We start from the raw sequence: 213,463 nt of genomic DNA on the forward strand, positions 1-213,463 counted from the left end.
GGCGGCGGCATCAGCCAGCTGGAGAACATCACCGGCGAACTGGACAAGGCCTTCAAGGGCCGCACCGACGCCATCCGCGACCTGCTGCCGCAACTCAACACCCTCATCGGCACTCTCGATGGTCAGACCAAGGACATCATCGACGCCATGAGCGGCTTGGACCGCTTCTCGGGAATCCTTGCGCAACAGAAGGATCGGCTGGCCAACGCCATCGACAACATCCACCCGGCACTGACCGTGCTGGCGGACAAGCGTGAGAACATCACCAAGACGCTCACCGCCCTGGGCGGGCTGAGCGACGCGGTCGACAAGATCATTCAAAACGGCGGCGACAACCTGAAGGCCAACCTGGCCAATATCTGGCCCGCGCTGGAACAGATCGCCAACACCGGAAACAACCTGACCTCCGCGCTCAGCATGCTGCTCACCTTCCCGTTCCCCATGCACTACATGGACGGCGCGATCAAGGGTGACTACCTCAATGTGAAGATCACCTTCGATCTCACCAGCGCGCGACTGGCCAAGAACTTCCTCACCGACACCCCGTTCGGACCGCGATACGCGGGCGTCGAGGGCGCGCTCGGCCAGGTCGGCGGCACTCCCGGCGCCCCGGTCGATCCGAAGAACGCCCCGTTCCAGCCGCACCCCGACACGCCCGCGCCGATGCCCAGCATCCCCGGACTGCCACCGATCCCGGGCCTGCCCGCCATCCCGGGCATCACTGTGCCGCAAGGGAAATAACGATGAAACTGACTCGCTTCGTTAAGGTCCAGCTCGTCATCTTCTCGGTGCTCACCGTCATCGGCATCACCGTGATGGGCGGCTACTACGTAGGGCTGCCGGCCATGTTCGGCATCGGCCGCTACGACGTGACCGTTCGCCTGACCGCCACCGGCGGACTCTACGAACACGCCAATGTGGCCTACCGCGGCACCAATGTGGGCAAGGTGACCGAAGTCCGGCTCACCCCGGCCGGCGTCGACGCCAAACTGTCCATCGAGAGCGGCTACAAGATCCCGTCCGACGTGGACGCCTGGATCAAGAGTGTGTCCGCGATCGGTGAGCAGTACGTGGACCTGGTCCCCGCCGACAATCCCAAGGGCGGCAACCTGTCCGACGGATCGGTCATCCCCGCCGATCGCACCAAACTGCCGCAGGACGTCGGCAGCCTGCTCGACCAGAGCGACAAGCTGCTGAACAGCATCGCCGACACCAAACTGCAGCAGGTCATCGACGACGCCTTCACCGCCTTCAACGGTGCCGGACCCGATCTGCAGCGCTTCATCGACTCCGCCACCCTGCTCGTGCAATCGGCCAAGGACAACACCGACGCCACCAAGGATCTGATCGAGAAGATCGGCCCGCTGCTCGACACCCAGGTGCAATCCGACGACGCCATCCGGACCTGGACCAAGGACCTGGCCGCGGTCACCGACCAACTGCGCGAACATGATCCGGCGCTGCGCAATGTCATCCGCAAGACGCCCGGCACCGCCGACACCGCGACCCAGCTCTTCCAGAGCCTCGAGCCCACCCTGCCGCTGCTCGCTCGCAATCTGGCCAGCGTCGGGCAGGTCGGCTACATCTACAACCCCGGCATCGAGCAGCTGCTCGTGGTGTTCCCACCGCTCATCGCCGGACTGCTGACCGCCGCCACCGGCGGACCCCTGGAATACGGCGCCAAGGTGGACTTCATGGTCAGCCTCAACGATCCGCAGGGCTGCACCACCGGCTTCCTGGCCCCGGATCAGCGGCGCTCGCCCGCGCTGCTGGACCATCCGGATACCCAGAAGGGGCTGTACTGCAAGGTCTCCCAGAACTCGCCCCTCTCGGTCCGCGGCCTGCGCAACACGCCGTGCATGGAGGTGCCCGGCAAACGCGCCCCCACCCCCGAATTGTGCCGCGACCCCGAGGGATACGTGCCCGAGGGCGACAACCCGCCGTTCGGCGCACCGAACCCGGTGGACAAGAACGGCAACCTGACCGGCGGCGCCGCACCGAGCTCGGACACCACGCCACCCGGCGCGGCGAATACCGCCCAGCCGGCGTCCGTCCAGACGCAACCGTACGATCCGCGTAATGGCGAGTTCCTCGACTCGGACGGGCGCACGTATCGTCAGGCGAACATCGGGCCCGACGGTTCCGGAGTGATTCCGGCGAATTTGACGGCAATGGTTCAGGAGCAGGTGAAATGAGCGAATCAAGTGTGGTGAGCAACCGGACACGACGGCGGGCAGTGCGCTCGGAAGGCCCCCCGCCGGAGGAGCAGGACGCCGCTACACAGGCGTTCGTCACCACCGTGCCCGTACCCGAGGGCCGGTCGACGACCGGTCAGGCGGCGGCAACCGAATCCGCCACCGTGCACCTCGACAAGGCGCAGGATTCGCCCAACCCACAGCCGCCGGTCGCCGATGCGAAGCCCGCCGAGGACGGCGCCGAGGCCACCGCGGCATCCGGCTCGGCCCCCGAATCCGAAGCGCCCGCAGTCGCTTCGGCCGACCGGGGCAGTCTGTGGATGCGGGTGGTGGCGATCGCCGCGCTGGTCCTCGCGGTCGCCGTCGTCGGCGGCACCGTGTGGGCCGTCCACGAACGCGACACCATTTCCGCACAGGACACCCTGCGCGGTGAATACATGCAGGCCGCACGCCAGGCGATGCTCAACATCACCAATATCAGCGCGGACACCGCCAGCGATGACATCAACCGGGTGCTCCAGGTGACCTCGGGCGACCTGAACAAGGAATACAACGACCGCAAGAACGACTACATGGGCATCGTGCAGAAGGCCCAGGTCCGGGCCAAGGGCGAGGTCATCGAGTCCGCGGTGCAGACCATGGACGACCACTCCGCCATCGTGCTCGTCGCGGTCAAGCAGACCCTCACCAACGCCGGCGCCGACGGACCGCAGGAACGCCAGTACCGGTTCAAGGTGTCCCTCGCCCGCGACGCCAAGGGCATCACCGCGACCGGAATGGAGATGACGGTATGAGCAACAAGAGAACCCGTGATCTCGTCTTCATGATCGTGTCCCTGGCGGTGCTGGTCACCGGCCTCGGCATCGGCGGCTGGCAGGGTTACGACTGGTGGCAGGACAGCCACCTCGACCAGGACCGCGACCAATCGGTCACCGTCGCCAAGCGCACCGTCGAAGGCATGTTCGGCTACAACTTCCGCACCATGGACACCGAAATGCCCAAGGTCTGCCAGGACATGACCTCGGACTTCAAGTCCGACTGGATGAAGGTCATGACCACCGTCCTCGAACCCGCCGCCAAGGACAAGGAACTCGTCGTCCAGGCCACCGCGGTCGAAACCGGCGTCATCAAGGCCGACCCGGACCACGTCCAGGTGATGGTCTTCCTGAACCAGAAGAGCACCGGCAAGGACCCGGCCAAGGGCACCTACGACGCCAGCCGCCTGCGCGTGAAGCTGGACAAGCAGGGCAGCCGCTGGCTGGTCTCCGACGTCAACCCGGTCTGACCGGCACTCCCCGAAACAGCGAGAGGGGAGCGATGAACGAGAAACAGCCTTGGACGGCAAGCGATATGCCGGACCTGCACGGCCGGACCGCCGTCGTCACCGGAGCCAATGCCGGGCTCGGCCTGGAGACCGCGCGGCGGCTGGCCGAGCGCGGGGCGGCGGTGGTGTTCGCATGCCGCAATCCCGAAAAGGGCGCCGCGGCGGTGGCGTTCGTGCGGGAGCAGGCGCCCGGGGCCGAATTGAGTACTGTGCGGCTGGATTTGACGGTGCAGGAATCGGTGCGGGCCGCCGCAGCCGAGTTGCATGATCGGGTCGACCGGGTCGATCTGCTCGTCAACAATGCGGGCACGCTGACCCGGACCCGGAGCGAGACCGTGGACGGGTTCGAAACCACCATCGCCACCAATCATCTCGGGCCGTTCGCATTCACGGGGCTGCTGCTGGATCTGCTGACGGCCTCGCCCGAGGGGCGGGTCGTCACCGTGAGCAGCGGGACCGCCGGATATCGCAGCACCACCTTCGACATCGACGATCTGGACTATCGGCGGCGGCCGTACAAACCCATGCGGGTGTACGGACAGTCGAAGCTGGCGAATCTGCTGTTCACACTCGAATTGCAGCGGCGGCTCAACGGCACGGACGCGCGACTGCTCGCCGTGGCTGCGCGGCCCGGTGTTGCCGATTCCGATTTCAGTCAGAACTTCGGGCCGGTGCGCGCGTTCCTGTCAGGGGCTGCGCCGCACTGGATTTCGCGGCTGTTCATGCAGAGCACCGAAATGGGGGCGCTGCCGACCTTGCGCGCCGCCACCGACCCGGCCGTGCGCGGCGGGGAATACTTCGGGCCCACCGGTCACGCCAAGGGGTACCCCGTGCTGGCGGAACCCGTTGCGCGAGCACAGGATCCGGAGGCCGCGGCGCGGTTGTGGGAGGAGTCGGAGCGGCTCACCGGCGTGCGTTATCGGTTCGGGCCGGGCGGTGCATAAAGGGGTGTAGACGCGAAATCGCCGGGACGGCAAGCTGTCCCGGCGAGTTCATGGCTATCGATTGCTCAGCGGTGCATCTCCGGATCGACATCGTCGTCGGTGAGGAGTGCGCTGCCGGCGACCCGGTCGGTGGCCAGGGCGTCCAGGAAGGCGCGTGCCCAGCGGTCCACGTCGTGGGTGAGGACCTGGCGGCGGAGGGACCGCATGCGGCGACGGCGGGTGTCCCGGTCGTCGTCGATGGCGCCGATCAGGGCGTCCTTGACCGAATCCAGGTCGTGCGGGTTGCAGAGGTACGCCTGACGCAACTCGGCTGCCGCACCGGTGAATTCGCTGAGCACCAAGGCGCCGTTGAGACTGCCCTGGCAGGCCACGTACTCCTTGGCCACCAGGTTCATGCCGTCCCGCAGCGGGGTCACCACCATGACGTCGGCGGCGACGAAGAAGGCGATCAGTTCCTCGCGGGGGATGGGGCGATGCAGGTAGTGCACCACGGGATAGCCGACCCGGGCGTACTCGCCGTTGATCCGGCCCACCTGACGCTCGATATCGCCGCGCATCTGGATGTACGAATCCACGCGTTCGCGACTGGGTGTCGCGAGCTGCACCACGACCGTCTCCTCGGGATTCAGCCTGCCCTCGTGCAACAGCTCCTCGAGTGCGGCCAGCCGGATGTCGATGCCCTTGGTGTAGTCGAGGCGGTCGACGCCCAGCAGGATGTTCTTCGGATTGCCCAGTTCCGCACGGATTTTCGCGGCCCGTTCACGGACCGAGCGGCGCCGCGAATACTCGTCCATCTCCGTCGAGGTGATGGAGATCGGGAACGCGCCCACCCGTACGGTGCGGAAACCCACTTGCACCACACCGAGTTTCGAGCGCACGCCCACATTGCCGCGGGAAGTCGGCTGCCCGGCAAGCCTTCTCGCCAGGTACAGGAAGTTCTGTGCGCCGCCGGGCAGGTGGAAGCCGATCAGATCGGCGCCCAGCAGACCTTCGACGATCTCTGTCCGCCAAGGCATCTGCATGAACAGTTCCACCGGCGGGAACGGAATGTGCAGGAAGAACCCGATGGTCAGATCGGGGCGGAGCATGCGCAGCATCTTCGGCACCAGTTGCAGTTGGTAATCCTGCACCCAGACCGTCGCGCCCTCCGCCGCCACCTTCGCGGTGTATTCGGCGAAACGACGATTCACCTGCACATACGCCTGCCACCACTGCCGGTCGTAGACCGGGCGCACGATCACATCGTGATAGAGCGGCCACAGGGTGGCGTTCGAGAAACCCTCGTAGTAGTCGGCCACTTCGTCGGCCGACAAGGGCACCGGATGCAGTTCCAGACCGTCCTCGACGATCGGATCCAGATCCACATCCGGCACGCCGGCCCAGCCGACCCACGCGCCCTTGTTATTGCGCAGCACCGGCTCCAGCGCGGTCACCAGACCGCCGGGGCTGCGCTTCCAGCGCGTGCTGCCATCGGGCAGTTTTTCCAGGTCGACCGGGAGCCGGTTCGCGACGACAACGAATCCGGAGCCGGAATTGTCCGGGGTCACCGGTCATTCGCCTCGCGTATTGGGCCCGATACCCAGCATCGACAGCAGCATGCGGCATTCGTCGGCATCGGTGGCGTATGCGGCCACGACGCGCTGGGCCTGGCGAGCGGTTTCGTCGGCGAGCGGTTCCAGATCGTCGTCCGCGATGTCATTGGCGCTACTCTTCGCGGCCATCATCCATATCCTCTCGAGGGAAGTCTGCTCAGGTGCGATCCATGGTATCTGCCCGTATTACCTGCACCGTCCGCTCGGTGTGCAACGAGCCTCAACCGCAATGGTGCAGAAACGCATGGACCCCGGGAACCTATACGGTTGATGGGGCGCGTGGCGCCCCCTGACAAGTGCCCGGAACGTATTTCCTGATGAAGGAGTCGAAGAGTATGCCGTTGGCGACGGTGAACGGAATCTCGCTGAACTACCAGGTCAAGGGAGACCGGACCAAGGGCACCGACACCAAGGGGTCCGCGCCGCTGGTCGTCATGATCATGGGCACCGGCAGCCCCGGCCGCGTCTGGGAGCTACATCAGGTGCCCGCCCTGATCGCCGCCGGATATCGGGTCTGCACCTTCGACAATCGGGGCATCGCACCGACTTTCGAAGCCCCGGACGGTATGACCATCGACGATCTGGTCCGCGATACCGCGGCCCTCATCGAATTCCTCGGCGAGGGGCCCGCATTGGTGGTCGGCCAGTCGATGGGCTCCCGCGTCGCACAGGAACTCGCCCTGGCCCGGCCCGATCTGGTCCGCAAGGCGGTCTTCATGGCGGGGCACGCCCGCCTCGATCAGTTCCAGAAGACGCTGTCGCTGGGCGAGCACGAATTCGACGCCTCGGGCGTGAAGTTGCCGGCCAAGTACGAGGCCGCGCTCACCGCGGTGATGAACCTGTCGCCGGCCACGCTGGCCGACACGAATGCCGCCCGTGACTGGCTGGACCTGTTCGAATTCACCGGCGGCCCGGTCACTCCCGGCGTGCGCGCACAGCGCCGCATGGATCATGACTTCGATCGCACCGCGGCCTACCGGGGCATCACCGTGCCCTGCCTGTCGATGGGATTCGCCGACGACCGGATGATTCCGCCCTACCTGTCGCGTGAGGTCGCCGAGCTGATCCCGGGCGCCCGCTACCAGGAGGTCCCGGACGCCGGGCACTTCGGCTACCTGGAACAGCCGGAGGCGGTCAACAAGATCCTGCTGGAATTCTTCGCGGTCTGACCCCGGGTTCCGGCCGATTACCCCGCTCGGCCCGCGCCGAGCGCAGGTCGGCTGCGGAGCAACCCGGAGACCTGCGACAATCGATGACCTAGCGCTAGAGGCACGGTAACCGCCCAGTCGTAACGCCTGCCTTGCTAGGGTCGAATCAACGTCGGGGGCTCGTTCCTACGCGCCGGTACATTCACCGGGCGTACGGACGATCCGTCGAAGTTCCCGTACACAGCGCCAGTATCCAGTGAGGTGAAATGAGCACCAATCCCTTCGACGACGAAGACGGCCGGTTCTTCGTTCTGGTCAACGACGAGGAGCAGCATTCGCTGTGGCCCGCCTTCGCCGAGGTCCCGGCGGGTTGGCGAGTCGTTTTCGGCGAGGACAGCCGCGCCGCGTGCGTCGAGTACGTCGAGAAGAACTGGACGGATATGCGTCCGAAGAGCCTGCGCGACGCCATGGCCGCCGATGATGCCGCCCGTCAGGCGGCGCAGTCCTAACCCGCGGTCGTCTCGATACTGCGCAGGAACGGTTTCCGGGTACGGCCGGGCGGCGAATGCCGCGCGGCCGCACTTCGGAGAGGCGGTCCTGAGCATCGAATGACCGGGTCACGTCGGCTTTTCCGCGCAGCCGACCTACCCGGTTATGATGAGCACCGTTTTCCGCCTCCTTAGCTCAGTGGTAGAGCACTCGCCTTGTAAGCGAAAGGTCGTCAGTTCAATCCTGACAGGGGGCTCGGTTCCGGACGCCGGTCGAACAATCGACCGGCGTCCGTGGCATATTTCGGGCCGAACGGTCTCTCAGGTGATCTCAGGTGCGCAGAGGTGCTTCCCAGGAAACTCCCAGGGAAGGTACAGCGACTTCCCTGTCCCAGGCCGCACTATGGGTCCATGACAGGTGTGCCCGTATCGCGAGAAGCCGAGGCCAGGATTCTGGTCGTCGATGACGAGCCGATGATCGTAGAGCTGTTGTCGGTAAGTCTGCGGTACCAGGGGTTCGAGGTCGCTGCGGCATCCAGCGGCACCGAAGGCCTGGACAAAGCGCGAACCTTCCGGCCAGACGCACTCATCGTCGACGTGATGATGCCCGGCATGGACGGTTTCGGACTGCTGCGCCGGCTACGCGCGGACGGGATCGACGCGCCCGTGCTGTTCCTCACCGCGCGCGACGACGTCGACGACAAGATCACCGGCCTCACCCTCGGGGCCGACGACTATGTCACCAAGCCCTTCAGCCTCGAGGAAGTGGTGGCCCGCCTGCGGGTCATCCTGCGCCGGGCCGGGCGCTCCGCACCCGAGACCAAATCCTCCCGGCTGCGCTTCGCCGACATCGAACTGGACGACGACACCCACGAGGTGTGGAAGGCCGGCGAGCCGGTCGCCTTGTCGCCCACCGAATTCACGCTGCTGCGCTACTTCCTCGTCAATGCGGGCACCGTGCTCAGCAAGCCGCGGATCCTGGATCACGTGTGGCGCTACGACTTCGGCGGTGAGGTCGGCGTCGTCGAAACCTATGTCTCCTATCTGCGCAAGAAGGTCGACACCGGGCCGGACCGATTGATACACACCCTGCGTGGAGTCGGGTATGTCATGCGGGAACCGCGCGGCAAGTCGGCGGCGACGTGAATGCGGCGGAGGCAGCACATACCCTCCGCCGGCGAGTTTCGGATCGGCTTGCGGCCGTACCACTTCGAACCACCCTGGTCCTAGCGCTCGTATCCCTCGTCGGATGCGGGCTGCTGGTGTCCGGTATCGCGGTCACCTCGCTGATGAGGAATGTTCTGGTCGAGCGCATCGACCGGCAGCTCTACGACGCCGCGCACAGCTGGGCCGCACCCGGCGCGCAACGACCCGAACCCCTGCCCTCGCTGCGCGGGCGGGAACGACCGCCGCACCTGTACTGGGTGCGCGTGCAGGACCCGTCCGGCGCGGACAAGCTGAGCCTGGACGCCGGATCGCAGAAGCCCGACGTCCCCGACAACCTCGGAACCCGGCCCACCACCATCGGATCCGTCAACGCGCCCGATGAGGAATGGCGGGTTCTCAAGACCACCAACGAGTTCGGCACCAGTGTCGTCGCGCTGCGCATGGACGAAACCAATGCGCTGCTCGACAAGCTGATCGTGCTGCAGCTGGTGATCGGCGCGCTCGTACTGTCCGCGCTCGCGGGCGTCGCGCGGGTGGTGATCCGGCGCAGTCTGCGGCCGCTGCGGGAGGTCGAGCGCACCGCCGCGGCCATCGCCGGCGGCGATCTGCATCAGCGAGTTCCCGTGCGCGGCACCGATACCGAGGTCGATCACCTCTCGCAGTCGCTGAACACCATGCTCACCCAGATCCAGCAGGCGTTCGCGGCCACCGAGGCCTCCGAGGAGGCCGCGCGGCGTTCCGAGACCAAGATGCGGCGGTTCATCGCGGACGCCAGTCACGAGCTACGCACCCCGCTGACCTCCATCAAGGGCTTCTCGGAGTTGTACCGGCAGGGCGCGATCACCGATCCGGACATGCTCATGGACCGCATCGGACGCGAATCCAAGCGGATGGGACTGCTGGTCGAGGATCTGCTCATGCTGGCCCGCCTGGACGCGCAACGGCCGGTGGAGATGCGGCCGGTGGATCTGCTCATGCTGGCCAGCGATGCCGTGCACAGTGCGCGCGCCCTCGCCACCGCGCAGCAGCCGGACGAGCCCGCCCGCTCCATCGACCTGGAAATCCGTTCCGGGACGGGCACTCTGGAGGTGCTCGGCGACGAGGCGCGACTGCGGCAGATTCTCGCCAACCTGCTCAATAACGCGCTCATGCACACGCCGCCCGACGCGGCGGTGAAGGTGCTGCTCACGCCGGGCGAGCACGATGTGCTCATGGAGGTCGCCGATACCGGGCCCGGCCTGGATCCCGAACAGGCCGAGCGGGTTTTCGAACGCTTCTATCGGACCGACAGTTCACGCAGCCGGGAGAGCGGCGGCACCGGACTGGGATTGTCGATCGTGCAGGCGCTGGTCGACGCGCACGACGGCACGGTCACCGTGGCCAGCGTGCCCGGCGAGGGCACCGTGTTCGCGGTGCGCCTGCCCCGCGAACCCTCCTGACGACACGTCCCAGACAACTGTGTCCCGCACCCCGAGACGGGTGCGGGACACGGGTACCTCCGGGATCAGGCCGGGACGTTCGCGCCGTGACCCAGATCGCGCAGCGCCTGCTTGATCTTCTCCTGCGCCTCGTCGAGGGACTCCTTGCTCGGTTCCGGGTCGGCCCCGGTGATATCGAAATCGCCCAGTTCGAAGGCCGGGAACACGTGCAGGTGCAGATGCGGCACCTCCAGACCGGCGACCAGCAGGCCCACGCGCGGCGCATCCCAGGCGGCCCGCAGCGCCTTACCGATGGTCTGGGCGACGCCGGTCATCCGCGCGAACGTCGCCGGGTCCACGTCCTGCCACTGGTCGATCTCCTTGCGCGGCACCACCAGCGTGTGCCCCTGCGTCACCGGGGCGATGGTGAGGAACCCGACGAATTCATCGTCCTCCCAGACGAACCGGCCCGGCAGCTGACCTTCGATGATTGCGGAGAAAACAGAAGCCATGCCCCGGACATTACGCGTGGGAAGCCACCCTCGCGCGGACGCACATCAGACCGCCACCAAATCACCGGCGCCATCCCTCTAAGCTGTCTGCCGTGCGCGTACTCGTCATCGGCTCTGGTGCCCGTGAACATGCCCTCGTCCTGGCGCTGCGCCGGGACCCGGCGGTGACCGCGGTGACCGCGGCGCCCGGTAATGCCGGGATCGCCCAGCACGCGACCGTCCGGCAGGTCGACCCGTCGTCGGGCGACGAGGTGGTGGCGCTGGCCCGGGAGCTGAAGGCCGATCTCGTGGTGATCGGGCCCGAGGTGCCGCTGGTGCTCGGCGTCGCCGATGCGGTGCGGGCGGCCGGGATTCCGGCGTTCGGGCCGTCGGCGGCCGCGGCCCGCATCGAAGGGTCGAAGGCGTTCGCCAAGGACGTGATGAACGCGGCCGGCGTGCGCACCGCGCACAGCGAGATCGTCGATCATCCGGGTGAGCTGGATGCCGCGCTGGATCGCTTCGGGCCGACCTGGGTGGTGAAGGACGACGGGCTGGCCGCGGGCAAGGGCGTCGTCGTGACCGCAGACCGGTCGGTCGCCCGCGAGCACGGTGCGGAACTGCTCGAGCAGGGCCACCCGGTGCTGCTCGAATCCTTCCTGGACGGACCCGAGGTCTCCCTGTTCTGCCTCGTCGACGGCGAGACCGTGGTGCCGCTGCTGCCCGCCCAGGACCACAAGCGCGTCGGCGACGGCGACACCGGGCCCAATACCGGCGGCATGGGCGCGTACACGCCGCTGCCGTGGCTGCCGGCGGAGACCCTCGACGCCATTGTCGAGGATGTGGTGAAACCCGTTGCGGCCGAAATGGTTCGCCGCGGCGTGCCGTTCTCCGGCCTGCTCTACGCGGGCCTCGCGGTCGGCCAGGCCGGGCCCGCCGTCATCGAATTCAACTGCCGCTTCGGCGATCCCGAGACCCAGGCCGTGCTCGCCATGCTGGACTCGCCGCTCGGTGAACTCCTGAACGCCACCGCCACCGGCACCCTGGACCAGGTGGCCGCGCCGCGCTGGAAGGACGGCTCGGCCGTCACCGTCGTGCTCGCCGCCGAGAACTACCCGGGCCGCCCGCGCACCGGCGATGTCATCAACGGCGCCGAATCGAGTGGCGCCGGAACCGAATCCGAGATCCTGCACGCCGGCACCACCCAGCGCGCGGACGGCGCCCTCGTCTCCGCGGGCGGCCGGGTGCTCGCCATTGTCGGCCAGGGCGCGGATCTCGACGAGGCCCGCAAGAACGCGTACGCCCGCATCGCCGGGGTCAAGCTGCCGGGTGGCCATTACCGCACCGATATCGCGCTCGCCGCCACCGAGGGCCGCATCAGCATCCCCACCCCGGTCTGAGCCCCATTACGTACGAGAGTCGTTTCAGCCGACCACGATTCCGCGCTGGGCCAGCCAGGGTTGCGGATCGACGTGCTGACCGTTGACGAGGATCTCGAAGTGCAGGTGCGGTCCGGTCGAATCGCCGCGATTGCCGATCCGGGCGATCTGCAGACCGGCGGGCACCCGTTCGCCCACCGAGACCGAGAAGTCGTACATGTGGCCGTAGACGGAGATGGTGCCGTCATCGTGGCGGATGCGGACCCAGAGGCCGAAGCCCTGGGCGGGACCCGCGTCGATGACCGTGCCGGCGGCGACCGCGTAGATGGGTGAGCCGATCGGCGCGGCAATGTCGATGCCCCAGTGGAAGGTTCCCCAGCGCATGCCGTAGCCGGAGCTGAACACGCCGCGGGCGGGCAGGACGAAACCGCCTACGCCGGGGATCACGAAGCCGGGCGGGAGCGCGGTATCGGGGGCGGCCGGCGCGTTCATCCACGGCTGCGGCTGACCCGCCACCGCGGCGGCGGCCTCGGCCTTGGCGCGATCGAGGGTGGCGCGGGCCGCGTCCTCGACCACGGCCTGCTCGCGCAGGTGCTCACCATTGTTGATGGCGTCCAGATACCGCTTCGACGTCTCGGGCGAGGCCTGGATCTGTAGCGGGTACTGCACCGGAACGCGGAGTGCCACACCGGCTTCCACCGGCGCGTCGGTCGGGATGAGCGCGAGGGCGCTGTCCGCGCCCGCGAACACCAGCACCAGCACCAGGCCGCCGATCAGCACGCGATGCCGGATGGACCAGGCCCGCACGATCGGCCACTGTCGTTTCGCCTCGGCGCGCCCGCGGGCGGGTAGCCCCTTGACCTCGGCCCAGGACCGCGGCCGTAGCTCCCAGGTCTGCCGTGCCCGTTCCCGCGCCACTCCGGCCTGCTCCCGCAGGAAGGCCGTCGTCACGCGGGCGGCCTGTGCGAGTTCCCGGCGTGCCCGGGAGGGTTCGTCGTGCGTCCGCAGGTGGGAGAGCACGCCCGGGGTGTATCGGCTCACGCCGACGTGGAACGACTTTCTGGTCTCGGGCGGGTCGTCGCCGGTCTCCCGGCGCGCCTCGTCGGTGGTCGGTCCCCCCTGCACTGAACCCTCCTCAGGCATTCCGGCGGCCATCGCGGGGTAAGTCTCGACAGGCATTGCGGGGCAAACGGGGGAGCGGGTGCTCTACCGTCTGTCGAGTGCGTATCGAATCTCGCCGGTCGGCCATTCCACCTTTTTACGTGATGGACGTCTGGAAAGCAGCAGCTGAACGGGCCCGAACTCACGGGGATGTGCTCGTGCTGGCCGCGGGCCAGCCGTCGACTCCGGCGCCGCGGGCGGTGCTGCGGGCCACCAAGGCCGCCATGGACAGCGAATTGCTCGGCTACACCGAGACTTTCGGGATTCTGCCGCTGCGGGAGGCCATCGCCGAGCATCACCGGAGCACCTACGGGGTGCGGGTGGATGCGGATGATGTGGTGGTGACGACCGGTTCGTCCGGCGCGTTCACGCTGATCTTCCTGGCCGCTTTCGATGCCGGGGACACCGTGGTGGTGGCGCGGCCGGGGTATCCGGCGTACCGGAATACCCTCGCGGCGCTGGGTTGTGGCGTGGTGGAGCTGGATTGCGGGCCGGAAACCCGGTTCCAGCCGACCGTGGCCATGCTGGAGGCGCTACCCGAGCCGCCCGCGGGCCTGATCGTGGCGAGTCCGGCCAATCCGACCGGGACCATGATCGCGCCGGGCGAGCTGGCCGCGCTGGCGCGCTGGTGCGATGCGCACGGCACGCTGCTGATCTCCGATGAGATCTACCACGGCATCGTTTACGACGACACCGAACCGACTTCCTCGGCGTGGGAGACCTCGCGGGACTCGGTCGTCATCGGGTCGGTGTCGAAATACTTCTCCATGACCGGCTGGCGGCTGGGCTGGATGCTGGTGCCGGAGCATCTGCGGCCCGCATTGCAGCGGCTGGCATCGAACATGACGGTCTGTCCGCCGGCTATTTCCCAGTACGCGGCCGTGCATGCGTTCGGCGCGGAGGCGAAGGAAGAACTGGACGGCCATGTACGCCGGTATGCGGAGAATCGGCAGCTGTTGTTGTCGAGGCTGCCGAAGTTGAGCATCACCGATCTTGCCCCGGCCGATGGTGCGTTCTACGCGTACGCGGATATCGCGCACCTGACCGATGATTCGATGCGCTGGTGCACCGAGGTGCTGGACGCGACGGGTGTGGCGCTGGCGCCGGGCATCGACTTCGACACCGTCAACGGGCTGCACACGGTTCGCTTCTCGTTCGCGGGGTCGAGTGCCGACATCGAGCAGGCACTCGACCGGTTGGAACGCTATTTGGCCTGATACGTCAGGGTTTTCCGGTCTCGCCCACCGGATCGCGCCCATGGGGTACAAAGGCATTGATTGCGTTTCTGCACGGCTTCCCCGCATGCCCATCCGAAGTGGAATCACCACAGATCGCACAGATTCGGCCCTGATGACTTGATGATGACTGGCACGATTGCACCGTGACCACTGCGACGACACCGAAAGGCGAACGGCGTCGCCAAGCGCTGGTTTCGGCCGCCGCCGAGTTGCTGCTCGAAGGTGGCTTCGAAGCGGTTCGGCATCGCTCGGTGGCGACCCGCGCGGAATTACCGCTCGCGTCGACCACCTACTACTTCGCGTCGCTCGAGGATTTGATCGCCCGGGCGGTCGAGTTCTCCGGCAATGCCGAATTGGATGCCATGCGCCGCCGGGTCGGTGAGGTGACTCACCGCCGGCGGGGCACCGACGCGACCGTCGATCTGGTCCTCGATCTGCTGGTCGGTCCCGAGCCGCAGGACGGGGATTCGCGCGGTCAGCTCATTGCCCGCTATGAGCGGTCGGTGGCGTCGGCGCGGCATCCCGAGCTACGGGATGTGCAGATCCGACTACGCGCCCAGCTCGATGAGCTGCTCGCCGACGTGCTGCGCCGGTCCGACCGGGTGGTCCGGCCCGAGCAGTTGCGGCGGCTGGTCGCCGTCGTCGACGGGGCCGTCGTGACCGCGCTCAGCGAGTTCGATCCGCAGCCCCGCCGCATGGCCAGGGGGGCGCTGCTGGAGGTCATCGACATCGTCGCGCCACCGGCGTAAGAGGGTGGGCATACCGCCGGTAAACTCGCTTGACGTGAGCTTTGTGCCGAACGTCCTCGCCACCCGTTATGCCAGCCCCGAGTTGGTGCACCTGTGGTCGCCCGAGAACAAGATCGTGCTCGAGCGGCGGCTGTGGCTGGAGGTGCTGCGCGCTCAGTCGGAGCTGGGGGTGGAGGTTCCGGCCGGGGCGATCGCCGATTACGAGCGGGTGATCGATCAGGTCGACCTGAAGTCGATCGCGGAGCGGGAGCGGGTGACGCGCCACGATGTGAAGGCGCGCATCGAGGAGTTCAATGCGCTTGCGGGGCATGAGCAGGTGCACAAGGGCATGACCTCGCGCGATCTCACCGAGAACGTCGAGCAGCTGCAGATCCGGCTGTCGCTGGAGCACGTGTACGGCCACGGGGTGGCGATCGCGGCGCGGCTGACCGAGCGCGCGGCGCAGTATCAGACCTTGGTGATGGCGGGCCGTTCGCACAATGTGGCGGCGCAGGCCACCACGCTGGGTAAGCGATTCGCTTCGGCCGCAGACGAATTGCTCATTGCGCTGACCCGGTTGCGGGAGCTGATCGACCGTTATCCGTTGCGCGGCATCAAGGGTCCGATGGGCACCGCGCAGGACATGCTGGATCTGCTGGGCGGTGACGCGGGCAAGCTGGCGCAGCTGGAGCAGAAGGTGGCGCGGCACTTGGGTTTCGCGAACGTCTTCACCAGCGTCGGTCAGATCTATCCGCGGTCGCTGGATCACGATGTGCTGTCGGCGCTGGTGCAGGTGGGCGCCGGGCCGTCGTCCTTCGCGCACACGATTCGCCTGATGGCGGGCCACGAGCTGGTGACCGAGGGCTTCCAGCCGGGTCAGGTCGGTTCGTCGGCCATGCCGCACAAGATGAACACCCGTTCGTGCGAGCGCGTGAACGGCCTGCAGGTGGTGCTGCGCGGCTACGGGTCGATGGCCGCCGAGCTGGCGGGCGCGCAGTGGAACGAGGGCGACGTCTTCTGTTCCGTGGTGCGCCGGGTGGCCTTGCCGGACGCGTTCTTCGCCATCGACGGCATGATGGAGACCTTCCTGACAGTGCTGGCCGAATTCGGCGCCTACCCCGCCGTGGTGGATCGCGAACTCAACCGTTACCTGCCGTTCCTGGCCACCACCCGCATCCTGATGGCCGCGGTCCGCGCCGGTGTCGGCCGCGAGACCGCGCACGAGGTCATCAAGGAGCACGCGGTGGCGGTGGCCCTGGCCATGCGTGAGCAGGGCCGCGAGCCCGATCTGCTGGACCGGCTGGCCGGCGATGACCGGATGCCGCTGGATCGTGCGGCCCTCGACGCGGCCCTGGCCGATCGTTCCGCCTTCATCGGCGCGGCCGAGGCGCAGACCGCCGAGGTGATCGCGCAGGTCCAGAAGCTGGTGGACGCCAACCCCGAAGCGGCCCGCTACACCCCGTCGCCGATCCTCTAGGCGACTGGAGCGGCTCTCCAGGCGATGAGAGTGAATCATTTCGCCCCGGCTTCTGAACGGAGCCGGGGGCGAAATGCGGTGTGGGGCAGGCGAGAGCCGTTGCCGCGCCGGAGGCGGCGCGGTGACGGGGCTGTGATGGGCGGGTCCTATGCTCGCCGGATGAATCCGTACACCATCTTTTCGGACATCGTTGCCGGTCGGGCGCCTTCGAGCAAGGTGTTCGAGGACGAGGAGGTGCTGGCGTTCATGGATATTCGGCCGGTGACGCCGGGGCATGTGCTGGTGATTCCGAAGGTTCCGGCGCGGAGTCTGGCGGAGTTGGATCCGGCGTTGGGGGGCAAGCTGTTTCGGGTGGGGCAGCAGGTGGCGGCGGCGCTGCGGGCGTCGGAGGTGGGGTGTGACGGGGTGAATTTCTTTCTGGCCGATGGGGTGACGGCGGGGCAGGAGGTGTTTCATGTGCACCTGCACGTGATTCCGCGCACGCCGGGGGACGGTTTCGGATTGCGGGCGCGGCCGACCACGCCGCCGCGGGCGGACCTGGATTACCTGGCGGGTTCCATTCGCGGTATGTTCCCCGGAATCGTCGGCGAGTAATAGCGTATTGGCATTACCATAAGCGAACCGTGCGGTTTGCCAGCGACACGCCATACGGGGATTCGACCGCTTCACGGCTGTTGCTCGAGTTACTTTTGAAAGTGATCGTGGTGGGCTGATGGAGGTGGGGATATGCGTAGAAGAGTCGTTGCCGCAGCGATTTTGGCAATCGCGGCAGGTTTGCTGAGTCCGGTTATCGCTACCCCGGCAACCGCCCGGGCGGCACAGGTGGTCCGCGTCGACGAGCTGAGCGCGACCCGCTCGGCGATCTTCGTCGACTCGCCCGCCATGGGCCGCACCATTCAGGTGCAGGTGCTGCATCCACCGGGCGGCGGTTCCCGCCCCACCTACTACCTGCTCGACGGCCTGGACCCGGGTGCGACCCAGAGCACCTGGACCAATGCCACCGACGCCGAGCCGTTCTTCCAGGGCAAGGACGTGAACGTGGTGCTGCCCATGGGCGGCCAGGCCAGCTACTACACCGACTGGGCCGCCGATGATCCGCGCTTCGGCCGCTATCAGTGGGAAACCTTTCTGACACAAGAGCTTCCGCCGCTGATCGACGCGAACTTCTCCGGTAACGGGGTGAACGCCATCGGTGGGCTGTCGATGGGCGGGATCGCGGCTTTCGTTCTCGCGGTGCGGCATCCGGACATGTATCGCGCGGTCGCCGGCTACAGCGCGTGCCCGGATCTCACGATCGCGGAGGGCGCCGTCCTGTTCTCGATCGCGAATCGCGGTGGCAATCCGCTGAACATGTGGGGCGGGCCCACGAGTCCCGAATGGGCGGCGCACAATCCGGCCATGCTGACCGAGGCCCTGCGCGGTAAGACGCTGTTCCTGTCCACCGGCACCGGTATTCCCGGTCCGCACGAGCTGGAGATCAAACCGCAGCTGCCGGAGAACATCTTCTTCGGCGGTCCCATCGAGTTCGGTGTGGATGCCTGTGTCACGTCGTTCGAGCAGCGGCTGCGGTCGCTGAACATTCCGGCGCGGGTGGAGCACAATCCGGTCGGCACACATTCGTGGTCGTACTGGCAGGACACACTGCACGATTCGTGGCCGACCATCGGTCCCGCGATCGGCGCGTGAGCGGGCGCGGGTGAATCAGGCGCCGGGACGGTTGAATTCACCGTCCTTGGCGCCGGCCACGAAGGCCTGCCATTCGCCGGGCGTGAAGATCAGTACGGGCCCTTCGGGATTGCGTGAGTCACGCAGTCCGATATTGCCGCTGGAGAGGAAGGCGATCTCGACGCCGTCCGTGCGGTCGTCGCTGCGCCGCCAGACGGCGTCGGCGTCGATCTCGCGGTTCTTTGCTTCCACTAGCGGCCTCCCCGGGGATTTATGACAGCGAGTACTGGTCAGTGATGCGGATCGCACTCATAATGCCAGGGTTTGTGCGGGGTCCGGATCGGATATTCCATTCTGTGTCAGCGGAAGGAGGTCTGGTGCGCACGCCATGGTCGTCCCAGCAGCGGGCAGCTCCCATCTCCGATACATGCTCGGAGGTCCCGGCGCACTTCAATCGGGAACTCGCGAACAGTATCTTGCGGATTCACAGCAGCTGTCCGACTGATCAGTGTCCACGCCGGAAGGCAGCGGTGTTCTATCTCTACGAGCATCATCCACGGATGAACGCGTCGCGTACGCGGCGTGCTCGGTAAGGCAGTCAGCGCTCGGTAGCGAGGGTCAGCGTCCGGTTCGCCGCGCGCTGTCCTTCCCCCGACATGCCCGCGAGCATACCCAGCAGGAACGGGTCCCGTGGCGCTACTAACGTGGAGCCATGGCTTTGGACAGTGGTAGCGCGACCTCACAATCCGGCGCAGTGGTGACGGCGCCGATCGCCAAGCGGGTGCCGACGGAGCGCGTGCACCACGGGGATGTCTTCACCGATGAGTACGAGTGGCTGCGGGACAAGGAGAATCCCGAGGTCATCGCGTATCTGGAGGCGGAGAACGCGTATACGGACGCGCAGACCGCGAAGCTGGCGCCGCTGCGGGAGAAGATCTTCGAGGAGATCAAGGGCCGCATCCGGGAAACCGACCTGTCGCTGCCCACGCGCAGGGGTGAGTTCTGGTACTACTCGCGCTCGTTCGAGGGTAAGCAGCACGGCGTGCACTGCCGCTGCCCGATCACCGATCCCAGCGACTGGAACCCGCCGACGCTGGCGCCCGATGTCGAGATCCCGGGGGAGGAAGTGCTGCTGGACGAGAACGAACTGGCCGAGGGTAACGATTTCTTCGCCCTGGGCGCGTTCTCCATCAGCCGTGCGGGGGATCTGCTGGCCTACTCGGTCGATACGTCCGGCGAGGAGCGGTTCACGCTGCGGATCAAGGACCTGCGCACCGGTGAGCTGCTGAGCGATGAGATCGCCGGGATCTTCTACGGCGCCACCTGGTCACCGGACGGCACGCACCTCTTCTATCAGACGGTGGACGATGCCTGGCGGGCCGACAAGGTGTGGCGGCACCGGGTGGGTACCGGCCGGGATGCCGACGTGCTGGTTTTCCACGAGGAGGACGAGGCGTTCTCGGTCGGCGTCGGCATTACCCACTCGAAGAAGTACCTGGTCATCGGGAGCAGTTCCAAGATCACCAGTGAGGACTGGATCCTGGAGGCGGACAATCCGGAGGGCGAGTTCCGGGTGCTGATGCCGCGCCGCGAGGGCGTCGAGTATTCGGCCGAGCACGCGGTCATCGGCGGCGCGGACAAGCTGCTCATCCTGCACAACGATGTGGTGGACGGGGAGAAGGCCGTGAACTTCGTCCTCGCCGTGGCCCCGCTGTCCGATCCGGCCGATATGACCCTGCTCATCCCGCATCGCGACGATGTGCGGCTCGAGGGCATCGATTCCTTCGCAGACAAGCTGGTGCTGAGCTACCGTCAGGATGCGACGCCGCGAATCGCCTTGTGGCCGTTGACCTCCGAGGGTCTGGGTGAGCTGACGGACATCGACTTCGGCCTGACGTTGTTCTCCGCCGGGCTGGGCGCCAACCCGGAGTGGGACCCGCCGATGCTGCGGGTGGCGGTCACCTCCTTCATCACGCCCGCGCAGGTGTTCGACTATGTTCCCGGGACGGGTGAGCTGATCCTGCGCAAGGAGCAGGAGGTGGTGGGCGGCTACAACGCCGAGGACTATGTGCAGCAACGAGATTGGGCGGTCGCGGCGGACGGGACCCGGGTTCCGATCTCGCTGGTGATGCGCAAGGACGCGCCGGCGGGTCCGAAACCCTTGCTGCTGAACGGGTACGGCTCCTACGAGTCGCCCATCGACCCGTACTTTTCGCTGGCGCGGCTCTCGCTGATGGATCGTGGCATGGTTGTCGCGTTCGCGCATGTCCGCGGTGGTGGCGAGCTGGGGCGGCTCTGGTACGAGAACGGGAAGCTGCTCACCAAGAAGAACACGTTCACCGATTTCGTCTCGGTGGCAAGGCATCTGGCGGATACCGGGGTGACGGCGGCCGGCCGCATCGTGGCCGACGGCGGCAGCGCGGGCGGTCTGCTGATGGGCGCGGTGGCGAACCTGGCGCCGGAGATGTTCGCGGGCATTCTGACCAATGTGCCGTTCGTGGACCCGCTGACCTCCATCCTGGATCCGTCGCTGCCGCTCACCATCACCGAATGGGACGAGTGGGGTAATCCCTTGGCGGACAAGGAAGTCTACGAGTACATGAAGTCGTACGCGCCCTACGAGAACGTGGCGGCCAAGGACTATCCGGCCATCCTCGCCATTACGGGCCTGAACGACACTCGCGTCATGTACGTGGAGCCGGCGAAGTGGGTCGCGAAGCTGCGCGCCACCAAGACCGGTGACTCGCAGCTGCTGCTGAAGATCGATATGACCTCCGGCCACGGCGGCGTCAGCGGCCGCTACGAGAAGATCAAGGAGACGGCCTTCGAGTTCGCCTGGGTGCTCGACACGGTCGGTCTCGCCGACGCGTAGCGCCGAGTCGCCGGGCGGCCGCGCTCACTTACCGGACGCCCGGCGCCGTTTGCGTAGTTCCTCGGTCGGGACGATCGGGGTCGCGGTGTGTGTGAAGCCGCCGGATTCCTCGCGGGTGAGCGAGGAGCTCGGCGGGTGCTTGTCGAGCAGTTTCAGTACCCGTTTCATGTCGTCGAGCAGCAGGTCCGCCATATCGTGGCTGAAGCCGTGCCGGACCAGGACGCGCATGATGGTTTCGTCCTGCCGATCGCTCGGCAGCGGGTAGGCGGCGACGAGCCAGCCGCGGGTGCGGAGTTTCTCGGAGAGGTCGTAGAGGTTGAAGGTCTGTCCGTCCTTCAGCTTCCAGGACACGGCGGCGATGCCCTTGCGTGGGTCGCCGTCGTGGATGAGGTCGAAGAGCCCGAGCCGGTGCAGCCCGTTGGCCAGGTGCAGGGCGACGGAGTAGGTCGCGCCCTGGGCGCGCGCGTAGCCGACGTGGCCGAGCCGGATGAACTCGTAGTAGGAGGTCACCACCTGCCCGCCGGGGCGGGAGAAGTTGAGGTTGAAGGTGGCCATATTGCCGCCGAGGTAGTCGACGTTGAAGATGAGTTCTTCGGGCAGATCCTCGGCGCTGCGCCAGATGGCCCATCCGGCGCCGAGTGGCGCGAGGCCGGTCTTGTGTCCCGAGGCGTTGATGGACTTGACCCGGGGCAGCCGGAAGTCCCAATTGATATCGGGCGCGGTGAACGGCGCGAGGAAGCCGCCGCTGGCCGCGTCGACGTGGATGGGGATGTCCAGCCCGGTCTTCGCCTGCAGCTCGTCGAGGGCCTGACTGATGGCCTCGACGTCCTCGAAGAGCCCGGTGAAGGTCTGCCCGAAGGTCGGCACCACCATGATGGTGTTCTCGTCGCAGTAGTTCGTGAGGTCGTCCGGGTGCATGGTGAGACGGTCACCGCGCAAAGGGATCTGGCGGATCTCGACATCGAAGTAGCGAGCGAACTTCTCCCAGCACACCTGTACGGGTCCGCACACGAAGTTGGGAATGCCGGTGCCGCCCTTCTTGCGCCAGCGGAACTTGGCGGCGAGTCCGCCGAGCATGGCGGCCTCGCTGGAGCCGGTGGTGGAGGTGCCCAGCGTGGTGGCGGGGTCGGGGGCGTGCCACAGGTCGGCGAGCATGCGTACACAGCGCCGCTCGAGTTCGGCGGTCTGCGGGTATTCGTCCTTGTCGACGATGTTCTTGTCGATGGATTCGCTCATCAGACGGCGGGCCTGGTCGTCGATCCAGGTGGTGCAGAAGGTGGCGAGGTTCATCCGGGAGACGCCGTCGAGCAGCAGTTCGTCGTGAACGATCTGGTAGGCGACCTGCGGGGGAATCTCGGGTTTGGGGAATCCGGCCTTGGGTGCGCCCGCTTCCAGCGGGTGCATCGCGAACAGGTCATCGGATTCCGAGCTGCCGGTCATACGGCCTCCAGTCGTTTCAGAGCATGGTTCACCCTGAATTCAACTCCAGTCCCGGAACTATTGAAACCGCCTGGGTAAGCGATCGTTTCGTAACCAAGATAGTGTTGCTGAACGGTTACTATTCGCGCTGGGTGCTTTTGATTCACCTGTATGGGTGCGGTGCTTGTGTGTTGCTGGAGTTCTGGAAAGGACTGCGATGACCGGCACGGTGACCAAGGCAGCCACGGCCGCCAACTACATGTCCTGGGTGACGCTGGCGCTCATGACCACCAGTTCGGTGGCCAGCCTGCGCGCCGCGCCGACCATGGCCGTCTACGGCCTGGCCTGCGTGTTCCTGTACCTGTTGCCCGCGTTGCTGTTCCTGCTGCCGACCGCGTTCGTGGCGGCGGAGCTGGCGTCCGGGTGGGCCGGCGGGGTGTACAAGTGGGTGGGCGAGGGCATCTCGCAGCCGATGGGGTTCCTGGCGGTGTGGTGCCAGTTCGCCATGACGATCTTCTACTACCCGAGCCTGCTGGCCTATGTGGCAAGCACTTTCGCGTACATTATCGATCCGGCGCTGGCGGCGAACGGCGTGTACGTGGCGATCGTGATCATCACCATCTATTGGGCGGCGGTGTATGTGTCCTCGCAGGGGACCAAAACCGTTGCGGGACTGTCGAGTATGGGACTGATCATCGGGACGCTGATTCCCGGTGCGCTGCTGGTGATCCTGGGCTTCGTCTTTCTCGCGCAGGGCAATCCGTCCGCCGCGCCGATGGATTTCGACCATCTCTTCCCGGCCTGGACCGGGCTGGCCAGCCTGGTGCTGATCGTCAACAACTTCCTGTCCTATGCGGGCATGGAGATGAACGCGGTACACGTGTCCTCGCTGAAGGATCCGGGTAAGGAGTACCCGAAGGCCATGGCCATGGCGGTGGGCCTGGTGCTGGTGATCTTCATCGTGCCGGCCGTGATCATCAGCTGGGTGGTGCCGTCGCAGAATTTGAGCCTGACCGCCGGCGTCATGCAGGCGTTCGACGGGTTCTTCAACCATTTCGAGATCGGGTTCCTGACCCCGGTGCTGGGCGTCATGCTGGTGGCGGCGGCGCTGGGCGGCATGCTCACCTGGCTGGCCGGGCCGTCCAAGGGATTGCTGCTCATCGGGCGGCAGGAAGGCTACCTGCCGCCGATCCTCACCCGCTTGAACAAGCATGGCGTGCAACAGAACATGCTCGTCGCACAGGGTGTGGTGACCACATTGCTGGCGCTGCTGTACGCCTTCATCCCGAATGTCTCCAGCGCGTACTGGATTCTGTCGGTGATCACCACGCAGGTGTACCTGATCATGTACGTGCTCATGTTCATTGCCGCGATCCGGTTGCGCCGGGATCAGCCCGGCCATCCGCGCGGATACAAGGCGCCCGGGTTGATCGCGCTGTGCGCGCTCGGCACGGTGTCCTCGATCGCGGCCTTCCTGATCGGATTCGTGCCGCCCTCGCAGTACGGCAGCGGCAATGCGCTCGGCTATGTGGTGCTCATCGGGCTCGGCATGGGCATTGTCGGGCTGGTGATTCCGTACCTGTTCCTGCGCTTCCGTAAACCCGGATGGAAGACCGCGACGCCGGAGGAGGCACTGGCATGACCGATCTCGGCAATGCCCCCGTCGAAGCCCGCCGCCTCGTGTACGTGTCGGTGTCCGTGGTGCTGGTGGCCATCGCGGTCGCGGGCGTCATCATCTTCAACCAGCATCGGGTGAACGACACCGCCTTGCGCCGTGCGCAGGTGCTGCAGACCCGGCTGAGTGCGGCGGGGCTGGCCTCCCCGGATCCGCGGGTGATCGCCGATTCCCTCGGCGAGGACGGGGGACTGGTGTGCCAGAACCCGTCGTCGCCGCTGATCAAGGCCCGTTACGAGGCCTCGATCACCAATGGCGCCAGCGGTCCCGGTACGCGCCCGATCATTGCCGACAAGGACGTCTTCACCGCCACCGCGCTCGCCATCGAGGTCTATTGTCCGGACCGGCTTGCGTCGTACCTGGAGGAAACCGGCACCCTGAAGAAGGGGGACACGGTGAAATCGGATACGCACCAATGAGACAGGAGACCCGATGACCACAACCACAGGGACACAGGACGATGCACGCACCGCCGCGCTGCGGTCCGCCGTCCGCGACCTCATGCCGCGTGCGAAAAGTGATCTCACCGAACTGGTTTCGTACAAGTCCGTGTACGACCCGCGCCAGTTCCCGATCGAGGAGTGTCACCAGGCGGCGCAGTGGGTGGCCGACGCCTTCATCGCCGAAGGACTCACCGACGCCGCCCTGCACGAGACCCCCGACGGCAGTATGGCCGTCATCGCGCATCACCCGGCCCCGCCCGGCGCGCCGACCATCTTGCTCTACTGCCACTACGACGTGCAGCCGCCGCTCGGCGACGACGCCTGGCACACCCCGGTCTGGGAGCTGACCGAGAAGAACGGCCGCTGGTACGGCCGCGGCAGCGCCGACTGCAAGGGCAATATCGTCACCCACCTGACCGCGCTGCGGGCCCTGCGCCAGGTGCACGGGGACAATCTGCCGGTCGGCCTGGTGCTGGTCGCCGAGGGTTCGGAGGAGCAGGGCACGGGCGGCCTGGAGGAGTTCGTCCCGAAGAACGTGGACCTGCTGCGCGCCGACACCCTCCTCATCTGCGACTGCGGCAATTTCGCGGTCGGCGTGCCCACCTTCACGCAGACCCTGCGCGGCAATGTGAACGTGCTCGTCACGGTCGAAACCCTCAGTGGCCCGTTGCATTCGGGCATGTTCGGCGGCGCGGCCCCGGACGCCCTGGCGGCCATGATCCAGCTGCTGTCCACCCTGCGCGACGAGCACGGCAACACCACCGTGGACGGCCTGCGCAACGACCAGGTGTGGGACGGCCACGAATACCCGGCCGACCAGTTCCGCACCGATGCGAGCGCCCTCGACGGCGTGGACCTGCTCGGCAGCGGCAAGGTCGCCGACATGCTGTGGGCGCGACCGGCCTTGACCGTGCTCGGTATGGACGTCCCGGCGGTGGTCGGCTCCTCGGCGGCCATCCAGCCCAGGACCCGCGCCCGCCTCAACCTCCGGATCCCGCCGGGCATCAAGCCCGATGACGCCCTGAAATCCCTTACCTCCCACCTGGAATCGCATACCCCCTGGCACGCGAAGGTGACCATCGAGACCGAGGCCACGGGTTCCCCCTTCGTCGGCAGCACCGACGGTCCTGCCCGCCGGGCCATGGAGGACGCTTTCGCCGCCGCCTACGGCCGCCCCGCCACCACCGAGGGCCAGGGTGGCTCCATCCCCCTTTGCAACGTTTTCGCGGACACCTATCCGGACGCGGAGATCATGCTCATGGGCGTCGAGGAACCGAAATGCCTGATCCACGCACCCAACGAGAGTGTCGACCCCACTGAAATCGAGCACATGGCACTGGCCGAGGCATTGTTCCTGGCCTCGTACCGGAACGCTTGATCCGGTGGCAATTAGGTAGCAAACTCAACGATCGATGGAGTGACCGCACGATCCCTGCGACCAGCTAGGAGACGCTCGTGTCCGTCTTTCTGTATCGGTGGGGCAGATTCGCGTACCGGCGCAAGTGGATCGTGCTGCCCGTCTGGCTGCTGCTCTTCGTGCTGCTGGGCGGGCTCGGGGCCAAGCTCAAAGAGCCGATGAGCAATGACTTCACGATTCCGAACCTGCCGTCGCAGCGGGCCACCGACATTCTGGACAAGCATTTCCCGGGCATGTCGCAGGGATTCGAGCCGGGTGCGGTCACCGGCATCTATGTGATCGGGGCGCCCGCGGGCACGAAGCTCACCGCTCCGGGTAATCAGCAGGCCATCCAGTCGCTGGTGGACGATCTGGGGCAGCTGGGCATCGTCGATCACAGCAAGCCGCTGACGAATCCGGTCGCCGCGGCACAGTCCATGGGCTGCCTCGACGGTGACCGCACCGCCAGTGCGTTCATCTCCAAATGCAGTAACGCACCGCTGAACGTGCTCAACGGTCAGGATCCGGATTCGGTTGCGGTGCTGAATGTTCCGTTCACCATCAAGAACTTCGCGGACGTCACCGCCGATGATCGCAAGGCCGCCTACGACGCCGGGGACTCGGCGCGCAATGCCGGGCTGACCGTGGAGATGTCGGGCACCCTGGCCATGGAGCAGCAGCAGCCCAGCGGTAAGTCCGAAATGATCGGCATGGCCTTCGCTTTCGTGGTCATGGTGATCTCGTTCGGGGCCATCGTGGCGGCGTTCGTGCCGATCGTCACCGCCGTGGTGGGGCTCGGCGCGGCGACCTCGCTGATCTTCCTGGGCACCTCGATCATCGACGTGCCGAGCTTCACCACCTTCCTGGCCTCCATGATCGGCATCGCGCTGTCCATCGACTACGCGCTGTTCATCGTGTCCAGGTTCAAACATGAACTGGCGGTACAGGAGTCACCCGAGGAAGCCGCGGGCGTGGCCTTGGGCACCGCGGGCTCGGCGGTGGTGTTCGCGGGCCTGACCGTCATCATCGCGCTGGTCGGGCTGGCCATCGTCGGGGTGCGGTTCCTGACCTTCATGGGCCTGGGTGGCGCGGTGGCGGCCGGATTCGCGGTGCTGGTGGCGTTGACCCTGATGCCGGCGCTGCTGGGCGCGCTGGGGCGGTTCCTGTTCAAACCGAAACTGCCCGGTATCGCCCAGCACGATCCGGAGGACGACACCCAGGTCACCAATGGCATGCGGGTCGGCCGGCTGATCGGGCGCGTGCCCGTGGTGGCGCTCATCCTGAGCGTGCTGGTGCTGGGCCTGCTTGCGCTGCCCGCCACCAAGATTCAGCTGGGCCTGCCCGGCGAGGACAGCATGCCCAAGACCAGTACCATCCGGAAGGCGTACGACCTGCGCACCGAGGGCTTCGGCGCGGGCAGCAACGGCGTGCTGCAGATCGCCGTCGACCTCTCGAAGGTCGCGCCCGACCAGCGGCAGGCGGCGCTCACCGCACTGCACGACAAGCTCGCCTCCTACTCGGACATGAACTACGTGACCGACCCGGTGCTCAGTCCCGACGGGCAGGGCGCGCAATTCCAGGGCGTGCCCAGGACCGGGCCCAACGATCAGGACACCAAGAACCTGGTGAGCCGGGCCCGCGACGCCGAGGCGCAACTCCAGGCGCAATACGGCATGCAATACGGAATCACCGGCACCACAGCCATTTACGCGGATATCGACCACGTGCTGCTGAGCAAGATTCTGCCGTACCTGGCCATTGTGGCGGGCGCGGCGTTCCTGCTGCTGATCGCCGTATTCCGTTCCGTGCTGGTGCCTTTGACGGCCGCGCTCGGCTTCCTGCTGTCCATGGCCGCCACGTTCGGCGCGACGGTGCTGATATTCCAGGACGGCAAATTCGGCATCATCTCCGAGCCGCGGCCCATCATCAGTTTCATGCCGATCATGTTGATCGGCTTGGTATTCGGTCTGGCCATGGACTACCAGGTGTTCCTGGTGACCCGCATGCGCGAGGAATTCGTGCACGGCAAACCGCCCACCGAGGCCATGGTCTCCGGCTACCACCACGGCGCGCGGGTGGTCACCTCGGCGGCCATCATCATGATCTTCGTTTTCGGCTCCTTCATGCTGGAACCGGATGTCACCGCCAAGTCCATGGGTTTCGCGCTGGCCGCGGGCGTGCTGCTGGACGCCTTCCTGGTGCGCATGGTGCTGATTCCGTCGCTGCTGGTGCTGATGGGCAAGTGGGCGTGGTGGATTCCGAACTGGCTCAGCAGGATCGTGCCCGATATCGACGTGGAGGGCGCGCGCCTGCGGGAGATCCAGCAGCGGGCGGCGGCGGTGCGTGAGGAGGAACCGTCCGGCGTGCACTGAGGCACGCGGTGCGCCGTGCCGCGGCAACCGCTACGCTGCCCGGCCATGACCGATCATGCCCGGGCAGCAGCGGCGCTGCTCCGCGACAGCGGCCAGTTCAAGTGGTACGTGATTCCGCTCCTGCTGGTCGTCATCTACGTCTACGCGACCGAGGTGGAACGCCGGAACTGGAATGTGTTCTTCGCCGGCCTGGCGTTGTGGGGCATGGACTGGTTCAACGAGATCTGGAATTCGCTGGTCTTCCACGCCACCGGGCGCGCGCCGGTGTGGGGCACCAGCGGCCCGACGGCCTATCAGATCCTGATCGGGCTGAATATCGAGATCTGTTTCATGTTCGCCATCATGGGAGTGGCGGCGGCGAAAATGCTGCCGCCCAGGGAAACTCGAATTCTCGGATTGCCCAACCGGCCCGTGCTGATCGCCGTGAATTCGGCCGCCGCGGTCGGGGTGGAGGTGCTGCTGAACAAGGCAGGCGTACTCACCTGGGACTGGTCCTGGTGGCACGCCGGTGTCCCGTACCTGATCTGGCTGCTCGGCTATGTGCCGTTCTTCATCGCCTGTTTCTGGGTGTACGACCTGCCGTCGGTGCGGTCGAAAGCCCTTGCCGTGGGCGCGATCCTGGGAATCGACGCCCTCGGCCTGATCGTCTTCGGCGCGCTCGGCTGGTTGTGAACGCTCAGAATTCCGCGTGGTCCTCGGGCTCGATGACGCGGAATTCCGTTTCCACGGGCGACATTTCATTGAGCCGGCCGAAATAGATGCCCTGCGCCTCGGGCACGATGATCCCGTAGTGGATGGGGAAGGCGAAACGCGGGTTCACCGCGCGCAGGTAGTCCACCGTCTCGTGGATCTTCATCCACGGCGCGACGGCCGGAATCGCGAGGACGCCGACGGGGGTCGACGGCACCCACAGGGAATCGCCCGGGTGCACGAGCTGCGAGGGGTCGTCGGGGGTGCCGAGCTGGAAGACGGTGTTGTCGATGACCGGGATCTCCGGGTGGATGACCGCGTGCCGGCCACCGCCGCCGGTGATCTGCACGTTGCCGACCTTCAGTACCTCGCCCGCGTGCACGGCCTCCCACGGTTCGCCGCGCATCAGGGCCGTCTGCGGATCCGACAGCAGCCGGGCCTGCGGATTCGCGTCGATGAGCGCCTCGATGCGGTTCGGGCAGATGTGATCGGGATGCTGATGCGTCACCGCGATGGCGTCGAGCCCGGTGATGCCCTCGAAACCGTGGGAGAAATTACCCGGATCGAACAGGATCCTGGTGCCGTCCTTCTCCACGAGAATGCATGAGTGTCCGAAATGGGCTATGCGCATATGGCTACGGTAGTCCGGGAGGGGTGTGGCACGCGCCACGAACGGCCCGACCCGGCAGCGGGTCCGCGGGCCGGTCCAACTACTCTGATCTGCGAAACCCCCGCTCGGTACGTACGTAAGTCCGGGCGCCGCCCCACCAGTTGAGGAGCAACGCGTGGCACGTGTCGTGGTCGAGGTGATGCCGAAGGCCGAAATCCTGGATCCGCAGGGTCAAGCCATTGTCGGCGCGCTGGGGCGCCTGGGACACCCGGGAATCTCGGATGTGCGGCAGGGCAAGCGATTCGAGCTCGACGTCGACGACAGCGTGAGCGACGCCGACCTCGCGCAGATCGCCGAATCGCTGCTGGCCAATATCGTGATCGAGGAATGGAAGGTCGTCCGGCTGTGACCGCGCGCATCGGAGTCATCACCTTCCCGGGCACCCTCGACGATGTCGATGCCGCCCGCGCGGTGCGGCTGTCCGGCGCCGAGGCGGTCGCACTCTGGCACGCCGATCACGACCTGAAGCAGGTCGACGCGGTCGTGGTGCCCGGTGGCTTCTCCTACGGCGACTACCTGCGGGCCGGCGCCATCGCCAGCATGGCGCCCGTCATGACCGAGGTCATCCGGGCCGCCGAGCAGGGCCTGCCGATCCTGGGTATCTGCAACGGCTTCCAGATCCTGTGCGAGGCCGGGCTGCTGCCGGGCGCGCTCACCCGCAACGAGGGGCTGCACTTCGTCTGCCGCGATCAGTGGCTGACCGTCGAGCAGACCGACACCGCGTGGACCTCCCGCTACGAGCCGGGCGCGCAGATCCTCGTCCCGGTCAAGAACGCCGAGGGTCGCTTCCAGGCTTCGCAGGAAGTGCTCGACGAGCTCGAGGGCGAGAACCGTGTGGTCTTCCGCTACACCGGCGGCAACCCCAACGGCTCGCAGCGCGATATCGCGGGCATCACCTCGGCCAACCGCCGGGTGGTCGGCCTGATGCCGCATCCCGAGCACGCCACCGAGGCGCTCACCGGACCGAGCGACGACGGACTGGGACTGTTCCTGTCCGTGCTGGATTCGCTGGTTTCGGCTTGACTATGGGGGCTCCGGGGGCATAGCCCCCGCCTGCTTCCCGAATCAGCAGATTCGGTCGAGCACCTCGAACTTCACCCCGTCGGCGCGTGCGATGTAACCGGGTAACACCACCTGGTGACCATCGAAACCCACGCTGCCCGACGGGGTTTCGAGTTTCTGGCCGTCCGATACCGCGGCGTGGAAGCTCTTGACCTCCATCGATCCCGCGGCCTGGGCCATGGCTCGTAGCGTGTGCACGGCCTCGTACTCGGTATTGCTGAAGTTGGTCAGCGCGGGGGCGAACTCGCCGTGCATCTTGCGGTAGCGATCGAGGCGGTCGTGTCCTTCTGCGCCCTCCACAAAGAAACTGGACGGTACATACAAATTGCGGTTGGCCGGCGCTCCGCCCGCGAGCAGAACATTGTCGTCGACCGCGGGGCTGATCCGGAGCTGTTTGTAATCCCGTCCGATTTGGGCGAATTTTTTATTGAAACGCGCAACATCGGCCCCCACGAGAAGAACGATCACGCCGTCCACGTGATCCAGCCGAGGGTCCGCCAGAAAATCCTCGAAATCGGTACTTCCGAGTGGAACAAATTGCTCTAAAGGGACAAAACGGTCAAGTTGGGCAGCGCCTCGCTCACCCAGTTCCGCGCGCACCGCATCGGCTGTACGCCGCGGCCACACATAGTCGTTGCCGATGATCGCCCACCGCCGCGCCCCCAATTCTCTTCGCAGCCAGCGCAAGGCGGGCAGAATCTGATGCGCCGGATCGGAACCGACCATGAACAGCCCCGGCGGCGGATCCTGCACGCCCTCATTGTCCGTCGCGAACAGGTACGGAACCCGCCCCGAGGTCACCTGCGCCACCGCGCCGCGCACCCGCGAGGTGTGCCAGCCGGTGATCGCGTGCACCATGCCGGTGGCCAGCAGCGCCGAAACCTCCAGCGCCACTTCGCCGGGTTCCCGGCCGCCGTCGATGTGGGTCGCGCGCAATTCGCGCCCGAGAATTCCTGTCCCACTGTTGATTTCTTCCACTGCCAGAGAAATGGCCGCCTCACAGGAAGGGGCGAAGATACCTCCCGGTCCCTGCTGCGGGACTATGTTCAGGATCTCTATACAGTTTTCGGGATTCCCGCCGAACGGGGACATCGGTTACCCTTCCCCTCGATCGATCGATTTTTTTTGTGAACGGGCGGGAAAATATGGCGACAATTCTAGGTGGTGTTTCCACCTTGCATGGAGCGCTGCGAGCGGCCGAACGTAGTTGGCTTCGTCACCTGGACGCCGCACTGTGCGCCAGGAGACTGACCGCTGACCAGTGGTCCATGCTCACGAATCTATCGGCGGATACGGGCATCACCATGAGCGAATTGGCCGCGCGTTCCCAGCTTGCTCCTTCCTCGGCCACCCGGCACGCCGACCATCTCGCCGAGCGCGGCCTGATCTTCCGCGTCGCCGCCTCCGACGACCGCCGCCGAATTCTCATCGGCCTCAGCCGCCGCGGCGTGGAACTCGTGGAAGAGGTCCGCGCCGAAGAGGTTCGCGCCGAAGCCGAACTCCGCCGCCGCCTGGGCGGCGACGACTACCTGGAACTCGTCCGCCTCCTGGAACGCGTTACCGAAGCGCCCCAACCCGACTGAAACGGTCACCCCTGATCAGGGGAAACTGAACCGGACATGCTTAGGATTCAAGGCATGCCAGTTGCCGAGACGACCGCGACCGCTGCCGGACTGTGTGAATTCATCGACGCGTCCCCGTCCCCGTTCCATGTGTGCCGGACGGTGGCCGCGGAACTGGATGATCACGGCTTCACCAGGCTCTCCGAATCAGCGCCGTGGCCGTCGAGCAGCGCCGGACGTTATTACGTGGTGCGCGGCGGCTCGCTGGTCGCCTGGGCGGACGGCGGGCCCGGTGCGCCAACCGGATTCCGCACCGGGCAGGCCACCCCCTTCCGGGTGGTCGGCGCCCACACCGACAGTCCCAATCTGCGGGTGAAGCAGCATCCCGATATGGCCGTGGCCGGCTGGCAGATGGTCGGGCTGGAGCCTTACGGCGGCGCCTGGCTGAACTCGTGGCTGGACCGCGATCTCGGCATCTCCGGCCGCATCTCGGTGCGTGACGGAAACGTGCTGCGCGAGCGGCTGATTCGCATCGACGAACCGATCCTGCGGGTGCCGCAGCTGGCCATCCACCTGTCCGAGGACCGCCGCGGCGTCACCCTGGACCCGCAGCGGCATGTGAACGCGGTGTGGGGGATCGGCGGGGAGCCGCGTTCGTTCCTGGCCTTCCTCGCGGAACGGTCCGGCATCGAACCGAGCGCCGTGCTCGGCTGGGAGCTCATGACCCACGATCTGGTGCCGTCCAAGCTGATCGGCCGCGACCTGGATCTGGTGAGCGCGCCCCGCCTCGACAATCAGGGCACCTGTTATTCGGGCCTGCGCGCCTTCCTGGCAGCCGTCAACGAGCCCGGCGCGGCCGTACCCGTTTTCGCCATGTTCGATCACGAGGAGGTCGGCTCGCAGTCCGACCGCGGCGCCCAATCCGAATTGCTCCCCACGGTTCTGGAGCGCATCGTCCTCACCCGCGGCGGCGGTCGCGCCGAATACCTGGCCGCCCTGGCCGGTTCGGTCTGTGCCTCCGGCGATATGGCCCACGCCACCCACCCGAACTACCCCGACCGCCACGAGCCGATGCACCGCATCGAGGTGAACGGCGGCCCGGTGCTGAAGGTCAACCAGAATCTGCGCTACGCGACGGACGCAACCGGCGCAGGCGCTTTCGCGCTCGCCTGCGCGCAGGCGGATGTTCCGTTGCAGCGCTACGTCCACCGCGCCGATCTGCCCTGTGGTTCCACCATCGGCCCGATGACCGCGGCCCGCACCGGCATGCCGACGGTCGACGTGGGCGCCGCGCAGCTGGCCATGCACTCGGCCCGCGAAATGATGGGCGCCGCAGACATTCCCGCCTACGCGGCGGCGCTCGCGGCCTTCCTCACGCCCGAACCGGCCAGGTAAGAAGACCGAAAGAAGGGGTTGGGGCTGCTCGGCCCCAACCCCTTCTCTTCGTTCCGAAAGCGCCCTACGCCTCGAGGGCGGCAGCCTTCTTCGCGTCCGGGATCGGACGGTAGGTCAGCACCGCCACGATGAAGATCACCAGCGTGAACACCACGTAGCTGCTGCCGATGATCTGTTCCCACCAGGCCCAGCGGAGTTCGCGATCCCCATCGTGCGGCAGCAGCCACTGCGGGCCGATGGCGAACATGGCGATGGCCAGTCCGGTCGCCCCGAGGAACAGCGGGCTGCGATGCCCGCGGGCAATGGCGTCGGCGGCCACGATCAGGGCCGGCGCGATCCACACCCAGTGGTGCGACCAGGAGACCGGCGAAATCAGCAGCACCGTAGCCGCATTCACCATCAGCGCCGCCACGTTCGCGCCGACCGAGAACAGCCGGTTCATCCACACCGCGGCCAGCGCGATGGCCAGCGCGGACAGCAGCACCCAGATCATGGTCGCCGCCGAATCCGAGACACCCAGGCGGAAGGCGAAACCCTTAAGCGACTGATTGCCCGCGAAATACGGCGGCCCGATACGCCCGGTATCGGACAGCGTGTGGAACCAGTACTGCACCGAATCATGCGGGAACAGAATGAATCCCACGCCGATCGCGCCGATGCTGCCCAGGATCAGCCCGGCCGCACCCTTCCAATCCCGGCGCAGCACGAAGTAGAGCAGATACCCGGCGGGCGTCAGCTTCACCGAGACCGCGATGCCGATGAGCACGCCGCGCGGCCAGAAGGGCTTGCGCACCAGGCAATCCAGGGCGATCGCCGCCATCAGCACCATATTGATCTGCCCGAACCCGTAGGTCTGGCGGATCGGTTCGGCCAGCTGCAGCACACCCACGCCACCCAGCACCAGGGACAGCCGCACCAGCCGGTCCATGGACGGCCGCAGCCGATCCAGCACCACCCAGAGCGTGATGCCCAGCGAGGCGACCGACGTCGCGAGCACCGCCCATTCGGCCACCGGCAACGACATGATGGCCAGCGGCGCGAAGAACAGGGCGGCCAACGGCGGATACGTGAACGGCAGCCCGAGCCCGTACACCGGCGGCATGGGCCCGTACAGGTCCTTGTTGTCCAGCCACGCCCGCGCGCCGTTCCGATACACCTGTAGATCGATGTATCCGTGCCAGAACTTGGCGGCATAACTGATCCAGGCGGATACCGCGAACAGGACCACCGCTACCAACAGCAGTTGGACCTGTCGCCGAGACAGCCCTCTTGGCATGGTCACGGGCTTCTCACGCTTCTCGGTCGGATCCGCGACCCCGGATCGATCGTTCACCGGGACAGACTAGCTGTTCCGCCTCTCCGTGACTTCAGCGCACAGCAGAGAGCCGTCGGCGGTCGGCAACGCGGCATGCGATCGGGTGCCGAACCGATTTCGGGGGTGCCCGGTGAGTTACCCCGATCCTCGCGAAATCAGTTGTCGCCTCGGCATCGGTGTGCTGCCGCACACAGTCGCAGGTCGGCGAAGCGGCAGATCCGGGGGCAATTAGACTCGCCTCGTATCTCGCCGACATCCAGCAACGCGGGCATTCGCTTCCGACCTGCCCGGCCGAAAGGACTCTGGTATTCCCGTGACCAGCCACGTCGATACCGTCAGCAACGCCGCGGCCACCCCGGACAGCGCGCAGCCCTACAAGGAGCTCGGCCTCAAAGACGACGAGTACGCCCGCATCAAGGAGATCCTGGGCCGCCGGCCCACGGATGCCGAGCTGGCCATGTACTCGGTGATGTGGTCGGAGCACTGCTCCTACAAGTCGTCGAAGGTGCACCTGCGCTACTTCGGTGAGACCACCACCGAGGAGATGCGCAAGTCGATGCTCGCGGGCATCGGCGAGAACGCGGGCGTGGTGGATATCGGCGACGGCTGGGCGGTCACCTTCAAGGTGGAATCGCACAATCACCCCTCGTATGTGGAGCCGTATCAGGGTGCGGCCACCGGTGTCGGCGGCATCGTGCGCGACATCATGGCCATGGGCGCCCGCCCGATCGCGGTCATGGATCAGTTGCGGTTCGGCGCGGCCGAGCACCCGGACACCCGGCGTGTGGTCGACGGCGTGGTGCGCGGCGTCGGCGGGTACGGCAACTCGCTGGGCCTGCCGAATGTCGGCGGCGAGACCGTGTTCGACCCGTCCTACCAAGGCAATCCGCTGGTGAACGCGCTGTGCGCGGGCGTCATGCGGGTGGAGGACCTGCACCTGGCGTTCGCGTCCGGCGAGGGCAACAAGATCATTCTGTTCGGCGCGCGCACCGGCCTCGACGGCATCGGCGGCGTCTCCGTGCTCGCCTCGGACACCTTCTCCGGTGACGAATCCGGCACCGGCCGCAAGAAGCTCCCCAGCGTCCAGGTGGGCGACCCGTTCGCCGAGAAGGTGCTCATCGAGTGCTGTCTCGAGCTGTACCACGCCGACCTCGTGGTGGGCATCCAGGACCTCGGCGGTGCCGGACTCTCCTGCGCCACTTCCGAACTCGCCGCGGCCGGCGACGGCGGCATGCACATCGACCTGGACCAGGTGCCGCTGCGCGCCGCCAATATGACGCCCGCCGAGATCCTTTCGAGCGAGTCGCAGGAACGCATGTGCGCGGTCGTCACCCCCGAGAACGTGGACGCCTTCATGGCCGTCTGCCAGAAGTGGGATGTCACCGCCACCGTCATCGGCGAGGTCACCGACGGCGAGCGCCTCATCATCACCTGGCACGGCGAGACCGTGGTGGACGTGCCGCCGCGCACCGTCGCCCACCAGGGTCCCGTGTACGAGCGCCCGGTCGAGCGGCCCGCGGATCAGGATGCGCTGAACGCGGATTCGGCCGCCCGCCTGAACCGCCCGCAGACCGCCGACGAACTGCGCGCCACCCTGCTGAAGCTGCTCGCCAGCCCGCAGCTGTGCTCGCGCAAGTGGATCACCGAGCAGTACGACCGCTACGTGCGCGGCAATACCGTGCTCGCCGAGCATGCCGACGCGGGCCTCATCCGCATCGACGAGCAGACCGGCCGCGGCATCGCGCTCGCCACCGACGCCTCCGGCCGCTACACCAAGCTGGATCCGTACACCGGTGCGCAGCTCGCGCTCGCCGAAGCCTTCCGCAACGTGGCCGTCACCGGCGCCACCCCGAAGGCCGTCACCAACTGCCTGAACTTCGGTTCGCCGGAGGATCCGGGCGTCATGTGGCAGTTCCAGCAGGCCGTGCGCGGTCTCGCGGACGGCTGTGTGGCACTGGGCATTCCGGTCACCGGAGGCAATGTGTCCTTCTACAACCAGACCGGTCAGACCGCCATCCTGCCCACCCCGGTGGTCGGCGTGCTCGGCGTCATCGACGATGTGCACCGCCGCATCCCGACCGGACTGGGCACCGAGCCGGGCGAATCGCTCATCCTGCTCGGCGACACCCGCGACGAATTCGACGGCTCCATCTGGGCGCAGGTCGAGCACGATCACCTCGGCGGCCTGCCCCCGAAGGTGGATCTGGCTCGCGAGCAGCTGCTTTCGGACGTCCTCACCTCGGGTTCGCGCGACGGCATGATCTCCGCCGCGCACGACCTCTCCGAGGGCGGCCTCATCCAGACCGTCGTGGAGGCCGCGCTGGCCGGCGAAACCGGTTGCCGCCTCGTCGTTCCCGAGGGCGCCGACCCGTTCGTCACCCTCTTCTCCGAATCCGCCGGCCGCGTCCTGGTGGCCGTGCCGCGCTCGGAGGAGACCCGCTTCACCAAGATGTGCGAGGCCCGGCAGCTGCCGTGGGCGCGCATCGGCGTGGTCGACGAGGGCTCCGACTCGCTCGAGGTGCAGGGCCAGTTCACCATCACCCTGGACGAACTCCGCGCCGCCCACGAAGGCACCCTCCCCGCCCTGTTCGGCAACTCGGACCACTGAGGCCCGGCCCTCGAAGCCGAAAAGGAAGGCCCCCGCCGCCGATAGCAGCGGGGGCCTTCCCTCGAGTCGAGTCATGCTTTGAACGGATCGTGCTCGGCGATCAGCTTTTCCAGGCGGGCCTCGTCGATGCGGTGATTCACCCGCGACGACTCGTGCTGGTCCCGAATCACTTTCGCGAGGGTGAAGCAGCTGCTCACCAGGAACAGCATGCTCATCAAGAGGAAGCCGCGCTGCCACATGTCGAGCGGCAGCCGCACGATGCCGAAACAGATTGCCGCGAAACTGATTCCGAATGCGATCATGGCCTGCACCAGAAAAGCCGTGGTGCTCTTGGTCTCTGTGCTGGGAGTGCTCATGGCAGCTGATTCTGGCGGCCGGCACGGCCGGTGAACCGGGTACTATTACTCGAGCAGTGCGCGTAGATATAGCGCGACACGCCGGGCAATGGCGTCTTTCACGCGGGGCGCTGCCCCGTGTTCCGGTTGCCGCCCTCCATACTTGACGGGTGCTGGACCCCGCCCATGCCCTGACACGGCTGCGTTTACGCGGCCGGGTCTTCTTCCGGCATGGCTGGGGCAGGCGGATCGCCGTGCTCGCGCGGCGGGTCGAGGACATCATCGACCTCAATCACACCGGGCTCGTGGTGGCGACCGTGTTCTTCGCCTGGTCCGTCACACCGTCGCTGGTGCCGCGCGACTGGCTGTTCCAAGGTCTGATCTCCGGGCTCAATGCGGCCGTCGGCTACGGCGTGGGCTGTGTACTGCAGTGGTTGTTCCGCATGTGGATTCGGCCGCGCATCAAGCTGGAGACACCGCCCGAATGGGTGCGGTACGCGGTGAAGGTCGCCGTGGTCGTGCTGTGCGCGCTGGCGGCCGCCTACATGCTGGTCATGTCCGCGGACTGGCAGCGGGAGATCACCGGGCTGATGGGCATGGAAGGCACCACGCGTGCCGCCTATCTGCGCACGGGGGCACTGAGTTTCGCGGTCGGCGCGCTGGTGGTGGCCGTGTACCGGACCGTGCGGGAACTGGTGCGGTTCATCGCCCGGCTGCTCAGCCGGTGGGTGCGGGTGCCGCCCGCGTTCGCGCCGGCGCTCGGTGCGCTGGTGCTGACCGTGCTGGTGGTGACGGTCTTCAACGGCGTCGCGACGCGCGCCTTCTTCGCGGTCGCCAACTCCGCGTTCAGCGTCCGCAATGACAAGGTCACCCAGTACGCGGTGCAGCCGGCGAGACCCGAACGTTCCGGCAGCCCGGCCTCACTCGCGAAATGGGACACGCTCGGGTCCGAGGGGCGCTGGTTCGTCTCGCACGGCCCCGACCCCATGCTGATCAGCGCCGTCACGGGAAAGCCTGCACTGGAACCGATCCGGGTGTACGTCGGCCTGCAGTCGGCGAGCAAGGACACCACCGAGGAGGACCTGGCGGTCGCGGAACTGGAGCGCACCAAGGCCTTCGACCGCAAGGTGCTGGTGCTGGTCACCACCACCGGCACCGGCTGGGTGAACTCCATGAGCGCCGCCGCACTGGAGTACATGTACGGCGGCGACACCGCCATCGTGGCCTCGCAGTACTCGTATCTGCCCAGTGTGCTGTCCTTTCTCGCGGACCGGCAGAAGGTGGCGGAGAACGGGCGCAAGATGTTCGACGCCGTGTACGAGCACTGGTCGCGACTGCCGGCCGATCATCGGCCGAAACTGCTGGTGTACGGCGAGAGTCTCGGGTCGCAGGGCTCCGAGGCCGCCTTCGACGGGCTGGCCGACCTGCGCTCCAAGGTGGACGGCGCGCTGTGGGTGGGCCCGCCCAACTCGAATCGCCTGTGGCGGCAGTTCGTCGAACGCCGCGATCCCGGCACCCGCGAGGTGGATCCCATCTATGCCGACGGCCTGGTGGTCCGATTCGCCCGCACCGCAGCCGATCTGGAGAAACCCTCCCCGGACTGGCGCAAACCCCGCATCGCCTACCTCATGCATCCGTCCGACCCCATCATCTGGTGGTCGCCGGATCTCATCACCTCGCAACCGGATTGGCTCGGCGAACCCCGCGGCGCCGACGTCTCCCCGCAGATGCGCTGGTGGCCCTTCGTCACCTTCTGGCAGGTGGCCGCCGACCTCACCAATGCCCAGGGCGTCTCCGACGGTCACGGCCACAACTACGGCTCCCTGGTGCTGGACGGCTGGGCCGCCATCGCCGCGCCCCCCGACTTCACCCCCGAACTCCGCGAAAAGATCCGCGTGCAAATCGAACTCGCCGAGTACTACGAGCGAGCGGTCAAATAACGATGCCCGGGCTGTCCCGCACCGTGCAAGCGGCTGCCGCCGCGGCTTTGCCATTGCTGTGGGCCAACCGCGTCCTGCCTGCCCTGCGTCTCGATATCCGTGGCCGCTCCGCCGCCAACATCACCTTCGCCACGGCCTACGCCGCCGTCTTCCACGGCACCCCGAATTGGCGCTCCGTCCAAGGCTTCCGAGTCGGTCTGCTGACGGCCGCCGTGGTGACCGCCGGCTACGCGTCGGCCCTGACCGTCCCGGCCACCCGCCGCCACTTCGCCGACCTGGCCGACCGCGGCCCGGATGTCTCGACGGCCGAATGGGCGGCCCTGCACATCCCGGTGGGCACCGTCTACAGCGAGGAGCTCATCTACCGAGCCACCCTCACCCCTTTGCTGGAGGATGCCCTCGGCCGCCCCGGAACCTGGCTCGGCGCACTGTCTTTCGGCTTGACCCACATCCAGCCCGCCCGCGCTGCCGGTGATCCCGTCCCCGGCACCGTGGCCGTCACCACTGCCGCGGGCTATCTCTTCGACCGCCTCCGCTGCCACACGGGCAGTGCCACCGCCCCGGCCCTGCTGCACCTGGCCCTCAATGCGGGCGGCGCGCTCACGCCGAGACTGGCCCGCCGCCTCACCGGCGAGCGGACAGCCGCAGAATGACCGTCGCGATCAGCGCCGGCACGTGCGCGTAGAGCAGCACATCGAGCAGTAGTCCCCACGGCGGCACCGAAACATTGCGCACGGCCGCATCATTGCCGGTCGGGATCATTGCCGGTCGGGTGAGAAGCGTTCGGCGTCGGTGGGCGGCGGTAACCTCACGATATGGCGCGACGAGGTGCGGTGGATCCGGCGGCGATGCGGGCGGCGGTGGACGCGGTGGGGGAGTGGTTGCGGGACGAGTCCGCGCCCGCGCCCTCGCGTACCGAGCTCGCCGCCGCGGTGCGCGGGACCGCGCGGGCGCTCGCCGCGGATGCGCCGGGGGCCTCGGTGGAGGTGCGGGTGCCGCCGTTCGTGGCGGTGCAGTGCATCGAGGGACCCCGGCATACGCGGGGGACGCCGCCCAATGTGGTCGAAACCGATGCCCGGACTTGGCTGTTGCTCGCGACCGGGCTGCTCACCTTCGACGAGGCACTGGCCGCTGCGCGGCTGACGGCCTCGGGGACACGGGCGCCCGAGGTCGCGCACTGGCTACCGGTCGCGCAGCTATGACTCCTCAGGGCTCCGGTGGCGGCCCGATCCCGGAGCAGGCCCGGATTCCTGAGGCAGCGTGGATTCCTTGGTAGGCCCGGTTTTCTGGGTCGGCGCGGATTCCTGAGCCGGCCCGGGTTCCTCGGGCGGCGTGGATTCCTGACCTGCTGCGGACTGCTGGTCCGGGGTGGCCGGAACGGTTGCCCTGGCTTGGATGGGCTTGCGTTCCAGGCCTTTCCGGTCGTAGAAGCGGGTGATGAAGAGGCCGAAGACCAGGCCGACGGCCAGACCGAGCACGGACATCCAGATGCCGCGGGAGAGGCCCGCCTGGGCGCTGCCGTCGAAGTAGAGGATGGAGCGGGTGCCGAGGAAGACCTGGTGCATGGGCTCGAACTTGGCGAGCCAGCCGAAGTACTTGGGGGTGGCCTCGATGGGGACGGTGCCGCCGGAGGAGGGGAGGCCGAGGATCACGAAGAAGATGAGGTTCACGATCAAGCCCGCCGTGCCGACGGCGGCCAGCACCGCGGTGCAGGTGACGCCGACCGCGGTCATCACGAGGACGCTGTAGAGAAAGAGGAGTAGCGGACGGTCGATCGGCATGCCGAGGCCGGCGCCGATGCCTTCCAAGGCGGCCGAGGCGCAGACGGCCAGGGCCACCACCGCCGACCACTTGATCATCAGCGTCTTGAAGCGGGAGATCGACGCGCGCGGGTAGTGCACGTACCAGGGACCCCACTCGGTGGGCAGGAAGCCCAGCGCCGAATCGATCAGCTGGTGGATGATCATCGCCCCGACCATGCCGATCAGCAGCAGCATGAGGCTGTAGAAGAAGGCCGTGAGTCCTTCGCCCGATCCGCCGGGCAGCGGCTGGAATTCGCTCACCACGATATCGAGGGGTTGCGCCAGCACCAGCCGGGTGGCGGCCGAGAGTTCGGTGGGCGGCGCGCCCGGCGGCGGTGTGAGCTGTGCCTTCACCGTGTCCGTGAGCTGCTGTCCCACTTGCGCATTGACCTGGGTGAGAGCTTCGTCACCGAACTTCGTCACGATGGCGGTGGCGAACGCGCCGGTGCGCGGATTGGTCTGCAGGGTGATGACCGGCTTGCTGATATTGCCGGGCACGACGCTGCCGACCCCGAGAATGCCGAGCCGTTTGGAGAAGTCGCTCGGAATGATGATGGTGGCGTACACCTGCGCGGACTGCATCTGCAACTGGGACTCGTTGATGCCGAGCACCCGCAGATCGATCTTGTCCGACGGCACGGCTTTCTGGAGCCCCGCCGAGACCTGATCGCCGAAGTTCACATGCTTGGCCGGTTGCCCCGGCTGGGAGAGGTCGTCACCCACATCCTGGTTGACCAGCGCGATCGGGAAGTTGTGCAGATTCTTCTCCGGATCGACCACGTAGTCGAGGTACATGACGCCGAGCAGCGAGCCCAGCAAGGTCATGACGATTACCGGAAAAGCCCACCTGACGAGGCTCAGATGCCGGCGTGGAGTCGATTCCGTAGTGTCCGTGGTCGCCACGGTCGAACGCTAACAGCAAACGGTCTGCCAACAGGCATATCCCAACGGTGGGTTGCGTCGTGGTTACCCGTAGACTGGGCTGCGCCCCCCGCCCGCCGAACAGGGAGCAAACGGTGACTCTCCCCTCCGCCGCCACCACCCCCGACCACGACGAGAACGAACCGCGCGAAGAGTGCGGCGTGTTCGGTGTCTGGGCGCCGGGCGAGGATGTGGCCAAGCTCACGTATTACGGACTCTACGCATTGCAGCATCGCGGGCAGGAGGCGGCGGGTATCGCGGTCGCCGATGGCTCCCAGGTGCTGGTTTTCAAGGATCTGGGGCTGGTGTCCCAGGTCTTCGACGAACAGACCCTGGCCGCCATGCCGGGCCATGTCGCCGTCGGCCACTGTCGTTACTCCACCACGGGTTCCACGACCTGGGAGAACGCGCAGCCGATCTTCCGCACCACCGCGGTGGGTACCGGACTCGCGCTGGGACACAACGGAAATCTGGTCAATACCGCCGAACTATCCACGCGGGCACGCGATCTCGGACTGGTGACCGGGCGGCTCGCCGGGTCCATGGCCGCCACCTCCGATTCGGATGTGATCACCGCGCTGCTCGCGCACGCCGCCGCCGACAAGAGCATCGAGCAGGCCGCCATGGAGCTGCTGCCCACGCTGCGCGGCGCCTTCTGCCTCACCTTCATGGACGAGCACACGCTCTATGCCGCGCGGGATCCGCACGGCGTGCGCCCGCTCTGCCTGGGCCGGTTGGATCGCGGCTGGGTGGTTGCCAGCGAGACCGCGGCCCTCGACATCGTGGGCGCCTCCTTCGTCCGTGAGATCGAGCCGGGCGAACTGCTGGCCATCGACGCGGACGGTGTCCGGTCGTTGCGTTTCGCCAGCCCGGAACCCAAGGGCTGCGTCTTCGAATACGTCTACCTGGCCCGGCCCGACTCCACCATCTCCGGCCGTTCGGTGCACGCCACCCGGGTGGACATCGGCCGGCGGCTGGCCGCCGAGCATCCTGTCGAGGGTGACCTGGTCATTCCGGTGCCGGAGTCCGGTACCCCCGCGGCCGTCGGTTACGCGCAGGGTTCGGGTGTCCCGTACGGGCAGGGCCTGATGAAGAACGCCTATGTGGGCCGTACCTTCATCCAGCCCAGCCAGACCATCCGCCAGCTCGGAATCCGGTTGAAGCTCAACCCGCTCCGCGAGGTCATCCGTGGTAAGCGGCTCATCGTGGTGGACGATTCCATCGTGCGTGGCAATACCCAGCGTGCCCTGATCCGCATGCTGCGGGAGGCGGGCGCCCTGGAGATCCACGTCCGGATCGCTTCCCCGGCGGTCAAGTGGCCGTGCTTCTACGGCATCGACTTCGCCTCGCGCGCAGAGCTGATCGCCAATGGCGCGGGCCCCGAAGGCATCGACTCCGGCAGTCTCGAGGACATGGTGGAGGGCGTGCGCCGTTCCATCGGCGCGGACACCCTCGGCTATATCTCCTTGGAGGGCATGGTCGCCGCCACCGAGCAGCCGCGGTCGCGGCTGTGCTGTGCCTGCTTCGACGGCAAGTACCCGATCGCCCTCCCGCAGGAGGCGGCCATCGGCAAGAACCTGTTGGAAGGCATGCTCTCCGGTGCGACGGAGACGGCGCTGCTGGCCGACAACGCGAATGCGAGCGCACTGAGCCGCCCGTAGCGGGTGGAAAAATTTCAGAGCAACAGGACATAGCGCCCCGCCGACCGGAAGGTCGGCGGGGCGCAATCGTTGTACGACCGAAAAATTTCGGTCGCTATAGACCGAAAAGTAATTTGTTTGTTCGGAAAGGCAACATACCGGTTATAACCGGTCGATACTGTGCCCAGCCAGAAGATGTCCACTGCAGCGCGGCGGGACCGTAACCCGGTTTGCCGCGCCGGGTTTCGAGAGCAGGGCTATGCATGCGCGTTAAAGATGTTGCGGCAGTGGGATGTGCGGGGCTCGCAGTCCTCGCCATCGCCGGCTGCGGAGCGGGCCGGACCGGAGGCGGAAGCGGAGGAGCGGGCCTGGTCGTGGGCACCACCGACAAGGTCACCTCACTCGACCCGGCCAAGGCCTACGACAACGGGTCCCTGCTGGCCGAGACCCAGGTCTACCAGTTCCTGCTGAATTTCCCGCCGGGACAGGCGACCCCGCAGCCGGACGCTGCCGACAAGTGCGGGTACAGCGCGCCCACCGTCTACACCTGCACCCTCAAGCCCGGTCTGAAGTTCGCCAACGGCGACCCGCTCACCGCGAAGAGCGTGAAGTTCTCCTTCGACCGGATGGTGAAGATCAACGACCCGCAGGGGCCCGCGGCCCTGCTGGCCAATCTCGACCACACCGACGCACCGGACGACAAGACCGTCGACTTCACGTTGAAGAAGGCCAACGACCAGACCTTCGCGGCCATTCTGCCCACCCAGGCCTCGGCCATCGTGGACGAGAAGGTGTTCCCCGCCGACGCCATCCTCGACGACGACGCCATCGTGAAGGCCAAACCCTTCTCGGGCCCGTACACGATCAGCAGCTACGACAAGAACAAACTGGTCGAATACCAGTCGAACCCCGGCTACAACGGCCTGTTCGGCAAGCCGCAGAACGACGCCGTCACCGTCAAGTACTACGGCGAGGCCGCCAACCTGAAACTGGATGTGCAGCAGGGCAATATCGATGTCGCCTGGCACACCCTGGCGCCCACCGATATCGACTCCCTCCGCGGCAGCGACAAGGTGACGGTGCATCAGTCGCCCGGCGGCGATACCCGCTACCTGGTGTTCAACCTGAACACCATGCCCGGCGGCAATCCCGCGCAGAAGCTGGCGGTCCGCAAGGCCGTCGCCGTCTCCGTGGACCGCGACGCGCTGGCCAAGGACGTCTGGAAGGGCACCTGGACCCCGCTGTACTCGCCGGTGCCGCAAGGCCTCCCGGGCGCGACCCAGCCCTTCAAGGACATCTACGGCGCCAAGCCGGACAAGGCCGCCGCCACCAAACTCCTCGCCGACGCCGGCGTCACCGCACCCGTCGAACTGAACATCCAATACAACACCGACCACTACGGCCAGACCAGCTCCGAGGAGTACGCGGCCATCAAGAGCCAGCTGGAGGCCACCGGCCTGTTCAAGGTGAATCTGCAATCCACCGAATGGGTTTCGTACCAGAAGGCGCGCTCCACCGACGGCTACCCGGTCTTCCAGTTCGGCTGGTTCCCGGACTACCCGGACGCCGACGACTACCTCACTCCGTTCTTCGGGCCGGACAACTTCCTGCGCAACCACTTCAGCGATCCCAAGATCACCGCCGAACTGCAGGCCGAGGTGACCGAACCCGATCCGGCCAAACGCGCCGCGGTGCTCGCCACGCTGCAGCACGACCTGATGGCCGACTACCTGCCCACGGTCCCGCTGCTGACCGGCAATCAGATTGCCGTCGCCGGAAAGAACGTGCAGGGCGTCGACAAGACGCTCGATCCGTCCTCCAAGTTCCGGTTCGGCGTACTGAGCAAGTGAGCCTCCGCTCCGTCCAGCAAAGCTGTGCGGCCCCGCTCTTCATGAGGGGGAGCGGGGCCCACCCCTTCACAGAGATGAGCAGCATGACATCGACTTCGACCAGCCGGGCGACACTGTTCGCCGCGGTCGGCATGGCAGGCATCGCCGCCCTGGCCCTCACGGGCTGCGGTGCGGGACGTACCTCGGGTGGCAATACCGGTACCGGGATAGTGGTCGGCACCACCGACCGGGTCTTCTCCCTCGACCCCGCCCTCGCCTACGACAATGGCTCCCTGCAGGCCGAGACGCAGATCTACCAGACCCTGCTGAACTTCCCCGCGGGCAAGACGGATCCGGAACCGGATGCCGCCCAGCACTGCGCGTTCACCGCGCCCACCGTCTACACCTGCAGTCTCAAGCCCGGCCTGAAATTCGCCAACGGGCATCCGCTCAGCGCGCAGAGCGTGAAGTTCTCCTTCGACCGCATGCTGAAGATCAACGACCCCAACGGTCCCGCCTCGCTGCTCGGCAACCTGGCGCACACCGACGTCGTCGACCCCGATACGGTGGCGTTCACGCTGAAGGTCGCCAACGACCAGACCTTCCCGTCGGTCCTGCCCACCCAGGCCGGAATCATCGTGGACGAGAAGAGCTTCCCGCCCGACAAGATCCTCGAGGACGACGCCGTCGTCAAGACCGGGTCCTTCTCCGGGCCGTACACCATTACCAGCTACGACAAGAACAAGCTGGCCGAATTCAAGGCCAACCCGGACTACAACGGCCTGTTCGGCAAGGCCAAGACCGACACCGTCTCCGTCAAGTACTACGCCGGCGGCGACAACCTGAAACTCGATGTGCAGCAGGGCAATATCGATATCGCCTACCGCACCCTCAGCCCCACCGACATCGACTCGCTCCGCGGCGACAACCGGGTCACCGTGCACGAGGGCACCGGCGGCGAACTCCGCTACATCGTGTTCAACCTGAACACCATGCCCGGCGCGAACCCGGCGCAGAAACTGGCCGTGCGCAAGGCCGTCGCCAGCAGCGTCGACCGGGACGCGCTCGCCAAGGGAATCTACAAGGGCACCTACAGCCCCGCCTACTCGTCGGTCGTGCCCGGCCTCGCCGGCGCCACCGAACCGTACAAGGACATCTACGGCGACAAGCCGAACAAGCAGGAAGCGGCCAAGTTCCTGTCCGATGCCGGGATCGCCGCACCCGTCACCCTGAACCTGCAATACAACTCGGACCACTACGGCGGCTCCAGCTCCGAGGAGTACGCGGCCATCAAGAACCAGCTGGAAGCCACCGGCCTGTTCAAGGTGAATCTGCAATCCACCGAATGGGTTTCGTACCAGGACGAACGGGTGAAGGACAGCTACCCGCTCTACCAGTTCGGCTGGTTCCCGGACTTCCCCGACGCCGACGACTACCTCACCCCGTTCTTCGCGCCGAACAACACGCTGCAGAACCACTTCCAGGAACCGTCGATCAACGCACTGCTGACCGCCGAGACCACCGAATCGGATCCGGCGAAGCGCGCCGACATTCTGAAGCAGGTGCAGTTCAAGCTGGCCGATGACTACCTGCCCATGCTGCCGCTGCTCGCGGGCCGCAATATCGCGGTGGCCGCCAAGAACATCCAGGGCGTCGACGAGACCCTCGACCCCAGCTTCAAGTTCCGCTTCGGAGGGCTGACCAAGTGACAGCCATCGACGAACAGGGCGACCCGGCCACGCCGGCTCTACCCGCACCCGGCGACGCGGGCCCACCCGCGCGAAAACGACTACGCGGCGGCAACTCCCGCTACAGCGCACTACTGCGCTACCTGGGCGTGCGGGCGCTGCTCATCATCCCCACCACCTGGATCCTCGTCACCATCGTCTTCTTCCTCATGCGGGTGATCGGTGACCCCATCACCGCCGCCGTCGGCGGCCGGCTCAGCCCCGAGGAGATCCAGCGCCGCAAGGAAGCCGCCGGACTCACCCGGCCCATCCTCAGCCAGTACTGGGACTACCTGTCCGGGCTGCTGCACGGCGATTTCGGCCACTCCCAGGACAATCGGGCCATCAGCGAGGTCATCACCACCTACGGCGCGGCCACCCTGGAACTCGTGTTCTGGTCGCTCATCGTGGCCTTCGCGGTCGGCGTGCCACTCGGCAGATACGCCGCCACCAAACGGGATTCGGCCGCCGACGTCGGCCTGCGGCTCTTCGCCATCCTGGTGTACGCGGCGCCCGTGTTCTTCGTCGGCCTGCTGCTGAAACTGGTGTTCGCGGTGCAACTGGGCTGGCTGCCGGTCGCCGGGCGCGCCAGCACCAATGTGGAACTGGAACTGCAGCACGTCTCGCCCAAGACCAACGTCATGATCATCGACGCGATTCTCTACGGTGATCCCGGCAATATCGTCGACGTCCTGAAACACGCTGTGCTGCCGGCCATCGCGCTCGGGCTGCTCACCGCCGGCGTGTTCCTGCGGCTGGTGCGCATCAACCTCATCCAGACCCTGCGCTCCGGATACGTGGACGCCGCCCGCGCCCGCGGACTCTCCGAACGCGTCGTCACCCGGCGGCACGCCTTCCGCAATGCGCTCATCCCCGTGGTCACCGTCATGGGCATGCAGATCGCCATGATGCTGGGCGGCGCCGTGCTCACCGAGACCACCTTCGAATGGAAGGGCTTGGGCTATCAGCTCGCCCAGTACCTGCAGGCGCGCGACTTCGTGGCCGTCCAGGGCATCGTGGCCTTCATCGCGATCGTGGTCGCGGTCATGAGCTTCCTGGTGGACCTGATCGTCGCACTCATCGACCCGAGGGTGAGGTTCTGATGACCGCCATCGAACTCGAAACGGCCGTCCCGGCCCCCGTCCCGCCGCAACGATCCGGGCTGCGCATCCCCGGCCTCGCACTGGTGCGCATGACCTCCGGACTGCAGCGGTTCACGCTGCTGCTCGGCTTCGCACTGGTCGTGCTGTTCATCGTCATCGCGGTGTTCGCGCCGCTCATCGCGCCCTACGGATTCGCGCAGAGCTCCTCCGGCGGCGTGGATTTCGTACGGCAGCAGGCGCCCTCGGCGGCGCACTGGTTCGGCACCTCGGTGCGCGGTGAGGACGTGTTCTCCCGCGTCATCTTCGGGGCGCGCACCGCGCTGTCGGTCATCGCGGTGTCACTGGTGCTGTCCATCATCGTCGGCGTACCGCTCGGCCTGGTGTCCGGTTACCTCGGCGGCTGGGTGGACCGAATCCTGGTGCTGTTCATGGACGCCATGTACGCGTTCCCGTCACTGCTGCTCGCCATCGTGGTGTCGATCGTGGTGTCCGGCGGGCAGTCCAGCAGCTTCGGCGGCATCCTCTCCGCCGCCATCGCCATCACGGTGATCTTCGTGCCGCAGTACTTCCGGGTGGTACGCAATGCCACCATCGCAGTCAAACAGGAACCGTACGTGGACGCCGCCCGCGTCACCGGGGCCTCCACCGCGCGAATCCTGTTCCGGCACATCCTCGCCAACGTCACCCAGTCCCTGCCGGTGCTGGTGACGCTGAACGGTGCGGAAGCCATCCTCACCCTCGCCGGACTCGGGTTCCTCGGCTTCGGCATCGAACCCACCCAGGCCGCCGAATGGGGCTTCGACCTCAACAAGGCCCTGTCCGATGTCTCCAACGGCATCTGGTGGACCGGTGTCTTCCCCGGCCTCGCCATCGTCTTCGTGGTGCTGGGTATGACCCTCGTGGGCGAGAGCCTCAACGAAGTGCTCAACCCACTGCTCCGCACCCGCCGCGCCGCGAAGGAGGCCGCCGATGTCTGATCCAGTCCTGTCCTACGACGCCCTCACCGTCACCTTCGCCACCGACCACGGCTCCGTGGCCGCCGTGAAAAATGTTTCCTACCAGGTGCTTCCAGGGGAAGTGCTGGCCGTCGTCGGCGAATCCGGCTCCGGCAAATCGGTCAGCTCCCGCGCCGCCATGGGACTACTGCCACCCACCGCCAGCGTGCGCGGCACCGTCACCCTCGGCGTCAAAGCCGTCACCAAGATGAGCGAGAAGGAACTCACCGCGCTGCGCGGCGGAGCCATTTCGATGGTGTTCCAGGAACCCGGCGCGGCCCTCGACCCGCTGTTCACCGTCGGCTTCCAGATCGGCGAGGCACTGCGCGCGCACACGCGCATGCACCGGAAGGCCGCGCGCGCCAAGGCCATCGAACTCCTGCGGGCCGTCGGACTGCCCGATCCGGAAGCCCGCGTCGACTACTACCCGCACCAGCTCTCCGGCGGGCAGAAACAACGCGTGGTCATCGCCATCGCCATCGCCTGCGAACCGAAGGTGATCATCGCCGACGAACCCACCACCGCCCTCGACGTCACCGTGCAGGCCGAAATCCTGGAACTGCTGCGCGATATGCGCGACCGCACCGGGGCGGCCATCGTCCTCATCACCCACAATATGGGCGTCGTCGCCGACCTCGCCGACCGCGTCGTGGTCATGCGCGACGGCTGCGTCGTCGAAACAGCCACGGTGGATGATCTTTTCGCCGATCCGCAACACGAGTACACCAAGGCGCTCCTGGCGGCGGTGCCGAAACTGCACGTCGCCGACGAGGATTCGGAATCCAGCGTGGCGGGCGCGGCCCTCACCGAGGTGAGAACCACGGTGCGCGAGCCGATTCCCGACGATGCCCCCATCGTGCTCGAGGTGACCGATCTGGTGGTCGAATTCCCCGGACCGCTCGGCCGCGGCCCCTTCCGCGCCGTCGACGACGTCACCCTCACCCTGCGGCGCGGCGAAACCCTCGGCCTCGTCGGCGAATCCGGCTCCGGCAAATCCACCATCGGCCGCTGTGTGGCCGCGCTGCAGCGACCCACCTCCGGTGGCGTGCGCGTCCTCGGCACCGATATCGCCGGACTGTCCGAACGCAAACTGCGGCCGCTGCGCCGCCGCTTCGGCTTCGTCTTCCAGGACCCCGCCACCTCCCTCAACCCGCGCCTCACCATCGGCGACTGCGTCGCCGAACCACTCCTGGTGCACGGCGCGGCCAAGGGCGCGGCCCTGCGCGAACGAGTCCGGCGCCTGCTCGACGACGTCCAACTCCCCGCCGGCGCGGAAGGCCGCTATCCACACGAACTGTCCGGCGGCCAGCGCCAGCGCGTCAGCCTGGCCCGTGCCCTCGTCCTCGAACCCGACCTACTCGTCGCCGACGAACCGACCAGCGCCCTCGACGTCTCCGTCCAGGCCAAGGTCCTCGAACTCTTCGCCGGCCTGCAACGCGAATACGGCTGGGCCTGCCTCTTCATCACCCACGACCTCGCCGTCGTGGACCAGCTCGCCGACCGCATCGTGGTGCTGCGCCACGGCGCCGTCGTCGAACAGGGCAGCAACGACGAGATCCTGCGACAGCCCCGCGAGGACTACACGCGTCGCCTGGTCGCGGCCGTGCCCGTCCCCGACCCAGCCGTCCAACGCCGCCGTCGATCGGGTACCCGACAGCTGATTTCGTAGCGTGGTGGGTAACTCGTCGGGTACGTCCGAAATGGTTGTTGTGCGGAACCGCCGGTCGCATGCCCGACGGTTGACGGCTCTCGGCCGGGCGCTGAAGGTCCGGGGAGGCGGTACAGCCGGGACTGCTACCGTGAGCAGGCAACTGTCCACCCCGAATCGGCTTGGAGTTCTCCCCCGACATGACTGAACAGACACCCAGCAGCGCCGGTGCCTCCTACGCGGCGGCCGGTGTGGATATCGAGGCCGGAGATCGGGCGGTCGAACTGTTCGCTCCCCTGGCCAAGAAGGCCAGCCGGCCCGAGGTGCAGGGTGGTCTGGGAGGTTTCGCCGGACTGTTCGCGTTGAAGGGCGGCTACAAGGAGCCACTGCTCGCCGCCTCCACCGACGGCGTCGGCACCAAGATCGCGGTCGCCCAGGCCATGGACAAGCACGACACGGTCGGCCTCGACCTGGTCGCCATGGTCGTCGACGACCTCGTGGTCTGCGGCGCCGAACCGCTGTTCCTGCAGGACTACATCGCCGTCGGCAAGGTCGTCCCCGAACGCGTCGCGCAGATCGTCGCCGGCATCGCCGAGGGCTGCGTGCTCGCCGGTTGCGCCCTGCTCGGCGGCGAGACCGCCGAACACCCGGGCCTGATGGGCAATGACGACTACGACATCTCCGCCACCGGCGTGGGCGTCGTGGAAGCCGATGCCGTGCTCGGCCCGGACCGGGTCCGGCCCGGCGACGTGGTCATCGCCATGGGCGCGTCCGGCCTGCACTCCAACGGCTACTCGCTGGCCCGCCGCGTCCTGCTGGACATCGACCGCATGTCGCTCACCGGGCATGTCGAGGAGTTCGGCCGCAGCCTCGGCGAGGAGCTGCTCGAGCCCACCAAGATCTACGCCAAGGACTGCCTGGCCCTGGTCGCCGAGACCGATGTGCGCACCTTCGCCCACGTCACCGGCGGCGGCCTCGCCGGCAACCTGGCCCGCGTGCTGCCCGCCGGACTGGTCGCCGAACTCGACCGCGGCACCTGGAACCCGGCCCCGGTCTTCAAGATGATCGCCCAGCGCGGCCGCGTCGAACGCGCCGAGATGGAGAAGACCTTCAATATGGGCGTCGGCATGGTCGCCGTCGTGGCCCCCGAGGACGCCGACCGCGCCCTCGCCGTCCTCACCGCCCGCCACATCAACTGCTGGACCCTCGGCACGGTGAAGAAGGCCAAGGACGTCGAGGCCGCCCGCGCGGTGCTCGTGGGCGACCACCCGCGCTTCTGAGCGACACGTAGAGAAAAGGCCCCGATCACTCCGACGAGTGATCGGGGCCTACTCATATGCGGGGTGAGTGGAACTCCCTACGGCCACGGCCACGTGCCGGCGTGCCGCGACTCCGACCCGAGTCTGCGTGCCCTGCCGCCGCGCGATAGCCACGGCTGGTGATGGGCTCCCGTGACGGGGCGCCGCGGCCTCGGCTCACGACGAAGTGTTCACTGCCTCAGCCGGTCCGGCGCGTGCGCGCGGCAGCGTCGTATCGGCGAAAGAGCTTCGGCCCCGGGCGTTCTCAGGCGTACCGGGGCCGTGCTGTATGTCGGGAATGCCGTATCTCATTGCTGCCCGGGCGAATTGGGCCCGGACATGAGAAACGCGCCGACGTCCCGGCCTCGGGGAGGCGGGACGTCAACGTATCAGCAAGCCTTCTGTGCTACCGCGTCGGCGCAAATCGACGTGCGAAAGGGGAGGCCAGTCACGGCCTCCCCCTTTGCACGTCGATTATCCGAATCAGCGGCGCCAGTCGTCGTATTTGTCCTCATCGTCCCAGCGCGACGGAGTTTCGTCCGTGTCGTGCTCGTCGGACAGGACACTGCCTTGCGGCGTGTCGGGACCACTCGACAGCTCACGCTGAAGGCTGGAGAAGTCGGTTGATGGCGAGCTGTACTTGAGCTCGCGTGCAACCTTGGTCTGCTTTGCCTTAGCCCGGCCACGGCCCATGGCTGACCCCCTCGCGTCACTGCGGGGCGGCCTGGGGTGTGTTGGCGGCCCCGTTCGAATTAATACTCTTCCTGACAGACACTTTAGCGTGTGTCAGGCGGTCGCGCTTCCAGGAGTGGGGGAGAAAGCGCCGAACTACTCCCGGCCGGTCATCGGACCGTCCGGAGCAGCGGGTTTCGCGGCCGCGTCAGAGCACCCCGGGGATAGCCCGGACGATGCCCACCCGGACCCCGCCGCCCAGTACCGCCGGCGCCGCGAGCGCACCGTGCTCCTCGGTCCAGTCGATGCCCATACGCTGCAGAATGGCCAGCGTCAGCGGCAACCGGGCCCGGTCCGCGCCATCGTCGATCTTGTACGCGAAGGCCGAACCGTCCGGCAGCGCACCCGCGTGCACGCCGTCCGCGCCGATCTTGCACACCAATCCCGGAGTAGCCGTCATCACGCGGAAGTCCGGCCCGTCCGTGCCGGAAATCACTCGCGGATGGGCGCGGATGGCATCCGCCACCCGGCGTTCCGGACTGCCCGCCGCCGCCGTCGCCAGCGTCGCGTAGGCCCGCGCCAGATTCACCAGCGACACCGGGACGATGGGCAGACCGCAGCCGTCGATACCCAGATCCGACTCCGGCTCGCCGGTGACGTCGACGATGGTGTCGATCACGGCCCGCTGCAACGGATGCCCGGCATCCAGGTAGCCGCGGGTGGGCCAGCCGTTCACCCGGCAGGTGGCGAGCATGGCGGCATGCTTGCCCGAACAGTTCATGAAGATGCGGCGGGCGGCCTTCCCGCGCTCCCGGCCGGCCAGCGCCTGCGCCCGCGCCGCTTCGTCGAACGGCAGATCCGGCGGGCACTCCAGCTCGTCCTCGGTGAAACCGAAACGATCCAGCAGCCGCTGCACCAGCTCCACATGATCCGGCTCACCGAAATGCGAGGCCGTCGAGATGGCCAGCTCGGCCTCGTCGACCGGCTCGAAACCATTGCGCAGCAAGGTCAGTGCCTGCATGGGCTTATTGGTCGACCGCGGGAAGATCGGGCCGTGCACCGCGCCCACCTCCACCAGCGGCTCACCGTCGGGGCGCAACACCACCGCGGACCCGCGATGCACACACTCCCGGAACCCGGACCGGACCACCTCCACCAGATCCACGCTCATGCTCTGTCCTCTCGCGCATGAGCGGAGCCCTGCGTGGTTACGCTCCGCTCCCGCCTCCGGGCTCGACCGCTCATGCGCGCACTCCGTTCCGCTTGCGGTGCCGTTCGATCTGCATGCGCACATCATCGGAGATGGTCGGCTCCTCCGCGAGCAGGCGATCCAGGCGGGCCTGATCGGTGCCGGAGAACAGGTCCCGGACCGTGATGCCGTGCGCGGGCGTGTGCACCACCCGGACCTCGTCACCCGCGCCGATCGCGCCCTCGGTCAGCACCCGCAGATAGGCGCCCGTATCCCTTTGCAGCGTGAAGCGTTTCACCCACTGCCGCTCCTGCGACCACCACTGGAACGTGGCGCACGGGACGCGCGGCGCGGACACCTCCAGCAGCGTGTCGCCGATCGCCCAGTGCGCGCCGATCACGGCATCGCTCACCGCGAGACCGTCGATGCGCAGATTCTCGCCGAACCAGCCGGCGGGCAGCGGCCGCTCCAGCTCCGCGCTCCAGCGGTGGGCATCCGCGTCGGAATAGGCGTAGACGGCCTGGTGGACGCCGCCGTGATGCTCGGTATCGCAGACGTGATCACCCGCCAGACCCAGACTGCCGACCGGAACCCGGTGCGGCACCGGCCTTTTGTCGATGGCCGTCCGGCCCACCTTGCTGGACTTGGCGGGCACCTCCAGCTCGGCGTGCAACACGCACACGGCGAGGACCTTGCCTGTGCTCTGCGCAGTGCCGGTAGCCGTCGGCTGCGCAGTGGTGTTCATCGGCCGCGGAGCTTTTCGACGGCGAGCCGGCCGGCCTGCGGCTCGTCATGGGCGGGAACGGAATCCGGGTCGATGGCGGCGGCGGTGGGACCCGCCTCCAGCTTCGTGTCGACCGGGACATTGCGTTTGACCAAGGCCAGGGCGATGGGGCCGAACTCGAAATGATCCACCACCGTGCCGAGTACGCCTACCGCGCGCCCGGCCGCGGTCACCGCGTCACCGGGGGCGGGGCGGTCGTCGGCGGAGCCATCCAGGTGCAGCAGCACCAGATGCCGCGGCGGTTTACCGAGATTGTGGACGCGGGCCACGGTCTCCTGACCGCGGTAGCAGCCCTTGTTCAGGTGCACCGCACCATGTTCGGCGGGACCGCCGATCCAGTTCACCTCGTGCGGGATGGTCCGGTCGTCGGTATCGAGGCCGAGGCGCGGGCGCAGGTCCGCCACGCGCAGCGCCTCGAAGGCCCACATGCCCGCGGCCGCGGCGCCGGCGTCCCGCAGTTTCGCCCACCAGTCGCCCAGTCGATCACGCGGGACCAGCAGGTCGAAGGAATTCGCGGTGGGCCAGGGCATGCGGCGCAGGAAGCCGCCGCCCGGCAGCGCGACGGCCCGGTAGGTGTCGGGAAGAGCTGCGATATCGAGGGTTTCGAGCAGCGTCTCGGCCTCGGGGCCGAGCAGGCTCAGCAGCGCATGGTCATTCGCGTCGACCGGCTTCGCGTCGGCCCAGAAGACCATTTTCTGCAGGAAACTCAGCAGCTCCGGGCCGCGCTGGGCCTCGGTGTCGATCCAGACGGTGCCGTCCAGATCGGTGAGCACGAAGTGGTTCAGTACGCGGCCGTTGAGATCCAGGTCCAGATTCTCGGCGGAATCGCCGTCCCGCAGATCGGCGACGGCCTGACTGGAGATGGTGTGCAACCAGCTCAGTCGTTCCTTGCCGGTGATCGAGAGGACGAACCGGTGCGAGCGATCCACCACCGCGACCCGCTGGACCGCGGCGCGTTGTTCACCGAAGGGATCCCCGTAATGCCACGCGACCGCGGCGTCGGGAGACTCCGGCAGACCCGCGACCGCCCCTGGAACCTGCAGAATCGGACTGGCTGCAACCGAGGAGGACACACCCCCCACCCTATACAGTCCGGGCGCGGCGCCTCGGCTGCCCTTACGGGATCAGTCCATTTGTGTGTGCACCGCAACAGTTGCCTGCCGTACCGCAACAGTTGCCTGTCTCGCGGGGTTGGCGGGTTCTGCCGCCCGGTATCCCTGCCCCGGGCGTTGATCTGTCATAGGCTCGACCGCATGGTGGAACGAGTTCTGGTGACCCTCGACGGCGCGATCCAGGATCCGGACACGCCGATGTTGTATGCGGACGAGATCGGCGTGCTGCGCGGCGACGGCATTTTCGAGACGGTACTGCTGCGGGAGGGCACGGCCTGTTCACTGGAGCTGCATCTCGCGCGACTACGACGTTCCGCCGAGGCTCTCGAACTGCCGTCACCGGACCTCGACGCTTGGCGGCTCGCGGTCTGGACGGCCGCCGAGGAATGGGGGAGCGAGCGGGAGGGGATGCTGCGCATGATCCTCACCCGCGGTCGTGACAGCGATCACGATCCGAGCAGCGAATCCACCGCAAACAAGACCGGGAGCCTGGCCGGCGCCCAACCTTCCGTCACCGCTTACGTTTTGGTGGTCCCGGTGCAGGAGCGTGTGAAAAAGGCGCGTACCGAGGGCATTTCGGTGATCACGCTGTCCCGCGGCGTCTCCATCGATCTCGCGCAGGCCGCGCCCTGGCAGCTGCTGGGCGCCAAAACCCTGTCCTACGCGATGAATATGTCCGCCCTGCGGTTCGCGCGGCGGATGGGCGCCGACGACGTGATCTTCACCAGCACCGAGCATCGCGTGCTGGAGGGCCCGCGCTCGACCGTCGTCGTGCAACGCGACAATGAACTGATCACGCCGCCCGCCCGCAATGGCGTACTGCCCGGCACCACGCAGCGCGCACTGTTCGCGGTGGCCGAGAAGGCGGGCTGGGACTGCAAGTACGAGCCGCTGTTCACCGCGGATCTGATTACCGCCGAGGCCGTCTGGATGCTGTCCAGCGTGACCCTCGCGGCCCGCGTCAACTCCCTGGACGGATTGCGAATGTCCGCGCCCGACAAGGCCGCCGAGATCATCGAGCTGGTGGATCGCGGAATCGCGCTGCCCGGCAGCCTTTCCGACTGGTAGTCCGGCTTCGGTGCGGGTTGCATGACCTGTACCACGTTTCTCACCGCGTGATCAGGGCGAAACGCGGTTCGGCTATCACAGTCCAGCAAATTTCCGGCACGTGTGGTGTGGCACATGTTGATCTGATGTCCGGTAAGCGTAATCTCAGGTACTACGTCATGTCGTAGATCGGCTGGGAGGTCGGATGAGCGTCGTCGATGTCGCGCGCTGGCAGTTCGGAATAACCACCGTCTATCACTTCATCTTCGTGCCACTCACGATCGGCCTCGCGCCGCTCGTCGCGGGCATGCAGACCGCCTGGGTGATCACGGGTAAGGAACACTGGCTCCGGCTCACAAAATTCTTCGGCAAGCTGTTCCTCATCAACTTCGCCCTCGGCGTCGCCACCGGCATCGTGCAGGAATTCCAGTTCGGCATGACCTGGAGCGAATACTCCCGCTTCGTCGGCGACGTCTTCGGCGCACCCCTCGCCATGGAAGCGCTGGTCGCCTTCTTCATGGAATCCACCTTCCTCGGACTGTGGATCTTCGGCTGGACGCGACTGCCGAAAAAGGTGCACCTGGCGACGATCTGGCTGGTAGCCATCGGCGTCAACGCCTCCGCCTACTTCATCGTCGCCGCCAACTCCTTCATGCAGCACCCGGTCGGCGCCGAATACAACCCGGTCACCGGGCGCGCCGAACTCACCAGCATCTGGAAGGTCATCACCAACCCCACCACCCTCGCGGCCTTCCCGCACGTGGTGGCCGGCGCCTTCCTCACCTCCGGCACCTTCGTCGCCGGCGTGGCCGGCTGGTGGATGGTGCGCAAGGCCCGCAAGGGCGAGGCCGCCGGTATCGAGGAAGCCCGCACCATGTGGCGGCCCAGTGCGCGCATGGGCCTGTGGGTCGTCGTCGTCGCCTGCCTCGCCATGTTCATCACCGGCGACTTCCAGGGCAAGCTCATGTTCAAGCAGCAGCCCATGAAGATGGCCTCGGCGGAATCGCTGTGCCACACCGAAACCGACCCGGACTTCTCCGTCCTCACCGTCGGCACCCACAACAACTGCGACAGCGTCAACCACCTCATCAAGGTGCCGTACGTGCTGCCCTTCCTCGCCGAGAGCAAGTTCGACGGCGTCACCCTGCAAGGCGTCAAGGACCTGCAACTCAGCTACAACGAGAAGTACGGCGTCGGCGACTACCGGCCCAACCTCTTCGTCACCTACTGGTCCTTCCGCGCCATGATCACCTGGATGGCCGGCTCGATCCTGCTGGCACTGGCCGGATTCTGGCTCACCCGCCGCGGCCGCGTCCCGGATCAGAAGTGGTTCGGCTGGCTTTCGCTGCTCGCCATCGCAACCCCGTTCCTGGGCAACAGCTCCGGCTGGGTGTTCACCGAAATGGGCCGCCAGCCCTGGGTGGTCGCCCCCAACCCGACCGGGGACCAGCACATTCGAATGACGGTGCAGCAGGGCGTCTCCGGCGTCTCGGCCGGCACCGTGCTCACCTCGCTGATCGTGTTCACGCTGCTCTACGGTGCGCTCGCGGTCGCCTGGTTCTATCTCATGCGGCGCTACGTCATCGAGGGACCCGAACCGGCCAAGGCGGATTCGCCCACCCCGAAGATGACGGGTGACGACGCCGTCGACAAACTTTCCTTCGCCTACTAGGAGCCGGGGATGAGCCTGCCTGAATTCTGGTTTCTCCTGATCGCGGTCCTGTTCACCGGATACTTCGTCCTCGAGGGCTTCGACTTCGGCGTCGGCATGCTGATGCCGATCATCGGCCGCGGCTCCGAAGTCAAGAAACGCGTGGTACTCAACACCATCGGACCCGTATGGGACGGCAACGAAGTGTGGCTGCTCACCGCCGGTGGCGCCATGTTCGCGGCCTTCCCCGAGTGGTACGCCAGCCTGTTCTCCGGGTTCTACCTGGCGTTGCTGCTCATCCTGGTCGGACTGATCGTGCGCGCCTGCGCCATCGAATGGCGCGGCAAGATCCACGACGACCGGTGGCGGCGCTGGTGCGATATCGGCATCGGGCTCGGCTCCTGGATCCCGGCCATCGCCTGGGGCCTCGCCTTCGGCAATATCGTGCACGGTGTCAAGCTCAACGCGCACAAGCAGATCGAAGGCAACCTGTTCGACCTGCTGAACCCGTACTCGCTGCTGGCCGCGCTCACCACGCTGCTGCTGTTCCTGCTGCACGGCGCCGTGTTCATCTCGCTCAAGACCGGCAACGAGGTCCGCGACGACGCCCAGCGCCTCGTCCGGATCCTGTTCGCGCCCACCGCGATCGTGGTCGCCGCCTTCGGGCTCTGGACCCAGCTCGCGCACGGCAAGGGCTGGACCTGGATTCCGCTGGTACTGGCCGTCATCGGGCTCGTCCTCGCCGGACTCGCCGCCACCCAGGGGCGCGACGGCTGGGCCTTCACCGGCACCGCGCTCACCATCGCCGCCGCGACGGTACTGCTGTTCGGATCGCTGTTCCCGAATGTGCTGCCCTCGACCATCGACTCGGCCTTCAACCTCACCGTCGACGGCCGCGGCGGCACCGTCTCCGCCTCCTCCACGCACTACACGCTCGTCGTGATGAGCTGGGTCGCGGTGGCCATGGTGCCGATCGTCCTGATCTACCAGGCCTGGACGTACTGGGTGTTCCGCAAACGGCTCACCGTCGAACAGATCCCGCCCTCCATCGGGCTGTCGCTGACGGACACCGCGAGCAAGTGACATCCACCCGCAAGTGAACTCCTGAGCGCGCCGGTTCCGTACTCCAGGAACCGGCGCGCTCGCTCGTAGGGCAGGAGACAGCACAATGGCCCGACCCGTGGACCCCCGACTGTGGCGGCACGCCCGATCCGCGCGCCGATACCTCACGCTCAGCGTCGGACTGTCACTGGTGATCACCGGCGGTATCGTGACCGCCGCACTCAGCCTCGCCCGGGTACTCGCGGGCGTCATCACCGATCCGGCGCGGCGCGAGATCGGGTCGTGGACAGCCGAACTGGTGATCTTCACCGCCGCCGTCGGCTGCCGCGTCGCCGCCACCTGGTGGCAGTCCCGGCTCGCGCACCGCGCCGGCGCGCAGGTCGTCGCCGAACTGGAGACCGCCGTCCTCGACGCCGGAGCCCACCTGCCGCCCCGCGAATTGGAAAGCCGCCGCACCGAACTCGCCGTGGTGGTCGGCTCCGGGCTCAGCGGGCTGCGCGGCTACCTCGCTGGATACCTGCCCGCGCTGCTGCTGTCCTGCCTGGTGCCGCCCATCGTGCTCGCCGTCATCGCCGCACACGACTGGGTGTCCGGGGCCATCATCCTGGTCACGCTGCCGCTCATCCCCGCCTTCATGATCCTCATCGGACTGCTCACCCAGGGCCGCGCCGCCGACACCCTCACCGCCACCACCCGCCTGTCCGACCAGCTCCTCGACCTCTTCGCCGGCATGCCCACCCTGCGCGCCCTCGGCCGCGAAACCGGCAGCCCCGCCGCCGATTCCCGCCACACCATGGCGCAGCGCGTCCGCACCCTCGGCGACGACCTGCACCGCCGCACCATGTCGGCCCTGCGCCTGGCCTTCCTGTCCTCGATGGTCCTCGAACTACTCGCCACCCTCTGCGTGGCCCTCGTCGCCGTCTCCATCGGCATGCGCCTCGTCTTCGGCCACATGGGTCTCTACGGCGCCATACTCGCCCTGATCCTGGCACCCGAGGTCTACCTCCCCATTCGCGCCGTCGGCGAACGCTTCCACGCCGCCCAGGACGGAATGGCCGCCGCCGAAAAGGCTTTCGCCGTCCTCGACCCCGCCACCGGCGCCGCGGAGCCCGGAACGGTCGCCGAGCGCCGCCCGCGGCTCACCCCGAACTTCCACGGCAGCATCGAGATCCGGGATCTCTCCGTCGCTGCCCGCGACGGCTTCGCGCCCCACGCACTGTCGGCCGTCCTCCGGCCCGGAGCGGTCACCGTTCTCGCCGGCCCCAATGGCAGCGGCAAATCGACCGCCGTACAGGCGATCCTCGGCCTGCTCACCCCCGACGCGGGCGAAGTCCTCGCGGACGGTGTCCCGGTCCCGGACCTGGACCCCGATCACTGGTGGGCCCACCTGGCCTGGCTACCGCAACGCCCGGTCCTCGTGCCCGGCACCCTCCGCGCCAATCTCGAACTCCTCGGCCCGCCCTCCGGCCCCGAAGCCATCGCGGCAGCCTGCGCCGCAACGGGTTTCGACGCCGTCCTGGCCGAACTGCCGGACGGCTGGAACACCCTGGTCGGCACCGGCGGCATCGGCCTGTCCCTCGGCCAGCGCCAGCGCCTGGCCCTCACCCGCACCCTCGCCGCCGACCGCGCCGTACTCCTCCTCGACGAACCCACCGCCCACCTCGACCCCGACTCCGAAGCCCGCGTCCTCACCGCTTTGGTCGCCCGCGCTCGAGACGGTGCCACCGTCGTCCTCGTAGGCCACCGTCCGTCCGTGCTGGCCGCAGCCGACTGTGTCGTACCGGTTCGAAACGACTCGCCGTCAGCGCCTGTGAAAACTGTGGATATCTCCGAAACAACACAATTCGAGGTGGCCGTCCGATGAAGAGCGTGTTCACGGACTTCCGGCGGACCCGGGAACTGCTGGAGCTGTCGCGGGCGCGCATGGCGCTGTCCGTCGGGTGGGGGACGCTCGCGCTCGGGAGCGGGCTGGGGCTGGCGGCCTTGGCGGCCTGGCTGATCGCTCGGGCTTGGCAGATGCCGCCGGTGCTGGATCTGAGTGTGGCGGTGGTGACCGTTCGGGCGCTGGGGATTTCGCGGGGTTTGTGCCGGTATTTGGAGCGGCTGGCCACACACGATGTCGCGTTGCGGTCCATGAGCACCGTGCGGACCACCACTTATCGGACCTTGGCGGCGGCGGATATCTGGCGGCCGCGACGCGGAATGGGCGGCGCGGCAGCAGCATCCGCGGCGACGCTGGGCGGTGGCGTGGCGGGTGCGGCAGGGCCATCGGACAGCTCGGAGCGGGAAGGGGATCCGACCCAGCTGAGGCGGGGCGAGCTGCTCGGACGGGTCATGGCGGATATCGACGATCTGGGCGCCGTGGTGGTGCGGGCGTTCGTGCCTGTCGCCGTGGCGTTTCTGCTGGCGGTGTTCGCGGTGGGGCTGATGGCGGCCATCTCGGTGCCGGCGGCCCTGATTCTGGCGGGGGCGCTGGCTGTTTCGGGGATCATCGCGCCTTTGCTGTCGGCGCGGGCCGCGCGGGAGGCGGAGGTGGCGGTGCGGGCCGATCGCACCGAGTTCACCGCGGAGGCGTTGACGGTGCTGGACCATGCGCCCGAATTGCGGGTTGCTGGAAGGCTTTCCGAGGCGGTGGCCACGGCTACGCGGGCCGGGCGGCGTGCGGTGGCGGCCGAGGATCGGGCCGCGTCGCGTAGTGCGTGGTCGGCGGCCGTGTTGCCGCTGTCGATCGGGGCCAGCGTGCTGGGGGCGTTGCTCATCGGAATCGTGTTGTACGGCAGCGGGAGCGGGGTGCCGACCGGTGGTTTCCAGACGGTGGCGCCGGGCGGGATCACGCCCATGGCGTTCACGGTGCTGGTGTTGCTTCCGCTGTCGGCGTTCGAGGCGGTGGCCGTGCTGCCCGCGGCCGCGCAGGCGCTCACCACCGGGCGGGCGGCGCTGCATCGGCTCGAGCGGCTCGAGCAGGCCGAATCCGGGGATGTGGCAATGGATCTGCCCGAGCTGCCGGAGGCGCGGCGGATCGCGGTCGTCGGGCCCAGCGGGGCGGGGAAGACGACGCTGCTGATGTCCTGGGCCGGGTTGTTCGGCACTCCCCGTCCGGGCGTCACGTTCTTCGCCGAGGACGCGCACGTGTTCGGCACCACCGTGCTCGAGAACCTGCGCGTGGCGCGTGGCGACATCACCGAGCAGGAGGCCGACAGCGCCCTGCGTGCCGTCGGGGCCGGGGAGTGGCTGGATTCGCTGCCCGACGGCCTCGACACCGACCTGATCGGTGGTGCGGCCGCGGTCTCGGGTGGGCAGCGGCGTCGCATCCTGCTGGCGCGTGCCCTGCTCTCGCCGGCCCGTGTCCTGCTGCTCGACGAACCCACCGAGCATCTGGAGGCCGAGGCCGGATCGGAGCTGCTCCGGCGCCTGCTGGACGAGTCCAGTGGCCTCGTCGACCCGGATCGCACGGTGGTCGTGGTGACCCACCAGCTGCCCCCGAACCACAAGGCGGATCTTGTTATTCCCGTAAAAGCCGCCTGACCTGTGCGTTCACTTTCCGGAAAATACGTTGCCGCCTTTGTCTCATCCGACTAGTTTCGTCAGTACACAGGAAGGAGGTGGTTCGAGAATGATTTCTAGGACGCGTGAGGTGGCTGCCAGCTAGGCGCCTACCGCTGCAAACGGATCACCGTGTGCGCGAGCGCATAGCGAATCCAAGGCAGTCACCCGGCCCCCGAGTCCCGGTCAGTCCGACCGGACCTGCGTGAAAAGTTGCATCTTCCGCGGGTATGGCTCGGGGGCCGTACCCTTTTTCGGATACAAGACGAAAAGCCCTGCCTCGGCCGGATCATCCGGTGGGGCAGGGCTTTTCGCGTAAGTCTTCAGCCGATGTAGCGCTGCAGGCGGGCCGACAGGCGCGGCTCGAGGGCGCCGTCGGGGGCGATGCGCTCCTCGACGTAACCCAGATCACCGCCCTCGACAATGCCGTACAGCCGCTTCGCGCCGCCGACCACGATGCCGGACTGGCTGCGGATCACCACATCGGTGGCCAGCTCCCAGGACGACTGGGTCAGGGCCTGACCGTAGAACAGCTCCACGATGCCGGTGGAATGCGTGAGCAGCAGCTCCAGCACCTCGTCGTCACCGTCGATGCCGACCCGCCAGAAACCGCTCTCGCGCAGATCGGGGCCACCGTAGCCGCCCTTGGCGTCGAGCTTCCAGGACCGCGACTCCCAGGCCAGATAGTCGCCGCCGTCATGGGAGACGATGATCTGCTGACCGAACCGGTAGTCACCGGTATCGGGATCATTGCCCTCGCCCTCACCGCGCCACACGCCGACCAGCGGCAGCAGCGCGAGCATGGAGGAACTCAGATCCGGGCCGAGCCGCAGATTCGCGGTGTCCTCGGGCAGCGGTAGATCGGGGAGCGCCGGAATGTTCCGCAGGCCGGTGGCCTTGGCGCGCTCGGCCGCCTCGGCGACCGCCTGGTCACCGCTCCGTCTCGTGCCGTCGTCGGAACGCACGGTCGGCGTCGTGGGCGCCGTGCCGTTGGCTACTCCGTTGTCGGCGTTCTCCTGGGCCTGTTCGCTCACGACTCGGTGAACAGGCGGTAGAGGACGTACAGACCGAACCAGGCGATCAGCACGGAGACGAGAACCAGCAGAATCTCGAAGGTAAGCACCACGTCTGGAAGTCTAATAGCACTCGGACCAGGACGTGAAAACGGCCCCGGGAATTCGAATCCCGAGGCCGTTTTACGGTTTTCGCCTTACTTGGCGACGGTGACATCCACGCTGTGGATGCCGGCGCCGTCCGGCTTCACCTCGGCCGAACCGTTGCCGGAGGCCGACAGCGCGCGAATGGTCCACGCACCCGGCGCCGCGAAGAAGCGGAAGTCACCGGTGCCGGAGGCCACGACCTCGGCGGTGAAATCGCCATTGCCGTCGAGCAGGCGCACGAACGCGCCACCGACGGTCTGGCCGTCAGCGGTCTTCACCTGACCGGTGATGACCGTCTCCTTCTCGACATCGACACCGGCCGGAATGGCCTGACCCTGGGTAGGTGCTGCACACATAGGTAATTACGCTCCCAACTCGATCGGTGCACCGACGAGGGAGCCGTACTCGGTCCAGCTCCCGTCGTAGTTCTTGACGTTCTCGTGGCCCAGCAGCTCCTGCAGCACGAACCAGGTGTGCGAGGAACGCTCGCCGATGCGGCAGTAGGCGATGGTCAGCTTGTCGCCGTCCAGGCCGGCATCCTTGTAGATCTCGGTCAGCTCGGCATCGCTCTTGAAGGTGCCGTCCTCGTTCGCGGCCTTCGACCACGGCACGTTGATGGCGGTCGGGATGTGACCCGGACGCTGCGACTGCTCCTGCGGCAGGTGCGCGGGCGCCAGGATCTTGCCGGAGAACTCGTCGGGGGAACGCACGTCGACCAGGTTCTTGGTGCCGATGGCGTTGATGACCTCATCGCGGAACGCACGGATCGAGAGATCCTGCTCGGAGGCCTTGTACGCGGTCGCCGGGCGCACCTTGACGTCCTTGACCAGCGGGCGGCCGTCCAGCTCCCACTTCTTGCGGCCACCGTCGAGCAGCTTCACGTCCTGGTGGCCGTACAGCTTGAAGTACCAGTACGCGTACGCGGCGAACCAGTTGTTGTTGCCGCCGTACAGCACCACCGTGTCGTCGTTGCCGATACCGCGCGCCGACAGCAGATCCGAGAACTGCTCACGGTTCACGAAATCGCGACGGACCTGATCCTGCAGGTCCTTCTTCCAGTCGAGACGCACGGCGCCCTCGATGTGCCCCAGATCGTAGGCCGAGGTGTCCTCGTCGACCTCTACGAGGACGACGCCCGGGGTGTTGAGGTTCTCTTCGACCCAGTCTGCGGAGACCAGGACATCGGAGCGAGCCATGTTGTTCCTTTCGGTGGTGATGCCGGGAGAAGGCGTGTGAGGTTGGTTGAGTTGAGCTGTCAGACAGAAGGATTCGGGGCCGCGGACCGGAAGCGCGCGACGAGCGGATAGATCTTGCAGCCCAGGCAGATACCGAAGGCCGCATTCAGGAAGGCCGCGAACAAGGCGAAACCGGTGAAGATCGTGCCGGCCACGGTGAGACCGCTCACGAACCCGAGCAGGCCGAGCACCGCGAACACCAGGCCGACCAGCTGCGCGAAACGCAGCGGCGCAACGGGTTCCAGCTCCGCCGGCGGGCCGAGCCGCGGCGCGACCAGCGTCCGGTAGATGCGGCCGTACGGGCTGCGGCCCGGACCCTGCCCGGCGCCGAGCGCGAAGACCACGGCCTGCACGGCCAGCAGCACGGCGGCCACGGGGACGGAGAAGACGGAGATGATCAGGACGAGAGCCAGGACGCCGGTGGTGATCCAGGCCGCGAAACGCGGGCCACGGACATCCACCTGACCGGCGGGCGGTGTGTTCGGATTCGGGTTCGACATGTGAGTGCTCCTGCGCTGAAAGGACTATGGGTCGAATCGCCGGAGGATCACACGATCACTCGACGGCGGGGACACATCCGGTCGGCGTCAGAAGGAAGACGAAAGAGCCGACCGGCTAGATGCACAGGCAGCAACAACCACCGAGCCGGCACAGGTCTACCGTGCGGCGTCGGGTGAGCATCAGCTCGCGGTTGGAATGCACGAGAGGGAGTTTACCCAATTTTCGGGGGAAATTGGACCCGGGGTTCGTAATGCTGGTCACTCGTCCGTGCCGGGCGCCGTCAACGGGGCCACTGACCTGCGCAGATCCGCCACCTTCGGCACGCCCGCAATACGGAAGTGTTCCAATCCTCGAGAATCCAATACGAAAGTGGTCGGCAGCGAGAGCACGTTCAGCTCCCTGGACAGCTCCGGATTCGCGTCGATGTCGACCTCGAGATCCAGGGGCGGCGCGGGCGCGTCACCCAGTTCCGTCACCACGCTCGCGACCACCCGGCGCACCGCCGCGCACGGACCGCACCAATCCGCGGAGAAATGCAGCACGGTCGGCCGCCCGTCGAGCACCCCGGCCGCGGCCAGCAGCGCCGCGCGCCGCGATTCCGGTTGTGGCGCCGTGCTTTTCGCGGCCCGCACCCGGCCTTCGTTGCGGCGCACCAGGACTCCGATCCCCAGCGTGGCCGCCAGGGCTATCGCGAGTACCAGCAGCGCGGTCACGGCTGCTGTAACCGATCCAGGTCGACGGTGACGTTCTGCCCCTTGCCCTCCACCACGATCTGGCCGGCGCTGGCCTCCACGGTGGCGGGCCGGATGCCGAACGGCAGATCCTTGGTGTCGATGGTCTTGGTGAAACGGGCCAGCACCGCGGCCTTGTCGGCCTCGGGCACCATCGCGGCGGGGGAAGCCTCCGAACCGCGGTAGATATCGGTGGCGGTGATGCGCACCTGATCGCCGTCCAGCCGCAGATCCGCCAGCACGTTCACCAACCGGCCGCCGGTCGTGCCCGGCAGCGCCGGAGTATCGGTCTCGGAGCTCATCGGGACGGTGCCCTGCAGAATGATCGCGCCCGTGGTGGTCACGCCCGAACCGCCGGAACCGCCGGAGCCATCGGACTTGTCGGGAGCGGGCGGGCCGAACACCTGCAGGTCCGGGATCTTGAACAGCCGGCCCAGTTCGACCGGTTCGATGCGCATGCGCGCCTGCACGGCGTCGACCGGGACATCGTGCACATTGCCGTCCGCGAGATTGCGGAACGACAGGTGCACGCCCTTCAGATTGGCTTCCACGCTGATCTCGCCCGGGATATCGGGCCGCATGGCGCGGGCGCGGATGTCGACGTTCTTATAGGTGTCGTCGTAAGCCTGTGCCACGAACGGGAATCCGTGGAAGGTCACCTCGGGGTCGGCGCTGAGGTTCGAGCCGTCGCGCAGCAGCCGCGACACGCGGTACTCCGAATAGGCCGCCATACCGAAGTCGAGCACGACCGCGAGACCGGCCACCACCAGCAGCCCGATGACCATCCTGCGGAACACGAGCCCGCCGCGCGGCCCGCTGGCCCACGACTTCCGCCGGGCGGTGGGCGCCGCGCCCGCGCCGCCGCGGACCGGCGGTTGCGTGCGTGGTCGGGTTTCGGGCGTCCCCGGTGCGTTACCCATAGGGGCACGATATCTGTCCTCGCCTCCGGGAACGATCGGACGGCCGTCCTCGGCCGGGTCCTCGGCGCGGTGACAGCGCGGGTATCGGGCCGGTCGCGGGCGGGTGAAGGACAGATTAAGCGGAACCGGACCAGACCAATCGGTTGCGACGGACGGCCGGAATACGTGGCAGTCGGCCGGGACACGCTAATGTAGGCAGCGATTACCTGTGATGACCTGCATGAGGTAGTGGCCGACAGTGCGGTAGCCACACACATGCCAGATGGGATGGAGGGCCCCCATGGAGCTGCTCCTGCTGACCTCCGACCCCAACCCCGAGTCGGTGCTGCCATCGCTCTCGCTGCTGCCGCACCACGTGCGGCCCGCACCGACGGAGGTGGCGTCGCTGCTCGAGGCCGGGTCCGCCGATGTGGCGCTGGTCGATGCCCGCACCGATCTGGCCGCCGCGCGCGGACTGTGCCGTTTGCTGGGAAGCACCGGATCGTCGGTGCCGGTGGTGGCCGTGCTCACCGAAGGCGGTCTGGTTGCCGTGAACGCGGATTGGGGTCTGGACGACATCTTGTTGCCCGGCACCGGTCCGGCCGAACTCGATGCCCGGTTGCGCCTGCTGGTGGCGCGCAACGGCGGTGTCGCGAGTCCGGAGAACACCGGCAAGATCACCCTGGGCGAGCTGGTGATCGACGAGGGCACCTACACCGCGCGATTGCGCGGCCGCCCGCTCGACCTCACCTACAAGGAATTCGAGCTGCTGAAATATCTTGCGCAGCATGCCGGCCGGGTCTTCACCCGGGCGCAGCTGCTGCAGGAGGTGTGGGGCTACGACTTCTTCGGTGGCACCCGCACGGTCGACGTGCACGTGCGGCGCCTGCGCGCCAAGCTGGGCACCGAGTACGAATCGCTCATCGGCACGGTTCGCAATGTCGGCTACAAGGCGGTGCGCCCGGCGCGCTCGTCGAAGGGCGATGCGGTGACCTTTCCCGATTCCGAGGGCGGCGCCGACGATTCCGAATTGACGACGGCGAACGGCACGATCTGATGGCTTCCTGCACCGACCGGCTGCCCAGCGAGACCGCCGCGGAGGTGCGGGAGCTGCTGGAGCGGGCCACCACGGCCGACGGTGTGGCGCCGGTTTCCGAACAAGCGGTGTTATCCCTGACCGCGGTGACGCCGGCGCGTCATCTGGTGGACATCCGGGACGGCCGGGTGGCCGGATACGCGAATCTGACGCCCGCGCACGGTGAGCACCCGGCCATGGCCGAGGTCGCGGTGGATCCGCCGGCCCGTGGGCAGGGTATCGGCGCTGGTCTGGTGGCTGCGGCCTTGTCGGCGGGCGGGCCCGGTGCGCGGGTGTGGGCGCATGGTGATCTGCCGCCGGCGCGGGCCGTCGCGGCCCGTCTCGGACTGTCCGTTTCGCGCGAATTATGGCAAATGCGGCGGGGTCTGGCTAATCAAGAGCTACCAGAACTGCGGGTTCCCGGCGATCTCGAGCTGCGCACCTACGCGGGCCCCTCGGACGACGCCGAGCTACTCCGCGTGAACAATGCGGCCTTCGCCTGGCATCCGGAACAGGGCGGCTGGACCGAGCGCGATATCGCGACCCGCCGCACCGAATCCTGGTTCGACCCGAAAGGTCTCTTCATCGCCGTCGATCCGGCCGATCCGGCCCGCATCCTCGGCTTTCACTGGACCAAGGTGCATTACGACGAAGACCCGAACATCGGAGAGGTCTACGTGGTCGGCATCGATCCGGCCGCGCAGGGCCGCGGCCTCGGCCGGCTACTGACCCTCGCCGGTCTGCACTACTTGCGCGAACGCGGTCTGGGCGAGGTGCTGCTCTACACCGAAGGCGACAATACGGCCGCCGTGCACACCTACACGAGGCTCGGTTTCACCCGTTTTCACCTCGATGTGGCGTACTCCGCGGCCTCGTAAATGCCGCCCCGCTACAGTGCGGCAAATGTCACACAAGATGCGCCCCAATCGGGGCGGTGTGTTCATCCCCCGTTCACCTGCCCAGGTCCAACTGTCAACCGAGCGCACCTACTTTGCAAGAGGGCCGCATACCGCTGCCTGGTGCGCTAGTTCGCAGCGAACAGCCGCCACATGACGCCCGTCCGACCGTTGAGGGGTTGGACGCGCGGACCGTGATTCCCGTGGAGGAATAGGTGAATCTCAAGCGCAGCAGCGCCCTGATCGGTGTGCTTGCCGCAACCGGCGCCCTGACTCTGTCCGCCTGTGGCAGTGACAACAACAGCTCGTCCGGCAGCACGTCGGCGATGAACATCGCCTGCGGTGGCAAGAGCGCGCTGAAGTCCAGTGGCTCGACCGCCCAGAAGAACGCGATGGACCGCTTCATCGCCGCCTACGAAGCCAACTGCAGCAATGCCAAGCTCGACTACACCGCTTCGGGCTCCGGCGCCGGTGTGAACGAATTCCTCGGCAAGCAGACCGATTTCGCGGGTTCCGACTCCGCGCTGGACCCGAAGAAGGGTGAGCCGGACAAGGCCGCCGCCCGCTGCGGCAGCCCGGCCTGGAACCTGCCGGCCGTCTTCGGCCCGATCGCCGTCGTCTACAACCTGCCCGGCATCACCGACCTGGTGCTGGACCCGCCGACCATGGCGAAGATCTTCGACGGTGAGATCACCACCTGGAACGACCCGGCCATCAAGGCGCTGAACGCCGCCGATGCCGACAAGCTGCCGTCGGACAAGATCGGCGTGATCTTCCGTTCCGACGAGTCGGGCACCACCGACAACTTCCAGCAGTACCTGACCTCGGCCGCCGGCTGGACCAAGGGCGCGGGCAAGGTCTTCAACGGTGGCGTCGGTGAGGGCGCCAAGGGCTCCGACGGCACCTCGGGCGCCATCGCCCAGCAGAAGTACTCGATCACCTACACCGAGTGGTCCTTCGCCAAGGCGCAGAACCTGTCGATCGCGCAGGTGCTGACCTCCGCGACCTCGAACGACCCCAAGCCGGTCGCGCTGACCCCGGAGACCGCCGCCAAGTCCATCGACTCGGTGAAGGTCAAGGGCCAGGGCAACGACCTGGTGCTGGACAACACCTCGATGTACAAGCCCACCGTCGGTGGCGCGTACCCGATCATGCTGGCCACCTACGAGATCGTGTGCTCGAAGTACAGCGACAGCGACACCGCCACCGCGGTCAAGGCGTTCCTGACCTCCGCGGTCGGCAACGGTCAGAACGGTCTCGCCGACGCCGGCTACGTGCCGCTGCCGGACGCCTTCAAGACCAAGCTGACCACCGCGATCAGCGCCATCAACTGATCGCCTGATCGAAGAACCACGATGACCGTGCACGACGAAATTCACTCCGGCGCTCTGTCCGTCTCAGCGGGACAGCCGGAGGACCGTGCCCAACAGCCGGGGGATACTGCGCTCATGCCGACCGAACCCAGTACCACCCCGGCGAAGGGCCGAGCACCGAAGAAGTACGGCGCGGAGTTCGCATTCCGTTCGGCGGCCACGGCCGCCGGCGGGATCATCGTCGCCGCCATCGCGCTGATCGCGCTCTTCCTGCTGATCCAGGCGTGGCCGTCGGTGATGGCGAACAAGGCGAACTTCTTCACCAGCGCCGAGTTCAACACCAACGATTCGACGAATCTGCGGTTCGGTATCCGGGACCTGTTCATGGTCACGGTGCTGAGTTCGCTGTTCGCGTTGGCGATCGCGGTGCCGATCGGGGTGGGTATCGCGTTGTTCCTGACGCAGTATTCGCCGAAGGTGCTGAAGCGTCCGTTCTCGACCATCGTGGATCTGCTGGCGGCGGTGCCGTCGATCGTGTTCGGTCTGTGGGGTGTGCTGGTGCTGGCTCCGAAACTGGAGCCGGTGCAGACGTTCCTGAACGGTCACCTGGGTTGGTTCTTCCTGTTCGCCGACGGTGATGTCACCATCGCCGGCGGCGGCACCATCTTCACCGCGGGTGTGGTGCTCGCGGTGATGATCCTGCCGATCATCACCTCGGTGAGCCGTGAGGTGTTCGGTCTGACGCCGCGTTCGCACATCGAGGCGGCGCAGGCGCTGGGCGCCACCAAGTGGGAGGTGGTGCGGCTGACCGTGCTGCCGTTCGGCCGTTCGGGTGTGATCGCCGGTTCCATGCTGGGCCTGGGTCGCGCGCTCGGTGAGACGATCGCGGTCCTGATCGTGCTGCGCACCTCGGCGACCTCCGGCAAGTGGTCGCTGTTCGACGGTGGTTACACCTTCGCCTCCAAGATCGCTTCCGCCGCTTCGGAATTCAGCTCGAAGCTGCCGACCGGCGCCTACATCGCGGCCGGCTTCGTGTTGTTCGCGCTGACCTTCGTGGTCAACGCCCTGGCTCGGCTCGCGGCCGGTGGGAAGGTGAACGGATGACCGCCACACTCGACAAGCCGATCAAGGCTCCGACCTTCCGGCACGTCAGCCCCGGCCGTCGGATCAAGAACAATCTCGCCACCGGCGTGGTGTGGGCGTGCTTCGGCATCGCGCTGGTGCCGCTGCTGTGGGTGCTCGTCATCGTCATCGAAAAGGGCTGGCACGCGGTCGTTACCGCGGACTGGTGGCAGAAGTCCCAGAAGGGGATCCTGCCGGAGCAGACCTCGGGCGGTGTCTACCACGCCATCTACGGCACCATCGTGCAGTCGGGCGTGGCCGCCGTGATCGCGGTGCCGCTGGGCATTCTGGCCGCCATCTATCTGGTCGAGTACGGGCGTGGCTGGCTGGCCAAGACCACCACGTTCATGGTGGACATCCTGGCCGGTGTGCCGTCGATCGTCGCGGCCCTGTTCATCTTCGCGGCCTGGATCGCGACGCTGGGCTTCCCGCAGAGCGCCTTCGCGGTCTCGCTGGCGCTGGTGCTGTTGATGTTGCCGGTGGTGGTGCGTTCCACCGAGGAGATGCTGAAGCTGGTCCCCGACGAATTGCGGGAGGCCTCCTACGCACTCGGTATCCCGAAGTGGAAAACCATTGTGCGGATCGTGGTTCCGACCGCGGCGCCCGGCATGATCAGCGGCATGCTGCTGGCCGTGGCCCGTGTCATGGGTGAGACCGCGCCGGTGCTGGTGCTGGTGGGCTACTCCAAGTCGATCAATACCGACATCTTCAACGGCAATATGGCTTCGCTGCCGCTGCTGATGTACCAGGAGCTGGCGAACCCGACCGCGGCCGGCCGGGAACGCGTGTGGGGTGCGGCGCTGACGCTGATCCTGATCATCGCGGCGCTGTACGCGCTCGCCGCGGTGGCCAACAAGCTGCTCACGCGGAACCGATAGGACGGAAAGACTGATGGCCAAGCGAATTGACGTCAAAGACCTCAATATCTACTACGCAAAGTTCCATGCGGTCGCCAACGTGTCGCTGACCGTGCTGCCGCGCAGTGTGACGGCGTTCATCGGTCCGTCGGGCTGCGGTAAGTCCACCGTGCTGCGCGCACTCAACCGCATGCACGAGGTGACCCCGGAGGCCCGCGTCGAGGGCGCGGTGCTGCTGGACGGCGAGGACATCTACGGCGCCCAGGTCGATCCGGTCGGCGTGCGCCGCACCATCGGCATGGTGTTCCAGCGCCCGAACCCGTTCCCCACCATGTCGATTCGCGACAATGTGGTGGCCGGGCTGCGGCTGCAGGGCATTCGCAACAAGAAGCAGCTCGACGAGGTGGCCGAGCAGTCGCTGCGCGGCGCCAACCTCTGGAACGAGGTCAAGGACCGCCTCGACAAGCCGGGCGGTGGCCTGTCCGGTGGTCAGCAGCAGCGTCTGTGTATTGCCCGCGCCATCGCGGTGTCGCCGGACGTGCTGCTCATGGACGAGCCGTGTTCCGCGCTGGACCCCATCTCCACGCTCGCGATCGAGGATCTGATCACCGAGCTGAAGAAGGAGTACACGATCGTCATCGTCACCCACAACATGCAACAGGCCGCGCGCGTGAGTGACCAGACGGCCTTCTTCAACCTGGAGGCCCAGGGCAAGCCGGGCAAGCTCATCGAGATCGACGAGACGGAGAAGATCTTCTCCAACCCGGGCCAGAAGCAGACCGAGGACTACATCTCGGGCCGCTTCGGCTAGACCGTCACGACCGGACCGCGGCGAGCATGCGGTCCTTTCCGGAGAGAATATGGGCTTCCATCCGGCGGCCCGTCTCTTCGGCATTACCTACCGTCAGGTACTCCAGAATCCCCGCATGCTGGGAATTCGAGGTGTGCCTGGCGTTTTCGGTTTCCAGGCCGTGCCGGCGGAACAGGTGTAGTTCCTTCGAGACGTCGTTGTAGAGATCCAGCAGCCGCGGATTGCCGGACAGCGCAACGAGATCGCGGTGCAGGTCCACGTTCCCGGGGTAGTAGTCGTCGACCTGCGGCACCGCCCGGTCGAGCCGGGAAACCTTGGTGTGCAAGGTTTCCAGGATCTCGGGTGTGACGCCGCGTTCCGCCGCGAGCCGGCCCGCGAGTCCGAACAGGGATGCCCGGATGTCGTAGAGCCGGGCGGCCTCGTCCACCGAGATCTGGCGTACGAACATGCCCCGGTTGGTGCGGAATTCGACGAGGCGGCTGAATTCCAGCTGCCGCAGGGCTTCTCGCACGGGTCCGCGGCTGGTGCCGAGTTGGGTGGCGAGCGCGGATTCGTTGATCCGGTCGCCGGCTACCAGCGTGCCGTTGATGATCATCTGCTCGAGTTCTCCGGCGATCAGGCCGAGCAGCGAGCTCGCCTGTCGTTCGGCCACTCGCTGCTGTAGCGCGTTGATCGCGTGGATGTGCTCACTCATAGCGTCCGCATCCTCGCACGGCCGATTGTCAATTGCAAATCGTTGACAGTTGACGATTCACGCGCCCACACTCGGTCCATGCGAATCAAGGACATCCGGGCCAGCGTGCACACCACCTCGATCGATGTACCGCTGCTGGAGCACAAGGTGCGCGGCTACGGCCGGGAAGAGCAGCGGGAGTTCGTCTTCTGCGAAGTGGAGACCGACGAGGGTCTGACCGGCGTCGCCCTCACCGGGCACTTCCTCTCCCATGCCGTGGTGGTGGCGCTCGAGAAACACTTCCTGCCTGCCGTGGTGGACATGGACCCGCGCGAAACCGAGGCCATCCACCAGAAGGTCTGGCGCACACTGAATCCGCGCACCATGACCGGCGTCGTCTCCAGCGCCCTGTCCCTGCTCGACATCGCGCTGTGGGATATCCAGGGCAAGGCGGCGGGCCGCTCGGTCGCCAGCCTGCTGGGCGGCGCCCGCACCCGGGTGCCGGTCTACGTGACCTTCGGCTTCCCGCAGTACGACCGCGAAACCCTGGCCGCCGCCGCGAGACTGCAACTGGATCAGGGCGTTTCGGCGCTCAAACTGGTGGTGGCCGTGGACGAGGGCGGCTGGCGGGAGGACGCGGCCCGAATCCGCGCCGTGCGCAGCGAGATCGGCGACGACATCGACCTCATGATCGACGCCAACTATCTCTTCACCCCGCCCGAGGCCAAATTCCTGTGCGGCGCCGTGGAAGACGTGAACCTCACCTGGTTCGAGGAGCCACTGCACCAGAACGATGCCCGCGCGCTGGCGGATCTGCGGGCGCACACCAGGATTCCGATCGCCGCCGGCCAGATGGAGGGGCATCGCTGGCGGTTGCGGGAGCTGGTCGAGAAGCAGGCCGTGGACATCCTGCAGCCGAATGTCTGTTACTGCGGCGGCTTCACCGAGGCGCGCAAGGCCGCGCATCTGGCGCAGATCTACAACCTGCCGCTCGCGCACGGCGGCGGCTGGCCGCTGTTCAACCTGCACACCCTGGCCGGGCTCATGAACGGCTGGATCCTGGAATGGCATCTGGGGATGGTGCAGGTCGGCGAACTGCTCTTCCCGGACGCGCCGAAACCGGTGAACGGGATGATCACGGTGCCGGACAAGCCGGGCCTGGGTCTCACCGTGGACCGGGATGCGTTGCGCTCGACCCTCGTACCGGCCAAGTGAAACCGGGTGAGTCGGATGAGCAGTATCACCGTGGATACGCCGGCGGACGCCGCGGCCCCCCGGCCGCGCTGGCGCCGGGTGCTCGGCAACACCACCTTCCAGGTATTGATCGCGGCCGTGGTGGCCGCCGTGTTCGGGATCGTCACGCCGGGCGCGGCGGCCGGAATGCAGCCGATCGCCAATGCTTTCATCGATCTGATCCAGATGCTCATCGCGCCGATCGTGTTCCTGGTGACCGTGACCGGGATCGTCGCGACGGGCGGTATGAAGGCGGTGGGCCGGATCGCGGGGCGGGCCCTGCTGTACTTCGAGGTGGTCACCACCCTGGGCATGTTGCTGGGCCTGCTCGCGGTGAATCTGCTGCATCCGGGTTCCGGAGTGTCGGCGCCGAAGCATGCGCCGGGTGAGATCGGCGCCTATGTGAAGGGTGCTGACGCGAACAACTCGTTCACGTCGTTCCTCGCGGATGTGGTGCCGGACAATGCGGTCGGCGCGTTCGTGACCGGGCACATCATTCAGGTGCTGATCTTCGCGGTGCTGTTCGCGGTGGCGCTGCTGCGGCTGCCGGATACGGTCTCGCAGCCGATCGTGGCGGGCTGCGGCAAGCTGTCCGAGGTGTTCTTCCGGATGATCCGGATGATCATGCTGCTCGCGCCGGTCGGCACCTTCGGCGCGGTGGCGGCCACGGTCGGCAGGTACGGGCCGGAGACGCTGACCGCCTTGATGAAACTGGTGGCGGTCTCCACGCTGGCACTGCTGGTCTTTGTGGTGGTGGTGCTGGGCACGGTGGCCCGGCTGGCCGGATTCTCCCTGTGGCGCTTGATCTTCACGCTCCGCAAGGAGCTGCTGGTGGTGCTGGGCACGTCCTCCTCGGAGGCGGTGCTGCCGCAGTTGATGGAGCGGCTGGAGCAAGCCGGGTGCCGGCGCAGTGTGGTGGGCCTGGTGGTGCCGACCGGGTTCTCGTTCAATCTCGACGGTGTCGCGGTGGTGGTGCCGATCTGTGTGGTGTTCATCGCGCAGGTGTACGGCGTGCCACTGGGTTTCGGGAATCAGCTGGGGTTGTTCCTGGCGTTCCTGGTGCTGTCCAAGGGCACCGCGGGGATCAGTGGTTCGGCCTTCATCACGCTCGCCAATACGGTGGCCGCCACCGCGCTGGTGCCGATCGCGGGGCTGGCGCTGGTGTTGTCGGTGGACCGATTTCTTTCTCTCGTCCGGGCTTTGACGAATGTGCTCGGCAATGCGGTGGCCACCGTGGTCGTCGCGCGCTGGGAGCCGGGCGGGCTGGATCCCGAGCCCGCGCTCGCCGCTCTCGGATATCGCCCGAAAACTGTTCAAGGAGTATAGATATGCCTCGTATTGTCGCCATTCACGAAGGTGTGGTGCCGATCAGTTCGTCGATGAGCAATGCGTTCATCGATTTCAGTGCCATGGATTGTTCTATCGTCGCGGTGGAGTCCGATGTCATTCGCGACGGAAAGCCGGTGGTGGGTTACGGATTCAATTCGAATGGCCGATACAGCGCGGGGGAGATTCTGCGCCGCCGGGTCATTCCGCGGCTGATGCATGCCGCGCCCGAAGAATTGCTGACCGCGGACGGTGCGTTCATCGATCCCGCGAAAGCGTGGAATCTGATGACCCGCAATGAGAAACCCGGCGGGCACGGGGAACGCTCGGTCGCGGTGGGCGTCGTGGATATGGCGTTGTTCGATCTGAATGCCAAGCTGGCCGGATTGCCGCTGTACCGCTGGCTGGTGCGGCACTACGGTCTCGGTGAACCGGATTCGGAGGTGTTCGTCTACGCGGCGGGCGGCTATTACGCGCCGGGTAAGGATTTGCCGCAGCTGCAGGACGAGATGCGCGGTTTCCTCGCGCAGGGCTACGACGTGGTGAAGATGAAGATCGGCGGCGCGCCGCTGGCCGATGACATCAAACGGATCGAAGCGGTGCTGGAGGTGCTGGGCGGCGACGGTGCGCGGCTGGCCGTGGACGCCAATGGCCGTTTCGATCTGGCCACCGCGCTGGAGTACGGCCGGGCGCTGGAGCCGTACGGGCTGTTCTGGTACGAGGAACCGGGTGATCCGCTGGATTACGCCCTGCACGCCACGCTGTCGGAGCAGTATTCGGGGCCGCTGGCCACCGGTGAGAATCTGTTCTCGCTGCAGGATGCGCGGAATCTGATCCGCTACGGCGGGATGCGGCCGGACCGGGATTACCTGCAGTTCGATCCGGTGCTCGGGTACGGCCTGGTGGAGTATTTCCGCATTCAGGAGATGCTGCGTGCGCACGGCTGGTCGTCGCGGCGGTGTATTCCGCACGGCGGGCATCAGTTCTCGCTGCATATCGCCGCGGCGCTGCGGCTGGGTGGCAACGAGTCGTATCCGGGGGAGTTCCAGCCGACCGGCGGTTTCGCCGATGACGCGGTGATCCGGCACAGCCGGCTGCAGTTGACGGAGTCGCCGGGTATCGGGTTCGAGGACAAGGCCTCGCTCTACCGCGTGTTCCGCGACCTGCACTGACCTGCGTCGAGTGTGTCCTGCGTCATACGACCACAGCATGATTGTGTGACACCGTCAGTTACAGATAGCCTGACCTTCACTGGGTAAACCGATCGGTTTAGTAGGGAGGTGTCGGATGACGGTGTCAACGGCGATCCGGGGATCCGGACAGACGGTGGCGACGCTGTCGCAACGCGGGAAGATGGCGGCCCTGGTCGCCATCTGCCTCGCGGAACTGCTTGTGGTACTGGACAACACACTCGTCAACGTCGCACTGCCGTCCATGGCGGTGCAGCTGGAAGCCGATATGAGCGGCCTGCAGTGGATCGTGGACGCGTTCACCCTGGCGTTCTCCGGCCTGTTGCTCGCCATGGGACACCTCGGCGACCGCTACGGGCGGCGGCTCTTCATGATCATCGGCCTCACCGGCGTCGCCGTCATGTCCGCGGCCGGCGCACTGTCCTCCGGACTCGGCCAGGTCATCGCCGCCCGCGCCGGCATGGGCGTGTTCGCGGCCGTCGTCTTCCCGGCCACGCTGGCCCTCATCACCAATATCTTCACCAAACCGCGGGAACGCGCCGCCGCCATCGCACTCTGGACCGCCATGGCCGGCATCGCCATCGCCATCGGGCCGACCATCGGCGGCTGGCTGCTGGAGTACTTCTCCTGGCATTCGGTGTTCTGGATCAATGTCCCGGTGGCCGTCGTGGCCGTCGCCGCGGTCCTGATCACCGTGCCGGAATCCCGTGCGGACCACGTGGATCGGCTCGACCGTATCGGCATCGTGCTCTCCCTGGCGGGCGTCACCACGCTGGTGTGGAGCATTATCGAAGCCCCCAAGCACGGGTGGCTGTCCACGGAAAGCCTCGCCGGATACGTGCTTTCGATAGTGCTGCTGTCGGTGTTCGTGGCCTGGGAACTGCGGGTGCGCACCCCGGTGCTGAACATGAACCTGTTCCGCATCCGGCGCTTCGCACTGCCCTCGCTGGCGATCACCGTCTCCTACTTCAGCGCCTTCGGCTTCCTGTTCCTGATCACCCAGTACTTCCAGGGTGTGAAGGAGCTGAGCCCGCTCCAATTCGGGCTGCACTCACTGCCTTTCGCGGTGGCGGTCGGCTTCTTCGCACCCCTCGCGACCATGGCGGCGCAGCGGCTCGGCACCACGGCCATGGTGGTGTCCGGCCTGCTCATCCTGGCCGTCGCCATGTTCATCGCCGGGCAGGTGAAGGTCGACACCCCGTACGTGGGACCGGTGGTGATCTCGATGATCCTGATGGGTCTGGGCTTCGCCGTGGTGCAGGGACCGGCCACCGAATCCATCATGGGCTCAGTGCCGTTGGAAGAGGCCGGCGCAGGTTCCGCGGTGAACGACACCACCCGCGAGGTCGGCGGCGCGCTCGGGGTCGCGGTGCTCGGATCCATCATGACCTCGGTCTACTCGCATCGGATCGCGAGCCGGATCGGGAGCATTCCTGAGGCGATCATGACCGCGAAACAGAAGGATCTGGCGAGCAATACGCCGATCAGCGTGATTCAGATCGTCAAGGCGCCGGTCAATCCGTTCCTGGCCTCGGCGAAGGCGGATCTGATCCACGCGATGAAGGTTGCGGCGCTACAGGGTTCACAATCCGCGTCGTTCGTCGCGGTCGGCGCGCTGGTCGTCTGCGCCCTGATCGTCGCGGTCGCCCTGCCCTGGCGGCCGGAGGGCGGACAGTCGATGCTGCTCGCCTGGCGCGAAAAGGAACCCGCCGCAGCGGATTCCGAGGGCTGATACGACCAGGCGCCCGCACCGTGCCGTGCGGGCGCCTGGTCTTGCGCCTGATGGGGTTTCAGGGGTTTACCCCTGAGTGGGCGCCGGAGAGATCAGATCGACTCTTTTTCCGAGTCCGGGTCGGGGGGCAGGACGCCCGTGACCAGGAAGACCACGCGGCGGCCGATCTCGACGGCGTGGTCGGCGAAGCGCTCGTAGTAGCGGCCCAGCAGCGCCACGTCGACGGCCGCGGCCACGCCGAACTGCCAGTCGCGGTCCATGATCAGCGTGAACAGGTGCTTGCGCAGGTCGTCCATCGCCTCGTCGTCATCGGTGAGCTTGGCGGCCCGCTCGGGGTCCCGGGTCTCCAGGACTTCCTTGGCGGTGGCGCCCATCTTGACGGCGACCCGGCCCATTTCGGCGAGGTAGCTGTTGACCGCTTCCGGCACGGCGTGATTCGGGAACCGGCGGCGCGTCATCTTCGCGACGTGCAGGGCGAGCACGCCCATCCGGTTCACGTCGGCGACGATCTGGATGGCGCTGACCACCTGCCGCAGATCGCCGGCGACGGGGGCCTGCAGGGCCAGCAGCGCGAAGGCCTTCTCCTCGGCCAGCTGAATCATCTCGGCAATGCGGTCGTATTCGGTGATCACCTGCTCCGCGAGCTCGAGATCGGCGTCGAGCAGCGACTGGGTCGCCCGCTCCATCGCCGATCCGGCGAGCCCGGCCATGCCGCCGAGCAGATCGGCGAGTTCGGCCATTTGTTCGTTGTAGATGACACGCATGAGTCAAGACATTAGCGACAGCCGCTGACCAAGTCACCAACGGTGGGTGAACCATCGGTGCCGGTCGGTCCCGGTGTCGTCGCCGCAGTTCCGCCCGGGTGCGGCGGCACCCTACTTACACAGGTCGTCTGCCGCGTTGACGTGTTCCAGATCGGCCGGCAAGGTGACCGGAGCCGCACTCGGACCACCCGCGTCCATCGGCGTGTCGGGCAGTTGCCGACCGAACGCGGTGGGCGCCTGCACGGTGCCCGCGAAGTCGGTGCCGGCGACCACTTCGATAATGCTGCCCAGCCCACTCGCCGGTTCCAGCACCGCGCCCGGCACCGCGCTCGCCACGGTGCCCGCCTCGGCCTCGTGACCGCTCGAGTAGCGGACCTTCGTGCGGGGCGAGGTGCCGTCGGTGTAGTTGCCGGTGCTGTAGATCTGGAAACCCTGATTGGACAGTTTGGTGGCGGTGGTGGCCGCGACCCCGGCCTGCCCCGAGCCGTTGGAGACCTGCACCGACACCGTGCTCGGGTCGACGGCCACGGGTTTCGGCTGCTCCGTGGGAGTTTCGGTGGTGGCGGTGGTCGCGGTCTGCGTCTCGCCGGGCAGCGGCTGATCGTCGATGACGGCCCGGAAGATGGCCTTGATATCGGATTCGCGCGGAATCTCATTGCCGTACGAGGTGGTTCCGGCGGTCGGCGTGGTCAGGAAGGTGATATTGCCGGCCTGCATCTTCTGCAGCGAACGACCCAGTGTCAGCAGGTCTTTCGTATTCACATTGTCCATGAACGAGTGCTGCGCGAAGGCGTCGATGAACCCGTTCAGCTTGCCCGGATCGAGCAGCACCTTGTTGGACAGCGCACCGCGCAGCAGTGACGACAGGAAGCGCTGCTGCCGGTTGATGCGGTCGTAGTCGCTGCGTTCCTCACCGTAGACATGGCGTGCGCGAACGTAATTCAGCGCGGTGCCACCATCCACCACCTGCTTGCCCGGATCGGTGAGGACGGTGCCGAGGATCTCGTCGACGAGCGGTTTGCTGCTGCACACCTCGACACCGCCGACCACGTTCACCATGGATTCGAAGCCGGCGAAATCGATGCCGATGAAATGGTTGATCTTCAGGCCGGAGAGCTTGGTGATCACCTTGGTCAGGCATTTGGGCCCGCCGAGGGCGTACGTTGCGTTCAGCTTGTCGCCGATGGCGGCCGGGTAGTTCGCGCCGGTGTAGGCGGCCTTCTCGTTGTCCCAGCCCTCACAGACCGGGCGGGACACGTCGAGGTCGCGGGGGAAGGAGACGGCGACCACGCGCGCCCGGCTGGCCGGAATATTGACCAGCATGACGGTGTCGGATCGGGCGCCCTCGGCATCGTCGGTGGTGCCCGCGCCCAGGCTGCCGTTCACGCCGGCGCGGGTGTCGGTGCCGACGAGCAGGAAGTTCTCGTCACCGTTCTGGCCGTCGGCGTCGACCACGTCGGTGGAGTTGTCGTCGAGCGCGGAGACCTGCTGGAAGTTGCTGTCCTTCGCGCGCAGGTAACTCCAGCCGCCGCCGGTGATGAGCAGCGCGACCACCGCGAAAACCACCAGCGCACTGCGCCCGGCCAGCTGGATCCGGCGATTCCGCTTGCGCCGGTTGAGCATCGGCTTGGTGAGCGGCAGGCCACCGACCGGCGACGGCAGCGCGGTGGTCGGGTAGTCGGCGGGTGAGCCGACCCGGCGCGTCAGCAGGAACTTCCCGCGGGTCGCGGGTAGCGCGGCGGCGACGGCTTCGGTCACCGTCGGCGCCACCTCGATCGGAGCCGGGGTGCTTGCCTGCCCGCCGGTTACCGCCGGTAGTTCGCCGCTGACCACCGGTAGTTCTTCGGTGACGGGATCGGCGGGCGATCCGGTGGCCCGTACTCCGGCCCCGCCTTCGGCTGCCCGAAATGTACTGGAGTGCACCGTTTTCGGTGTATTGTCCTGTTCCGCAGCGTTTTCCGCGATCTCCGCTCGCGGAATACCTCCCGCCCCGGACGGCATCGCGGGCACCGGCCGATACAACGGCGCACTACCCACCGTGGGCCGATCCACAGGGCCACCGGAGTTTTCGAGGGCAGGCGGCTCGGCCGGGGCCTGAGCATCCTCGTCCGCGGGGAAGCGCTCCCAGGGGGCGCGACCACCGGGGCGCGGCGTCCGCCCATACCGATCGTCACCCACCAAAGAACCTCTCTTCGCTCTAGATGCCGCCGTCATGATAACGATTTCGCCACGACGAACCACTCGGGCAACCGTCCACCGCAGGTAGTGCAGAGAGAAGTGTGCCAGGGCGACCCCGTCCCACCGCGGAACCTACGGTCACAATCGGCGGCGAGGCCGGGCGCCGGTTACCCGCCGCTGTGCATGACATCGGCGGCCGCGGGGACGGTGTCGTCCTCCGGGTCGTCGAGCCAGCCGTCGGGGAGGGCGACCTTGGCCTGGGGGGAGCCCTGGCGGCCGCGGGGGCCGAGGGCGTCGGTGGGGAAGGGGATCTCGGGGTCGAGCTGGGCCACCAGGTCGGCGATCTGGTCGAGGCCGGTGACAGTGGCGAATTGGCGGCGGAGGGCCGAGCCGACCGGGAAGCCCATGAGGTACCAGGCCATGTGCTTGCGGATATCGCGCATGGCCTTGTCGGCGCCGTCGTGTTCGACGAGCAGGGCGGCGTGCCGGTGCAGGATCTCGCCGACCTTGCCGAGGGTGGGGCCGGCGGGAATGGGCTCGCCGCGCAGGGCCGCGGAGAGTTCGGCGAAGAGCCAGGGGCGGCCGAGGCAGCCGCGGCCCACAACGACTCCGTCGCAACCGGTTTCGGCGATCATGCGGAGGGCGTCGTCGGCACTGAAGATATCGCCGTTGCCGAGCACCGGAATGCTGGTGACGGCTTCCTTCAGACGGGCGATGGCGGTCCAGTCGGCCTGGCCGGAGTACAGCTGCTCCGCGGTGCGCGCGTGCAGTGAGACCGCGGCGGCGCCCTCGGCCTCGGCGATGCGGCCGGTGTCCAGGTAGGTGTGGTGCTCGTCGTCGATGCCGATGCGGAACTTGAAGGTGACCGGGACCTCGCCGGCCGCCGCCACCATCTCGCGCACGATATTGGCGAACAGCCGCCGCTTGTACGGCAGCGCGGACCCGCCGCCGAGCCGGGTGACCTTCCGGACCGGGCAGCCCAGGTTCATGTCGATGTGGTCGGCCCAGCCCTCGCCGACGATGATGCGCACGGCCTCGCCCAGCGTCTTCGGGTCGACGCCGTACAGCTGCATGGACCGCGGTGACTCGTCGGGCCCGAAGGACATCATGTGCAGCGTCTTCTCATTGCGCTCGACCACCGCCCGCGCGGTGATCATCTCGCATACGTAAATCGAGGTGCTGCTGCCGAATTCGCGGCACAGCCGCCGGAAGGCGACATTGGTGATGCCGGCCATCGGAGCCAGCACGACCGCCGGGTCGACCGGGTACGGGCCGATCCGCAGGGCGGTCTTGGGGGCTTCGAGCGACGTCGTCACGTCGTCCAGTGTCTCATCCGCGCGGAAGTGCCCTGTCCCACATGCCCGCCGGTATGGCCCCGCTCACAGACCGCGTCGTTCACAGGATGCGCAACCCGCGCCACCGCATGAACCAGACCGCGAGGACCGTGCCGATCGCCCAGACGGTCAGCCCGACGCCGAGATGGATCAGCGCCCGGAAGTCGGCCGGCATGCTCCGGCCCAGGTGGTAGCCGAGAATGCCGCGCTGCTGGCCGTCGATGGGGGCGACGAAGTAGTAGAGCGCATAGGGCAGTCCGAGGTGGGTGACCCAGGGGAGCGTCGTCCGCCACTGCCGGCGTTCCTGCCAGCGCCGCATGAGCGATCGGGGCTGCACGGCGAGCAGCGCCGACACCAGATTGCCCACGCCCAGCCAGGCCAGGATCGGCAGCGCGACATCGGGCACCGTGATGGCGATGGCGTGCAGCGAATGCCTGGTCGTCGCCGCGGTGATGATCGCCGTGGCCGCCAGCGTCGGCACACCCACGATCACCAGCAGGGACAGATTCTTGACCAGCAGGATCCGCCACATCGGCAGCCCCTCGCCCAGGCTCAGCCGTACCCGCGCGGTATCGACGCCGAGCACATTGGTGGTGGTGACGTCGGCCAGCACGAAGGTCGCGAAGTAGACGCCGATGATGACCACCCACCCGTGCTTGTGCAGGGTGAGCGGTGAGATCAGCAGATACAGCCCGGAGAGCACCACATTGAAGGCGATGCCCTCCAGCCAGAGCGCGGGTGGCGTGAACGACCAGCGCACCTCGCCCGCGACCTGCCGCCACAGCCGCTGCTGCAGCGGGATCGGCCGCGGCGCGAGCGGGGCGCGCTCGTGCTGGAGCTGCGTGAGCGCGCGGTCGCGAACAGCGATGATGGTGCCACGCATGGGTTCACTCCAACGAGTCGACAAAGGCGCCTATCCGGGCCGCCACCACGTCGGGTACCCGCCGCGGCAGATGGTGACCGCCGCCCTCGACCAATTCGAGTCGCGCTTCGGGTAATCCGTCGCGCAGGGCGTAGGCCGTGGAAATCGGCACGACTTTATCGGCCGGATCGGCCAGGATCAATGCCGGGACGCGAATCTGCGCGAGTTTGTCTGTCCAGCTGCCGAGTTCGTGCAGCAGCGCCCGCTGTTCGACGAGGAAGCTGCGCCAGACCGGTCCGTGCTCGTGGTGCACGCCGGCCAGCAACTGCCAGTACTCCGGCGCGGTGCGGGTTTCGGATCGGTTGTGGTCCAGGCCCTTCCGTGCCAGCCAGGGCAGCAGTGACCAGGCGGTCAGGGACAGTGCGGGCCCGGCGACGGGCAGGGCCAGCAGTTCGTCCAGCGGGTTCAGGCAGTGCGGCCCGACACTGGCCACCAGGACCAGGCCGCGGACGCGTTCCGGGGCGAGGGCCGCGGCGGCGAGTGCGACGCCGCCGCCGTACGAGTGCCCGGCCAGCACCGCGCGCTCGATGCCCGCCCGGTCGAGGGAGTCGAGCAGCCAGCGGGCATTGTCCTCGATGGATCCGGCGGGCCGGTGGTTGGCGCCGTAGCCGGGCCGGTCCCAGGCGAGTGCGCCGACGCTGCCGGGCAGCCGGGGCAGCACCAGATCCCAGTCGGATCGATCTCCTGGCTGACCGTGCAGCAGCACCACCGGTTCGGTCTCGGTCGCGGCGCGCGCGGACTGCGCGGCCCGGTCCTGGTCACCGGACCGCGAGAAGGCATGCGCGCCTGATCCTTCCGGATCCCGCAACTCGAGGCTCATTTCTCCATGGTCGATCACCAGTGCTGGGCCGGCCTGTGCCGGAGCCGACAGAATGCTGTGAGTGGCGCTCGCACCTGGGAATTATGGCCGCGGGCGGGCACTTCCACGCGGGTTCCGGTGGCACGCGCGGAACGGCCCGGTGACACGCGGTCACCGGGCCGTCCGGGGGTTTCGTGTTCGATCGGGGCTCGCGCTGCGGGGTGCGATCAGTGCGCCGACGCGGCGGCGAGGTCCTTCTCGCGCTTGGCGGCCTCGCGGGCCAGCATGCGGTCGCGCTGCTCCTCGAACTTGTCGACGTCCTTGCTCAGCTTCTCCAGGAAGAGGCCGAGCCGCTCGCGAGTTTCCTCGCCGCGGGCGGTGAAGTCGGTGCGCTCGAAGATGTTCCACTTCTTGAGCACGGGCAGGACCACTTCCTCCAGGTGCTGGCGGAGGTCGTAGATGCCGTGCTTGGCCATCAGTACGCCGTTGCGGCGGAAGTTGGGCATGCCCGCGCCCGGCATCTGGAAGTTCTCCAGGATGAGGGTGATGGCGTCGAGGGCCTGGTCGGGGCTCAGGTCCAGGGCCGCGCCGCACATGTTGCGGTAGAAGATCATGTGCAGGTTCTCGTCGGCGGCGATGCGCTGCAGCATGCGGTCGGCGATGGGGTCGTCGCACACCTTGCCGGTGTTGCGGTGCGAGACCCGGGTGGCGAGTTCCTGGAAGGTCACGTAGGCGACCGAGTGCAGGAAGCCGGCGTCCGCCTCGGTGGGGGAGGCGAATCCGTTGGTCATGTGGATCATGCGCGCTTCTTCGAGCGCGACCGGGTCGACGCCGCGGGTCACGACCAGGTAGTCGCGCATCACGATGCCGTGCCGGTTCTCCTCGGCCGTCCACCGGCCGACCCAGGTGCCCCACGCGCCGTCCTGCGAGAAGTTCTCCGCGATTTCACGGTGGTAGGAGGGCAGGTTGTCCTCGGTGAGGAGGTTGGTGATCATGGCCGCCTTGGCCAGCTCGCTCAGCCGCGATTGGGAGGGGTCCCAGTCGATGCCGCCCATGGCCGCGAAGTTGCGGCCTTCGTCCCACGGCACGTAGTCGTGCGGGTGCCATTCCTTGGCCAGGGAGAGGTGGCGGTTGACATTCTCCTCGGCAACCGGCTCCAACTCCGCCAGTAGCTCGAGTTGAGTCAGATCCCTTGCCATATATGTGCCCTTCGTGTCGAACGTGTAGCGGTTGTACCCTCGCTGGCCTGCCGCCGCGGCCCATACCTTACGTCACCGTATGGTGATGTGAAACTCATCCGTGCGCCATTGCGGGGCCAGTGAGAGATGTCATAAGAAGAGCGGCCCACGGCTTGTGTGTATCGCCGTGGACCGCAGTTCGTTAGCCGCGCACCGGACTCCGGTGCTCCACTGGAGATTTCACTTTTTGCCGAGTAGTCCGCCCAGCACATTGCCGAGCACGTTGCCCGCGTTCTGGCCGACGGCCTTGCCCAGGATGTCGCCCAGTCCGCCACCGCTCTTACCTCCGGTGGCGCCGCCGAGCAGGCTGCCGAGGATGTCCCCGATGCCGCCTCCGGCACCGGATTCCGCGGCCGCGCCGCCGCCTCCACCCAATGCCTTCTTACCAAGATAGGCGAGAACGATGGGGGCGAGCATGGGGAGCAGCTTGGACATGAGGTCCTGGCTGATGGCATTGCCGCCGACATTGCCGAGGGCGCTCATGACGGTGTTCTTCTCGGTGCCGAAGGTCTGATCGACGATCTGGCTACCGTGACCGGTGTCGACCTGGTTCATGTCGACACCGCCGTCGAGCAGGCCGGCGGGCTGTTTGGCGATCGCGCCCTCGATATCCGCGGCTGCCTCGGGGTTGCTGGCTTTTGCCTGCAGACCGCCCAGTAGGACCGGGACGGCCGCGGTGATGGCGGTTTTCGCCGTCGCCTCGTCGACGCCGAGCTTCTCGGCAATCTGGGCGACCGGAACGTTGGAGAGCAGGTCATCGAAGGAAGTCATGAACTCCGCCTGTGGTGATGGATCCCGGGAATAGCTCTACTCAGGTCACGGTAGGTGAAATCCGGACAGATTGCTACAGATTCGCAGATGTGGCGAGGGGCCCGGAGTATGATTCCGGGCCCCTCTCCGTACTCCTGGACCGGAGCGCGCTGTGCCCCCACCAGGGCTCGAACCTGGGACCTGCGGATTAAAAGTCCGTAGCTCTACCAACTGAGCTATAGGGGCGCGGGACGACAGTTTACGGTGCCGACCGCGCAACTGTTAAATGAGTATCCCATTGTGCTGGATGGCTCGATGTTTGTGCAGGTCAATGGGGTTGACACGGGTGGGGTCCGGGCGTGCCCGGGGTGTCGGCGGCCGGGCGGCCCCGATGATCGGCGGCGGCAGGCCCGGTTGACGGTTTGTGCGATGCCCGGCTGACCGCCTGTGCCGATCCGGTGACCGCCTGTGCCGATCGGCGCGGCATAGGGGTGTCGGTCGTTGCAATCGGGGGGACGATGAGGCGCTGTGAGGGTGCGGACCGGTCGGTGGGGCACGCCAGTGGATAAAACCGGGGGGTCGGTAGCGTCCAACACGGATGCGTCCGGGGTGGGAGTGTGGGTGCCGGACGGTGCATCCGGAGGTAAGCGCCCGCTGAGGTCGGGGGGTCATCCCGGGTTCTGCAATCGTGTTGCCACTCAGTTTGTTTCGTTGAGGCAAGGTGTGAATATCATCCAATGGTGATGCGTGGCAAGCATTTTGGTGTAGGGGGAGGAGAACGGCGACAGCCGATGCCGGTGCGGGGGCGCCGGACGCACGGTGATGCCGCATGCGCGGACACGTTTCGGGCATGTTTCGAACCTGTGGCGAACGCCCGTGGGATATGGGCGAATTCGTCCTTTCGGACCAATCGCCCAGCTGGTAACTGGGAATTTGCGATTAACGTCAGGGGGTGCACTGGCTAACTGACTTTCCGGTACACCTCACGCGGGGTGTGCATTACGGGTACGGTGACCGACTGGTGAATTCCCGAAGAACCGGGATTGCCCCGGCGGCACGGGATTCGGCCTATCGTTGATGTGCCCGAACGTGTCGCGACCGGTCTGGCCGATCGCGACTCGAACCGATCGAGGTTGCGGGAGGCGGACCGAGACAACTGCGCCCGAGTGCGCACCCCTCGTGGTGCACCCGGGCGGGAAAACTATACCAGTTGGTGTGTTTCAAGTTTTTCGCGCTTTTTCGTACCAAAAGTTTGGTAATTCGGGCAAGAGCCCGTTCTGAAGTATTTGAAAGACACGTAACTTTGCGTCGGGGACAGTTCTCGTAACCGATCCGCGACGGTAGCTAGCTTCGGAGGCGTTTCGAGCATGGCACGGCAGCAAGAGCGGGCCCGCCGGACACGCGCGGCGATCATCAGGTCCGCCGCCGTTGAGTTCGGGAAGAGCGGCTATGCCGCTGCATCGCTCAACCGCATATTGGAAGGTTCACGGGCGACCAAGGGCGCCATGTACTTTCACTTCGATTCGAAGGAGGATCTGGCACGCGCGGTGCTGGAGGCAGCGGTCGACCGCTATCGCGCCTCAACGGAAAGATGGCTTGCCCGAACAGATCTCGGGCCACTGGATGTCCTGCACGGCATGATCGACGAGATCGCGCTGCGCCTGGAGAACGACATCATCATCCAGGCGGAGTTCCGGCTCATCATCGAGCCGGAGTTCTATCGCGACATCCAAGCCGGCGGTGGCCGCATTCTCGGCCGCGCCATCCGGCTGCTGACGGTCCGGGCGACGGAACACAAGCAGTTGCGACCGGACACCGATCCGGACCGGTTCACCCGCACCCTGGCGGCGGCGCTGGCGGGCCAGCGCTACATCGCCGATGTGCTGGGTGGTCCCACGGATCTGCGTTCCCGGTTCACGGAGGCGCTCGAGATGATGGTCGAGGCCGTCGGCACTCCCGAGTGGAGTGAAGAATTCCGCCGGGTGGGCTGGCGCACGTCCGCACGCCTGGAAGATCTCAATTTGGGACTGTGACCAGCAGATTTGGGATTAACGCGGATGCTGTCATAAGCTATCTCCGCTCCCAACGGAAGCCGTTGAGCAAACGGTCCGGAGAAATCCGGCGGGCCCCCTTCGTCTAGCGGCCTAGGACGCCGCCCTTTCAAGGCGGTAGCGCGGGTTCGAATCCCGTAGGGGGTACCAGCGATGGCAACATCACTGGTGTGGAGCAGCAAGGCCCTGTGGCGCAGTTGGTTAGCGCGCCGCCCTGTCACGGCGGAGGTCGCGGGTTCGAGTCCCGTCAGGGTCGCAAGTACAAGCTCGGCATTCGAATCGGGTGCCTACGGCCAGGTAGCTCAGTTGGTACGAGCGTCCGCCTGAAAAGCGGAAGGTCGCCGGTTCGATCCCGGCCTTGGCCACCACGACGATCCCCCCGGTATCCCCGGGGGGATTTCGCGTTTCCGGGGCCACTCCGAAAATATGTAGCGCCACAAGGAGTTCGGCGGGATCATCGGGCGGTGAAATCTCGTCGGGGGGCGGGCGGCGCACGGCGGCGTCCGAATCGGATTCATTCACTCAGGCGTCCGGACACTGCCCGGACCCGGTTGCACCGCGCCGGCCGTGCGGTGGTTGGGTGGGGTGGCTGGGCGAAGATGGCGGCCATGGCGACGACCATCGCGGCGGTGGGGGCGCTCTGGTTCACGAGTCAGTCGTTGCACGCGACCAATGATCAGTACGCGCTGGCGCGGCAAACGGCAGTGACCGACCGGTACGCGAAGGCGGTCGAGGAGCTCGGCAACAACAGTCTGGAAATACGATTGGGCGGCATCTATCTGCTCGAACGACTCGCGAGCGATTCACCGGCGGACCGACCGTCGATCTTCGCGGTGCTGAGCGCTTTCGTCCGGACGCACGCACCGAGTGGGCCCGGATGCGGCGGGGCCGACCGAAGTTCGGCTCCGGCGACCGACGTGCAAGCGGTGCTGACCGTCATCGGGCGTCGCGATACGAAGGGCGCCGAGCAGATCGATCTGTCGAACACCTGTCTGGTGAAAGCCGATCTGAACGGCGCGAATCTGCGTGGGGCGAAGCTGAACCGCGCCGATCTGACTACGGCGGACCTGGCGAACGCGGACCTGACGGGCAGCAAGTTGGCGGATGCGAGCCTGCAGACCGCGGCCTTGCTGAATGCCCGGCTGACCGGGGCAGACGTGAGCGGGGCGGACCTCAGGCACGCGAGCCTGGCGGCGGCCGGCCTCGAAGGCGCGGACTTCTCGAATGCCGACGCGCGTGGCGCGTTCTTCGATATGCCGCACGGTCCCAATGGCGGCGCCATACTCTCGGTCGACACCGGTGACCCGGCAAAAGCGCAGCGGACCTCGATGGACAACGAATGGGGAGGGGCGGACTTCGCATTCGTGGCGTTCGACGCGGACACCGTGTGGCCCGTCGGTTTCGTGCCCAAGGTCGACACCGATCGGTGATCTTGGTGCCATGCTGGATTCATGGCTGATGAGCAGTGGTACTACTGCCTGAAACATCATCGGGCGGAGCAGGGGAAGCGGTGCTGGTTCGCGGATCGGATGGGGCCCTATCCGGACCGCGCGACAGCGGAGCGGGCATTGGATATTGTGCGGGAACGGAATCGGCGTGCGGATGACGCCGAGGATTGACACCGGGCCGGCGGGGGAGGACGCGCCTTCCGGTGCGCTCACGAGCCACTCAGGGACATCGAGTACGGTTTCTTGAGCAGAAATCGTCCAAGCGGGAGGGCAAAGCCTTGAAGGTCACCGTGGTGGTGCCGACCTACAACGAGCGGGAGAACCTGCCGGTGGCGGTGGAGCGGCTGACCGCGCTACCGGTGGCCGACCTGCACGTGCTGGTCGTGGACGACAACTCCCCGGACGGTACGGGCGAGGTGGCCGACAAGCTGGCCGCCGACCTGCCGAACGTGGTGAGCGTGCTGCACCGCACGGAGAAGGACGGCCTGGGCCGCGCGTACATCGCGGGCATCACCGAGGCGCTCGACGAGGGTGCGGACGTGGTGATCCAGATGGATGCCGACCTGTCGCATCCGGCGGAGGTCATTCCGGCCATGCTGGAGAAGCTGGAGACCAGTGGCGCCGGTGTGGTGCTCGGATCCCGTTATGTGCCGGGTGGTTCCACCGCCGAGGAGTGGAAGTGGCATCGGAAGGCGTTGTCCGCCTGGGCCAACTTCTACGTGAACCTGATCCTGCGCCTCGGTGTGAAGGACGCCACCGCCGGTTTCAAGGCGTGGAAGGCGGATACGCTGCGCGCCATCGACGTGTCCTCCATCAAGAGCAACGGGTACTCGTTCCAGGTGGAGATGAACTACCGGACGGTGAAGAAGGGCATCGCGATCGCGGAGGTCCCGATCCGGTTCGAGGAGCGCACCAAGGGCGCGTCGAAGATGACCCTGAAGGTGCAGCTGGAATCGGCCGCGATGCCGTGGAAGCTGTTGTTCGGCCGCTCGGTTTAACTTTCGGGCCAGTTCAGCAGGGTTTCGACGAACAGTTGCCGGACCCGTTCGACGTCCGCGTCCATATGGGCCGGGTCCCAGCTGCTCACCTCGATGGGCGGTAGTACCGCCACGTCGACGACGCCTTTGCGCACGACGGCCGAATTGCGCCACGAGATTTCGCCCGCATTGCGGATGACGACCGGGATGATCGGCACGCCCGCCTGAATGGCGATATGGAAGGCGCCCTTCTTGAACGGGCCGAGGCGCGGTGTCATCGATCGGGTGCCCTCGGGCGCGATCACGACGGACAGTCCGCCGCGCAGGGTTTCGACGACGGGTTCGAGTGCGGCCTTGGCGGCGACCGTGTTCGCGCGGTCGATGAAGGTGACTTCGACGAACCGCATGAGCGGTCCGAAGATCGGATTCTTCGTCACCTCCTGCTTGGCCACCCCGGTGATGCCGGCGCCGAGCACCTCGGCGAGCACGATGATGTCGAACTGGCTCTGATGATTGAAGATGAACACGGCCGGGCGCGGGGAGCGCGCGTGCTCGGCTCCGGCGACCCGCACTTTCACCCGGCTGCCGGCGAGCGTGGATCCCGCCGCGCGGACGAGCATCGAATCCGCCATCTGCCGCCGTTGTTTCGTATGTGCCTTGGCGGCGACCCCGAAGAGCGCCCCGCCGAGTAGTCCGGCGAACCCGCCGAGGGTGCGCGCGTAGTCGGTGGCCCGGGGTGACCGACGGGGCCGGAAATGCAGGATCGGCCAATCCTTCTCGGCGGCTTCGAGGGCCACCCGCGGGTCGGGGTTGACGGCGGTGGGCCGTCCGGCGAGCTGCAGCAGTGGCAGGTCCGCGGCGCTGTCGGCGTAGATCCAGCTCTGGGCGAGGTCGATGTCGTGGGTGCTCGCGAACCGGCGCACGGCGTCGGCCTTGCCGTTGCGCCACAGTGGTTTCCCGGCCACGTGCCCGGTGAGCAGTCCGTCCTGTACGGCCATGGTGGTGCACAGCACGTGCGGGATCCCGAGTTCGTCGGCGACCGGTTGCACCTGGTAGCGGGTCACGGAGCTGACCAGTACCAGGGTGTGCCCGGCGGCCTCGTGTTCGCGCACCAGCCGCCAGGCCTCCGGGTAGATGTGCCCGTATACGCTGCGCCGGAACAGGTCCGCGCCGAGTTGCTCGAGTTCGCTCTCGGGTACGCCGGCCCAGTTGTACATGGCGTGCTGCAGGAAGCGTTCGTATTCGCCGGCGCTGCGGGCGCCGCGGATGCTGCCGAGCAGGGTGGCGGTGAGCGCGCGCTGACTGTCGCGGCGCAGCATCCGGTGCAGTAGTGGTGGCGGGTTGAAGCCGCCGACGACGGTGCCGCCGAAGTCGAAGACGGCGGCGACGTGCGGTCCCTGAGGTCCGGTGCGGATGGCGTCGACGGCGGTGTCGAGCTCGCTGTCGCCGAGAGCCCGGATCGGCCGCGCGGGTAGGGCGCCCTCCGATGTCCGGTGTGTCACAGTGCTTCCATCCGGTTGGACGGGTCGAGGGTGGCGGCGCGGGAGATGCGCCCGCCGATGGCGCGCAGTTCCGCGGCGAAGTGGCTGCGGCGGGCGGCCAGGTCGGCGGGGTCGGCGGCGGGGGTGAGCAGGCCGTGGTTGTCGGCGAGTTTGACGGCGCTGCCGAACAATTCGGAGGACACCGATTCGGGGCTGTGCAAGCGTTGTTGCAGCAGCATCTGTTTGCCGACGAGCAGGCATTCGTCACCGAACGCCTTCTTGTCGACGGGCAGCGACGGATCGCGGGCGGCGAGGCGTTCGGCGACCACCAGCTGGGCGTCGAAGAAGGAGCGCAGGACGCGGTGCGCCATGATGAAGCCGGATTCCGCGAGTCGCGCCAGGATGTCGGCGCCGACGGTGCCGGCGGCGGTGCGGCGATGCCAATCCGGGTCCACCAGCAGCATTTCCGTGGTCAGCTGACTGGTGAATTCGGCGCGTTCGGGGAAGAAGAACTCGAATTTGAGCAGATCCCGCAGCCGATACGCGGCCTCCCAGCCGACCCGCAGCTGATCGCCCTCGGGCGCTTCGACGGCGGTGAGGATGGCGAGTTCGAGAATGGCGCGATTGACGAACCAGTGCACGGCGCTGTTGCGATAGAACGCGGCCTCGAGATGGGCGCCGGGATTGATGGAGTAGATCGGTTCCAGCCCACCGCGATACACGGTCACGACCTTGGCCACGGCCAGCTGTTCGAGCACCACCGCGAGCCCGTGATCGTCGCGCAGGGTGTCGAGTTCACCGCGCGGCAGATCCCGGTTCTCGATGTAGCCGAGCACGGGTGCGATGGCGGTGCGCAATTCGCCGCGGGTGAGGGCGCGTTCGTGCACACCGAGCAGGACGAGGGTGGTGAGGGCGTTGACGGTGATCGGGGTGACGGCATTGATGCCGACCGCGACCTCGAAGGCGAGGCGCTGCACGGCCAGGTGCTCGGCGTCGGTCGTCTCCGCGGGCTCGCCGGTCTCCCCGGTGGATTCCGGGGTGCCGGCGGCGTGCAGCGGGTCGCCGAGCGCGGTCAGCCGCTCCCGCGCCGAGAGTGGCTGACCGAAGCGCACGTACACGTGTCCGGCCGAATGCTGTTGGTTGCGTACGTAACTGGCGAGCCAGGTGAGTCCTTCGGCCTGCTTGCTGCCGCCGGTCTGTTCGTCGGCGATGGCGCCGATCTCGTTGAGCCGTTCGTAGGTGATGGATACGGGTACCAGCATGACGTCGTCGATGCGGGCCGAACGCAGTGCCGCGGCAAGGTAGTTCAGCAGTCCGTAGCGTGGCGGCCGCAGTTTGCCGGTGCGGGTGCGCCCGCCTTCGAAGTACCACTCCAGGTTGAAGCGTTTGGCCAGCAGGTAGGCGAAGTATTCCTCGACGACGGCCTTGTAGACCTCGTCGTCGCCGAAGCTGCGGCGGATGAAGACGGTGCCGGTGCGGCGGGCGATGGGCCCGAGGGGCCAGAATTTGAGGTTGGCCCCGCCGACCACGTGGTTGGGCGGGAAGTCGTTGCGCGCGAGGATGTCTCCGAGGACGAAGGCGTCCACATAGGACCGGTGTGACGGCAGGAAGACGAGCGGGTGGGTCCGGTTCAGGGTGCGCAGCCGGTCCAGTCCGGTCTCGTCGGCGTCGACCTTCCAGGTGGAGGCGTGTACGGGCCGCATGGCCTGGGTGAACAGGTCCGATACCAGCCGGCTCTGGGCGGCGACGAGTTCGCGCAGCGCTTTTTCGGCGCGCCGGTATACCTCGCGTGCGGGTGTGCCGCTGTCGGCGGCGATGGCGTCGAGCCGGCGCAGGAATTCGGGTGAGTCGAGGATTTCCTCGACGACCAGTCGCGGCACCTTGTAGCGGTCGCCGATGACGGCGCGTTCCGCGCGTTCGAGGGCGACGATGCCCGCGCGCACGATGGCGCGCGCGAAAGCGTCGGGTGCGCCCGCGGATCCGGGATTGTTGGCGCGCAGCTCGCTGAGCCGGGCGGGCTGTCCGGTGAGTACCAGGTGCCGGTCGGGCGCTTTGTTGATGAGCCGCCGCTGCATGATCGGGTGCGGTTTGCGCGGGTTGGTGAGGGTGAGCAGATCGCTGAAGGTGGTGCGCCGCACGCCGTCCCGTTCGGGTGGCAGCCAGAGCACGCGGACGGGTACCACGAGTGGATCGTCGTGGCGTCCGACCAGCCGGGCGCCGACGGCGCCGGGGTCGAGGTCGAGTTGGGTGACGGGGGCGGTGAGGCCGAATTCCTGGGCGATGCCGCCTTCGGCGAGCCAGTTGCCGATGAGTTCGCGCTCGACGCGGGAGGCGGCGTCGACGAGCGCGACCACCGAACTCGGTGCGGTGATGGCGGCTTCGGGAAGCCGGCTGTCGTGATCGAGCATGGTGGTTTCCTCCGCGCATGAGACGCCGTAACCCATTGAAGCCCAAACGGGGGCGTGGAGTCGGCGGGTCGCGCAATTCGCCGATCGCCCGGCGGGTTTCGCATGCGGTGTCGCGACGACCTGGGTAACGCGGTGTGCGCCCGGGTGACCGACCTCGCTTTGCCGCGCTCCCACTCATGAGCAAGGTAATGCTAACCTCACAGCACGCAGTTAGGTAAGCATAACCTTGGAGGTCTGGTGTCGGCCACGGACGAACGGCTAAGGCTCGCTGGTGAGCAGCGTTGGGGCGAGTACGTCAGCGATCCGGTGGCGGCGGTGTCCGCACTGGCCGCGGCCGATCGTTTCGGTGAATACGTGGTCTACGAGCGCCCGGGGGAATGGGTGTTCGCCGCCGATCCCCTCGGCGGCGTGGAACTCGACGCCCACGAACTACGGACGACCTGGAACGGAGCGGTCACCACAGGTCCGTGGACAGGTTCACCTGCCCAGGCCGTCGACCGTGCCCTCGCCGGCCTGCCCTCGGACGGCCGCCAGGCCTACGGCTGGATCGGCTTCGAATTCTGCGCTTGGTCGCTCGGCGCGACCGGGCACGTGCACCCGCGAGCCACCCTGGCCCACTTGATGATTCCGCGTATCGAGGTCCGGATCGACGCGTCCGGCGTGCGAGTATCGGGCGCCACCCCGGCCGAGACCGGCGATATCCACGAGCTCATCACGGCCGCGCAGGGCAGCGCGCTGCCGGTATCCCACGCCGTGGATATCACCGTGGACCCCACCGGCTATCAGGACCGGGTCGCGACCGGCGTCGCCGAGATCCGCTCCGGGAAGTACCAGAAGGTGATCCTGTCGCGGAAGGTGGAACTGCCGTTCGCCGTGAACATTCCGGCGACCTACCGGCTGGGCCGCGAGCACAACACGCCCGCGCGTTCGTTCCTGTTGCGGCTGGGCGGGCTGGAAGCGGCCGGATTCAGCCCGGAACTGGTGGCGGCCGTGGACGCCGACCGGGTGGTCACCACCGAACCGCTGGCCGGTACCCGCGCCTTCGGCCGCGGCGCCGAGGCCGATCGGGCCGCTCGCGCCGAACTGGTCGGCGACCCGAAAGAGATTGTCGAGCACGCCATCTCCGTGCAGACCTCGTTCGCCGAGATCGCGGCCGTCGCCGAGCCGGACACCACGGTCGTCTCCGACTTCATGGCCGTGCGCGAGCGCGGCAGTGTCCAGCACCTGGCCTCGACGGTGCAGGGCCGGCTGGCCGCCGACCGCAGCCCGTGGGAGGCGCTGGAAATGCTCTTCCCGTCGGTGACGGCCTCCGGTATCCCGAAGTCCGCCGGCGTGGACGCCGTGTTCCGGCTCGACCACGATCAGCGTGGACTGTATTCCGGTGCGGTGGTGACGGTTTCGCCGGACGGCGCGCTGGAGGCGACGCTGGTGCTGCGGGCGGTCTATCAGACCGGTGCGGGCGCGTGGCTGCGCGCGGGAGCCGGCGTGGTCGGGCAGTCGCGGCCGGAACGCGAATTCGAGGAGACCTGCGAGAAGCTGAGCAGCGTGGCGCCTTACGTGGTGCGTGCCTGAGCTTTTCACTACAGCGACACACGCGGTCCGGACACCGTCCGGCGTGCCCGGGCCGCATGCGATGATCGGCGGGTGCGTGGGCTGCGCACCCGCCGATCAGTTTTCGTCGATCGGTTCAGCCGATCAGATCGGGAAGTTCACGCCTGTCAGCTGTTCGGCGAGTTCCCACAGTTGCCGGGCGGTCTTCTCGTCCCGGGCGCCGGCACTTTCCCCGACCCGCTTCGGATATCCGCGCCAGTCGAACCATTCGGGTCCGTAATAGCCGCCGGGTTCGACGTCGGCGGTGGCGGCGTAGAGGGTGGGCAGCGCACCCATGTCGGCGCTCTGCGCGACCAGCCGGTTGCCGAGTCCGACCAGTTGTTCCAGGAAATTCTGTGTCTTGGAGCTGATCTCGGTGGCCGCGTAGCCGGGGTGGGCGGCCAGCGCGAGCGTGGGTGAATCGGCGAGCCGTAGTCGCCGCTGCAGTTCGTTGGTGAACAGCAGCAATGCGAGTTTCGATTGCGCGTAGGCGCCGAACCGGGAGTAGGCGCGGTGTTCCCAATTGAGGTCGTCGAGGTCGATGCGGCCGATGTAGTGGGTGATGCTGGAGACGTTCACGACCCGGTCGGTGATGCGATCCAGCAGTAGCCCGGTCAGCGCGAAGTGGCCGAGAAAGTTTGTGCCGATCTGCATTTCGAAGCCGTCGGCGGTGGTCGATTTCGGTACCGCCATGACGCCCGCATTGTTGATCAGGATGTCGGCGTGGTCGACGCTGTCGGCGAAGGCGCGCACGGAACCCAGGTCGGCGAGGTCCAGCGACCGCACCTGGACCTCGCCCGCGATCGAATTCGCGACGGCCTGCGCCTTGACCTGATTCCGGACGGCGATGGTCACCCGCGCACCGGCTTCGGCGAGGGCGCGCGCGGTGGCCGCGCCCAGGCCGCTGGTGGCTCCGGTGACGATGGCCGTCCGGCCCGTCTGATCAGGAATATCCGATACGTTCCACCCGCCCATGGGGAAGACCCTATGTCAGCCCTGGGCGGCCAGCATCTTCTTGTCGATCTTGCCGACCGCGGTGACGGGCAGCACGTCGGCGCGGCGCAGCACGTCGGGCAGCTTGTAGGTGGCCAGGCCGCGCGCGGTGAGGAAGGTCTTGATCGCCGCCAGGCTGGGCAGGTCGCCGTCCACCACCAGGACGGCGCAGACCTTTTCGCCCAGTGCGGCATCGGGCAGCCCGACGGCGGCGGCATGCCGGACGCCGGGATGCGCGAGCAGATGTTCCTCGAGTTCGTCGCAGGAGATGTTCTCGCCGCCGCGATTGATCACGTCCTTGATCCGGCCGGACACCATCAGATGCCCGCTGGGCAGGCGGCGCACCAGGTCACCGCTGCGGTAGAAGCCGTCGGGGGTGAAGGCGCGCGAATTGTGCTCGGGGGCACGGTAATAGCCGCGGATGGTGTACGGGCCGCGGGTGAGCAGCTCACCCTCCTCGCCGTCCGCGACCTCCCGGCCGTCGGCGTCCACCACGCGCACCTCGTCGGCCGGAGACAGCGGGCGGCCCTGGGTGGTGCACACGATCTCGTCGGAATCCTCGGTGCGTGTGTAGTTCAGCAGCCCCTCGGCCATCCCGAAGACCTGCTGCAGGCGCACTCCCAGGGCGGGCGCCACGTCGCGGGCGTTCACCTCGGCGAGGCGCGCGCCGCCCACCTGCAGCAGCCGCAGCGAGGACAGGTCGGCCTCTTCCCATTCGACTGCGGCACACCACAATTGAGCGAGCGGCGGCACCACCGCGGTGACGGTGACCCGATGCCGTTCGATGGCGGCGAAGGCGCTCTCCGGGCTGGGATCGGTGACGAAGGCCATGGCCGCCCCGACCGCCAAGGCGCCGAGCACGCCCGGGCAGCAGAGCGGGAAGTTGTGCGCCACCGGCAAGGTCGCCAGGTACACGTCTTCGGGACCGAGTTCGGCTACCTCGGCGCTGGCGACCGCGTTGTAGGTGTAGTCGTCGTGGGTGCGGGCGATCAGTTTCGGCAGGCCGGTGGTGCCGCCGGAGACCAGCATGAGCGCGATATCGGAGGCGTCGACCGCGGGCAGCGGATCACCTTCGGCGGGAACGGAATCCAGCGCGGTGAAGCGGCCCGGCTCGCCCAGCACCAGCACGTGCCGCAGGTTCGGCACGGCGGCGGTGATCTCCGCCGCGAGCGCGCGGTAGTCGAAATCCCCGGCCCGGTCGGCGATCACGTAGGCGACGGCGCCGGACAGCCGGGTCAGATGCTCGATTTCGGCGCGGCGGTGCGCGGGCAGCGTGAGCACCGGAATGATCCCGGCCCGCAGCAGCCCGAACAGCACCGGCACGAATTCGGGGACGTTCGGCAGCTGCACCACCACCCGGTCGCCGGGTGCGATGCCCAGTGCGAGGAGGCCGTGCGCCATGCGGTCGGCGTCCCGGTCGAGTTCCGCGTAGGTGGAAGGGTTCTCGCCGAGCAGGGCGGGCCGGTCGGGTGCCCGCCGGGCGGTCTCGCGCAGCAGCTCGCCGAGCGGGCGGCCGGCCCAGTACCCGGCCTGCCGGTACTGCTCGGCGAGGTCGGCGGGGAAGGGGGCGAAGCCGTCGCGGTGCTCGGTGGCGGCGGTCGATGTCGATGTCACGGCTCAGACCTCAGGCAGATAGGGTGCTGTTACATAGGTTAGGCAACCCTATCTCACGAGGGGTGGTCACCCAACCCCGCTATTCGCCGGCCGTGCAACCGCCGCTGAGGATCCCCAGATCGTGGAACAACCGGTAGCAGGACGGGTCGTCGGGCAGGAACCAGTGGAAGCCCGCCAGCGCGAACACCGACACCAGATTGATGACGATCACCAAGCCGCAGAACCAGATAGCAAACTTGCCCAGCAGCGTGTGCAAGCCACCGGTCGGAATGCGCTCCGCCGCGGTCACATTCGACAGCGACAGCACCACACCGATGGTGGTGATGGCCGCCACGAACAGGATCCACGCCCACACGTACAGGTGCAGACCCAGCACCGCGCCGCCGTACCCCTTGTCCCCCGGCAGGAGATGCAGCATGGTCTGCCGCCAGGCCGCGAACCCGCCGCCGAAGCAGCCGACGACGCACAGGCCCCAGCCGATCATGTAGTCGCGCCGGGCGATGCTGCCGGACAGGCCTTTTCGCACGATGTACGCGCCGCCGAGCGCCGCCAGGATCATGAAGTTGCGCTGCACCATGCACAGCGGGCACGGATAGTCCCAGCTGCCGAACTGGACGCCCAGCCCGCCGCACACCACGGCGGTCCAGCCGGCGACGAAGATGACGGCGAGCCAGTACTGCACCTGCCCGAGCGGCCCTGACCCGGACGCCGTGGTCGCGTTCTCGTTCGCCGGTGCGGTCACCACGTGTACCCCAGTCCGAGGCCGCTGGTGATGTGGTGCCGCAGCAGCATTCCGGTCAGGAGCAGCATGACCCACCACGCGGCCTGGACCGTGCGGCGCGAACTCTGTCGATAGATCAACACCAGAACGACCAGCAAACCCGCCCAGATGAGGGTGTCCATGGCGCGGACGCTACCGGTTTCAACAGGGCAGATCGGCGCAACGGGCGGCTGACACGCCGCTCGGGCGACACCGTCGGACCCGCTCCGGGCGAACTTCCGGCATCGCATGGTTCGATCCGAGACCCAGCGGTCGGGAGCGCACGCCCCTAGACTCGTTCCTGTGAGTGGCTGGGACATCTCCGACATCCCCGATCAGGGCGGTCGCACGTTCATCGTCACCGGGGCCAACAGCGGACTCGGCGCGGTCACCGCGCGGGCTCTCGCCGGCGCCGGTGCGAAGGTGATCATGGCGTGCCGCAACGAGGTGAAGGCGCGCCCGGTCGCCGCCGAGATCGGCGCCAATGCGCAGGTGCGGCGCCTGGACCTGGCCGATCTGTCCTCGGTGCGCGAGTTCGCGGATTCCATCGACGCCGCCGACGTGCTGATCAACAATGCCGGCGTCATGGCGATCCCGCTGAAGCGCACCGCCGAGGGCTTCGAAATGCAGATCGGCACAAACCATCTCGGCCATTTCGCCTTGACCGGCCTGCTGCTGGACAAGATTCGCGACCGGGTCGTCACCCTCTCGAGTGGCATGCACGCCATGGGCCGCATCGACCTGGAGGACCTCAACTGGGAGCGGCGCAAGTATCAGCGCTGGGCCGCGTACGGGCAGTCCAAGCTGGCCGACCTCATGTTCGCCCGGGAACTGCAGCGCCGTCTCACGGCCGCCGGATCACCGAAACTGTCGGTCGCCGCCCATCCGGGCTATGCCGCCACCGACCTGCAATCGCATACCGAGTCCCTGCAGGACGCCCTCCTGGCGGTGGCCAACCGGGTCGTCGCGCAGAGCGCCGAAATGGGTGCGCTGCCAAGCCTTTACGCCGCCACCGCCGACGTGAAGCCGGGCGGCTACTACGGCCCGACGGGTCTCCGCGGCCTGCGCGGCCACCCCGGGCCCAGCGGATCCTCGGCCGCCTCCAAGGACGAGGTCACCGCGCGCCGCCTGTGGGAGCTCTCCGAGCAGCTGACCAAAGTGAGCTACTCCTTCCCGCGGCGTTAGCCCGCCCCGGTGCCCGTGTTGCACCTCACACGCCCTTTTCGCGATCTCTGGTACAGTCCCCGACATGCAGCGCACGTATTTCTGGTTTAGCCAGCCGGCCCCGGGTGGGTCGTGCGGCGTGAACCTGCGCTGACATCCTCCACCCCGAGCCGGACGAAACCAGACCGGCTGCAAGGGGTTTCCCAGTGACTCTGCGTGGATCGGCCTGAGAACAGGAACCCACGATCATGAATCCCGCCGCCGATATCGACCGGCATGCAGACCTCGACGACCAGCGCACGCTCAGCGTGAGCCCGCTGCGTTCGCCGCGTCAGGTCCGCGAGGCGCACCCCATCGACGATGTCCTCGCCGACACCGTGCGCGCCGGTCGCAAGGCCACCGTCGAGGTGCTGAACGGGGACGACGACCGCCTGATGGTCATCGTCGGCCCGTGCTCCGTGCACGACACCGCGGCCGCCATGGAGTACGCCCGCCTGCTGGCGGCCAAGGCCGCTGAGCTCGGGGACCGGCTGCACGTGGTCATGCGCGTCTACTTCGAGAAGCCGCGCACCACGCTCGGGTGGAAGGGCCTGATCAACGATCCGCGCCTGGACGGCAGCTTCGACATCAACACCGGACTGGATCTGGGCCGGCAGCTGCTGGTCGACATCACCGCGCTCGGGCTCCCGGTGGCCTGCGAATTCCTCGATCCGATCACTCCGCAGTACATCGCCGACCTGGTGTCCTACGGGGCGATCGGCGCGCGGACCGCGGCCAGCCAGGTGCACCGGCAGCTGTCCTCGGCGCTGTCCATGCCGGTCGGCATCAAGAACGGCACCGACGGCGACGTGCAGGTAGCGGTGGACGGCGTGCGCGCCGCGGCCGCCTCGCACGTGTTCCCCGGCACCGACCTGGACGGGCGTTCCGCGCTCATCCGCACCGCCGGCAACCCGGACTGCCATGTCATCCTGCGCGGCGGCTCGAACGGCACCAACTACGACGCCGCCTCCTGCGCGGAAGCCCTGCTGCGCCTGGAGAAGTCGGCGCTGCCGCAGCGGCTCGTGGTGGACGCCTCGCACGGCAACAGCAACAAGGACCACAACAAGCAGGTGGATGTCGTCACCGATATCGCGGGCCGGATCGCGGCCGGCGAGACCACCGTCACCGGGCTCATGATGGAGAGCTTCCTGGTGGCCGGTCGCCAGGACCTCACCCTCGGCCACGCCGAGGACCTCACCTACGGGCAGTCCATCACCGATGCCTGCCTCGACTGGAACACTACCGCCGCACAGCTCGACCGCTTGGCCGACGCTGTCACCGAAAGGAGGGCCCGCCGTGTCTGAACAACCTGCGGCCCAGGCGCTTCCGCGCTTGATCCGTAGAAGTAGAGCTCGCCTCGCCCGCTACGCCGTGAACCGCCTGGCCGACGGCACCGCCGATCGCCAGGCCGGGAACGGCCCGCGCGGGCGCGGCGCGGCCACGCCGCAAACAGGGGCCGGTCCGGCGCGAGCGGCGAAATACGCCCCGCGACAGATCGACTGACCGATTCGGCTTCGGCACCGCTCTGGCATTGTCCTCGAAGTCCAATCTCCACAGGACAATTCGAGGGGAAAACGAAGCATGATTCGCAAGACCGCCGCCGTCGTCGCGGTGGGGCTGGCCGCTGCCACCGTCGCGGCCGGCGCCGCGCACGCCGATCGCGGCGACAATATCTTCACGCAGGCCGATCGCGGCGACAAGGCCTACGAGTGGCCGATCGACTTCTCCGGTGAGTCGTTCGCGATCCGGCCGGGTTCGTGGCTGCTGTACCCGCTGCCGGAGAGCAACGCCTGCATCTACGCGTTCGAACCGAACGAGGGCGCGGATCCGTCGACCTGGTGGGGTGTGGGCAAGATCAGCGGGCCCACCTGGGTGAACATGCCCGCCAACGCCTACCTCGTATCGGACTGCTATCCGTTCGACGATCAGAACACCCGGCGCGCACCGAGCCTCGGCACGGGCAGCGCCGGCAGCTCCTAGCACCCGGCGTCCCGAACGGCCCCGGCCTCCCGGCCGGGGCCGTTCGCGTTGTCCGGACGTGCTCGGGCCGATCGTTCAGACGCTCTCCGGCCAGTCCGGGTCCGGGGTGCGGGGGTCGGTGGGGAGGCGGCTCGCGATCCAGCAGTCGCGGCGCACGCCGCGTTGCACCACGCCGCCGCGCAGCAGGCCCTCGAAGCGGAAGAAGGCGCGGCGGGCCACGGCGGCCGATGCTTGGTTGCCGATCATGGCGCGCCATTCGACGCGTTCCAGGGACAGGCCCGTAGGAGCGAAAGCGACCTCGCAGACCATGTCCACGCCCTGGGTCATCAGGCCCTGCCCGCGGGCGGCCGCGGCGAGCCAGAAGCCGATCTCGGCGGCGCCCGGATCGCGGCGGCCCGCGATCGTGCCCAGGCCGATCATGCCGATCACCGGGCCGTTCGCCGCACGGCGCAGCGCCCAGGTCGGGCGGCCACCCGCCCAGCCCGGGGCGACGATGTCATAGAGGAACTTCTCGGCGTCGGCGCGGTGATAGGGGACCGGCATGGTGGTCCACCGGCCGATGGACGGCTCCTGGCAGCAGGCGGTGATGGCGTCGATATCGTCAACCGTCGGCGGCGAGAGCCACACGGTTCCATTCGATAGGAATTCCGCGTCCATGGCCGCCATGCTGTCACGGAAGTGCCCGCAGGTCACCGTGTTTCCGCAGCCCGCACCGTATTTCCGTGGCCCGCGGCAGGGGACCGGGTCCGGTGCCGGGGCGATTCGAGCACGGCCGTAGGATCTGTTCGGTGGTTGCCGCTCTCCTCGCCGACTTGTTCGAATCGCATCGGCCGCATCTGCTCTCGGTGGCCTACCGGCTCACCGGCAGCGTCAGCGACGCCGAAGATGCGGTGCAGGAGAGCTGGTTACGGCTCGCGGTGGCCCGGCAGTACGAGATCGAAGACCTGCGCGCCTGGCTCACCACGGTGGTCGGCCGCATCTGCCTGGACCGGCTGCGCAGCGCCGCGGCACGCCGCGAAACCTATGTGGGGCAGTGGCTTCCGGAGCCGGTCGTCACCGCCGTCACGCCGTCGAGCACACCCGATCCGCTGGCCGCGGTGGTGCGTAAACAGGATTACCGTTTCGCCGCCCTCGTCGTGCTGGACACCCTCACCCCGCCGCAGCGGGTGGCCTTCGTGCTGCACGAGGGCTTCGCGATGCCGTACGAGGAGATCGGCGAGATCCTCGGCATCTCCGACGACGCCGCCCGGCAATTGGCCGCGCGGGCGCGGAAAGCTGTGGCGCGCACGCCCGAACCGGTCTCCGACACGGAACACGACGCGGCCGTCATGAGCCTGCTGACAGCGCTCGCCCGCGGCGATATGGAGGCCGTGGTCGCCGTCCTGCACCCGGACACCCACACCATCGGCGATGCGGGCGGCACCACCGCCACCGCCCTCAATGTGGTTACCGGCGTGGACAAGATGGCGCGCCTGTGGCTGGGACTGCGCCGCATCCACCACATGGACGAATCCACGCTGACCTCCGGCGAGCTCGAACTCGTGCTGGTGAACGGTCAATTGGGGGTGCTGGTGCACGAACGCGCCTCCTGGAACGGGGCGCCGGGTACGCCGCCGCGCGTGTACGGGTTCACGGTCGTCGACGGGAAAGTCTGGGCCGCATACGATCTCGTGAATCCCGCCAAGCTGAAGGGCGTCCGGGTGCCGCACTGAGGCGCCCGGACACCGAAGCGTGGCGGTATCGATCCCGCTGCGCCGAATCATCGACATCTCGGCGCGGACAGATCGCCCCCTGAGGGGTGGGTCGCTGACCTCGGTGTGCGGAAAAGCACCCGGTTCGGTGGGCTATCGTCGGGTCATGCCGCAGATTCCGACCGTCGACCGCCTGCGCCCCTTCGCCTCGACGATCTTCGCCGAGATGACCGAACTCGCCGTCCGCCACGGCGCCGTCAACCTCGGGCAGGGCTTCCCCGACACCGACGGTCCCGCCGGCATGCTGGAAGTCGCCCAGCAGTCGATCGCCGGCGGGCTCAACCAGTACCCGCCCGGGCGCGGCATGCCCGTGCTGCGGCAGGCCATCGCCGCCGACCGCGCCCGCCGCTACGGCACCGAGTACCACCCGGACACCGAGGTGCTGGTCACCGTCGGCGCCACCGAGGCCATTGCCGCCACCATCCTCGGCCTGGTCGAACCCGGCGACGAAGTGGTGCTCATCGAGCCCTACTACGACTCCTACGCCGCCGCCATCGCCCTGGCGGGCGCCCAGCGCCGCACGGCCCGGCTGGTCCCCGACGGCGACGGCTTCGCCCTCGACCTGGACAGCCTGCGCGCCGCCATCACCCCGAAAACCCGCCTGCTGCTGGTGAATTCACCGCACAACCCGACCGGCACCGTGCTCTCGCACGCCGATCTGACCGCCATCGCCGACATCGCTATCGCCCGCGACCTCTATGTCATGGCCGACGAGGCGTACGAACACCTCTACTTCGACGGGCACCGGCACATCAGCCTGTCCACCTTGCCCGGCATGCGCGAGCGCACCGTGGTGATCTCCAGCGCCGCCAAGACCTTCAGCGTCACCGGCTGGAAGATCGGCTGGGCCTGCGCACCCGCACCGCTGCTGGATGCCGTGCTGGCCGCCAAGCAGTGGCTCACCTTCGTCGGCGGCGGGCCCTTCCAGCCCGCCATCGCGCACGCGCTCGAACACGAACAGCAGTGGGTCGCCGACCTGCGGGAGGGCCTGTCCGGCAAGCGATTGCAGCTCTCCGCCGCCCTGTCCGACGCGGGCTTCGAGGTGAAGCGCAGCGACGGAACCTATTTCGTCTGCGCCGACATCCGCCCGCTGGGCGCCACCGACGGACTCGCCTTCTGCCGGGAACTCCCGTCCCGCTTCGGCGTCGCCGCGGTCCCGGTCAGCGCCTTCGCCGACGATCGCGCGTCCTGGAACCACCTGGTGCGCTTCGCCTTCTGCAAGAAGGACGCCGTGCTCGACGAAGGCGTCCGCCGACTGCGCTCGGTACACACCGCACCCTGATCGAGAGGCGGGGTCCACCGGGTTTCGACTGGACCGCGACCCGGCAGGCACCTGTCGCGCAGGATGAGCGAATGATCGAAACGACCGCGGTGCTGGGAGTGGCGGCCGCCGCGCTGGGGCTGGTGCTGACGCCGGGGCCGAACATGATGTACCTGGTGTCGCGCACCGTATCGCAGGGGCGGCGCGCGGGGTTGATCTCGCAGTTCGTGGTGACCGCGCACGGCCGGGTGTGGCTGCAGAGCCTGTGCCTGGGTTCGATCCAGATCGCCATCGCGATCAGCGTGAACGGGCTCATCGTGCTGAGCGCCGGGGCCATCGCGGGCTTCCTGGCGGGACGGCCGCTGTGGCTGCGCATCCAGCGCTTCGTCACCGGCTCGGTGCTGGGCGCGATGGCGGTCCTGGTCGTGAGCGACCGGGCCCGGCCCATGCCGGCCTAGCGCGAGCGATCAGGCGCGCAGCGAACCCGGATACAGGAAGTCGTCCGACGGGCGATCCTCCCGATCCAGCCAGGCCGCGAAGAAACCGTCCAGTGCCCGCGGTGTCCGGGACTGCATGAACGTGCGGAACTCCGGCATGGACGCATTGCCGTACTGGTGCGCCGTCACGAAATCGTGGATCGCCGGGAAGAACGCGGCATCGCCGATCGTGCGGCGCAGGGCGTGCAGGAACAGCGGGCCCCGGTAGTAGACGGACGTGAATTCCCGTCCGGCGCCGGGATTCTGCAGTGGGATCTGCCAGAACTTCGGATCGTCACGGTATTTCGCGACCGTGTCCCGGTACATGCCGTCGACGTCCTTGCCCTCCTTGCGTTCCGGCCACAGGTAGTCGGCGGTGTAGCTGGCGAAGCACTCGTTCAGGCACACATCCGCCCAGTAGTGCACCGACATGGAGTCGCCCCACCACTGATGCGTGATCTCGTGCACCAGCGTGTCCATATCGGTCCACGGCGCGTAGATGGGCCGGGACTGCGTTTCGAGGGAGAACTTCAGATCGGTGTCGACGTAGATGCCGCCGCCCGCGTCGAACGGGTACGGGCCGTACAACGCCTCCTGGAAATCCAGTACCTCCGGCAGCCGCGATTCGATCTCCTTGTCCTTCACCGCATCCGGGGCGAAGCCGCTCAGCAGCGGCATGCCGTTGGCGCGCCGCTGCTCCAGGAAATCGAAATGCTCGACCGCGATGGTGGTCAGATAACCGGCGACCGGCTGCCGCATCTCCCAATCCACCGTGCGGTTCGCGCCCTGCACCACATCGCGCACCCGCACCCCGTTCGACATCACCTCCCATTCCTGCGGCACGGTAGCGTGCACGGTGAAAGTCGCCTTGTTCAATGGTGAATCGTTGAGCGGATACCAGGTGGACGCCGAATGCGGTTCCCCCGCCACGAAAGCCCCGCCGCTCGGGGAGAAGACCCAGCCCTCGCCGTCGGTTCCGGTCACCGGGCCCGCGTAGTCCACCCGCACCTGGAAGGGCAGGCCGGGCAGCAGCGGCAGCAGGGGAGTGATCGCCAGTTCGTGCTCGCCGGTGCTGTCGAACTGCGCGGGCTGATCGTTGACCCGCACCTGCGAGATCGGCGGGCCGCTGTAGTCCAGATCGAAGACGCGCAGCGGCTGGGTGGCCACCGCGTCCACGCGGGTGGAACCGGTCAGTTGATGGGTCGGCGGATCGTAGTCGACGGTGACGTCGTAGTGCTGGGCGTTGTAGCCGCCATTGCCGTCGAGCGGATAGTACGGGTCACCGAGTCCGGGGGAGCCGGCGAACGGATCGGCCCGGTCCGCCTGTGCGAGCGGCGCACTCGCCGCCGCCAGCAGTACCGCCCCCGCCGTCGTGTACCGCCGCCACCTGTGTCCCATACGCAGAGCCGCCTCTTTCCGCGCCGAAAACCGATTGCCGAGCACTGATCGCCGATCGATGACCGCCGTGCACCGACCTGCCGATGCTAATCGGCGGTCTGCTCAGTTGGTCGACCCGGAGAGCGCGACACTCGCACCCAATCCGATGATCATCACGCCGCCCGCACCGCCGATCGCCTCCAGCCGCTTGGGCGAACGTGCGAACCAGCCCCGCGCGGTGCTGGCCACCAGCACCCACACCGAGTCCGAGACCAGCGCGATGACCAGGAACAGCACGCCCAGGAACAGCATCTGCAACGGCACCGCGCCGGAATGCCGGTCCACGAACTGCGGCAGCACCGCCGAGAAGAAGATCATGGACTTCGGATTGGTCAGGCCCACCAGCACCGCCTGCCGCAACGCCCGCCCGCGCGATACCGGTTCGGCCTTGGCCTGCATGGCATCCCACAGTGAACGCCGCTGGCGCACGGCCTGAATGCCGAGGTAGATCAGGTACAGCGCACCGGCCACCTTCACCACCGACAGGGCGATGGCCGAGGCGGCGATGATGGTGCCCAGCCCGGCGGCCACCAATCCCAGGATTACCAGCACGCCGAGCGAATGCCCGAGCACCGAGAACAGGGCCGCCTTGCGACCGTGCGTGAGCGCCCGGCCGATGACGAAAAGCACACCGGGGCCCGGGATTACGATGATGACGAAGGCGGCGACGAGGAAAGCCACCAGATTCGCGGCGGGAATCATCGATCCAGCTTATGCAGGCGCGCAATACCTGTCGCCCCAATAAATCTGCCGTCTCGCGGTCGGCTCCGAAGTCCGTTCGGCCGGGCCTCAGTTCGAGCCGCGTAGCTCGCTCGGTAGCTGCTGCGGGTCCAGTAGCAGGCGGTTGGAGTCCGCGCCGCGCACCTTGTCGGCCAGGTCCAGGTTGTCGCTGAGCAGCTGCCATTCGACCTCGCGGATGGAGTTGCGGGCGCGGTCGATGATGTTCAGGTCGCGAGTGCCCCAGGCGATCGGCATGGCGCTCACCGACTGCCACATCTCGCCGACGCCCGGCGCGCGGTCGATGCGCACGGTCACCGCCGGGACGCGCTCCCCGGTGCGGGCGCGATGGCCGGGCAGCGAGCGCACGGTGCGGGTCACCAGGGCGTAGCGCGGGCCGTGCGCGTCCGGCTTGGCCATATCCACCAGGGCCAGCAGGGTCGCGCCCTTGCCATCGGCCTCCGATACCACCGCCGGGACCAGCTCGCCCGCGGCGTACAGCTTGTCGACCCGGCCGCGATGCGGCGTCCAGTAGCCGATGAACAGCGCGGTGACCGCGCCGAGCAGGAACGCCACCGCCAGCAGCCAGGACCACGGATGGTTCACCCAGACCAGGAAGGCCGTGCCCAGGCCCAGGAAGACGGCAGCGGCGTACGCGAGCACCCGGAGCCGCCGCAGATCCGCGACGACTTCGTTGACCGCTCGGGCATGGTCGCGGTCCACCGCGAATTCGAAGCGCCGCACGTTGCGTCCCTCCCGCCTTTCGGAGGCTCTTCCTCCGTTTATCCTATCGTCGGGCCGAGCAGATCGTCGGCATCGGTGATGCGATAGGCATACCCCTGTTCCGCCAGGAATCGCTGACGGTGTTGGGCGTATTCGGCGTCAAGGGTGTCACGTGCGACAACAGAATAGAAGTGAGCCTGTCCACCATCATGTTTCGGCCGCAACAGCCGTCCCAGCCGCTGCGCCTCCTCCTGCCGTGAACCGAAGGTGCCCGAAACCTGGACGGCCACAGACGCTTCCGGTAGATCGATGGAGAAGTTGGCCACCTTCGACACCACCAGCACCGGAATCTCCCCGCGCCGGAAGGCGTCGAACAGCTCCTCCCGCTCCTTGGTGCGGGTGGAACCCTGGATCACCGGGGCGTTCAGATGCTCGCCCAGCTCGTCCAGCTGATCCAGGTAGGCGCCGATGACCAGGCTCGGCGCATCCTTGTGCCGCGCCAGGATCGACTCCACCACCGGCAGTTTCGTGCGCGCCGTGGAGCACAGCTTGTAACGCTCCTCCGGTTCCGCGGTGGCGTAGGCCATGCGCTCGGTCTCGGTCAGCGTGACCCGCACCTCGACGCAGTCAGCCGGCGCGATCCAGCCCTGCGCCTCGATGTCCTTCCACGGCGCGTCGTAGCGCTTGGGGCCGATCAGGGAGAAGACGTCACCCTCGCGGCCGTCCTCGCGCACCAGCGTGGCGGTCAGGCCGAGCCGGCGGCGGGACTGCAGATCGGCGGTCATGCGGAAGACCGGGGCGGGCAGCAGGTGCACCTCGTCGTAGATGACCAGACCCCAGTCGCGGGAGTCGAACAGCTCCAGGTGCCGGTACTCGCCCTTGGTCTTGCGGGTGATCACCTGGTAGGTCGCGATGGTGACGGGGCGGATCTCCTTGCGCTCGCCCGAGTACTCGCCGATCTCCTCCTCGGTGAGCGAGGTGCGGGCCAGCAACTCGCGCCGCCACTGCCGGCCGGCCACGGTATTGGTGACCAGGATCAGCGTGGTCGCCTTGGCCTTCGCCATGGCCGCCGCGCCCACCATGGTCTTGCCCGCGCCACACGGCAGTACCACCACGCCGGAACCGCCCGCCCAGAAGGAGTCGGCCGCCATCTCCTGGTAGTCGCGCAGGTGCCAGTGGCCGTTCTCGAAATCCAGGTCGATCTGATGCGCTTCGCCGTCCACGTACCCGGCGAGGTCCTCGGCCGGCCAGCCGATCTTGAGCAACATCTGCTTGATGTGGCCGCGCTCGGAGGGGTGCACGATCACCGTGTCGTCATCGATGCGCGCACCGAGCATGGGCGCGATCTTCTTGTGCCGCAGCACTTCTTCCAGCACCGCGCGATCCAGGCTGACCAGCACCAGCCCGTGCGCCGGATGCTTCACCAGCTGTAGCCGCCCGTACCGGCCCATGGTGTCGACGATGTCGACCAGCAGCGGCTGCGGCACGGCGTACCGGGAGAACTTCACCAGCGCGTCGACGACCTGCTCGGCATCGTGGCCGGCCGCGCGCGCGTTCCACAGCGCCAGCGGCGTGATGCGGTAGGTGTGCACATGCTCCGGCGCGCGCTCCAGCTCGGCGAACGGGGCGATCGCCTGCCGCGCCGCATCGGACGACTCGTGGTCGATCTCCAGCAGCAGCGTCTTGTCACTCTGGACAATGAGCGGACCGTCGGTCACGGCACCTCCTGGGGTCGGGACCCGTGTCCGGGCCGTCGTCCATTCTCCCCGAAGCCACCGACACGGCTACGTGACCTGCGCCCCTTTCGCTGAGAGCGCAGTTCAACTGGGGATATGCCGAATCTGGTCAGGTTGTGGGCGCTGTGGCTACGATCACTCGAAAATCTGGACGCTTGTCCATTTAGGTGCTCGACTCGGATCTCGTGAGGGGAAACCCATGGCAGGTCTCGGTAGACGATGGTTGGCCGCGGCGGCGGTCCTCATCGGCACGGCGGGGATGGTGACGACACCGGCGGCGGCCGCACCGGCGGGGAACGCCCCGCCCGGCATCGGCGCGATACACGTCGAAGGCAGCCGATTCGTCGACGAATACGGGCGGGTCGTGCTGCTGCACGGCGTCAACAATGTGGACAAGCAGGCGCCGTACCTCGAACCCGGCGATGGTTTCACCGTCACCGCGCAGGATGCCGAGCTGCTGTCGCGGCACGGATTCGACACGGTCCGGCTCGGGGTCGGCTTCGACGGGCTCATGCCCACCAAGGGGGTCGTCGATACCGCCTACCTGGATCGTGTCGCGAACATCGTGGACACGCTGGCGCAGTACGGGATTCACACCCTGCTCGACGATCACCAGGACGGGCTCTCGAAGATCTGGGGCGGCAACGGCTTTCCCGAATGGGCGCTGCAGGCCCGGCCCGGACCACTCGAACCCAACCCGGGCTTCCCGCTCTACTACCTCATGCCCAGCATGAACCGGGCCTGGGACGAGGTGTGGAACAACACCGACGGCGTGCTCGGCTACCTCGGCCAGGCGCTCGGCGCACTCGCGGACAGGATGAACGGGCATGCGGGCGTGCTCGGTATCGAATTGCTCAACGAACCGTGGCCCGGATCGGCGTTCCTGTCCTGCTTTCCGAACGGCTGCCCGGCCTTCGACGTGAAATATCAAGCCGCCATGCAGCAGCTGACCGACGCCGTGCGCGCCCGCAACGGCGCTCTGATGGTGCTCTGGGAACCCAATGTCACCTGGAACGAGACCATGCCCTCGAATCTGGGTGAGAATCCGCCCATCACCGCACCCGATATCGCCTTCGCGCCACACGATTACTGCATTCCGAGCCAGCTCGCGATCTATCTCGGGCTGCCCGCCGCACTGCGCGGCCTGTGCCCGGTGCAGCAGGACAAGACCTGGGGCAATATCGACGCCTTCACGCAGCGCACCGGAATTCCCACGCTGGTCACCGAATTCGGCGACGGTGATCCGGCCGTGCTGCGCAATACCCTGGTGAATGCCGACAACCGATTCGTGAGCTGGCAGTACTGGCATTACGCATCGAGCTTCGGGCCCGGCGGGGCGAAGCCCGATCCGTTCCTGGGCGACATCGGGCAGCAACTGGTGCGGACCTATCCGCGGGCCACCGCGGGCATACCGGACCGGATGGTCTTCGATGCTGCCACAGGGGATTTCGCTTACCGGTACACGCCGCGGCCCGCCGCTGCGCCGACCGAGATCTATGTATCCGATGTGCATTATCCGGACGGTTATGCGGTGCGGGCCGACGGCTGCACGGTCACGTCGCCGCCCGCGGCGCGAGTGGTGACGCTCGAGTTCTGCGGGACGGGGCCGGTGACGGTATACATCAACCGTCGGGGTTCGACGGGGGCATCCCTGTAACGGGGTGTGGACGGCGAACGACACCAAGCGGGGAGGGCCTATCTGGACATGCGCCCAGATGGTGAATTGTGAATATAGGAGAAGAGGGAATCTCGTGAACGTGCTCGGCCTGATGCTCATGAACAACGTCCTGCCCACCATCCTCAACCTGTCCATGCTCGGCATGCTCGGCACTCACCGCTACTAGTCATAACGGCCGGCTACCGAATACGACCATCTACTGATGCGGTCCCCAGCAGGTCACAGGTATTCTCACGCCGTTCACAAGCCGTGAACTGTTCGGTGAGAAAGGTTTTCGCTAGTGAAGCTCGCAGGAACGAGGCATATTGTGCGCCTCGTACTCGCCCTCGTGGCGGTGGCCGTGGCCGTATTGGCCGTATCCGGCTGTTCGATGCTGAAGGACGCCAGTAAGTCCGATACCGCCAAGGCCAAGGTCGGGGATTGCATCAACGTCATCGCCGGCTCGGCCACGGACTCCAAGACCGCGCCCATCGACTGCGGTGACCAGAAGGCGGTCTACAAGGTCGCGGCGGTCTACGACCAGAAGACCGACTGCAAGGAAGAGCAGACCTCCTACGAGGAAACCCTCAATGGCGGGACCACGGCATTCCTCTGCCTGACACCGAACTTCAAGGAAGGCGCCTGCTACAACGAGAGCCAGAACACCGGCTACAAGTTCGTGGACTGCGCCGCCCCTGAAGCGTCCTTCAAAGTCACCAAGCGCATCGACGGGGTGGCCGACGAATTCCAGTGCGATGCGGGCACCGCTGTCGGATTCCGCGTCGTACCGGATCCGAAGACCACCTTCTGCCTCGGCAGCCCGAAAAGCTAGACCCGCGCTATTCGACCAACGCGACCGACGCGATCCGGTGCAGAGTGAAGTGCCGGACCGCGCCGGTCACGGGGTCGAGCGCATCCAATTGGCCACCGCCGACCTTCAACGGCTCCACCACCCGCTGCGACGCCACGCCTGAAGCATCCACGTAGCCGATGTGCACCGGACGCCGGGTCCGCGCGGCCAGTTGCAGCAGATTCAAGGTCGCGGCCGTGCTGGTCCGGGAACCGTCCGAACGGACGGCCTGCCCCGGACGGGCATGCGCCGCACGCTCACTCGCCCGCAGCTCCGCCACCAGTGACCGAAGCTGTTCCGTACTGGGCGGATTCGGCCGCCAGTTCGGCCGCTGCTGCTGCCGGGCCGAGATCCGCGCGCCCCGCGGCCGCAGATCCACGATCACGCCCGAGGAATCCTCGCCCGCCGGACTGAAACCCGCCGCCCGCAGGTGCTCCAGCACCTCGCCGAGCGGAGCCTGGGAGATCGCCACCGTCGGCGCCACCGCCCGCAGGGCCAATGCCCCGGCCACCGGCGCGGCCAGCACCTCCGCCAGCAGGGCCGGATCCTCACTGCGCACGAAGGATTGCGCCATGCCCGCCCGCAACCGGCCGTGCCGGCGGGCCACATCGTCGATCAGATAGGTCAGCGACTGCGGCACCGGCGTGCGCGAATGCGTGGTGAACAGATTGTGCAGCTCCGCCGCGGTCGCGCCCGCGTCCAGCGCGCGGCGCACCGAGGTATCGCTGATGCGGTACACCGTTGCGGCGCCCGCGGATTCGACATCCGCGACCAGCGATACCCGATCCTGCAGCTCCGGTGTCAGCGGGCCGGGCGCGATGACGGTCAGATCCGCCTGCACCAGCACGTGATCCACCGGATCCGGCAGCGCGCTGTTCATCTCCGATTCGGCGTCCTCCGGACTGCCGTGCAGCAGTGCGCGTCCCGCCGAGGTGACCGCGCCCCGCGCCACCAGGCCCAGCGCCTGCGCCTCGGCCAGGGTGCGTTCCACCGCCTCCAGCCGATAGTGCCGCCGCCAGCGCGGCTGCCGCCACGCCAGCACCCGGCCCAGATCCGCGGCGGAAACCTCGGTGCCGGAAGGATATTCGGCGAGTGCCCGCAGGATGGTGTGGCGGTCGCGGACCGCGTGCACATTCCGCAGTTCGGCCGACAGCGCCGCCAGCGGTTTGTCATTGGCGTCGCGCAGGCCGATCATCCACGGGAAGCGATCCAATTCCAGCCACGCCTGCGCCAGCACCACCCAGCGGCGCGGCGGCACCACGGCCAGCCAGGCGTCGGTGGTCGTGGTGGGCGCCCAATAGTCGTCCGTGCTGTCCGGATCCGGCGGCGGTTCCGGGGTGCCCTTGTCGAGTAGCCGTGCGGCGGCGAGGATTTCGGCGAGCAGGCCGAGGCGGGCCTCGTCGATGCCGGTCTGCTTGGCGACCCGGCGCAGCTCGCGCACGCCCAGGCCACCCGAACGCAGTGCGGGCGCCGGATTCTGGCCCAGCGCGTCCAGGATGGACGTACCGTGCCGCAGCAGTTCCCCCACCTCGCCCGCGGCGGCCGCGTTCACATCGGCGGGCGAATGCTTGATCGGTTCCGGACGCGGGGGCGTCAGCGCCTGCGGATCGGTGACGGGTTCGCCGCGCAAGACCTGACCGACCGAGACCGGCAGCTCCACCGTCTCCTCGTCGATCCAGTTGAGCAGCCGGCGCGCCAGCAGTCGCTGCACGGGCCGGTCCTCCGGTGTGCCGGGCGCGGCATCGCGGGTGCGGCCGCGCGGGCCGGTGGTGGCCAGCTTCTCCAGCAGGCCGCGCTCCTGCGGCGTCGAATCGGCCAGGGCCGCGACGATTTCGGGTTCGGCGAGCGCGTCCGGCAGTTCCGTGGTGCTGCCCAGCGGCCACGGCAGCGCCTCCTGGGCGGCCGTGGTGAGCCGCAGGGCGGTGTTCGGACCCCAGACGATGGCGCGGGCGCGCAGCTTCGCCAGGGCCGCGTCGACGGTGGCGGCGGGCACGCGGTCCCGCAGCAGTTTGCGCACACGGGTCACCGGCACCGGCTCGGCGCGGCGGCCGTCGGCGGCGCCTTGCACCACAAGGGTTTCCATCACCGCGAAATCGAGGGTGTCGAGTTCGTCCGTGGCGCGCAGCACGGAGGCGCGCTGCTCGGTGCGGGCGGCCAGGATCGCCATCGAGGCGGGCAGCGGGACGGCCAGATCGGGCCGCAGCTCGAGCAGCGTCACCAGTTCCGGGTCGCTGCGCGCGGCCAGCCATTCGGCCAGCGCGGGGCCGGCCGCACCGGCGGCGGCGTCGCCGGTTCCGGCGGAGGTGGCGGTATCGGTCACTTCACCCGATCCAGGCAGGAAACACAGAGAGCCGGGCCGAAGGCCCGGCGGGAACGGTATACGGGACGCGGTTCAGCGGCCGCCGCGATGACATTCGTCCATTGTGCGGCGGCCGCTCGGAAACGAGCCGCGCCGTCGACCGCATTGTTGTCGGTTGGTGGCCGTCTCAGCGGTTGATGACCGTGTGCGGGTGCACGTAGGGCAGCTGATCGACCGGCAGCGGGAACTCGGTGTCCTCACCGTACGGGGACAGGCCACCGGAGCGGGTCGAGGAGAGCTCGGTGACGGCGTGATCGCCGTTCTCCGTGCTCGGCCAGCCGTTGTCGACGTAGGGTTTCTTCGATTTGTTCACCACGCCGCCCATTCTGGCATGAGCACCCGGAGCCTGCCTGCTCCGGCACCCGGAAGTTTGCTCGGCGCACGGTCTTCCGCCGGGAAACAGCGTCCGTCGACGGGCAGCGCACCGTCTCCGGTCCGCAAGCGGCCCTGGGAATCACGAAACGCCCCGCATCTCCATTGATGCGGGGCGTTTGCGTGCGGCGAATGTCGTCCTGCCCTACTGCGGCAGGAGGTTCTTGTTCGCTTCGAAGAAGTTGGTGATCGCGGGGTCCAGCTTGACGCCACTGGCCTTCTGCGCGTTGAGGAAATCGAGTGCGGGCTGCGGGATGTTGATGCCCTGCTGCTGCGCCACCTGCACGGCGCGGTCGACGGCCTGGAAGACATCCTTGGTGCTGTCGTTCCCGGGGTTGCCGGCATTCGGGCCCGCCGACTCCTGAGCACCGGGTGCCCAGTGGGTGTCCGCGGTGGCGGGGAGGTCGCGCTGGCTCGGACCGCTGGAGAGGCCGAGATGCGAGGAGCAGGAGGGCCAAGCGCCCCAGCCCTGCGTCGCGAGCACCTTCTCGGCGACGGCGATCTGCTGTTCGCGGGTTGCCTGGTTGGCGGTGGGGGCGTACTCGCCGCCGCCGGCCGCGGTCCAGGTGCTGGGCGAGAACTGCAGTCCACCCTGGAATCCGTTACCGGTGTTGATGCCCCAGTTGCCGCCGGCTTCGCACTGTGCGAGGCGATCCCAGTCGGAGTCGGGTGCCGCGCTGGCATTGCCTGCCATGGCCACTCCTGCGCCGCCCAGGGCGATACCCGTCAGGGCAACCTTGGCGACGGTGCGGCCGGTGTTACTCGGCTTGCGATGGCGTCCACTCATTTTCGGGTCGTTTCCTCTCGTACGCGCCTGCGAGGCCGACTACCGGGGTCGAACTGAGAGGTGTCGTCCGGCCCGGCGCACTGGATGTGCGCTGTTCCTCGCCTTCGCCCCTCGTTCCAGTTGGGGGTCCGTACCCGCGGGGCGAAGTGTGGTGCGGCGGGCCGGTGGCGCCGGGCTGACCCGGCTGGTGAGAGACATTACGACGACTCCCGCGAAAAATCACCATTTGGTAACCGCCGTGTCTGTCCGGGTCACGAACCGGCGCAAGGGGTTCCGCTTCCCGTCTTTGCAGGTGGTCACGGCGAGTCCCGGCCGATAGGGGTCTGTCACCGCTCCGTGACCATCCTGTTATGTGACTAAGATCACATGCATAGCTGGGTAACAGAGTGGGCAACGCGCGTGTTGCAGCACATCACGATCACCTTGCGCAAGCCCTACCGCGATCAGCGAGCGCGGCGGCCCTGCCAGAGCGCGATGAAGACCGACAGCAGGAAGCCGAGCGGCGTCGCGGTCATCGAGACCACGTACAACCACAAACCCGGCTTCGAATCCGTCAAGAGCCCTATGCCGAAGATGGCCACGATCGCCAGCAATCCGATCGCGAACAGTCCCATGGCGAAGTACAGCAGCCGACTCCCGGAGCTGCGGGGAGCCTGCTTGGCAGAAGTGTCCGACACCTCTGAACCGTAAAACTGATGTGCTTCGCCTATTCACACCGGGGTAGACTCGATGTTCTATCGCGTCCTGCATAGCTGTGTGGGGCGCGTTCTTTTCGCAAAAGGAAAGGTTGCGGACGATTGGTCCGTCAACCACGACTGTGCCCGGCACGCCCGGGCATCGAATGACGAACGGGTGAGCGCAGTGCCGACCGGCAGGGTTAAGTGGTACGACGTCGAAAAGGGCTTCGGCTTCCTGTCTCAGGATGAGGGCGAGGACGTCTATGTTCGATCGTCGGCGCTGCCCGAAGGTATCGAGGCCCTCAAGCCGGGCCAGCGCGTCGAATTCGGCATGGCGGCCGGCCGCCGCGGCCCGCAGGCCCTGAGCCTCAAACTGCTCGAAACCCCTTCTCTGCGTAACGAACGCAGCGATCGGAGCGAGCGCGGCGGCCGCGGCCCCCGCACCGACGCCCCGGTCCAGCGCAAGGAGCCCGACGAACTGCACGGCCTCATCGAGGACATGATCACGCTCCTCGAAACCAAGGTGCAGCCGGATCTGCGGCGCGGCAAATACCCGGACCGCAAGATGGCCCAGCGCATCGCCGAAGTGGTGCGTGGCGTCGCGCGGGAGCTCGACCACTAGATCGCGAAAACCGAAGCAACGGAAAGGGCCCCGGCGAGCAATTGCTCATCGGGGCCCTTTCCGCTGTGAAAGCGGTTGCCGTCAGCCCAGACTCGGGGCCAGCTCCTGGAACGCCGGGGTACGGATGGCCCAGATGCCGCTGGAGATGAAGCCCTCGTTGCCCTCCGCGTCCCGCGCCGGGATCGGCAGGTGGATCTCGATGGTGGCCAGCTTCAGGCGCGGATCCTTCGGCGTGGGAATGGTGATGGCGCGGGCGCCGGCCGCGTAATCACGATGCGTCGCCATGCGCTGCGCGGGCTTGCCGTCCACCGAATAGAGCAGCAGCATCTCCCACGGCGCGTCCACCACCTGGCTCGGCAGCGAGATCTGCAGCGGAGACCCCGGCGGCACATCGAGATCCGATACCGACTGACTCTTGTCGCAGTTGTTCAGCTGCAGCTGCCTGCCCTCGATCGACACCGTGCAGTACATGTACGGCTGCACCGTCACCGACTTGCCGTGCGAGTACGCGGTCAGCGTCGGCTCCGGCTTCTTCGCATTGTGCGCGAGCACCGCGATCCCGGCGAAGTACGCGACGGCCACCACGAGCAATGCCACTAACAGAGCGATGATCGTGCGGCCTTTGGGTGTGCTCACCGGTCCTGGTTCCTGTCCGTCACTGGGTGGGTTCTCCCGCGCCGTGCGCGTGGATCTCCTGTTTCGCATGCTGAGGTCGGTTGCCGCCCAAACCGGGCAGCAGCGAATGACCACGGTAGCTGACCACGGTTTGGGTCAGACCGAGCGCCATGACCGCCGAGACCACAGCGAAACCTTTCCACCACTCCGTCGGCAGCAGCACGCCCATGGCGCCACCCAGCACCCACGCCAGCTGCAGCACGGTCTCGGAGCGGCCGAAGCCGGAGGCGACGGATTCCGGTGGCAGGTCGTCCTGAATGGAGGCATCGAGGGACACCTTGGCCAGCGCACTCGTGCAGGACGCGACCAGGGCGGCCACCACCACGCCGATCATATTGCCGAGCACCGCCGCGACAACCGCCGCGGCCACACAGGAAATGGTGCAGGTCAACACGATCAGCTGCGGGCGGCCGAGTTTCATGCGGGCGCCCGTGGCATTGCCCGCGAAATTGCCGATGGCCGCGGCCGCGCCCGCCAGGCCCGCCATGGCGACCTGCTGGGTCGCGTGATGCGGGCTGCTCTTGATGACGAAAGGGATGTAGAAGAACAGGAAACCGGTCAAGATGCGGACGGTGCCGTTGCCCCACAACCCCGTCACCACCGAACGGCCCAGCGGCTGCCGGCGTTTGCTCGGCTTCACCTTCTCGGCCTGGCTCGGCTCCAGCACCTCGGTGCGGGAATCCTCGCCGTGATAGCCGATCGTCGCCGGCACCTCGCCCTCGGTGTCCTCCACCCAGGACGGGATGTTCAGGCTCAGATACGCACCCGCCGCGGCCAAAACGGCCGCGAACAGCAGCGCACCCGTGGAATGCGCCACGAACGCGATGGCCGCCGCGATCGCGCCCGCCCCGAGCGTCCCGCCCACCAGACCGAAGACCGTGAGCCGGGAATTGGTGCGCACCAGGTCGATTCCCGGTGGCAGGACGCGCGGCGTGACCGCCGATTTCAGCACCGAGAACGACTTGCTGAGGATCAGCATGCACAGGGCCAGCGGATACAACGCCCAATTGTCGATATTGAAGATCAGCAATCCGGCGATCAGCACCCGCAGCGCGAACGAACCCGCCAGCGCCAGCCGGCGACCGCGCTGCAAACGATCCAGCATCGGCCCGATGACCGGGGCGATCACGCCGAACGGGGCAATGGTGATCAGCAGGTACAGCGCCACCTTGGTCTTGGATTCGGCTGTGGCGCTGGCGAAGAACAAGGTGTTGGCCAGGGCGACCGCCACCGCGGCATCGGTCGCGAAATTGGCCATGGTCGCGTAGACCAGGGCCGTCAATCCGGATTCCTCCGCGCCGTCCGCCTTGGCCGCGCGCTGGAAGGTGGCGAACCCGCGTTCGGTGAGCTCGATGCTGCGCCGCGCCGCGACCCGGGTGACGGTCAGCTTGCGTGGGGGTTTGTGCAGGCCGGCGGTGGTCGTGTCATCGCCGGGATGGTCCGAATGTGATTGCAGGCGCGTGTCTTCCGGGTGATGCGGTCCGGACTGCTGACCGCGGGCGGCATCGGGTCGTGCGGGGGGCGGATGCCCGGATTCGTGGCCCCGCAAACGCGAGGCGGGGGATTGCGGCGTCGGCCCGGCGGGCGGCTGTGGTTCCGAGCGTGACTGTGGCCCCGAGCGCGCTTGCGGTTCCGGCGGATACGGCGGGCGCGCCTCGAATCGGCCGGTGCGCGGCTCGGATTCGAATCGGCCGGTGCGAGGTCCGGAATCGGACCCGTGAGCCGGCGGTTCGGTCTCGAAAGGGCGGGTCGGTCGCTCGGTCTCGAATCGCCGCGTCGCCGGGGCGGATTCGGATGGGCCCGCGGGGGTCGACGGCGGCCGGGCCGAGCGCGGTTCCGGCCGGGCCGGCTGGTTCGGCTCGTGCGGCGCCTTTTCCGCGCGGCGGCGGCGCGACCAGCGCGAGGTGCGCGCCGCGCCGGACTCCGCACCGGTTCCGGCGTGCGGCTCGGCCGACCGGCCCGCGTACGACTCGGTGGGGCGGTCGCCGGGATGCGGCTCGGCGGGGTGGTCGGGTGCGCGGCGGGCCAGGAAGTCGGGCAGATCCGGCTCGTCGCCGCGGGGACCCGGCCGTCGCGCGGCCTGGTTGGCCGGGGGATATCGGTCGAATCCGGGATGCCGTTCGATCAGTGGAGAGTCCTCGTCGCCCCACCGACCGCGATCGGCATCAGGGTCACGGGGAGCAGTCACCCCCCAATTCTTGCAGTGCCGACCGGAACCGGCTCCACTACCGCACGTAAGCGGTGCCACACAAGCCGGAAATCCCTGGGAATTCGCTTCGGGAATGGGTATGGACCCCTCGTGTGTCCTGTCTCACGCGGGGACGAAACGGACTTCGTAACTGGTCGGCCACTTCTTGCCGGTGAGGAGGAAGTGATCGGTACCCGGCAGGCTCGCGATGCCGTTCAGCACATCCGTCCCGGGCGTGCGCGCGGATTCCGGGAGCAGGCCGGAGGCATCGATGACGGCGCGCACGTCACCGGTCCGCGGATCGATCTTCAGGATGTCGTCCGTGGGCCACGCATTCGCGTAGACGGAACCGTCGGGCGCGCAATCCAATCCGTTGAGCTGCGTGTTCCGGTGCGAGGTGAGCGCGACCGTGCCGGTCACCGCGAAGGTCTGCGGATCGCGGAAGGTGAGGGTGCTGCTGCCGTTGCTCATCACCACGCGGTTGTCGCGCGTGCACAATCCCCAGCCCTCGCCCTGATAGGTGGTGCGGCGGATTTCGGCGAGGGTCCGCGGATCGCGGGCGAAGGCGATGCCGTCCTTGTAGGTGAGCTGCCACAACACGTTCCCGGCGCGGGTGATGCCCTCGCCGAACAGGGGCGCGGGGAGATCGACGCGCGCGAGCTGGGCCCCGGTCTCCAGATCGGTGGCGCGGACGAACGACTGTCCCGAGAGGCCGGTGCTCTCGTAGAGGGTGTTGCCGTCGATTTCGAGGCCTTCGGTGAAGGCGTTGGTGTCGTGCGGGCGTGTCGCGATCACCTCGGCGCGCAGGCGCGGGGTGGTGTCGGCGGCGTCGCAACCGGCGGCGGTCGAGGCCAGGGCCAGCGCGGCGGTCAGGATCAGCGGGACGGTCGCTACCGGTGCACGGTGTTTGCGCTCCATACGGCAAAATGTAGGGCGTGAGCGCGGTTGGAGTTTCGGAGTCCGGTGTGCGACCCATCCTGGCGGAGGCGGTCCAGCTGGCCCGTCGTGCGCTCCTGGACCTGGAGCCGGTGGGTGTCGGCGCACATCTGGGCGTGACTTCCGAGGAAGAATCCTCGGCCACCCATCATTTCGAGGCGACGCTGCCCGGCTATCACGGCTGGCAGTGGGCGGTCGTGGTGGCGGCCCCACCGGAGGCGACCCGCGCCACGGTGAGCGAATCCGCCCTGCTGCCCGGCCCGGACGCGCTGGTCGCGCCCGACTTCATTCCGTGGGAGGAGCGCGTCCGCCCCGGCGACCTCGCGCCCGGCGACCTGCTCGCCCCGCGGATCGACGATCCCCGTCTGGTCCCCGGCTACCTCGCCACCGGCGACCCGGTCGTCGACGAGGTGGCCCTGGAGATCGGCCTCGGCCGCACCCAGGTCCTCAGCCGTGAGGGCCGCGAGGAGGCCGCCGACCGCTGGTTCTCCGAATACGGCCCCGACACCGACATGGCCCGCGCCGCACCCTCCACCTGCGGCCTCTGCGGCTTCTACGTCCCCCTCGCCGGTTCGCTGCGCGCCGCCTTCGGCGTCTGCGCCAACGCCATGGGCGCCGACGGCCGCGTCGTGCACGTCGCCTACGGCTGCGGCGCCCACTCCGACGTGGCAGTCCCCACCGGCGGCGGTTCCCCCGCCTACGAGGCCTACGACGACGCCGCCTTCGACCTCATCCCCGACGCCGAATTCCGCCCCCGGGCCATCGACACGGATCCGGTTGCCGCCGAAGCGGATTCGCCGGCCGGCGACATCGAAGACAACACCGCCACGACCGAGACCCCGGCTCCCGCCGTGGAAAGCGCTGCGCCCGAGGCCGAGAGCGACACCGCCGCCGCTTCGACCGAGTCCGGTGTGGCCGTAACCGAGGTCGAAGTGACCGCGGTGGGCGCGGAGATCGCCGGTGCGGCCCCGGCGCCGGTGGTGGCAGCGGTGGAAGCCGAAGTGGCGGTGGCGGAGTCCGCGGCACCGGTGCCGGCCGCCGCGGACAACCACGTGGTCACACTGTTCGATTTCGATCCGGATGCCGGATACGACGATGCGTGGGCCGTCACCGCGGTGCGGGTCGAGCCCGACACCGGTAAGCCCGGCGATTCCGGGGCGGCAGAGGCGCACTGAGCAGCGGGCCCGTGCGGCCCGACCGCATCGAAACGGCCGTCCGGAGGGTATCGGCGGGCCCGGGTCGGGTCATTCGTGGCCGGCGGTTGCGAGTCTGTGGACTGTCCCCGTGAATTCGGCTCAGCGTGCCGCGGGGAGTGATGTCGTTCCGGGTGGGTGAGTCGGGGGGTTGGGCGGTAGGTTCTGGCGGTGCCGAGGTGGTCGGTGCGTGGGTCGAGAGGGGAAGGCTACGTGGTGGGTGCTGAGGCGGGGGATCCGTTCGGGACGGCTGCGCTGCGGGAAGGGGTGATCGCCGCGTGGCGTGGATCGCCCACGCGGTTGCGGGAGGACGCCACCACCGAGGCGGATCTGGTGCGGTCCGGCTATCGGGATCGGCTGCTGACGGAACTCGCGCAGAACGCGGCCGACGCGGCGGCGAAGGCCGAGGTGCCGGGGCAGGTCGCGGTGTGGCTGGACGGGCGGCGGCTGCATGTGGCGAATACGGGGGTGGGGCTGGATGTTTCGGGCGTGCACTCGCTGACCGCGCTGCGCGCCTCCGCCAAGACGACGGCGGAAGCCTCGGTGGGGCGGTTCGGCGTCGGGTTCACCGCGGTGCTCACCGTGGCCGAGGAGATCGAATTCCGGTCCGGCACCGGGTCGCTGCGGTTCTCGCGCGCGGAGACCTGGGCCTTGCTGGGTGCGCAGGGGATCGACATTCCGGCCGGGGAAGGCGATTTCGTGCCGCCCGCGCTGCGGCTGGCCTGGCCGATCGCGGAACGGCCCGCGGCGGGTTTCGACAGTGAGATCGTGCTGCTGCTGCGCGCGGACGTGGACATCGTCGCCCTGCTGGCCGCCATGCGGGCCGAGGCCGTGGACCTGCTGCTGGAACTGCCTGCCCTGCAATCCATCCGGATCGGCGACGACGAGATCACCAGTACCGTCACCGATCTCGTTTTCCCGGCCGGGGCACCGTCGGAACCGGATTCCTGGCAGCCCGCAGGCAAACCGGCCGATCCGGTGGCATCCGAGCTGTGGGCCGTGGAATCCGCTGCGCCGCTCGGCGAGAGCGAGCCGGTGGCGGACGAGATCGATCCGTTCGTGGCATGGAGCGAGTCACTGTCGGGCGGCGGGCGTCCCACATCGGCGGAGACGGTATCGATCGCCGATCGGCGCAACGGCGTGCCGTTGTCCGATGCCGATCGGGGCGCGGCCGTGGTGGCGGCCGGTACCGGCCTGCAAGAGATCCGCGTTTCCGGGCCGGACGGCGAGGAACGGGTGTGGTGGCAGTTCCGGACGGGACGGGCGCGCTGGCTGGTGCCGGTGCGGGACGGGCGGCCGGTCGCCGCGCATCCCGATGTGTTGCGGGCTCCCACCCGCTCCGATGAGGAATTGTCGCTGCCCGCCCTGCTGATCGCCGATATTCCGATGCAGCCCGATCGCCGCCGGCTGCTGCCGGGCGTGCAGGCCGGTGAATTGGTCGCGGGCTACGCGGATTTCGCGCGGGCGCTGCCGCCGCGGGATCGCCTCGTACTGGTGCCGCTGCCGGGCTTCGCGCGCAGTGAGGCGGATGCGCAGTTGCGTGAGGCCATGGTCGCCGAATTGCAGGCGGGTGAATGGCTGCCGGTGCTGGGCGGCCCGGCGGCCGCGCCGCGGCGGGCCAGCGTATTCACCGGTGCCACAGTCGAATTGGCGGACCTGCTGGCGGATATGATCGGGCCGCTGGTGATTCCGGAACTGTCGGAGCGTGGCCGCGCGGACGCGCTGGCGGTACTGGACGTGCATCGGATCGGGTTGGCGCGCATCGCGGACCTGTCGAGCAGCCTGGAACGCGAACCGCAGTGGTGGTATTCGTTCTACGACGCACTGGAACCGTTCGTCACCGATCCGCTGTCGGTGGAGGAGCTGGGTGCGCTGGCGGTCCCGCTGGCCGACGGCCGGCTGGTGACCGGTCCGCGCACGGTGGTGCTGGATGACCGCCTGGAGCAGGCCATCCCGGTGCATTGGGCGCGCCTGGCGCATCCGGAGGCCGTGCACGAACTGCTGGGCCGGCTGGGCGCGCGCCCGGCCACGCCGGAGGATCTGCTGAACGATCCCGGCCTGCGCCTGCTGCTCGACGACGATCCGGGTGATCCGGACACGGTGGACGCCGTGCTCACGCTGGCCGCGAACGTCAATGCCGCCCCGGGCGTGCTGCCGTCCTGGCTGGGCCTGCTTGAGTTGCCCGACGCCGCAGGCGAATCGGCTCCCGCCGACGAGCTGCTGTTGCCGGACGCCCCGCTGGCCCGGGTGCTGGCCGAGGACGCCCCGTTCACCACCGTGGACCCGGACCTGGTGGAACGTTTCGGCGCGGACGCCTTGCGCGCCGTCGGCGTCGGCTGGGGTTTCACCGTGGTCGCGGAAACGGATCCGACCGGCCCGGATCACGATCTGGACGATGAGGAAACCTGGTGGGAGGGCCTGGCGGAGGATCCGCCGGAACTGCTCGCCGTGCGCGACCTGGATCTGGTCGACGACGGCGAATGGCCGGAAGCCTTGCGCCTGTTGCTGTCCGACCCGGTGATCCGCCCGCTGCTGTCCGACCGCAATGGCTATACCGCCTGGTGGCTGCGGCATCACGCGCATATCGACGGCATCTCGCTGGGCTTGATGCGGCATCCCGCCGACGAATTGTTCGCGGGCCTGCTGCCGCAACTCCCCGGCTTCTCCACCGAGGACCTGGCGGTACTGCGCGCGATCCTGGCCGACCCCGAGGTGGTGAACGCGCACCTGGCGGAGGAACTGCTGGACGCGCTCGCGGATCCCGCGAAAACCCCCATTCCGGAGGCGATTTCGCAGACCTACCAGCTGCTGGCGGAGGCGCTGGCCGACGGCCGCCTGGACGTGGAGGAACTGGTGCTGCCGGACCTGGTCCGCGCGCTGTCCGGCGCCGTGATCCCGGCTGCCGATGCCATCGTGCTGGATAAGCCCTGGTACGGCCCGGCGCTGCCGGCGGACCGCCTGGTGGTCGGGGACATCGCGAGCGCGGGTTCTCTGGCCACACTGCTCGACCTGCCGCTGGCCTCGGAAGCCGTGACGGCCGACGTGCTGGGTGCGGGCCACCGCACCACCTGGATCGCGGATCCGCTCGGGGTCCTGCTGCGCCTGCAGTTCGACCTGTCCACCCGCACAGGCGAACTGGTCATCCACGATGAACTGCTGATCCGCCTGTCCGGCGCGGTCGAGGACACGGTCGCCGTCGCCTGGTGGCAGGAAGGCGATGCGACGCACGTGCGCGCACCGAAGCGCTGAGTGCGGCGAGCCGCGGCGCTGGTGACATGCGCCGCGGCACTGCGTCATCCAGCGCATGACCGAGCCGCACACGCAGGACTGTCATCCGGCGCATGCCGAGTCGGACGCGCAGGACTTCTGCCCGCGCCGGAATCTCCGGCGCGGGCTTTGTTTTCGACGGGTCAGGCGGTGGCGTTCGGGTCAGGCGGTGGCGTGCGAGGCGACCATGCCGGCGAGGACATCCAATTGCTCACGCACGGAGCCACTGTCGTTGTCCACGAGCCAGCGCAGCACGATGCCGTCGATGGTTGCGAGGATGAAACGGCTCAGTGTGCCGACGGGAACGGTCCACTGGCAGCCGGTGGCTTCGCGCGCATGCTCGATGATGTCTGCGACGGTCGAGTCGTTGAAGGTGTACTGTTCGCGCGCAATTGCGAGTTTCGCCGGAGTTTGTTCGCCTTCACGCAGTGCATAGGTGGTGGTTTCGTAGGTGAGCAGCTGGCGTTCCGGAGTGGCTTCGATGTTGAGCCACATGAGTTCCAGCCCCGCACGCACCAAATTTTGAAGGGCTGCTTTTCCTGTTCCGACGTCCTGCCATACTGCTTCGTTGGCATCCACGGAATCTCGCAATTCCATAGAAAGTGCCTTGACCAGCTCGGTCATCAGCTGATCTTTGTTTTCGAAACAGTAATGCACCACACCGAGCGAAACACCGGCTGCCTGTGCAACATCGCGCGTGGTAACTCCTGCCACGCCCTTTTTTTCGGCAAGGCCGATGGCTGCCTCGATAAGGTGGGCCCGTCGTTCTTCGACGCTCAATCGGGAGGACACTCCAGGGAGTTAAGCGCTCGCGGCGCGCGCAGTCAATTCGCACACTCCGAAAGTCCGCTTCCCGCCGCTTGTCTGGACGCGCGTCCTGGATGTGCCCCTCATTCCAGACCGAGTTGCGCGCCCTTGTCGCCGCGCCGGGCGCCGCGACGTTGAATCGCGAAAATGGTGTACCCCAAGGCGCCGACGGCCAGACCCATCAGACATACCGGGCGCGCGGTGGCCCAGCTGTCGTTCAGGAATACCGCGATGGTGGCGATGAGAAAACCGATGGTGCCGACCGCCAGCACCGGGCGCGGGTCGGTGAGGCGCGGCGGGATCTCCGGCACTGGTGGCGTCACCCCTCCAGCCTAGAAGGTCCGCGCACCCGATGTGCCGCGCCGGTCCGTTCCGCCTGCGTACCGGTAGGTTCGCTGTGCGATGGCCGGAACCGAATCCTGCATGTCGAGACCGGTGGGTGTGGACCACCCGAACACCCGACTCCTGCGCGAACGGTCACGTATCGTTTGCCTCTGTGACAACGCCTTCCGACATACGCGCGCTTGCTGGTGAACTCTCACTGGCGGTGGTGCGCTTGACGCGACATCTGCGAGGTAGGCGCGCCGATGCCCAGATTTCGCTGACTCAGCTCTCCGCCCTCGCAACGCTCAACCGCGAGGGCGCCATGACGCCCGGGGCACTGGCCGCCAAGGAGCGCGTGCAACCGCCGTCCATGACCCGGGTGATCGCCTCGCTGTCGGAACTCGAACTGGTGGAACGCAACCCGCACCCGACCGACGGGCGGCAGATCATCGTCTCGCTGTCGGAGGCCGGGCGGGCCCTGGTGCTCGACGAGAACCAGGCCCGCGAAGCCTGGATGACCGACCAGCTCTCGAACCTCTCACCCGACAAGCTGAAGGTCCTCGGCGAAGCCGTCTCGATCATGAAGCAGATCGTCGACGAATCGGAATAACTCAGTATCCGTAACGCCGGTCGCTGTCGACGATTTCGCGGCCCAGCGGGAACAGCGAGATCGGGATGAGCTTCAAGTTGGCCCAGGCGAACGGGATTCCGATGATCGTCACCGCCAGCGCGATGCTGGTGAACAGGTGTCCCAGCGCCAGCCACCAACCGGCCACGATGATCCAGATGACATTGCCGATCATGGACGGAATACCCGCCCCCGGCTTCTCCACGGCCTCACGGCCGAACGGCCACAGCACGTAATTGGCGATGCGGAACGAGGCGATCCCCCACGGGATGGTCACGATGAGCACGCAGCAGATGAGTCCCGCGATCACGTACCCGATGGCCATCCAGATCCCGACCAGAACCAGCCACAGGACGTTCAGAATCAACTGGATCGGTTTCATGCCATCCACCCTGCCAGCGGGACCGGTTCCCGGCCACCGGGAAAACCCTGATTTTCCCGGTACCGGAACCCTGATCCCCAGGTCAGAAGAACCATCCGAGCTGTGCGTCGCGGTCGGTGGTGAAGGCCTGATCGAAGGCCCGCAGCACCGCCGGATCCTTGGCCTGGATCCGATTGGCGGCGGCGAAGGTACGGGCGCGATGCCCGCCGAAGTAGAGCCCGCCGAGCACGTCCAGGCCGAGTTCCAGCTCGGGCGTGCGGTCGGTGCGCGCGCATTCGGCGACCCCGTCGCGGATGCGTAGCGCGAAGGTGCCGCCCGCGTTCCGGAACGGGTCGTCGACCGAGATCACCGTGTCCAGGTCCGCCTGGTAGCTGCGGGCGGTGAGTGCCGCGGGCACGTCCATGACGCGGGTCCACAGTGTGTCGAAGCGCTCGGTCACCTTCACCAGCCGCGGGTCGGTGACCAGGTAGGGGAGCGGATCCCCGTCGGTGAGCGGCGCCTCCACCTTGGTGAGCAGGTCCAGGCTCAGCAGCACCCGCCACAGCGCGAGATGCGCCTCCGGGGTGACGGCCCGGAAGTCCGCGACGATCGCGGTGGACTTGTGTTCCTCGTATTTGCGGCGGTACAGCACGTACCCGTCCGGATGGGTGAGCACGAACAGTGAGGACGCGCCCTCGCGGTAGCGTTCCGGATCGCCGAACCACATCTCCCAGTTGGCTTCCGGGCGTTCCTGTCCGCCGGGTACCAGTCGGCGCCAGCGGTCGTACACCTCGCGCAGGTGATCCTTCGAGTCGGCGAGTGCGGCGATCCGGACGCCGCCGGGATCCGGTGTGCCGGGCCGGAATTCGGCGCGGCGCCGATCGATCTCCACCCAGTTCTCGGCAAGGCTCGGCGCGTAGCCGAAGCGGCCGTAGATGGTGCCCTCGCTGGCGGTGAAGACGGTGAGCGGCAGGCCGTCGTCCTCGACGCGGCGGTGCAACTCGGTGTAGAGGCTGCGCAGGATGCCGCGGCGGCGGTGGGTGGGTGCGACCGAGACGGCGGAGACGCCGCAGGCCTGCACGGTGTGCTCGCCGGGGACGGTGAAGGTCATGGTGCGGTCCACGGTATGACCGACGATCTGATCGCCGTCGACGGCGACGAACGCCCGCTCGGCCGGGAAGAGATCGGGGATGTGCTCGAGCTCGACCTGGTCGTAGCGCATCCCGAAGCAGGTTTCCAGGAGCTGGACGATTGCGGGGAAGTCGTCCTTGGTGGCCGAGCGCACGGTGATGCCATTCGTCGTTGCCATGTCCGAATCGTCCCATGGGCCCGATTACCCGCGCATCCGAATTTCCGCGGGCGGAACCTGCCGTCCCCTCCATGGCAGGTGCCGCCCGCGGAATCCGATTGCCCCCCAATAGCCCTCGGATCGGGCGTCGTGAGATCTGTTCCCTCCCCAGGGAATCACCTCCGTCTCACAAGAAGAAGCATGCCGGTCCCCGCCAGCAAGATGCTTAACAAGACCTTGTAAGAGGACACCGCCCGAACGCGATGTGTGACAGCCGCCCAGCGCGGGCGCGCCGGGCGGCCGGCGGCGCGGCCTCCCGGAAACGAAAACAGCCCGCCCGCACCGGGATCGGTGCGGGCGGGCTGTAGTCCGGAGGAGACTAGCGGCTGGTGATGCCGTTGTAGTCGCGCTCGCCGTAGCCGGTGTAGATCTGGCGCGGACGGCCGATCTTCAGGGGCTCGGTGTGCATTTCACGCCAGTGCGCGATCCAGCCCGGCAGCCGGCCCATGGCGAACAACACGGTGAACATGCGGGTCGGGAAGCCCATGGCCCGGTAGATGACGCCGGTGTAGAAGTCGACGTTCGGGTACAGGCGACGCTCGATGAAGTACTCATCGGTGAGCGCGGCCTCTTCCAGGGCCTTCGCGATGGCGAAGAGCTGGTCGTCGCCGCCCAGCTTGCTCAGGATGGAGTCGGCGTGCTGCTTGGCGATCGTCGCGCGCGGGTCGTAGTTGCGGTAGACGCGGTGCCCGAAGCCCATAAGCTTCACGCCGTCTTCCTTGTTCTTGACCTTGCGGATGAACTCCTTGACGTCACCGCCGTTGGCCTTGATGTCGTCCAGCATCTCCAGCACGGCCTGGTTGGCGCCGCCGTGCAGCGGGCCCCACAGCGCGTTGATGCCACCGGACACCGAGGTGAACAGGTTGGCGTCGGAGGAACCGACCAGGCGCACGGTCGAGGTCGAGCAGTTCTGCTCGTGATCGGCGTGCAGGATCAGCAGCATGTCCAGCGCGGCGGCCACATCCGGGTCCACCTCGTACGGCTCGGCCGGGAAGCCGAAGGTCATGCGCAGGAAGTTCTCCACCAGCGACAGCGAGTTGTCCGGGTAGAGGAACGGCTGGCCGACCGACTTCTTGTAGGCGTAGGCCGCGATGGTCGGCAGCTTCGCCAGCAGGCGGATGGTGGACAGCTCGACCTGCTCCGGATCGCGCGGGTCCAGCGAGTCCTGGTAGTACGCCGACAGCGCGTTCACCGCGGAGGACAGCACCGGCATCGGGTGCGCGTTGCGCGGGAAGCCGTCGAAGAACCGCTTCAGATCCTCGTGCAGCAGGGTGTGCCGCCGGATCCGGTCGGTGAAGTCGTCGAGCTGGGCCTGGGTCGGCAGCTCGCCGTAGATGAGCAGGTAGGAGACCTCGATGAAGGTCGACTTACCGGCCAGCTGCTCGATCGGGTAGCCGCGGTAGCGCAGGATGCCCGCTTCACCGTCGATGTAGGTGATGGCCGACTTGGTCGACGCGGTGTTCATGAAACCGGGGTCGTAGGTGACGTACCCGGTGCTGGCGAGCAGCTTGCCCAGGTCGATCCCGTCATTGCCCTCGACTGCCTTGGCCACGGTCATCGGGTATTCGCCGCCGGGGTAGGTGAGTACCGGCTTGGCGTCGTCGTCGACGTTGATGATGTTCTCAGCGGGCACGGAAGGATCCCTCTCAGGCTTGAAACCGTAGGCACCGGACGCGGTCGGCGCTCAGTGCGCTTACCTCAACGCTAGCCGCTGTCCTGTACGACCGACTAACGAGGGTCACTCTCACTACCTCACAGTCACCTTCGCGGCAGGTGAGGATCTGTGACGTTATGTGGTATGTGCATCACCGCACTCAGGCCGTCTGTAGCCGAGAGTGCGCACGTACCACCGCATACCGTGCGAAAGCCGGAAACGCGACGGCCGCGATCACCATGCCGACCACCACCAGGGCGCCACCGCCCGCCGCTGCTGCAGCAGTACCCACGGCAGCGGCCGCGAAACCGTGCGCAACATCACCGATACGCGGTCCACCCGCCACGACGACGATGAACACCCCCTGCAATCGCCCGCGCATGTCATCGGTGGCCACCGACTGCAGCATGGTGGTGCGCAACGCCGCCGAGAACATGTCGACCGCGCCGCCGAAGGCCAAGCAGCCCAGCGCCATCCACAGTGCGACCGTGGTGCTCATGGCATGTCCCGCCATGCCGACCGCCAGCCCGAAGCCGACCATGCTCACCCCCCACAGCACGATGCACAGCATCACGGCCAGACCCTGCCGGCTGATCCGCGTCAGCCAGCCGGAGAACACGCCGCCCAGCACCGCGCCTACTGACATGGCCGCGAACAACAGGCCCAAAGCCGTTCCGCCGCCATCGGAATCGCCGAAGGAATCGTGCGCGATCTCCGGGAACAGTGCGCGCGACATGCCGAACACCATGGCCACCACGTCGACGGCGAAGGAAGCCAGCAGGATTCGCTGCCCGGCCAGATAGATGAAACCGTCGGCGACCTCGCGCAATCCGGCCCGCCGGGTCTCGCCCAGCGGCGGGATGGGCGGCAGTTTCCAGACGGCCCACAGGGTGGCCAGCAGTGCGATGGAGTCCAGGAGATACAGCGTGGACAGGCCGGTCACCGGGATCAGCATGCCCGCCGACACCGGTCCGGCGATGGCGCCGAACTGCATCACCGTCATGGTCAGCGAATTCGCCGCAGGCAGTTGCTCGGCGGGCAGCAGGCGCGGGTAGATGGCGCTGCGCGCGGGCTGATTCATGGCGAAGAACGCCTGCTGCACCGAGAACAGCACCAGCACCAGCCACGCATTGTTCAGCTGCGCCGCGGCCTGCGCCCAGAAGAGCAGGGAGGTGACGCCGGTGCCGGCCGAGGTGATCAGCAGCAGTTTGCGGCGGTCCATGGCATCGGCGAGCGCGCCGCCCCACAGGCCGAAGACGATGAGCGGGATCAGTCCGAACAGCCCGGCGAGACCCACATAAGAGGAGCTGTGTGTGATGTCGAACAGCTGCTTCGGTACCGAGACGACGGTGAGCTGCGCGCCGATGACCGTGACTACGCCGGTGGTCCAGAGTCTGCGGTAATCAGGATTCCGTAAGGGCGTTATATCGGCGAGCAACTTCACCGACAGAACATTAGCTCCGCAAAAGGTGAGCCGGCCAGCCGATTTGGGACGATCATCCCATCATTTGGACGTGATTCATCCCACGACCGAAACCCTTGCGATCATGGTTGCAGGCGTTCGATTTTCATCGCCGCGACATCGGTGTTTCCCGGCTCCAGCGTCACCCGGATGCGATTGTGCATGCGGCTGCGGCGTCCCTGCCAGAACTCCACATAGTCCGGCCGGATCATGAACCCGCCCCAGAACGGCGGCACCGGAATCTCGGCGACTTCCTCGAAACGCACCGCGACCTCGGCAAGCTGATTGTCGAGCGCCTCCCGCGAGGCGATCGGCCGGGACTGCTTCGACGCCCACGCACCCAAACGCGAACCGCGCGGCCGGGACTGCCAGTACAGCGCGGTCGTCTCCGGCGGCACCTGATGCACCGGACCGCGCACCGTCACCTGCCGGCCCAGCGCCGGCCAGACGAAGGTGGCCGAGGCATACGGCGTTTCGGTCAGCTGCCGGCCCTTGAAGGATTCGTAATTCGTGTAAAAAGTCACACCCTCCGGAGAGAGGCCTTTGCACAACACGGTTCGCGTGGTCGGCCGCGGGCCGTCCGCCGCGACCTCGATGGTCGCCAGCACCATCGCGTTCGGATCCGTGACCCCCGCGCTGGTGGCGTGTTCGATCCAATTGCGCAGCAAGGCTTCCCAGCCGTCGGTCAGCCAGCTCTCGTCCAGATCGGTCTCGATGCCGGGGTGATTGTCACCCTGATCCACGCCGTACTCCACGCGCATGGCCGCGATGTCGAGGTCGGGAGTGGCGAATTTCTCCTGGTCGGGCATGGGCCAGACGTTACTCCGCAGTAATCGGGGAGTTAAGGTCTAGGAGATCGGCGTGGCTGCCCTCGGATCGGGTAGCCCGATGTGCAAGGAGAGTCACAACATGACTGCCGCTGCGGTTCCCAGCTCTGCCATCCCCGATGGCTTCGTCGCCGGCCTCGAGGGCGTAGTCGCCTTCACCACCGACATCGCCGAACCGGACAAGGACGGTGGTGCGCTGCGATACCGCGGCGTCGACATCCAAGACCTGGTCTCGAACCACATCACCTTCGGTGACGTCTGGGCCCTGCTGGTGGACGGCGAATTCGGCCGCGGCCTACCGCCCGCCGAACCCTTCCCGCTGCCGGTGCACACCGGCGACGTGCGCGTGGACGTGCAGGCCGGCCTGGCCATGCTGGCCCCCATCTGGGGTTACCAGCCGCTGCTCGATATCGACGACGACACCGCCCGCGACAACCTCGCGCGCGCCTCGGTGATGGCACTGTCCTATGTCGCCCAGTCGGCGCGCGGCATCTACCAGCCCGCCGTGCCGCAGAAGAAGATCGACGAGTGCACCACCATTACCGAGCGGTTCATGACCCGCTGGCAGGGTGACCCGGACCCGCGGCACATCGAGGCCATCGACGCCTACTGGGTGTCCGCCGCCGAGCACGGCATGAACGCCTCCACCTTCACCGCCCGCGTCATCGCCTCCACCGGCGCGGATGTGGCCGCCTCGCTGTCGGGCGCCATCGGCGCCATGTCCGGCCCGCTGCACGGCGGCGCCCCGGCCCGCGTACTGCCCATGATCGAGGCGGTCGAAAAGTCCGGTGACGCCCGGGCGCTGGTCAAGGGCATCCTGGACCGCAAGGAAAAGCTGATGGGCTTCGGCCACCGCGTGTACCGCGCCGAGGACCCGCGCGCCCGCGTGCTGCGCGCCACCGCCAAGCGTCTCGATGCCCCGCGCTACGAGGTCGCCGCCGCCCTGGAGCAGGCCGCCCTGGCCGAACTGCGGGAGCGTCGCCCGGATCGCGCCATCGAAACCAATGTCGAGTTCTGGGCCGCCGTCATCCTCGACTTCGCCGAGGTGCCGGCGCATATGATGCCCGCCATGTTCACCTGTGGCCGCACCGCCGGCTGGTGTGCGCACATCCTCGAGCAGAAGAAGCTCGGCAAGCTGGTCCGCCCGGCCGCCATCTACACCGGCCCGGCCCCGCGCAAGGCCGATACGGTCGCGGGCTGGGACCTGATCACCAAGTGATGCCGGCTCGGAGCAGCAGGTAATCGAACCCGTCCGGCCCGCAGCGAGATTCGCCGCGGGCCGTTTCGTACCCGCTGGGACGGCCGATGATTGAGATAATGGCCAGTCCGATCCTGGCTTGTGAGATCGATTTCGCATAGCCTGCACCGGTGTTCGAAGAGGGACTGCCCCGACGTCGCCTGCTGGCCGCGGGCGCGGCGATCGCCGCTGGCTTCGTGACCGCCGGATGCGCCACGGCCAAGGGAAACTCGGCCGATCGAATTCTCGCGCCGCCGATGGGCACGCCCGCCGCTGCCACCACCGCCGTGCCGCCACCCGCCGCCGCGCCTGCCGCGCCCACCGCGTCCCCGGCCGCGGTGGCCGCCAAGTTCGCCGGGCGGCAGCCGCAGGGCTGGGGCATGGACCTGGACGGCATCCGCACCGGATTCGATGCCACCGGAAAGCAGTTCGCGATCACCTTCGACGCGTGCGGCGGCCCGAACAACAATGACATCGACGAGAATCTGATCGCCTTCCTGCAGGCCCAGCAGATTCCGGCCACCCTGTTCCTGAACAAGCGCTGGATCGACGCCAACAACAACCGGGCCGCGCAACTCGCCGCGAACCCATTGTTCGAGATCGGCAATCACGGCACCAAGCACTGCCCGCTGTCGGTCACCGGCCGGCCGGCCTACGACATCGACGGCACCGGCTCCGTGCAGGAGGCCGTGGACGAGGTGTGGGGCAACCATCAGCGCATCATCACGCTCACCGGAAAAGCCCCGCGCTTCTTCCGCACGGGCACCGCGCATTACGACGATGTGGCCGTCGCCATCGTGCAGGCCCTGGGCGAGACGCCGGTCGGCTTCTCGGTGAACGCCGACTACGGCGCCACCGCCTCCGCCGCCACCGTGCAGTCGAACATGGCGACCGCGCAATCCGGCGGCATCTCCCTGGCGCACATGCACCGCCCGAAATCCGGTACCGGCCCGGGCATGCTCAATGCCCTCCCGGCCCTGCGGTCCGCCGGTTTCGAATTCGTGCATCTGCCATAGGGATTCCCGGATCGAGCGCGGGCTCATTCACAGTTCGCGGGAGGTCAGCCAGTCGACCGCCACGGATTCGCCGTGGTCGACGGTGAAGAACGCGACCTCCAGATGCCGCCCCAGATCCACCAGTTCGAGGGCGGACAGCGGCACCGGCTGCACCAGGCGGACGCGCCACGGCCGCGGCTCGTCCCAGGCGTGCAATTCCAGATCCAGTCGCAGTACCGGATCGTCGCGGCCGGTGTAGTCGGCCGCCACGGGGGTGGCGGCCAGGACGGTGGCGCGGGCCCGCCGGCCGTCGCTGAGGATCTTCCCGATATTGGTGCGGCTGGTCTCCTCCGGTGCGGGCAGATACAGCACCATGCGATCGTGATCGCCGGGATCCACCCGGCAGGCGATGATGTCGCCCGGTTGCATCCACTCCCGATCCACCGCGGAAACCCGCTGCCGCACCCGCGTTTCGTACGGATGTCGTCCTTCCAGCTGGATTCGGACCCAGAATTCGTCGCCGCGGTCGAGTTGATCCGCGGCTCGCTCCTCGGCTCTGCGATCCGCCGCGAGGCGCGCGTCGACCCGGCGCTCCGCGCGGGTTCGGATATCCACTGTCGGCGGGACCGTCGAATCAGGCGGGGCGGGCGGCCTTTTCACGGGGGAGCGGACGCTGAGGATCGTCGCGGTGCCCTCCACACCGTGCAGCAGCAGCTCCCGCCGGGCGGCATCGTCCAAGGCCGGACCGCGCCGAGTGAGTCCGCGCGAACCGAACTGCGACGACAGCCGCGTGAACAAGCTCGGCCGCGGCCGGTTCGCGGGCTCGGGCAGGCGTTGCGGCCGGCCAGGATTCACCTGGGTTTCCGGATCGGGGGTGGTGGTGCCGGGACGGTCGGGCGGCGCCATGTCCATGGCGGTAAACCGTAGTGGTTGTGTGGTATGTGCCACAGGAATACGCGCCGTTTGTCGAAGCTCGAGGTCGGATTGTTTTATGGCCTGTACCCACTCGCGTGCGCGTGCGATACCACCTCTACCCTTATCGCCATGACCTCTGCGTTCCCGACCATCCCCGCCGATCTGAAGCCCGCCGACGGACGGTTCGGCTGCGGACCCTCCAAGGTGCGTCCCGAACAGCTGCAGTCCCTCGTGGATACCGGCGCCTCCGTGTTCGGCACCTCCCACCGGCAGAAGCCGGTCAAGGATGTGGTGGCCAAGGTGCGCTCCGGTCTGCGTGAATTGTTCTCGCTGCCCGAGGGTTACGAGGTCGTGCTGGGCAATGGCGGCACCACCGCGTTCTGGGATGCGGCCGCCTTCGGCCTGATCCGCGAGAAGTCGCTACACCTGAGCAACGGTGAGTTCTCCTCCAAGTTCGCCGCGGTCGCCAAGGGCAACCCGTTCATCGGCGACCCGATCGTGGTGAAGTCGGAGCCGGGCGACGCCCCCGAGCCGACCTCCGACCCGTCGGTGGACCTCATCGGCTGGGCGCACAACGAGACCTCGACCGGTGTGGCCATTCCGGTTTCGCGTCCCGCGGGTTCGGAGCACGCGCTGGTCGCCATCGACGCCACCTCGGGTGCGGGCGGTCTGCCGGTGAATATCACCGACGCCGACGTGTACTACTTCGCGCCGCAGAAGTGCTTCGCCGCCGACGGTGGCCTGTGGATCGCGCTCATGAGCCCGAAGGCCCTGGAGCGGGTGGAGGAGATCAAGAACTCGGGTCGCTGGACTCCGGAGTTCCTGTCGCTGCCCGTCGCGGTCGACAACTCCACCAAGGACCAGACCTACAACACCCCGGCGCTGGCCACCCTGCTGCTGTTCCAGAACCAGATCGAATGGCTCAATGGCAACGGCGGTCTCGATTGGGCCGTGAAGCGCACCGCGGATTCCTCGTCGCGCCTGTACAACTGGGCCGAGACCAGCGAATACGCGACGCCGTACGTCAAGAACGCGGCGCTGCGCTCGCAGGTGGTCGGCACCATCGACTTCGCGGATTCGGTGGATGCGGCGCAGGTCGCGAAGGTGCTGCGCGCCAACGGAATCGTGGACACCGAGCCTTACCGTAAGCTGGGTCGTAACCAGTTGCGCATCGGCATGTTCCCGGCCATCGACCCGGAGGATGTGTCGCAGCTGACCCGCTGCATCGACTGGGTTGTGGGCCAGATCGGGTAATCCCGAAACGAGCAGGAACCCGCAGCGCAGCGGAGGGTTAAATTAGACACAGTATGCGGCGCGGTAGTCCAGCAATGGATTTCCGCGCCGCGTGTCTTGCCCCATGATCCTCAGAAGTGCACTACTGTTCCAGATCGTGGGCAGTATCGTACGGTGCTACCCCGATAGCGGTGTCGCGAGCGCGAGCCTGGCTGTGACGGACGCAGCGATAAGGAGGTAACGGTGCGTGAACTTCGAGTAATCGGATTGACGCCCGATTCCGCGCACATCGTGTGCATCGATACCGAGACCGGCCAGAAGTACCGGCTGCCCGCCGACGATAAACTGCGCGCCGCCGCCCGTGGAGACCTTGCCCGATTCGGCCAGATCGAGATCGAAATGGAAGCCACGATGCGTCCACGCGATATCCAGGCCCGTATCCGCGCCGGCGCCTCGGTCGAGCAGGTGACCGAAGAGTCCGGCATGCCGCTCTCCCGGGTGGAGCGTTTCGCCTATCCGGTGTTGTTGGAGCGCGCGCGGGCCGCCGAACTGGCACAGAAGGCGCACCCGGTCCGCAATGACGGCCCGGCCATCGAGACCCTCATCGAAATCGTGTCCGCGGCGTTCGCGGAGCGCGGCCACACCATCGAGGTCGCCGAATGGGACGCCTGGAAGGACGAAAAGGGCTACTGGGTGGCCCAATTGCAGTGGCAGGCGGGCCGTTCCGTGATCGCCGCGCACTGGCGCTACCAGCCCGACGCGCACGGCGGCTCGGTGGTGCCCCTCGACGATCCGGCCTCCGACCTGATCGATCCCGACTTCGGCCGCGCCCTGCGCGGGCTGGCGACCATCCTGCCCGCGCAGAACGAACCGGCCGCTCCCGAGCCGATCGTGTCCGCCGGCAGCACTATTCACGCACCCGCCCCGCGCGAGGAGCGAGTGGCCGACTACGAGCCCGCGCCCACGCGCGTCCCCTCGCAGCAGACCGCGCGGGTCGCGAATCAGCAGGCGCCGGCCGCGTATTTCGAGCAGCGCGCCGCGGTGGGTGACGGCACCGTGCCCGCGGTGACGGCCGCGGCTCCGGCCCCGGTCGCGCCCAAGGAATCCGCTACCGCGCCCGCCGCCCCGAAAGAGCCTGCGGCTCCGGCGCATTCGGCCCCGGCTCCGGCCGCGGCACAGTCGAGCCCGGCCGTGACCGCTTCGGCTGCGGCGCCCGCGGTTCCGGCGCCCGCACCCGCGACTCCGCCGACCGCTGCTCCTGCCGCGGCGCAGGCGCCCGCCGCCGCGTCCGAATCGGCGTCCGCCGACGCCGAGGCTCCGGCGCAGTCGGCGCCCAAGCCGAACGCGCAGAAGGCCAATCGCGCCAAGCGCGGTGGCAAGGCGCCCATGCCGTCCTGGGAGGACGTGCTCCTAGGCGTGCGCAGCTCCGGTCACTGAGAGTTTGCTAGTGAATTGAGCCCGGCGGTCCGGGGATTGTCGCGCCGCGCCGGGAACCCGCTTGCGCAACAGCGACATTTCGGCTGTCGTCCGGGGTAGATTCAATTGTGGTGGCGGTGCACGCAGGGCCGACCTCCTGCCGACGCCGTGCCACGGCCGCCCCATGTTGCTCAAGAGTTGCCAGCTCGTATGCAATGACTTCGGGAGGTGACGTAGGTGCCGTCCACAGTGTCATCGATCTGGTACGTCGACGCCTCCGATCCGGTTTCCGTCCTGCGCGAACACCCGGGCCCCGATCCGGAGGCCGCGTGGGCCCTGGCGCGCCAGCTCAATCCGGATCGCGATGTGGTCCCCGCCGCGTCCGGCACCATGAAAGTCTGGGCGGGACCCGATCCCGAATCCGTCTACATCGGTTGCTATCCCGGCGTGACCGTCGTCTGCTCCACCCAGGCCGCGCTGCCGCGGCCCACCAAACTGCCGGAGCTGCTGGTCCGCCCGCTCGCCTCCGAGCACACCTTCCTGATCTCCTACGACCTGTCCCTCGGCTGGGGTGCGTTCGCGCATTGGGAGCGCGGCGAATTCCGGCGCTCCTTCAGCGCCACCCGGGTCAATATCCTGGAGGACGAAGGGCTGCCGCGGGTCTGGGAGCGGCCCTACTGGGCGGGCGACCATCCCATCGAACTGCAACCGGGTGAATTGCCCGATCCGCAACTGCTGCCGTTCGATCCACCGGACTTCGCCGACGCCGCCAACGAGGTATGGCTCGGCTTCCGCTACCGCGGTAAGACCCCCGCCGAGGCCCTGGACTCCGAAGAGATTCAGGTGTGCGGCTTCTCGCTGTTCCCCAAGGGCGAAGCACCGGAACCCGAGGCCGCACCCGAACCGGAGCTGGAACACAATGGCAAACGCGGCCTGTTCGGCTGGCTGCGCGGCCACGACCGCGTCTCCTGACGTGATCGAATACGGCTGACGCGGAGCCGGATCGGCCTCGCGCCCGGTATCAGTGGAACAGCGCCGGCAGGATGAGCGCCAGCCACGCGCACAGCACGCCCGCCGCCAGCCCGGCGATCACCCACCGCGTCACCGGGGCGAAGCGCCAGCGCCACGCCGTCGGCGCCGCACCGCCCACCGCGATCAGGTTCACCGCTATCGACAACAGCGGATGCACATGCGCCAGCGCGGCGCCGAACGCGTAGACGCCGCAGGTGGCGAGCGCGGCCACGAGCACGGCGACGGTGATCCCGGTCGCCCACGGGGTGGGCTCGGAGTATCCGTAACCGTAGGGTCCGTCCGGCGGATGACTCACTGTGCTCGCACTCTCTCGTAGAAGGCCATGGCGGCAGCGGTGGCCACATTAAGCGAATCGGTGCCCGGTGTCATGGGTATGCGGGCACGAATATCGCTGGCGGCCATGGTCTCCTCGGTGAGGCCGGGACCTTCCGCACCCAGCAGCAGCGCCACCTTGTCGCCGGTCATGGCGGCGGCGAGGGTGTCCGCCTTCGGGTTCGGGGTGAGTGCGATGGTCTGGAATCCATTGCGGCGCAAGATATCCAGGCCGTCCGGCAGCGGCGGCAGCTGCGCGAAAGGCACCCGCAGCACATGGCCCATGGACACCCGCACCGAGCGCCGGTACAGCGGATCGGAGCAGCGGTCGCCGAACAGCACCGCGTCCGCGCCGAGGCCCGCCGCATTGCGGAAGATCGAGCCGATGTTCTCGTGATCGTTCACGCCCTCCAGCACGGCCACCGTGCGCGCGGTAGCCAGCACCTCTTCGGCGCCGAACTCGCGCGGCCGGTGCGCCGCGGCCAGCACACCCCGGTTCAGGTGGAAACCGACGATCTCCGCCATCACCTCCGCGGTGGCCCGGTAATACGGCACCTCCACCCCGGCCAGATCGTCCCCGAGCTGCTCGTGGCGGCGTTCCACGCCGAGCAGCGCGAACGGGGTGAACCGGGAGGCCAGCATGCGCTGCACCACCACCACGCCCTCGGCGATGACCAGGCCCTTGCCGCCGGGCAGGTCGGGTCGCCGGTCGGCATTGTTGAGGTCGCGGAAGTCGGCGACCCGCGGATCGGCGGGGTCGTCGATGTCGATCAAGTGGGCCACGGCTGTGAATTGTGCCGCTCGATGGTTGCCCGGTCGCGCGGCGGGGTAATAGGGACCTGGCCACCGGCTCGCCCGGATCGGCGTGGGGCCGGCCCCGGCACGGGCCGAGCCCCTGAGTTATGCCGTGGGTCACGCGGCATAAGGTGATAACAATCGTTCCCTAACGAAGAGGACTATCCATGACCAAGCCCGAAGTCGAGTTCCAGGATGGCCCGGCGCCCGCTGAGCTCGTGATCAAGGACCTCGTCGTCGGCGACGGCGCAGAGGCCAAGCCGGGCGACACCGTCGATGTCCACTACGTGGGCGTCGAGTTCGACAATGGCGCGGAGTTCGACTCGTCGTGGAGCCGTGGCGAGTCCATCACCTTCCCGCTGCGTGGCCTGATCCAGGGCTGGCAGGACGGCATTCCGGGCATGAAGGTCGGCGGCCGCCGCCAGCTCACCATCCCGCCGCAGCTGGCCTACGGCCCGGCCGGCGCGGGCCACCACCTCTCCGGCAAGACCCTGGTCTTCATCATCGACCTGCTGGACGTCGTGAACTGACCCATTGCGCCACTCGCGCAACAAGATTCGGGCCCGCCGCGCAAGTATGCGCGGCGGGCCCGATCGCAATTGGAGGAGGTTGCTGCCGCGGGCGTGATGGGCGGCGGGCTCGATCGGTGGTGGGGAGTTGCTGCCGCGCGCGTAAACGCGCGGCGGGCCCGGGCTGTGTGGGAGTGGGATGGCCGATGGTGTCGTACGGTCCGGGACGGGCCCGATCGAGCGGTGAGTGCGGGCGCCGGCGCACGCCGTGGCCTCGATCGTTCTTGCGGAGGGGTCGGTGGTCGCGCGGCCACGGGTCTCCGGCGGCGGGGTGGGTGTGCGTGGGCCGGGGCCGGAATTGGCAGCGCCCCGAATCCCCGGGAGGGGATCAGGGGCGCGGGGCCGGTGGTCGGCCGGGGCGGGGGTACCGCTCAGGAGCCGACGACGGCGTTCATGATGGTGCCGGCGCTGGTGGCGGTGGCGCCGCCGACCATGGCGTTGGCGATCATCTTGGGGGAGGCGGAGCCGCCGCCCCACTTCTCCCAGGCGAAGCGTCCGCCGCCGTAGGTGATGGCGGCGATGCCGGACATCTGGGTGAACCAGGTGAAGTAGCGGAACATCTTCATCATCTTGTCCGCCATGGGTGGGGTTTCGGCGGTGGGGTTGCCCATCTGGGCCAGGACCGAGCCGTACATGTCGTGCGCGGCCAGCAACATGCTCACGATCGTTTCCTCTCCGGTACCGTCGGTGAACCTGGTGAAACGGGTCGATTAGAGCAATCCGGACGCAATCCTATCCGGACGAACCGCCGATTGTTGCCAACTATTTGCGAACGTTATTTGCGAACGATCTCCACCGGATCGGTCAGCACCGATGAAATCGCCGCCTGCTGTTGCACTCCGCGCTGCGGCAGCGCCTGCAGTGCCTGATTTGCCTGCTTACCCAAGTTGTTCGACACCGTCTGCAACTGCCCGACCCCACCGGTCATCGCCTGCAGCGCGGCCGTCAGCTCGGTGCTCGCGGTATCGGCGATCTGCGGGATGCTCTGCGCCAGCTGCGCACCCTGATTCAGTTGGACGCTTGCCTCGGTCAATTTGCCCGCGGCATCGCGCAACAACTGCCCGACCTGCGTATCCGAAGTGAGCTGCGTTCCGGTCAGATTCGCGAAACCGGACAACTGGGCGTTCGCCTGATTCGCGATGGTCTGCAAGCCCTGTAGCTGGGTGATGATCGGCGCCAGTTGCGGATCGTTCGCGAAGGGCAGCGCCTGCAGTAGCGGCAGCACCAGGTTCAGCCCGGTGCTCAGCCCGCTCGCCGCATTGCTGACCTGGCCGATGGTGACCCCGGTCGAATCCAGCGCGGTGGCCAGCTGATTCGCCTGTGTGGTGGCCGCGCCGAGGGTGCCGTTCAGAGCATCGATACCCGAGGTCAGCTGTCCCGCACCGGCTTTCGCCTGCTGCAGGAAGTCCAGCATCTGCCCGGCCCCGCCCTGGAACTGGCCCGCGCTGTCGGCGGCGGCCTGCACGCCCGCGTTGAGCAGCTGCGAGGTGAACTGGACCTGCGAAACCTGGCCGCGGGCAGTGTTCATGGCGGTGAAGAGGCTGTCCAGTCCGGCCGCGCTGATGCGCTTGGTGACGTCGTTGACCGCGTCGTTCACCGTGTCCTTGTCGGCGCGGCGCGCTGATTCCACCGTGACCTGCGCCTTCTGCGGTTTATCGGTGGCCAGCGAGGTGATGTCGGCGGACAGGTCGGCGGGCAGGGTGATGACGGCCGCGTAGTCGGCGGTGCTCGCCGTCCCGACCACATGCCACTGGGTCCCGTTGTCCTGCAGGGCTTTCGCGATCTTCGCGCCCTGCGGTCCGGTGTCGTGGTTGACGAGTGCGATGCCTGTGGGTGATTTCGCGAGGCGCAGATATCCGACGGCACCCGCGGCAACCACGGCTGCGACGAGCAGAACGATCAGGGCCCAGCGGGTACGTTTTCCGAACACCGTTCAGACCGTACGGGTACGGATTATCCGTACCTCTGATGATTGTCTGAGAGTTCGCTAAGGGCTGAGTTCGCTCAGGGCCTGGGCCGATCGGGGAGCTCCAGCACCAGCCGGGCGCCGCCGAGCCAGCTGTCCTCGAAATAGGCCCGGCCGCCGTGCAATTGTGCCTGCTGCGCGACCAGCGCGAGCCCTAGCCCGGACCCGCCCTTGGCGGCCTGGCTGCCCCGGAAGAAGCGTTCGAACACGGCCGCGCGTTCCGCCGTCGGAATACCCCGCCCATTGTCGTCGACGGCGATCACGATGAACCCGAACGGATTCCGATGCGCCGACACGATGGCCAGGGTGGCCCCGCCGTGCCGCGCGGAATTGGTGAGCGCATTGTCGACGGCCAGCCGAAGCCCGGTGGGCAGGCCGCGGGTGATCAGTTCCGCGTCGGTGTCGATGCTCACCTTCAGAGCGGGGAAGTGCCGCATGGCGTCGTGGGCGGCGGCATCGCAGAGTTCGGCGACATCGGTGGCGACGTGGTCGCGCTGGTTGCTGAGATCTCCGGCGGCGAGTCGTTCCAGCGCGCCGAGCGTGTTCTCCACGCGTTTCTGCCCGCGCTGCAGGTCGTTCAGGATTTCCCGGCGTTGCGCCTCGTCCAGGTCGAGGGTGCTGAGCACTTCCAGGTCGGTGCGCATGGCGGTGAGCGGGGTGCGCAGTTCGTGCGCCGAGACGGCGGCGAAGTCGCGGGCGGTCTCCAGCGCGGCGGCGGTTTCGGTCTGCGCCACGTCCACGCGCTCCAGCATGGTGTTGACCGCCTCGGACAGCTTGTCGGCCTCCTTCACGCCCGAACCGTCCACGGGCAGTGGGGCGCCCGGCTCGCCATTGGGCCCGTGCTGGTCCACCGCGTGGGTGAGCAGCACGATGGGCCGCACCGCCCGGCCGCCGAACAGCCAGCCCAGCCCGGCCGCGGCCGCGACCGCCGCCACCGCCGCGAACAGTACGAAGCGCCGCTGCTGCGCGGTGGCCCGATCGGTTTCGGTGGTCGGAATGCCCAGCGAGACAATGCGTCCCGTTGGCTGGTTCTCGGTGGTGGTGAGTATCCGGAAGGTATTTCCGCCCACGGTGGCGGTGTGATTTCCGACCGGTTCGGCCGGCAGTTGCGTCGCGGTGCTGACCACGGAACCGTCGGCATTGCGCACCGTCAATGCCATTGTGTTATTGGCGCCGAGGATGTTCAGCACCGTCACGGAGAGAACGGGTTCGAGCAGCACCACGCGCGAGGACACCGCCAGCTGCTGATCCGCCTGCGTGAGATTGTTGCGTTCGATGGCGGAGATGGTGACCCAACTGAGCACGGCCACAATGATTGTCGCGCCCAGCGCCGCCGCACCGGCGACCCTGGTGCGCAGGGAATAGGAGTGGCGGCGTCTTTTCATCGGCGCTGCGTCATTTCGGCGCGCGTAACACGAATCCGACACCGCGAATGGTGTGCAACAGCCGCGGGGTGTCGTCGATCTCCAGCTTGCGGCGCAGATATCCGACGAAGACGTCCACCACATTGGTATCGGCCGCGAAATCGTAGCCCCACACCAGTTCCAGCAGTCGTTCGCGGCTCAGCACCACGCCCGTACTGCGCGCCAGGGTGGACAGCAACTCGAATTCCCTTTTGGTGAGCTCGATTTCGCGACCGTGCAGCAAAGCCCGGTAACCGGCCACATCGACCTCGAGGGGGCCGACGGTGAGGGCGCCGGGGATGGTGGAGGCCGGCACGTCGGTGCGGCGGCGCAGCAGCGCCTTGATGCGCGCCACCAGTTCGGCGAGCACGAACGGTTTCACCAGATAGTCGTCGGCCCCGGATTCGAGTCCGGCGATGCGGTCGTCGACGGAGCTGCGCGCCGACAGCACGCAGATGGGAACCTCGTTGCCCATGGCCCGCAGGGCGGTGACCACGCCCGCGCCGTCCAGCACGGGCATGTTCATATCGAGCACGATGGCGTCGGGGGATTGCTCGGTGACCGAGCGCAGCGCCTCCGCGCCGTCTCTGGCGATCACCACCTTGAAGCCGGACAGCCGGAGTCCGCGTTCGACGGATGCCAGGACATCCTCGTCGTCGTCGACGACAAGGACCGTAGGTAACTCACCGCGTTCGACCACGGACTCCATTCTGGCAGCCGCTAGCTCAGTAGTTGTGGCACGAGTCGGCGACCTGCTGAACGGTGGCGGCGAGGCCGCCGGCCCGCGGGTCGCTCTGGGCCTTGTTCGCGGCGTCCGGGTTGGCGTCGATGTACGCCTGCACGTCGGCCTTGCGCTGCTCGGGCGATTCGTCGAACTTGGCCTTGATCTGGGCCTTGGTGTCGGGGTTCTGGTCCAGGTACGAGGCGATGGCCGGGGCCTTGTCGTGCAGCGCGGCGTCGACCTGGGCGAAGCTGCAGGAGGTGTCGAGCAGCGGCGACAGCAGATCCGCGGGGCTCGCGGACGCCGTGGCGGGCACCAGCGCGATGGCGAGCGAGGCGAGCGCCCCCGCGCCCAGTGCCGCTGCCGTCCGCCGATTACGCATGAAACTCATTCATCAGGCCTTTCCAGATCGGTCTGGCACGCGGATGATCCGCGCCTGCCCGACGGTAGGGCATGCCGATAGGGCACTGATGAACGGACTCTGAGAAAACAGTGAGGCTAGCCGGTGACCGACGAATCCCCGACCGGCGGTGTGGGATTCCCGTCGGGGTGGGGGAGGTCGATGCGGCGGAGGGGCATGGTCAGGGCGGCGGAGGATTCGGCGGCGGCGATGCGTTCGCGGTCTTCCATCACTGTGACGGCATCGCGGATCTGCTTTTCCAAGGTGGGGAGCATGGCCGAGTCCTCGATGGTGGGCGGGACCTCGTACTCGTCGCCCGCCGCGATCTGACGCATGGTGCGGCGCAGGATCTTTCCGGAGCGGGTCTTGGGCAGGGCGGTCACGGCGACCACGTCGTAGAGGGTGGCGATGGATCCGACGCGCTGGCGCACCCGCTCGATGATCTCGGCGCGCAGCACGGCGGCGTCGATATCGATCCCGGTCTTGAGCACCACGTAACCGATGGGCCGCTGGCCCTTGAGTTCGTCGGGAATGCCGACGACCGCGGTCTCGGCCACGGCCGGATGCCCGGCGATGGCGGCCTCGATACCGCCGGCGGAGAGCCGGTGGCCGGCCATATTGATGACGTCGTCGCTGCGGCCGAGGACGAACAGGTAGCCGTCCTCGTCGAAGAAGCCGGAGTCGCCGGTCAGGTAGTGGCCGGGATAGGCGGAGAGATAGGAGCGTTCGTAGCGGGCGTCGTCACGCCACAGCGTGGTCAGTGTGCCGGGCGGCAGCGGCAGCCCGATGACGATGTTTCCTTCGGTATTGGGGGCGACCGCATTGCCCTCGGAATCCAGTACTCGCAGCCGATATCCGGGCACGGGCACCGAGGACGAGCCGGGCTTGATCGGAAGTGGTTGCAGTCCGAGCGGATTGGCGCAGATGGGCCAGCCGGTCTCGGTCTGCCACCAGTGGTCGACCACCGGGCAGTCGGTCCGGTCGGCGAGCAGGGTGTCGCGCGCCCATTCGTAGGTGGTGGGGTCGAGGCGTTCACCGGCGCAGAAGAGGGCGCGCAGGGTGGACAGGTCACGCCGGTGGGCGAATTCGGCGTCCGGGTCGGCGCGGCGGATGGCGCGCAGCGCGGTCGGTGCGGTGAACATCACGTCGACCTTGTAGTCGTCGACGAGCCGCCAGAAGGTGCCGGGATCGGGCGTACCGATCGGTTTGCCTTCGTAGAGCACGGTTGTCGCCCCGACCAGCAGCGGCGCGTAGACGATATAGGAATGCCCGACGACCCAGCCGATATCGGAGGTCGTCAGCATGACCTGCCCGGCGTGCACGTCATAGATATTGCGCATCGACCAGGCGAGCGCGACCGCATGCCCGCCGTTGTCGCGCACCACGCCCTTGGGCTTACCGGTGGTCCCGGAGGTGTAGAGGATGTACAGCGGATCGGTCGCGGCGAGGGAGACGGGCGCGGCGGGTTCGGCGTCGCGGACCGCGTCCTCCCAGTCGAGCCAGCGGGCGGCCACGGTCTCCGAGGAGGCGGGCAGGTGTTCGGTGGCGGCCTGTTCGGCGGAGAAACGAATGGTGGGGAAGCCTTCGCGCTGCTTCACCAGCACGGTGCGGGGTGCGGTGGTGGCGGCGAGGTCGAGGGCCTGCAGCACGATCGGCGGGTATTCGATGCGGCGGCCGGGTTCCAGCCCCCCTGACGCTGTGATGATGAGCACAGGTTCGGCGTCGTCGATGCGGGCGGCGAGTTCGGGGGCGGCAAACCCGCCGAAGACCACCGAGTGCACGGCCCCGATGCGGGCGCAGGCGAGCATGGCGACCACGGCTTCGGGAATCATCGGCATATATATGACGACGCGATCGCCGGTCCGAACACCAAGGCGCAGCATGGATCCGGCAAATCGGGCAACTTCGTCCAGCAACTCGGCATATGTATAGACGCGCCTGGCGCCTGTCATAGCGGAGTCGTATATTAGGGCGGGCTGATCAGCGCGACCGCCCTCGTGACCGCCGGTCGATTCCTCCGAGGGTGTGATCTCGCGCACATGCCGATCCAGCGCGTTGTAGGAGGTGTTGAGGCGAGCATCGGGAAACCACCGAGCCGTCGGGCGGGCCGTGGTGTCGAGAATCTGCGTGGGAGGCACATCCCAGCTGATGAACTCGGCCGCGGTGCGCCAGAACTCCGAGGGATCGACCAGGCTGACCTGATAGGCCGGCCGATACTCCTGCTTCGCGTTCAACCCCGTGACTCCCTAGCTCCGCCTCGATGCCCGCCTCGATAGATCTGCCTGATTGTGGCAGACTTCACGCGACGTCCGGGCGGACGCCGCGACCTTTGATTTTGCCTGGAATCGGCAGGTCAGAGCCCGGTGGTTGCCAAGAAGTCACACAAGAAGTTATTGATCCGTTAGAATCGCATGTCACATATTTCGGCCGTCTTGGACGCAATTTCTCGGCCAGCCGCAGTTCTCGGCCAGCTCTGTCTGTCGAGCCCAGCGTGCGATCGCGGAGGCTCGCTGATGGCGCGTGGCTTGGGCCAGTTTGGAAAGTGAGTGGGAGATGCGCGACGCCGCTAGGTCCGGCAGCAATAAGCGCTGGGCGCTGAGCAACTGGGACCTGCGCTGGAAGGTTACGGCGGTGCTCGCCGTGCCGCTGCTGGTCGCGGTGGTGCTGGGTGCGTCCAGGATCTCGGCGGAATTCGCCGACTCCAGCCGGCTCTCGACGGCGGTCGATCACGTCGGGGTCATCCCGGCGATCACGGGTTTGAGTGCGTCGGCGGGCCAGGTGGCCTCCGGTCAGATGGTCATGTTGGGCGCCAATCAATCGATGACGTCCGATCCCGAACTCGCGCAGTTGGATACCGCAATCCAGTTCGCCGAGAAGGCGGCGTCCCGGCTGAGTGATGTACCGAGCGCGCGGGCCGCGCTCGACGAGATGATCGTGGGCGCCAAGGCGATCCGGGCCCAGGGTCTGGCGCCCTCCGCGTCGATTCCGGACACGGTCGCGCAGGAAGAGAAGATCCGCGGCGACAGCGTGAAGACGGTGGAGAACATCGTCTCCAGCATCGCCGACAAGAGCGTGGACCAGTCCAAACTGCAGTTGGTCGACTCGCTGAACGCCCGCTGGATGCTGTTCAACGAGGTCGCCGGCATGGCCGAGGCGCTACGCAACAACCCCAAGGACGGGTTGAAGGACATCCAGATCGCGGTGAACACCGAGCGCCAGATGCTGGCCGTGCTCGCGCACCGCTTCAAGGATGGCGACCCGATCATCTCGGATCTGCAGAAGGGCGCCGACAATCGCGTGCAGCTGGTCAACGGCCCGCAGGCGCAGGCCGGGCAGCTGCCGGTGTCGGATCTGAAGGACTCGCTGGTCGCGAGTATCGACAACTATCAGAGCATTGCGACCAACTCCACCAAGGACATCGTGTCCCGCGTGGATGATCTGGCCGCGCAGGCGCGTTCGGGCGCCATCCGCTACTCCATCATCGTCATCGCCACCATTCTGGGCGCGCTGGCGCTGGCCGTGCTGATCGCGCGCGCGATGATCGTGCCGCTGCGCCGTCTGCGCCTGGCCGCCCTGCGCGTCGCCGAATACGACCTGGGACAGGAGGTCGCCGCCCTGCGTGAGGGCGCCGACCCGGAAGAGGTTCCGCTGGAACCGATGCCGGTGCACACCGACGAGGAGATCGGCCAGCTGGCCCGCGCCGTCGACGATATCCACGGGCAGGCGCTGCGCCTGGCCGCCGACCAGGCCGCCATGCGTACCCAGGTCAACGACATGTTCGAGACCCTGGCCCGCCGATCCAAATCGCTCGTCGATCACCAGCTCTCGCTCATCGAGGCGATGGAGTACGACGAGAAGGACCCGCGCCTGCTCGAAAACCTCTTCCGCCTGGATCATCTCGCCGCGCGTATGCGCCGTAACGGTGACAACCTGCTGATTCTGGCTGGCACCAAACAGCGCCGCACCAAGTCGGCGCCGGTCGAGATCGCCGACGTGCTGCGGGCCGCCATCTCCGAGGTCGAGGACTACGAGCGCGTCAAACTGGGTGCGACGCCGCGTGGTTCGCTGGTCGAACCGGCCGCCTCCGATATGGCGCACCTGTTCGCCGAGCTGCTGGACAACGCGCTGCGCGCCTCGCCGCCGGAGACGGACGTCAAGTTCACCTTCGCGCAGGCGCACGATCAGGGCCTGCTCATCGAGGTCGCGGACCGCGGTATCGGTATGCCGCCGTCCGAAATGGCCGAGATCAACCGGCGCTTGGAAGCAGTGGCCGAGGTCGGTCCGGATACCGCCCGCCACATGGGTCTGTTCGTGGTCGGCCGGTTGGCCGAGCGGCACGGGTTGACCGTGCGGCTGCGCCCGACCTTCGACACCGCGCGCGATCCCGGTGTGACCGTGACCGTGCACGTGCCCAAGCCGCTGATCGTGGCGCAGGGCGGCGCGATCTCGGTGCCGCCGCAGCCGAATCCGATGACGCAGAATCCGGATCCGGCCGCCGCGCCGCAGGGTGCGGGCAATCAGGCGGGCGCGCCGTCCTCCATGCAGATGCGTGCGGTCACCCGTACGGCGACCGGCAATGTGATGGTCACCGTGGATCCGGGTGTGAGCGGGCCGATTCCGGCGAACGCGGCACCGTCCGTGTCCGCGCCGCCGGCTCCCGCCGCTCCGGCTCCGGCCGCCGCGAGTGCGGCCACCGGTCTGCCGCAGCGCAATCCGGGCGCCGCGGCGCCGGGTATCTCCGGGCCGGGTGGCGGACTGCCGCAGCGGCAGCCGGGCGTGAACGGCCCGACCGTGAAGCACACCGTGGCCGCTCCGGTGGCCCCGGGCGGTGGCAGACCCGGCGGCCTACCTCAGCGCGAGCCGGGTGCGCACGGTCCGGCCGCGCCGCAGTCGCAGCCGGCAACGAACCTTCAGCCGCGGCAGTCGGGCGAGGCCCCGGCCGCACCGCGGGGTGGTCTCGCCGCGAACATGCTCAAGCGCCAGGGCGGCGGCACGCTGCCGCAGCGACCGGGGGAACCGGGCCAGGGTGGCGGACAAGCGCTGGGCGGAGGACCGGCGCCGCGCGGTCCGGGTGGACCGGGCTCGATGCCGGGACAGAACCAGTCGGGCGGCCTGCCGCCGCGCGGCCCCAACCCGTCCGTCGGACTCCCGCAGCGCGGGGACTCGGCTGGTGGGCAAGCGCAGAGGGGTGGAGCGGCGCAGCGCAATCCGGGCGCCAATGGCGCTCCGGGTGCGAACGGCGCGCCGCGGGATCCGAATTCGGGTCTCCCGCAGCGGCCTGCCGCGGGTGGGTTGCCGCAGCGGGAGCCGGGTGCGAACGGTGCACCGTCCCGCGACTCTTCCGCCACCACGCGTGATGGTGGCCCGGGTAACGGCCTCCCGCAGCGGGATTCCGCATCGGGCGGCTTGCCGCAGCGTGATGGCGGCATCGGGTTGCCGCAGCGTGAGGGTGGTTTGCCGCAGCGTGATTCGGGTCCGATCCGTCGTGATCCGGCGGCGGGCGGTTTGCCGCAGCGTGATGCGAGTGGCGGGTTGCCGCAGCGTGATTCGGGTCTGACCCGTCGTGATCCGGCCGCAGGTGGTTTGCCACAGCGCGATGCCAGTGGTGGCCTGCCGCAGCGTGACGCGAGTGGTGGCCTGCCGCAGCGTGATGGTGGCAGCGGTTTGCCCCAGCGCGACGGCGGTGCGCCGCAGCGTGAGGGTGGCTTGCCGCAGCGTGATTCCGGTCCTACCCGTCGTGATCCGGCGGCGGGCGGTTTGCCGCAGCGTGATGCCAGTGGTGGATTGCCGCAACGTGATCCGGCCGCGGGTGGTCTACCCAAGCGCGATGGTGGTTTGCCGCAGCGCGATCCGGGCGTCAATGGTCTGACCGATTCGGGCCGCCACGGGCTTCCGCCGCGTGATGGTCTGAGCAGCTTGCCGCAGCGCGATCCGGCTTCCGGTGGTCTGCCGCAGCGGGACCCCGCTGGTGGGGGTTTGCCGCGTCGCAGTCCGGGTGGCAATGGTGCGCCGCAGGCGGAGTCGCCGTTCGGTGGCAGCTTGCCGCAGCGTGATCCCGCTTCCGGTGGTTTGCCGCAGCGTGATCCGGCGGCCGGCGGTCTCCCACAGCGTGATGGCGGTCTCCCGCAGCGTGATCCGGCCGCAGCCGGTCAAGGTGGCTTGCCGCAGCGTGATCCGGCCTCCGGTCTCCCGCAGCGGGATCCCGCCGCGGGTGGGTTGCCGCAGCGGCAGCCGGGTGCGGGCGCGCCGGGTCTGCCGCAGCGTGGGGCCGGTGGGCTGCCGCAGCGTGATCCGGGTGCGGGTCTGCCGCAGCGGCCGGCGCCGATTCCGGGCGTCGGGCTGGCGCAGGGTGGTGGAGCGGCGCCGAATGGTTCCGAGGATGGCGTGAAGGAGCCGGGCCGGCACAGTTTCCGCTCGAATCCGCAGAAGGCCGCCTCGTTCTTCCAGACGCGGCTGCAGCCGGCCGACGCCGGTGACCCGATCATGGGCGGCACGCCGATCTTCGCCGAGATGATGTCGGCGTGGTTGTCCGATCCGAATGCCGACCGGTCCCAGGTGGCCAACTCCTTCGAATCACCGGGTGACGAGGGTTGGCAGGCCGCGCGGCGCGCGGTGGAGTCCGCGGCCGACAAGCGGACGGCGGCCGGTCTGCCGCAACGCGATCCGGGTAACCGACTTGTTCCCGGCGGTGTGAACGGAAACGCTGACAAGGCACCCCATCGGGACCCAGAATCCATCAGGTCAAGTCTGAGTCGTCACCAGCAGGGCGTCCGGGATGGCCGCGCGATGAAAGCTATGAACCTAACCGGAGATAAAGGAGACCGATGAACCCCGATCTAGGTGGAACGAAGCGTCAGCTGGATTGGCTGGTTTCGAACTTCGCCAATGAGGTTCCCGGCGTTGCGCATGCTGTGCTCGTTTCGGCGGACGGCCTGCTCATGGCCGCGAGTGCGCAGCTTCCAGTGGACCGTGCCGAACAGCTGTCCGCGGTGACCGCGGGGCTCGCGAGCCTCTCGGTGGGTGTGTCGAACCTTTTCGAAGGTGGCACCGTGTTGCAGTCGGTCGTCGAGATGGAGCACGGCTACCTACTGCTCATGGCGGTCGGTGACGGTTCCTACCTCGCGGTGCTGACGAATACCTCGTGTGACATCGGACAGGTGGGATACGAGATGGCGTTGTTGGTCGAGCGGGTGGGCCAGACAGTCCAGGCCACACCTCGCGTCACGATGGGTTCCTGATGGCGGGATGGACATAGACAACGAACGCGTAGGGAGCGCCGAACCGAGCTTGGTTCGCCCCTATTCACTGACGGCCGGTCGGACACGGCCGAAGGTGGAGCTCGCCTTGGAGGCGCTCGTCGCATCGCATCCGGTCGCCTTGGAGCGGCAGTTCGAACTCACCAACATCGAGACGTCAATCGTGGAGTTGTGCAGAGAATCGCCGTCGGTTGCCGAAGTTGCCGCACGCCTGGGTATCCCGATCGGGGTCGCCAGGGTGCTGGTCGCCGACCTCATCGAAGCCGGCCATGTGCGGGTATCGGCGACATTGAAAGACGATTCCAGCGACGATGAACGTCGCGAGCTGATCGAAAGGGTTCTCAGTGGACTCCGGCGTATTTGATTCGACGACACACGTCGACACCCGCACCAGCAAGCCTACGTCGGCCAAGATCGTGGTGGCCGGTGGCTTCGGTGTGGGTAAGACGACCTTGGTCGGTGCCGTGTCGGAGATCGTTCCGCTGCGCACCGAGGCGTTGGTGACCAATGCCAGTGTGGGCGTGGACTCCCTGACCGGGGTCCCGTCGAAGGCCACCACCACGGTGGCCATGGATTTCGGCCGTATCAGCCTGGCCGACGACCTGGTGCTGTACCTGTTCGGTACGCCGGGTCAGTACCGCTTCTGGTTCATGTGGGACGACCTGATCCGCGGCGCCATCGGCGCGGTGGTGCTGGTCGATACCCGCCGGCTGGAGGACAGTTTCGCCGCCGTCGACTACTTCGAGGCGCGGCACCTACCCTTCCTGGTGGCGATCAACGAGTTCGACGATGCGCCACGGTATCCGGTCGAGGACATTCGGGCGGCACTCGCGGTGCCGGCCGATGTTCCGATCCTCTCCATCGACGCGCGCCGCCGGGAGCCTGTGAAGCAGGCCCTGGTCGCCGTCACCGAGTACGCGCTGCGCAAGGTCGTGCAGGGCTACTAGTTTCACCTGTGCGGGGCTACTGGTCATAGCTGTCGCACGCAAGACTTCTGGTAGAGCGGTGCAGGGCTACCGGCAAGCTAAGCTCGCGCCGTGAAGATCTCGGCGCGAGAACTGTTCGGCGAGTTGCTCGATCCCGGTTCGTTCGTGAGCTGGGATCGACCGCCGGTATCGGTACCTGTGTCCGCCAGGTACGAGGCGGAACTGCAGGCTGCCGCGGCAACGGCGGGCGTCGACGAATCGGTGCTCACCGGGGAGGGGTTGCTGCGCGGACGGCGGGTTGCGGTGGTCGCCTGCGAGTTCGGTTTTCTCGCGGGTTCGATCGGCATCGCCGCCGGGGAGCGCATCGTGTCCGCGGTCGAGCGCGCCACCGCGCAGGGGCTGCCGCTGCTGGCCTCGCCGACCTCCGGCGGTACCCGGATGCAGGAGGGCACAATCGCTTTCGTGCAGATGGTGAAGGTCGCCGGCGCCATCGCGACGCACAAGGCGGCGGGGCACCCGTATCTGGTGTACCTGCGCAATCCGACCATGGGCGGGGTGTTCGCGTCCTGGGGTTCGCTGGGGCACATGACGTTTGCGGAGCCGGGGGCCTTGATCGGGTTCCTGGGGCCGCGGGTGTACAAGGCGTTGTACGGCCGCAGTTTTCCTGAGGGCGTGCAGACGGCCGAGAACCTATACCGCAACGGCGTCATCGACGGTGTGGTGCCGGTCCCGGTCTTCCGCCGCATCGTGCATCGCGCGCTCACGGTCTTCCTGGACGGTCCGCTGCCGCTGCCGGAAAAGGAAAGCGACCCAAACGAATCCAGTAATGGGGTGGGCGACTTCCTGGCCGGACACGAGGAGGGGCCCGCATTGCTGGACGTCCTGGACGTGCACGCCTGGCAGTCGGTCCTCATTTCCCGGCGTGCCGATCGACCGGGTACTCGCGAGCTGCTGCGGCACGCCACCGAGCGAGTTCCGTTGTCCGGCACCGGACAAGGGGAGCTGGATCGCACGATCGTGCACGCGCTGGCCCGGTTCCGCGGTCAGCCCTGCATCGTGTTCGGTCACGACCGCGCGGGTCAGTCGCCCGACAACACCATGGGCCCGGCCGCCCTGCGGGAAGCGCGCCGCAGCATGCATCTGGCCGCCGAACTCCGGGTTCCGCTGGTGCTGGTCATCGATACCGCGGGGGCGTCCCTGTCCCGGGAGGCCGAGGAGCGTGGCCTGGCTCCCGAAATCGCCCGCTGCATAGCCGATCTCGTCACCCTCGATACTCCGACGGTGTCGGTGCTGCTGGGTCAGGGCAGTGGTGGTGGCGCGCTCGCCCTGCTGCCGTGCGATCGGGTGCTGTCGGCGGCGAACGGCTGGCTGGCGCCGCTGCCGCCGGAGGGCGCGAGCGCCATCGTCTACCGCGATACCTTCCACGCCCCGCAACTGGCAGCCGCACAGCGCATTCGCGCCTCGGATCTGAAGGCCGACGGCATCGTGGATCGGATCGTGCACGAGTACCCGGATGCGGCGGATGAACCGGTCGATTTCGCTTTGCGCATGGTGGAGGCCATCGCGGAGGAGCTGGCCGCCCTCACCGCGACTCCGGTGGAGAAGCTGGTGGCCGATCGGCACCGCCGTTACCGCCGCCTGGGACTGTCTGCTGAGAGTTAACTGACCCCTTTCTGGTGCTACGGTCGGAGTGGTGACTTACCGCAGTGAGACCAGCGATATCCCCGCGATCGTCCTCAATGACGGCCAGGTCATGCCGAAGCTGGGGTTCGGTGTGTACAAGGTCGTCGGTGACGAGGCCGTGGGCACCATTCACACCGCTCTGGAGCTCGGCTACCGCAGCATCGACACCGCCTCGTTCTACGGCAATGAGGAAGAGGTGGGCCGGGCCGTCGCGGAGTCCGGGCTCCCACGCGACGAGGTCTTCGTCACCACCAAGCTCTGGAATGCTGATCAGGGTTACGACTCCGCCATGCGGGCGTTCGATACCAGCCTGAAGCGGCTGGGCCTCGAGTACCTCGATCTGTTCCTGATCCACTGGCCGGTCCCGTCGGCGGGCCTGTACGTCGATACCTTCCGGGCCTTGCAGGCGCTCAAGCGTCAGGGCCGCGTGGTCTCCATCGGAGTGTCGAACTTCACCAAGGCGCATCTGGAGCGGGTGATGGCCGAGACCGGTGAGACGCCCGCCGTCAATCAGGTCGAGCTGCACCCCTACTACTCGCAGGCCGAGTTGCGTGCCTTCCATGCGCTGCACGGCATCGTCACCGAGGCGTGGAGTCCGCTGGGTCGTGGCACGGAATTCAATGATTCGGTGATCATCGGTCTCGCGGCGAAGTATGAGCGCACGCCGGCGCAGATCATCCTGCGCTGGCATATGCAGCTCGGCAATGTGGCCATCCCGAAATCCATGACCCCGTCCCGCATGGCGGAGAACCTGGCGGTCTTCGATTTCGAGCTGACCGGCCGCGAGATGACGCAGATCGCCGCGATCGACAAGGACGGCCGGCAGGGCGGCGATCCGGATACCTTCGATATGGACGCGCCCGTCTAGTGCGCCGCTGTCCGAATCCCTAAGTATTCGGTCAGTTCCACGGCGGCCGCCCGCCCTGCCCGATTTGCCCCGATGGTGCTGGCGGAGGGTCCGTAGCCGATGAGGTGGATCCGCGGATCGGCGGCGACCTGGGTGGCGAGCCGTCCGGTCATGGTGATGCCGCCGCCCAGTCCGCGGAGTCGCAGCGGCGCGAGATGATCCAGGGCGCTGCGGAATCCGGTGGCCCACAGGATCACGTCGGCCCGCTGAAACGTCCCGTCGGCCCAGCGGACACCCTCCGGCTCGATCTCCGCGAACATCGGATGCCGTTGCAGCACACCGCGTTCCCGGGCCGCGCGGATCCGGTCGTTCTCCGGTAGCCCGGTCACCGACACCACCGATCCCGGCGGTAGCCCGCGCCGGACCCGGTCCTCGACCATGGCGACCGCGCGCCGCCCGTCCTCGGCCGCGAATTCGCCGGTGCGGAAGACGGGTTCGCGCCGGGTTACCCAGGTGGTGCCGGCGACCTCCGAAATCTCGTCCAGCAGTTGGATGGCCGTGATCCCGCCGCCGACCACGACCACCTGCTTGCCCGCGAATTCCGTTGCGCTGTGGTAGTCGTGGGCGTGCAGTTGCCGTCCGGTGAAGGTCTCGGCGCCGCGGTAGTAGGGGATGAAGGGTTTGTCCCAGGTGCCGGTGGCATTGACCAGGCCGCGGGTGCGGATCGGGTCGCCGGGTTTCACCTCGGCGTGCAGCAGTCCGTCCACTTCGGCATTCGGGCAGGTGGCGGTGGTGGCCCGGTCGCAGACGACGGTCACCGAGACGGGCCGGTGCACCCGCAGGTCGAAGGTCTTCTCGTAGAGCGCGAAGTAGTGCGGTACGGCGGTCGCGGCCTGCGCGTTCTCCGATCCGTCGGGCAGGGTTTCGGCGAACGACATCCCCGGCAGATCGTGCACCCGATTCACTGTGCTCAATGTCAAAGAAGGCCACCGGAACTGCCAGGCCCCGCCGGGCGCCGGGGCGTGGTCGACAATGAGAAAGTCCTGTTCGGGCCGTAATCCGAGCCGTTTCAGGTGGTAGCCGACGGAGAGTCCGGCCTGCCCCGCACCGATCACGAGGATGTCGACATCGGGTGTTGCTGTCACGGGCCCGACGTTACGCGCGCTTAGAGTGGGGTTGACCATGGGTAGGCAGCACAGTGGGGAAGGGCAAATGCTCGGTATCAGCCGCGATGGCGAGGTCGTCACCATCGAACTGCAGCGTCCGGAACGCCGGAACGCACTCAATGAGGAGCTGGTCGGGGAGCTGCGTGCGGCGATAGCGGACGCGGCCACGGTCGCGCGGGTGATCGTGCTGACCGGCCAGGGCCCGTTGTTCAGCGCGGGCGCGGATCTGGACGGGGTGTATTCGGACAGTTTCCTGTCCGGGTTGCTCGGCATGCTGCGCACCATCGAGACGGTGCCGGTGCCGGTGATCTCGGCGATCAATGGCGGGGCGTTCGGCGCGGGCGTGCAACTAGCCTTGGCGTCGGACCTACGGGTCATGACGCCCGACTCGTTCATTGCCATTCCGGCCGCGAAACTCGGTATCTCCGTTGACCGTTGGACGGTGCGGCGGCTGGCCGCCCTGCTCGGGCCGGGTCCGGCGCGCACGGTGCTGCTGGGCGCGGAGCGGATCCAGGCGGCCGACGCGTACGCGTTCGGGTTCGCCAACAAGATCGGGACCCTGGCCGACGCCCAGGAGTGGGCGAAGCAGATCGCCGAGCTGGCGCCGCTGTCGTTGCGGCATATGAAGCTGGTGTTCAACGATGACGACACCCGCGGCCTGGACACGCCGGAGCAGACCGCGGCCCTGGCCGCGGCCTGGTCCAGCGCGGATGCCCAGGAGGCGCGGGTGGCCCGGCTGGAGAAGCGCCCGGCGAAATTCGCCGGCCGATGAACAGGAAGCGCATGGGGATGAATCCGCGGAGACTGTTAGGTATGGCTGCGGGTACTTTCGGTATTTCCTGGTTGGTCCGGGCGGCATGGGGGATTCCCTCCGCCATGGGTGCGTCGGTATCGGCGATCGCGCCGACCGCGCGCGGCGCGACCACCTATCGCAATCGGCAGTTCCACAACACCGAACCGAGCACGCAGATCTCGGGTTCGATGGTGGAGGTGCTGTATCAGCTGGCGACCCAGCGCAATCACGGCCGCCCGCCGGGCGTGATCCCGCTGGAGCGGCCGGCGCTGCCGGAGCAGGCCGGGGAGCTGGCGGTCACCTGGTACGGGCACGCCACCTGCCTGGTGGAGGTGGACGGCTACCGCGTGCTCACCGATCCGGTGTGGAGCGAACGGGTTTCGCCGTCCGCGCTGGTGGGGCCGGCCCGGTTGCATCCGGTGCCGTCGCCGCTGGAGGAGCTGCCGCCGCTGGATGCCGTGCTCATCTCGCACGACCACTACGACCATCTGGACCGTGAGACCGTGGACGGGCTGGTGGCCACCCAGCAGGCCGTGTTCATCGTGCCGATCGGTATCGGCGCGCATCTGCGGCACTGGCAGGTGCCCGAGGACCGTATTGTCGAATTGGATTGGGCCGCTTCGGTTTCGCTGTCCGAACTGGACCGGGATCGCGGGGACGGCACCGATCTGGTGATCACCTGTTCGGAGGCGCGGCACTTCTCCGGCCGTGGCCTGGTGCGTAATACGACGCTGTGGGCGTCGTGGTCCATCAGCGGTCCGACCCGGCGGGTCTACTTCGGCGGCGACACCGGATACACCAAGGCCTTCGCGGAGGCGGGCGCCCGGCTGGGCCCGTTCGATCTGACCCTGCTGCCCATCGGCGCCTACGACAAGCACTGGCCCGACATTCACATGAATCCGGAGGAGGCGGTGCGGGCGCACTCGGATCTGTGTGTCGGCGACCCCGGGTACGGGGTGCTGGTGCCGATCCACTGGGCGACCTTCAATCTGGCCTTCCACGGCTGGTCCGAACCGGTCCAGAGGTTGGTGGCCGCCGCCCAGGAGGCGGGGACACGCATCGCCGTGCCGAAGCCGGGCCAGCGGATCGACCCGATTGGCCTCCCACCACGGGATTCGTGGTGGGAAGATGTTCGCCAGTGACCGAAGACCGAGAGTGAGAGGAGCAGGGCTGTGGGTTTTGTTGATTCCCTCAAGGGACTGGTCGGCAAGGGCAAGGAAGTGGCGGCCCAGAACGCCGATAAAATCGAGCAGGCGGTGGACAAGGCCGGTGCGGCCATCAAGGAGAAGACCGGCGGCAAGTACGACGCGCAGATCGACAAGGGTGCGGAAGCGGTGAAGCACGCCATCCCGACCGACGAGTCGGCTCCGGCGGCAGCTCCCGCCGAGGCGGCAGCGGCTCCGGCCGAGCCCGCGGAAGCGCCGGCCGAACCGGCCCCGGAACCCGCGCCGGAAGCGCCGTCGGGCGAGCAGCCTCCGGCCTAGTCCCGGGGCGGTTGTGCACGGGTCGTTCGGGTGCGGCTGGGGTGCCGCAGGTGATCTGAACGGCCCGTTGACTTTTCGCGGGTGTGCCGGTGTTCGGCGAGTGCCACGGTTTTGTCGGTGCGCGCCCGTAAACTGCTGTTATGTCCTCCCGCAGGGATTTCGGGGGTATCGAGGTTGCGCTGACCAACCTCGGCAAGGTGCTGTACCCGGCCACGGGTACCACCAAGGGGGAGGTCATCGACTACTTCACGGCCATTGCGCCGGCCCTGCTGCCGCATATCGCGGGGCGGCCGGTGACGCGCAAGCGGTGGCCGAACGGGGTGGACGAGCAGTCGTTCTTCGAGAAGAACCTGCCGGAGCACGCCCCGAAGTGGATCGAGCGCTACACCGTTCAGCATTCCGACCGGCCGGTGGTGTATCCGGTCTTCGATTCGGTGGCTGGCCTGGCCTGGCTCGGCCAGCAGGCGGCGCTGGAACTGCATGTGCCGCAATGGCGCTTCGACGGGGCGGAAGTCGGCGACATCACCCGCCTGGTCTTCGACCTCGATCCCGGGCCCGGTGCGGGCCTCGCGCAATGCGCGGAGGTCGCGCTCATCCTGCGTGACGTGGTGCACGAGGTGGGCCTGACGGCCTACCCGGTCACCAGCGGCTCCAAGGGAATTCACGTCTACGTGCCCCTCGATCGCAAGCTCGGCCCGAACGGGGCCTCGGCGGTCGCCAAGCAGGTGGCCACCAATCTGCAGCAGCTACGGCCGGAACTGGTCACCGCGACCATGGCCAAATCCGCCCGGGAGGGCAAGGTTTTCCTGGACTGGAGCCAGAACAATCCGGCCAAGACCACCATCGCCCCGTACTCGCTGCGTGGCCGCACCGAACCGTGGGTGGCCGCACCGCGCACCTGGGACGAGATCGAGGACCGGAAACGCCTGCGGCACCTGCATTTCGACGAGGTGCTGAAGCGGTTCGCCGCCCGGGGGGATCTGCTCGCCGAGCTCGACGAGGCTCTCCCGGAACGGGCTCCGGACCGCCTCGACACCTATCGCTCCATGCGCGACCCGGACCGCACGCCGGAACCCGTGCCCGCCACCGCACCCGCGCCGAGCGCCGGGAATCGCTATGTGGTCCAGGAGCATCGGGCCCGGCGACTGCACTACGACCTACGCCTGGAACGGGACGGCGTCCTGGTGTCCTGGGCCGTGCCCAAGGGCCCGCCGACCGATACCCACGAGAACCGGCTCGCCGTGCACACCGAGGATCATCCGCTGGAGTACCTGGCATTCCACGGCTCGATCCCCAAGGGGGAGTACGGGGCCGGGCAGATGACGATCTGGGATACCGGCACCTACGAGACCGAGAAATGGCGTGACGACGAGGTCATCGTGCGCCTGCACGGGGAACGGCTGGACGGGCGGTACGCGCTCATCCAGACCAACGGCAATCAGTGGCTCATGCACCTGATGAAGGATCAGCGCGGTGATTTCCGGGAAGGCAGTGGATCTCCGGAAGGCAATGGCGCGCGGCCGAAGCCGGTGATGCGATCGGAAACGGCCATGCCGCACGGGATCACGCCCATGCTGGCGACCCCCGGCGACGTCTCGACCCTCGACGAGGAGCACTGGGCGTTCGAGACCAAATGGGACGGCTTCCGCCTGATCGCCGAAATCGAGGACGGCGCGGTGACCTTGCGCAGCCGCGCGGGCCTGGTGGTGACCGGCAAATATCCCGGCGTGGCCGTGCTCGGCCAGGAGCTCTCCGGCCATCGCGCGGTGCTGGACGGCGAGGCGGTGGTCTTCGACGATCACGGTGCGGCGAATATCGGCCTGCTCCGCGAGGATTCGGGCCGCGCCGTCTTCCTGGCCTTCGACCTGCTGTATCTCGATGGCACCTCGCTGGTGCGCAAACGCTACGAGGATCGCCGCCGGGTGCTGGAAGCGCTGGCGGCGCAGGCCCCCTCGCTCATCGTCCCGCCGCAATTGCGGGGCTCGGGCGCGGAGGCCTTGCGGTACAGCCAGGAGTACGGCATGGAGGGCGTCGTAGCCAAGCGCCGCGACTCCATCTATCTACCGGGCAAGCGTGGCCAGTCCTGGATCAAGACCCGCAACTGGCGCACCCTCTCGGTGGTGGTCGGCGGGTATCGCCGCTCGGCGGCACGGCAATTCGCGTCCCTGCTGGTCGGGGTGCCGCACGACGGTGAGCTGTTCTACCTGGGCCGGGTCGGCACCGGTTTCACCGAGCAGGAGCTGAGCGAGCTGTCGAGCAGGCTGCAGCGGCTGGAACGCAAGACCAGCCCGTTCGGCAATCGGCTCACCGCCGACGAGACCAAGGATGCGGTCTGGGTGAGCCCGAAGCTCACCGGCACGGTGCGTTTCATGAACTGGACGGAGACCGGGCGCCTGTGGCATCCGGCCTGGATTCCGTCCTCGGATTAGCCGGTCTTCTCCAGCAGCGGCAGCAGGGTGTCGGTGTCGGTGACCATGGCATTGCCCTGGAAGGCGAATTCGTCCCAGGCGCGGGCCAATCCGGCCTGATCGCGTCCGCCGACGCCGTCCCGCACCACGACCGGGATGAAGCCCAGGTCGGTGGAGTGCGCGACGGTGGGCGCGATGCCGATCTCGAGGGCGACGCCCACGATGGCGTAGGCGCCGATCCCCAGGTCCCGCAGGGTGGAGGCGAGCGGCGTGCCCTCGAAGGCCGACATGGTGGTCTTGTCGAGGACGATCTCGTCGGCGCGCGGCTGTAGTTCCGGCACCAGCTGGGCGCCGTGACTGTCGCGCTGCAGGATCGGCGTGACCGCCTCGACCGTGTCGACGCCCTGCCAGCTCATGGCCATGCGCAGGGCGAAGGCGCCCATGAAGCGTTTGGGCAGGAACATGTGCCGCAGGAAGACGATCGGATAGCCGCCGCGCCGGGCGGCCTCGACCACCCGGACCACGCGGTCGATGAGCTGCTGCCCGTCCGCCAGCTGGGACAGCACGCCGACCTGCATGTCGTACACGACGAGCGCCATTCGCTCGGGCGCGCACACGTCCTCGAGAGTCTCCGGAATGTCCAGCCCGTTACCGTGTCGCATCGCTCTCCGTTATCGGTAGCTCCCACAAGGCGTTTCGATCTTCCACCCTACCCGGCTCCGATTCCGCGGCCCGGTGAACGGTGTGGAACCCCGGCAGGTAGTCGTGGACCAGCGGGATGAGCAGGTGGATGAGCGGCCCGATGCCGAGCGCGTACAGCACGGTGCCGACGCCCACGCTGCCGCCGAGCAGGAAGCCGGTGGTCAGCACGGTCACCTCGATGCCGGTCCGGATGAGCCAGACCGGGCGGCCGGTCCGGCGGACCAGTCCAGTCATCAGGCCATCGCGCGGGCCCGGTCCGAAGCCCGCGCCGATGTAGAGCACCGAGGCGATCGCATTGAGGACCACCGCGCCGAGCATGGCGCCGACGCGCAGCGGCAGGCCGTGCAGCTGCGGCAGCCAGTTCAGGCCCGCGTCCACCGAGACCGCGATGACGAAGACATTGCTGATGGTGCCCAGACCGGGCCACTGCCGCAGCGGAATCCAGGCCAGCAATACCGCGGCGCCGGTGATGGCGGTGATGGTGCCGAAACTGAGCGGGACGTGGTTCGCCACTCCTTGGTGGAACACATCCCAGGGATCCAGGCCCATGGCCGCGCGAATCATCACGGCCATGGAGAACCCGTACAACCACAATCCGGCATAGAGAGCGAGGAGACGACGAACCAGCATCGATCAATCATCGAGCGCAACTGGACCCCGAATACAGAGCCAGTCGAGGATTGCTGGCCTGGCCTCAGGCGGCGCTGCTGCGAGCCGGACCGGCGGTGCGAATCGGATCGGCGAGCCCGAAGCGGATGAGGCTCTCGGCGGTATCGAAGAGCGTCTCCTCGACAGGACGCTGCGTCCAGCCGAGTTCCCGGCGCGCCTTGGCGGCGGAGACCCGCTCCTCGCGGCCGAGGTAGAGGGCGGCGGTGCGGGCGGTGGCGTCGAAGCGGGCGACCAGGCGCACCAGCCAGTCCGGCAGTGCGCGGGTGGGCACGCGGTACCGGGTGGCGAGGATGCGGGCGATCTCCGGGAACGAGATCTGTTCTCCCGCGGCGATGTACCGGTTCCCGGCGGCTGCGGGCGTCTCCATGGCGAGCCGATGCGCGAGGGCCACGTCCCGCACATCCACGGTGGCGAAGTTGAGTCGCGGCACGCCGGGCATCCCGGCATCGAGCAGCACCCGGATACCGTCGACCGAGGTGCCGACACCGGCGGCGGACTGCACCGGGCCGATGATCATGCCCGGATTGACCACGGCCAGTTCGAGTTCCGGGTGATCGGCGGCGAAATCCCAGGCGGCCCGCTCGGCGAGGGTCTTGCTCTTCGGGTACGCCGGAGCGACGCCAGGATCGGACCAATCCTGTTCGGTGAGTACGTGATTCCAGTTCCCGAACATGATCGCGGCCATGGAGGAGGTCAGCACCACGCGGTCGGCGCCCGCCGCGGCGGCCGCGCGCAGCACGCGCCGGGTGCCGTCGACGGCGGGGCGGATGAGGTCGTTCTCATCCTTGGGCGGACTGCTCGGGAAGGGGGAGGCGGTGTGCACGACGTAGCGGCAGCCGGCCGCCGCGGCTTCCCATCCGGTATCCGAGGTGAGGTCGGCCTGGACGAGTTCCACGCCGGCGGGCAGGTGGGCCACCGCATCGGTGCGGGCGAGGGAACGGACGGTGCCGCGGACGCGGTAGCCGTGGTCGATGAGTTCGGTGATGACATGCCCGGCCAGATAGCCGGAAGCGCCGGTGACGAGAACGAGATCAGCCATTGCCTTGCTCCGATCTGAGCAGTGTTAAGAATGTAATCACTGTATAGATTCGCGGACCCGGCCCTGTCAACCCCGTACTCTCGATCCATGCCGACCAAGGACCGCTACCACCACGGAGACCTCCGCGAGGAGCTGTTGCGGGTATCCCTGCGGCTCATCGACGCCGAGGGCCTCGCGGCGGTCAGCCTGCGCCGGGTCGCCCGCGAGGCCGGTGTCAGCCCCGGCGCCCCCTACCACCACTTCGCCGACCGTGCCGCCCTGCTCGCCGCCCTGCGCGCCCGCGGTTTCGAGCTCATGCGCGACGAGATCCGGGCGGCCCGCGCCGCGGCCGCCGGCCCGGCCGACGCGCTGGCCGGCATGGGTGCGGCCTATGTGCGGTTCGCCGTGGGCAATCCGTCGTACTTCCGGCTCATGTTCCGCCCCGAACTGGTCGAGTCCGGTAAACACGCGGCCGCGGCCGGCGACGAACCCGATGCCGGCGACGACGCCTTCGCCGCACTGGAGGAGACGGTCATGGACGCGGTGCGCGCGGGCATCCTCCCCGCCGGCGACGCGGACGCCCTGGCCCTCATGTATTGGAGCCTCGGCCACGGCCTGGCCTCCCTCATCCTCGACGGCAAGCTCGGTCAGCGCGCCGACCGGATGGGCATTGCCACGGACGAACTCACCGAGCGCGTCACCCGCATGTTCGCCGCCGCCCTCATTCGACCGTGAATTCGCTTATCCCCGTGCGCCAAGCCGCATCCAGATCGGCGGTGTCCGGAAATCGGCCGTCGATCTCCAGGCTCACCATGCCGTGCGCGAACGCCCACAGCGCGCGCGCCCGATCCGCGTCGTAGCCGACCGCCGCCGCCAGCGGCCGGGCGCTGCGATCCTCCAGGCCGGCGGGCAGCAGATCCCGTTGCAGCGGGCGGTAATTCATCAGCCGATACAGGTGCGGGTGGGCGAGCGCCCACGCGCGATAGGCCCGCGCGATACCGGGGAGACCCCGCGGCGCAGCCGCTTCCAGGGCCGCCGCGATCTCGGTGAAGGCGTCGATGACGACCAGGTTTTCGAGGGCCGTCTTGTCCGGCACGTGCTTGTAGAGCGACGGCGCCTTGATGCCCAGTGCCTCGGCGACATTGCGCATGGTCAGCGCGGCCGGCCCCTGCTCGTCCAGCAATGCCCGAGCGGCAGTGGCGATCTGCCGCTGCCGCTCGGTGAGTGTCTCCGCGGACTCAGTCACGGATGAAGCCCTCCTCGGTGCGCAGGCCGTAACCGGCGATGCGGTCGATGCCGATGTGCAGCATCCACGCCAGCAGGAAGGTGAACAGCGCCGGGGCCTGCAGCGGGCCGAAGGCGTAGATCAGGCTGAGCGCCAACGGGATCCAGGTCCGGTGCGCGGCGTTGTAGATCGGCACCGCCCGGCGCGGGAATTGTCCCTGCTGCACCGGCTCTTTCGCGCCGATGGCCGCGAAGAAGGTGAGGTCCGGTGCGATGAGCCCGATGGTGAGCGCGATCCAGGATCCTGCCCCGTGCTGCACGCCTTCGAGGATGGCGAAGGCGGCGAGGAAGAGCGTCCACGCGATCCATCCGGTCTTGCGCAGGCCGGCCGGCAGGCGGTGCGCGGTGGTGGCCGATGGGGTGGCGGCGAGAGTGGTCATCGGTGTCTCCGGGGCTTCGAACTGCGGCTAACGTTGTTAGCTTCACTATATGGCTAATGCCGTTAGCCTGTCAACACTCGGGCTGTCGCGACGCGCGGGTGAACGTTGACCTTGCGCGACGGCCGAGTTAATTTGAGATCTCCGATGCGCTGGAGATCGAGTCGGCGCGGCAGCGAATCCGTTTCATACCTGGAGCGTCGGTCGATACGACGCTGGAGGCGGGTATGCGGCGGGTGGGTGCCTGGACTCGATCTTGCTGGCGCGCAGCGATGATCGGGGCGGTGCTGCTGCTCGCGGCCATCGTGGTGGCGCCGGGTACCCGGGCCGACATGCCGTATCCGGACGACGATCCGTTCTACGCCGTTCCCGCGGGACTGGACGGCGACCCCGCCGGCGCGGTACTGAACTCCCGCCCGATCTCGGTGCTGGGCTTGCCATTACCGGTCATGGGCTGGCAACTGCAGTACCGCACCACCGATTCCGCGGGCGCGGCCATCGCCGATATGGCCACCGTCATGGTGCCGGCGACCCCCTGGCTCGCGCCGGGCGGGCGGCCGCTGCTGTCGTATCAGATCGCCGAGGACAGTCTCGGCACCCGCTGCGCACCGTCTTTCGCGCTGCGCGGCGGTCGCGACTTCTCCATTGTGAACACCGTGCTGGACGTGCCCTTCCTGGCCGAGGCCATGCGCCGCGGCTGGGCGGTGGTGGTGTCCGACTACGAGGGCCCGCGGTCCCGCTTCTTCGACGGCGTGAACTCCGGCCGCGCGGTGCTGGACGGGGTGCGCGCCGCCAAATCCTTTGTGCCGCTGGGTATCACCGCGGACAGTCCGCTGGGCGCCTTCGGCTATTCGGGTGGCGCGTTCGCCACCCTGTGGGCCATGCAATTGCGTGCGAGCTACGCACCCGACCTCATGTTCGCCGGGGTGACCTCGGGTGGGGTGCCCGCCGACATTCCGGCCATCGCACGCGGTGTGGACGGGGGCTATCAGGCGGGGCTGGCGGTGCTCATCCTGATCGCCCTGGCGCGTGACGATCCCGGCTCCGGACTCGCGGCGACGCTCAATGACCAGGGCCGCGCGCTGATGGCGCAGGAGGCCACCTCGTGCGGCGGGGATCTGGTGCTGCATCACCTGTTCCGGCACGTGGACCAGTATTCGGATACCCCGGATCTGCTGGGGCAGCCCGCATTCGAGCGCGCCGCCCGGCAGCAGGAACTGGGCGGCTGGGCCCCCGATGTGCCGCTCTACCTGTACCACAGCAATGCCGACGATGTGGTCCCCGTGGCGGGCTTCAGCGCCCTGGTGGACCGCTACTGCGCCCTGGGCGCGAATCTGACGGCCATCCATTCGGCGGTGGCCGGGCACAATCCCGCCGCCATCGTGGAGTCCTGGGGCGCAATGAATTTCCTGGCCGACCGTTTCGCCGGGCGGCCCGTGGTTCCCGGGTGCACCGTGCGCTGAGACAGCACGGTGCACCCGGGGTTCAGGACCCGGAGACCGGGATCACTTGCCGCCGTTGGCCCACTGGGTGGTGCCCGGTGCGGCGTTGAGCGTGTTGATGAGGTTGATACCGGCGATCAGCAGGGCGGGGCCGCCCGCCACGATGGTGCCGATGATGGCGCCGACACCGGCGGCGACCGGTACCGTCGCGAATCCGAAGGCGCCGCCGGCGAAGCCGAGCAGGCCGATGCCGAACCCGATCGCCAGGCCGACGAAACTGCCGACGGCGGTGGCGATTCCGAACTGGGTGCCGAAGGCGTCCAGGGCGTGCTCGTTCTCCATGGGCGAGGCCACCTCGTGCAGGGCGACCGGGCGGGCCGCGGCCGCATCCTTGACGGCGGTCAGGCTCAGTGTCCGGCCGTCGTTGGAAATGTTCGCGGGGAGCGGGTATTCCAGGCCACCCTCCTGGAAGGACGCCGGCAGGCTCACGACCGTATTACCGGCCGTGTCCTTGATGTTCACCGTGGCACCGGCCAGCTCGAACGAGCCGTTCGTCAGCGTCGTCACCACGCTGTTGCCGACCAGGCCGGTCTGGTAACCGATGTTCGGTGCGTTGGTATCGGCGTGCGCCACACCGGCTCCGGCAATGGCGACGGCGGTGACGACGGGTGCGGCGACAGCGGTGAATTTGCGCAGCATCATGAGGTGTTCCAATCTTCATCAGGTTCTCGGGGCAACGCCCGGCCCGCGCGTAAATTCCCTCCCTGTGCACCTCGGGCCGAGCCGATGATGCGATAACGCGTTACAGCTAGTTACGGTAGCGCGATCCACCGACACCGCGAATAATTTTCGACTCGAGTGTCGATCAAAACAGCAGGTCGATTCCGCCGCCCACCACGCATACCAGCGCCACCAGCGCCAATGCGATCACGTCCCGCCGCCCCGGCGAGCTCGGCCGGGCGGTCAATTCGCCGGTGCCGCCGCGGGTGGTGATGGCCTCGCCGAGTTCGCCCGCACGCCGGCTGGATACCGCCATACTCGCGGTGAGGATATCGACGAGCGGATTCTCCGATGCCCGATGCAGCAGCGAATCCTTGGGCCGCAGTTTGCGTGCCGCGCGCAGCACCCGCATCTCCTCGAGCAGCAGCGGCAGCCCGCGCAGCATGAGCGCCACCACCACCGCCCACTCGTCCACCGGAATCGAATGCCGCACCCCGTGCCGCGTCCAGCCGATCTTCTTCAGCGGCGCACCCAGTTTGGCCAGGGCGGGCGCCACCTCACCCAGCGGCGTGGTCCACGCGATCAGGAAGGACGCGCCCAGCAGCACGAACCCGAACAGCACCACCTGCACGTACCGCAGTACCGCGGCCCCGCCCACCGGCACATTGATGGCGCCGCCGATGGCGATGCCGGCCCACAGCCACCACGGGAACCGCGGCAGCGTGCCCAGCGGCAGCTTGGCCAGGATCCACACCGCCACCAGGAAGGCGACGCTGAAACCCAGCAGCCACCAGGACGGCTGGAACATGAGCAGCACGCTGATCGCGAAGGCGCTGATCATCTTGGTACCGGCCCACAGCCGGTGCACGGGGCTCGCGACGGGAACCTCGCGCAGGACGATGCCGCTCATCGGGCGCCTCCGGTGACATCGTGGCCCTGCGCCGCGAAAGCCGGTGCCGTGGAATCGTTTTCGACCAGGTGGCCGTCTCGCAGGTGGACGGTCCGATCGCAGACGGCGGCCATATCGGCGACATCGTGCGAGATGACGATCAGGGTGAGACCCGAATCCCGCAGCCGGGCCAGCAGTTCCACCACGCCCGCGCGGCCTTCCGGATCCAGTCCGGCGAGTGGTTCGTCCAGCACCACCACCTGCGGCCGGCTGGCCACGATGGCGGCCAGCACCACGCGTTTGGCCTGTCCGCCACTGAGTTCCTCGACGGAATGGGAGGCCAGGGCGCGGTCCAGGCCGACGGCGTCCAGCGCTCGCGCGACCGCGGCGGAACCCCGCCCGCCCCAGTCCTCGATCTCGGTGCCCACGTCCTGGCGCTGCAACTGCAACCGCGAATGCTGGAAGGCCAGCTGTACCTTGCCGATTCGCCGGTGCACCGGATGCGCGCCGTTCGATTCGACCAGCTCGCAGCTGCCTTCGCTCGGCACCGTGAGCCCGGCCATGATCCAGGCCAGGGTGGACTTGCCGGAACCGTTGCCGCCCACGATGAGCAGCGCCTCACCCCGGCGCACGCTCAGGTCGATGCCGTGCAGCGCGGGCGCCTCCCACGGTGTGCCGCGGTTGTAGGTGTGCCGGACGCCGCGCAATTCGAGCACGGGTTCGCCCATGGGCCGGCGCCGGGTATCACGCACCGGGCGCGGCCAGGCGGGCAGATGGTCCACGGACCGGCCGTCGCGCAGGTGCACCACCCGGTCGGCGGCGGCCGCGTCGGCCTCGTGGTGGGTCACCAGGATCACGGCCATGGCGTGCCGGCGCGGCAGATCCGCCAGCAGCGCAACGAGATCCCGGCGGCCCTCCGGATCGATCATGGAGGTGGCCTCGTCGGCGATGAGCAGGGTGGGCCGCCGGGCCAGCGCCGCCGCGACCGCGAGCCGCTGCTGCTGCCCGCCGGACAGGGTCGCGGTCTCGCGCCGGCCCATGCCCGTCAGGCCGACCTCGCCCAGCAGTCCTTCGATATCCACCTCGGCGGCGATCTCGGTGGGCAGGCCCCACACCACATCGTCGGCCACCAGCACGCCCAGGGTCTGACTTTCGGGGCGCTGCAACACCATTGCGGTGCCGCCGAGTACGCCGAGACCCGCGGAGCCGGGCCGGGTGACCGTGCCGGTGCTCGGCGATCGGCCCGCGAGAATCCTGGTGAGCGTGGACTTGCCGGATCCGTTGTGCCCGACCACGGCCACGAATTCGCCCATCCTGATGGTCATGTCGATGCCGTGCAGGGCGTCGGTGCGCGCGCCCGGATAGCGGAAGGTGACCCCGTGCAAGGTGACCGGCAGCGGGGCCACCGCCCGGTCGTCGGCGGGCCCGTCGAGCAGATCGTCGCGGCCGGGCAGCCAGGCCAGCCGGTCCAGCACCGAGCCCAGCACGAACCAGGAGAAGACGCCGCTGACCATCATGGCGGCGACAATGCCGCCGCCGACGAACGCCCACCACCAATGCAGTACGTCCCCGGTCAGATTCGAGACGGCCCGGCCCAGCGGTTCCAGCTGCGGCTGGCGCGCCGCCAGATTTTCCACGCCCTGCGCGGAGTTGCGGATACTGTCGAACAGCAGTTGGCGTGACCCGGAGAAGAGCAGCAGCAGCCCGACGGAGAACGAAGCCATCGTCAGCCCGGCCAGCGTGGACAGCCCCAGCACCGCGAGCAGACCGCCGTGCCGGCGCTTGACCGTGCCGATGATGCCGCCGACCACCGCCACCCCGATCAGGTTGGTGGCGGGCACCAGCCCGGCGGCCACGAAGGTGACCAGCGTCGCGGCGATGGTGGTGCCGAGCAGCACCCGGAAGCGATGCCGATGCGACAGCAGGCCCATGGGCACCGCCGCCACCAGTTGCAGCGCCGCGGCGAACGGCACCAGCGACCCGACCGTCACCAGCCCGACCGTCGCACCGCCGAGCACCGCCGCGGTCGCGAATTCGATGGGACGCAGTGGGCCGTGCGGAAGGCCGGGCGCCGGAGCTCCGGCGGCGAGCACGCCGAGCCGGGTGGGCGCGGCCCCGTGGGCCTGGGACGAATCGGTCACGCATTCCAGTCTGCCGTGTCCGAGGGGGTCCCCAGGGTGACCTCTCAACATCTCCACAGGATCTTGCCTTCGGCATCTCATACTCGCGAGCGGAAGCAGGCCGGACTTTGGGACACGAACACACGCACGCCGTCGCGCCGGAGAGCGCGTCGGGCAGGTATCTGAGCAGGCTGACGCTGGCGCTGGGCATCGCGCTGGTGTTCATGGTGGTCGAATTCGCGGTGGCGGCGATCACCGATTCGCTGGCGCTGCTGTCGGATGCGGCGCACATGCTGACCGATGTGGTCGGGATCGCGATGGCGCTGTCCGCGATTCTGCTCGCCAAGCGCAGCAAACCCACCTATACGCGCACCTTCGGGTACTACCGGGCCGAGGTGCTGGCGGCGCTGGCGAACGCGGTGCTGCTGTTCGCCGTCGCGATCTACGTGCTGTACGAGGCCGTTCGCCGCATCGGTGAGCCGCCGGCGGTGCCCGGGGTGCCGGTGCTGGTGGTGGGCGCGCTCGGGCTGGCCGCGAATATCGTGTCGTTCCTGCTGCTGCGGTCGGGGGCGCAGGAGAGCCTCAATGTGCGCGGCGCGTATCTGGAGGTGTTCGCGGATCTCATCGGCTCGATCGGCGTGTTGCTGTCCGCGGCCATCACGCTCACCACCGGCTGGCGGTACGCGGACATGATCATCGGTGTGGCCATCGGCTTCTGGGTGCTGCCGCGCACCTGGCTGCTGGCCCGGCGGTCACTGCGAATCCTGTTCCAGCACAGCCCGGAAGGGCTCGATGTGGAGCGGGTCGCGAAGGCGCTGCAGGCGGTGCCGGGCGTGGCCGATGTGCACGATCTGCACGTGTGGACACTGACCTCGGGCATGGAGGTGGCGTCGGCGCACATCACCGTGAATCCCGGGCGTGTCGGCGACGAGGTGCTGCGAGCGGCCCAGCACGTACTGGCGGAGGACTTCCGGATCGAACATGCGACGCTGCAGGTGGAGGATATCGAATCGGCCCGCCACTGTGCCGAACTCTCCTGGTAGCCAGGCGATTACGGGGCGTTCAACCGATAGTCCGCGGTCTTCACGCGCCGGGTGCGGCGGCGGTAGCTGCGGGTAGTCCCGGGCCAGTTGTTGGTGATGCGGCCCGATGCCGTGCGATACCAGCTCGTGCAGAAGTTCCACGGCGTGCGCGCGAGCCGGCCCTGTAGCGCGGTATTGAATTCGCGCTCCACATCGGATTTCACCTCCAGGCATTGCCCAGGATGCTCGGCCAGTAATTGCACGGCGCGGCGGATGTAGCGGGCCTGCGATTCGATCATGTAAATGATCGACCCCACACCGAGATTCGTGTTCGGTCCGTACACCAGGAACATGTTCGGGAACTGCGGCACCGTGATGCCGAGGTAGGCGTGCGCGCCGCCGTCCCACACATCGGAGAGGTTCGCCCCGCCGCGCCCGCGAATCTTCATGGGCCACAGGAATTCCGTGCCCTTGAACCCGGTGCCGTAGATGATCACGTCCGCCTCGTGCAGCACGCCGTCGGCGGTGCGCACGCCCTCGGGCACGATTTCGCTGATGAGCGTGGTCTCCACGGTGACGTTCGGCTGGGTGAGCGCCGGGTAGTAGTCACTGGAGAACAGTCCGCGCTTACAGCCGATCGGATAGTCGGGAGTCAGTTTCGCGCGCAGTTCCGGATCGGTGACCTGCTCCTCGAGATGTTTCTCCGCGAGCCGCGCGACCATGCGCACGATGCCGGGGAACTCCACCAGGCCCAGCGCCACGAACTCGGCGATCGACCACCACGAGAGCCGCTCGGCCAGCGGCATTCCCGGAATCTCGATCAGGATGCGCTGATGTACCGGCTTGTAGTCGGTATCGAATTTGGGCAGGACCCAGGCGGCGGTGCGCTGGAACAGGGTCAGCCGTGCGACCTGCGGCTGGATCTCCGGCACGTATTGGATGGCGCTGGCCCCGGTGCCGATGCAGGCCACGCGTTTCCCGGCCAGCGGCACGCCGTGATCCCAGCGCGCGGAGTGGAAGGACGGCCCGGCGAAGGTCTCGACCCCGGGGATGGCGGGCATGGCGGGCCGCGACAGTTGTCCGACCGCGGAGATCAGGATGTCGGCGGTGCGGGTGCCGCCGTCGGCGGTGCGCACCACCCAGCGTCCGGCGTCCGGTCCGGGGCCGGTGACGAATTCGGCCTCGGTGACCTCGGCCCCGAACACGATGCGGTCGTAGAGGCCGTTGCGCTCGGTCACCTCGCGCAGGTACTCCCGGATGTCCGGGCCCGTCGAATACCGCTGCCGCCACTTGGGTTTGGGCTCGTGGGAGAACGAGTACAGCGGGGAGGGCACATCGCAGGCGGCGCCGGGATAGGTGTTCTCCCGCCACACCCCGCCCAGGTCGGCGGCCTTTTCCAGGATAGTGGACTCGCGGAAACCATTGCGCTGCAGCTCGATCGCCATGCCGAGTCCGCCGAAGCCCGCGCCGATGATGATGATCGACGGCATGTGGTGCTCCTCTACGTCGAAGACTCATCCAAGCCTAGGAGTGAGCGCCCGATTTGGTGGGCGACCTGATCGAGAATTTCGGCCATAATCCGTGTATGAGCACGGTGCAGGAGGCGGGGATCCGGGACTGGGATTTCCCGCGCGGGGTCGCGAGCGTCGCGCTCATGGCCGGATTCGCCCGCGAACACGGGGTACCGGCGGCCCGCATGCTGCAGGGCAGCGGGCTGACAGAGCAGGCCCTCGCCGATCCGGACGCGCAGATCGACGCCCACACCGAACTGGCGGTCATCCGCAATCTGGTGCGGGAACTGGGCCATCGGCCCGAACTGGGACTGGAGGTGGGGCGGCGCTACCGCATCACCACCTTCGGCATCTTCGGCTTCGCCTGCGTCAGCAGCCCCACGCTGGGGGAGGCCATCACCTTCGCACTGCGCTATCTGGAACTCAGCTTCACCTTCTGCATCCCGGTGGCGCGCTGGCAGCCGGGCGAGTTCGTGGCCCGCATCCACGACGAGCGCATTCCCGCCGATGTGCGGCGCTTCCTGGTGGAACGCGATGTCACCGCCATGTACCAGATGCTGTGCGATCTGGTCGGGCACCGGGTGGACCTGGTGCGCGCCGAATTCGACTTCCGCACACCGGAGCGCCTCGACCTCTACACCGAGATCTACGGGCTGCGACCGGATTTCGAGCAGCCGCACAATCTGTTCGTGCTCGACCCGGAGGTGCTGGACAAGCCGCTGCCGCAGGCCAACGAGCACACCTGGGCCATGTGCCTGGCGCAGTGCCGGGAACTGGTGTCGCGCCGCCGCGCCCGCACCGGCATCGCCGCGGAGGTCCGCGAACGCCTGGTGCCGCGCGGCGGCGTGGACGGATTCGCGGCCCCGCCCGGAATCGACGCGGTGGCACGGGATCTCAATATGAGCACCCGCACGCTGCGCCGACACCTGGACGCCGCCGGCACCAGCTACCGGCAGCTGCTCGACGAGGTGCGGCGTGCGCTGGCGGAGGAAATGCTCACGGCCACACCGTTGTCGGTCAGCGATGTGGCCATCCGGCTCGGGTACGCGGAGGCGTCCACCTTCATCCACGCCTTCAAACGCTGGACCGGGACCACCCCGTCGGCCTACCGGCGCGGCGCGATCACCGCCGTGATCCGCTGATCATTCGAGGGGTTCACCGAGCCAGCCGCCCATGGCGATGGGCCGGAAGGCGGACAGCAGCCCGCCGTCGGTGATCGAATGGAACACCAGCGACGGGTCCGGCGCGAAGTCGATCGGCACGTGACCCGGTGCGGCCGTTTCCCATTCGCAGCCGATGGTGGAGGACACGCTCGGCGCGACGATCAGCGGCTTGCCCGCGAACTGCGTCATCAGCCCGGAGTGCACATGCCCGGTGAGCACCGCGGCAATGCGGTCGTCGCCCGCCACGATCTGCGCCAGCCGTTCCGGATTGGTGAGCGGAATCGGGTCGACCACCGTGGACCGCACCGGCCGTGGCGGATGATGCATGGCCACCAGCACCACATCGTCATCGGGTGTGGCGGCCAGCAGGTCGGTGAGGAAGGTGTAGGTCTCGTCGTCCAGCAGGCCTTCCGGCTTGCCGGGAATGCTGGAGTCCAGCAGGGCCAGGGTGACGCCGTCCAGCCGGAAGGACTGATTGATCGGGCCGTGGCCGGCGTCCTGGCCGAACAGTACGGTGCGCATATTGGCGCGGTCGTCGTGGTTGCCGGGCAGGATCAGCACTGGCACATCGGCGACGAGTGCGGCGCGCGCCTGCTGGTACTCCTCGATATCGCCCTCGTCGGCGATATCGCCGGTGACGATGATGGCGTCCGGTCGCTGCGGTAGGTCGGCCAGGAAGGCCATCACCCGCTCGGTGCGTTCGCTGTTGCGCGCGCTCATGTTGAAGTGAGTGTCACTGAGCTGGGCCACCAGAACCATCGGCGTTCGCTTTCTGTGAAGGGCAGCAGCATTGCGCCCGAACGTGCCCGCAGCGTCGAAGGCACTCCTCACAGGCTAATTGACCTGCCTTGATGCGGCCTCAGTGAGACTCGCCACCGAATATAGCGTTTGCACATCACTTATCGGTGGAAGTGGTGTGGCTCATGAGTTCGCTTGCGATGCTCAGCAGTTGCTCCGGCTCGGCGGTGACGGGCTCCTGTCCGATGTGCCAGAAGTCTGCTCCCGGGTCCGCCTCGAGTTCCAGCACGCCGGTGTCTCGCCACGACGCGTCCAGGCGCAGACGCCACGAATGCAGGTGTGTGCGCTGGTGTGTGCCGGACCGGTCGAAGAGTGGATCGCCGACGATGGGGTGGCCGATCCAGGCCAGGTGCACGCGAATCTGGTGGCGGCGGCCGGTGATCGGGCGCAGCGCGAGCACGGTGTGCGAGTCGGTGCGGGCGAGGGTGGCGAATTCGGTGATCGACGGATAGTTCTTGCCCGCCAACAGATCTTGTTCGTTCACCCGCCAGGTATCGCCGTCGCGGCGGATGCTCTCCCGCGGTGCGGCAATGCGCACGCGGTTCTTGCGGCCGACGCTCAGCGGGAGGTCGATGACGCCGCGATCGGGCAGTCCGGTGGATTCGGTGACGGCCAGGTACGCCTTGCCGACCGTGCGCTTGTTGAACTGCCGGGTCAGCTCGCCGTGCGCGGGCAGCTGCTTGGCGAGCAGCACCAGGCCCGAGGTCACCTTGTCGATGCGGTGCACCGGGTAAAGCGTTTCCCCTTGGGCGGCAGCCATTTCCACGATGTCGGTATCGTGGCGTTCACCGGTCACCGAGATGCCGGCGGGCTTGTTCAGCGCCAGCACGGCATCGTCTTCGGTGATCAGGCACTGTTTCCGCAGCTCTGGCCAATCCATCTCCACCGGGTAAAGCGTAGAGAAGTGTCAGAGGACGGCTTTCTCCAGCTCCGTCAGACCGTTCTCCAGATGGTCGATCATGCGGTCCAGGTCGGGCACCGTGCGGCGGCAGCCGACCAGTCCGAAGTCGAGGTTGTCCCCGTTGGTGGTGAGGGTGATGTTCATGGCCTGCGATTCGAAGGGAATCGACAGCGGGTAGTTGGCATCCAGTCGCGCGCCCTGCATGTACACGGGCTTGCGTGGCCCGGGAACATTCGAGATCACCAGGTTGAACGGCATTCTCGGCAATGCCTGGAAACCCGGCAGCAGGGAGACGCCGAGCGGGGTCATCAGCAGCGCCGACAGCGCCATGGCCTCCAGCTTCGGCAGCTGGCCGAAGACCTGCTTGGCCTCCCGCATCGAGTTCCTGATGGCGGTCAGCCGCTCGGCCGGATCGTCCAGGTGGGTGGCCAGATTCGCGAGGCAGGCCGCGACCATATTGCCCTCGGAGGTATCGGCCTCGGCGACCGTGCGCACATTCACCGGCACCATGGCGATGAGCGGCTCGTCCGGCAGCGCATCGTGTTCGAGCAGATAGGACCGCAGTGCGGCGGAACTCATGGCGAGCACCACGTCATTGACGGTCGCGCCGGTGGCCTGCCGGATATTGCCGATGCGTTCCAGCGGCCAGGACCGCACCGCGATCCGGCGGGCGCCGCCGATGGACACGTTGAACATGGTGCGCGGCGCGGTCATCGGCATGGTCAGCCGCCCGTCCAGCACTCCGCGCAGCGGCGCGGCGATGGACCCGGTGCTGCGGATCATCCGCGGCAGCGTCCGGCGCAGTTGCTGCCAAGGGCTTTCGGGTTCGCCGGGATCCTTGACGACCGGCGCGGCGCCCCACGGCACCCGGACGCGTGAGTCGAAGGGATCGTCGGTGAGGGTGCGCTGCAGCAGCCGCATGGCCGACACCCCGTCGATGAGGGCGTGGTGCATCTTCATGTAGACGGCGAAGCGCCCGTCGTCGAGTCCCTCGATGACCCGGGCCTCCCACAGCGGCCGGTGCCGGTCCAGCAGGATGCCGTGCAGCCGCTCGGTCAGATCCAGCAGATCGGGCAGGCCGCCCGGGGCGGGCAGTGCGGAACGCCGCAGGTGGTAGTGCAGATCGACCTGGTCGGCATGGGACCACGCAATGCTGGAGAAGCCGCCCAGCAGGCGGCGGGGCTGCCGCCGGAACCGGGTGCGCACCTCGGTGGCGTCGGCCATGGTCTCGTAGAGGTCGTGGACGAAGTCCGGCCCGGCATCGGCGGGCGGTTCGAACAGCTGCAGACCGCCCACGTGCATGGGGTGTTCGCGGGATTCGATGGCAAGGAAAATGGCGTCGAGAGGGTTGAGAAGGTCCATGGGAGCCGCCTGGTACCGATGGGCATGCGAGCCCGGAGAGACACGGTGCGGCGACGCTGCCCCCCGCCTGCCTTAGCTGATGAATCAGGTTAGCACCGCGTTGGATTCGTCATGACTCGAGCGATCGTCCAAATCTAGGCGGCGGTGCTGCCCGGTGGTTGCTGACGCTCGAGATCGGTGCGGGAGGCGAAGGTCATGCTGACGCTGGTGCGCCGTCCGTGCACGAACGGATGCACGCGGTGCAGCGTGGTGTCGGTCCGCATCAGATAGAGGTCGCCCGCGTTCAGCTCCCAGGACTGAATCGGGTTGCGGGTCAAGGTCCGATAGATGTCGGCGTGGTCCCAGTCCCGGCGGGTGTGCGCCACCGTCTGCACGAACCCGCCGTCGGCCAGCGGCGGGCACTCCACCACCAGGACGAGCGTGAAAGCGTAATCGTCCCAGTGCCATTGGCCGGGCGCACCGTCGTGGTGCAGCCGGTTGACCGTGTACCGCGAGCTCCCCGGGCTGGGCAGGACGGGTTCGGCGGCCACCAGGGAGAGCCTGTCCCGCAAGGGTTCACAGTCGTAGAGCTGCGGGATGCAGCCCGCGTGCGCGTCGACCTCCTGCTGCGACAGGTCCACCGGCTGCTGCCGGGCGGTGTGCTCGGCGTCGGGCAGCAGGTCGCCCCATTGCCGATGGTGATCGAGCAGGGTCAGCGCCTCCACCGCCAGGGCCCGCTTCACGCGGTAGGGGAGCAGGAAGCCGAGCCGGGCTATCCCGGTCTCCGCCAATCGATTCCGAGCATGGTGCAGGGCATCGCCGTCCACTCTCGGGAGATGTCGTCGTGCCAGTTCGAGCATGTTGTTGTCGTGCACCGCTACGTCCTTCCCCGGACCGTCTCGCGCGCGGTCCGGCTGCCGGAAGACCGGGCCGTACCCCCGGGCGGCCCTGTTTCTGATTGTAATCCGTTGCCGGGCAACGACTATTGATTCAGGTCGCCGGTTGATCACGATCGGATGGCGGTCCGTGATCTTCCGGCGGTGCCGACCCGGACGTTCTGGACTCGCCGAGCCGACAGGGGCTCGGGGGAGCCGCAGGTCAGCGTGGGTAGCCTGGTATTCGCTATGGGCGATTACGGGCATGAGCTCAGGTTCGGGATCTTCGTTCCGCCCGAGGCGGCGCGCGGCCCGGCGCTGCTGCGGCTCATCCGTCAGGCCGACGAGGCGCGCCTGGAAGTGCTCGCGGTGCAAGATCATCCGTATCAGTCCGCCTTCCTCGACACCTGGACCCTGCTGTCCTACGCCGGCGCCATGACCCGCAATCTCACCCTCATGCCCGCCGTGGCCAATCTGCCGCTGCGCCCACCCGCCGTGCTGGCGCGCAGCGTGGCCAGCCTGGATCTGCTCACCGGCGGCCGGGTGGAACTCGGACTGGGCGCGGGCGCCTTCTGGGATGCCATCGAGGCCATGGGCGGGCCGCGGCGCACACCGGGACAGGCGCTCACCGCACTACGGGAGGCCATCGCGGTCATCCGGGCGCTGTGGGGTACGGACGAACGCCCGCGCGTCGAGGGGCAGTTCTATGCGCTGCGCGGCACGAAAGCCGGTCCGGCCCCGGCACATCCGGTCGGCATCTGGCTCGGCGTGTACGGCCCGCGCGCCCTGCGCCTGACCGGTGAACTGGCCGACGGCTGGCTCGGCAGCTTCGCCTACGCGCCGCCGGACCGGCTGGCCGCGCTCATGTCGGCGATCGACACCGGGGCGCGGGACGCGGGCCGGGTGCCCGCGCTCATCCGCCGCGCCTACGTGATCGACCCGACCATGACGCCCGCACAACTCACGGATGTGGCGCTGGCCCATGGCATCAGCGAATTCCTGCTCCCGGTGGATCCGGACGGCGAATGGGCGACCCAGCAGTTCGCGGCCGAGACCGTACCCGCGGTGCGGGCCGCGGTCGCCGCGGCCCGCGTGCTCTAGCGCCTGGTGGACCCGGGTGAACCTGCCGCTCGGCTACCCGAAGAGGCGGCTGTTCACGATCTTCCGGATGGGCGACAGGAAGCCGTCGCGGGCGACCCGGTCCGTGCGCACGGTGTGCATGCTGACATCGCCGCGCGCCGGATCCTCGCAGATGACCCGCAGATCCCGGCTGTTCGAATGCGCCGTCCCCAGCGTGAGGGTGACGGTGCCGTCGGAGTCGACGGTGCCCCACGGCCCGCTGACGTCCTTACCGGCGATCTGACAGCGATTGCTCGCCTTCTCGCCGGTGATCCTGGCGGTGAGATCGGAGTGGCCCTGGATGACGGCCTTGGGCTCGCTGTTGGCGGTCGCGACGCCCGCGGCCAGCAGGGTGCCGAGAGCGCCGACCACAGCGGCGGTGGTGATGCGGGTGCGCAGCGATCGACTCATGGTTCCGATAGTGAATCGTGGCTTGTGAGGATTTCGTGATGTAGCAGGGTGAATCGGCGATGAATTACGCGTCAAGAGTTTTTCCGGCCGGTCGGTTTGATACGTTTCCGGCGTCATGGACAGCGCTTTCGATCGACGCGCCATGCTCGGACTGGCCATCGCCGCCGGGCTGTCCCTCCCCGCGTGCGGCCGGTCCGCCCCTCCCGGAACTTCCACGCCGACGACCTTAGCGGACCGCGACGCAATCGCAATCGCCACCGACGCATACATTTTCGGCCTGCCACTGCTATTGGTGCACGCCACCAGGGATGCCGCCGGACCGGTCAATATTTTTCAACACGCGGATTACTTGCCGAGCGCCGACGATCGCCTGGTGGTCCGCCTCAACCTCGACACGCTCTACTCGATGGCGTGGCTGGACCTGGCCGCCGAACCCATGATCCTGCAAGTGCCGGCCGTCGCGGGCGGCCGCTACTGGCTCATGCAACTACTGGACGCCTGGACCAATACCGTCCACGACCCCAGCGGCCCCCGGCCGGGTACCGCGAATCCGCAAGGGCCCTACACCTATCTGATCACCGGACCGGACTGGACCGGCGAGGTGCCGGCCGGCGTCACGCGGCTGCCCATGCCCACCCGCACCGCCTGGCTGACGGGCCGGATCCAGATCAACGGCCGGGCGGATCTGCCTGCCGTGCACGCCATCCAGCAGGAACTGCGCCTCGCGCCGCTGCGCGCCTGGCTCGCCGATCCGCACGCGCCCACCCCGGGCCTGCCGCTCCCGGCGCGGTCCCTGGGCGCGGGCCCCGGTAAGGACGTCGCGGCCATGGACGGCCGCACCTTCTACGACCGCCTGTGCGCCCTCATGGCCGTCGACGCCCCCGCTCCCGCCGACGCGCCCGCGCTGAAACGCTTCGCTGCCATAGGAATCGAACCGGGCGGGGCCGTGGCCCACTACCCGGGCGCGACCCTGGCCGCCGCGGCCGCGGCGGGCCGCCGGCGCATCGCCGATTACGTGGACCCCGACGCCCGGACCGTGAACGGCTGGCGCATCGCCACCGACCTCGGCAGCTACGGCACCGACTATCTCTTCCGGGCCGGCACCGCCGCCACCGCCCTCGGCGTGAATCTGCCGTGGGACGCGCTGTATCCGACCACCCAGGCGGTGGCCGACGACAATGGCGCGCCGCGCCGCTTCCGGCTGCGTTTCGCACCCGGGCAACTGCCGCCGGTGGACGCCTTCTGGTCCGTCACCGCCTACGATGCCGATAGTTATCTGGTGGCCAATCCGGCGCACATTTACGCCGTCGGACACGAGATTCCGGTGGTGCCCGGACCGGACGGCTCGGTCGAAATCGCGGTGCAGAATGCCGACCCGGGACCGGCCGTGCCGCGCGGCAATTGGTTACCGATTCCGGGCTCCGGCAAGTTCTCCCTGACCATGCGCCTGTACGCTCCCAGATCAGATGCCATCGAGGGTCTCTGGCAACCACCCGAGCTGAAACCGGTGTCCTGACTACCGGTCGGAGTGTTCTCTGCCAGAATCGAATTGCTGTGAGTACGCTGATCGCCGTTCATTGCGGGTTCCGGAGCAGGTAATCCAGCTACGGACCAGACCTCGAGGAGGATGTGGTGACTGCCGTAGCTCCTAAACCGGAATCGGGTCTGGAGGCCGTTCGGCCTTATCCGGCCCGGCTCGGTCCCAAGGGCTCATTCGTATACAAACTGGTGACGACGACCGACCCGAAAGTGCTCGGCGTCATGTACATCGCCACCGCGACCTCGTTCTTTCTCATCGGCGGCCTGCTGGCCCTGTTGATGCGGGCCGAATTGGCCCGCCCGGGCATGCAGTTCCTGTCCACCGAACAGTTCAATCAGCTGTTCACCATGCACGGCACGATCATGCTGCTCTTCTACGCGACCGCGATCGTGTTCGGCTTCGCCAATATCGTGCTGCCGCTGCAGATCGGCGCACCCGACGTCGCCTTCCCGCGGCTGAACGCCTTCAGCTACTGGCTGTACCTGTTCGGCGCCAGCATGGCCACCGCCGGCTTCCTCACCCCGGGCGGCGCCGCCGACTTCGGCTGGACCGCCTACACGCCGCTGTCGGATATGCAGCATTCGCCAGGTGTGGGCGGCGACCTGTGGATCCTGGGCCTGGCAGTCTCCGGTCTGGGCACCATCCTGGGTGGCGTCAATATGCTCACCACCGTGGTCTGCCTGCGCTGCCCCGGTATGACCATGTTCCGGATGCCGATCTTCACCTGGAACATCGCCATCACCAGCATCCTGGTGCTGCTGGCCTTCCCGATCCTCACCGCGGCCCTGTTCGGGCTGGCGTACGACCGGCACCTGGGCGGGCACATCTACGACGCGTCGAACGGCGGGGCCATTCTCTATCAGCATCTGTTCTGGTATTTCGGGCATCCCGAGGTGTACATCATCGCCTTGCCCTTCTTCGGGATAGTCTCGGAGATCTACCCGGTCTTCAGCCGCAAGCCGATCTTCGGTTACAGCACACTGGTTTACGCGACCATGGCCATCGCGGCGCTGTCGATCGCGGTGTGGGCGCACCACATGTACGCGACGGGATCGGTGCTGCTGCCGTACTTCTCGTTCATGACCTTCCTGATCGCGGTCCCGACGGGTGTGAAGTTCTTCAACTGGATCGGCACCTTGTGGAAGGGGCAGCTCACTTTCGAGACGCCCATGCTGTGGTCGATCGGCTTCCTGGTGACCTTCCTCTTCGGTGGGCTCTCGGGCGTCATCCTGGCGTCGCCGCCCATCGACTTCCATGTCTCGGACTCGTATTTCGTGGTGGCGCACTTCCATTACGTGCTGTTCGGCACCATCGTGTTCGCGACCTTCGCGGGCATCTACTTCTGGTTCCCGAAGATGACCGGCCGCATGATGGACGAGCGGCTCGGGAAGTGGCACTTCTGGACGACGTTCATCGGCTTCCACACCACCTTCCTGGTGCAGCACTGGCTGGGTAACCAGGGGATGCCGCGTCGTTACGCCGACTACCTGCCGAGCGACGGATTCACCACGCTCAACACGATTTCCACCATCGGCGCCTTCATCCTGGGCGGGTCGATGCTGCCGTTCGTGTGGAACGTCTTCAAGTCCTACCGGTACGGCGAGGTCGTGACCGTGGACGACCCGTGGGGTTACGGCAACTCCCTCGAATGGGCGACCTCCTGCCCGCCGCCGCGGCACAACTTCTACGAGTTGCCGCGGGTACGTTCGGAGCGGCCGGCCTTCGAGCTGCACTACCCGCACATGATCGAGCGCATGCGCGCAGAGGCGCACGTGGGCTGGGGCTCCAAGCCCCACCAGGTGGCCGAGGAGGCCAAGGTCTCCGGCTGAGTCACCGCGCAACCGCTGTTCAGCGCGGCGGCCGTCCATTCGGGCGGCCGTCGCGCTTTTTAGGTTTGACATAGAAAGTCAGTTGGATCTAAAGTTGGGTCCGTACCAAGATTGAATCGCTCGAAAGGCACCCCCGTGCGCAAGATCAGCTTTACCGGTCGGCCGGAACTCACCACCGCCGAGCAGCCCGTGCCCGGCCCGGGGCAGCTGCTCATCCGGATCGAACTCACCGGGGTGGGGCTCGGGCTGGTGCGGATGATCAACGCGGGCAATGGGGTAGACGGGGGCGAGATCGCCGGCACCGTCGTCGCGGCCGGGGCGGATGTCGCGGAGTGGGCCGGAAAACGCGTGTGCGGACTGGTCTTCGAGGGCGCGTTCGCCGAATACGCCCTGGCCGTACCGCAATTGCTCACCGAGATCCCGGACGGCGTCGATGCCGCGGACGCGCTGGCGCTGGCGCGCGGTGGTCTCATCGCACAGGGCTTGGTGCGGACCGCGCGGGTCGCGAGGGGGGAATCGGTCCTGATCACCGGCGCTGCCAGCGGAGTCGGCCACCTGGCCGTGCAAGCGGCCAAGGCGCTCGGGGCATCTCGGGTGGTCGCGGTCGTAAGCAATTCGGACAAAGCCGAATTCCTGCGGGACTGCGGCGCCGACACTGTCGTGACCTACGACGAGCCGTGGGGCGACCCCGTGGACGTGGTACTCGACGGCGTGGGTGGCGACCTGGTGCAGCGTGGCGTGGATGCCCTTGGCACACAAGGTCGTCTGCTCGCCTTCAGTGCGGGCGGCGGTGCGGTTGACGCGAACAGTCTGCTGGCCGGGCTCAAGACCGTCACCGGGTTCTCCATGGGCCTGCTCAGCCGGACCCGCGCCGATCTCCTGGTCGCGTGGCGCGCCGAGCTGTGGGAACTGCTGGCGGCCGGTCGGATTCGCCCGCGGACCACGGTGCTGCCCGTCGGCGAGATCGAGTCCGCGATCGAAATTGTGGCGTCGCGGCGCAATCTCGGGCGGGTCGCGGTCCGAATCGCTTGATGGTGTCCAGCCCCGAAAAGTTAGGGCAAGTAACTTGCGATCTTCGGGGAACGACATTCATAGGGTCATAGCCCGGGTCGGGTAACAACGAAGGGGTAACGAATGAAGATGCGTGCGGTTCTCGGAATGGCCACGGCGGCCATCGCGGTCTCGCTGGTCGGCACCGCCACGGCGAGTGCGGACCCGGTGAATCCGAATGACTATCTGATCGGCAACACGGTGTACTTCAATGCCGGCCCCGCGCAGTGCTCGATCGGCCCGGACGGCACCACCGGTTGCGATATCGCACCGGGCATCGCCAAGTGGCTGGACATGATCCCGGTAACCGATCTGGCCATCGACGTGCCGTTCCTGCCGGCGCACCCGACCTTCGGCGTCTTCGGCGCCTACGGCCGATCCGACGCGCAGTGGCTGGGGCAGGGGCCGAACGGCTACGGCTCGACCATCAGCTACGCCGGCGCCACCTGCTCGGGCGGCGGCCGCGGGGGCATCAGCTGCAACTCGAAGGGACACAGCTTCAGCTTCGGCTGGTCGGGTACACAGACCAACTAGCACTGCTCGCCGGAGCCGCCCGGGACCGAGGTGGCGGGCTGATCATTTGTCCATTCAGCGCGCCACTCCGGGCCGGTATCGAATAGCAGTGAGCTTGCCATGGAGGTGCGGTACCCTCCGCAGGCACAGCGTGGAACCGCCACGCTTGCGATAACTTCGCAGGTCTCTACTCCGGGAGGGACAATGCTGGCCGATTCACCGGATGTTTGCGACACCGTACCGCAGTTCACCAGCCCGCGCGCCGGCGTGCTCTACACGCATCCGGCCGAGACGGCGGGCGCGGCTCCCGAGCTGATGACCCTGCTACGGCAGTGGAACGACACCAGCCAAGCCGTCGCCCTGACCCTGCCGCAGCTGCTCATCCGCGCGGCCGCCTACAACCCCGAAGCCGCCGCCGTGGTGTCCGGGGCGGGCACCATGACCTATCGAGAACTCGCCGCGCGCGTGAATCGCCTGGCGCGCAAGCTGATCGAGCGCGGCATCGGCCCGGAGGACGTGGTGGCCGTGGCAATGCCGCGGTCGCCGGAATGGGTGGTGGCCGTATGCGCGGTGGCGCATGCGGGCGCGGCCTTCCTGTCCGTGGATCCGGACGCCCCCGCCGGGCGGCTGCTGTGCGTACTGGCGGATTCCGATGCGGCCGTGGGGATCACGACCGCGGAATGGCGGCCCGCACTGCCGAAACTGCCGGGCGCGCAATGGCAGCTGCTGGAGACCGGCGATGCCGACGGGGCGGACGCGCCGCCGATCACGGATGCCGACCGGGTGCGGCCGCTGCGGCTGCAACATCCGGCGTATGTGGTGTACCCGGCCGTGTCCAGCGGAAAAGTGCTGGGCGCCAAGGTGACTCATGCAGGGCTCGCCAATCTGGTGGTGACCCAGGCGCAGCGTTGCGACTCCGATCTCGATGCCCGGGTGCTCGCCATCGCCGCGCCCGGTTCCGATGCCGCGGTGTGGGAGCTGCTGCTCGCCCTCGGCTCCGGCGCCACCCTGGTGCAGGCGCCGGTCCGTTGCGCGGGCGCCGATCTGTACGAACTGCTGGCCGGATCCCGCATCACCCATGCCGCGCTCACCCCGCATCTGCTGGCCACCCTCCCCGGCGCCGAACCGCTGCCCGAACTGCGGCTGCTCGCCACCTCGGGCGCGGCCTGCCCGCCCCGCATGACCGGAATCTGGTCCGCGGGACGGTCGTTCGTGAGCGGTTACGGCTGGGCCGAGACCACCGTCTGTGCGACCGTCAGCCGCCCCCTGGACCCGGTGGGCCCCGGCCATGCGGTCTCCATCGGCGGCCCGGCCGTGGGCACTCGCTGCTATGTCCTCGACGAATGGCTCAGCCCCGTCCCGCCCGGCGTCATCGGCGACCTCTACGTGGCCGGTCCCGGCGTCGCCCGCGGCTACCACCGCGGTTCCGGCGCCACCGCCCACCGTTTCGTCTCCGACCCCTTCACGCACGGCGACCGCATGTTCCGCACCGGCGAACTCGCCTCCTGGCGCGGCAACGGCGAACTCGACCACCACGGCCGCGCCTGATCCAGGCACTACCGCGGCGACCCAGGCTCTATCGCGGTGACCCAGGCGCTATTGCACGACGCCGCCGCTACGGCAGCTGCACGGCGGTGAAGACGAGGGCGGTGCTGTCCTGGCGGAAGTAATAGTCCGGCGGCGGGTTCTGGAAGCCTTGGAGATTGGAGTCGGAGAGCCAGGATTGGTCGGCGAGACGCAGATGCAGCGGACCGGCGGGGGCGACGAGCGTGACCTCGATACCCTGGGCCGGCGGCGCGTAGAAGCGGAAACCCTTGGCGGGGACGGGCGTGATATCCCGGCCGGCCACGCGCAGCGCTTGGACCGGGCCGTCCCAGTGCAGGTCGATGCGGGGCGCGCCGCGCGGTGACTGCAATCGCAGCCGGACCGTCCGATGGCCGGAATCGGTGCTGTCGGAAAGGATTTGGGCAGTGGGCGGGGTGAGAGCCTGATCCGCCGCCTGGCCGCTGGACACGGCCGCCAGCCACAGATCCGTGTACGGCGCGCCCGGCCCGGTGCCGATCACGTAGGTCCGGGTCCAGTCGTTCGGGGCGAAGGCCGAGATCCACCGGGCGTCGTGGTGGTCCGCGTCCAGCGCGTAGACGAGCTGGGTCACCCGCGGCCGGCTGTCGCCGTAGCGATCGACGGTCAGCCCGGTCGCGGCGAGCGCGGCGACCACCACGACCACGGTGGCCGGAACGGTCCAGCCGCGCCGGGCCGGCCAGCTGCGCGAGAGTGTCAGCAGCAGTAAGCCACCCAGCAAGGCCACCTCGGGCGCGACCAGGAAGGGTGCGCCCTCCAGCCCCGCCTGCGCCCCGGTCCACACGGTGACGCCCAGGAACACCGCCGCCGGCAGCAGCGTGATGGTGAACAGCGGCAGCCGCCACCGATCGGGCAGCACGAAGGTGAGCGCCACCCCGATCGTGGCGGCGCACGCCGGAATGACCAGCACGTAGGCCGGGGCCGGTGCGAGCGCGGCGGCCACCGCGGCGATCACCGCGGTCCCCGTCAGCAGCCCGACGGGCGCGGCCGTGGGCCCGAAGACGCGGCGCGCGAACGCATACCAGGCCAGCAGCGCCGCGGCCGCCGCCAGGATCATCGCGACCTGGTAGTACTGCGGCACATACGGGTCGACCCCCGCCTCCCCGTAGGCGGGCCGCACGGTCTTCAACAGTTCCCACAACCCGTAGGTGGCCACCGCCGCGAGCGGCACCGTCACCAGGGAGGTCGCGGCGGCGAGCAATACCCGGACCACACCCGCATCGCCATTGCGCCGCACCTGCCGGAGCACCCACGCCAGCGCGAGCGCCATGAGCGCGGCGAGCGCGATGATCACCCAGACGGGCAGCAGTACCAATGTCCCGAAGGGCAGCGTGAAAAACGTCCGGTCCGTGTCGTTTCCGAGGTTCCCGAGATCCCGCTGCCCGAAGGCCTTCGCCTGCGCGAGGGTGTTCTCGCCCAGCTGCTGCAGGGTGGGCAGGCCGATATGCGCCGGATCGTCCATGCGGTTGTGGTAATACGCGCTCTTACCCGCGTACGCCCAGTCCAGTACGCGTAGCCCGCCGGGCTGGAAGGCGCTGAAATCGGTGGTACTGGTGGTGGCGTCGCCGGCCAGTGCCGTGCTCACCGCATCGGTATTCGGATGCGGCGCCGCGCCACTGAGCGCCCGGATGAGCGGCGCGACGGGCCGGGTGAGCCGCCACAGCAGGGGTGGGCCGCCCGCGCCGCGCGCATCGTGATTGATCACCACGCTGCGGTCGCGATCGTAATTCCCGGCCGCCACAAAGGCTTCCGCGCCCAGCAGCCCGGGTTCCTCACCGTCGGTGAGCAGCACCACCAGGTCGTTGCGCAGCCCGGTCCCGCTCGCTTTCAATGCCCGGACGGTCTCCAGGATGGCTGCCACACCGGAACCGTCATCGTTGGCGCCCGGTCCGGAGGTCACGGAATCATAGTGTGCGACAAGGTAAACGGTGCCGGTGGCATGCTCACCCGGCAGCCGCGCGACGATGTTCTGGACCCGCCCCAAGCCGACACTGTCGTTCTTGAAGGCCACCGGCCATTTGCCGATCGCGGTCCGGATCTCGGTCTGCAGTCCGGCCGTCCGCAGTACTCCGGCGAGATAGTCGCGCACGCGGTCGTGTTCGGTGCTGCCGATCGGATGGGTGCGCCGCGCGATCTCCTCGATGGTCCGCAGCGCCCGCTCGGCGCTGAAGGTATCGGCGGGTGCGGATGCGGGCCGATAGCCGTGCGGTTGTTGCTCCCATGCCGTGGCCAGGGCCACGGCGAGCAGCAGTGCGAAGGCCAGACACCCCTGAAGTCCTCGCGCTGCCCGCATACGTCGATAGTAGGCAGCGGATCAGCGCGGGGGCGGGAGGTCGATCAGGCCTGCTGGGTGGGCAGGATGACGGCTTGCCGCAGGTTGACGCGGGCCGGGCGGCTGGTGGTGAAGGCGATGAGGTCGGCGATGTCGTCGGCGGTGAGCGCCTCCATGGCGTCGTACATGCCGTCGAGCTGGCCGCTCAGTTCCGCATTGTCGATGTGCGAGCCGAGCTCGGTGTCGGTGAGGCCGGGCTCGATATTGGTGACACGTACCCGGCGCGGCCCCAGTTCGGTGCGCAGGCCGGTGGAGAGCTGGGTGATGGCGGCCTGGGTCGCCCCGTACACGGCGTAGGTGGGGAAGGGGACGTGCGCGCCGATGGAGGAGATGTTCACCAGGTCGGCGGTGCGGCCCGCATCGGCGGCCGCGAGCAGGTCGTCGGTGAAGGCGCGGATCAGCCGCAGCCGCCCGGCGACATTGGTGTTCAGCATGCGCAGCCATTCGTCCTCGCGGCCCGCGGTGATCGGGTTGGGCAGCATGACGCCGGCCGAGTTCACCAGCAGATCCACGGGTCCGAAGGCGGCGTGTACCTGTGCGGCGGCGGCCCGCACGCTCTCGGAGTCGGTGACGTCCACCGGAACCGGCAGGGCGACACCGCCTTCGGCCTCGATCTTGGCGGCCAGGGTCTGCAGCCGGTCCAGGCGGCGGGCCAGCAGGGCGACGCGGGCGCCGTTGCGGGCCAGCAGCAGGGCGGTGGCCTCGCCCATACCGCTCGCGGCTCCGGCGATGACGGCGGTGCGGCCGGCCAGGTTCTCGTAGCTCATGATCTCGCTCCTCGGTGGTTCTCGCTGTTGCTGGAACCAATCCTGTGCCGGAGTGCGCGCGGCAACGAGGGTTCGGCGTTTCCTGGGTCTGCCGGTACCAGGATGGATTCGTAGGCTGGACACCATGAGCGAACTCGGCGACTTCCTGCGCACCCGGCGCGCCCGCATCCGGCCCGCCGAGGCCGGCCTGGCCGAGTACGGCCGGCGGCGGGTGCCCGGCCTGCGCCGCGAAGAGGTGGCGCAGCTGGCCGGGGTCAGCGTCGACTACTACATCCGGCTGGAACAGGGCCGCGGTAAGCACGCCTCGGATGCGGTGCTGGACGCGGTGGCGCGGGCCCTGCGGTTGAACGATTCCGAGCGGGCGCACCTCTACGCGCTGGCGCGGCCCGGCGGGACCGGCGGCACGCCCGCGCGCCCGGCCGGGAACGGCGGCGTGTACATCGGTGCGCTGCGGGACGGCGCGCGGCTGGTGCTGGACGCGATCACGGCGCCGGCCTTCGTGCTGGGCCGGCGAATGGATGTGATCGCGTGGAACGCCATGGGGGACAGGGTTTCCGGGTTCTCCACCGTGCCGCCGGCCGAATGCAATCAGGCGCGCTATCTGTTCCTGAATCCGGCCGCGCCCGAGTTCTATCCGGAGTGGGACACGGTGGCGGAGGAGACGGTGTCCTATCTGCGCCGGGATGCGGGCCTGCATCCGGGCGATCCGAAACTGGCGGCCATGGTGGCCGAGCTATCGGATCGCAATCCGGTGTTCCGGCGGCTCTGGGCCGATCATCCGGTGCGCGAGAAGACGCACGGCCGCAAGATCATCCAGCATCCGCGAGCCGGGCGGCTGCGGCTGGGATATGAGACGCTGGCGCTGCCGGGGGACCCGGATCTGCTGCTGGTGGTGTACACCGCCCCGGCCGATTCGGCCACCGCCGGCGCACTGGCCGAGCTGGCGGCCGAGCTCGGTGTCGGCGTCGTACCGGCCTGATATCGAGTGGGCGTAATCCCAGGTAGGGGCCGATTTTCGTGGTAAACCGACTGGTATGACGGTGCAAGTTGCTCCCGACGACCCGCCCACGGCGGCAGGACGTTCGGTCGAATTCTGGGGCTACAGCATGTGGGGGCTGGCCGGGCTCGCCATTGCGGGGCCCGAACTGGCGTCGGTGTTCCGGCTGGCCGGCTGGCCGACCATCTCGAACACCATCGGGCACCTGGAGACTCAGCACTCCTGGGTGCGGCTGGTGGTCGTCGCCGTGATCTCGGTGCTCGCGTATTACGCTGTCCCGCAACTCGCCATCGATCCGAAGCCGATCCCGGCCGGCGTCGGCGGCCGCGCCTTGACCGTCAACGGTCGTATCGCCAAGCATGATTCACCCGTCACCCTGCTGGGTGCGGGCTATCTGCTGACCGCGGTGGCGACGTTCGTCTTCGGCATCGCCTTCGCCGCCACCGATCGCGGCATGCATCCCGGATCGTATGTGGGCGCGTATGTGCTCTACGGCCTGATCGCCTTGATGTGGGTCATCGTGCCGAGCGCGCTGGCATTGTTCTTCAGCCGGGATGTCCCCTTCCCCACGCTGTTTCGGACCATCGGGTATCTCGAACGCCGGGCGCATCCGGCCGCCGCGCTGATCCTGGCGGGCCTGGTGGTACTGCTCATCCACCTGTCCTTCTACCCGTGGCCGAAGATCAACAGCTGAATCGGCGGAGCTGACCGAAATGGTTGTGCCGATGTGGATTTCGCTTACTTGCGACCCCGTAGCAACAGGAAGGCCATCCATGCGGCGCCCGTGAGACCGAGGACGACCACCACACCTATGGTTGTCAGGATTGCGTCCATACCAACGATATTACGGGTTGCGGGGCCGATGCGGGCGGCGTCGGACGGTCAGTCCATCGGCGACCGTGAGTACCAGTGTGGTGGTGTCGTCGGTGTGCGCCCACCAGCGGTGACGCACGCCCGCCGCACAGTAGTAGCTGTCCCCGGCGGTGAGGATCAGTTCCTCGTCACCTGCGACGACGGTGATGGCGCCGTGCACGACATGGATCAATTCGTCGTTGTCGTGCACGAATTCGCGGGCGCCGTGGGTGCGGCCGCCGGTGAACTCGAGTGCTCGCAGGTTGCGGTCGCCGTGCACCAGGGAGCGCACCGAGCCGTCCTCCGGATCCGCTTGCGGCAGACGGGTGTCCTCGGTGGCGCGCACCACGGGGGAGCGGGGTGCGGTGTCGGCGGCGGCGAGCAGTGCGGTGGCCGTGGTGCCCAGGGCATCCGCAATGCGTTGCAGCGAGCGGAGACTCGTATTGCTGCGGCCGTTCTCGAACTGGCTCAGGAAGGACTGGGACAGGGTCGCCTGCTCGGCGAGCTGAGCGAGGGTGAGGCCGGCCTCCAGCCGGTGGGCGTGCACTACATGACCCAGGCGCTGCCAGCGGCCTGGTTCCGCGATGTCCTGCTGAATGCTCACCCTCCGCCTTTCGTCCGGTGCCTCATTGTCTGCCCGGCGATCCGGTATCCCAGTGTTTACCTCGAGGTGATCGGAAACCTTCTGTTCGGTCCTAGCCTACTGAATATTCAGTGGAGCTGAATATTCGATGGAGGACCAGTGGAGCAGAACACTCTCAAGCGGCGTGGCACCGGGCTGATCGGCGTCGATCCGGAGCACGCGTTCCCCGGATACACCCTGTACGCACCGCTCGCGGGGAACGGGATCGTCGACCTGGTCGGCCTCGACGGCGAACTCGCGCACCGCTGGCAGCTGCCCTACCGGCCCGGCCGGCACGCCCGCCTGCTGCCCGACGGCACCCTCGCCTACAACGGCAACACCCTCGACGCGGGCGCGCTGTTCCCCATGTGGCGCAAATACAGCGGCGGGTCCATGGGCAGATACGCCCCCGACGGCACCCTGCTGCACGAACACCGCGACGACCTGCAACACCACGACGCACACCACTACGACGACGGCCGCATCATCTACACCGCCGTCGAACCCCTGGAAGGCGCTGCGGCGCAACGTATCCTGGGCGGCGTACCCGGCACCGAGGCGGACGGCGTGATCTGGGCCGACGTCATCCGCGAGGTCGACGCCGACGGCGCCACCCGCTGGGAATGGCGCGCCGCCGAACACCTCGACCCCGAAGACGCGGTGCTGCAGCCGCATTACTGGCGCGAACACTGGCCGCTCATCAACAGCGTCCACCCCCTCGGCGAGGACACCGTGATCGCCAGCCTGCGCAGCGTCTCCGCGGTCATCCTGATCGACCGCGCCACCGGCAAATACACCCTGCTCGCCGACCGCGCGACCCTCGCCCAGCAGCACCACGCCACCCCCGTCGGCGACGGCAAGATCCTCGTCTTCGACAACGGCACCTTCCGCACCGCCGAATCGGTCACCTTCAGCCGGGTCATCGAAATCGACCCGGCCACCGGCGAAATCACCTGGAAATACCAGGACTCCCCGCGCGAGGCCTTCTTCACCCCCTTCATGGGCGGCGCCCAGCGCCTGGCCAACGGCAATACCCTCATCACCGAGGCCGCCTTCGGCCGCATCTTCGAAGTCACTCCGGCGCAACAAATCTGCTGGGAATACGTGGTCCCCTCCTTCGCCGAATACCCCGACCCGGGCACCGCCGAAGCCTTCCCCGGCATCTCGAACGCCATCTTCCGCGCCTACCGCTACGCCGCCTCCGACATCCCCTGGCTGGCGGACAGATGAGCTCCGCGGGCGGATCGAAGAGCCCCATCGCCGCATCGGCGAACCGGACCGGCGGACCGAGGGAGCCGGCCGGTGGATCGCAGGCCACACCGGTCGAATCGGAGGACCCGGCCGGCGGAGCGACGAACCTGCCGGGCGGAGTCCCGGCCCCCGCCGGCGAAACAGTGCGCTCGGGGGTCGGATCGGTGGGCACAGCCGCTGCGCCGGTGCATCCGGTGGACGAGATACCGCCGCTCGGAAGGGCTTTCGCCGCGGCCGCGCAGCACCTCGCGGTCATGCTGGCCACGCCGATCACCTCGGTGCTGCTGATCACGCACAGCCTGCACCTGAACGACTCGACCGCCCGCGCGCTGCTCAGCGCCACGCTGTTGTGTTGTGGCATCGGCACCTTGCTGCAGTCCGGCGGGCGCTTCGGGCTCGGCGCGGGATTGCCTTTCGTCATGCTGCCCGGTGGCGCGGCGGTGGTGTTGTTCATTCAGATCGCTCAGGAGTCGAGTCCGGCTACGGCGAGTGGCGCGGTGATTCTCACGGCGGCCGCCGGAATTCTGTTGGTGCCCTTGGCGAAACGGCTCGTCACCCGGCTGCCTGCGGTCGTGCTGGCGAGCATGGTGGTGGTCATCGGCGTGAACCTGGTGAAGGTGGCCGGTGGCCTGATCGTCGCGCCCGGTGAGCGGGCGACCATGTCGGCCGTCGGGCTGGCGGCGGTCACCATTCTGGCGACCGTGCTGGCGCACCGGTTCCTGCCCGCCGGGTGGCGGCGGCTGTCCGTGCTGCTCGGCATGGTGGCCGGGAGTGCGGTGGCGGCGGCCACCGGGCAGTTCCGGCTGCGGCCCGGTTCCGGTCTGGCGCAGACGCCCGCGCTGTTCCCGTTCGGCACACCGCATTTCGATGTGCTCGCGGCGATTCCGTTGCTGGTCTTCAGCATCGGCTCGATGGCGGAGGCTACGGGCCAGACCGTGCTGAATGCCAAGGTGGTGGGCAAGGAGATCGATACCGCGGTGACGGTCGGGCGCACCATTCGCGGTGATGCCGTCACCTCACTGCTGTCGGGTGTCCTGGGCGGTCCGACCATGCTCACCAGTGGCGAGAACATCGGCCTGGTGCGGCTCACCGGGGTCCGCAGCCGGTATGTCACCGGGCTGGCGGGTCTGTTGCTGGCGGTGGCCGCCTTTGTCGCGCCGATCGGGCGGCTGGTGAATTCGCTGCCCGGTCCGGTGGTCGGCGGCACCGCGGCCATTGCCTTCGCCATGATCATCGTGGCCGGGATCGGCATGTTCGAGGGCGTCGATCTGCACGGGGACGGGACGGTCGTCACCGCGACGGCCGCGCTCGCCGCGGGCCTGCTGCCGATTCTCACGCCAGCGCTCTACCAGGGTTTTCCGGCCGATGCGCGCTTGCTGCTGGGCAGCGGTGTGACCATGGCGGCAGTGGTCGGGGTGGTGGTGCACCTGCTGTTCGCGCTGCGCAGAGCCTGACCGGCGGGCACTGCGGGCCGGACCCGATGGGCGTATGCAGGAGGTATGGGAAGCCACCCGCAGCGGACGCCCTTCTACGGGATGCTCATGCTGATCACCTTCATGATCGCCGGGCTGTATGTCCGGGATCTGCCGTGGTTGTGGCTGCGGGTGGTCAGCTATGTCGCGCTGGTCGCCTTCGCCATGGTGGGATTCGTGATGACCTTCCGGGATCTGTCCTGAACGGGAATCGACCGGTGGCTCGATGCGGTTGGAGCAGAGATGGATTCGGAGTTCAGCGCGTTCGTCACCGCCATGCGCGCCGTCGCACCCATTCCGGATGCGGAATTCGTGCGGGCGCAGGCCATTTTCCGGCCGGTGCGGCTGGCCCGCGGTGACCATTTCGCGCATGCGGGCACACCGGCCGACAAGGTCGGGTTCCTGGTCGAGGGCCTGCTGCGCGCCTACTACCTGACCGAGGACGGCGTCGATCGCACCAAATCCTTCCGGGAACCGGGGCAACTCGTCTGCCCGTACGGGGCCAGCCTGCGCAAGCAGGTGTCGGATCTGTTCATCCAGGCGCTCGCGCCCAGCGTCATGCTGGTCACCGACCGTGCCCGCTTCGACGAACTGACCATGGGCGATCCCGGCTGGGGCACGGTCATGCGCCGCCTCACCGAACGTCATTTCCTGGAGGAGGAGAGCGCGCACCGCCGCTTCCTGGTCGGCAATGCCGAGGCCCGCTACGACGAATTCCTGCACGACCAAGGGCATCTCGCGGACCGGTTGAGCGGCCGTCACACCGCCTCCTACCTCGGCATCACACCGGAGGCGCTGAGCCGCATCCGGACGCAGCGACGCCGCGCCGGCGTACACCGTTGAGCCCGCGGGGCATTGATCCGGATCAATGCCCGCGCCTCCGCGGATTCGTAGTTTCATCCGCATGAACACCACCAGAGCAATCACCATCGAATCCTTCGGCGGACCGGAAATCCTTCGCCTGCAGGAACTTCCGCTGCGCGCCCCCGAACCCGGCGAAGTCCTGCTGCGGGTCGAGGCCGCCGGCGTGAACCCGGCCGAGCTGGGCATGCGCGACGGCCGCTACCCCTGGGCGGAGGCGCCCCGCTTCCCACTGGTCCCCGGCTACGACGTCGCGGGCGTCGTGGAAGTGGTCGGCCGCGAGGTCACCGGCCTGGCCCCGGGCGATACGGTCACGGCGACCACCGCCCACTCCCACACGCAAATCGGTTCCTACGCCGAACGTGTCGTCGTCCCCGCCGACCAGGTGGTCCCGGCCCCGGGCCTGACCGCCGAGCAGCGCGCCTCCCTCCCGCTGGCGGGAACCGTTGCGCTGCAGGCTCTGCGCCGCCTCGGCCTGGAGCGTGGCCGGACCCTGCTCGTCAATGGAGTGAGCGGCGCGGTCGGCTCCTTCATCGCGCAGCTGGCCGTACTCGAGGGCATCACCGTCTTCGGCACCGCCTCCGCCGGCGAACACGATTACGTCCGTTCCCTCGGCGCGACCCCGCTGGACCGTCACGGAAACCTCGCCGACCAGCTGCGGGCCGAGGGTTTCGAGGCGGTCGCCGCGGCCTTCGACACGGTGGGCGGCCCCTCCGCTCGCACCGCCTTCACCCTGGTTCGCGATAACGGCCGCTACGCCACCATCGTCCCGCCCTTCTGGATCCCCGGCGGCCAGTTCGAATCCGAGCGCGGCATCATTCCCGAGATCGTCGTCTACTCCCACGTCCGCGCCGACCTCGCCGCCCTGGTGGCTCTCGTCACAGCCGGCCAGCTCCGCGCCCGCATCGCCGACACCCTCCCCCTCGCCGACGCCGCCGAAGCCCACCGCCGACTGATCAAGGGCGGCCTTCGCGGCAAACTCCTCCTCCGCCCCTGATCAGTGGCCTGCCAGCGGCCTATTGTTTCGAGCGCCGGCGCCCGGGAACAGTCCCTTCCGGGGGGTTCAGGAACCGGCCTCCGAGAGTTCCGGGAGTTGGTCTCACTGCTTGCATACATAGCGATGTATGCATATGGTGTGTGATCGGAACGGGACAAAGGAGGGCATATGGGCGCCGGGCACGATCATTCCGGGCATTCGCATGGTGCGACGGCCGACAGCGACAAGCGCTGGCTGGCCGGCGCACTGGCGGTCATCGTCGCTTTCCTGCTGGGCGAGGTGGTCGTCGGTATCGTCGCCCAATCGCTGGCATTGATCTCCGATGCCGCCCATATGCTCACCGACGCCGCGTCGATCGTGCTGGCGCTGTGGGCGATCCGGCTGGCCGCCCGCCCCGCCGCGGGCCGCATGACCTACGGCTGGAAGCGCGCCGAAATCCTCTCCGCGCAGGCCAACGGCCTGACCCTGCTGGGCCTTTCGGCCTGGCTGGCGTACGAGGCCGTGCGCCGCCTCATCGACCCGCCGCCGGTCACCGGCGGCCTGGTGCTGGGCACCGCCCTGGTCGGCATCGTGGTGAATGTGCTGGCCGGCTGGATGATCAGCCGCGCCAACCGCACCAGCCTCAATGTCGAGGGCGCCTACCAGCACATCCTCAACGACCTGTTCGCGTTCATCGCCACCGCGATCGCCGGCCTGATCATCCTGCTCACCGGTTTCGCCCGCGCGGACGGGATCGCCACCTTGATCGTGGTCGTGCTCATGGTGAAGGCCGGTGTCGGCCTGGTGCGCGCCTCGGGCCGCATCTTCCTGGAAGCCGCACCGGCGCACCTGGATCCGGCCGAGATCGGCCGCGAGATGGCCGCCGCGGCCAATGTGGTCGAGATCCACGATCTGCACATCTGGGAGATCACCTCGGGTGACCCGTCCCTGTCCGCCCACGTGGTGGTGGAGCCGGGCGGCGACTGCCACAAGGTGCGCGCGGACGTGGCCCGCCTGCTCGCCGAGCGCTACCACATCGACCACGTGGTGCTGCAGGTCGATCACGAGGAGCACGAGCACGGCGAGCACGCGGGATCCGCCGCGGATGACCACGACCACGGCGACCACGACCATGACGACCACGGTCACGCTTCGCACTGCGCGGATTCGCACGGCCCCGTGCACCGCAAGGTGATGCAGGCGCACTGAATCTCGTCGGCCGCACCGACTTTCGCAGGCCCACTGCGCCTTTCGCGGGCTCACGATCCTTTCGTGGGCCTACGATGGCGTGGTGACCATCGATCCGCTGATCGCGAAACTCCTGCGCCCGGGCGGCCTCTTCTACCTCGTCGAATTCCAGTCGAACCCGCCTAGCGCGCACTACCCGAGATACTTGCCGTACCAATCGTTTACGCGCTGCCAAGCCTCCGCGGCATCGGCGGCCTGATACCGCGGCCCGGTGTCGTTGAAGAATGCGTGGTCCGCGTTCGGCGCGACAAAGGACTCGTGCGTGAGTCCCGCCTTGTCGAGTGCGGCATCCGCGGCCGGCTTCGACGCGTCCACGCGCTGGTCCAGCGCGCCGTACACCGACAACACCGCCGTCTTGGAATTCGTGATCACGCCCCCATCGGGGAACGGCCCGTAGAACGGGGTGGCCGCCGCCAATTCCGGTGTCCCACTGGTGAGCAGCAACCAGGTCAGTCCACCCCCGAAGCAAAAACCGGTAGCCCCCAGCTTCTTTCCCGGCACCCGCCGCTGCAACTCGGCGATCCCGGCCTGCAGATCCGCGACGAACCGCTCCTGCGGAATCTTCGCCAGCGCCGCGGTGGCCGCCGCGTCATCGGTGAACGTCCCGGTTCCGCCTTCTTCCGAGAGCAGATCCACCGCCAGCGCCGAATACCCGACACCGGCGAACCGCCCGGCGACGGACTTGATGTGCGCGGTCAACCCCTTGTTCTCATGAATGACCAGCACCCCACCCCGCGCCTGCCCCGCCTCGGCCCAGGCCGCCTTCAACGTCCGCCCCTCGGGTCCAGCCAGCGTGATATCGCTGGTCTGCACCGCCGTGCTCATCCCGGGTGGCGTCCCGGTAGGCGTCGCACCCCCGGACGCTGCCGCAGCGGATGTCGTTGCAGCAGAGCCCGATCGGCTCGAACTGCTGGAGCAGGCAGCCAACAGTGCAACCGCCGCAGGCGCCCCCAACCCCAGCATCCCCAGCCGCCGCAACGCCTCCCGGCGTTCCAGCAGCCCCTCCGCATGATCGGTGGCGATTTCCTCCGCGATATAACGCTGCAGCGGCATCATGCGAGCCAGCCTAAGCCGCCCACCCCCGCCCGCCCTCGAACTCACACCGCTTTCACAGCGACGAGTCCTCGGCGGCTCGGGTGCTCATTCGCCGAGGTCGATCATGACGGTTTTGAGTTCGGTGTAGGCCTCGAGTGCGGTGCGGCTGCCTTCGCGGCCGAGGCCGGAGGCTTTCACGCCGCCGATGGGGGCGTTGGGCATGAAGCTGTAGCCGTTGACGCCGACCGCACCGGTGTGGAGCAGGCGGGATACGCGCAGGGCTCGGGTGAGGTCGTGGGTGTAGATGCCCGCGGCGAGGCCGTATTCGGAGTCGTTCGCCTGGCGGATGGCGTCCGCTTCGGTGGTGAAGGGGAAGACGGCCAGGACCGGGCCGAAGATCTCCTCGCGGGCCACGGGGCCGTGTGGGTCGAGGCCGGTGAAGACGGCGGGGCCGACCCAGTTACCGTCCGACAGTTCGCCGCCGGGGCGGTCGCCGCCGAAGAGCAGTTCGGCTCGAGCTTCCTGTTTGCCCAGTTCGATGTAGTGCAGCACCTTCTCCAGCTGCGCCTTGTTGATCATCGGCGCGGAGGTGGTGGCCTCGTCGAAGGGATCGCCGAAGCGGACTTCGGCGGCTATTTCCCTTGTGCCCGCGAGGAATTCGTCGTAGACGTCGGCATGCACCAGGGCGCGGGTCTGGGCGGTGCACTGCTGCCCGGTGAGTCCCATGGCGATCATGCTCATGACGGCTCGCCCGGCCGCGCGGGCGTCGGCATCGGGGAAGACCAGGGCGGGGCTCTTGCCGCCGAGTTCGAGGGTGACCCGTTTGATGCCGGCCCCGCTGGCTTCGAGGATGCTCTTGCCGACGCCCTGGCTGCCGGTGAAGCTCACCTTGTTCACGCCCGGATGCGAGGCCAGCGCCGCACCGGCCGCCGCACCCACCCCGGTGACCACATTGACCACGCCCGGCGGCAGGTCGAGATCGGCGAGGAGCTCGACGAATTCGAGCACGGCCAGGCTCGCGTACTCCGACGGCTTCACCACGACGGTGCAGCCGGCGGCCAGCGCCGGGGCGAGCTTGTTCGCCAGCTGCAGCACCGGCGCATTCCACGGCACGATGGCCGCCACCACCCCGATCGGCTCCCGGAAGGTCAGATACTGCAGCGTGTTCCGCTCGGTGAACTGCGGCACCGTCTCGCCGGAGAGCTTGTCGATCCAGCCCGCGTGATAGTCGAACAGATCGGCGGCGAATTCCGCCGACGCCCGGAAGGCGCTGGTGAAGCGCAGCGGAGTTCCGGTGTCCAGCACCTGAATACGGCTCATGCGCGGCGATGCGGCACGCAGCCGATCCCCGATCGTACGCAGCACCCGGGCCCGCTCCCGCGCCTTCATACGCGGCCACGGTCCCTCGTCGAAGGCGCGCCGGGCGGCCCGCACCGCGCGATCGGCATCCTCGGCGGTGCCGTTCGCGATGGAGGTGATGACCTCACCGGTCGCGGGATGCACATGCTCCCACCGGTCTTCCCCGGCCGAATCGGTCCATTCACCGTCGATGTAGAGACGTCCCGCGCCGATCTTCAACTCATCGCGGTACCCAAGCAATGAAAAGCCCACTACCCGTTCCCTTCTAGTCGTCACCATGACGCTAGGAAAACCGGACGGAACCGATCAACGGCCGATTACTGAACGTGCCATCAGCAAGACTGCACGATGACCCGGTCAGTGCTGCCACGGGTTCCGGTGGCCCGCCGGAATCATGCTGTCGAACATGGCGCGAGCCTCGGTGGGCAGCCGCAGCAGTTCGATGTAGGAGCCGAGCGCCCCGCCGGACAGGTAGGCGAATTCCATTCCGATCTCGGGAACGACGCAGTGCTGGACGATCTCGACACCCCGGGCCTGCGCCTGCGCCAGTGCGGTGTCGAAATCCTCCGGCACCCAGGCGATGTGGTTCAGTCCGGGACCCGACTTCGCGATCTGCTCGGTGTACAGGTTCTCGCCCGAGACCGGCGCGATCAGTTCGATCTGCTGCCCGCCGGCGTAACCCAGCGAGGTATCGATGGTGTAGTCGGCGGGTGCGCCCCGGTAGGTGGCCTGTTCCGGCCCGAAGGTCATGCGCGGCATGCGGACCCACTTCTCGACGCCGTAGCGGTCGGTGAATTCCTGCTCGGCGGCGTCGATGTCCTCGACCACCCAGGCCACCTGGAAGATCGGGCCGGAAACAATGTTGATCAGGTTGTTCGTCATGAGTAGAGCTTCGGCGGGACCGCTCACCGCGCACTCACCATCGGCTCACCGCCGCTCACCGATCGGCTCATGGGATGCAGCGCGGGCCGCGCCGATTGCGGGGCGCTCGCATCGCGGTGCCGGGGCGGTGGCGTCAGTGGACCTGTCGGCTGCGGCCGGCCCAATGGGGTGCGCGCAGGGCCTTCTTGTCGACCTTGCCGGAGGGATTCAATGGCAGGGCGTCGACGAACTCCACGGTCTTCGGCGCCCACACGCTGCCTTTGTGCTGCTTCACCAGTGCGATCAATTCCTCCGGTTCGACGACGTGACCCGGTTTGCGGACGACCACGGCGTGGACCGCCTCACCCCACTTGGCGTGCGGAATACCGATGACCGCCGAATGTGCGACGGCGGCATGGCCGGCGAGTACATCCTCGACCTGACGCGGGAAGACATTGAAACCGCCCGAGACGACCAGATCCTTCTTGCGGTCGACGAGGAACAGATAACCGGCCTCGTCGACATATCCGATATCGCCCGAGTGCACCCAATCGTCCCGCAGGGCTTCGGCATTCAGCGCCGGATCCAGATAGCCGGACATGCGGCCGAGCTGCCGGGCGCAGATCTCGCCGGCCTCGCCGACGGGCAAGTGCCGGTCATCGTCGTCCTGGATGGAGATGCCGACATTGAACAGCGGCCGCCCCGCCGAGCCGAGCCGGGCCACCGCGGCGGGATCGTCCAGGCGGTGATCCTCCTTGCGCAGGCAGCTGAGGAATCCGGGCTCGGTGCCCGCATAGGCCTGGACGAATACGGAGCCGAGCGCTTCGATCGCGGCCCGCAGCCGGTCCGGCGCCATCGGGGACCCGGCATAGATCACCGTGCGCAGCAAAGCCAGTTCCGCCGCAGCGAATTCCGGATGTTCGAGCATCAGGTAGATCACGGTCGGCACCACGGCGGTGGCGGTGACCCGATGCCGCGCCACCGCATTCAGCAGGGTGCCGACGTCGAGGCCCGGCAGGATCACATTGGTGCCGCCGCGCAGGAAGGTCGGCAGCGCGAAGATCTGCGTGAAATGGGTCAAAGGCGCACCGTGCGCGAAGATCTCGCCGGGCCGGGTATCGCCGATCTCGAGGCCCGCGGTGATCAGGAAATGACTGAGCCGCTCATGGGTGAACACCACCCCCTTCGGAGTGCCGGTGGATCCCGAGGTGAACATGATCTGGGCGGTATCGTCGGGCGCCAGTTCGATGCCCGGCGCGGAATCGGGCTGGGCGCCGAAGGTTTCGGCGTAGTCGAGTGCCTCGCCGGCCGGCTGATCGCCGAGCCGGATCAGGGTGCGCAGCGCCGGAACCCGGTCACGGATCTCTGCCACGATGGCGTCGAACGAGTAGTGGTAGATCAGTGTGGTGGCGCCGGATTCGGTGAGGAAATAGCGGTGGTCCTCGGCCGCGGCCCGGGCGGCCATCTGAACGGGTACGGCGCCCGCCTTCCAGATGCCGTACTGAGTGGGAAGGTATTCGAGCGTGTTCGGCATCAGCAGGCCGACCCGGTCGCCCTTGCCGACACCCTGTCCGATCAGCCCATTTCCGACGCGGTCGGACAATGACCGCAGCTGCGCGTAGGTCAATTCCCGCTCGCCGGCAATGAGGGCGACGCGTTCGGCGAAGTAGGTGCAGGCGCGATCGAGCACCTCGGTGACCGGACCCCACAGCGAATTCTGGCTCGGCATCGAATGTGTTCCTTTCAGTGACAGGTCATGTCGAACAAGTGGCGGTGGGCATCGCGGTATTGCGCCCGGACGCGCTCGATCAGCTCGGCGACCGAGCGGACGGCGTGCACGCCGGACACCGAATGCCCGGCGCTCCAGACCGTGCGGCCGTCCAGGAGTCGTTCCGCCTGGAAGTCACCTGCCGAAACGCTCTGCGGGGCCTGGGATTCCAGCCAGGCCGCGAGCAGGTTGGCGGGCAGTCCGGCGAGCTGTGCGGTCTGCCGGATATCGTCGAGAGTGGCCGTGACCACCGCCTCCCGGTAGTCCTGGGGCGCCAGGCTTTCCGTGGTCGCGATGAAGCCGGTGCCCATATAGGCCAGATCCGCGCCGAGCGCGCGGGCGGCGAACAGCGCGCGGCCGTCGCTGATCCCGCCGGCCAGTACCAGCGGCCCGGAGAAATGCTCGCGGATCGCGCGTACGAAGGCGAACGGATTCGCCGATCCGGTCTGCCCGCCCGCTCCGGCCGTCAACAGCACCAGCCCGTCGGCGCCCGCGTCCAGTGCGCGTTCGGCGTGACGCAGGGTGGCGACGTCGGCGAAGACCCGGCAGCCGGCCCGATGCAGTGGTCCGATCACGGCTTCCGGTGATCCGACGCTGGTGATGACCAGTTGGACGCCGTGCGCGATGAGCCGGTCCAGATCGCCCGCCAGTCGCGGATTGGTGCGGTGCACCACCAGGTTCGGTGCGATCGGCGCCGCGTCCGGGTGCGGCGCGAGTTCGCCGGTGATGCGCCGCAGCCAGGTATCGAGCGCGTCGACGGTCGGCGCATTGTGGGTCGGGAACGATCCGATGACCCCATTGCGGCAGGCCGCGGTCACCAGTTCGGGGCCCGATACGCCGGTCATGGGCGCGGCGATCAGCGGCAATGTCAGCCGATCGGCCAGCTCCGCAGGTAACGCCATTGTCCCTCCAGAATCCTGAGCTTGTGCATCATGTTGGCAACAAGGTGCGTAATATGCACTCTACAGCTAGTAGAGTGCAACTATCCGGCTGGTGTTGTTCGATGTCAACCGCGAGGTGGAGGACGAATGATCGGGACGAGCAGGAAGGATGGGGGCCGTGAACAGCAGCGAGACCCCAACCCTGCGCGCGGCTACCCGAGCCCTGGCCCGTCAGCGCATCCTGGAGGCCGCCGTGGAACTGGCCGGCGACACCGGCTGGAACGCGGTCCGCATGGTCGACATCGCCACCCGCGCGGGCGTGAGCAGGCGCACCGTGTTCAACGAGTTCGGCTCCAAAACCGGTGTGCTGGAAGCCATGTCATGGCACAACACCGAGCGTTACCTGACCGGCTCGCTGGCCGTCTTCGAACAGCACCGCGACGATCCGGTCGCCGCGATCACGGCCATCTCCGAATTCGTGCTGCGCACCATTGCCGTGGACCCACTGGCCGCCGCCGTGCTCGCGGCCGACCCGCAACAGCCGGACGAGATGCTGTCCATGGTCACCACCCAGTCCGGGCCGTTCGTCACCGCCGCCACCCGCCTCGCCCTCGCACACGCCGAACAGCACTGGCCGGACCGCTTCCGCCCCGGCCTCGACCTGGAGTTCTTCATCGAAAGCCTGGTCCGGCTGCTCTTCAGCCATATCGTCCAGCCCGGCGGCGAGCCGGAGCAGACCGCGCGATCCCTGGGACAACTCGTCCGGCTCGCGCTCACAGATCCCCCGTAGAAAGGACGCGTCAACGATGACGAATCCCGCAACCCCCGCCTCGGCCCCGTACTACCGCGCCGGCGCCGGCGAACCCCTCCTGCTACTGCACGGCGGCACCAGCTCCTGGCACTGCTGGAACACGGTGGCGCCCTTGCTGATCGACAGCTACGACGTCTTCGCCCCCACCCTGCCCGGCCATGCCGGAATCCCCGACCTACCCCGGCCCTACACCATTGCCGCCGCGGCCGACTGGCTCGAAAAGTCCATGGACGACGCCGGATTCGGCACCGCGCACATTGCCGGCAACTCGCTCGGCGGCTGGCTCGCCATGGAACTCGCCCGCCGTGGCCGCGCCCGCAGCGTGGTCGCCTTCTCCCCGGCCGGCGCCTGGAGCACCACCGAAACCCGTGTCCCCGCCATCTTCCGGGCCATGCGCCGGCAGCAGCGCCTCGGCTACCCGCTGATGCCGCTGGTCCTGCGCGTTCCGGCGCTGCGCCGCCGCACGATGCGCACCGTCTGCGAACACGGCGACCGCGTCAGCTCCGAGCAGGCCATCCTCGCGGCCCGAAACGCGCTGCGCTGCACCATTGTCGACGATATTCCGAGCGTCATAGCTACCGAATACGAGCCCTACGGCCCGCTCGATCTCCCGGTCCTCATCGCCTGGAGCGGCAGCGACCGCCTCATCCCCTACGACCGGTACGCCGCCGGCTGGCGCCGCTCGGCCCCCTCCGCCACCTGGCGCATCCTCCCCGATGTCGGCCACGTACCCATGTACGACAACCCGGCCCTCATCGCCGCCACCATCCGCGAATGGACCTGCCATCACTCCTCGGGTGAGCTGAAGCGGTCAGTGGGGTAGCTCGTACGTGCCTGCCGGGGCCGGGATCTCGTGGTAGTCGGTGACCTTGAGGGTCGGGATCCTGGAGGGGTCGCGTCCGGCGCTGCCCGGATCGACGATGCCACGGACCTCGAGCCAGGTGTTGTCCGCGATCCGATCGTGGATCCCGTCGAGATGGACGTACAGGTATCGGGCATCGGCGACGCAGCAGGTGATCAGCACGCGCGCCAGTTCGATGGTGGAATCCCCTGGGGCGATGACGAATCCGGAGATCCGCACCTCCCGTCCGTCAAGGGAATGGCTGGAGTCCAGCACCGCCCGCTCCACGAGGTCGTACATGGTCAGCGTGGGTGCGGGATCCTCCGGCAGCGGCGGGAACGGATGCTGCTGAGGCTGATTCGCGGCGACCGGCATGGGCGCCGAGGTCGTCACGGCCGCGGCGCCCAGCGCGGGCGGGCCGATGAGCAGCAGTGCGGCGGCGGGCGCCAGCAGCAACCATTGCGCGCGGCCGGTACCGTGTCGATGATCGTCCAGCGGCCGGGCGCGCCGGATATCGCGCACTATCGCAATGATTCCGAGCAGTACGAAGCCCGCACCGCTGATCAGCAGGAACGGGAACAGCCCGGGTTTCACGTAGCGGAGGTAACCGCCGTCCAGCGTCGTCCACAGCACCGCGCCACCGATCAGCAGCAGCAACAGATTCTGCGTTTCCCGATTCATCGCGCACCGCCCATGGTCATCGCGCACCGCCCAGGCAGAGATATCCGGCGACCGTGCCGCAGACCACCGCGACCGCGAAGGTCAACGGCGAGAAGCGAATCGCGAAGCGCCGCCCGAAACTGCCCGTCTGCATGGCGAACAACTTCACATCGACCGCGGGCCCGACCACCAGGAACACCAGCCGCGGCAGCAAGGGCAGCGCCGACATGCTCGACGCCACGAACGCATCGGCCTCCGAACACAGCGCGAGCACGATGGCCAGCAAGGCCATCACCAGAATCGCGATCACCATCTCCCCGCCCAGCCGCTGATACCAGGTGGGCGGCACCAGCACGTGCAGGGCCGCCGCGGCCGCCGCGCCCAGCACGAGAAATGCGCTGGCCTGCAACAGATCATGCCGCGCCGCCTCGGTGAACACCTCCCAGCGGGTCCCGCCCTCGGCGCAGTGCTCGTGCCCGCGGCTCCGCGGCAGCATCCAGCCCGGCCGCCCGATCCGGGACCAGAGCAGACCCATGACGAGAGCGGTGGCCAGCGACCCGATGAACCGCGCCCACACCATGCCGGGCTCGCCGGGAAACGCGACCGCCGTCGCGACCAGCACCACCGGATTGGTCGCCGGCGCGGACAACAGAAAGGCCAGCGCCACCGAACTCGGCGCACCCTGATCGATCAACCGCCGCGCCACCGGCACCACACCGCACTCGCACCCCGGCAGCGCCATCCCCGCCAGCCCGGCCACCCCGATCGCCGCGGTCTCGTTGCGCGGCAAGGCCTTACGCAGAAGCGCGGGTGACACGAAGGCCGCGATACCCCCACTGACCAGCACACCGAGCACCAGGAACGGCACCGCCTGCACGAAGACACCCACGAACACGGTGGTCGCGGTCTGCAGCCGCGCGAACGAACCCACCACCGTGGCCAGCCATGCCTGCGCGATGACCCCCACCGCCACCAGCCCGGCGAGCACATACGTCGGAGACACCTTGGCGCGCTCCGCGGGCGGCGCCTGCTGATCGACCATCGCTACATCCTCGCAGGCGAGCGGCGCAAGATCCTGGCAGTCGAGTCCGCCTGGCGGGCCTTACTCGCGGGTGAGCAAGACGGCGCCGCAAGTCACCGGGCGTCGGTTGTGCTGCGGCTGAGGGCGATATGCGGGAATTCGACCGGGGTCGGGGGTTGGCCGGCTTGGAGTTCCCACGCTTGCCCGGTGCCCTTGCCGTGCGCGATGTCCACGGCCGCGGCGGCGATCTCGTCCGGTTCGGCGACGGCGTAGCCCTCTCCGTGCAGGTGTTCGAGCAAAGCGCCGGGGACCATGCCGGTTCGGGCGAAACCGGGACAGATGGCGTTGATGGTGATTCCGGCCTCCGACCACTTCTCCGCGAGCGACCGCACCAGTCCGATGACCGCGTGCTTGCTGGCCCCGTAGATGGGATCGAACGGCGTGGGCGCCACTCCGGCGAGGCTCGAGGTCGCGACGATCGCGCCGCCACCGCGCGCACGTAGCGCGGGCAATGCGGCGTGGATGCCGAACATGACGCCATCCACATTGACCGCCATGGTCCGCCGGTATCGGTCGAGGTCGAAATCCTCACCGGCGCCGCCCGCGCCGCCGGTCCCGGCATTGAGGTGCACCACGTCCAGCCCCCCGAACGCGGACACCGCGACCTCGACCGCGGCCCGATTGTCGTCCAGGCGCGCGACATCGGCGGCGACGAAGTGCCCGCCGGTTTCCGCGGCGACCGCCAGGCCCGCGGCCTCGTCGATATCCACGAGCACGACCTGCGCGCCACCCCGCGCATAGCGCCGCGCCAGCGCCGCGCCGATACCGCTCGCGGCCCCGGTCACCAGGACCACTTCCGCGTGGGCCGCCGATTCGCCGCGATTCGCTGTCGATTCGGTCATCGTGTTCCCTTCGCTGATCATCGAAATCGCTTGCACCAACGAACATATGAGCTTCGGCCCGCCACCGACATGCGTTTGACTCCCCACCCAGGTGGGGCTGTCCCCACCTCGTCCGGTCGCGGGCTGTGTCACGCGGCCGGCCCGAGCGATTCCTTTCCGTGGTGGCCGAGGTCTACCTTGTTATGAGCCTTCCCACCACCATGCGCGCGCTGCGGCAGACCTCGCTGAACGGTCCGCAGGACCTGCGACTGATCACCGACGCACCGGTGCCGATCCCCGGCCGAGGGGAGATCCTGATCCGAGTCGCCGCCGCCGGCATCAACTTTCGCGATATCTCACAGACCCGCGGCGCCGGCCCGGGCGGTCCACCACCGCCCTATATCGCGGGCTTCGAGGCCGCCGGTGCGGTCGTTGCCGTGGGCGACGGGGTGACCGGCGTCGACGCCGGTGCCCTGGTTATCGGTGTCGGATACGGGGCCTTCGCCGAATACATGGTGCTGCCCGCGGCCGCGGCCGTACCGGTGCCGACCGGCTGGGCAGCGGAGGAGGCGCTGGGCCTGGTCGTGAACTGGCCCACCGCACTGGCCGCCCTCAGACCTCTGGGTGGCCTCACCGCCGGGCAGACCGTGCTGATCCACGCGGCCGCGGGCGGTACCGGTCAGGCCGCGGTGAGATTGGCCGAACACTATGGCGCAACGGTCATTGCCACCGCGTCACCGGGCAAGCACGAGACGGTGCGGGCGCTGGGCGCCGACCATGTCCTGGACTCCCGCAGCGCCGACCTCGCCGCCGAGGTATTCATGCACAGCGGCGGCTGACAACTTCACCAAGAGTGGGCGGACACCTCTCCGGCTGGGAAAAGATGGTTGAAATCAGCCTGGGAGTTTCCCCGGAACGCGAACGGCCGCGCACCCCTGGGGTGCGCGGCCGTTTCACCGATCCGCTGGGTGTGGGATCAGGGCAGGACCTGCGGGACAACGGACGGG

Annotated in this window: 195 protein-coding genes, 5 tRNA genes and 1 pseudogene (1 of these 201 cut by a window edge); 110 read left to right on the forward strand and 91 right to left on the reverse strand. The window is 67.8% G+C overall.

All coding sequences use genetic code 11. The features are described from left to right. The 5 genes in view from ACIP5Y_RS35395 to ACIP5Y_RS35415 are tightly spaced (at most 32 nt apart) and all read left to right on the forward strand, a layout consistent with a single transcriptional unit that may run on beyond the window. Positions 1-741 carry the 3' portion of an MCE family protein gene (locus tag ACIP5Y_RS35395; RefSeq protein WP_400356739.1) on the forward strand. 477 nt of this gene lie to the left of the window's left edge, so only the last 741 of its 1,218 coding nucleotides appear in the window; its start codon lies beyond the left edge, outside the window; its stop codon occupies positions 739-741. A 2-nt stretch (positions 742-743) separates the two neighbouring features. Beyond that, positions 744-2,195 (forward strand): MCE family protein, encoded by a 1,452-nt coding sequence (locus ACIP5Y_RS35400; protein WP_400356740.1) that lies wholly within the window; start codon positions 744-746, stop codon positions 2,193-2,195. Further along, positions 2,192-2,989, forward strand: coding sequence for a hypothetical protein (locus tag ACIP5Y_RS35405; RefSeq protein WP_400356741.1), 798 nt, complete (start codon positions 2,192-2,194; stop codon positions 2,987-2,989). The genes ACIP5Y_RS35400 and ACIP5Y_RS35405 overlap by 4 nt, the downstream gene beginning before the upstream one ends. Beyond that, entirely contained in the window at positions 2,986-3,480 is a 495-nt protein-coding gene (locus ACIP5Y_RS35410) for a h domain protein (protein ID WP_400356742.1), read from the forward strand. Before ACIP5Y_RS35405 ends, ACIP5Y_RS35410 begins: the two co-directional genes overlap by 4 nt. 32 nt (positions 3,481-3,512) lie before the next feature. Continuing rightward, positions 3,513-4,463 (forward strand): oxidoreductase, encoded by a 951-nt coding sequence (locus tag ACIP5Y_RS35415; RefSeq protein WP_400356743.1) that lies wholly within the window; start codon positions 3,513-3,515, stop codon positions 4,461-4,463. Positions 4,464-4,528: 65 nt separating this feature from the next. Here the strand turns inward: ACIP5Y_RS35415 and ACIP5Y_RS35420 are convergent, their stop codons facing one another. Together ACIP5Y_RS35420 and ACIP5Y_RS35425 are read right to left on the reverse strand one after the other, a co-directional pair. Then, entirely contained in the window at positions 4,529-6,010 is a 1,482-nt protein-coding gene (locus tag ACIP5Y_RS35420) for a trehalose-6-phosphate synthase (protein WP_400356744.1), read from the reverse strand. Positions 6,011-6,013: 3 nt separating this feature from the next. Beyond that, positions 6,014-6,187: a hypothetical protein gene (locus tag ACIP5Y_RS35425; protein WP_400356965.1), complete on the reverse strand. Its 174-nt coding sequence runs from the start codon at positions 6,185-6,187 to the stop codon at positions 6,014-6,016. A 203-nt stretch (positions 6,188-6,390) separates the two neighbouring features. Between ACIP5Y_RS35425 and ACIP5Y_RS35430 the strand changes: the two genes are divergently transcribed. From ACIP5Y_RS35430 to ACIP5Y_RS35450, 5 genes are all read left to right on the forward strand, one after another. Then, positions 6,391-7,224 (forward strand): alpha/beta fold hydrolase, encoded by an 834-nt coding sequence (locus tag ACIP5Y_RS35430; RefSeq protein ID WP_400356745.1) that lies wholly within the window; start codon positions 6,391-6,393, stop codon positions 7,222-7,224. A gap of 245 nt (positions 7,225-7,469) precedes the next feature. Next, positions 7,470-7,712: an MbtH family protein gene (locus ACIP5Y_RS35435; protein WP_019931522.1), complete on the forward strand. Its 243-nt coding sequence runs from the start codon at positions 7,470-7,472 to the stop codon at positions 7,710-7,712. Positions 7,713-7,876: 164 nt separating this feature from the next. Next, positions 7,877-7,948, forward strand: a tRNA-Thr gene (locus ACIP5Y_RS35440). 154 nt (positions 7,949-8,102) lie between these two features. Beyond that, positions 8,103-8,837 carry a response regulator transcription factor gene (locus ACIP5Y_RS35445; protein ID WP_397005086.1) on the forward strand — a complete coding sequence of 245 codons (735 nt, stop codon included), beginning with the start codon at positions 8,103-8,105 and terminating at the stop codon, positions 8,835-8,837. Positions 8,838-8,980: 143 nt separating this feature from the next. Beyond that, positions 8,981-10,297, forward strand: a complete 1,317-nt coding sequence (locus ACIP5Y_RS35450; protein ID WP_400356746.1) for a sensor histidine kinase — start codon at positions 8,981-8,983, stop codon at positions 10,295-10,297. 65 nt (positions 10,298-10,362) lie between these two features. Here ACIP5Y_RS35450 and ACIP5Y_RS35455 read toward each other — a convergent pair whose 3' ends face one another. Further along, complete coding sequence (locus ACIP5Y_RS35455) at positions 10,363-10,788, reverse strand: HIT family protein (RefSeq protein WP_397005082.1); 426 nt, start codon at positions 10,786-10,788, stop codon at positions 10,363-10,365. 92 nt (positions 10,789-10,880) lie between these two features. On the opposite strand from ACIP5Y_RS35455, the gene purD reads away from it, so the two are divergent. Then, the gene (gene purD / locus ACIP5Y_RS35460) at positions 10,881-12,164 is read left to right on the forward strand and encodes a phosphoribosylamine--glycine ligase (protein WP_400356747.1); all 1,284 of its coding nucleotides are present in this window, start codon (positions 10,881-10,883) and stop codon (positions 12,162-12,164) included. Between the two features lie 24 nt (positions 12,165-12,188). Here purD and ACIP5Y_RS35465 read toward each other — a convergent pair whose 3' ends face one another. After that, the gene (locus ACIP5Y_RS35465; RefSeq protein WP_400356748.1) at positions 12,189-13,268 is read right to left on the reverse strand and encodes a M23 family metallopeptidase; all 1,080 of its coding nucleotides are present in this window, start codon (positions 13,266-13,268) and stop codon (positions 12,189-12,191) included. 95 nt (positions 13,269-13,363) lie between these two features. On the opposite strand from ACIP5Y_RS35465, the gene ACIP5Y_RS35470 reads away from it, so the two are divergent. From ACIP5Y_RS35470 to ACIP5Y_RS35490, 5 genes are all read left to right on the forward strand, one after another. After that, positions 13,364-14,521: a pyridoxal phosphate-dependent aminotransferase gene (locus ACIP5Y_RS35470; protein WP_400356749.1), complete on the forward strand. Its 1,158-nt coding sequence runs from the start codon at positions 13,364-13,366 to the stop codon at positions 14,519-14,521. A 164-nt stretch (positions 14,522-14,685) separates the two neighbouring features. Then, entirely contained in the window at positions 14,686-15,291 is a 606-nt protein-coding gene (locus ACIP5Y_RS35475; protein ID WP_397005074.1) for a TetR/AcrR family transcriptional regulator, read from the forward strand. A 34-nt stretch (positions 15,292-15,325) separates the two neighbouring features. After that, positions 15,326-16,747, forward strand: coding sequence for an adenylosuccinate lyase (purB, locus tag ACIP5Y_RS35480; protein WP_400356750.1), 1,422 nt, complete (start codon positions 15,326-15,328; stop codon positions 16,745-16,747). Positions 16,748-16,906: 159 nt separating this feature from the next. Next, entirely contained in the window at positions 16,907-17,341 is a 435-nt protein-coding gene (locus ACIP5Y_RS35485; protein ID WP_400356751.1) for an HIT family protein, read from the forward strand. Between the two features lie 132 nt (positions 17,342-17,473). After that, complete coding sequence (locus ACIP5Y_RS35490; protein WP_400356752.1) at positions 17,474-18,433, forward strand: alpha/beta hydrolase; 960 nt, start codon at positions 17,474-17,476, stop codon at positions 18,431-18,433. Between the two features lie 15 nt (positions 18,434-18,448). Here the strand turns inward: ACIP5Y_RS35490 and ACIP5Y_RS35495 are convergent, their stop codons facing one another. After that, positions 18,449-18,664: a DUF397 domain-containing protein gene (locus ACIP5Y_RS35495; protein ID WP_400356753.1), complete on the reverse strand. Its 216-nt coding sequence runs from the start codon at positions 18,662-18,664 to the stop codon at positions 18,449-18,451. 460 nt (positions 18,665-19,124) lie between these two features. On the opposite strand from ACIP5Y_RS35495, the gene ACIP5Y_RS35500 reads away from it, so the two are divergent. Then, positions 19,125-21,284 carry a S9 family peptidase gene (locus tag ACIP5Y_RS35500; RefSeq protein WP_400356754.1) on the forward strand — a complete coding sequence of 720 codons (2,160 nt, stop codon included), beginning with the start codon at positions 19,125-19,127 and terminating at the stop codon, positions 21,282-21,284. A gap of 24 nt (positions 21,285-21,308) precedes the next feature. Here the strand turns inward: ACIP5Y_RS35500 and ACIP5Y_RS35505 are convergent, their stop codons facing one another. Beyond that, the gene (locus ACIP5Y_RS35505) at positions 21,309-22,724 is read right to left on the reverse strand and encodes a glutamate decarboxylase (protein WP_400356755.1); all 1,416 of its coding nucleotides are present in this window, start codon (positions 22,722-22,724) and stop codon (positions 21,309-21,311) included. Positions 22,725-22,920: 196 nt separating this feature from the next. On the opposite strand from ACIP5Y_RS35505, the gene ACIP5Y_RS35510 reads away from it, so the two are divergent. From ACIP5Y_RS35510 to ACIP5Y_RS35530, 5 genes are all read left to right on the forward strand, one after another. Beyond that, the gene (locus ACIP5Y_RS35510; RefSeq protein ID WP_400356756.1) at positions 22,921-24,345 is read left to right on the forward strand and encodes an APC family permease; all 1,425 of its coding nucleotides are present in this window, start codon (positions 22,921-22,923) and stop codon (positions 24,343-24,345) included. Then, positions 24,342-24,797: a hypothetical protein gene (locus ACIP5Y_RS35515; RefSeq protein WP_400356757.1), complete on the forward strand. Its 456-nt coding sequence runs from the start codon at positions 24,342-24,344 to the stop codon at positions 24,795-24,797. Before ACIP5Y_RS35510 ends, ACIP5Y_RS35515 begins: the two co-directional genes overlap by 4 nt. Before the next feature lie 13 nt (positions 24,798-24,810). Beyond that, positions 24,811-26,199, forward strand: coding sequence for a dipeptidase (locus ACIP5Y_RS35520; protein WP_400356758.1), 1,389 nt, complete (start codon positions 24,811-24,813; stop codon positions 26,197-26,199). A gap of 77 nt (positions 26,200-26,276) precedes the next feature. Then, on the forward strand, positions 26,277-28,589 hold the full coding sequence (locus ACIP5Y_RS35525; RefSeq protein WP_400356759.1) for an MMPL family transporter: 2,313 nt from the start codon (positions 26,277-26,279) through the stop codon (positions 28,587-28,589). Positions 28,590-28,634: 45 nt separating this feature from the next. Further along, the gene (locus ACIP5Y_RS35530) at positions 28,635-29,261 is read left to right on the forward strand and encodes a hypothetical protein (protein ID WP_400356760.1); all 627 of its coding nucleotides are present in this window, start codon (positions 28,635-28,637) and stop codon (positions 29,259-29,261) included. Positions 29,262-29,265: 4 nt separating this feature from the next. Here the strand turns inward: ACIP5Y_RS35530 and ACIP5Y_RS35535 are convergent, their stop codons facing one another. Next, positions 29,266-29,910, reverse strand: a complete 645-nt coding sequence (locus ACIP5Y_RS35535) for an MBL fold metallo-hydrolase (protein WP_400356761.1) — start codon at positions 29,908-29,910, stop codon at positions 29,266-29,268. 154 nt (positions 29,911-30,064) lie between these two features. On the opposite strand from ACIP5Y_RS35535, the gene purS reads away from it, so the two are divergent. Together purS and purQ are read left to right on the forward strand one after the other, a co-directional pair. Beyond that, entirely contained in the window at positions 30,065-30,298 is a 234-nt protein-coding gene (gene purS / locus ACIP5Y_RS35540; protein WP_400356762.1) for a phosphoribosylformylglycinamidine synthase subunit PurS, read from the forward strand. Next, positions 30,295-30,972: a phosphoribosylformylglycinamidine synthase subunit PurQ gene (gene purQ / locus ACIP5Y_RS35545; protein WP_400356763.1), complete on the forward strand. Its 678-nt coding sequence runs from the start codon at positions 30,295-30,297 to the stop codon at positions 30,970-30,972. Before purS ends, purQ begins: the two co-directional genes overlap by 4 nt. 42 nt (positions 30,973-31,014) lie before the next feature. On the opposite strand, the gene ACIP5Y_RS35550 is transcribed toward purQ, so the two are convergent. Further along, positions 31,015-32,103: a substrate-binding domain-containing protein gene (locus tag ACIP5Y_RS35550; RefSeq protein ID WP_400356764.1), complete on the reverse strand. Its 1,089-nt coding sequence runs from the start codon at positions 32,101-32,103 to the stop codon at positions 31,015-31,017. 53 nt (positions 32,104-32,156) lie between these two features. On the opposite strand from ACIP5Y_RS35550, the gene ACIP5Y_RS35555 reads away from it, so the two are divergent. Next, positions 32,157-32,594: a MarR family winged helix-turn-helix transcriptional regulator gene (locus ACIP5Y_RS35555; protein ID WP_400356765.1), complete on the forward strand. Its 438-nt coding sequence runs from the start codon at positions 32,157-32,159 to the stop codon at positions 32,592-32,594. A gap of 54 nt (positions 32,595-32,648) precedes the next feature. Next, positions 32,649-33,968 carry a M18 family aminopeptidase gene (locus tag ACIP5Y_RS35560; RefSeq protein WP_400356766.1) on the forward strand — a complete coding sequence of 440 codons (1,320 nt, stop codon included), beginning with the start codon at positions 32,649-32,651 and terminating at the stop codon, positions 33,966-33,968. A gap of 64 nt (positions 33,969-34,032) precedes the next feature. Here ACIP5Y_RS35560 and ACIP5Y_RS35565 read toward each other — a convergent pair whose 3' ends face one another. Next, positions 34,033-35,301 (reverse strand): glycosyltransferase 87 family protein, encoded by a 1,269-nt coding sequence (locus tag ACIP5Y_RS35565; RefSeq protein ID WP_400356767.1) that lies wholly within the window; start codon positions 35,299-35,301, stop codon positions 34,033-34,035. Between the two features lie 295 nt (positions 35,302-35,596). Between ACIP5Y_RS35565 and purL the strand changes: the two genes are divergently transcribed. Continuing rightward, positions 35,597-37,891: a phosphoribosylformylglycinamidine synthase subunit PurL gene (gene purL / locus ACIP5Y_RS35570; protein ID WP_400356768.1), complete on the forward strand. Its 2,295-nt coding sequence runs from the start codon at positions 35,597-35,599 to the stop codon at positions 37,889-37,891. Positions 37,892-37,962: 71 nt separating this feature from the next. On the opposite strand, the gene ACIP5Y_RS35575 is transcribed toward purL, so the two are convergent. Further along, positions 37,963-38,247, reverse strand: a complete 285-nt coding sequence (locus ACIP5Y_RS35575) for a YiaA/YiaB family inner membrane protein (protein ID WP_400356769.1) — start codon at positions 38,245-38,247, stop codon at positions 37,963-37,965. Positions 38,248-38,396: 149 nt separating this feature from the next. Here ACIP5Y_RS35575 and ACIP5Y_RS35580 point away from each other — a divergent pair, with 149 nt between their 5' ends. Then, positions 38,397-40,166 carry an alpha/beta hydrolase gene (locus ACIP5Y_RS35580; protein WP_400356770.1) on the forward strand — a complete coding sequence of 590 codons (1,770 nt, stop codon included), beginning with the start codon at positions 38,397-38,399 and terminating at the stop codon, positions 40,164-40,166. 2 nt (positions 40,167-40,168) lie between these two features. Further along, a complete protein-coding gene (locus ACIP5Y_RS35585; protein ID WP_400356771.1) occupies positions 40,169-40,819 on the forward strand; it encodes a type II CAAX prenyl endopeptidase Rce1 family protein in 651 nt (216 codons plus the stop codon). On the opposite strand, the gene ACIP5Y_RS35590 is transcribed toward ACIP5Y_RS35585, so the two are convergent. Beyond that, the gene (locus ACIP5Y_RS35590; RefSeq protein WP_400356772.1) at positions 40,791-40,928 is read right to left on the reverse strand and encodes a hypothetical protein; all 138 of its coding nucleotides are present in this window, start codon (positions 40,926-40,928) and stop codon (positions 40,791-40,793) included. The genes ACIP5Y_RS35585 and ACIP5Y_RS35590 overlap by 29 nt on opposite strands. Before the next feature lie 53 nt (positions 40,929-40,981). On the opposite strand from ACIP5Y_RS35590, the gene ACIP5Y_RS35595 reads away from it, so the two are divergent. Then, a complete protein-coding gene (locus ACIP5Y_RS35595) occupies positions 40,982-41,368 on the forward strand; it encodes a sterol carrier family protein (protein ID WP_400356773.1) in 387 nt (128 codons plus the stop codon). Here ACIP5Y_RS35595 and ACIP5Y_RS35600 read toward each other — a convergent pair. After that, positions 41,363-42,871: a DUF3533 domain-containing protein gene (locus tag ACIP5Y_RS35600; RefSeq protein ID WP_400356774.1), complete on the reverse strand. Its 1,509-nt coding sequence runs from the start codon at positions 42,869-42,871 to the stop codon at positions 41,363-41,365. The two genes, ACIP5Y_RS35595 and ACIP5Y_RS35600, sit on opposite strands and share 6 nt — an antisense overlap. Positions 42,872-42,984: 113 nt before the next feature. Between ACIP5Y_RS35600 and purF the strand changes: the two genes are divergently transcribed. From purF to purM, 7 genes are all read left to right on the forward strand, one after another. Further along, positions 42,985-44,550, forward strand: a complete 1,566-nt coding sequence (gene purF / locus ACIP5Y_RS35605; protein WP_400356775.1) for an amidophosphoribosyltransferase — start codon at positions 42,985-42,987, stop codon at positions 44,548-44,550. Between the two features lie 242 nt (positions 44,551-44,792). After that, positions 44,793-46,379, forward strand: a complete 1,587-nt coding sequence (locus tag ACIP5Y_RS35610; RefSeq protein ID WP_400356776.1) for an ABC transporter substrate-binding protein — start codon at positions 44,793-44,795, stop codon at positions 46,377-46,379. A 131-nt stretch (positions 46,380-46,510) separates the two neighbouring features. After that, positions 46,511-48,067, forward strand: coding sequence for an ABC transporter substrate-binding protein (locus tag ACIP5Y_RS35615; RefSeq protein WP_400356954.1), 1,557 nt, complete (start codon positions 46,511-46,513; stop codon positions 48,065-48,067). A gap of 113 nt (positions 48,068-48,180) precedes the next feature. Beyond that, on the forward strand, positions 48,181-49,188 hold the full coding sequence (locus tag ACIP5Y_RS35620; protein WP_400356955.1) for an ABC transporter permease: 1,008 nt from the start codon (positions 48,181-48,183) through the stop codon (positions 49,186-49,188). A gap of 89 nt (positions 49,189-49,277) precedes the next feature. Further along, positions 49,278-50,165, forward strand: coding sequence for an ABC transporter permease (locus ACIP5Y_RS35625; protein ID WP_400356956.1), 888 nt, complete (start codon positions 49,278-49,280; stop codon positions 50,163-50,165). Continuing rightward, positions 50,158-51,852, forward strand: coding sequence for an ABC transporter ATP-binding protein (locus tag ACIP5Y_RS35630; RefSeq protein ID WP_400356777.1), 1,695 nt, complete (start codon positions 50,158-50,160; stop codon positions 51,850-51,852). Before ACIP5Y_RS35625 ends, ACIP5Y_RS35630 begins: the two co-directional genes overlap by 8 nt. Positions 51,853-52,031: 179 nt before the next feature. Beyond that, the gene (gene purM / locus ACIP5Y_RS35635) at positions 52,032-53,111 is read left to right on the forward strand and encodes a phosphoribosylformylglycinamidine cyclo-ligase (protein WP_400356778.1); all 1,080 of its coding nucleotides are present in this window, start codon (positions 52,032-52,034) and stop codon (positions 53,109-53,111) included. A 501-nt stretch (positions 53,112-53,612) separates the two neighbouring features. Here the strand turns inward: purM and ACIP5Y_RS35640 are convergent. The 4 genes from ACIP5Y_RS35640 to ACIP5Y_RS35655 all read right to left on the reverse strand — a co-directional run bounded on the left by ACIP5Y_RS35640 (position 53,613) and on the right by ACIP5Y_RS35655 (position 56,856). Beyond that, a complete protein-coding gene (locus ACIP5Y_RS35640; protein WP_397005010.1) occupies positions 53,613-53,822 on the reverse strand; it encodes a DUF3073 domain-containing protein in 210 nt (69 codons plus the stop codon). 187 nt (positions 53,823-54,009) lie between these two features. Beyond that, positions 54,010-54,972: an asparaginase gene (locus ACIP5Y_RS35645; protein ID WP_400356779.1), complete on the reverse strand. Its 963-nt coding sequence runs from the start codon at positions 54,970-54,972 to the stop codon at positions 54,010-54,012. Positions 54,973-55,042: 70 nt separating this feature from the next. Next, complete coding sequence (locus ACIP5Y_RS35650; RefSeq protein ID WP_400356780.1) at positions 55,043-55,735, reverse strand: MOSC domain-containing protein; 693 nt, start codon at positions 55,733-55,735, stop codon at positions 55,043-55,045. Next, positions 55,732-56,856 (reverse strand): YgfZ/GcvT domain-containing protein, encoded by a 1,125-nt coding sequence (locus tag ACIP5Y_RS35655; protein WP_400356781.1) that lies wholly within the window; start codon positions 56,854-56,856, stop codon positions 55,732-55,734. Before ACIP5Y_RS35655 ends, ACIP5Y_RS35650 begins: the two co-directional genes overlap by 4 nt. A 171-nt stretch (positions 56,857-57,027) precedes the next feature. Here ACIP5Y_RS35655 and ACIP5Y_RS35660 point away from each other — a divergent pair, with 171 nt between their 5' ends. The 5 genes from ACIP5Y_RS35660 to ACIP5Y_RS35680 all read left to right on the forward strand — a co-directional run bounded on the left by ACIP5Y_RS35660 (position 57,028) and on the right by ACIP5Y_RS35680 (position 64,171). Further along, positions 57,028-57,954: an aminodeoxychorismate lyase gene (locus ACIP5Y_RS35660; RefSeq protein WP_400356782.1), complete on the forward strand. Its 927-nt coding sequence runs from the start codon at positions 57,028-57,030 to the stop codon at positions 57,952-57,954. Between the two features lie 184 nt (positions 57,955-58,138). Further along, positions 58,139-59,605, forward strand: a complete 1,467-nt coding sequence (locus ACIP5Y_RS35665; RefSeq protein ID WP_400356783.1) for a cytochrome ubiquinol oxidase subunit I — start codon at positions 58,139-58,141, stop codon at positions 59,603-59,605. A 9-nt stretch (positions 59,606-59,614) separates the two neighbouring features. After that, on the forward strand, positions 59,615-60,667 hold the full coding sequence (gene cydB, locus ACIP5Y_RS35670) for a cytochrome d ubiquinol oxidase subunit II (RefSeq protein ID WP_400356784.1): 1,053 nt from the start codon (positions 59,615-59,617) through the stop codon (positions 60,665-60,667). 85 nt (positions 60,668-60,752) lie between these two features. Next, complete coding sequence (cydD, locus tag ACIP5Y_RS35675; RefSeq protein ID WP_400356785.1) at positions 60,753-62,510, forward strand: thiol reductant ABC exporter subunit CydD; 1,758 nt, start codon at positions 60,753-60,755, stop codon at positions 62,508-62,510. Further along, a complete protein-coding gene (locus ACIP5Y_RS35680) occupies positions 62,507-64,171 on the forward strand; it encodes an ATP-binding cassette domain-containing protein (RefSeq protein WP_400356786.1) in 1,665 nt (554 codons plus the stop codon). The genes cydD and ACIP5Y_RS35680 overlap by 4 nt, the downstream gene beginning before the upstream one ends. A 341-nt stretch (positions 64,172-64,512) precedes the next feature. On the opposite strand, the gene ACIP5Y_RS35685 is transcribed toward ACIP5Y_RS35680, so the two are convergent. The 6 genes from ACIP5Y_RS35685 to ACIP5Y_RS35710 all read right to left on the reverse strand — a co-directional run bounded on the left by ACIP5Y_RS35685 (position 64,513) and on the right by ACIP5Y_RS35710 (position 68,601). Beyond that, entirely contained in the window at positions 64,513-65,223 is a 711-nt protein-coding gene (locus ACIP5Y_RS35685; RefSeq protein ID WP_400356787.1) for an FABP family protein, read from the reverse strand. Between the two features lie 176 nt (positions 65,224-65,399). Then, positions 65,400-65,705, reverse strand: coding sequence for a DUF1416 domain-containing protein (locus ACIP5Y_RS35690; protein WP_397004994.1), 306 nt, complete (start codon positions 65,703-65,705; stop codon positions 65,400-65,402). Positions 65,706-65,711: 6 nt separating this feature from the next. Continuing rightward, on the reverse strand, positions 65,712-66,545 hold the full coding sequence (locus ACIP5Y_RS35695) for a sulfurtransferase (RefSeq protein WP_400356788.1): 834 nt from the start codon (positions 66,543-66,545) through the stop codon (positions 65,712-65,714). A 59-nt stretch (positions 66,546-66,604) separates the two neighbouring features. Then, a complete protein-coding gene (locus ACIP5Y_RS35700; RefSeq protein ID WP_400356789.1) occupies positions 66,605-67,084 on the reverse strand; it encodes a DUF4395 domain-containing protein in 480 nt (159 codons plus the stop codon). A gap of 258 nt (positions 67,085-67,342) precedes the next feature. Further along, positions 67,343-67,798, reverse strand: coding sequence for a thioredoxin family protein (locus tag ACIP5Y_RS35705; RefSeq protein WP_400356790.1), 456 nt, complete (start codon positions 67,796-67,798; stop codon positions 67,343-67,345). Beyond that, a complete protein-coding gene (locus tag ACIP5Y_RS35710) occupies positions 67,795-68,601 on the reverse strand; it encodes an LmeA family phospholipid-binding protein (RefSeq protein WP_400356957.1) in 807 nt (268 codons plus the stop codon). The genes ACIP5Y_RS35705 and ACIP5Y_RS35710 overlap by 4 nt, the downstream gene beginning before the upstream one ends. Before the next feature lie 415 nt (positions 68,602-69,016). Between ACIP5Y_RS35710 and ACIP5Y_RS35715 the strand changes: the two genes are divergently transcribed. The 6 genes from ACIP5Y_RS35715 (at position 69,017) to pstB (ending at position 74,789) form a co-directional block, all read left to right on the forward strand. Then, entirely contained in the window at positions 69,017-69,772 is a 756-nt protein-coding gene (locus ACIP5Y_RS35715) for a winged-helix domain-containing protein (RefSeq protein ID WP_400356791.1), read from the forward strand. Next, on the forward strand, positions 69,772-70,668 hold the full coding sequence (gene mshD, locus ACIP5Y_RS35720; RefSeq protein WP_400356792.1) for a mycothiol synthase: 897 nt from the start codon (positions 69,772-69,774) through the stop codon (positions 70,666-70,668). The genes ACIP5Y_RS35715 and mshD overlap by 1 nt, the downstream gene beginning before the upstream one ends. A 233-nt stretch (positions 70,669-70,901) precedes the next feature. Further along, a complete protein-coding gene (pstS, locus tag ACIP5Y_RS35725; RefSeq protein ID WP_400356793.1) occupies positions 70,902-72,020 on the forward strand; it encodes a phosphate ABC transporter substrate-binding protein PstS in 1,119 nt (372 codons plus the stop codon). Between the two features lie 114 nt (positions 72,021-72,134). Beyond that, on the forward strand, positions 72,135-73,103 hold the full coding sequence (gene pstC / locus ACIP5Y_RS35730; RefSeq protein ID WP_400356794.1) for a phosphate ABC transporter permease subunit PstC: 969 nt from the start codon (positions 72,135-72,137) through the stop codon (positions 73,101-73,103). Further along, positions 73,100-73,999 carry a phosphate ABC transporter permease PstA gene (gene pstA / locus ACIP5Y_RS35735; protein ID WP_400356795.1) on the forward strand — a complete coding sequence of 300 codons (900 nt, stop codon included), beginning with the start codon at positions 73,100-73,102 and terminating at the stop codon, positions 73,997-73,999. The genes pstC and pstA overlap by 4 nt, the downstream gene beginning before the upstream one ends. 13 nt (positions 74,000-74,012) lie before the next feature. Then, positions 74,013-74,789, forward strand: coding sequence for a phosphate ABC transporter ATP-binding protein PstB (pstB, locus tag ACIP5Y_RS35740; protein ID WP_400356796.1), 777 nt, complete (start codon positions 74,013-74,015; stop codon positions 74,787-74,789). Between the two features lie 4 nt (positions 74,790-74,793). Here pstB and ACIP5Y_RS35745 read toward each other — a convergent pair whose 3' ends face one another. Continuing rightward, the gene (locus ACIP5Y_RS35745) at positions 74,794-75,483 is read right to left on the reverse strand and encodes an FCD domain-containing protein (RefSeq protein ID WP_400356797.1); all 690 of its coding nucleotides are present in this window, start codon (positions 75,481-75,483) and stop codon (positions 74,794-74,796) included. Positions 75,484-75,561: 78 nt separating this feature from the next. Between ACIP5Y_RS35745 and ACIP5Y_RS35750 the strand changes: the two genes are divergently transcribed. The 4 genes from ACIP5Y_RS35750 to ACIP5Y_RS35765 all read left to right on the forward strand — a co-directional run bounded on the left by ACIP5Y_RS35750 (position 75,562) and on the right by ACIP5Y_RS35765 (position 80,943). Next, a complete protein-coding gene (locus tag ACIP5Y_RS35750) occupies positions 75,562-76,677 on the forward strand; it encodes a mandelate racemase/muconate lactonizing enzyme family protein (protein ID WP_400356798.1) in 1,116 nt (371 codons plus the stop codon). A 15-nt stretch (positions 76,678-76,692) separates the two neighbouring features. Further along, entirely contained in the window at positions 76,693-78,021 is a 1,329-nt protein-coding gene (locus tag ACIP5Y_RS35755; protein ID WP_400356799.1) for a cation:dicarboxylate symporter family transporter, read from the forward strand. Positions 78,022-78,023: 2 nt separating this feature from the next. Then, positions 78,024-79,193 carry a mandelate racemase/muconate lactonizing enzyme family protein gene (locus tag ACIP5Y_RS35760; protein WP_400356800.1) on the forward strand — a complete coding sequence of 390 codons (1,170 nt, stop codon included), beginning with the start codon at positions 78,024-78,026 and terminating at the stop codon, positions 79,191-79,193. 115 nt (positions 79,194-79,308) lie between these two features. After that, a complete protein-coding gene (locus tag ACIP5Y_RS35765; protein WP_400356801.1) occupies positions 79,309-80,943 on the forward strand; it encodes an MFS transporter in 1,635 nt (544 codons plus the stop codon). 92 nt (positions 80,944-81,035) lie between these two features. Here the strand turns inward: ACIP5Y_RS35765 and phoU are convergent, their stop codons facing one another. The 8 genes from phoU to ACIP5Y_RS35805 all read right to left on the reverse strand — a co-directional run bounded on the left by phoU (position 81,036) and on the right by ACIP5Y_RS35805 (position 89,174). After that, a complete protein-coding gene (gene phoU, locus ACIP5Y_RS35770) occupies positions 81,036-81,707 on the reverse strand; it encodes a phosphate signaling complex protein PhoU (protein ID WP_400356802.1) in 672 nt (223 codons plus the stop codon). 111 nt (positions 81,708-81,818) lie between these two features. Next, complete coding sequence (locus ACIP5Y_RS35775; RefSeq protein WP_400356803.1) at positions 81,819-83,885, reverse strand: LCP family protein; 2,067 nt, start codon at positions 83,883-83,885, stop codon at positions 81,819-81,821. A gap of 167 nt (positions 83,886-84,052) precedes the next feature. Continuing rightward, the gene (gene dusB, locus ACIP5Y_RS35780) at positions 84,053-85,201 is read right to left on the reverse strand and encodes a tRNA dihydrouridine synthase DusB (protein WP_400356804.1); all 1,149 of its coding nucleotides are present in this window, start codon (positions 85,199-85,201) and stop codon (positions 84,053-84,055) included. 79 nt (positions 85,202-85,280) lie between these two features. Further along, positions 85,281-86,102, reverse strand: a complete 822-nt coding sequence (locus ACIP5Y_RS35785) for a hypothetical protein (RefSeq protein ID WP_400356805.1) — start codon at positions 86,100-86,102, stop codon at positions 85,281-85,283. A 4-nt stretch (positions 86,103-86,106) separates the two neighbouring features. Further along, positions 86,107-86,961 carry an alpha/beta fold hydrolase gene (locus tag ACIP5Y_RS35790; protein WP_400356806.1) on the reverse strand — a complete coding sequence of 285 codons (855 nt, stop codon included), beginning with the start codon at positions 86,959-86,961 and terminating at the stop codon, positions 86,107-86,109. A 206-nt stretch (positions 86,962-87,167) separates the two neighbouring features. Beyond that, a complete protein-coding gene (locus tag ACIP5Y_RS35795) occupies positions 87,168-88,139 on the reverse strand; it encodes an acyl-ACP desaturase (protein ID WP_400356807.1) in 972 nt (323 codons plus the stop codon). A gap of 219 nt (positions 88,140-88,358) precedes the next feature. Beyond that, on the reverse strand, positions 88,359-88,949 hold the full coding sequence (locus ACIP5Y_RS35800; RefSeq protein WP_400356808.1) for a DUF937 domain-containing protein: 591 nt from the start codon (positions 88,947-88,949) through the stop codon (positions 88,359-88,361). A 152-nt stretch (positions 88,950-89,101) separates the two neighbouring features. Beyond that, positions 89,102-89,174 (reverse strand) — tRNA-Lys (locus ACIP5Y_RS35805). Between the two features lie 1,121 nt (positions 89,175-90,295). Between ACIP5Y_RS35805 and ACIP5Y_RS35810 the strand changes: the two genes are divergently transcribed. The 7 genes from ACIP5Y_RS35810 to ACIP5Y_RS35840 all read left to right on the forward strand — a co-directional run bounded on the left by ACIP5Y_RS35810 (position 90,296) and on the right by ACIP5Y_RS35840 (position 93,425). Continuing rightward, positions 90,296-90,961, forward strand: coding sequence for a TetR family transcriptional regulator (locus tag ACIP5Y_RS35810; RefSeq protein ID WP_400356809.1), 666 nt, complete (start codon positions 90,296-90,298; stop codon positions 90,959-90,961). Between the two features lie 92 nt (positions 90,962-91,053). After that, a tRNA-Glu gene (locus ACIP5Y_RS35815) sits at positions 91,054-91,129 on the forward strand. A gap of 32 nt (positions 91,130-91,161) precedes the next feature. Then, positions 91,162-91,235 (forward strand) — tRNA-Asp (locus ACIP5Y_RS35820). Positions 91,236-91,270: 35 nt separating this feature from the next. Beyond that, positions 91,271-91,347 (forward strand) — tRNA-Phe (locus tag ACIP5Y_RS35825). Between the two features lie 240 nt (positions 91,348-91,587). Further along, positions 91,588-92,409 (forward strand): pentapeptide repeat-containing protein, encoded by an 822-nt coding sequence (locus tag ACIP5Y_RS35830; RefSeq protein ID WP_400356810.1) that lies wholly within the window; start codon positions 91,588-91,590, stop codon positions 92,407-92,409. A gap of 21 nt (positions 92,410-92,430) precedes the next feature. Then, positions 92,431-92,598, forward strand: coding sequence for a hypothetical protein (locus tag ACIP5Y_RS35835; protein WP_400356811.1), 168 nt, complete (start codon positions 92,431-92,433; stop codon positions 92,596-92,598). Positions 92,599-92,723: 125 nt separating this feature from the next. Continuing rightward, positions 92,724-93,425 (forward strand): polyprenol monophosphomannose synthase, encoded by a 702-nt coding sequence (locus ACIP5Y_RS35840; RefSeq protein ID WP_400356958.1) that lies wholly within the window; start codon positions 92,724-92,726, stop codon positions 93,423-93,425. On the opposite strand, the gene ACIP5Y_RS35845 is transcribed toward ACIP5Y_RS35840, so the two are convergent. Beyond that, positions 93,422-94,906 (reverse strand): HAD-IB family hydrolase, encoded by a 1,485-nt coding sequence (locus tag ACIP5Y_RS35845; RefSeq protein ID WP_400356812.1) that lies wholly within the window; start codon positions 94,904-94,906, stop codon positions 93,422-93,424. The two genes, ACIP5Y_RS35840 and ACIP5Y_RS35845, sit on opposite strands and share 4 nt — an antisense overlap. Further along, entirely contained in the window at positions 94,903-97,293 is a 2,391-nt protein-coding gene (locus ACIP5Y_RS35850; protein WP_400356813.1) for a glycerol-3-phosphate 1-O-acyltransferase, read from the reverse strand. Before ACIP5Y_RS35850 ends, ACIP5Y_RS35845 begins: the two co-directional genes overlap by 4 nt. Before the next feature lie 237 nt (positions 97,294-97,530). Here ACIP5Y_RS35850 and ACIP5Y_RS35855 point away from each other — a divergent pair, with 237 nt between their 5' ends. Beyond that, positions 97,531-98,865, forward strand: coding sequence for a salicylate synthase (locus ACIP5Y_RS35855; RefSeq protein ID WP_400356814.1), 1,335 nt, complete (start codon positions 97,531-97,533; stop codon positions 98,863-98,865). Positions 98,866-98,988: 123 nt separating this feature from the next. Here ACIP5Y_RS35855 and ACIP5Y_RS35860 read toward each other — a convergent pair whose 3' ends face one another. The 4 genes from ACIP5Y_RS35860 to ACIP5Y_RS35875 all read right to left on the reverse strand — a co-directional run bounded on the left by ACIP5Y_RS35860 (position 98,989) and on the right by ACIP5Y_RS35875 (position 102,393). After that, entirely contained in the window at positions 98,989-99,858 is an 870-nt protein-coding gene (locus tag ACIP5Y_RS35860) for an oxidoreductase (protein ID WP_400356815.1), read from the reverse strand. 15 nt (positions 99,859-99,873) lie between these two features. Next, entirely contained in the window at positions 99,874-101,490 is a 1,617-nt protein-coding gene (locus ACIP5Y_RS35865; protein WP_400356816.1) for a (2,3-dihydroxybenzoyl)adenylate synthase, read from the reverse strand. Positions 101,491-101,569: 79 nt separating this feature from the next. Further along, on the reverse strand, positions 101,570-102,232 hold the full coding sequence (locus ACIP5Y_RS35870; RefSeq protein WP_400356817.1) for a disulfide bond formation protein B: 663 nt from the start codon (positions 102,230-102,232) through the stop codon (positions 101,570-101,572). Further along, positions 102,229-102,393 (reverse strand): DUF5993 family protein, encoded by a 165-nt coding sequence (locus tag ACIP5Y_RS35875; protein ID WP_400356818.1) that lies wholly within the window; start codon positions 102,391-102,393, stop codon positions 102,229-102,231. Before ACIP5Y_RS35875 ends, ACIP5Y_RS35870 begins: the two co-directional genes overlap by 4 nt. Before the next feature lie 160 nt (positions 102,394-102,553). On the opposite strand from ACIP5Y_RS35875, the gene ACIP5Y_RS35880 reads away from it, so the two are divergent. The 4 genes from ACIP5Y_RS35880 (at position 102,554) to ACIP5Y_RS35895 (ending at position 105,433) form a co-directional block, all read left to right on the forward strand. After that, positions 102,554-103,435 (forward strand): oxidoreductase, encoded by an 882-nt coding sequence (locus ACIP5Y_RS35880; RefSeq protein WP_400356819.1) that lies wholly within the window; start codon positions 102,554-102,556, stop codon positions 103,433-103,435. Positions 103,436-103,662: 227 nt separating this feature from the next. Then, entirely contained in the window at positions 103,663-104,757 is a 1,095-nt protein-coding gene (locus ACIP5Y_RS35885) for a 3-deoxy-7-phosphoheptulonate synthase (protein WP_400356820.1), read from the forward strand. After that, positions 104,750-104,956, forward strand: coding sequence for a hypothetical protein (locus ACIP5Y_RS35890; RefSeq protein WP_400356821.1), 207 nt, complete (start codon positions 104,750-104,752; stop codon positions 104,954-104,956). Before ACIP5Y_RS35885 ends, ACIP5Y_RS35890 begins: the two co-directional genes overlap by 8 nt. A gap of 78 nt (positions 104,957-105,034) precedes the next feature. Next, a complete protein-coding gene (locus ACIP5Y_RS35895) occupies positions 105,035-105,433 on the forward strand; it encodes a hypothetical protein (protein ID WP_400356822.1) in 399 nt (132 codons plus the stop codon). A gap of 75 nt (positions 105,434-105,508) precedes the next feature. Here the strand turns inward: ACIP5Y_RS35895 and ACIP5Y_RS35900 are convergent, their stop codons facing one another. Beyond that, positions 105,509-106,099, reverse strand: a complete 591-nt coding sequence (locus ACIP5Y_RS35900) for a GNAT family N-acetyltransferase (protein WP_400356959.1) — start codon at positions 106,097-106,099, stop codon at positions 105,509-105,511. A gap of 122 nt (positions 106,100-106,221) precedes the next feature. On the opposite strand from ACIP5Y_RS35900, the gene sigJ reads away from it, so the two are divergent. From sigJ to ACIP5Y_RS35915, 3 genes are all read left to right on the forward strand, one after another. Then, complete coding sequence (gene sigJ / locus ACIP5Y_RS35905; protein ID WP_400356823.1) at positions 106,222-107,145, forward strand: RNA polymerase sigma factor SigJ; 924 nt, start codon at positions 106,222-106,224, stop codon at positions 107,143-107,145. A gap of 145 nt (positions 107,146-107,290) precedes the next feature. Next, the gene (locus ACIP5Y_RS35910; protein ID WP_400356824.1) at positions 107,291-108,466 is read left to right on the forward strand and encodes a pyridoxal phosphate-dependent aminotransferase; all 1,176 of its coding nucleotides are present in this window, start codon (positions 107,291-107,293) and stop codon (positions 108,464-108,466) included. Positions 108,467-108,537: 71 nt separating this feature from the next. Then, the gene (locus ACIP5Y_RS35915; protein WP_400356825.1) at positions 108,538-108,903 is read left to right on the forward strand and encodes a hypothetical protein; all 366 of its coding nucleotides are present in this window, start codon (positions 108,538-108,540) and stop codon (positions 108,901-108,903) included. A 9-nt stretch (positions 108,904-108,912) separates the two neighbouring features. Here ACIP5Y_RS35915 and ACIP5Y_RS35920 read toward each other — a convergent pair whose 3' ends face one another. The 4 genes from ACIP5Y_RS35920 to ACIP5Y_RS35935 all read right to left on the reverse strand — a co-directional run bounded on the left by ACIP5Y_RS35920 (position 108,913) and on the right by ACIP5Y_RS35935 (position 113,516). Next, positions 108,913-110,319, reverse strand: a complete 1,407-nt coding sequence (locus ACIP5Y_RS35920; RefSeq protein ID WP_400356826.1) for a M1 family metallopeptidase — start codon at positions 110,317-110,319, stop codon at positions 108,913-108,915. Positions 110,320-110,421: 102 nt separating this feature from the next. Further along, the gene (locus ACIP5Y_RS35925) at positions 110,422-111,060 is read right to left on the reverse strand and encodes a LysE family translocator (RefSeq protein ID WP_400356827.1); all 639 of its coding nucleotides are present in this window, start codon (positions 111,058-111,060) and stop codon (positions 110,422-110,424) included. A gap of 87 nt (positions 111,061-111,147) precedes the next feature. After that, positions 111,148-111,819: a DUF3239 domain-containing protein gene (locus tag ACIP5Y_RS35930; protein ID WP_400356828.1), complete on the reverse strand. Its 672-nt coding sequence runs from the start codon at positions 111,817-111,819 to the stop codon at positions 111,148-111,150. A gap of 38 nt (positions 111,820-111,857) precedes the next feature. Then, positions 111,858-113,516 carry a DNA repair helicase XPB gene (locus ACIP5Y_RS35935; protein WP_400356829.1) on the reverse strand — a complete coding sequence of 553 codons (1,659 nt, stop codon included), beginning with the start codon at positions 113,514-113,516 and terminating at the stop codon, positions 111,858-111,860. A gap of 217 nt (positions 113,517-113,733) precedes the next feature. Here ACIP5Y_RS35935 and ACIP5Y_RS35940 point away from each other — a divergent pair, with 217 nt between their 5' ends. Both ACIP5Y_RS35940 and ACIP5Y_RS35945 read left to right on the forward strand, forming a co-directional pair. Beyond that, the gene (locus ACIP5Y_RS35940; RefSeq protein ID WP_400356830.1) at positions 113,734-115,191 is read left to right on the forward strand and encodes a cellulase family glycosylhydrolase; all 1,458 of its coding nucleotides are present in this window, start codon (positions 113,734-113,736) and stop codon (positions 115,189-115,191) included. Positions 115,192-115,492: 301 nt separating this feature from the next. Beyond that, entirely contained in the window at positions 115,493-116,023 is a 531-nt protein-coding gene (locus ACIP5Y_RS35945) for a hypothetical protein (protein WP_400356831.1), read from the forward strand. A gap of 7 nt (positions 116,024-116,030) precedes the next feature. Here the strand turns inward: ACIP5Y_RS35945 and ACIP5Y_RS35950 are convergent, their stop codons facing one another. From ACIP5Y_RS35950 to ACIP5Y_RS35965, 4 genes are all read right to left on the reverse strand, one after another. After that, a complete protein-coding gene (locus tag ACIP5Y_RS35950) occupies positions 116,031-118,361 on the reverse strand; it encodes a helicase-associated domain-containing protein (RefSeq protein ID WP_400356832.1) in 2,331 nt (776 codons plus the stop codon). A 166-nt stretch (positions 118,362-118,527) separates the two neighbouring features. Then, positions 118,528-118,716, reverse strand: coding sequence for a hypothetical protein (locus ACIP5Y_RS35955; protein WP_400356833.1), 189 nt, complete (start codon positions 118,714-118,716; stop codon positions 118,528-118,530). A gap of 201 nt (positions 118,717-118,917) precedes the next feature. Beyond that, positions 118,918-119,559 (reverse strand): transglycosylase family protein, encoded by a 642-nt coding sequence (locus ACIP5Y_RS35960; protein ID WP_400356834.1) that lies wholly within the window; start codon positions 119,557-119,559, stop codon positions 118,918-118,920. Between the two features lie 443 nt (positions 119,560-120,002). Continuing rightward, positions 120,003-120,236: a hypothetical protein gene (locus ACIP5Y_RS35965; protein WP_400356835.1), complete on the reverse strand. Its 234-nt coding sequence runs from the start codon at positions 120,234-120,236 to the stop codon at positions 120,003-120,005. 184 nt (positions 120,237-120,420) lie between these two features. Between ACIP5Y_RS35965 and ACIP5Y_RS35970 the strand changes: the two genes are divergently transcribed. Beyond that, positions 120,421-120,858: a cold-shock protein gene (locus ACIP5Y_RS35970; protein WP_400356960.1), complete on the forward strand. Its 438-nt coding sequence runs from the start codon at positions 120,421-120,423 to the stop codon at positions 120,856-120,858. An 81-nt stretch (positions 120,859-120,939) separates the two neighbouring features. Here ACIP5Y_RS35970 and ACIP5Y_RS35975 read toward each other — a convergent pair whose 3' ends face one another. The 3 genes and pseudogenes from ACIP5Y_RS35975 to ACIP5Y_RS35985 all read right to left on the reverse strand — a co-directional run bounded on the left by ACIP5Y_RS35975 (position 120,940) and on the right by ACIP5Y_RS35985 (position 124,639). Beyond that, positions 120,940-121,494 (reverse strand): DUF2771 domain-containing protein, encoded by a 555-nt coding sequence (locus tag ACIP5Y_RS35975; RefSeq protein WP_400356836.1) that lies wholly within the window; start codon positions 121,492-121,494, stop codon positions 120,940-120,942. A 19-nt stretch (positions 121,495-121,513) separates the two neighbouring features. After that, positions 121,514-123,184 (reverse strand): annotated as a pseudogene (locus tag ACIP5Y_RS35980) (MFS transporter); the annotation flags it as partial. 660 nt (positions 123,185-123,844) lie between these two features. Then, positions 123,845-124,639, reverse strand: a complete 795-nt coding sequence (locus ACIP5Y_RS35985) for a glutaminyl-peptide cyclotransferase (RefSeq protein WP_400356837.1) — start codon at positions 124,637-124,639, stop codon at positions 123,845-123,847. A 17-nt stretch (positions 124,640-124,656) separates the two neighbouring features. Between ACIP5Y_RS35985 and ACIP5Y_RS35990 the strand changes: the two genes are divergently transcribed. Beyond that, positions 124,657-125,832 carry a DUF3027 domain-containing protein gene (locus ACIP5Y_RS35990; RefSeq protein ID WP_400356838.1) on the forward strand — a complete coding sequence of 392 codons (1,176 nt, stop codon included), beginning with the start codon at positions 124,657-124,659 and terminating at the stop codon, positions 125,830-125,832. Between the two features lie 231 nt (positions 125,833-126,063). Beyond that, positions 126,064-129,099 (forward strand): sacsin N-terminal ATP-binding-like domain-containing protein, encoded by a 3,036-nt coding sequence (locus ACIP5Y_RS35995; RefSeq protein ID WP_400356839.1) that lies wholly within the window; start codon positions 126,064-126,066, stop codon positions 129,097-129,099. Positions 129,100-129,279: 180 nt separating this feature from the next. Here ACIP5Y_RS35995 and ACIP5Y_RS36000 read toward each other — a convergent pair whose 3' ends face one another. Then, positions 129,280-129,897: a TetR/AcrR family transcriptional regulator gene (locus ACIP5Y_RS36000; protein WP_400356840.1), complete on the reverse strand. Its 618-nt coding sequence runs from the start codon at positions 129,895-129,897 to the stop codon at positions 129,280-129,282. A 110-nt stretch (positions 129,898-130,007) separates the two neighbouring features. After that, positions 130,008-130,247, reverse strand: a complete 240-nt coding sequence (locus ACIP5Y_RS36005) for a DUF2530 domain-containing protein (RefSeq protein ID WP_397006083.1) — start codon at positions 130,245-130,247, stop codon at positions 130,008-130,010. A gap of 173 nt (positions 130,248-130,420) precedes the next feature. Between ACIP5Y_RS36005 and ACIP5Y_RS36010 the strand changes: the two genes are divergently transcribed. After that, complete coding sequence (locus ACIP5Y_RS36010; protein WP_400356841.1) at positions 130,421-130,858, forward strand: MarR family winged helix-turn-helix transcriptional regulator; 438 nt, start codon at positions 130,421-130,423, stop codon at positions 130,856-130,858. A 1-nt stretch (position 130,859) separates the two neighbouring features. Here the strand turns inward: ACIP5Y_RS36010 and ACIP5Y_RS36015 are convergent, their stop codons facing one another. From ACIP5Y_RS36015 to pdxH, 5 genes are all read right to left on the reverse strand, one after another. Beyond that, the gene (locus ACIP5Y_RS36015) at positions 130,860-131,249 is read right to left on the reverse strand and encodes a YccF domain-containing protein (RefSeq protein ID WP_400356961.1); all 390 of its coding nucleotides are present in this window, start codon (positions 131,247-131,249) and stop codon (positions 130,860-130,862) included. Between the two features lie 91 nt (positions 131,250-131,340). Continuing rightward, the gene (locus ACIP5Y_RS36020) at positions 131,341-132,546 is read right to left on the reverse strand and encodes a GNAT family N-acetyltransferase (protein WP_400356842.1); all 1,206 of its coding nucleotides are present in this window, start codon (positions 132,544-132,546) and stop codon (positions 131,341-131,343) included. 358 nt (positions 132,547-132,904) lie between these two features. Further along, the gene (locus ACIP5Y_RS36025; protein ID WP_400356843.1) at positions 132,905-134,218 is read right to left on the reverse strand and encodes a citrate synthase; all 1,314 of its coding nucleotides are present in this window, start codon (positions 134,216-134,218) and stop codon (positions 132,905-132,907) included. A 181-nt stretch (positions 134,219-134,399) separates the two neighbouring features. Next, positions 134,400-135,683 (reverse strand): MFS transporter, encoded by a 1,284-nt coding sequence (locus tag ACIP5Y_RS36030; protein WP_400356844.1) that lies wholly within the window; start codon positions 135,681-135,683, stop codon positions 134,400-134,402. Between the two features lie 101 nt (positions 135,684-135,784). Then, a complete protein-coding gene (pdxH, locus tag ACIP5Y_RS36035; RefSeq protein WP_400356845.1) occupies positions 135,785-136,510 on the reverse strand; it encodes a pyridoxamine 5'-phosphate oxidase in 726 nt (241 codons plus the stop codon). Between the two features lie 100 nt (positions 136,511-136,610). Between pdxH and ACIP5Y_RS36040 the strand changes: the two genes are divergently transcribed. Next, on the forward strand, positions 136,611-137,747 hold the full coding sequence (locus tag ACIP5Y_RS36040; protein ID WP_400356846.1) for a citrate synthase 2: 1,137 nt from the start codon (positions 136,611-136,613) through the stop codon (positions 137,745-137,747). Positions 137,748-137,896: 149 nt separating this feature from the next. Beyond that, complete coding sequence (locus ACIP5Y_RS36045; RefSeq protein ID WP_400356847.1) at positions 137,897-138,781, forward strand: polysaccharide deacetylase family protein; 885 nt, start codon at positions 137,897-137,899, stop codon at positions 138,779-138,781. A gap of 27 nt (positions 138,782-138,808) precedes the next feature. On the opposite strand, the gene ACIP5Y_RS36050 is transcribed toward ACIP5Y_RS36045, so the two are convergent. After that, positions 138,809-139,672: a hypothetical protein gene (locus ACIP5Y_RS36050; protein WP_400356848.1), complete on the reverse strand. Its 864-nt coding sequence runs from the start codon at positions 139,670-139,672 to the stop codon at positions 138,809-138,811. Positions 139,673-139,804: 132 nt separating this feature from the next. On the opposite strand from ACIP5Y_RS36050, the gene serC reads away from it, so the two are divergent. The 3 genes from serC (at position 139,805) to ACIP5Y_RS36065 (ending at position 143,296) form a co-directional block, all read left to right on the forward strand. Beyond that, positions 139,805-140,929 carry a phosphoserine transaminase gene (serC, locus tag ACIP5Y_RS36055; RefSeq protein WP_400356849.1) on the forward strand — a complete coding sequence of 375 codons (1,125 nt, stop codon included), beginning with the start codon at positions 139,805-139,807 and terminating at the stop codon, positions 140,927-140,929. 222 nt (positions 140,930-141,151) lie between these two features. Beyond that, complete coding sequence (sepH, locus tag ACIP5Y_RS36060; protein ID WP_400356850.1) at positions 141,152-142,345, forward strand: septation protein SepH; 1,194 nt, start codon at positions 141,152-141,154, stop codon at positions 142,343-142,345. A 216-nt stretch (positions 142,346-142,561) separates the two neighbouring features. After that, positions 142,562-143,296 (forward strand): DUF6928 family protein, encoded by a 735-nt coding sequence (locus ACIP5Y_RS36065; protein ID WP_400356851.1) that lies wholly within the window; start codon positions 142,562-142,564, stop codon positions 143,294-143,296. 49 nt (positions 143,297-143,345) lie between these two features. On the opposite strand, the gene ACIP5Y_RS36070 is transcribed toward ACIP5Y_RS36065, so the two are convergent. Together ACIP5Y_RS36070 and ACIP5Y_RS36075 are read right to left on the reverse strand one after the other, a co-directional pair. Beyond that, positions 143,346-143,651 carry a DUF2537 domain-containing protein gene (locus tag ACIP5Y_RS36070; RefSeq protein ID WP_400356852.1) on the reverse strand — a complete coding sequence of 102 codons (306 nt, stop codon included), beginning with the start codon at positions 143,649-143,651 and terminating at the stop codon, positions 143,346-143,348. Beyond that, a complete protein-coding gene (locus ACIP5Y_RS36075; RefSeq protein ID WP_400356853.1) occupies positions 143,648-144,451 on the reverse strand; it encodes a TrmH family RNA methyltransferase in 804 nt (267 codons plus the stop codon). The genes ACIP5Y_RS36070 and ACIP5Y_RS36075 overlap by 4 nt, the downstream gene beginning before the upstream one ends. 179 nt (positions 144,452-144,630) lie before the next feature. Here ACIP5Y_RS36075 and ACIP5Y_RS36080 point away from each other — a divergent pair, with 179 nt between their 5' ends. Next, a complete protein-coding gene (locus ACIP5Y_RS36080; protein WP_397006112.1) occupies positions 144,631-144,993 on the forward strand; it encodes an FKBP-type peptidyl-prolyl cis-trans isomerase in 363 nt (120 codons plus the stop codon). A 410-nt stretch (positions 144,994-145,403) separates the two neighbouring features. Here the strand turns inward: ACIP5Y_RS36080 and ACIP5Y_RS36085 are convergent, their stop codons facing one another. The 6 genes from ACIP5Y_RS36085 to ACIP5Y_RS36110 all read right to left on the reverse strand — a co-directional run bounded on the left by ACIP5Y_RS36085 (position 145,404) and on the right by ACIP5Y_RS36110 (position 151,756). Further along, positions 145,404-145,688, reverse strand: a complete 285-nt coding sequence (locus ACIP5Y_RS36085) for a hypothetical protein (RefSeq protein ID WP_397007119.1) — start codon at positions 145,686-145,688, stop codon at positions 145,404-145,406. 119 nt (positions 145,689-145,807) lie between these two features. Then, entirely contained in the window at positions 145,808-146,962 is a 1,155-nt protein-coding gene (locus tag ACIP5Y_RS36090) for a YhgE/Pip domain-containing protein (protein WP_400356854.1), read from the reverse strand. 74 nt (positions 146,963-147,036) lie between these two features. Further along, positions 147,037-148,383, reverse strand: coding sequence for a sensor histidine kinase (locus ACIP5Y_RS36095; RefSeq protein ID WP_400356855.1), 1,347 nt, complete (start codon positions 148,381-148,383; stop codon positions 147,037-147,039). Positions 148,384-148,393: 10 nt separating this feature from the next. Further along, positions 148,394-149,101 carry a response regulator transcription factor gene (locus tag ACIP5Y_RS36100; RefSeq protein WP_400356856.1) on the reverse strand — a complete coding sequence of 236 codons (708 nt, stop codon included), beginning with the start codon at positions 149,099-149,101 and terminating at the stop codon, positions 148,394-148,396. Between the two features lie 25 nt (positions 149,102-149,126). Then, a complete protein-coding gene (locus ACIP5Y_RS36105; protein ID WP_400356857.1) occupies positions 149,127-149,504 on the reverse strand; it encodes a hemophore-related protein in 378 nt (125 codons plus the stop codon). Between the two features lie 116 nt (positions 149,505-149,620). Further along, complete coding sequence (locus ACIP5Y_RS36110) at positions 149,621-151,756, reverse strand: AMP-binding protein (RefSeq protein WP_400356858.1); 2,136 nt, start codon at positions 151,754-151,756, stop codon at positions 149,621-149,623. Between the two features lie 319 nt (positions 151,757-152,075). Here ACIP5Y_RS36110 and ACIP5Y_RS36115 point away from each other — a divergent pair, with 319 nt between their 5' ends. The 6 genes from ACIP5Y_RS36115 (at position 152,076) to ACIP5Y_RS36140 (ending at position 160,255) form a co-directional block, all read left to right on the forward strand. Beyond that, positions 152,076-156,350 (forward strand): ATP-binding protein, encoded by a 4,275-nt coding sequence (locus ACIP5Y_RS36115; protein WP_400356859.1) that lies wholly within the window; start codon positions 152,076-152,078, stop codon positions 156,348-156,350. Continuing rightward, positions 156,347-156,760 (forward strand): roadblock/LC7 domain-containing protein, encoded by a 414-nt coding sequence (locus ACIP5Y_RS36120; protein WP_029930951.1) that lies wholly within the window; start codon positions 156,347-156,349, stop codon positions 156,758-156,760. The genes ACIP5Y_RS36115 and ACIP5Y_RS36120 overlap by 4 nt, the downstream gene beginning before the upstream one ends. A gap of 7 nt (positions 156,761-156,767) precedes the next feature. Continuing rightward, positions 156,768-157,142, forward strand: a complete 375-nt coding sequence (locus ACIP5Y_RS36125) for a DUF742 domain-containing protein (RefSeq protein ID WP_067531005.1) — start codon at positions 156,768-156,770, stop codon at positions 157,140-157,142. Next, complete coding sequence (locus ACIP5Y_RS36130; protein ID WP_397006127.1) at positions 157,123-157,725, forward strand: GTP-binding protein; 603 nt, start codon at positions 157,123-157,125, stop codon at positions 157,723-157,725. The genes ACIP5Y_RS36125 and ACIP5Y_RS36130 overlap by 20 nt, the downstream gene beginning before the upstream one ends. 90 nt (positions 157,726-157,815) lie before the next feature. Further along, complete coding sequence (locus ACIP5Y_RS36135; RefSeq protein WP_400356860.1) at positions 157,816-159,366, forward strand: carboxyl transferase domain-containing protein; 1,551 nt, start codon at positions 157,816-157,818, stop codon at positions 159,364-159,366. A gap of 31 nt (positions 159,367-159,397) precedes the next feature. Next, on the forward strand, positions 159,398-160,255 hold the full coding sequence (locus ACIP5Y_RS36140) for an aldo/keto reductase (RefSeq protein ID WP_400356861.1): 858 nt from the start codon (positions 159,398-159,400) through the stop codon (positions 160,253-160,255). On the opposite strand, the gene ACIP5Y_RS36145 is transcribed toward ACIP5Y_RS36140, so the two are convergent. Further along, entirely contained in the window at positions 160,252-161,418 is a 1,167-nt protein-coding gene (locus tag ACIP5Y_RS36145) for an NAD(P)-binding domain-containing protein (protein WP_400356862.1), read from the reverse strand. The two genes, ACIP5Y_RS36140 and ACIP5Y_RS36145, sit on opposite strands and share 4 nt — an antisense overlap. 28 nt (positions 161,419-161,446) lie before the next feature. Here ACIP5Y_RS36145 and ACIP5Y_RS36150 point away from each other — a divergent pair, with 28 nt between their 5' ends. The 4 genes from ACIP5Y_RS36150 to ACIP5Y_RS36165 all read left to right on the forward strand — a co-directional run bounded on the left by ACIP5Y_RS36150 (position 161,447) and on the right by ACIP5Y_RS36165 (position 166,106). Further along, on the forward strand, positions 161,447-162,172 hold the full coding sequence (locus tag ACIP5Y_RS36150; RefSeq protein WP_400356863.1) for an enoyl-CoA hydratase: 726 nt from the start codon (positions 161,447-161,449) through the stop codon (positions 162,170-162,172). 17 nt (positions 162,173-162,189) lie between these two features. Continuing rightward, a complete protein-coding gene (locus ACIP5Y_RS36155; protein WP_400356864.1) occupies positions 162,190-163,335 on the forward strand; it encodes an MBL fold metallo-hydrolase in 1,146 nt (381 codons plus the stop codon). Between the two features lie 30 nt (positions 163,336-163,365). Further along, positions 163,366-163,677: an antitoxin gene (locus ACIP5Y_RS36160; protein WP_400356865.1), complete on the forward strand. Its 312-nt coding sequence runs from the start codon at positions 163,366-163,368 to the stop codon at positions 163,675-163,677. Between the two features lie 140 nt (positions 163,678-163,817). After that, positions 163,818-166,106 (forward strand): ATP-dependent DNA ligase, encoded by a 2,289-nt coding sequence (locus ACIP5Y_RS36165; RefSeq protein ID WP_400356866.1) that lies wholly within the window; start codon positions 163,818-163,820, stop codon positions 166,104-166,106. Here the strand turns inward: ACIP5Y_RS36165 and ACIP5Y_RS36170 are convergent. From ACIP5Y_RS36170 to ACIP5Y_RS36180, 3 genes are all read right to left on the reverse strand, one after another. Next, a complete protein-coding gene (locus ACIP5Y_RS36170) occupies positions 166,103-166,747 on the reverse strand; it encodes an isochorismatase family cysteine hydrolase (RefSeq protein WP_400356867.1) in 645 nt (214 codons plus the stop codon). The genes ACIP5Y_RS36165 and ACIP5Y_RS36170 overlap by 4 nt on opposite strands. Then, positions 166,734-167,417, reverse strand: a complete 684-nt coding sequence (locus ACIP5Y_RS36175) for a YitT family protein (protein WP_400356868.1) — start codon at positions 167,415-167,417, stop codon at positions 166,734-166,736. The genes ACIP5Y_RS36170 and ACIP5Y_RS36175 overlap by 14 nt, the downstream gene beginning before the upstream one ends. A gap of 64 nt (positions 167,418-167,481) precedes the next feature. Then, positions 167,482-168,495 (reverse strand): NAD-dependent epimerase/dehydratase family protein, encoded by a 1,014-nt coding sequence (locus ACIP5Y_RS36180; RefSeq protein WP_400356869.1) that lies wholly within the window; start codon positions 168,493-168,495, stop codon positions 167,482-167,484. An 87-nt stretch (positions 168,496-168,582) separates the two neighbouring features. Between ACIP5Y_RS36180 and ACIP5Y_RS36185 the strand changes: the two genes are divergently transcribed. Beyond that, the gene (locus tag ACIP5Y_RS36185; protein WP_400356870.1) at positions 168,583-169,209 is read left to right on the forward strand and encodes a TetR/AcrR family transcriptional regulator; all 627 of its coding nucleotides are present in this window, start codon (positions 168,583-168,585) and stop codon (positions 169,207-169,209) included. On the opposite strand, the gene ACIP5Y_RS36190 is transcribed toward ACIP5Y_RS36185, so the two are convergent. After that, a complete protein-coding gene (locus ACIP5Y_RS36190) occupies positions 169,196-169,720 on the reverse strand; it encodes a TetR/AcrR family transcriptional regulator (RefSeq protein WP_400356871.1) in 525 nt (174 codons plus the stop codon). The genes ACIP5Y_RS36185 and ACIP5Y_RS36190 overlap by 14 nt on opposite strands. Continuing rightward, entirely contained in the window at positions 169,713-170,138 is a 426-nt protein-coding gene (locus tag ACIP5Y_RS36195) for a DUF4260 family protein (RefSeq protein WP_400356872.1), read from the reverse strand. The genes ACIP5Y_RS36190 and ACIP5Y_RS36195 overlap by 8 nt, the downstream gene beginning before the upstream one ends. A 269-nt stretch (positions 170,139-170,407) precedes the next feature. Between ACIP5Y_RS36195 and ACIP5Y_RS36200 the strand changes: the two genes are divergently transcribed. Further along, entirely contained in the window at positions 170,408-171,598 is a 1,191-nt protein-coding gene (locus ACIP5Y_RS36200) for a lipase family protein (protein WP_400356873.1), read from the forward strand. Positions 171,599-171,640: 42 nt separating this feature from the next. Here ACIP5Y_RS36200 and ACIP5Y_RS36205 read toward each other — a convergent pair whose 3' ends face one another. The 3 genes from ACIP5Y_RS36205 to ACIP5Y_RS36215 all read right to left on the reverse strand — a co-directional run bounded on the left by ACIP5Y_RS36205 (position 171,641) and on the right by ACIP5Y_RS36215 (position 175,279). Then, complete coding sequence (locus ACIP5Y_RS36205; RefSeq protein WP_400356874.1) at positions 171,641-172,279, reverse strand: ammonium transporter; 639 nt, start codon at positions 172,277-172,279, stop codon at positions 171,641-171,643. A 163-nt stretch (positions 172,280-172,442) separates the two neighbouring features. Then, complete coding sequence (locus tag ACIP5Y_RS36210) at positions 172,443-173,207, reverse strand: energy-coupling factor transporter transmembrane component T family protein (RefSeq protein ID WP_400356875.1); 765 nt, start codon at positions 173,205-173,207, stop codon at positions 172,443-172,445. After that, complete coding sequence (locus tag ACIP5Y_RS36215; protein ID WP_400356962.1) at positions 173,204-175,279, reverse strand: ABC transporter ATP-binding protein; 2,076 nt, start codon at positions 175,277-175,279, stop codon at positions 173,204-173,206. The genes ACIP5Y_RS36210 and ACIP5Y_RS36215 overlap by 4 nt, the downstream gene beginning before the upstream one ends. Before the next feature lie 155 nt (positions 175,280-175,434). Here ACIP5Y_RS36215 and ACIP5Y_RS36220 point away from each other — a divergent pair, with 155 nt between their 5' ends. Further along, on the forward strand, positions 175,435-176,349 hold the full coding sequence (locus ACIP5Y_RS36220; protein ID WP_400356876.1) for a cation diffusion facilitator family transporter: 915 nt from the start codon (positions 175,435-175,437) through the stop codon (positions 176,347-176,349). An 8-nt stretch (positions 176,350-176,357) separates the two neighbouring features. On the opposite strand, the gene ACIP5Y_RS36225 is transcribed toward ACIP5Y_RS36220, so the two are convergent. Beyond that, a complete protein-coding gene (locus tag ACIP5Y_RS36225) occupies positions 176,358-177,818 on the reverse strand; it encodes a flavin-containing monooxygenase (protein WP_400356877.1) in 1,461 nt (486 codons plus the stop codon). 95 nt (positions 177,819-177,913) lie between these two features. On the opposite strand from ACIP5Y_RS36225, the gene ACIP5Y_RS36230 reads away from it, so the two are divergent. Continuing rightward, positions 177,914-178,981, forward strand: a complete 1,068-nt coding sequence (locus ACIP5Y_RS36230) for an AraC family transcriptional regulator (RefSeq protein WP_400356878.1) — start codon at positions 177,914-177,916, stop codon at positions 178,979-178,981. Here ACIP5Y_RS36230 and ACIP5Y_RS36235 read toward each other — a convergent pair whose 3' ends face one another. The 4 genes from ACIP5Y_RS36235 to ACIP5Y_RS36250 form a co-directional block, all read right to left on the reverse strand. Beyond that, positions 178,982-179,761 (reverse strand): metallophosphoesterase, encoded by a 780-nt coding sequence (locus ACIP5Y_RS36235; RefSeq protein ID WP_400356879.1) that lies wholly within the window; start codon positions 179,759-179,761, stop codon positions 178,982-178,984. Between the two features lie 136 nt (positions 179,762-179,897). Next, entirely contained in the window at positions 179,898-180,680 is a 783-nt protein-coding gene (locus ACIP5Y_RS36240) for an RluA family pseudouridine synthase (protein WP_400356963.1), read from the reverse strand. A 27-nt stretch (positions 180,681-180,707) separates the two neighbouring features. Beyond that, entirely contained in the window at positions 180,708-182,063 is a 1,356-nt protein-coding gene (locus tag ACIP5Y_RS36245; protein ID WP_400356880.1) for a wax ester/triacylglycerol synthase family O-acyltransferase, read from the reverse strand. A 134-nt stretch (positions 182,064-182,197) separates the two neighbouring features. Continuing rightward, complete coding sequence (locus tag ACIP5Y_RS36250; protein WP_400356881.1) at positions 182,198-182,917, reverse strand: hypothetical protein; 720 nt, start codon at positions 182,915-182,917, stop codon at positions 182,198-182,200. A gap of 228 nt (positions 182,918-183,145) precedes the next feature. On the opposite strand from ACIP5Y_RS36250, the gene ACIP5Y_RS36255 reads away from it, so the two are divergent. Next, entirely contained in the window at positions 183,146-184,018 is an 873-nt protein-coding gene (locus ACIP5Y_RS36255; RefSeq protein WP_400356882.1) for an LLM class flavin-dependent oxidoreductase, read from the forward strand. Positions 184,019-184,051: 33 nt separating this feature from the next. On the opposite strand, the gene ACIP5Y_RS36260 is transcribed toward ACIP5Y_RS36255, so the two are convergent. Further along, the gene (locus tag ACIP5Y_RS36260; protein WP_400356883.1) at positions 184,052-184,447 is read right to left on the reverse strand and encodes a hypothetical protein; all 396 of its coding nucleotides are present in this window, start codon (positions 184,445-184,447) and stop codon (positions 184,052-184,054) included. A gap of 115 nt (positions 184,448-184,562) precedes the next feature. On the opposite strand from ACIP5Y_RS36260, the gene ACIP5Y_RS36265 reads away from it, so the two are divergent. From ACIP5Y_RS36265 to ACIP5Y_RS36285, 5 genes are all read left to right on the forward strand, one after another. Continuing rightward, the gene (locus ACIP5Y_RS36265; RefSeq protein WP_400356884.1) at positions 184,563-185,963 is read left to right on the forward strand and encodes a DUF1254 domain-containing protein; all 1,401 of its coding nucleotides are present in this window, start codon (positions 184,563-184,565) and stop codon (positions 185,961-185,963) included. 116 nt (positions 185,964-186,079) lie between these two features. Continuing rightward, complete coding sequence (gene ctaD, locus ACIP5Y_RS36270) at positions 186,080-187,816, forward strand: cytochrome c oxidase subunit I (protein ID WP_400356885.1); 1,737 nt, start codon at positions 186,080-186,082, stop codon at positions 187,814-187,816. Positions 187,817-187,951: 135 nt separating this feature from the next. Beyond that, on the forward strand, positions 187,952-188,848 hold the full coding sequence (locus tag ACIP5Y_RS36275) for a zinc-binding alcohol dehydrogenase family protein (protein ID WP_400356886.1): 897 nt from the start codon (positions 187,952-187,954) through the stop codon (positions 188,846-188,848). 102 nt (positions 188,849-188,950) lie between these two features. Next, a complete protein-coding gene (locus tag ACIP5Y_RS36280; protein WP_400356887.1) occupies positions 188,951-189,400 on the forward strand; it encodes a hypothetical protein in 450 nt (149 codons plus the stop codon). 183 nt (positions 189,401-189,583) lie between these two features. After that, positions 189,584-190,927, forward strand: a complete 1,344-nt coding sequence (locus tag ACIP5Y_RS36285) for an AMP-binding protein (protein WP_400356888.1) — start codon at positions 189,584-189,586, stop codon at positions 190,925-190,927. 67 nt (positions 190,928-190,994) lie between these two features. On the opposite strand, the gene ACIP5Y_RS36290 is transcribed toward ACIP5Y_RS36285, so the two are convergent. Together ACIP5Y_RS36290 and ACIP5Y_RS36295 are read right to left on the reverse strand one after the other, a co-directional pair. Next, positions 190,995-193,253 carry a M20/M25/M40 family metallo-hydrolase gene (locus ACIP5Y_RS36290; RefSeq protein ID WP_400356889.1) on the reverse strand — a complete coding sequence of 753 codons (2,259 nt, stop codon included), beginning with the start codon at positions 193,251-193,253 and terminating at the stop codon, positions 190,995-190,997. A gap of 44 nt (positions 193,254-193,297) precedes the next feature. Continuing rightward, the gene (locus ACIP5Y_RS36295; protein WP_400356890.1) at positions 193,298-194,059 is read right to left on the reverse strand and encodes an SDR family oxidoreductase; all 762 of its coding nucleotides are present in this window, start codon (positions 194,057-194,059) and stop codon (positions 193,298-193,300) included. A 124-nt stretch (positions 194,060-194,183) separates the two neighbouring features. Here ACIP5Y_RS36295 and ACIP5Y_RS36300 point away from each other — a divergent pair, with 124 nt between their 5' ends. Continuing rightward, on the forward strand, positions 194,184-195,038 hold the full coding sequence (locus ACIP5Y_RS36300; RefSeq protein WP_400356891.1) for a helix-turn-helix transcriptional regulator: 855 nt from the start codon (positions 194,184-194,186) through the stop codon (positions 195,036-195,038). Between the two features lie 55 nt (positions 195,039-195,093). Continuing rightward, on the forward strand, positions 195,094-195,750 hold the full coding sequence (locus ACIP5Y_RS36305; protein ID WP_400356892.1) for a hypothetical protein: 657 nt from the start codon (positions 195,094-195,096) through the stop codon (positions 195,748-195,750). Between the two features lie 150 nt (positions 195,751-195,900). Here ACIP5Y_RS36305 and ACIP5Y_RS36310 read toward each other — a convergent pair whose 3' ends face one another. Then, positions 195,901-196,512 carry a helix-turn-helix domain-containing protein gene (locus ACIP5Y_RS36310; RefSeq protein ID WP_400356893.1) on the reverse strand — a complete coding sequence of 204 codons (612 nt, stop codon included), beginning with the start codon at positions 196,510-196,512 and terminating at the stop codon, positions 195,901-195,903. A gap of 138 nt (positions 196,513-196,650) precedes the next feature. Between ACIP5Y_RS36310 and ACIP5Y_RS36315 the strand changes: the two genes are divergently transcribed. From ACIP5Y_RS36315 to ACIP5Y_RS36340, 6 genes are all read left to right on the forward strand, one after another. Then, positions 196,651-197,760, forward strand: a complete 1,110-nt coding sequence (locus tag ACIP5Y_RS36315; RefSeq protein WP_400356894.1) for an aryl-sulfate sulfotransferase — start codon at positions 196,651-196,653, stop codon at positions 197,758-197,760. 185 nt (positions 197,761-197,945) lie between these two features. After that, positions 197,946-199,235 carry a uracil-xanthine permease family protein gene (locus ACIP5Y_RS36320; protein WP_400356895.1) on the forward strand — a complete coding sequence of 430 codons (1,290 nt, stop codon included), beginning with the start codon at positions 197,946-197,948 and terminating at the stop codon, positions 199,233-199,235. Between the two features lie 45 nt (positions 199,236-199,280). Continuing rightward, entirely contained in the window at positions 199,281-199,457 is a 177-nt protein-coding gene (locus tag ACIP5Y_RS36325; RefSeq protein ID WP_400356896.1) for a hypothetical protein, read from the forward strand. 39 nt (positions 199,458-199,496) lie between these two features. Then, positions 199,497-200,096, forward strand: coding sequence for a Crp/Fnr family transcriptional regulator (locus ACIP5Y_RS36330; protein WP_400356897.1), 600 nt, complete (start codon positions 199,497-199,499; stop codon positions 200,094-200,096). 61 nt (positions 200,097-200,157) lie between these two features. Further along, the gene (locus tag ACIP5Y_RS36335; protein WP_400356898.1) at positions 200,158-201,111 is read left to right on the forward strand and encodes an NADP-dependent oxidoreductase; all 954 of its coding nucleotides are present in this window, start codon (positions 200,158-200,160) and stop codon (positions 201,109-201,111) included. 168 nt (positions 201,112-201,279) lie between these two features. After that, positions 201,280-202,299: a cation diffusion facilitator family transporter gene (locus ACIP5Y_RS36340; protein ID WP_400356899.1), complete on the forward strand. Its 1,020-nt coding sequence runs from the start codon at positions 201,280-201,282 to the stop codon at positions 202,297-202,299. A 171-nt stretch (positions 202,300-202,470) separates the two neighbouring features. Here the strand turns inward: ACIP5Y_RS36340 and ACIP5Y_RS36345 are convergent, their stop codons facing one another. From ACIP5Y_RS36345 to ACIP5Y_RS36365, 5 genes are all read right to left on the reverse strand, one after another. Further along, positions 202,471-203,394 (reverse strand): dienelactone hydrolase family protein, encoded by a 924-nt coding sequence (locus ACIP5Y_RS36345; protein ID WP_400356900.1) that lies wholly within the window; start codon positions 203,392-203,394, stop codon positions 202,471-202,473. Positions 203,395-203,478: 84 nt separating this feature from the next. Continuing rightward, positions 203,479-204,984 (reverse strand): aldehyde dehydrogenase family protein, encoded by a 1,506-nt coding sequence (locus ACIP5Y_RS36350; RefSeq protein WP_400356901.1) that lies wholly within the window; start codon positions 204,982-204,984, stop codon positions 203,479-203,481. Positions 204,985-205,089: 105 nt separating this feature from the next. Then, positions 205,090-205,614 carry a VOC family protein gene (locus tag ACIP5Y_RS36355; RefSeq protein WP_400356902.1) on the reverse strand — a complete coding sequence of 175 codons (525 nt, stop codon included), beginning with the start codon at positions 205,612-205,614 and terminating at the stop codon, positions 205,090-205,092. A 133-nt stretch (positions 205,615-205,747) separates the two neighbouring features. After that, positions 205,748-207,322, reverse strand: coding sequence for an AMP-binding protein (locus tag ACIP5Y_RS36360; protein WP_400356903.1), 1,575 nt, complete (start codon positions 207,320-207,322; stop codon positions 205,748-205,750). A 14-nt stretch (positions 207,323-207,336) separates the two neighbouring features. After that, positions 207,337-208,263: an NAD(P)H-dependent flavin oxidoreductase gene (locus ACIP5Y_RS36365; RefSeq protein ID WP_400356904.1), complete on the reverse strand. Its 927-nt coding sequence runs from the start codon at positions 208,261-208,263 to the stop codon at positions 207,337-207,339. Positions 208,264-208,420: 157 nt separating this feature from the next. On the opposite strand from ACIP5Y_RS36365, the gene ACIP5Y_RS36370 reads away from it, so the two are divergent. Further along, complete coding sequence (locus ACIP5Y_RS36370) at positions 208,421-209,032, forward strand: TetR family transcriptional regulator (protein ID WP_400356905.1); 612 nt, start codon at positions 208,421-208,423, stop codon at positions 209,030-209,032. Positions 209,033-209,048: 16 nt separating this feature from the next. After that, on the forward strand, positions 209,049-209,876 hold the full coding sequence (locus tag ACIP5Y_RS36375; protein WP_400356906.1) for an alpha/beta fold hydrolase: 828 nt from the start codon (positions 209,049-209,051) through the stop codon (positions 209,874-209,876). Here ACIP5Y_RS36375 and ACIP5Y_RS36380 read toward each other — a convergent pair. The 3 genes from ACIP5Y_RS36380 to ACIP5Y_RS36390 form a co-directional block, all read right to left on the reverse strand. Continuing rightward, on the reverse strand, positions 209,865-210,575 hold the full coding sequence (locus ACIP5Y_RS36380) for a TIGR03943 family putative permease subunit (protein WP_400356907.1): 711 nt from the start codon (positions 210,573-210,575) through the stop codon (positions 209,865-209,867). The two genes, ACIP5Y_RS36375 and ACIP5Y_RS36380, sit on opposite strands and share 12 nt — an antisense overlap. A gap of 16 nt (positions 210,576-210,591) precedes the next feature. Beyond that, on the reverse strand, positions 210,592-211,596 hold the full coding sequence (locus ACIP5Y_RS36385) for a permease (protein ID WP_400356908.1): 1,005 nt from the start codon (positions 211,594-211,596) through the stop codon (positions 210,592-210,594). Between the two features lie 92 nt (positions 211,597-211,688). Next, the gene (locus ACIP5Y_RS36390; RefSeq protein WP_400356909.1) at positions 211,689-212,477 is read right to left on the reverse strand and encodes an SDR family NAD(P)-dependent oxidoreductase; all 789 of its coding nucleotides are present in this window, start codon (positions 212,475-212,477) and stop codon (positions 211,689-211,691) included. A gap of 182 nt (positions 212,478-212,659) precedes the next feature. Here ACIP5Y_RS36390 and ACIP5Y_RS36395 point away from each other — a divergent pair, with 182 nt between their 5' ends. Continuing rightward, on the forward strand, positions 212,660-213,295 hold the full coding sequence (locus ACIP5Y_RS36395) for an alcohol dehydrogenase catalytic domain-containing protein (protein WP_400356910.1): 636 nt from the start codon (positions 212,660-212,662) through the stop codon (positions 213,293-213,295). The last annotated feature ends 168 nt before the right edge of the window (positions 213,296-213,463 follow it).

The organism is Nocardia sp. NPDC088792 (genome assembly GCF_044750615.1).
Classification (GTDB): domain Bacteria; phylum Actinomycetota; class Actinomycetes; order Mycobacteriales; family Mycobacteriaceae; genus Nocardia.

Coding starts and splice junctions, on each gene's coding strand:
- ACIP5Y_RS35400 (WP_400356740.1), top strand. CDS start 744: ATGAAACTGACTCGCTTCGTTAAGGTCCAGCTCGTCATCTTCTCGGTG.
- ACIP5Y_RS35405 (WP_400356741.1), top strand. CDS start 2,192: ATGAGCGAATCAAGTGTGGTGAGCAACCGGACACGACGGCGGGCAGTG.
- ACIP5Y_RS35410 (WP_400356742.1), top strand. CDS start 2,986: ATGAGCAACAAGAGAACCCGTGATCTCGTCTTCATGATCGTGTCCCTG.
- ACIP5Y_RS35415 (WP_400356743.1), top strand. CDS start 3,513: ATGAACGAGAAACAGCCTTGGACGGCAAGCGATATGCCGGACCTGCAC.
- ACIP5Y_RS35425 (WP_400356965.1), bottom strand. CDS start 6,187: ATGATGGCCGCGAAGAGTAGCGCCAATGACATCGCGGACGACGATCTG.
- ACIP5Y_RS35430 (WP_400356745.1), top strand. CDS start 6,391: ATGCCGTTGGCGACGGTGAACGGAATCTCGCTGAACTACCAGGTCAAG.
- ACIP5Y_RS35435 (WP_019931522.1), top strand. CDS start 7,470: ATGAGCACCAATCCCTTCGACGACGAAGACGGCCGGTTCTTCGTTCTG.
- ACIP5Y_RS35445 (WP_397005086.1), top strand. CDS start 8,103: ATGACAGGTGTGCCCGTATCGCGAGAAGCCGAGGCCAGGATTCTGGTC.
- ACIP5Y_RS35450 (WP_400356746.1), top strand. CDS start 8,981: ATGAGGAATGTTCTGGTCGAGCGCATCGACCGGCAGCTCTACGACGCC.
- ACIP5Y_RS35455 (WP_397005082.1), bottom strand. CDS start 10,788: ATGGCTTCTGTTTTCTCCGCAATCATCGAAGGTCAGCTGCCGGGCCGG.
- ACIP5Y_RS35485 (WP_400356751.1), top strand. CDS start 16,907: ATGAATCCGTACACCATCTTTTCGGACATCGTTGCCGGTCGGGCGCCT.
- ACIP5Y_RS35490 (WP_400356752.1), top strand. CDS start 17,474: ATGCGTAGAAGAGTCGTTGCCGCAGCGATTTTGGCAATCGCGGCAGGT.
- ACIP5Y_RS35500 (WP_400356754.1), top strand. CDS start 19,125: ATGGCTTTGGACAGTGGTAGCGCGACCTCACAATCCGGCGCAGTGGTG.
- ACIP5Y_RS35505 (WP_400356755.1), bottom strand. CDS start 22,724: ATGACCGGCAGCTCGGAATCCGATGACCTGTTCGCGATGCACCCGCTG.
- ACIP5Y_RS35510 (WP_400356756.1), top strand. CDS start 22,921: ATGACCGGCACGGTGACCAAGGCAGCCACGGCCGCCAACTACATGTCC.
- ACIP5Y_RS35515 (WP_400356757.1), top strand. CDS start 24,342: ATGACCGATCTCGGCAATGCCCCCGTCGAAGCCCGCCGCCTCGTGTAC.
- ACIP5Y_RS35520 (WP_400356758.1), top strand. CDS start 24,811: ATGACCACAACCACAGGGACACAGGACGATGCACGCACCGCCGCGCTG.
- ACIP5Y_RS35530 (WP_400356760.1), top strand. CDS start 28,635: ATGACCGATCATGCCCGGGCAGCAGCGGCGCTGCTCCGCGACAGCGGC.
- ACIP5Y_RS35535 (WP_400356761.1), bottom strand. CDS start 29,910: ATGCGCATAGCCCATTTCGGACACTCATGCATTCTCGTGGAGAAGGAC.
- ACIP5Y_RS35550 (WP_400356764.1), bottom strand. CDS start 32,103: ATGTCCCCGTTCGGCGGGAATCCCGAAAACTGTATAGAGATCCTGAAC.
- ACIP5Y_RS35555 (WP_400356765.1), top strand. CDS start 32,157: ATGGCGACAATTCTAGGTGGTGTTTCCACCTTGCATGGAGCGCTGCGA.
- ACIP5Y_RS35560 (WP_400356766.1), top strand. CDS start 32,649: ATGCCAGTTGCCGAGACGACCGCGACCGCTGCCGGACTGTGTGAATTC.
- ACIP5Y_RS35575 (WP_400356769.1), bottom strand. CDS start 38,247: ATGAGCACTCCCAGCACAGAGACCAAGAGCACCACGGCTTTTCTGGTG.
- ACIP5Y_RS35585 (WP_400356771.1), top strand. CDS start 40,169: ATGCCCGGGCTGTCCCGCACCGTGCAAGCGGCTGCCGCCGCGGCTTTG.
- ACIP5Y_RS35590 (WP_400356772.1), bottom strand. CDS start 40,928: ATGATCCCGACCGGCAATGATGCGGCCGTGCGCAATGTTTCGGTGCCG.
- ACIP5Y_RS35595 (WP_400356773.1), top strand. CDS start 40,982: ATGGCGCGACGAGGTGCGGTGGATCCGGCGGCGATGCGGGCGGCGGTG.
- ACIP5Y_RS35610 (WP_400356776.1), top strand. CDS start 44,793: ATGCGCGTTAAAGATGTTGCGGCAGTGGGATGTGCGGGGCTCGCAGTC.
- ACIP5Y_RS35615 (WP_400356954.1), top strand. CDS start 46,511: ATGGCAGGCATCGCCGCCCTGGCCCTCACGGGCTGCGGTGCGGGACGT.
- ACIP5Y_RS35625 (WP_400356956.1), top strand. CDS start 49,278: ATGACCTCCGGACTGCAGCGGTTCACGCTGCTGCTCGGCTTCGCACTG.
- ACIP5Y_RS35630 (WP_400356777.1), top strand. CDS start 50,158: ATGTCTGATCCAGTCCTGTCCTACGACGCCCTCACCGTCACCTTCGCC.
- purM (WP_400356778.1), top strand. CDS start 52,032: ATGACTGAACAGACACCCAGCAGCGCCGGTGCCTCCTACGCGGCGGCC.
- ACIP5Y_RS35640 (WP_397005010.1), bottom strand. CDS start 53,822: ATGGGCCGTGGCCGGGCTAAGGCAAAGCAGACCAAGGTTGCACGCGAG.
- ACIP5Y_RS35645 (WP_400356779.1), bottom strand. CDS start 54,972: ATGAGCGTGGATCTGGTGGAGGTGGTCCGGTCCGGGTTCCGGGAGTGT.
- ACIP5Y_RS35650 (WP_400356780.1), bottom strand. CDS start 55,735: ATGAACACCACTGCGCAGCCGACGGCTACCGGCACTGCGCAGAGCACA.
- ACIP5Y_RS35660 (WP_400356782.1), top strand. CDS start 57,028: ATGGTGGAACGAGTTCTGGTGACCCTCGACGGCGCGATCCAGGATCCG.
- ACIP5Y_RS35665 (WP_400356783.1), top strand. CDS start 58,139: ATGAGCGTCGTCGATGTCGCGCGCTGGCAGTTCGGAATAACCACCGTC.
- cydB (WP_400356784.1), top strand. CDS start 59,615: ATGAGCCTGCCTGAATTCTGGTTTCTCCTGATCGCGGTCCTGTTCACC.
- cydD (WP_400356785.1), top strand. CDS start 60,753: ATGGCCCGACCCGTGGACCCCCGACTGTGGCGGCACGCCCGATCCGCG.
- ACIP5Y_RS35680 (WP_400356786.1), top strand. CDS start 62,507: ATGAAGAGCGTGTTCACGGACTTCCGGCGGACCCGGGAACTGCTGGAG.
- ACIP5Y_RS35690 (WP_397004994.1), bottom strand. CDS start 65,705: ATGTGTGCAGCACCTACCCAGGGTCAGGCCATTCCGGCCGGTGTCGAT.
- ACIP5Y_RS35695 (WP_400356788.1), bottom strand. CDS start 66,545: ATGGCTCGCTCCGATGTCCTGGTCTCCGCAGACTGGGTCGAAGAGAAC.
- ACIP5Y_RS35700 (WP_400356789.1), bottom strand. CDS start 67,084: ATGTCGAACCCGAATCCGAACACACCGCCCGCCGGTCAGGTGGATGTC.
- ACIP5Y_RS35710 (WP_400356957.1), bottom strand. CDS start 68,601: ATGGTCATCGGGCTGCTGGTGGTGGCCGGTCTCGCGGTCGTGCTCGAC.
- ACIP5Y_RS35715 (WP_400356791.1), top strand. CDS start 69,017: ATGGAGCTGCTCCTGCTGACCTCCGACCCCAACCCCGAGTCGGTGCTG.
- mshD (WP_400356792.1), top strand. CDS start 69,772: ATGGCTTCCTGCACCGACCGGCTGCCCAGCGAGACCGCCGCGGAGGTG.
- pstC (WP_400356794.1), top strand. CDS start 72,135: ATGCCGACCGAACCCAGTACCACCCCGGCGAAGGGCCGAGCACCGAAG.
- pstA (WP_400356795.1), top strand. CDS start 73,100: ATGACCGCCACACTCGACAAGCCGATCAAGGCTCCGACCTTCCGGCAC.
- pstB (WP_400356796.1), top strand. CDS start 74,013: ATGGCCAAGCGAATTGACGTCAAAGACCTCAATATCTACTACGCAAAG.
- ACIP5Y_RS35745 (WP_400356797.1), bottom strand. CDS start 75,483: ATGAGTGAGCACATCCACGCGATCAACGCGCTACAGCAGCGAGTGGCC.
- ACIP5Y_RS35750 (WP_400356798.1), top strand. CDS start 75,562: ATGCGAATCAAGGACATCCGGGCCAGCGTGCACACCACCTCGATCGAT.
- ACIP5Y_RS35755 (WP_400356799.1), top strand. CDS start 76,693: ATGAGCAGTATCACCGTGGATACGCCGGCGGACGCCGCGGCCCCCCGG.
- ACIP5Y_RS35760 (WP_400356800.1), top strand. CDS start 78,024: ATGCCTCGTATTGTCGCCATTCACGAAGGTGTGGTGCCGATCAGTTCG.
- ACIP5Y_RS35765 (WP_400356801.1), top strand. CDS start 79,309: ATGACGGTGTCAACGGCGATCCGGGGATCCGGACAGACGGTGGCGACG.
- phoU (WP_400356802.1), bottom strand. CDS start 81,707: ATGCGTGTCATCTACAACGAACAAATGGCCGAACTCGCCGATCTGCTC.
- ACIP5Y_RS35785 (WP_400356805.1), bottom strand. CDS start 86,102: ATGCGTGGCACCATCATCGCTGTTCGCGACCGCGCGCTCACGCAGCTC.
- ACIP5Y_RS35790 (WP_400356806.1), bottom strand. CDS start 86,961: ATGAGCCTCGAGTTGCGGGATCCGGAAGGATCAGGCGCGCATGCCTTC.
- ACIP5Y_RS35795 (WP_400356807.1), bottom strand. CDS start 88,139: ATGGCAAGGGATCTGACTCAACTCGAGCTACTGGCGGAGTTGGAGCCG.
- ACIP5Y_RS35800 (WP_400356808.1), bottom strand. CDS start 88,949: ATGACTTCCTTCGATGACCTGCTCTCCAACGTTCCGGTCGCCCAGATT.
- ACIP5Y_RS35810 (WP_400356809.1), top strand. CDS start 90,296: ATGGCACGGCAGCAAGAGCGGGCCCGCCGGACACGCGCGGCGATCATC.
- ACIP5Y_RS35830 (WP_400356810.1), top strand. CDS start 91,588: ATGGCGACGACCATCGCGGCGGTGGGGGCGCTCTGGTTCACGAGTCAG.
- ACIP5Y_RS35835 (WP_400356811.1), top strand. CDS start 92,431: ATGGCTGATGAGCAGTGGTACTACTGCCTGAAACATCATCGGGCGGAG.
- ACIP5Y_RS35850 (WP_400356813.1), bottom strand. CDS start 97,293: ATGCTCGATCACGACAGCCGGCTTCCCGAAGCCGCCATCACCGCACCG.
- ACIP5Y_RS35860 (WP_400356815.1), bottom strand. CDS start 99,858: ATGGGCGGGTGGAACGTATCGGATATTCCTGATCAGACGGGCCGGACG.
- ACIP5Y_RS35875 (WP_400356818.1), bottom strand. CDS start 102,393: ATGGACACCCTCATCTGGGCGGGTTTGCTGGTCGTTCTGGTGTTGATC.
- ACIP5Y_RS35885 (WP_400356820.1), top strand. CDS start 103,663: ATGAATCCCGCCGCCGATATCGACCGGCATGCAGACCTCGACGACCAG.
- ACIP5Y_RS35895 (WP_400356822.1), top strand. CDS start 105,035: ATGATTCGCAAGACCGCCGCCGTCGTCGCGGTGGGGCTGGCCGCTGCC.
- ACIP5Y_RS35900 (WP_400356959.1), bottom strand. CDS start 106,099: ATGGCGGCCATGGACGCGGAATTCCTATCGAATGGAACCGTGTGGCTC.
- ACIP5Y_RS35910 (WP_400356824.1), top strand. CDS start 107,291: ATGCCGCAGATTCCGACCGTCGACCGCCTGCGCCCCTTCGCCTCGACG.
- ACIP5Y_RS35915 (WP_400356825.1), top strand. CDS start 108,538: ATGATCGAAACGACCGCGGTGCTGGGAGTGGCGGCCGCCGCGCTGGGG.
- ACIP5Y_RS35920 (WP_400356826.1), bottom strand. CDS start 110,319: ATGGGACACAGGTGGCGGCGGTACACGACGGCGGGGGCGGTACTGCTG.
- ACIP5Y_RS35925 (WP_400356827.1), bottom strand. CDS start 111,060: ATGATTCCCGCCGCGAATCTGGTGGCTTTCCTCGTCGCCGCCTTCGTC.
- ACIP5Y_RS35940 (WP_400356830.1), top strand. CDS start 113,734: ATGGCAGGTCTCGGTAGACGATGGTTGGCCGCGGCGGCGGTCCTCATC.
- ACIP5Y_RS35960 (WP_400356834.1), bottom strand. CDS start 119,559: ATGAGTGGACGCCATCGCAAGCCGAGTAACACCGGCCGCACCGTCGCC.
- ACIP5Y_RS35985 (WP_400356837.1), bottom strand. CDS start 124,639: ATGGAGCGCAAACACCGTGCACCGGTAGCGACCGTCCCGCTGATCCTG.
- ACIP5Y_RS36020 (WP_400356842.1), bottom strand. CDS start 132,546: ATGGCAACGACGAATGGCATCACCGTGCGCTCGGCCACCAAGGACGAC.
- pdxH (WP_400356845.1), bottom strand. CDS start 136,510: ATGCCCGACCAGGAGAAATTCGCCACTCCCGACCTCGACATCGCGGCC.
- ACIP5Y_RS36040 (WP_400356846.1), top strand. CDS start 136,611: ATGACTGCCGCTGCGGTTCCCAGCTCTGCCATCCCCGATGGCTTCGTC.
- ACIP5Y_RS36050 (WP_400356848.1), bottom strand. CDS start 139,672: ATGGACATGGCGCCGCCCGACCGTCCCGGCACCACCACCCCCGATCCG.
- serC (WP_400356849.1), top strand. CDS start 139,805: ATGACCTCTGCGTTCCCGACCATCCCCGCCGATCTGAAGCCCGCCGAC.
- ACIP5Y_RS36080 (WP_397006112.1), top strand. CDS start 144,631: ATGACCAAGCCCGAAGTCGAGTTCCAGGATGGCCCGGCGCCCGCTGAG.
- ACIP5Y_RS36085 (WP_397007119.1), bottom strand. CDS start 145,688: ATGTTGCTGGCCGCGCACGACATGTACGGCTCGGTCCTGGCCCAGATG.
- ACIP5Y_RS36095 (WP_400356855.1), bottom strand. CDS start 148,383: ATGAAAAGACGCCGCCACTCCTATTCCCTGCGCACCAGGGTCGCCGGT.
- ACIP5Y_RS36105 (WP_400356857.1), bottom strand. CDS start 149,504: ATGCGTAATCGGCGGACGGCAGCGGCACTGGGCGCGGGGGCGCTCGCC.
- ACIP5Y_RS36115 (WP_400356859.1), top strand. CDS start 152,076: ATGCGCGACGCCGCTAGGTCCGGCAGCAATAAGCGCTGGGCGCTGAGC.
- ACIP5Y_RS36120 (WP_029930951.1), top strand. CDS start 156,347: ATGAACCCCGATCTAGGTGGAACGAAGCGTCAGCTGGATTGGCTGGTT.
- ACIP5Y_RS36125 (WP_067531005.1), top strand. CDS start 156,768: ATGGACATAGACAACGAACGCGTAGGGAGCGCCGAACCGAGCTTGGTT.
- ACIP5Y_RS36145 (WP_400356862.1), bottom strand. CDS start 161,418: ATGGTCAACCCCACTCTAAGCGCGCGTAACGTCGGGCCCGTGACAGCA.
- ACIP5Y_RS36150 (WP_400356863.1), top strand. CDS start 161,447: ATGCTCGGTATCAGCCGCGATGGCGAGGTCGTCACCATCGAACTGCAG.
- ACIP5Y_RS36155 (WP_400356864.1), top strand. CDS start 162,190: ATGAATCCGCGGAGACTGTTAGGTATGGCTGCGGGTACTTTCGGTATT.
- ACIP5Y_RS36165 (WP_400356866.1), top strand. CDS start 163,818: ATGTCCTCCCGCAGGGATTTCGGGGGTATCGAGGTTGCGCTGACCAAC.
- ACIP5Y_RS36170 (WP_400356867.1), bottom strand. CDS start 166,747: ATGCGACACGGTAACGGGCTGGACATTCCGGAGACTCTCGAGGACGTG.
- ACIP5Y_RS36175 (WP_400356868.1), bottom strand. CDS start 167,417: ATGCTGGTTCGTCGTCTCCTCGCTCTCTATGCCGGATTGTGGTTGTAC.
- ACIP5Y_RS36180 (WP_400356869.1), bottom strand. CDS start 168,495: ATGGCTGATCTCGTTCTCGTCACCGGCGCTTCCGGCTATCTGGCCGGG.
- ACIP5Y_RS36185 (WP_400356870.1), top strand. CDS start 168,583: ATGCCGACCAAGGACCGCTACCACCACGGAGACCTCCGCGAGGAGCTG.
- ACIP5Y_RS36195 (WP_400356872.1), bottom strand. CDS start 170,138: ATGACCACTCTCGCCGCCACCCCATCGGCCACCACCGCGCACCGCCTG.
- ACIP5Y_RS36200 (WP_400356873.1), top strand. CDS start 170,408: ATGATCGGGGCGGTGCTGCTGCTCGCGGCCATCGTGGTGGCGCCGGGT.
- ACIP5Y_RS36205 (WP_400356874.1), bottom strand. CDS start 172,279: ATGATGCTGCGCAAATTCACCGCTGTCGCCGCACCCGTCGTCACCGCC.
- ACIP5Y_RS36210 (WP_400356875.1), bottom strand. CDS start 173,207: ATGAGCGGCATCGTCCTGCGCGAGGTTCCCGTCGCGAGCCCCGTGCAC.
- ACIP5Y_RS36225 (WP_400356877.1), bottom strand. CDS start 177,818: ATGCCGTCGATCATCATCATCGGCGCGGGCTTCGGCGGACTCGGCATG.
- ACIP5Y_RS36230 (WP_400356878.1), top strand. CDS start 177,914: ATGAGCACGGTGCAGGAGGCGGGGATCCGGGACTGGGATTTCCCGCGC.
- ACIP5Y_RS36235 (WP_400356879.1), bottom strand. CDS start 179,761: ATGGTTCTGGTGGCCCAGCTCAGTGACACTCACTTCAACATGAGCGCG.
- ACIP5Y_RS36240 (WP_400356963.1), bottom strand. CDS start 180,680: ATGGATTGGCCAGAGCTGCGGAAACAGTGCCTGATCACCGAAGACGAT.
- ACIP5Y_RS36245 (WP_400356880.1), bottom strand. CDS start 182,063: ATGGACCTTCTCAACCCTCTCGACGCCATTTTCCTTGCCATCGAATCC.
- ACIP5Y_RS36260 (WP_400356883.1), bottom strand. CDS start 184,447: ATGAGTCGATCGCTGCGCACCCGCATCACCACCGCCGCTGTGGTCGGC.
- ACIP5Y_RS36265 (WP_400356884.1), top strand. CDS start 184,563: ATGGACAGCGCTTTCGATCGACGCGCCATGCTCGGACTGGCCATCGCC.
- ACIP5Y_RS36280 (WP_400356887.1), top strand. CDS start 188,951: ATGAAGATGCGTGCGGTTCTCGGAATGGCCACGGCGGCCATCGCGGTC.
- ACIP5Y_RS36285 (WP_400356888.1), top strand. CDS start 189,584: ATGCTGGCCGATTCACCGGATGTTTGCGACACCGTACCGCAGTTCACC.
- ACIP5Y_RS36290 (WP_400356889.1), bottom strand. CDS start 193,253: ATGCGGGCAGCGCGAGGACTTCAGGGGTGTCTGGCCTTCGCACTGCTG.
- ACIP5Y_RS36295 (WP_400356890.1), bottom strand. CDS start 194,059: ATGAGCTACGAGAACCTGGCCGGCCGCACCGCCGTCATCGCCGGAGCC.
- ACIP5Y_RS36300 (WP_400356891.1), top strand. CDS start 194,184: ATGAGCGAACTCGGCGACTTCCTGCGCACCCGGCGCGCCCGCATCCGG.
- ACIP5Y_RS36305 (WP_400356892.1), top strand. CDS start 195,094: ATGACGGTGCAAGTTGCTCCCGACGACCCGCCCACGGCGGCAGGACGT.
- ACIP5Y_RS36325 (WP_400356896.1), top strand. CDS start 199,281: ATGGGAAGCCACCCGCAGCGGACGCCCTTCTACGGGATGCTCATGCTG.
- ACIP5Y_RS36330 (WP_400356897.1), top strand. CDS start 199,497: ATGGATTCGGAGTTCAGCGCGTTCGTCACCGCCATGCGCGCCGTCGCA.
- ACIP5Y_RS36335 (WP_400356898.1), top strand. CDS start 200,158: ATGAACACCACCAGAGCAATCACCATCGAATCCTTCGGCGGACCGGAA.
- ACIP5Y_RS36340 (WP_400356899.1), top strand. CDS start 201,280: ATGGGCGCCGGGCACGATCATTCCGGGCATTCGCATGGTGCGACGGCC.
- ACIP5Y_RS36345 (WP_400356900.1), bottom strand. CDS start 203,394: ATGATGCCGCTGCAGCGTTATATCGCGGAGGAAATCGCCACCGATCAT.
- ACIP5Y_RS36355 (WP_400356902.1), bottom strand. CDS start 205,614: ATGACGAACAACCTGATCAACATTGTTTCCGGCCCGATCTTCCAGGTG.
- ACIP5Y_RS36360 (WP_400356903.1), bottom strand. CDS start 207,322: ATGCCGAGCCAGAATTCGCTGTGGGGTCCGGTCACCGAGGTGCTCGAT.
- ACIP5Y_RS36365 (WP_400356904.1), bottom strand. CDS start 208,263: ATGGCGTTACCTGCGGAGCTGGCCGATCGGCTGACATTGCCGCTGATC.
- ACIP5Y_RS36375 (WP_400356906.1), top strand. CDS start 209,049: ATGACGAATCCCGCAACCCCCGCCTCGGCCCCGTACTACCGCGCCGGC.
- ACIP5Y_RS36380 (WP_400356907.1), bottom strand. CDS start 210,575: ATGAATCGGGAAACGCAGAATCTGTTGCTGCTGCTGATCGGTGGCGCG.
- ACIP5Y_RS36385 (WP_400356908.1), bottom strand. CDS start 211,596: ATGGTCGATCAGCAGGCGCCGCCCGCGGAGCGCGCCAAGGTGTCTCCG.
- ACIP5Y_RS36390 (WP_400356909.1), bottom strand. CDS start 212,477: ATGACCGAATCGACAGCGAATCGCGGCGAATCGGCGGCCCACGCGGAA.
- ACIP5Y_RS36395 (WP_400356910.1), top strand. CDS start 212,660: ATGAGCCTTCCCACCACCATGCGCGCGCTGCGGCAGACCTCGCTGAAC.